The sequence below is a fragment of the Uliginosibacterium sp. sgz301328 genome (assembly GCF_041807905.1).
Lineage (GTDB): Bacteria > Pseudomonadota > Gammaproteobacteria > Burkholderiales > Rhodocyclaceae > JBGVSA01.
Genome location: NZ_JBGVSA010000009.1, coordinates 1 through 164,142, shown reverse-complemented (window position 1 = coordinate 164,142; position 164,142 = coordinate 1). Strand labels below are relative to the sequence as shown.

At 63.9% G+C, this 164,142-nt stretch carries 150 protein-coding genes, 1 tRNA gene and 1 pseudogene; 59 read left to right on the top strand and 93 right to left on the bottom strand.

Going from position 1 to position 164,142, the window contains the following annotated elements:
• The 5 genes from ACDA63_RS09215 to ACDA63_RS09195 all read right to left on the bottom strand — a co-directional run.
• Window positions 1-1,186: DEAD/DEAH box helicase (locus ACDA63_RS09215; RefSeq protein ID WP_373662931.1), on the bottom strand; the 1,186-nt coding region annotated here is incomplete at its 3' end.
• Between the two features lie 187 nt (window positions 1,187-1,373).
• On the bottom strand, window positions 1,374-2,453 hold the full coding sequence (gene rlmM, locus ACDA63_RS09210) for a 23S rRNA (cytidine(2498)-2'-O)-methyltransferase RlmM (protein ID WP_373662930.1): 1,080 nt from the start codon (window positions 2,451-2,453) through the stop codon (window positions 1,374-1,376).
• A gap of 85 nt (window positions 2,454-2,538) precedes the next feature.
• Window positions 2,539-3,021 carry a copper chaperone PCu(A)C gene (locus ACDA63_RS09205; RefSeq protein ID WP_373662929.1) on the bottom strand — a complete coding sequence of 161 codons (483 nt, stop codon included), beginning with the start codon at window positions 3,019-3,021 and terminating at the stop codon, window positions 2,539-2,541.
• A gap of 98 nt (window positions 3,022-3,119) precedes the next feature.
• Window positions 3,120-3,473, bottom strand: coding sequence for a DUF2946 family protein (locus ACDA63_RS09200; RefSeq protein WP_373662928.1), 354 nt, complete (start codon window positions 3,471-3,473; stop codon window positions 3,120-3,122).
• 78 nt (window positions 3,474-3,551) lie between these two features.
• Window positions 3,552-3,911 carry a hypothetical protein gene (locus ACDA63_RS09195; protein WP_373662927.1) on the bottom strand — a complete coding sequence of 120 codons (360 nt, stop codon included), beginning with the start codon at window positions 3,909-3,911 and terminating at the stop codon, window positions 3,552-3,554.
• A gap of 186 nt (window positions 3,912-4,097) precedes the next feature.
• Here ACDA63_RS09195 and ACDA63_RS09190 point away from each other — a divergent pair, with 186 nt between their 5' ends.
• From ACDA63_RS09190 to ACDA63_RS09180, 3 genes are all read left to right on the top strand, one after another.
• Complete coding sequence (locus ACDA63_RS09190) at window positions 4,098-5,306, top strand: cation:proton antiporter (protein WP_373662926.1); 1,209 nt, start codon at window positions 4,098-4,100, stop codon at window positions 5,304-5,306.
• Window positions 5,307-5,377: 71 nt separating this feature from the next.
• Window positions 5,378-5,779: a DUF1924 domain-containing protein gene (locus ACDA63_RS09185; RefSeq protein ID WP_373662925.1), complete on the top strand. Its 402-nt coding sequence runs from the start codon at window positions 5,378-5,380 to the stop codon at window positions 5,777-5,779.
• A gap of 54 nt (window positions 5,780-5,833) precedes the next feature.
• Window positions 5,834-6,445: a cytochrome b/b6 domain-containing protein gene (locus ACDA63_RS09180; RefSeq protein WP_373662924.1), complete on the top strand. Its 612-nt coding sequence runs from the start codon at window positions 5,834-5,836 to the stop codon at window positions 6,443-6,445.
• Between the two features lie 9 nt (window positions 6,446-6,454).
• Here ACDA63_RS09180 and ACDA63_RS09175 read toward each other — a convergent pair whose 3' ends face one another.
• The 9 genes from ACDA63_RS09175 to ACDA63_RS09135 form a co-directional block, all read right to left on the bottom strand.
• Complete coding sequence (locus ACDA63_RS09175; protein ID WP_373662923.1) at window positions 6,455-7,171, bottom strand: pectinesterase family protein; 717 nt, start codon at window positions 7,169-7,171, stop codon at window positions 6,455-6,457.
• On the bottom strand, window positions 7,095-7,490 hold the full coding sequence (locus ACDA63_RS09170) for a pectinesterase family protein (RefSeq protein ID WP_373662922.1): 396 nt from the start codon (window positions 7,488-7,490) through the stop codon (window positions 7,095-7,097). Before ACDA63_RS09170 ends, ACDA63_RS09175 begins: the two co-directional genes overlap by 77 nt.
• A complete protein-coding gene (locus tag ACDA63_RS09165) occupies window positions 7,487-8,179 on the bottom strand; it encodes a hypothetical protein (protein WP_373662921.1) in 693 nt (230 codons plus the stop codon). The genes ACDA63_RS09170 and ACDA63_RS09165 overlap by 4 nt, the downstream gene beginning before the upstream one ends.
• 141 nt (window positions 8,180-8,320) lie before the next feature.
• Window positions 8,321-9,607 (bottom strand): sulfate adenylyltransferase subunit CysN, encoded by a 1,287-nt coding sequence (cysN, locus tag ACDA63_RS09160; RefSeq protein ID WP_373662920.1) that lies wholly within the window; start codon window positions 9,605-9,607, stop codon window positions 8,321-8,323.
• A gap of 2 nt (window positions 9,608-9,609) precedes the next feature.
• Window positions 9,610-10,545 carry a sulfate adenylyltransferase subunit CysD gene (gene cysD / locus ACDA63_RS09155; RefSeq protein ID WP_373662919.1) on the bottom strand — a complete coding sequence of 312 codons (936 nt, stop codon included), beginning with the start codon at window positions 10,543-10,545 and terminating at the stop codon, window positions 9,610-9,612.
• A gap of 65 nt (window positions 10,546-10,610) precedes the next feature.
• Window positions 10,611-11,369, bottom strand: coding sequence for a phosphoadenylyl-sulfate reductase (locus ACDA63_RS09150; protein ID WP_373662918.1), 759 nt, complete (start codon window positions 11,367-11,369; stop codon window positions 10,611-10,613).
• Window positions 11,370-11,390: 21 nt separating this feature from the next.
• A complete protein-coding gene (locus ACDA63_RS09145; RefSeq protein ID WP_373662917.1) occupies window positions 11,391-11,990 on the bottom strand; it encodes a DUF934 domain-containing protein in 600 nt (199 codons plus the stop codon).
• Entirely contained in the window at window positions 11,983-13,668 is a 1,686-nt protein-coding gene (locus ACDA63_RS09140; RefSeq protein WP_373662916.1) for a nitrite/sulfite reductase, read from the bottom strand. Before ACDA63_RS09140 ends, ACDA63_RS09145 begins: the two co-directional genes overlap by 8 nt.
• A 36-nt stretch (window positions 13,669-13,704) precedes the next feature.
• Complete coding sequence (locus ACDA63_RS09135) at window positions 13,705-14,481, bottom strand: sulfite exporter TauE/SafE family protein (protein ID WP_373662915.1); 777 nt, start codon at window positions 14,479-14,481, stop codon at window positions 13,705-13,707.
• A 167-nt stretch (window positions 14,482-14,648) separates the two neighbouring features.
• Between ACDA63_RS09135 and ACDA63_RS09130 the strand changes: the two genes are divergently transcribed.
• From ACDA63_RS09130 to ACDA63_RS09100, 7 genes are all read left to right on the top strand, one after another.
• On the top strand, window positions 14,649-14,948 hold the full coding sequence (locus ACDA63_RS09130; RefSeq protein ID WP_373662914.1) for a Dabb family protein: 300 nt from the start codon (window positions 14,649-14,651) through the stop codon (window positions 14,946-14,948).
• Window positions 14,949-14,983: 35 nt separating this feature from the next.
• Window positions 14,984-15,925: an HTH-type transcriptional regulator CysB gene (gene cysB, locus ACDA63_RS09125; protein WP_373662913.1), complete on the top strand. Its 942-nt coding sequence runs from the start codon at window positions 14,984-14,986 to the stop codon at window positions 15,923-15,925.
• 119 nt (window positions 15,926-16,044) lie between these two features.
• Window positions 16,045-17,082, top strand: coding sequence for a phosphate ABC transporter substrate-binding protein PstS (gene pstS, locus ACDA63_RS09120; protein WP_373662912.1), 1,038 nt, complete (start codon window positions 16,045-16,047; stop codon window positions 17,080-17,082).
• A 6-nt stretch (window positions 17,083-17,088) separates the two neighbouring features.
• Window positions 17,089-18,150, top strand: a complete 1,062-nt coding sequence (pstC, locus tag ACDA63_RS09115) for a phosphate ABC transporter permease PstC (protein ID WP_373662911.1) — start codon at window positions 17,089-17,091, stop codon at window positions 18,148-18,150.
• A gap of 11 nt (window positions 18,151-18,161) precedes the next feature.
• On the top strand, window positions 18,162-19,001 hold the full coding sequence (gene pstA, locus ACDA63_RS09110) for a phosphate ABC transporter permease PstA (RefSeq protein WP_373662910.1): 840 nt from the start codon (window positions 18,162-18,164) through the stop codon (window positions 18,999-19,001).
• 22 nt (window positions 19,002-19,023) lie between these two features.
• A complete protein-coding gene (gene pstB / locus ACDA63_RS09105) occupies window positions 19,024-19,788 on the top strand; it encodes a phosphate ABC transporter ATP-binding protein PstB (RefSeq protein ID WP_373662909.1) in 765 nt (254 codons plus the stop codon).
• Window positions 19,789-19,928: 140 nt separating this feature from the next.
• Window positions 19,929-20,972 carry a phospholipase A gene (locus ACDA63_RS09100; protein ID WP_373662908.1) on the top strand — a complete coding sequence of 348 codons (1,044 nt, stop codon included), beginning with the start codon at window positions 19,929-19,931 and terminating at the stop codon, window positions 20,970-20,972.
• Window positions 20,973-21,102: 130 nt separating this feature from the next.
• Here the strand turns inward: ACDA63_RS09100 and adhP are convergent, their stop codons facing one another.
• The 11 genes from adhP to ACDA63_RS09045 all read right to left on the bottom strand — a co-directional run bounded on the left by adhP (window position 21,103) and on the right by ACDA63_RS09045 (window position 30,171).
• Entirely contained in the window at window positions 21,103-22,116 is a 1,014-nt protein-coding gene (adhP, locus tag ACDA63_RS09095) for an alcohol dehydrogenase AdhP (RefSeq protein WP_373662907.1), read from the bottom strand.
• Window positions 22,117-22,369: 253 nt separating this feature from the next.
• Window positions 22,370-22,987, bottom strand: a complete 618-nt coding sequence (gene ureG / locus ACDA63_RS09090; protein ID WP_373662906.1) for an urease accessory protein UreG — start codon at window positions 22,985-22,987, stop codon at window positions 22,370-22,372.
• A gap of 2 nt (window positions 22,988-22,989) precedes the next feature.
• On the bottom strand, window positions 22,990-23,676 hold the full coding sequence (locus ACDA63_RS09085) for an urease accessory protein UreF (protein WP_373662905.1): 687 nt from the start codon (window positions 23,674-23,676) through the stop codon (window positions 22,990-22,992).
• 1 nt (window position 23,677) lies between these two features.
• Complete coding sequence (ureE, locus tag ACDA63_RS09080) at window positions 23,678-24,163, bottom strand: urease accessory protein UreE (protein ID WP_373662904.1); 486 nt, start codon at window positions 24,161-24,163, stop codon at window positions 23,678-23,680.
• Between the two features lie 18 nt (window positions 24,164-24,181).
• Complete coding sequence (gene ureC, locus ACDA63_RS09075; protein ID WP_373662903.1) at window positions 24,182-25,882, bottom strand: urease subunit alpha; 1,701 nt, start codon at window positions 25,880-25,882, stop codon at window positions 24,182-24,184.
• Window positions 25,883-25,896: 14 nt separating this feature from the next.
• Complete coding sequence (locus tag ACDA63_RS09070; protein WP_373662902.1) at window positions 25,897-26,202, bottom strand: urease subunit beta; 306 nt, start codon at window positions 26,200-26,202, stop codon at window positions 25,897-25,899.
• 10 nt (window positions 26,203-26,212) lie between these two features.
• Window positions 26,213-26,812: a HupE/UreJ family protein gene (locus tag ACDA63_RS09065; RefSeq protein WP_373662901.1), complete on the bottom strand. Its 600-nt coding sequence runs from the start codon at window positions 26,810-26,812 to the stop codon at window positions 26,213-26,215.
• A gap of 47 nt (window positions 26,813-26,859) precedes the next feature.
• Window positions 26,860-27,162, bottom strand: coding sequence for an urease subunit gamma (gene ureA, locus ACDA63_RS09060; protein ID WP_373662900.1), 303 nt, complete (start codon window positions 27,160-27,162; stop codon window positions 26,860-26,862).
• A 38-nt stretch (window positions 27,163-27,200) separates the two neighbouring features.
• Window positions 27,201-28,064 carry an urease accessory protein UreD gene (locus ACDA63_RS09055; RefSeq protein WP_373662899.1) on the bottom strand — a complete coding sequence of 288 codons (864 nt, stop codon included), beginning with the start codon at window positions 28,062-28,064 and terminating at the stop codon, window positions 27,201-27,203.
• Window positions 28,065-28,225: 161 nt separating this feature from the next.
• On the bottom strand, window positions 28,226-29,059 hold the full coding sequence (locus ACDA63_RS09050) for a hypothetical protein (protein ID WP_373662898.1): 834 nt from the start codon (window positions 29,057-29,059) through the stop codon (window positions 28,226-28,228).
• Window positions 29,060-29,460: 401 nt separating this feature from the next.
• Window positions 29,461-30,171 carry an FKBP-type peptidyl-prolyl cis-trans isomerase gene (locus ACDA63_RS09045; protein WP_373662897.1) on the bottom strand — a complete coding sequence of 237 codons (711 nt, stop codon included), beginning with the start codon at window positions 30,169-30,171 and terminating at the stop codon, window positions 29,461-29,463.
• Window positions 30,172-30,385: 214 nt separating this feature from the next.
• Here ACDA63_RS09045 and ACDA63_RS09040 point away from each other — a divergent pair, with 214 nt between their 5' ends.
• Complete coding sequence (locus ACDA63_RS09040; protein WP_373662896.1) at window positions 30,386-31,783, top strand: MATE family efflux transporter; 1,398 nt, start codon at window positions 30,386-30,388, stop codon at window positions 31,781-31,783.
• 57 nt (window positions 31,784-31,840) lie between these two features.
• On the opposite strand, the gene ACDA63_RS09035 is transcribed toward ACDA63_RS09040, so the two are convergent.
• Window positions 31,841-32,605, bottom strand: a complete 765-nt coding sequence (locus ACDA63_RS09035) for a YdcF family protein (protein ID WP_373662895.1) — start codon at window positions 32,603-32,605, stop codon at window positions 31,841-31,843.
• A gap of 134 nt (window positions 32,606-32,739) precedes the next feature.
• Between ACDA63_RS09035 and ACDA63_RS09030 the strand changes: the two genes are divergently transcribed.
• On the top strand, window positions 32,740-33,399 hold the full coding sequence (locus ACDA63_RS09030) for a DUF2802 domain-containing protein (protein ID WP_373662894.1): 660 nt from the start codon (window positions 32,740-32,742) through the stop codon (window positions 33,397-33,399).
• A 3-nt stretch (window positions 33,400-33,402) separates the two neighbouring features.
• Window positions 33,403-34,092, top strand: coding sequence for an SPOR domain-containing protein (locus tag ACDA63_RS09025; protein ID WP_373662893.1), 690 nt, complete (start codon window positions 33,403-33,405; stop codon window positions 34,090-34,092).
• A gap of 54 nt (window positions 34,093-34,146) precedes the next feature.
• Here ACDA63_RS09025 and ACDA63_RS09020 read toward each other — a convergent pair whose 3' ends face one another.
• Genes ACDA63_RS09020 through folD form a run of 5 tightly spaced genes read right to left on the bottom strand, consistent with a single transcriptional unit; the run spans window position 34,147 to window position 38,592 of the window.
• Window positions 34,147-35,124 (bottom strand): L-threonylcarbamoyladenylate synthase, encoded by a 978-nt coding sequence (locus ACDA63_RS09020; RefSeq protein WP_373662892.1) that lies wholly within the window; start codon window positions 35,122-35,124, stop codon window positions 34,147-34,149.
• Complete coding sequence (locus ACDA63_RS09015) at window positions 35,121-36,008, bottom strand: dienelactone hydrolase family protein (RefSeq protein ID WP_373662891.1); 888 nt, start codon at window positions 36,006-36,008, stop codon at window positions 35,121-35,123. Before ACDA63_RS09015 ends, ACDA63_RS09020 begins: the two co-directional genes overlap by 4 nt.
• Window positions 36,009-36,012: 4 nt before the next feature.
• Window positions 36,013-37,185, bottom strand: a complete 1,173-nt coding sequence (locus ACDA63_RS09010; RefSeq protein ID WP_373662890.1) for a 5-(carboxyamino)imidazole ribonucleotide synthase — start codon at window positions 37,183-37,185, stop codon at window positions 36,013-36,015.
• 37 nt (window positions 37,186-37,222) lie between these two features.
• Window positions 37,223-37,720 (bottom strand): 5-(carboxyamino)imidazole ribonucleotide mutase, encoded by a 498-nt coding sequence (purE, locus tag ACDA63_RS09005; protein ID WP_373662889.1) that lies wholly within the window; start codon window positions 37,718-37,720, stop codon window positions 37,223-37,225.
• A gap of 11 nt (window positions 37,721-37,731) precedes the next feature.
• The gene (gene folD / locus ACDA63_RS09000; RefSeq protein ID WP_373662888.1) at window positions 37,732-38,592 is read right to left on the bottom strand and encodes a bifunctional methylenetetrahydrofolate dehydrogenase/methenyltetrahydrofolate cyclohydrolase FolD; all 861 of its coding nucleotides are present in this window, start codon (window positions 38,590-38,592) and stop codon (window positions 37,732-37,734) included.
• Window positions 38,593-38,852: 260 nt separating this feature from the next.
• Here folD and ACDA63_RS08995 point away from each other — a divergent pair, with 260 nt between their 5' ends.
• The 8 genes from ACDA63_RS08995 to ACDA63_RS08960 all read left to right on the top strand — a co-directional run bounded on the left by ACDA63_RS08995 (window position 38,853) and on the right by ACDA63_RS08960 (window position 46,677).
• Window positions 38,853-39,308, top strand: a complete 456-nt coding sequence (locus ACDA63_RS08995) for a MarR family winged helix-turn-helix transcriptional regulator (RefSeq protein ID WP_373662887.1) — start codon at window positions 38,853-38,855, stop codon at window positions 39,306-39,308.
• 20 nt (window positions 39,309-39,328) lie between these two features.
• Entirely contained in the window at window positions 39,329-40,774 is a 1,446-nt protein-coding gene (locus ACDA63_RS08990) for an efflux transporter outer membrane subunit (RefSeq protein WP_373662886.1), read from the top strand.
• A 30-nt stretch (window positions 40,775-40,804) separates the two neighbouring features.
• Window positions 40,805-41,971: an efflux RND transporter periplasmic adaptor subunit gene (locus ACDA63_RS08985; RefSeq protein ID WP_373662885.1), complete on the top strand. Its 1,167-nt coding sequence runs from the start codon at window positions 40,805-40,807 to the stop codon at window positions 41,969-41,971.
• Window positions 41,972-42,078: 107 nt separating this feature from the next.
• Complete coding sequence (locus tag ACDA63_RS08980; protein WP_373662884.1) at window positions 42,079-43,638, top strand: DHA2 family efflux MFS transporter permease subunit; 1,560 nt, start codon at window positions 42,079-42,081, stop codon at window positions 43,636-43,638.
• Between the two features lie 67 nt (window positions 43,639-43,705).
• The gene (locus ACDA63_RS08975; RefSeq protein ID WP_373662883.1) at window positions 43,706-44,305 is read left to right on the top strand and encodes a LemA family protein; all 600 of its coding nucleotides are present in this window, start codon (window positions 43,706-43,708) and stop codon (window positions 44,303-44,305) included.
• A gap of 7 nt (window positions 44,306-44,312) precedes the next feature.
• On the top strand, window positions 44,313-45,137 hold the full coding sequence (locus ACDA63_RS08970) for a YgcG family protein (protein ID WP_373662882.1): 825 nt from the start codon (window positions 44,313-44,315) through the stop codon (window positions 45,135-45,137).
• Complete coding sequence (locus ACDA63_RS08965) at window positions 45,137-45,637, top strand: TPM domain-containing protein (RefSeq protein WP_373662881.1); 501 nt, start codon at window positions 45,137-45,139, stop codon at window positions 45,635-45,637. The genes ACDA63_RS08970 and ACDA63_RS08965 overlap by 1 nt, the downstream gene beginning before the upstream one ends.
• A 206-nt stretch (window positions 45,638-45,843) precedes the next feature.
• Complete coding sequence (locus ACDA63_RS08960; RefSeq protein ID WP_373662880.1) at window positions 45,844-46,677, top strand: class I SAM-dependent methyltransferase; 834 nt, start codon at window positions 45,844-45,846, stop codon at window positions 46,675-46,677.
• An 89-nt stretch (window positions 46,678-46,766) separates the two neighbouring features.
• Here the strand turns inward: ACDA63_RS08960 and ACDA63_RS08955 are convergent, their stop codons facing one another.
• The gene (locus ACDA63_RS08955) at window positions 46,767-49,562 is read right to left on the bottom strand and encodes a valine--tRNA ligase (protein WP_373662879.1); all 2,796 of its coding nucleotides are present in this window, start codon (window positions 49,560-49,562) and stop codon (window positions 46,767-46,769) included.
• Window positions 49,563-49,851: 289 nt separating this feature from the next.
• Here ACDA63_RS08955 and ACDA63_RS08950 point away from each other — a divergent pair, with 289 nt between their 5' ends.
• Window positions 49,852-50,319 carry a Dps family protein gene (locus tag ACDA63_RS08950; protein ID WP_373662878.1) on the top strand — a complete coding sequence of 156 codons (468 nt, stop codon included), beginning with the start codon at window positions 49,852-49,854 and terminating at the stop codon, window positions 50,317-50,319.
• Between the two features lie 452 nt (window positions 50,320-50,771).
• A complete protein-coding gene (locus ACDA63_RS08945; protein WP_373662877.1) occupies window positions 50,772-51,824 on the top strand; it encodes a porin in 1,053 nt (350 codons plus the stop codon).
• A gap of 136 nt (window positions 51,825-51,960) precedes the next feature.
• Here the strand turns inward: ACDA63_RS08945 and proB are convergent, their stop codons facing one another.
• The 4 genes from proB to rplU all read right to left on the bottom strand — a co-directional run bounded on the left by proB (window position 51,961) and on the right by rplU (window position 55,002).
• Complete coding sequence (gene proB, locus ACDA63_RS08940; RefSeq protein ID WP_373662876.1) at window positions 51,961-53,091, bottom strand: glutamate 5-kinase; 1,131 nt, start codon at window positions 53,089-53,091, stop codon at window positions 51,961-51,963.
• Entirely contained in the window at window positions 53,081-54,232 is a 1,152-nt protein-coding gene (gene cgtA / locus ACDA63_RS08935; protein ID WP_373662875.1) for an Obg family GTPase CgtA, read from the bottom strand. Before cgtA ends, proB begins: the two co-directional genes overlap by 11 nt.
• A 168-nt stretch (window positions 54,233-54,400) precedes the next feature.
• Window positions 54,401-54,673 carry a 50S ribosomal protein L27 gene (rpmA, locus tag ACDA63_RS08930; RefSeq protein ID WP_373662874.1) on the bottom strand — a complete coding sequence of 91 codons (273 nt, stop codon included), beginning with the start codon at window positions 54,671-54,673 and terminating at the stop codon, window positions 54,401-54,403.
• Window positions 54,674-54,690: 17 nt separating this feature from the next.
• On the bottom strand, window positions 54,691-55,002 hold the full coding sequence (rplU, locus tag ACDA63_RS08925) for a 50S ribosomal protein L21 (protein ID WP_373662935.1): 312 nt from the start codon (window positions 55,000-55,002) through the stop codon (window positions 54,691-54,693).
• A gap of 219 nt (window positions 55,003-55,221) precedes the next feature.
• Between rplU and ACDA63_RS08920 the strand changes: the two genes are divergently transcribed.
• From ACDA63_RS08920 to ACDA63_RS08910, 3 genes are all read left to right on the top strand, one after another.
• The gene (locus tag ACDA63_RS08920; protein ID WP_373662934.1) at window positions 55,222-56,190 is read left to right on the top strand and encodes a polyprenyl synthetase family protein; all 969 of its coding nucleotides are present in this window, start codon (window positions 55,222-55,224) and stop codon (window positions 56,188-56,190) included.
• A gap of 18 nt (window positions 56,191-56,208) precedes the next feature.
• Window positions 56,209-56,285: transfer RNA gene (locus tag ACDA63_RS08915), tRNA-Pro, on the top strand.
• 141 nt (window positions 56,286-56,426) lie between these two features.
• On the top strand, window positions 56,427-56,903 hold the full coding sequence (locus tag ACDA63_RS08910) for a peptidylprolyl isomerase (RefSeq protein ID WP_373662873.1): 477 nt from the start codon (window positions 56,427-56,429) through the stop codon (window positions 56,901-56,903).
• A gap of 61 nt (window positions 56,904-56,964) precedes the next feature.
• Here the strand turns inward: ACDA63_RS08910 and ACDA63_RS08905 are convergent, their stop codons facing one another.
• On the bottom strand, window positions 56,965-57,507 hold the full coding sequence (locus ACDA63_RS08905; RefSeq protein WP_373662872.1) for a cob(I)yrinic acid a,c-diamide adenosyltransferase: 543 nt from the start codon (window positions 57,505-57,507) through the stop codon (window positions 56,965-56,967).
• Window positions 57,508-57,589: 82 nt separating this feature from the next.
• Window positions 57,590-57,886: a hypothetical protein gene (locus tag ACDA63_RS08900; RefSeq protein WP_373662871.1), complete on the bottom strand. Its 297-nt coding sequence runs from the start codon at window positions 57,884-57,886 to the stop codon at window positions 57,590-57,592.
• A 290-nt stretch (window positions 57,887-58,176) separates the two neighbouring features.
• Here ACDA63_RS08900 and ACDA63_RS08895 point away from each other — a divergent pair, with 290 nt between their 5' ends.
• Together ACDA63_RS08895 and ACDA63_RS08890 are read left to right on the top strand one after the other, a co-directional pair.
• Window positions 58,177-60,405, top strand: a complete 2,229-nt coding sequence (locus ACDA63_RS08895; RefSeq protein ID WP_373662870.1) for a TonB-dependent receptor — start codon at window positions 58,177-58,179, stop codon at window positions 60,403-60,405.
• Window positions 60,406-60,553: 148 nt separating this feature from the next.
• Entirely contained in the window at window positions 60,554-61,231 is a 678-nt protein-coding gene (locus ACDA63_RS08890; RefSeq protein WP_373662869.1) for a Fe2+-dependent dioxygenase, read from the top strand.
• A 4-nt stretch (window positions 61,232-61,235) separates the two neighbouring features.
• On the opposite strand, the gene ACDA63_RS08885 is transcribed toward ACDA63_RS08890, so the two are convergent.
• The 4 genes from ACDA63_RS08885 to ACDA63_RS08870 form a co-directional block, all read right to left on the bottom strand.
• On the bottom strand, window positions 61,236-61,964 hold the full coding sequence (locus tag ACDA63_RS08885; protein WP_373662868.1) for a pseudouridine synthase: 729 nt from the start codon (window positions 61,962-61,964) through the stop codon (window positions 61,236-61,238).
• 86 nt (window positions 61,965-62,050) lie between these two features.
• Window positions 62,051-63,718 (bottom strand): TRAP transporter large permease, encoded by a 1,668-nt coding sequence (locus ACDA63_RS08880; RefSeq protein ID WP_373662867.1) that lies wholly within the window; start codon window positions 63,716-63,718, stop codon window positions 62,051-62,053.
• On the bottom strand, window positions 63,715-64,317 hold the full coding sequence (locus ACDA63_RS08875; protein WP_373662866.1) for a TRAP transporter small permease: 603 nt from the start codon (window positions 64,315-64,317) through the stop codon (window positions 63,715-63,717). The genes ACDA63_RS08880 and ACDA63_RS08875 overlap by 4 nt, the downstream gene beginning before the upstream one ends.
• A 95-nt stretch (window positions 64,318-64,412) precedes the next feature.
• Window positions 64,413-65,411, bottom strand: a complete 999-nt coding sequence (locus tag ACDA63_RS08870) for a TRAP transporter substrate-binding protein (protein WP_373662933.1) — start codon at window positions 65,409-65,411, stop codon at window positions 64,413-64,415.
• A gap of 186 nt (window positions 65,412-65,597) precedes the next feature.
• Here ACDA63_RS08870 and ACDA63_RS08865 point away from each other — a divergent pair, with 186 nt between their 5' ends.
• Together ACDA63_RS08865 and ACDA63_RS08860 are read left to right on the top strand one after the other, a co-directional pair.
• The gene (locus ACDA63_RS08865; RefSeq protein ID WP_373662865.1) at window positions 65,598-67,529 is read left to right on the top strand and encodes a PAS domain S-box protein; all 1,932 of its coding nucleotides are present in this window, start codon (window positions 65,598-65,600) and stop codon (window positions 67,527-67,529) included.
• Window positions 67,526-68,143, top strand: a complete 618-nt coding sequence (locus tag ACDA63_RS08860; protein WP_373662864.1) for a response regulator transcription factor — start codon at window positions 67,526-67,528, stop codon at window positions 68,141-68,143. The genes ACDA63_RS08865 and ACDA63_RS08860 overlap by 4 nt, the downstream gene beginning before the upstream one ends.
• A gap of 82 nt (window positions 68,144-68,225) precedes the next feature.
• Here ACDA63_RS08860 and ACDA63_RS08855 read toward each other — a convergent pair whose 3' ends face one another.
• From ACDA63_RS08855 to ACDA63_RS08835, 5 genes are all read right to left on the bottom strand, one after another.
• Window positions 68,226-69,845: a rhamnogalacturonan acetylesterase gene (locus ACDA63_RS08855; protein WP_373662863.1), complete on the bottom strand. Its 1,620-nt coding sequence runs from the start codon at window positions 69,843-69,845 to the stop codon at window positions 68,226-68,228.
• Window positions 69,846-70,051: 206 nt separating this feature from the next.
• A complete protein-coding gene (locus ACDA63_RS08850; RefSeq protein WP_373662862.1) occupies window positions 70,052-70,933 on the bottom strand; it encodes a helix-turn-helix domain-containing protein in 882 nt (293 codons plus the stop codon).
• A 117-nt stretch (window positions 70,934-71,050) separates the two neighbouring features.
• Window positions 71,051-71,509, bottom strand: a complete 459-nt coding sequence (locus ACDA63_RS08845) for an SCP2 domain-containing protein (protein ID WP_373662861.1) — start codon at window positions 71,507-71,509, stop codon at window positions 71,051-71,053.
• Window positions 71,499-72,389, bottom strand: a complete 891-nt coding sequence (locus ACDA63_RS08840; RefSeq protein ID WP_373662860.1) for a U32 family peptidase — start codon at window positions 72,387-72,389, stop codon at window positions 71,499-71,501. Before ACDA63_RS08840 ends, ACDA63_RS08845 begins: the two co-directional genes overlap by 11 nt.
• Before the next feature lie 5 nt (window positions 72,390-72,394).
• Window positions 72,395-73,402, bottom strand: a complete 1,008-nt coding sequence (locus ACDA63_RS08835) for a peptidase U32 family protein (RefSeq protein ID WP_373662859.1) — start codon at window positions 73,400-73,402, stop codon at window positions 72,395-72,397.
• A 413-nt stretch (window positions 73,403-73,815) separates the two neighbouring features.
• Here ACDA63_RS08835 and ACDA63_RS08830 point away from each other — a divergent pair, with 413 nt between their 5' ends.
• Window positions 73,816-74,976 (top strand): oligogalacturonate lyase family protein, encoded by a 1,161-nt coding sequence (locus ACDA63_RS08830; RefSeq protein ID WP_373662858.1) that lies wholly within the window; start codon window positions 73,816-73,818, stop codon window positions 74,974-74,976.
• Window positions 74,977-75,053: 77 nt separating this feature from the next.
• Here the strand turns inward: ACDA63_RS08830 and ACDA63_RS08825 are convergent, their stop codons facing one another.
• The 5 genes from ACDA63_RS08825 to ACDA63_RS08805 all read right to left on the bottom strand — a co-directional run bounded on the left by ACDA63_RS08825 (window position 75,054) and on the right by ACDA63_RS08805 (window position 81,711).
• Window positions 75,054-76,376, bottom strand: a complete 1,323-nt coding sequence (locus ACDA63_RS08825) for a TRAP transporter large permease (RefSeq protein ID WP_373662857.1) — start codon at window positions 76,374-76,376, stop codon at window positions 75,054-75,056.
• Window positions 76,377-76,413: 37 nt separating this feature from the next.
• Window positions 76,414-76,905, bottom strand: a complete 492-nt coding sequence (locus ACDA63_RS08820; protein ID WP_373662856.1) for a TRAP transporter small permease — start codon at window positions 76,903-76,905, stop codon at window positions 76,414-76,416.
• 30 nt (window positions 76,906-76,935) lie between these two features.
• A complete protein-coding gene (locus ACDA63_RS08815) occupies window positions 76,936-77,916 on the bottom strand; it encodes a TRAP transporter substrate-binding protein (RefSeq protein WP_373662855.1) in 981 nt (326 codons plus the stop codon).
• Between the two features lie 62 nt (window positions 77,917-77,978).
• Window positions 77,979-80,462, bottom strand: coding sequence for a hypothetical protein (locus ACDA63_RS08810; RefSeq protein WP_373662854.1), 2,484 nt, complete (start codon window positions 80,460-80,462; stop codon window positions 77,979-77,981).
• A gap of 88 nt (window positions 80,463-80,550) precedes the next feature.
• Window positions 80,551-81,711 (bottom strand): glycoside hydrolase family 105 protein, encoded by a 1,161-nt coding sequence (locus ACDA63_RS08805; RefSeq protein ID WP_373662853.1) that lies wholly within the window; start codon window positions 81,709-81,711, stop codon window positions 80,551-80,553.
• Window positions 81,712-81,737: 26 nt separating this feature from the next.
• Between ACDA63_RS08805 and ACDA63_RS08800 the strand changes: the two genes are divergently transcribed.
• A complete protein-coding gene (locus ACDA63_RS08800; RefSeq protein ID WP_373662852.1) occupies window positions 81,738-82,826 on the top strand; it encodes a LacI family DNA-binding transcriptional regulator in 1,089 nt (362 codons plus the stop codon).
• 86 nt (window positions 82,827-82,912) lie between these two features.
• On the opposite strand, the gene ACDA63_RS08795 is transcribed toward ACDA63_RS08800, so the two are convergent.
• Window positions 82,913-83,527 (bottom strand): NUDIX hydrolase, encoded by a 615-nt coding sequence (locus tag ACDA63_RS08795; protein ID WP_373662851.1) that lies wholly within the window; start codon window positions 83,525-83,527, stop codon window positions 82,913-82,915.
• 177 nt (window positions 83,528-83,704) lie between these two features.
• On the opposite strand from ACDA63_RS08795, the gene ACDA63_RS08790 reads away from it, so the two are divergent.
• Window positions 83,705-85,738, top strand: coding sequence for an OPT family oligopeptide transporter (locus ACDA63_RS08790; protein WP_373662850.1), 2,034 nt, complete (start codon window positions 83,705-83,707; stop codon window positions 85,736-85,738).
• 49 nt (window positions 85,739-85,787) lie between these two features.
• Here the strand turns inward: ACDA63_RS08790 and ACDA63_RS08785 are convergent, their stop codons facing one another.
• The 5 genes from ACDA63_RS08785 to ACDA63_RS08765 form a co-directional block, all read right to left on the bottom strand.
• Entirely contained in the window at window positions 85,788-87,581 is a 1,794-nt protein-coding gene (locus tag ACDA63_RS08785) for an asparagine synthetase B (protein ID WP_373662849.1), read from the bottom strand.
• 50 nt (window positions 87,582-87,631) lie between these two features.
• Window positions 87,632-88,888 (bottom strand): pyridoxal-dependent decarboxylase, exosortase A system-associated, encoded by a 1,257-nt coding sequence (locus ACDA63_RS08780; protein ID WP_373662848.1) that lies wholly within the window; start codon window positions 88,886-88,888, stop codon window positions 87,632-87,634.
• Entirely contained in the window at window positions 88,885-90,471 is a 1,587-nt protein-coding gene (locus ACDA63_RS08775; protein WP_373662847.1) for an acyl-CoA ligase (AMP-forming), exosortase A system-associated, read from the bottom strand. Before ACDA63_RS08775 ends, ACDA63_RS08780 begins: the two co-directional genes overlap by 4 nt.
• Window positions 90,472-90,583: 112 nt before the next feature.
• On the bottom strand, window positions 90,584-92,002 hold the full coding sequence (sbcB, locus tag ACDA63_RS08770; protein WP_373662846.1) for an exodeoxyribonuclease I: 1,419 nt from the start codon (window positions 92,000-92,002) through the stop codon (window positions 90,584-90,586).
• Between the two features lie 66 nt (window positions 92,003-92,068).
• Entirely contained in the window at window positions 92,069-93,304 is a 1,236-nt protein-coding gene (locus ACDA63_RS08765) for a glycosyltransferase (RefSeq protein WP_373662845.1), read from the bottom strand.
• A 265-nt stretch (window positions 93,305-93,569) separates the two neighbouring features.
• On the opposite strand from ACDA63_RS08765, the gene ACDA63_RS08760 reads away from it, so the two are divergent.
• The 4 genes from ACDA63_RS08760 to ACDA63_RS08745 are packed head-to-tail and all read left to right on the top strand — an operon-like array spanning window position 93,570 to window position 96,254.
• Window positions 93,570-93,821, top strand: a complete 252-nt coding sequence (locus tag ACDA63_RS08760) for an acyl carrier protein (RefSeq protein ID WP_373662844.1) — start codon at window positions 93,570-93,572, stop codon at window positions 93,819-93,821.
• 13 nt (window positions 93,822-93,834) lie between these two features.
• Window positions 93,835-94,659 (top strand): hydrolase 2, exosortase A system-associated, encoded by an 825-nt coding sequence (locus tag ACDA63_RS08755; protein WP_373662843.1) that lies wholly within the window; start codon window positions 93,835-93,837, stop codon window positions 94,657-94,659.
• Window positions 94,644-95,498 (top strand): hydrolase 1, exosortase A system-associated, encoded by an 855-nt coding sequence (locus tag ACDA63_RS08750; RefSeq protein ID WP_373662842.1) that lies wholly within the window; start codon window positions 94,644-94,646, stop codon window positions 95,496-95,498. The genes ACDA63_RS08755 and ACDA63_RS08750 overlap by 16 nt, the downstream gene beginning before the upstream one ends.
• Before the next feature lie 60 nt (window positions 95,499-95,558).
• Entirely contained in the window at window positions 95,559-96,254 is a 696-nt protein-coding gene (locus ACDA63_RS08745) for a hypothetical protein (protein WP_373662841.1), read from the top strand.
• 58 nt (window positions 96,255-96,312) lie between these two features.
• Here the strand turns inward: ACDA63_RS08745 and argB are convergent, their stop codons facing one another.
• Both argB and ACDA63_RS08735 read right to left on the bottom strand, forming a co-directional pair.
• Window positions 96,313-97,209 carry an acetylglutamate kinase gene (gene argB / locus ACDA63_RS08740; protein WP_373662840.1) on the bottom strand — a complete coding sequence of 299 codons (897 nt, stop codon included), beginning with the start codon at window positions 97,207-97,209 and terminating at the stop codon, window positions 96,313-96,315.
• Between the two features lie 172 nt (window positions 97,210-97,381).
• Window positions 97,382-97,801 carry an Hsp20/alpha crystallin family protein gene (locus ACDA63_RS08735; RefSeq protein WP_373662839.1) on the bottom strand — a complete coding sequence of 140 codons (420 nt, stop codon included), beginning with the start codon at window positions 97,799-97,801 and terminating at the stop codon, window positions 97,382-97,384.
• Between the two features lie 191 nt (window positions 97,802-97,992).
• Between ACDA63_RS08735 and ACDA63_RS08730 the strand changes: the two genes are divergently transcribed.
• Both ACDA63_RS08730 and ACDA63_RS08725 read left to right on the top strand, forming a co-directional pair.
• Entirely contained in the window at window positions 97,993-98,244 is a 252-nt protein-coding gene (locus tag ACDA63_RS08730; protein ID WP_373662838.1) for a hypothetical protein, read from the top strand.
• Entirely contained in the window at window positions 98,222-98,506 is a 285-nt protein-coding gene (locus ACDA63_RS08725; protein ID WP_373662837.1) for a hypothetical protein, read from the top strand. The genes ACDA63_RS08730 and ACDA63_RS08725 overlap by 23 nt, the downstream gene beginning before the upstream one ends.
• A gap of 256 nt (window positions 98,507-98,762) precedes the next feature.
• On the opposite strand, the gene ACDA63_RS08720 is transcribed toward ACDA63_RS08725, so the two are convergent.
• From ACDA63_RS08720 to dnaE, 21 genes are all read right to left on the bottom strand, one after another.
• Complete coding sequence (locus ACDA63_RS08720; protein ID WP_373662836.1) at window positions 98,763-100,001, bottom strand: EAL domain-containing protein; 1,239 nt, start codon at window positions 99,999-100,001, stop codon at window positions 98,763-98,765.
• Window positions 99,991-101,055, bottom strand: a complete 1,065-nt coding sequence (locus ACDA63_RS08715; protein ID WP_373662835.1) for a chemotaxis response regulator protein-glutamate methylesterase — start codon at window positions 101,053-101,055, stop codon at window positions 99,991-99,993. Before ACDA63_RS08715 ends, ACDA63_RS08720 begins: the two co-directional genes overlap by 11 nt.
• Before the next feature lie 33 nt (window positions 101,056-101,088).
• Window positions 101,089-101,889, bottom strand: a complete 801-nt coding sequence (locus ACDA63_RS08710) for a protein-glutamate O-methyltransferase CheR (RefSeq protein ID WP_373662834.1) — start codon at window positions 101,887-101,889, stop codon at window positions 101,089-101,091.
• Window positions 101,890-101,902: 13 nt separating this feature from the next.
• Window positions 101,903-102,436, bottom strand: coding sequence for a chemotaxis protein CheW (locus ACDA63_RS08705; RefSeq protein ID WP_373662833.1), 534 nt, complete (start codon window positions 102,434-102,436; stop codon window positions 101,903-101,905).
• Window positions 102,437-102,446: 10 nt separating this feature from the next.
• A complete protein-coding gene (locus tag ACDA63_RS08700) occupies window positions 102,447-104,072 on the bottom strand; it encodes a methyl-accepting chemotaxis protein (protein ID WP_373662832.1) in 1,626 nt (541 codons plus the stop codon).
• An 18-nt stretch (window positions 104,073-104,090) separates the two neighbouring features.
• The gene (locus ACDA63_RS08695) at window positions 104,091-106,274 is read right to left on the bottom strand and encodes a chemotaxis protein CheW (RefSeq protein WP_373662831.1); all 2,184 of its coding nucleotides are present in this window, start codon (window positions 106,272-106,274) and stop codon (window positions 104,091-104,093) included.
• Between the two features lie 15 nt (window positions 106,275-106,289).
• Window positions 106,290-106,607 carry a lipid asymmetry maintenance protein MlaB gene (locus ACDA63_RS08690; protein ID WP_373662830.1) on the bottom strand — a complete coding sequence of 106 codons (318 nt, stop codon included), beginning with the start codon at window positions 106,605-106,607 and terminating at the stop codon, window positions 106,290-106,292.
• 32 nt (window positions 106,608-106,639) lie between these two features.
• Window positions 106,640-107,008, bottom strand: coding sequence for a response regulator (locus ACDA63_RS08685; RefSeq protein WP_373662829.1), 369 nt, complete (start codon window positions 107,006-107,008; stop codon window positions 106,640-106,642).
• A gap of 16 nt (window positions 107,009-107,024) precedes the next feature.
• Window positions 107,025-108,149, bottom strand: a complete 1,125-nt coding sequence (locus ACDA63_RS08680) for a methyl-accepting chemotaxis protein (protein WP_373662828.1) — start codon at window positions 108,147-108,149, stop codon at window positions 107,025-107,027.
• A gap of 242 nt (window positions 108,150-108,391) precedes the next feature.
• Window positions 108,392-108,943 carry a hypothetical protein gene (locus ACDA63_RS08675; protein ID WP_373662827.1) on the bottom strand — a complete coding sequence of 184 codons (552 nt, stop codon included), beginning with the start codon at window positions 108,941-108,943 and terminating at the stop codon, window positions 108,392-108,394.
• The gene (locus tag ACDA63_RS08670) at window positions 108,936-110,000 is read right to left on the bottom strand and encodes a beta-ketoacyl synthase N-terminal-like domain-containing protein (protein ID WP_373662826.1); all 1,065 of its coding nucleotides are present in this window, start codon (window positions 109,998-110,000) and stop codon (window positions 108,936-108,938) included. The genes ACDA63_RS08675 and ACDA63_RS08670 overlap by 8 nt, the downstream gene beginning before the upstream one ends.
• The gene (locus tag ACDA63_RS08665) at window positions 109,997-110,263 is read right to left on the bottom strand and encodes an acyl carrier protein (RefSeq protein WP_373662825.1); all 267 of its coding nucleotides are present in this window, start codon (window positions 110,261-110,263) and stop codon (window positions 109,997-109,999) included. The genes ACDA63_RS08670 and ACDA63_RS08665 overlap by 4 nt, the downstream gene beginning before the upstream one ends.
• Before the next feature lie 4 nt (window positions 110,264-110,267).
• Window positions 110,268-111,422, bottom strand: a complete 1,155-nt coding sequence (locus ACDA63_RS08660; protein ID WP_373662824.1) for an ABC transporter permease — start codon at window positions 111,420-111,422, stop codon at window positions 110,268-110,270.
• Between the two features lie 22 nt (window positions 111,423-111,444).
• Complete coding sequence (locus tag ACDA63_RS08655) at window positions 111,445-112,365, bottom strand: ABC transporter ATP-binding protein (RefSeq protein WP_373662823.1); 921 nt, start codon at window positions 112,363-112,365, stop codon at window positions 111,445-111,447.
• Window positions 112,359-113,342 (bottom strand): BtrH N-terminal domain-containing protein, encoded by a 984-nt coding sequence (locus tag ACDA63_RS08650; RefSeq protein WP_373662822.1) that lies wholly within the window; start codon window positions 113,340-113,342, stop codon window positions 112,359-112,361. Before ACDA63_RS08650 ends, ACDA63_RS08655 begins: the two co-directional genes overlap by 7 nt.
• Window positions 113,339-113,734, bottom strand: coding sequence for a helix-turn-helix domain-containing protein (locus ACDA63_RS08645; protein WP_373662821.1), 396 nt, complete (start codon window positions 113,732-113,734; stop codon window positions 113,339-113,341). The genes ACDA63_RS08650 and ACDA63_RS08645 overlap by 4 nt, the downstream gene beginning before the upstream one ends.
• Window positions 113,734-114,867, bottom strand: a complete 1,134-nt coding sequence (locus tag ACDA63_RS08640; protein WP_373662820.1) for a beta-ketoacyl-ACP synthase III — start codon at window positions 114,865-114,867, stop codon at window positions 113,734-113,736. The genes ACDA63_RS08645 and ACDA63_RS08640 overlap by 1 nt, the downstream gene beginning before the upstream one ends.
• The gene (locus ACDA63_RS08635; protein ID WP_373662819.1) at window positions 114,857-115,834 is read right to left on the bottom strand and encodes a dialkylrecorsinol condensing enzyme; all 978 of its coding nucleotides are present in this window, start codon (window positions 115,832-115,834) and stop codon (window positions 114,857-114,859) included. The genes ACDA63_RS08640 and ACDA63_RS08635 overlap by 11 nt, the downstream gene beginning before the upstream one ends.
• A gap of 123 nt (window positions 115,835-115,957) precedes the next feature.
• The gene (locus ACDA63_RS08630) at window positions 115,958-116,437 is read right to left on the bottom strand and encodes a WbuC family cupin fold metalloprotein (protein ID WP_373662818.1); all 480 of its coding nucleotides are present in this window, start codon (window positions 116,435-116,437) and stop codon (window positions 115,958-115,960) included.
• 69 nt (window positions 116,438-116,506) lie between these two features.
• Complete coding sequence (locus ACDA63_RS08625) at window positions 116,507-117,127, bottom strand: hypothetical protein (RefSeq protein WP_373662817.1); 621 nt, start codon at window positions 117,125-117,127, stop codon at window positions 116,507-116,509.
• A 182-nt stretch (window positions 117,128-117,309) separates the two neighbouring features.
• Complete coding sequence (gene dnaE, locus ACDA63_RS08620) at window positions 117,310-120,834, bottom strand: DNA polymerase III subunit alpha (RefSeq protein ID WP_373662816.1); 3,525 nt, start codon at window positions 120,832-120,834, stop codon at window positions 117,310-117,312.
• A gap of 168 nt (window positions 120,835-121,002) precedes the next feature.
• Here dnaE and ACDA63_RS08615 point away from each other — a divergent pair, with 168 nt between their 5' ends.
• Together ACDA63_RS08615 and ACDA63_RS08610 are read left to right on the top strand one after the other, a co-directional pair.
• Window positions 121,003-122,256 (top strand): putative Na+/H+ antiporter, encoded by a 1,254-nt coding sequence (locus ACDA63_RS08615; RefSeq protein WP_373662815.1) that lies wholly within the window; start codon window positions 121,003-121,005, stop codon window positions 122,254-122,256.
• A gap of 129 nt (window positions 122,257-122,385) precedes the next feature.
• A complete protein-coding gene (locus tag ACDA63_RS08610) occupies window positions 122,386-123,642 on the top strand; it encodes a putative Na+/H+ antiporter (RefSeq protein ID WP_373662814.1) in 1,257 nt (418 codons plus the stop codon).
• Window positions 123,643-123,858: 216 nt separating this feature from the next.
• Here the strand turns inward: ACDA63_RS08610 and ACDA63_RS08605 are convergent, their stop codons facing one another.
• From ACDA63_RS08605 to ACDA63_RS08585, 5 genes are all read right to left on the bottom strand, one after another.
• Entirely contained in the window at window positions 123,859-124,911 is a 1,053-nt protein-coding gene (locus ACDA63_RS08605) for a LacI family DNA-binding transcriptional regulator (protein WP_373662813.1), read from the bottom strand.
• 160 nt (window positions 124,912-125,071) lie between these two features.
• The gene (locus ACDA63_RS08600) at window positions 125,072-125,848 is read right to left on the bottom strand and encodes an SDR family NAD(P)-dependent oxidoreductase (protein ID WP_373662812.1); all 777 of its coding nucleotides are present in this window, start codon (window positions 125,846-125,848) and stop codon (window positions 125,072-125,074) included.
• Between the two features lie 167 nt (window positions 125,849-126,015).
• Window positions 126,016-127,191, bottom strand: coding sequence for a c-type cytochrome biogenesis protein CcsB (gene ccsB / locus ACDA63_RS08595; RefSeq protein ID WP_373662811.1), 1,176 nt, complete (start codon window positions 127,189-127,191; stop codon window positions 126,016-126,018).
• Window positions 127,175-129,304: a cytochrome c biogenesis protein ResB gene (locus tag ACDA63_RS08590; protein ID WP_373662810.1), complete on the bottom strand. Its 2,130-nt coding sequence runs from the start codon at window positions 129,302-129,304 to the stop codon at window positions 127,175-127,177. The genes ccsB and ACDA63_RS08590 overlap by 17 nt, the downstream gene beginning before the upstream one ends.
• Window positions 129,305-129,446: 142 nt before the next feature.
• The gene (locus ACDA63_RS08585; RefSeq protein ID WP_373662932.1) at window positions 129,447-130,118 is read right to left on the bottom strand and encodes a cytochrome c; all 672 of its coding nucleotides are present in this window, start codon (window positions 130,116-130,118) and stop codon (window positions 129,447-129,449) included.
• Window positions 130,119-130,219: 101 nt separating this feature from the next.
• On the opposite strand from ACDA63_RS08585, the gene yihA reads away from it, so the two are divergent.
• The 13 genes from yihA to ACDA63_RS08520 all read left to right on the top strand — a co-directional run bounded on the left by yihA (window position 130,220) and on the right by ACDA63_RS08520 (window position 146,911).
• Window positions 130,220-130,849 (top strand): ribosome biogenesis GTP-binding protein YihA/YsxC, encoded by a 630-nt coding sequence (gene yihA, locus ACDA63_RS08580; RefSeq protein ID WP_373662809.1) that lies wholly within the window; start codon window positions 130,220-130,222, stop codon window positions 130,847-130,849.
• A gap of 516 nt (window positions 130,850-131,365) precedes the next feature.
• Window positions 131,366-132,370 (top strand): porphobilinogen synthase, encoded by a 1,005-nt coding sequence (gene hemB, locus ACDA63_RS08575; protein WP_373662808.1) that lies wholly within the window; start codon window positions 131,366-131,368, stop codon window positions 132,368-132,370.
• Window positions 132,367-132,861, top strand: a complete 495-nt coding sequence (locus ACDA63_RS08570; RefSeq protein WP_373662807.1) for a GNAT family N-acetyltransferase — start codon at window positions 132,367-132,369, stop codon at window positions 132,859-132,861. Before hemB ends, ACDA63_RS08570 begins: the two co-directional genes overlap by 4 nt.
• A gap of 138 nt (window positions 132,862-132,999) precedes the next feature.
• Window positions 133,000-133,710 carry a TetR/AcrR family transcriptional regulator gene (locus ACDA63_RS08565; protein ID WP_373662806.1) on the top strand — a complete coding sequence of 237 codons (711 nt, stop codon included), beginning with the start codon at window positions 133,000-133,002 and terminating at the stop codon, window positions 133,708-133,710.
• Window positions 133,711-133,749: 39 nt separating this feature from the next.
• On the top strand, window positions 133,750-136,236 hold the full coding sequence (locus ACDA63_RS08560; protein WP_373662805.1) for an acyl-CoA dehydrogenase: 2,487 nt from the start codon (window positions 133,750-133,752) through the stop codon (window positions 136,234-136,236).
• Window positions 136,237-136,246: 10 nt separating this feature from the next.
• Window positions 136,247-137,545 carry an acetyl-CoA C-acetyltransferase gene (locus ACDA63_RS08555; RefSeq protein WP_373662804.1) on the top strand — a complete coding sequence of 433 codons (1,299 nt, stop codon included), beginning with the start codon at window positions 136,247-136,249 and terminating at the stop codon, window positions 137,543-137,545.
• A complete protein-coding gene (locus ACDA63_RS08550) occupies window positions 137,542-138,489 on the top strand; it encodes a DegV family protein (RefSeq protein ID WP_373662803.1) in 948 nt (315 codons plus the stop codon). The genes ACDA63_RS08555 and ACDA63_RS08550 overlap by 4 nt, the downstream gene beginning before the upstream one ends.
• Before the next feature lie 17 nt (window positions 138,490-138,506).
• Complete coding sequence (locus tag ACDA63_RS08545) at window positions 138,507-140,453, top strand: 3-hydroxyacyl-CoA dehydrogenase NAD-binding domain-containing protein (RefSeq protein WP_373662802.1); 1,947 nt, start codon at window positions 138,507-138,509, stop codon at window positions 140,451-140,453.
• Entirely contained in the window at window positions 140,450-140,842 is a 393-nt protein-coding gene (locus ACDA63_RS08540; RefSeq protein ID WP_373662801.1) for an acyl-CoA thioesterase, read from the top strand. The genes ACDA63_RS08545 and ACDA63_RS08540 overlap by 4 nt, the downstream gene beginning before the upstream one ends.
• Before the next feature lie 80 nt (window positions 140,843-140,922).
• Entirely contained in the window at window positions 140,923-142,224 is a 1,302-nt protein-coding gene (locus tag ACDA63_RS08535; protein WP_373662800.1) for an OmpP1/FadL family transporter, read from the top strand.
• A gap of 172 nt (window positions 142,225-142,396) precedes the next feature.
• Window positions 142,397-144,781, top strand: a complete 2,385-nt coding sequence (locus ACDA63_RS08530) for a 3-hydroxyacyl-CoA dehydrogenase/enoyl-CoA hydratase family protein (protein ID WP_373662799.1) — start codon at window positions 142,397-142,399, stop codon at window positions 144,779-144,781.
• Window positions 144,782-144,795: 14 nt separating this feature from the next.
• Window positions 144,796-145,995: an acetyl-CoA C-acyltransferase gene (locus tag ACDA63_RS08525; protein ID WP_373662798.1), complete on the top strand. Its 1,200-nt coding sequence runs from the start codon at window positions 144,796-144,798 to the stop codon at window positions 145,993-145,995.
• A 208-nt stretch (window positions 145,996-146,203) separates the two neighbouring features.
• Entirely contained in the window at window positions 146,204-146,911 is a 708-nt protein-coding gene (locus tag ACDA63_RS08520) for a hypothetical protein (protein WP_373662797.1), read from the top strand.
• Between the two features lie 6 nt (window positions 146,912-146,917).
• Here ACDA63_RS08520 and ACDA63_RS08515 read toward each other — a convergent pair whose 3' ends face one another.
• A complete protein-coding gene (locus ACDA63_RS08515) occupies window positions 146,918-147,586 on the bottom strand; it encodes an outer membrane lipoprotein-sorting protein (protein WP_373662796.1) in 669 nt (222 codons plus the stop codon).
• Window positions 147,587-147,754: 168 nt separating this feature from the next.
• Between ACDA63_RS08515 and ACDA63_RS08510 the strand changes: the two genes are divergently transcribed.
• The gene (locus tag ACDA63_RS08510; protein ID WP_373662795.1) at window positions 147,755-148,477 is read left to right on the top strand and encodes an ABC transporter ATP-binding protein; all 723 of its coding nucleotides are present in this window, start codon (window positions 147,755-147,757) and stop codon (window positions 148,475-148,477) included.
• Window positions 148,478-148,500: 23 nt separating this feature from the next.
• Entirely contained in the window at window positions 148,501-149,856 is a 1,356-nt protein-coding gene (locus tag ACDA63_RS08505) for a DUF1302 family protein (protein WP_373662794.1), read from the top strand.
• Between the two features lie 41 nt (window positions 149,857-149,897).
• Here the strand turns inward: ACDA63_RS08505 and glnE are convergent, their stop codons facing one another.
• Entirely contained in the window at window positions 149,898-152,573 is a 2,676-nt protein-coding gene (gene glnE / locus ACDA63_RS08500; protein ID WP_373662793.1) for a bifunctional [glutamate--ammonia ligase]-adenylyl-L-tyrosine phosphorylase/[glutamate--ammonia-ligase] adenylyltransferase, read from the bottom strand.
• Between the two features lie 259 nt (window positions 152,574-152,832).
• Between glnE and ACDA63_RS08495 the strand changes: the two genes are divergently transcribed.
• The 3 genes and pseudogenes from ACDA63_RS08495 to ACDA63_RS08485 all read left to right on the top strand — a co-directional run.
• Window positions 152,833-156,696, top strand: coding sequence for a YhdP family protein (locus ACDA63_RS08495; RefSeq protein WP_373662792.1), 3,864 nt, complete (start codon window positions 152,833-152,835; stop codon window positions 156,694-156,696).
• Between the two features lie 58 nt (window positions 156,697-156,754).
• A complete protein-coding gene (locus tag ACDA63_RS08490; protein ID WP_373662791.1) occupies window positions 156,755-157,567 on the top strand; it encodes a carbon-nitrogen hydrolase family protein in 813 nt (270 codons plus the stop codon).
• 1,646 nt (window positions 157,568-159,213) lie between these two features.
• Window positions 159,214-159,323, top strand: a pseudogene (locus tag ACDA63_RS08485) (IS3 family transposase); the annotation flags it as partial.
• 289 nt (window positions 159,324-159,612) lie between these two features.
• Here ACDA63_RS08485 and ACDA63_RS08480 read toward each other — a convergent pair.
• The 5 genes from ACDA63_RS08480 to ACDA63_RS08460 form a co-directional block, all read right to left on the bottom strand.
• Window positions 159,613-160,527 carry a hypothetical protein gene (locus tag ACDA63_RS08480; protein ID WP_373662790.1) on the bottom strand — a complete coding sequence of 305 codons (915 nt, stop codon included), beginning with the start codon at window positions 160,525-160,527 and terminating at the stop codon, window positions 159,613-159,615.
• 253 nt (window positions 160,528-160,780) lie between these two features.
• A complete protein-coding gene (locus ACDA63_RS08475; protein ID WP_373662789.1) occupies window positions 160,781-161,173 on the bottom strand; it encodes a hypothetical protein in 393 nt (130 codons plus the stop codon).
• A 108-nt stretch (window positions 161,174-161,281) separates the two neighbouring features.
• Window positions 161,282-162,532, bottom strand: coding sequence for a hypothetical protein (locus ACDA63_RS08470; RefSeq protein ID WP_373662788.1), 1,251 nt, complete (start codon window positions 162,530-162,532; stop codon window positions 161,282-161,284).
• Between the two features lie 120 nt (window positions 162,533-162,652).
• On the bottom strand, window positions 162,653-163,090 hold the full coding sequence (locus ACDA63_RS08465) for a hypothetical protein (RefSeq protein ID WP_373662787.1): 438 nt from the start codon (window positions 163,088-163,090) through the stop codon (window positions 162,653-162,655).
• A gap of 2 nt (window positions 163,091-163,092) precedes the next feature.
• On the bottom strand, window positions 163,093-164,142 hold a 1,050-nt coding region (locus ACDA63_RS08460), incomplete at its 5' end, for a hypothetical protein (RefSeq protein ID WP_373662786.1).

Genomic DNA, 164,142 nt, shown 5'->3' with positions numbered 1-164,142 from the left:
TGCGCGGCGGACGACGGTTGCGGCGCAGCGTCTCGGGCGTTGCGTCGGTACCGAAGCCGGGCACCACCTCCTGCGTGATCTTCAGCTTGATCATGCGCTCGATCGCGCCGAGGCGTTGTGACTCTTCCGGAGCCACCAACGAGATGGCGTACCCCTGCTTGCCGGCACGGCCAGTGCGGCCGATGCGGTGCACGTAGTCTTCCGGATTGGGCGGCAGCTCGAAGTTCACCACGCAGGGCAGATCGTCGATGTCCAGGCCGCGGGCCGCGACGTCGGTCGCCACCAGCACGCGGATGTCGCCGTTCTTGAACTTCTCGAGCGCCTCGGTGCGCTGCTGCTGATTCTTGTCGCCGTGGATGGCGTCGGCCGTCAGACCTTCGCGTTCCAGATGGCGGGCCAGCCGCGAGCAACCGAACTTGGTGCTGACGAACACCAGCACCTGGTTGAGGTTTTCGTTGGTGAGCAGATGCGCCAGCAGCTCGCGCTTCACGGCCGTGGGCACCGGGTGGACCATGTGCTTGATCGTTTCGGACACCGTGTTGCGGCGCGCCACCTCGATTAGCTGCGGGCTGCGCAGCATGGTGTCGGCGAGCTTCTTGATTTCTTCCGAGAACGTGGCCGAGAACAGCAGGCTCTGACGTTGTGCCGGCAGCAGCGCGAGGATGCGGCGGATGTCCGGGATGAAGCCCATGTCGAGCATGCGGTCGGCTTCATCCAGCACGAGTATTTCGACCTGGCCCAGATTGATCGTGCGTTGCTGCACGTGATCGAGCAAACGGCCCGGCGTCGCGACGACGACTTCCACGCCAGTGCGCAACTCGGCAATCTGGGGGTTCATGTCGACGCCGCCATAGATGCAGCTCGCGCGCAGCGGCAGGTGCTTGCCGTAACTCTGCACCGATTCGTACACCTGCATGGCGAGCTCACGCGTTGGCGTGAGGATCAGCGCGCGCACGGGGTGGCGCGCGGGTGACGCGCTGGTATTGGCCCAGCGCGACAGCTTTTGCAGCAGCGGCAGCGTGAAGCTCGCCGTCTTGCCGGTGCCGGTCTGCGCGCCGCCCATGACATCCTGCCCGGCCAGCACGACGGGGATGGCTTGTTGCTGGATGGGGGTCGGTTCGGTGTAGCCCGAATCGTCTACCGCGCGAAGAAGCTCGGGGATCAGGCCCAGATCGGCAAAACTCATGGTCGTCAGGCGCGCCAATGCGCGCAATTCTCGGTCACTAGCAAAGTCCGCAAGTATACCCGCCTGACTAGCGACGGGGCGCGCCAGAGCGCCATTTGCATGACAAACCGTCACACAAAGACCCAAAACCGCCCCGTTTTGTGGCGTTTCGCGCGAAAGGCGCGATGTCCGACGCCGCAGAGCCGCCTCAGACGCGCGCCAGGTAGGCAGTGATCTCTTCGCGGTCGTGGTAGAGATGCTTCATGCGCAGCACGTACTTATCGTCGTGCAGGCGCATGCGCTGGTCGATCAGCTTGCGGCAGCGTTCGATCTCCTCCCAGCGCTTTTTCATCGGCAGCTTGAGATTGAAGATGCTGCGCTGGCAACGGCCTGTCGCCACCCAGTCGGCCACCAGTTGCGCCACGCGTGAAGGCTGCTCGACCATGTCGCACACCATCCATTCGACACGGCGTTGCGGGCGCCACGCGAAACCGTCGGCGCGGACATGTTCCACCATGCCCGTGTCGAGCACCGAATCGGCAATGGGGCCGTTGTCGACGGCCGTCACGTGCAAGCCGCGTTCGGCGAACTGAAGCGTCCAGCCCCCGGGTGCTGCGCCCAGGTCGACCGCCTTGAGTCCCGCGCGCAATGTGGATTGCTGCTCTTCGCGCGACATCAGTGCCATGAACGCCTCGGCCAGCTTCAGCGTCGAGCGGCTGGGTGCGGCGCGGGGCATGCGCAGGCGCGCGATGCCCATCGGCCAGGGCGAAGCGTCGTGCGGGAGTGTCAGGCCGATGTCCACGCTCGACGCACTACGGAAGAACAGATGCAGCGTCGGCCAGTCGTCGTGCCTGGGCTTGAGCGAGCCCTGCCTGGTGAGCGCCTTTTCCAGATGCGGCGAGAAGCGGCGAATGAAGCCTGACAGTTCCTTCGCGTCGTTGGTGTCGGCCGTCTCGCCCCATACGCGACCGACGCGCAGACCGAGTTCCGCCACCGCGTCGGCAATGGGCGTGACGCGATCGCGTTCCGGCAGATCATCGATGCGGCCGACGCCGATCACCCGCTGACGCGGGAATACCCAGTCGTTGAAGGGCAGGGCTTCCGCGAGATCGAGCCAGTTCACCGCATCGTGCAACACGTAGTGCACGTAGCCCGATTGCGGCGTGGTCTTGGCAAAGCCCGAAATGCCACGCCGGCCAGCCAGCGCGCTCGCCTCGGCGGCGCATTCGTTTTCGAAGCCGGGGCGGCAGTAAAGGATCAGGCTGTAAGCCAGTGCGGCGGAAGACATGGTGAGCGGGGATTCGATACGACGAGGGCGGATGTTAGCAGAGGCGCGCCGCCGGACTCGTCGTCGGCGCGCCAGCTCGGGCGTGTCAGTGCTTCATGCCTGCATGGTCGGCATGTTCGACCTGCGCGGCGTCATTGGCCTGCACATTCACCGTGACGGTGACTTCGCCGGCTTTCTCGAAGCGCAAGGTCAGCGGAATGCGGTCGCCATTCTTGAGCGGCGCTTTCAACCCGAACAGCATCACATGGAAGCCGCCCGGTGCCAGCACCACGGTCTTGCCCGGCGGCAGATCGAGCGCGTTCAGCTTGCGCATGCGCATGGTCGTGCCTTCCATGCTCATCGAGTGCACCTCAGCCGAGGCCGCAGCGGGCGTGCTTACAGCCAGCAGCCGGTCGGCTCCGCCCCTGTTCTCAAGGGTCAGATACGCGCCCGCCGTGGGCTGGCCCGGTACGGTCTCACGCGCCCATGGGTGGCCGATGTGGATCACGCCGAGATCAAAACTGTGGGCCGATGCGGCCGTGATGAAAATGGTTGCGGCCGAAGCCAGCAGGGTGCGGAAAAAATCCATGATGTTCTTCTCTCTGATTTACGGGTGTGCCCGTCGAGCAGGCTTGTTCGCCTGCGACGGTATCGACCGACGCAGTGCGTGGGCGGAATCGGGACGGATCAGAGAGACGGCGGCGCGCGCGCGGCGAACAGTGACCAGGCTTCGGCGGGCGCGGTCGCCTGCGTCCCGGCGGGCTTGGGTTCGGGCGGCTCTTGCGCCGACAGCACGGATGCCGTCTGTGTCGGCAAGGCCGGGGCGTGACTGACGCCTGTGCACAATGGACATTTGGGCGCGTGCGCGTCATCGTGCGTCGGCATGTCGCCGCGTGTGCCCGCGCGGTCGACGCTGCAGATGTCGCCCTGCAACATCTCCATGCGGATCGGCATGCTCGCATGCGCAACCGGCAATAGCACCTGGACCAGCATGGCGAGGCATGCCGCCCAGAAGAAGCGGAGTCGGTTGCGGTGGTGCATGGAAACGTGCCGGACAGAGTCCGCGCGATTATGCCTGCAACGCCCGGAGCGGTCACGGCGCGGCGCGCGCCGCCGCAGTCAGCTCCGAGCCGGGAGGACTTCCAGTGCGGACATCGTCGGCGCTACGGCCGCACGATCAAGCCGGTAGCGGACGTTCTGTCCGTGGTGGGCCAGCGCGAGCAGGTTGCGGTCGTTCACGCGCAGCGTGGTCAGGAACTGGCTGCCGGACGCTTGCACGACGAGGCGCTGCGCCTCGCGATCCACTTGGCGGATTTCGCCTTCGAGCCAGTCACTGTCGGCTACGTCATCGTCGCGTCGGTCGCGGCCGTCGCGATCATTGTCGCGCAGTGTGGGGATGTTGTCGGATGCCACCGACCAGTCGGCCGCGGTGGTGGCGAGTACGGACGCAAAGGCGATGAGTACGGCGTTTCTTTTCATGGCGTCGCTCCTGTCTGTGCGTCGGGGCTGGCCCCGGACTGCAATGTCGCCCACCGTATCGCGCCGGGCGCGGCCAAGGTGTTATGGCCTTGTGTCGACATGTAACGCAGCGCCCATGGCGCACACAGAGAAAACGCGTGCACAATGCGATCCGCGTATTCCATTTCCACTCCAGCGCCCCGTCTCATGTCCATTGCCGTCCAGTCGCTTCCTCTTGAGCTGATCGTTGCCGGCGTACTGGCGGCGACGCTGGCGTTCCGGACGATCTCTCGCTGGATGGGCCAACCGCTGGTGGTGGGCGAAATCCTCTCCGGCCTGCTCATTGGGCTGGTGCTGGCCGCGATTCCCGGCGCGTCGGTGCGCACTGTCGCCTCATCGCTCGCCCTGGTGGGCAATTTCGGATTGGTCTTCCTGGTATTCGGCGCCTTGCTTCACGAAAAGGACGAACGCGCAATCGATTGGCGCGGCGATCTGACGGTGAGCGCCTTCAACGTATTGCCCGCGTTCATTGGTGGTGGCATGTGGGCCGTGTGGTATGCCTCCGCGCATGCCATGCAGGTGTCGACGGCTTTCATCCTGCTCGTGGCGACCGCCACGGCGATCAGTGCGGTGCCGGTGCTGGCCCGCATCCTGGCCGAACTGCACATCGGCGGCACGCCCGTGGGGCGGCTGTCGTTCCGCGTTGCCTGCATCACCGACGTGGTGGGCTGGTTGCTGGTGGGCGCTGCATTGGCGATCCATTCGGATGGCGAACCGTCCGTCTTCGCCGCCGGGCGTGGTTTACTGGTGCTGATGCTGTTCGGCGGGCTGCATGCGCTGCGCCGTCTGATGGGCGCGCGCTGGGCCCAGGCCGGCGCGACCAAAGCGATCCTCGTGATTCTGCTGGCGGTGTCCGGTGTCACGCACATGGCCGGTCTGCATGTTGTCTTCGGCGCGTTCATCGTCGGCACCGTTTTCGGTACGCAGCGCGAAGTCGTGCGCGACTGGAAGCGCGACATGGGCTGGGTGACCGATCGTTTCTTCTGTCCCCTGTACTTCGTCGTTGCGGGCATGAACATTCTGTCCGGCTCTTTCGAGGGGGCCGAATTCACCTGGGGGCTATCGTTTCTCGTCGTGTCGATGGCGTCCAAGCTGCTGCCGCTGTACTGGGTCGCCCGCCGACGAGGAATGTCGGCGGATGAAGGCCGCTTGCTGGCGCTGCTGCTCAATGCGCGCGGGCTGATGGAACTTGTCATATTGGGGATCGGTCTTCAGGCAGGCATCCTCAATGCATCGCAATACGCACTTTTTGTCGTCGTGGCCGTGGTCACGACCGTTGTATGCACGCCCCTGTGCCGTGTGGTACTCACGCGCATGCGACGGACGGCACCCGTCGCCAGCGGCAAAGTGGAATAGTTTTGCGCAGCAAGTGTTCAGTCATCGGGCCCAGAACCCGAACCCAGCCATCCAGAGAGAAAGAGAGAGCCATGAAGAAGCTGTTGATCGCATTGTCGCTGGCGGGCCTGTGTGGCCTGGCCGTGGCCGAAACGCCGCAGCAGATCCTGTCCGGCCTGCAGGCCGAGGCCAAGCAGGCGGACCCGTCGTTTGCCGGTTTCTCCGCCGACCGCGGCAAGGAGTTCTACAACACCAAGCATGGCAAGGAATGGGCATGCGCGAGCTGCCACACGACCGACCCGACCAAGGAAGGCAAGCACGCCGCAACCGGCCGCGCCATCAAACCGATTGCGCCGTCGGCCAACGCTGAACGCTTTACCGATCCGGAGAAGGTGGCGCGTCTCTACAAGCGCATGTGCGGTGAAGTGCTGGGCCGCGAATGCACGGTTCAGGAGAAGGGCGACTTTCTCACCTACCTGCTGAGCGTGAAGTAATCGCACACGCACGGGGCCGCAACGGCCCCTTTTTTGTCGACGATGGTGCAGAAAATGAAAGACAAGATCCTGGTATGGGACTGGCCCACCCGCGTATTCCACTGGTTGCTGGTGGCCTGTTTCGCCGGCTCGTGGATCACCTCTGGCAGCGACCGCTATCTGCTCATTCACGTCAGTTGCGGCTACACCATATTCGCACTGATGGTGTTCCGTTTGCTGTGGGGCCTGGCGGGCTCGCGCCACGCGCGCTTCGCCTCCTTCCTGCGCGGCCCTGGCGCAGCGGTCGGTTATGTACGCTCCCTGCTGCGCGGGCCGGCCGCACATTTCACCGGACATAATCCTGCGGGTGGCTGGGCCATCGCATTGATGATCGTACTCGGGCTGATCACACCGATCTTCGGATGGATCACCTACAACGAATGGACCGGCGACTGGGCTGCCGAAACGCACGAAACGCTCGCCTGGGCCTTCCTGATCCTGGTCGGCCTGCATTTGCTGGGTGTCATCGTCGGCAGCGTGGCGCATCGCGAGAACCTCGCCGCGGCGATGCTTTCCGGATTCAAGCGTGGTGACGCCACCGAGGCCATCCCGCGCGCATACGGTTGGCTCGCGCTCGTGATGCTGATCGGCGTGGGGCTGTTGTGGTGGTGGTCGATGTCGGTCTGACGGCGACCGTCAGGGACGCCAGCCGCTCAGCACGGCCGGCGTTTCGAAATGCGCAGCCGTGGCGGGGTCGAGCTGGCGGCGCCGCGCGTGGGTTCGCGCCCCGGGGCCACTGCTCCGGTATTCGAAGAATCGCGCGTCTTCTGGCTGAAAGTCGACGCGACTACCATCGCGCGCAGTTCCGTGCATGGCGTGCCAACCCTCGTGGACGATATGGGCGTCCATCCAGCAATCGATGAACACCGCGCTAGCGATGGCGTCCGGGTCGGCGTAGCGCCCATCCGGGAAGTCGGTCGTGGGGTGCCATGGCCGCCCCAATGCGCATGAGCTGTCCGGCACCTGCGGCTCGCGCAGCAGACGACATTCCTTGAACACCATTCCGTATTGCTGCCCGCGTGGCGTACTTGGCGCCGCCACCCATCCGGTTGGCGTCTGGCCGTCGCGCGCGCGGCAGACGATGTCGCACGACTCGAATACGGCAACGCCCGCGCCGAAGACAAAGTCGATATGTCCGCTGACGGAAACGTGGCGGAAGTTGCTGCGGCCGGCGTTGAGGAACAAGGTGTCCTGGTAGCCGATGAGGCGTACGTCCTCCAGTTGGGTGCGATCCGCACCTGCGTCGGTCATGAATGCCACGGCTTGCGGGTGGGGATCACAGGCGTCGCCAGCCAGTTCCCTCGCAAGGTTGGCCGGATAGTCGTAGCTGTTCTCGATGGTCAGGCGAGGCATGGAAATCCGGCGCACGCACGATCAGCGTCGCACAGCCCCAAGTTGTCCAGCGTTCGCCATCGGGGGCCAGCGTGCCGGAGCTCGCATCGAACCGCAGCACGGTCGTGTCGCGGCCCTCTCCGATGAGCGATATGCGCGGGCGCGTGACGACGATTTTCTCGAAGTAGAGGCCTGCGCAGATGAGAATGCGCCACTCATGTTGGGCGATCAGCGGCGCGGCATCGATCGCAGCCTGAATGGAGCGGTAGCGCGGTACGCCCTCGACGGCAGGCGCATCAGGCGCCGTGCCAACGACCGCGTCGAAGCCGCTCGCAGTCATTGGTCTGCGATGGGGGCTTCGATCTGGACGGGCGGCGCTTCGGGAAGGTGCTTGATGAACCAGTCGCGCGCGGCGGCGGAGGCCGCCTCGAGCACGCCGGGTTCAATGAATCCGGCGCTGGCCTCGTTGAACTCGCGCCATGCCTTGGGTGCGCCGATGAACGCGTAGGCATGTTCAGCAGGCGCGCGCAGGTCGCCTTGGGCGCCGGGGATCATCATCATCGTAGGCACGTTCAGGCGTCGCAACGGTTCGGCGCCCGCCAGGTCTATGCGCGGCGCGCGGCAAGCGAGTGCCGAAGCGCGCTCCGGCGCGCGCGACAGCACCCGCACGCAGGCGGCCGCGGTCGTGCCGACGGCCAGAATGCCGCGCGGCATGGCGCTCCACGACGGTTGTTGGTCGAGCCAGTCGAGTACCGCTTCGAGGCGCCGTTGCAGGAGCGCCACATCATATTTCACGTCTGGATCGCGCGCGTCTTCGTAGGGGCTGAGCATCGATACGATGAGCGTGCCGTAGCCCGCTGCGCGCATGGCAGCGGCGACGTAGTTCTCGCGCGACTCGCGCAGACGCGTCAGGTACGGCGCGATCAGCACGATCAGGCCGCGCACGTCGGGGGCGTGCGACTGCAATGCATCGAGCCAGACTTTGTCGGCCTGGATGCGGAGGTCGGTGTGGCGGAGGGCCAGTGGCATGTCTCAATAACGGCAGCAGCAGCGAGCGGTTGAGTATACGCGCCGCCTGCCGGGCCATGCAGTGGTGTCGCCGCCGATGTGACGGGTGCAACGAAAAAGGCTCCCGAGGGAGCCTTCGCAGTCTGGGGCCCGAGAGACGCCCTACAGCACCATGCCGGCGCCGACGGTGTTGTTGGTGCTCTCATCGATGACGATGAAGGCCCCCGTTGCACGGTTTTCCGAGTACGGATCGGCGAAAACCGGCTGCGCGAGCTTCCACGTCACCTGCGCGATGTCGTTCATGGCGAGGCTGGTGGCGTCGACATGCTCTTGCGAATTCACATCCACCTTGAAGGCGATGCCAGCAAGCTTGGCCTTGGTGGTCCGCGTGGTGTGACGGATCAGGTACGTACGCGCCGGCGAGAGCGGCGTTTCGGACAGCCAGCACACCGTGGCCGTCAGCTCCTTGCGGGCTTCGGGCAACTCGGCGGTCTTCACGATCATGTCGCCACGCGAGATGTCGACTTCGTCTTCCAGCAGTAGCGTGATCGATTGTTCAGTGACGCCCTCGGCGATCGGCGCGCCGCCCAGATGTACGGCCTTCACGCGGCTGGTGCGGCCCGACGGGAGTGCAGTCACTTCGTCGCCCGCGCGGATCGAGCCCGATTCCACACGGCCCATGAATCCACGATAGTCGTGCAGGTCCGGGTTGGCCGAATCCTGCGGACGGCACACGAACTGCACGGGGAAGCGGAAGGCTTCAATGTGTTCGCTATGCGCACCCGGCGCGGACTCCAGCACGTCGAGCAGCGTCGGCCCCGAATACCAGTTCATGGTTTCCGAACGATCGACGATGTTGTCGCCATTGAGCGCCGACATCGGGATGAAGCGCAGGTCGCAGCCGCGATCGCCCAGGCCGATCCTGGCGGCGAACGCCTTGTAGTCGGCGACGATGCGGTCGTAGGTGGCGCGATCGTAGTCGACCAGGTCCATCTTGTTGACGGCTACCACCAGATGGGGAATGCCCAGCAGATGCGCGATGTAGCTGTGGCGACGGGTCTGCGTGAGCACGCCTTTGCGCGCATCAATGAGGATGATCGCGAGGTTCGCCGTCGACGCGGCGGTGACCATGTTGCGGGTGTACTGCTCGTGGCCGGGGGCATCGGCGATGATGTACTTGCGCGTGCCGGTCGAAAAATAACGGTACGCCACGTCGATCGTGATGCCCTGTTCGCGCTCGGCTTGCAGGCCATCGGTCAGCAGCGACAGGTCGACAGCTTCCATGCCGCGCTTCTGCGAGGTGCGCTCGATGGCGGTCAGCGTGTCGGCGAGGATCGCCTTGGTGTCGTACAACAGACGGCCGATCAGCGTGCTCTTGCCGTCGTCGACCGAGCCGCAGGTCATGAACCGGAGCAGGCCGTTGTCCTGGATGTGTTCGTGTGCGGACATGATCAGAAATAGCCTTCCTTCTTGCGTTGCTCCATGGACGCATCCGAAGTCTGGTCATCCAGACGCGTTGCGCCCCGTTCAGTGATGGTGGTCGTGGCAGTTTCCAGCACGATCTTGGCCACCGAGTCGGCATCCGACAGGACCGGCGCCGTGCAGGTGATGTCGCCGACGGTGCGGAAGCGCACGCGCAGGTCGATGACTTCTTCACCGGCGCGCGGTGCGTTGATCACCTCGCCATTGGCCAGCGGCACGTTGACCGGGAAGATCGCCCCGCCGCGCATCACGGCCTGGCGGTCATGCGCAAAGTAGATCGACGGCAGTTCGAGTTGCTCGCGCTCGATGTACTGCCACACGTCCATTTCGGTCCAGTTGCTGATCGGGAAGGCGCGGATGTTCTCGCCCTTGTGCGCGCGGGCGTTGTACAGGTTCCACAGTTCCGGGCGCTGGTTCTTCGGGTCCCACTGGCCGAATTCGTCGCGGAAGCTCATCACGCGCTCCTTGGCGCGGGCTTTTTCTTCGTCGCGGCGGGCGCCGCCAATGCAGCAGTCGAAGCCAAATTCCTCAATCGCTTCGAGCAGCGTCACCGATTGATGCTTGTTGCGCGATTCATCGGTCGACTTGAGCACCACGGTGCCGCGCTTCATGGAGTCTTCCACCGAGCGCACGATCAGGCGCTCGCCCAGTTCGGCCGCGCGCTTGTCGCGGAACTCGACCACTTCCTTGTAGTTGTGGCCGGTGTCGATGTGCATGAGCGGGAACGGGAACTTGCCCGGACGGAACGCTTTTTCGGCCAGGCGCAGCATGCAGATCGAATCCTTGCCGCCGGAAAAGAGCAGCACGGGGCGCTCGGTCTGGCCGGCCACCTCGCGCATGATGTGGATCGCCTCCGCTTCGAGCCAGTCGAGGTGCGACAGTGTTTGCTTCGTCAGGGTCGTCATTGCTTAACCTGCTTGTTTCTCTCGCCGCGTGACGGGCGGCGCTCCGTTGTGTCGTTTCTGCGCAATTACTTTTTGGCGTGCAGCCCGCATTCCTTCGATGTCGGGTCTTCCCACCACCAGCGCCCAGCGCGGACGTCTTCGCCCAGCGCGATGGCCCGCGTGCACGGCGCGCAACCGATGCTCGGGTAGAACTGATCATGCAGCGCGTTGTAGGGCACGGTGTGCAGGCGGATGTAGGCCCACACTTCCTTCTCGCTCCAGTCGGCCAGCGGGCTGAATTTCTCCAGCTTGTTGCCGGCGTCGAATTCGCGCACCGGCAGTTCGCTGCGCGTCGCACTCTGCGCGGCGCGCATACCCGTCACCCAGGCGCGCTTGCCGGCCAGCGCACGCTGGAGCGGTTCGACCTTGCGCATGTGGCAGCATGCCTTGCGCAAGTCGATGGATTCGTAGAACGCGTTGATGCCATGCGTGCGCACGTACGCTTCTACCGTTTCCGCGCGCGGGAAGAACACCTTGAAGCGCATGTCATAGCGCTTTTCGGTCTCGGCCATCAGCGTGTACGTCTCGGCGGGCAGACGGCCCGTGTCGAGCGAGAAGATCTCGATCGGCAGATGCTCGGTGGCGATGATGTCCGTCAGCACCATGTCCTCGGCGCCGAAGCTATTGGCAAAAGTGACTTCGCTAAACTCATCGACAGCGCCATGCAACAGTTCGAGCGCCTGCGCGCGCTTGACCGCCACCGACGCCACGAGTGCATCGGTCAGCTCTGGCTGTGTCGCGGGGTTGGTCGTGCGTGGCTTGAGAAATGAAACGGTCTGATCCATGTGTATGCCTTGACCAGCGCCTCAAACGCGAGCGTGGCGACGCCACAGCGGCTGGTCGATGTGCACCGCGCCCTGATAGGGTTCGCTGAAATCGGACAGGCCACGGAGCGCATCTTCCGCCGAGCGATCGGCGCGCACGACGTACGCATCGAAGCCGCAGCGTTGGTAGAAGAACATCTGGTCGCGCAGCACATCGCCGAACACGCGCAGTTCGTTCTTGTAGCCGTAGCGCGTACGCAGCAGCGTGGCGATCGAGAAATTGCGGCCGTCGGCGAAACGCTCGACGTGCACACCGATCACCGGCAGCGCGTTCAGATCAGGTTGTGATTCGACGAGCGTTTCGACCAGTTCGTGCGTGTCGATCCACACGCCGATTTCACCGGCCGCCACGCGCGAGGCGAGTTCTTCCTTGCGGGCCAGCCACACGGGCAGCGGCACGATGATCTTGCCGGCCGGCAGTTCGGTGCCGGCGATCTGTTCAGCGGTGGCGCTCGGCGCACCCGTGAGCTTGAAGAGCACCACCTTGCCGGCCTGCTTGCGCACGGCTTCTTCCACCGCCGGCAGTTGCACGGTCTGCCAGGTGTCGATGGCGACGGTGTTGCCCTTGATGTAATTAGACATTTGCAACCTCACGCTTTGCCGGCTGACGGTCGGCGTAAACACGTTCCTTGAAAGGCGCCACGCCAAGGCGGCGCGCCACGTCGATGAAGCGCTCGCCTTCGATGCGGTTGTCGATGTACACATCGATCAGGCGCTGCACCACGCCGGCGACTTCGTCGGCGGCGAAGGACGGACCGATCACCGAGCCGAGGCTGGTGTCGTTGCCTTGCTTGCCGCCGATGGAGACCTGGTACCACTCGGAGCCGTCCTTATCGACACCGAGAATGCCGATGTGGCCGACGTGGTGGTGGCCGCAGGAATTCATGCAGCCCGAAATGTTCAGTTCCATCTCACCGATGTCATGCAGGTAGTCCAGGTCATCGAACTGGCGCTGGATGGATTCGGCAATCGGAATGCTCTTGGCATTGGCAAGCGAGCAGAAGTCACCGCCCGGGCAGCAGATGATGTCGGTCAGCAGCCCGATGTTGGGCGTTGCCAGCCCCGCCGCGCGGGCCTTTTGCCAGACCTCGTACAGTTCGCCCAGCTTCACGTCCGACAGGATCAGGTTCTGCTCGTGCGACACGCGCAGCTCACCAAAGCTGTAGCGGTCGGCCAGATCGGCCACCAGGTCCATCTGTTCAGCGGTGGCATCCCCCGGCGCGACGCCGGTGGGCTTGAGCGACAGCGTGATGGCGCGATAGCCCGGCACGCGGTGCGGATGCACGCAGCGCTTGACCCACGCTGCGAACGAACGATCGCTCGCGAGCCTGTCTTCGAAGCCTGCGTCGGTCGCCGGCAAAGTCTCGTAGGCCGGCGGGGCGAAGTGCGCTGCGACGCGGTCGAACTCGGCCTGCGTAATGGTGTTGGGGCCGTCCTTCAGGTGCGCCCATTCGGCTTCGACCTGACGGCGGAATTCTTCGATGCCCAGCGCCTTGACGAGAATCTTGATGCGGGCCTTGTACGAATTGTCGCGACGGCCGTGCAGGTTGTAGACGCGCACGATCGCTTCGCAGTAGGTCAGCACGTGTTGCCAGTCGAGCCAGTCGCGCACCAGTTCGCCGATGATCGGCGTGCGGCCCATGCCGCCGCCCGCATATACGCGCACGCCGATCTGACCGGCGTCGTTGCGCAGGAATTCCAGACCGATGTCATGCAGCTTGATGACCGCACGGTCGTCCTTGCAGCCATTCACCGCAATCTTGAACTTGCGCGGCAGCAGCGCGAATTCCGGATGGAAGGTGCTCCATTGGCGGATGATTTCGGCGATCGGGCGCGGGTCGACGACTTCGTCCGGCGCAACGCCGGCGAACTGGTCGGTGGTGATGTTGCGGATGCAGTTGCCGGAGGTCTGGATGGCGTGCATCTGCACCGTGGCCAGCTCGGCCAGGATGTCGGGCACCTGTTCCACGGCTGGCCAGTTGAACTGTGTGTTCTGGCGCGTCGAAAAGTGCGCGTAGCCGCGGTCATACGTGCGCGCGATGTGCGCCAGCTTGCGCAATTGACGCGAGGCGAGCAGGCCGTAGGGCGTGGCGATGCGCAGCATCGGCGCGTGGCGCTGGATATACAGGCCATTCTGCAGGCGCAGCGGGCGGAACTCATCTTCCGACAGTTCGCCGGCGAGATAGCGCCGGGTCTGGTCGCGGAACTGAGCAACTCGTTCATCCACAATGCGCTGATCGTATTCGTCGTATTGATACATCGCGTTTCTCTCTAACCGTTGGGGCGGGGATACGCCTCAAAGTGAAATCATCTTTGCGCCGACCAGCACCAGCATGCAGGCCAGTAGCGGGCGTAGCGCGCGTTCGGGCAGGCGAGTCGAAATCTGGCTGCCCACCCAGATGCCGGGGAGCGAGCCGATCAACAGACTGCCCAGCAGCATCCAGTCCACGCTGCCGAGCCACCAGTGGCCGAGGCCGGCGACCAGCGTCAGCGGCACCGCATGGGCGATGTCCGAACCGACGATGCGCCGCGCGGGGAGCGCAGGGTACAGGAAAAACAAAGCCGTCACGCCCAGCGCGCCAGCGCCGACCGATGAGATCGACACCAGAGCGCCAAGGATCGCGCCCGTCACCACGGTGAGCGTTGCCGTACGGGCTTCACTGCTTTCCCCCGCATGGCGCTGCGCGAACAGCTGGATGCGGCTGCGGAAGACCAGCGACAGCGCGGTCAGCACCAAGGCCACGCCCAGCGCCGCCGAAATCAACTTGGCCGCGCCGCCGATGCCGCCCGGCGCAAAACGATGCATCGCCAGCAGCGTCAAGGCGGCCGCGGGCAACGAACCTGCAGCCAGGCGGCGCGTGATCTGCCAGTCGACGGTGCCTTTGAGGCTGTGCGCCAGCGTGCCGCCGGCCTTGGTGACGGATGCATAGAGCAGGTCCGTCCCCACGGCCACGGACGGGTGGATGCCGAATAGCAGCACCAGCAGCGGCGTCATCAGTGAACCGCCTCCCACACCGGTAATTCCGACAATCAGGCCAACGGCAAAACCGGCAAACGGATAGGCAAAGTCCATGAAGCAGCAAGGGTTTGATCCAGAGTGGCGATCATATCCGCCGTCCATGGAGCCGCATTGCTGGTTTGATTCACACTGTTAGAAGAAAAAGTAATATAAGGTCCATGCATGGCTGGCGCAGGATTCAGACACGCGGCCGAGGCCGTTCATATATGGAGACAGACCCGATGATCCGACACATCGTCATGTGGCGACTCAAGGCGGAGGACGCCGAACAGCGCGCCGCCGACATCCTGGCCATCCGCGAGGCACTGGAGGCACTCAATGGCCGCATCGACGGCATGAGGCTGCTGGAGGTTCGCGCCGATTTCTCGCGCGAGGCCACCTCGGCCGACCTCATGTTGTATTCCGAGTTCGACAGCCGCGCCGCACTGGATGCCTACCAGGACCACCCGGAACATGTTGCCGCCAAGGCGGTGGTCGCACCCCGGGTGAGCGAACGCCGCCTGGCCGACGTGGAAAGCTGAAAACCGCGCCGGCCGCCCGGCACGAAAGAATCGCGATGAACCTGCAACAACTGCGTTATGTCTATGAGGTCGCCCGCCGTAACCTGTCGGTGTCGGAGGCGGCCGATGCTTTGTTTACTTCCCAGCCCGGCGTATCCAAGCAGATCAAGCTGCTGGAAGAAGAGCTGGGCGTGGAGATCTTCGTACGCCACGGCAAGCGGCTGGTCGCCGTGACCGAGCCCGGCCAGAAGGTGATCGAAGTCGCGGGGCGCATGCTGCGCGAGGCCGACAATCTGCGCGCGGTCGGCGAGGAGTATCACAACGAAGACACCGGACGCCTGTCGATCGCCACCACCCACACGCAGGCTCGCTATGCCTTGCCGCGCGTGGTGGGTGATTTTCTGCGGCGCTATCCCAAGGTGCAGCTTTCACTCCACCAGGGCAGCCCGCAGCAGATCTGCGAAATGGTGCTGTCCGGCGAGGCTGACCTCGCCATCGCGACCGAGGCCATCGCCGATTACCATGATCTGGTGATGATGCCCTGCTACCAATGGAACCGCAGCGTCATTGCCAAACCGGGGCATCCGATCCTGCGCGAACAGCCGCTTACCCTCGAATCCATCGCCAAGTACCCGATCATCACCTACGACTTCGCTTTTGCCGGCCGCAGTCTCATCAACAAGGCCTTTGTGGGGCGTGGCCTCAAGCCCAGGGTGGTGCTGACGGCCATCGACTCGGACGTGATCAAGACCTACGTGGCCATGGACCTGGGCATCGGCTTGATCGCCAGCATGGCTTATGACCCGATGATCGACCGCCAGCTTGCTGCGGCCGATGCGTCGCACCTGTTTGAATCGTCGACCACCCGCATCGGACTGCCGCGCAACGCCTGGCTGCGCGGCTATGTCTATGCCTTCATCGAATCCTTCGCGCCGCACCTGACGCGGCGCGTGGTGGATGCCTCGCTGGCGGGCGAGGGGAGCGACCCGGGCTTGTGACGCCGGGCGGCGTCACCTGATTGGTGCATCGTGATTCGCGCCGGCGGACTTGCAATACAGCCGTAACATAACCGCAATAGTCTGTGCAGCGTCGTAACCCTCCCAATCAAGGAAACGCCATGCGCAACACCGCTCTGAATACGATTTTCGCTGCCGTGCTGGCGGCGATGTCTTCCGCGACCTTCGCTGCCGAAATCACCGGCGCAGGCGCTTCGTTCCCGGCTCCGATCTACTCCAAGTGGGCCGACGCGTACAACAAGGCCACCGGCAACAAGATCAACTATCAATCGATCGGTTCCGGCGGTGGCATCAAGCAAATCCAGGCCAAGACGGTCGATTTCGGCGCGTCCGACATGCCGCTCAAGCCTGAAGACCTGGCCAAGGACGGCCTGACGCAATTCCCGACCGTGATCGGCGGCGTGGTGCCCGTCCTGAATGTTGCCGGCATCAAGCCGGGCGAACTGAAGCTGACCGGCCCGGTTCTGGCCGACATCTTCCTGGGCAAGATCACCACCTGGAACGACAAGGCCATTGCCGAGCTGAACCCGGGCGTGAAGCTGCCGGACCAGGCTATCGGCGTGGTGCGTCGCGCTGACGGCTCGGGCACCTCGTTCGTCTTCACGAACTACCTGTCGAAGGTTTCGCCGGAATGGAAGAAGACCGTCGGCGAAGGTACCGCCCCGCAATGGCCGGTGGGCCTGGGCGGCAAGGGCAACGAAGGCGTGTCGGCCTTCGTGCAGCGCCTGCCGGGTTCCATCGGTTACGTCGAATACGCCTACGCCAAGCAGAACAAGCTGACGTACGCGCTGGTGCAGAATAAGGACAAGCAATGGCCGCAACCGTCGGACGACACGTTCGCCGCTGCTTCGGCCGGCGCCAATTGGGGTCCGGCCTTCTACGAAATCCTGACCGAGCAGCCGGGTAAGGATGCATGGCCCATCACCAGCGCCACCTTCATCCTGATGCACAAGCAGCAGGACAAGCCGGCGCAAGCTCAGGAAGTCCTGAAGTTCTTCGAGTGGGCTTACAAGAATGGTGGCAAGATGGCGGCCGATCTGGACTTCGTGCCGCTGCCCGACGCGACCGTGAAGCAGATCTACACGTCCTGGGGACAGATCAAGGACGCTTCCGGCAAGACCGTTTCGGCTGCGAAGTAAGCCTCCATGACCGTCTCCGTTGATTCTAACGGGAGCGTGACCGCTGTTTCGGTGGATGCCACCGGGGCGGCGGTCGCCTCGCATGCGGGGGGCGCGTTGTTGAATACGCACTCGAACCTGGGCCTCGATCGCCCGAAGCGCGATCTTGGCGATCGCCTTTTTGCCGGGCTGACGCGCTCGGTCGCTTTCTTCGCATTGTTGTGCCTGCTGGGCATCATCGTTGCGCTGATTTATTCGTCCTGGCCTGCAATCACCGGGCTGGGCATCAAGTTCCTCATCTCGACGGAGTGGAACCCGCCGATGGAGCGTTTCGGGGCCGTGGTGCCGATGTACGGCACCGTCCTGACGTCGCTCATCGCGCTCATCATTGCGGTGCCCGTGAGCTTCGGCATCGCGCTGTTCCTGACCGAACTGTCGCCCAAGTGGCTGCGTCGTCCGCTCGGGACCGCCATCGAACTGCTCGCCGCCATCCCCAGCATCGTGTACGGGATGTGGGGCCTGCTCGTGTTTGCGCCGTTCTTCGCCCAGCACGTACAACCGGTGCTGGCGTCCACGCTGGGCAAGCTGCCCGTCATCGGCGTGCTGTTCTCCGGCCCCCCCATGGGCATCGGCCTGCTGACGGCCGGCATCATTCTCGCCATCATGATCATCCCGTTCATTGCCGCGGTGATGCGCGACGTGTTCGAAGTCACCCCGACGCTGCTCAAGGAATCGGCATACGGCCTGGGCTGCACGACGTGGGAAGTGGTCTGGAATGTCGTGCTGCCGTATTCGAAGGCGGGTGTCATCGGCGGCATCATGCTGGGCCTGGGCCGCGCGCTGGGCGAAACGATGGCCGTGACCTTCGTCATCGGCAATACCAATTTCCTGAATTCGGCCTCGCTGTTCATGCCGGGCAACAGCATCACCTCGGCGCTCGCCAACGAGTTTGCCGAAGCCGCCCCCGGCCTGCATACCGCTGCGCTGATGGAGCTGGGCCTCATCCTGTTCGTCATCACGCTGATCGTGCTGGTGATCTCCAAAGCATTCCTGGCCCGCCTGGCGCGCCACGAAGGCGCCAAGAGCTGATCGGGTCATCCATGCAACTGCTCACTCGTCGCAAACTGATCAACCGCGCCGCGCTCACCCTGTCGATGGGCGCCATGGTTTTTGGCCTCTTCTGGCTGGCGTGGATTCTGTGGACCGTGCTGCAACTGGGCGTTACGGGCCTGTCGCTCAATCTGTTCACCCAGATGACGCCGCCTCCCAACAGCGAAGGCGGCGGCCTCGCCAACGCCATCGTCGGCAGCCTGATGATGGTGGCTGGCGCCACGTTCGTCGGAACGCCAATCGGCGTGCTGGCCGGCATCTATCTGGCGGAGTACGGTCGCAGCACCCTGCTGGGCAACGTCACGCGCTATGTGAATGACCTGCTGCTGTCCGCTCCGTCGATCGTCATCGGCCTGTTCGTGTATGCCATGGTCGTGGCGCATACGGGGCGCTTCTCGGGCTGGGCAGGTATCGTGGCGCTGGCGCTGATCGTGGTGCCGGTGGTCGTGCGCACCACCGAGAACATGCTGCAACTCGTGCCCAACTCCCTGCGCGAGGCCGCGTACGCGCTGGGCGCGCCCAAGCGCACCGTGATCATGATCGTCACGCTGCGCGCGGCCAAGGCCGGCGTGGTCACGGGGGTGTTGCTCGCGGTGGCGCGCATCGCCGGCGAGACCGCGCCGCTGCTCTTCACCGCGCTGTCCAACCAGTTCTGGAGCACCGACCTGTCGGGCCCGACGGCCAACCTGCCGGTGACCATCTTCCGTTTCGCCATGAGCCCCTTCACCGAGTGGCAGACGCTGGCCTGGGCCGGCGTGCTGATCATCACTGCTGGTGTGCTCGCGCTCAACATCATCGCGCGCGTGTTCTTCCGCCAGAACAACGCATGACGACTCAAGCCAAAGAGAAACTATGACCTCGCTCGTACCGCAGATCGAATTCCGCGACTTCAACTTCTTCTACGGCAAGTTCCACGCGCTGAAGAACATCAACCTGTCGATCGCCCACCACAAGGTGACGGCGTTCATCGGCCCGTCCGGCTGCGGCAAGTCGACGCTGCTGCGCACGATCAACCGCATGTACGACCTGTACCCGGAACAGCGCGCCGAAGGCCAGTTGCTGCTGGAAGGGCGCAACATTCTCGGCTCGGATATCGACGTGTCCACGCTGCGCGCCAAGGTCGGCATGGTGTTCCAGAAGCCGACACCGTTCCCCATGTCGATCTTCGACAACATCGCCTTCGGCGTGCGCCTGCACGAACGCCTGACTGGCGCCGAGATGGAAGAGCGCGTCGAGTGGGCTCTGCGCAAGGCCGCGCTGTGGGACGAGGTCAAGGACAAGTTGCACCAGAGCGGCACCAGCCTGTCGGGCGGCCAGCAACAACGCCTGTGCATCGCTCGCGGCGTGGCGGTCAAGCCCGAAGTGCTGCTGCTCGATGAGCCGACTTCGGCGCTCGATCCGATCTCGACGATGCGCATCGAAGAGTTGATCGACGAACTCAAGCAGGAATTCACCATCGTCATCGTCACGCACAACATGCAGCAGGCCGCGCGCATCTCGGACTACACGACCTACATGTACCTGGGCGAGCTGATCGAATTCGGCGAGACGGACAAGATGTTCGTGAAGCCCACGCGCAAGGAAACCGAGGATTACATCACCGGTCGCTTCGGCTGACAGCGACACGCGCGCGTTTCGCGCTACCATTCGCCCGCACCCGGAGGGCGTCCGGACGCATCGTCCGGGCGCCCTTTGCCGTTTACATCCCCGAAAAAGATTCGTACGTCGCGCGCTCTGACGCGACAGGAGAACGTTGCATGCCCAAGGCTCCGCTGCTGGTCCTTGCTTTCCTTGCCGCGCTTGCGGCATCGCCCGCGATGGCCGACGAGGCTCGCGACAAATGTCTGCTCGAAAAACTCAATCGCGCCGATCCGGACATGACGGTGGCGCAGATCAAGGCCGCCTGCGACGAGGTCGCGCCGATCGGCGCTGCACCAGGCGCCACCATCATGCCGCCCAAACCCGTCGAACAGGCACAGGAGCCTGCGCAGGATTCGTTCATCACCGAGCGTCGCAGGGAAGAGGCGCAAGCCAACGTCAATCGCTACGCCATCACCGCGCACCGCCCCAACTATCTGCTGGTAGCCTCGTACAGCGATCATCGCCCCAATTCGGAAGTCTTCGGTGCGGCCATCGACGCCCAGGAGGGGGACGCCAAGAAGGTTGAAGCCAAATTCCAGATCAGCCTCAAGGCGCCGCTGGCGCTGGGGCTATTCGACAACAAGGTGGACTGGTATGCCGCCTACACCGAGCGCGCGTTCTGGCAGGTCTACAACAGGAAGCTGTCGTCGCCATTCCGCGAAACCAATCACGAACCGGAGACGTGGCTCACGACGGGCGTGGACTTCAACGTCTTCGGTCTGCAGGCGCGCAGCGTGGCGCTCGGGTACAACCACCAGTCGAATGGACGGGGCGGGAAGCTGTCGCGGAGCTGGAACCGCATCTTCGGCCTGATCGCGCTCGACTCTGGCGAGAACTTTGCCATCGGCATCCGTCCGTGGTGGCGCGTTCCCGAGAAAGCCAGCGAAGACGACAACCCAGATATCGAGTCCTACATGGGCAACTTCGACATCACGGGCATCTACCGTTTCGGCAACGGACATACCGTCGACATGATGGTCCGCAACAACCTGCGCGGCCCCAGCCAGAACAAGGGCGCCCTCCAGCTTGGGTGGAGTTTCCCCCTGTTCGGTCACTTCAGGGGCTACGCGCAGTGGTTCTATGGCTATGGAGAGAGCCTGATCGACTACAACGTGTTGCAGAACTCGATTGGCATCGGGCTGCAGTTGACCGACTGGTAAGGGCTTGGGGGTTCGTGTCGCTCTTCGAGCATGGCAGACCCCGGACTCGATCGCTGGCACGCCGTCACCCGCCAAAAAGAAAAGCCGCGCCTCCTTGCAGAGCACGCGGCTTTTTTCCGACACCCATCGTTCAGGAGATCTGCAACACCATCCGCCCCTCGATCTTCCCGGCCTGCATGCGCCCGAAAATGTCGTTAACCGCTTCGAGCGGCTCGACGGCGTAGTTGCATTTGACGAGACCTCGCGCGGCCAGATCGAGCGTTTCTTCCAAATCCTTGCGCGTGCCGACGATCGAACCGATCACGCTCTTGCCTTGCAGTACGAGTTCGAAAACCGGAATCGGCAATTCCTCTGGCGGCAGGCCCACGATGACCAGCTTGCCGCCAGGCTTGAGAGCGTCGAACGATGCGCGGAACGCCTTTGCTGATACGGCGGTGGCGATGACGATGTCGACGCCGCCGAGCTTCTGCGCCGTCTTGCCGACATCCTGCGACGCGGCGTTGATGACTTCATCCGCGCCGAGCTTCTTCGCCAGATCGAGCGAATGCTCCTGCACGTCGACGCCGATCGTGGTTGCGCCTGCGACTTTGGCGTATTGCAGTGCCATATGGCCGAGGCCACCGAGCCCCGAGATCAGGACGACCTTGTCGGGGGCCGCGCCGCCCACTTTCACCGCCTTGTAGGTCGTCACGCCCGCGCAGAAGTGCGGACTCACGGCGGCGAAATCGAGCGCGTCCGGAATCTTGCCGACGAAACGGCCGTCGGCAACGACTTTCTCGGCGTAGCTGCCGTCGACGCTGTAGCCGGTCATGTGCTGGTGCGCACAAAGGGTTTCCCAGCCTGACAGGCACGGATCGCACAGGCCGCATGCCGAGTGCAGCCACGGCACGCCCACGCGATCGCCCACCTGCAGGTGCGTGACCAGTTCGCCGACCTTCTCCACCACGCCCACGCCCTCGTGTCCCGGGATCAGGGGCAGTTTTGGCTTGACGGGCCAGTCGCCGTGCGCCGCATGCAGGTCGGTGTGGCAGACGCCGCAGGCGTGGATCTTCACGATCACGTCGTACGGCCCCCGTAGTTGTGGTTCCGGCATGTCGCGCAGGACGAGCGGCGCGCCGAATTTCTCTACGACCATGGCCTTCATGGATGTCTCCTCGCTCCGGGGAAGGCGATCCCGGCGCACATGCGGCGCGCCGGGATCGGGAGAGTGTTATGGGAGCGGCCGGTGTATGGCGTGAAGGCCGAGAGAGGAGGCGGTGTGGGATGCGCAGAGCGCGGGACCATTGGGTTGTCAGCCGTCGTTCTGGCCGAGCGCGCCGCCACCGGTCGCGCTTTGAACATAGATCACGGGCTGCGGACCGTCTGCCTGCAGGGCGGCGACCATTGATCCCGGGCAGTCAGCCCTGCATCAGTCCTTGCTTTTCGATGAAATCGATAATTTCGGCAAGCCCCTGGCCGGTCTTCAGATTGCTGAAGACGAACGGGCGCTCGCCGCGCATCTTGCGGGCGTCGCGGTCCATGACCTCCAGCGAGGCGCCCACCATCGGTGCAAGGTCGATCTTGTTGATGACCAGCAGGTCGCTCTTGGTGATGCCGGGGCCGCCCTTGCGCGGAATCTTGTCGCCGGCGGAAACGTCGATCACGTACAGCGTGAGGTCGGACAATTCCGGCGAGAACGTTGCGGCCAGATTGTCGCCGCCCGACTCGACGAAGATGATCTCCAGACCTGGAAACGCCCGGTTCAGGCGATCGACCGCTTCGAGGTTGATCGAAGCGTCTTCGCGGATTGCCGTGTGAGGGCAGCCGCCGGTTTCCACGCCGAGAATGCGGTCGGGTTCGAGTGCCTCGTTGCGCACCAGGAACTGCGCGTCTTCCGCCGTGTAGATGTCGTTGGTGACCACGGCGATGTTGTACCTGTTACGCAACGCACGGCACAGCTCGAGCGTGAGTGCGGTCTTGCCCGAACCGACCGGGCCACCGATGCCGACGCGCAGGGGTTGTGATGATTTTTGCATGTTCATGATCTGAAGAGTCGGGTGTATTGGGTTTCGTGCAGACCGCACGCAATGGTCTGTGCTGGCGCGAAGTTCTCCCATTCGCCTTCGGCGCGGGCCTGCACCTCGGCTGCCAGGGTCGGCAGTTCTTCGGACAATGTCAAAAGCATTTTCTGCCCGGCTGTCTGTCCGAGCGGAACAAGCTTGATGGCGGCCATGGTCTGGTTCTCCAGCCACGCCCACAGATAGGCGTTGATGGCGTCCGCCTCGTCGAGATGCCAGCATGCCGCCGCTGCCGCCCATGCCGTGGGGAAAGCCATTTCGCGCGGGCCCGCGAGCGCGTCGCGGACGGCATCGGGCATGTCGCCGATGTCGCGCAGCAGTCGCGCCAGCGAATAGCCCATCTGCACGGTCTCCGCGCGCAGCTCTGCCGTCTCCCGCGTGGCGATGAATCGAGCGTTGAGCGCGAGGACACTCGCGTGATCGCCAGCGCGCCAGGCGCGCATGAGCTGCACCAGGGCCGGTCCTTCGCAGCGCACGATCACCAGCCGGAGAACATCGCCGATCCAGTGTGCGGCCTGTTCGGCGTTGCTCACCTGCCCGCATTCCACGGCCCACTCCAGCCCCTGCGAATACGAGAACGCACCAACGGGTAGCGCGGGGCTCGCCAGATGAAGCAGGCGCGACAGGGCGAGCGATGGCGTCGGCATGTCAGCCCTTGCCGCCCATGACGTGGATCTTCGCCTCGGTGGCGCCACGTTCGCTGTGATGATGGCCCGGCGCGTAGGCGCCGGCTTCCGGCTCGAATGGCACGGTCAGACTTGCGACGTCCGCCTTGAGCCCACGCAGCATGGTTTCGAGAACGTGATCGGCCTGGATGCGCAGCCAGCCGTCACCCACTTCCACCGCGACGTGGCGGTTGCCCAAGTGGTACGCGGCGCGGGCAAGTTCGCGCGCATCGGCGCAGCGGGCTTCGAGCAACTGTTCCGGCGCGGACTGCACGGCCACGATGCGACCGTCCGAACCTTCGAGCTTGTCGCCGCCGCGCAGGATCGTGCCGCGCGGCAGGAACAGGCCGACTTCCTCGCCGGAGGCAAGCCTCGTGCGCAGGCGGCTCTTGGTGCGCGCGTCAAAGTCGAGCACCAAAGCGTCGGTCGCCGGTGCGTCGCCGTGGTAGAGCTTTTCGATGAGAAGCATGTCGTCGGTGGTATCCGTTCAGAACAGGAAATAGCGCTGTGCCATGGGCAGTTCGACGGCCGGCTCGCAGGTCAGCAGATCGCCGTCGGCGCGCACCTCGTAGGTTTCGGGATCGACTGTGAGCCTTGGCGCGTAGTCGTTGTGGATCATGTGCGCTTTCTTCACGCTGCGGATGTTGCGCACGGCTTCGAGCGGTCGCGTGAGTCCAAGGTCGGCGACCTGCGGATTTTTCAGCGCGGCTTGCGACACGAATGTCACGGACGTCTTCAGCGCCTTGCCGAAAGAACCGAACATGGGGCGGTAGTGCACCGGCTGTGGCGTGGGAATCGAGGCGTTCGCGTCGCCCATCGCGGCAGCCGCGATCATGCCGCCCTTGATGATGAGCGACGGCTTCACGCCAAAGAATGCGGGGCGCCACACGACCAGGTCGGCGAGCTTGCCGACTTCGACGGACCCGACGATATGCGCGATGCCGTGCGCGATGGCCGGATTGATTGTGTATTTGGCGATGTAGCGCTTGATGCGCGCGTTGTCCGCGCGCGCCGTGTCGCCCGGCAGGGCGCCGCGCTGCGCCTTCATTTTGTGCGCGGTCTGCCAGCAACGCAGGATGACTTCACCCACGCGGCCCATGGCCTGCGAATCGCTCGAATACATGCTGATCGCGCCGAGGTCATGGAGGATGTCCTCGGCCGCGATGGTTTCGCGACGGATCCGCGATTCGGCGAACGCGATGTCTTCCGCGATGGCCGGATCGAGGTGGTGGCATACCATCAGCATGTCGAGGTGCTCGTCGAGCGTGTTGACGGTGTAGGGGCGCGTCGGGTTGGTGGACGACGGCAGCACGTTGGCTTCGCCCACCACGCGCAGGATGTCGGGGGCGTGCCCGCCGCCCGCGCCTTCGGTGTGGAAGCTGTGGATGGTGCGTCCCTTGAAGGCGTCGATGGTGGCTTCGACGAAGCCCGATTCATTGAGCGTGTCGGTGTGGATGGCCACCTGTACGTCGTGCTCTTCGGCCACCGACAGGCAATTGTCGATCGCTGCCGGCGTTGATCCCCAGTCTTCGTGCAGCTTGAGACCAATGGCGCCCGCCTCGCATTGCTCGCGCAGCGGATCGGGCAGACTCACGTTGCCCTTGCCGAGAAAGCCGAGATTCATCGGGAACGCTTCGGCTGCTTCCAGCATGCGGTGGATGTGCCATGGTCCGGGCGTACAGGTGGTGGCGAAGGTGCCCGTGGCCGGGCCGGTGCCGCCGCCGATCATGGTCGTCACGCCGCTCATGAGCGCTTCTTCGATCTGCTGCGGGCAGATGAAGTGGATGTGCGTATCGATGCCGCCGGCGGTGATGATCATGCCCTCGCCGGCGATGATCTCGGTGCCCGCGCCGATGGGAATCGTCACGGCCGGCTGTACGTCCGGGTTGCCGGCCTTGCCGATGCCGCTGATGCGCCCGGCCTTGATGCCGATGTCAGCCTTCACGATGCCCCAATGATCGATGATCAGCGCATTGGTGATGACGGTATCGGCAACTTCGGCCGAAACACGTTGGCTCTGGCCCATGCCGTCGCGGATCACCTTGCCGCCACCGAACTTGACCTCTTCGCCGTAGACCGTGAAGTCGCGCTCGACTTCCACGAACAGCCCGGTGTCGGCCAGTCGCACGCGATCGCCCGTGGTGGGGCCGAACATCTCGGCGTAGGCGCGTCGGGAAATGTTTGCCATGTTCGATGCCTTCCTCAGAGACGGCCCTGGACGAGACCACGGAAGCCGTACACCACGCGGTCGCCCGCGTAGTCGACCAGTTCCACGGTGCGGCTCTGGCCGGGCTCGAAGCGCACGGCGGTGCCGGATGCAATGTTCAGCCGCATGCCGCGCGCAGCGTCGCGATCGAAGCGCAGCGCCTCGTTGGTTTCGGCAAAGTGATAGTGCGAGCCGACCTGGATCGGGCGGTCGCCAGCGTTCTCGACAGTGAGCGTCAATGCGCGGTAGCCGACGTTGATGTCGATGTCGCCGTCATCGGTGATGATCTCTCCGGGCGTCATGATGATGTCCTCACGCCATGCCTGTGAAGAATCCCGCGCCGAGCAGCGCTACGCCGCCTCCCAGCAGGCGCGGCCACCATGCGTTGGCGCGCAGCATTGCGTGACCGATGGCGAGTCCCGCGACATGCAGCAGGGCCGTGCCTAGGACCATGCCGGCCAGCGCACCGGCGACGCTGTGGGCGGCCGTCAACTCCGTGCCGTGTGCCAGACCATGGAACAGCGCGAAGCCGCCCGCCAGCACTGCGCCTGCACCCGCAGGCAGACTGGCGCGCGTGGCGACGAGCAAGCCCAGCACCAGGAGCGAAGCCGCAATCATGGGTTCGACTGCGGGCAACGCGACGTTCGCGATGCCCATCAGTGCACCGGCCAGCACCAGGCTGGCGAAGGACAACGGGGCAATCCACGCGCGGCGCGCGGTCATCGCGCTCCAGATGCCGACCGCGACCATGGCGGCCAGGTGGTCCATGCCGGTGAAGGGATGGGCCAATCCTTCACCGAAGCCGGCCAGGTGATGTGCGCCGCCGTCTGCGCCAGTGTGGGCCAGTGCGAGGCCGGGCAGCGCCAATGCGGCGGCGCCGAGAAGGGTCTTGCCGATACGGGGGAAAGCCATGTTGATTCTCCTGATGTTGGCGCCAGATGCCTGGAAGGCGTACGAGTTCAGACGATGGGGTGATGGACGGTGACCAGCTTCGTGCCGTCAGGGAAGGTGGCCTCGACCTGGATCTCCGGGATCATCTCCGCCACGCCGTCCATGACATCGTCACGCGTGAGCAGGGTCGTGCCATAGCTCATCAGATCCGCCACGCGACGACCGTCGCGTGCCCCTTCCATGATGGCCGCGGAGATGTACGCCACCGCCTCTGGATAGTTGAGTTTGAGGCCGCGAGCGCGGCGCCGTTCGGCGAGCAGGGCGGCGGTGAAGATCAGCAGCTTGTCTTTTTCGCGGGGTGTCAGTTCCATGCAGTCTCTCCAGCGGTCAATCCGATTGTCATGTTGGTTTACGTCGCCCAGATCCGGGGGCGGCGGGCGGGGCGCTGCAGCCAATAGGGGCGGGCGCATTCCCATAGCGTGGCAAAGTAGGCGCGCAGCGCTTCGCTCGAATGCGACATGGCGCGGACCAGCGTCACCCGCGGCAATGCGGTCGTAGCCGCCGTACCGTGGACAAAGACCGGCTCGCGCAGGCGTTCGAGCAAGATGCGATCCGGCGCACAGCCGGCCAGCCACATCGTGCCGAATACGGTGTTGCCGGCCAGCCCGGCGGGCGATTGCATGAGTGCGTCATCGCCGCTCAAACGCATGCGCTCACACCACGCCAGTTCGCCGTCGACGCACAGATCGATCGATTGGCCGAGCTCTCCGCGCGCGAAGCGTTCGCCCGACGCCTGCCGGCCCAGGCAGGCGATCTCCCAGCCCATCAGACGCGCGTTGCCGGTCAGCGATAGATGCGTGCGCATCGTCGCGCGCGCGGCGTCGAAGACGATGTTCTCTTGCGGCAACCATTCGACGATGGCGTTGGCATCGACATTGATGTTGACGGTCTGCGACGAGATGGGGCCGAGGCTGCGATACCACTTGGTCGCGCCAGGGGTTGTGATGAGCGCGTGAGCGCCCGCGTGCGCAGTCACGTCGATGCGCAACTGGTCGCCGCTGACGATGCCGCCCGGCGGGTGCACGAGTACGGCGTGGCAGATGTCGTCGCCTTCGGGGTAGAGCGGCTTTTGCACGACCAGCGGCCCATCGTGCAGACGGCGCGCGAGCACGCTGCGCGACTGGCGTCGTTCGAAGTCGAGCGTCAGGCGCGCGCGCCAGCCTTCGGCGTGCGTCTGGGGCGCGAGCAACGGATGTGGAAGTGGCGCGGACATGTTCATTGAGTTCTTCTTGAGGCATATCGCGGCGCATGGGCGCACGCGTACCGCCTCTGGCTGCCTTCACTAAGCAATGACTGCGCCAGTCCAGTGCGTGCGGCCGCCAAGACAAGGGGCGCCTGGGCGCCCCTGTCGTTGGTCATCTGCAGGTGACAGGATCAGAAGTGCCACTCGCCCTTGATCATCGCCGTGCTGGTCTTGGTCCCCGACGTCGGCGGCGAGGAGCCGAACTTGTTCTTCACGTATTCGTAGCCCGGCCCCACGAGCAGCGTGTGCTTGCCCAGTCCCGCCATCTGGCCTACGTCGACCATCAGGAAGATGTTCGTCCAGGTCTCCGGCTTGGTGTCGGTACCGAAACCATCCTTGCCCTTTTCCCCGGTGTAGTTGAAGAAGCCGTTCAGTTCCAGCGGCACCGGGCCGGCCGCGAAGTTGAAGCCCCACGCCGCGGCGATGCGGTAGGTCGCATCGAAGTTGACGTTGGTGCCGACGATGCCATTGTGGTTTTTCTCCTTGTAGTACATCAGGCCGAGGTCGGCCCAGCCGAACGGGAAACCGAACTTGATCACCGGGCCGGTGATGAACTTACGCACCTTCGGCGCGAACTCCGTGTTCTTCGAATTGAGATCGAAGCCCGTGCTCCAGGCGAAGTCCTTGATGACGCCTAGATCGAGCGTCTTGCCGGTGACCTTGGTGAAGTGCAACTGGTTGGCATACACCACGTAGATTTCCTGCGCACCGCTGGTGCCGTTGGCCTGCGGATCGTTCTGGTCGGAGATCAGGATGTCGACGTTGAAGAAGTTGCTGCCGTACTTGAAGCCGTCGACGTGCGTCAGGCCGATGATGTCCTTCGAGATGTCCTTGTCGATGCCCGGCTCCGAGAACTTGTTGCCGTAGCGATAGCTGATCGACGTGTCGCTCCAGTCGGCAGCCGATGCTGCCATCGAAACCGAAGCCAGTTCCGCTGCGATGCACAGCGCTTTCCTGAAAGTCATGACAAAACCCTTCTGTGAGATCGGTGGAAAATCCGCTGCGCGAATCCCGCGTGAAATCGTCAGCAGCGAGCCGATTCTAGGAAGGGGGCGCCATGCCTTTGGCAATAGGCCAGATACGTCAAACGGAATGCGTCGACGCGGTGCCCGCCGCGCGATATGCCATGCGCCTGCATGCGGCACGTATTGGCACCCGTCACGGTCGGTACGCGAAAATGGTGCAGAAAGGAGGACTTTGTTGCGGCTGAGCGATGACGCTTATGCGCCGATGCCCATCAGGAGTGTTGCGTTTTTGGCAGTGCGCACCGTTCCGGGGCATGCTGCACCTGGGTGGTGCATGGAGATGGCGCGCGCGCCGGGCTGTGAGGTCCCGCGGCGCGCGCAGCCGATGAAGCAGGTCGATCTTACTTCTTTGCCGGCGCGGCGGGGGCGGCCGGTGCCTTGGCGGGGGCCGGAGCCGGCGTCACGCTGAGCAGCTCGATGTCGAAGGTCAGCGTCGAGTTCGGGGGAATGTCCGGGCTCGGGCTTTGTTCGCCGTATGCCAGCGCGGCCGGGCAGGTCAGCTTGGCCTTGCCGCCGACCTTCATCTTCGCCACGCCTTCGGTCCAGCACTTGATCACGCCGTTGAGCGGGAACTCGGCCGGTTCGTTGCGCTTGTAGGAGCTGTCGAACTCCTTGCCGTCAGGCGTCGTGCCGCGGTAGTTCACCTTGACCGTGTCGTTGGCCTTGGGCTGTGCGCCCGAGCCTTCCTTGACCGACAGGTACACCAGGCCCGAAGCGGTCTTGACCGCGCCCTTTTCCTTGGCGGCCTTTTCCAGTTGAGCCTTGCCGTCGGCGGCGGCCTTGTCGGCCATGGCCTGGTGGCGCTGCATGGCCAGTTGCTGGATCTTGGGACCGTATTCTTCGAGGTTTACAGCCGGCTTGCCGCCCGCCACGGAGTCCGACAGGCCCTTCTTCACGAATTCCATTTCGGCGGGCGTGAAGTTGAACATGGCGGCCTGGCGGCCCATGAAGAGGCCCACGGCGTAGAGCGTCTTCTGGTCTTCGGTCATGTCCGCAGCCAGGGCGGCGGGGATGGTGAGCGCAAGCGTGACTGCGGCAATCAGGGTTTTCATGAGGTTCCTTGTACGGGGTACGGTACGAAAAGCTCGCCAAGGATACGGGATTTTGCCGTTGAGCGCGTCGCGCGCCGGTCGTCAGGATGTATCCGGCTGTATCCCGCTCGCCGCACTCCCAGAAGGCTGCGCTCGATCATGGCGCCCCCATTCTTTGCCGCGCCAGGGCAAGCGTTTTCCTACAATAGCGAATTCCGCTGACGCACCTCAGAAAATGCCCCGCGCGCTGCCGCCCCGGCCCCGGCTCTTCCAGATCACCTGGCCGATTCTGTCCGAACACCTGCTGCATGCATCCGTCGGTTTGCTGTTCATCTGGCTCACCGCGCGCGTGTCCGACGCTACGGCGGCGGCCTTCGGTATTTCCAACCAGATCATGATGTTCTTCATGATCGTCTTCCGTCTCGTCGGTGTCGGTGCCAGCGTGGTCATCACGCAATACCTCGGCGCGCGCGATGGCGTGGGTGCCGAACGCATTTCGCGCGCCAGTCTTGCCGCGGCCTGGTGGATGGGCGTGATTGCCGCGGTGATCGTGGCTCTCGGTGCGCGGCCGCTGCTGCGGCTGATGGATACGCCCGAAGAGCTGATGAGCTCGGCCCAGCCGTACCTCGTCATTCTCGGCGTGATGCTCGCGTTCGAAGCGCTCAATACGACCATGGCGTCGGTCCTGCGCGCTTACACCTTCACGCGCGACACGATGCGCCTGATGTTGTGCATGCACATCGTGGCCGTCTCGATCGGGCTGCCGCTGATCTTCGGATGGTGGGGCCTGCCGCGTGCGGGACTGGTCGGCATCGGCGTGGCGTTCATCGCCTCGCGTCTGGCCGCGCTGGGCATGTATGTGTGGCTGTGGCGGCGACGCCTGTCGATCGTGCCGCGTTTGACCGACTGGTGGCGCGTGCGTCGGCAGTCGCTGGGCGAAATCCTGCACATCGGCCTGCCGGGCGCAGGCGAGCAGATCGCTTATCGGACCAGCTTCACCATCATTCTTTCGTTCGTCGCCGGCATGGGCGCCTTGCCGCTGGCGACGCACACCTACATGCTGCAGATCACCTATTTCATCCTGCTGTCGAGCCTGGCGATCGGATTCGGCACCGAGATCGTGGTGGGCCACCACATCGGTGCGGGCCAGTTGGGCGATGCCGACCGCCTGGTGCGCAAGGCGCTGCGCATCGGCCTGATGGTGGCGGTGAGCTTTGCGTTGCTGGTGGCGCTGTGCGGTCGCGCGGTGATGGGCTTTTTCTCGGACGACCCGCATATCATCGACATGGGCGCCCGCCTGCTATGGGTGGTGGTGGTGCTCGAACCCGGCCGCACCTTCAACCTGGTGGTCATCAACGGATTGCGCGCCACGGGCGACGCGCGTTTCCCCGTCGCCTGCGGCGTGTTCTCCATGTACATCGTCGGCGTCGGGCTGGCGTGGCTGCTCGGCGTGCACCTGGGTTGGGGCCTGTTCGGCGTATGGCTCGCCTTCGCGGCGGACGAATGGACCCGCGGCGCGATGATGTACTCGCGCTGGCGCTGGCTCGGATGGGTCAAGCATGCCCGCCGCGCGCATCGCAAAGTGCGCGCACAGCGGGCCGTGACACTGGTGCAGCCGGACGTCGTGGCCTGAGCGACGAATGCGAGGGCGGGCGGACTTTGCACCGCGCGCATGTCATCGGAATGAGCGTCAGAACCTCTCGCGCAGCCACTGCGCCCACAGTCCCACCCATTCATGCGCGGCGTACCAGCCGGCGTAGGTGCTGGTGATGTTGGGGATGTAGCGGAAAAATTCTTCTCCGAACGAGCCGCCGGTGAGGAAGGCCGTCGGCGCGGGCAGTACTTCAATCCCCTGCGCGGTGAACTCATTGACCGAGCGCCACATGTGAGCGGCATGCGTGACGAGCGTGACGCGCGTGATGCCGGCGCGCTTGAGGATCTCGGCTGAATTGACCGCATTGTCGTGCGTGTCGAGCGAGTCGGTCTCCATCCACTTCACGGGGATATGGAAGTCCTCGCGCAGCGATTCGGCCATCAGCACGGATTCCGGTTTCTGTCCGGTCGGTGCGCCGCCGCTGACCAATACAGGTAGCCCGCTGCGCCGCGCCACCAGCGCGCCGTAGCGGAGGCGTTCGAGCGTCAGGCGGCTCGGCGCCGAGCCGGTGAACTCCGGTGCGTAACCGCGCTTGCCACCGGCCAGGATCACGATGGCCTGCGTCTGGCTGATCTGCTCGGGCGTGGCGACTTCAAAGCGTTCCAGCGGCCGCGTCATCAGATCGACGGTGGCCGGGGTCGAGAACGCCACCAACACGGCAAGCGCAATCCACGACAGCCACCGGCCGGTGCGCGGACGCCATTCGCGCACTGCCAGCGCCAGCGCCATCAAGAGCAGCGGCATGATCGGCGGCAGCAGGACCGCCGACAGAATCTTCTTCATCAGGAACATGCTGTACATGAGCGTGAAATGCTGGCGTTGAGCGCCCGTAATCCGGTGTTGGGGTGGGCAGACTGTGCAGTATGATCGCGCCGGTGACAATGCGGGCGTTGCATGCGTCATGGTGACGGCGCGCCCGATATCTGGAGACAAATGTGGGCGTGCGCGAAATCGTCATTGGTCTGATCGCCTTGCTGGCGATCTACCTGCTGGTGCTGGGCTGGCGCTGGCAGCGCGTGAGCGCGCGCGCGCGCCGCGGCCGTCGCGGGCCGATCGAAGCGACGCGGCCCGAGGTGTCGGCACTGTCGCGCCCACGGGAACCCGTCATCGATATCGTGGACGCCATCGAAGATGACGAAGAGGACAACGACGCCGTGGTGCGCCTGAGCGCGCCGCGCTCTTCTCTCGATGCGTTCTACCGCGAACCCGCCCAGCCTCCTGCGCAACCGGCCCCCGCGCCGGCGGTCCGCCCCGCCATTGCCCCAGTGAATGCGCCCGCTGCCGCGCCGGTCGCAGGCGGATTCGAAGCTGCGCTCGAATTGCGCCAGTTGCGTCAGATGCTCGACGCCCAGCGTGTGGAAAATGATGCCTTGCGCGATGACCTGGAAACGCTGCGGGCCGAAGTCGGCCAACTGCGCCAGCGGCTGGAGAACATGCCGCGCACGCCAGTCCACGTCGCCCCGCAGTACGGCGAGGCCGTCGGCCTGGCGCGAAGCGGCCTCGATTCGCTGACCATCGCTGAGCGCTGCGGCATTTCTGTATCCGAAGCTCAACTGGTGCGCGCGCTGGCTGCGTCCCCGCAGGAAGGAGATTGATCGATGGCTGAACAGGCCGGCGAGAACACTGAAGATCCGGGCCGTCTCAAGCGCCAGCTCGTGGCGCGCGGCGTGGTCGCTGCGGCCCTCATCGTCGCGTTGCTGGCGGTGCTGCTTTTGGTCGAACGCAATCAACGCCCTGAACCGCCAGCGACTGCGCGCACGGTGACCCAGATCGGGCCGAGTTTTTCCGACGGGCAGTCGGGCGCCATTGCCGCATTGGCGGCGGAGACGTCGCAGGCCATCGGTTCTGCGCCCATCGTGGTGCAGGGACCAGTGGCCGAACCCGAACCGGAGGAGACCGCGCCACCCACTCCGGTGGCGCGTACGGACAGTGCGTCGAGCAAGCCGGACGTGACCATCGCGCCGCCCTCATCGGCTGCGCCGCGGGCCGCGAGTGCGGCCGCGTCCGCCGCGGTCATCGAGCAACGCCCAGCGACAAACGTCACGCGCGACGAGCGCATGCCTGCGGCAGCGCCGGCGGGCACGTACATCGTTCAACTCGGGGTTTTTTCGAGCGCGGCGAATGCCGACCAATTGGTCCGGCGACTCAAACAGAAGGGGATTTCGGCGCGAGTGGAAACGCGTGTTGAGCTGGGCCCGTTCAAGAACCGTGAGGAAGCCGTTGCGGCCCAGACCCAGTTGCGGCGCGCCGGTTTCGATGCCGGCATGCTGGTGCTGCCGAAGAAATAACCCACCGCACGCGTATTGCATAGCGCCCGCCCGATCCCCGGGTGGGCGCCTCGATCAGGTCTCGTCCTGCTCGTCCCCCGAGCCGACGACGGCGCGGCCCACGCGATCGCGCACAGCGTCCCAGTCGCTGCCGTCCGGCAACGTTTCCAGAAGAATACGAGTGGCGCCGCTGGCGTCCAGCGCGCGCAGATTGGCGTACAGACCGTGCGCATATCCGTGTGCATCGGCCGGTGCGGTGATCCACATGGCCGCGCCCGGTTGCGGCGCGACGCTGTGTGCGAGCACAGCGCAGTCGACGCCTGCGGAATGCAGATCGACGGCGCTGGCGATGTTCATCGGCGTGCGCGGCGCATAGTGCGCAGCGAGAGAGCCCGAGACGCGCGGTGCGTTTTCAGTGTGGCCACGAAGGCGCGGGCGGCGTCCGATGACGGCCGCGATGGCGTCGATGCCGATCATGCCGGGACGCAGAATCACCGGTTCGCCACGCGACAGATCGAGGATGGTCGATTCGATGCCGACCGTGCACGGGCCGCCGTCGAGAATCATCGCCAGGTGCGGGCCGACTTCTTCTTCGACATGTTGCGCGGTGGTCGGGCTGATGCGGCCGAAGCGGTTGGCCGACGGCGCGGCGATGCCGCCACCGAAGGCGCGCAGCAAGGCGAGCGCGACCGGGTGATCGGGTACGCGCAGACCGACGGTGTCCTGTCCGCCGGTCACTGCGTCGGGCACGTCTGCCTCGCGCGGCAGGATCATCGTCAGCGGGCCGGGCCAGAAGGCACGTGCGAGCGCAATCGCTTCTTTCGGGATGGCGCGCGCCCATTCCGTCATTTGCGCGGCATCGGCCAGATGAACGATCAGCGGGTGGTCGGCAGGGCGATTCTTGGCGGCGAAGACGCGGCCCGCGGCTTCCGGGTTAGACGCGTCGGCGCCGAGGCCATAGACCGTTTCGGTCGGCAGCGCCACGAGTTTGCCGGCTCGCAGCATGGCGGCGGCTTCGCGGATGTTCTCGGGTGTCGGCGGGCGGATGATCATTGCGGCGCCTTGGCCTTCAGGTGCGCGGCGAAGTAAGTCGCCACGCGTTGTCTGGCGTCTTCGCGCGCGGCCGGATTCGGCGCGGTCGTGACGCCCTGGCCCGGATGCACGCCATTGGGCACGTCACTGCGCACGCGCTTGCGCTTGATGCCCGGGTTGTCGAAGTCGTGATAGGTGTCGGGGTAGGTCACGACCTGCATCGGTTCGCCGCGCGCGGCGAGCGTTTCTGCCAGCGATACGCATGGCGCGGCGGGCGTCCAGTCGTCGGCCTCGCCGATCAGCACCAGCAGTGGTGCATTCGGATGGAATCGATCGGCACGGCGCGCGCGCGCACTGCATCCAGGATAGAACGCCACCGCAGCGGCGAACGGCATCACGCCTTTGTCCTTTGCGCCCTTGGGCAGACGGGCGACCGTATCGAGCACTACGCCGCCGCCGTGCGACCAGCCGAGTACGGCGATGTGCGCGGTGTCGACGTCCGCGCGCCCGCGCAGCCAGGCTTGCGCAGCGTAAGCGTCGCCCGTGCGGTCGGCTTCTTTCAGCGGACGTTGCGCCAACGGAATGGTGCATAACTCTTTCACGCCGCGCGACGTGAAGCTGTCGACCATCAATGCGACGTAGCCGAGCGAGGCAAGGTACTCGCCCCACATGGCGTGGCGCGCATTGAGTGCGCCATCGCCGGCGTAGGCGCCGCCGCAGCCATGCATCATGACCACCGCCGGATGCGGGCCTTTTGTGTCGGGCGTGAAGAGAAACGCCTTCAATGGCGCTGACGACGAAGACAGCTCGCCCGGCGGAATCTCGACTGGCGCCATTGTCGCGGCACTCGCGCCTGACACGCAGACCGCGAGTGCGAAGGCCGTCATCAGTCGAGCGACGCGCATCGGCTTACTCGGTGTCGATGATGCCGATGGCGCGACGTGCGGCCATGGCGATGTCATGCGCGCGTTGCGGGTCGGCGTCCACGACCGTGAAGTGCCCCATCTTGCGGCCGGGGCGCGCGTGATGCTTGCCGTACAGGTGCAGCTTGAGATTGGGCTCGCGCGTGAGCAGCGACCAGTCGGGTTCGCGATAGAGCCCGTGCGCGTCGGCGCCGGTGCGACTGGCGTCGTACCAGACGTCGCCAAGCAGGTTCACCATGACCGAGGCGCTGTGCGCACGAGCGTCACCCAGCGGGAGGCCGGTGAGGGCGCGCACTTGCTGTTCGAACTGATCGGTGATGCAGGCGTCCAGCGTGAAGTGCCCGCTGTTGTGCGGACGCGGTGCCATCTCGTTGACGTACAGCGTGCCGCCCGCAACGAAGAATTCCACGCCCAGCGTGCCCACGTAGCCGAGCTGTTCGGCAATGCGTGTGGCCAGCGCGACGGCTTCGCTCATGGTGGCTTCGTCGCCCGAACGCAGGGGCGAAGTGGAAACGTCGAGAATGCCGTTTGTATGCAGGTTCTCGGACGGGGCGAAGCTCTGGACGTCGCCTTGTTCGGTGCGCGCCAGCACGACCGATACTTCGTAGTCGAGCGAGAGCATTTTTTCCAGCACACAGCCTTCGTTCTGGAAGGACTGGAATGCTGAGATGGCTTCTTCGCGCGATTTCACGCGTGCCTGCCCCTTGCCGTCATAGCCGAAGCGCGCCACCTTGAGGATGGCGGGGAAGAGTTCGTCGGAGACCTCGCGCAGGTCTGCCTCGGTGTTGATGGCGGCGAACGGCGCGTGCGGGATGCCGTTGCTGCGCAGGAAGGATTTCTCCGCCACGCGGTTCTGGCAGATCGCCACGGCGTCGGCGGACGGATGCACCGGTACGAACTTGGCGAGGTATTCCAGCGTGCCAGCCGGCACGTTCTCGAATTCGGTCGTGATGGCGGCGCAGTGGCGCGCCATCTCATCGAGGGCTTCGAAGTCGTCGTAGGCCGCGTGCAGGTGACGGTCGGCCGCGACGCCGGCCGGGCTGTTGGCATCCGGGTCGAGCACCCAGACCTTGTAGCCCATTTCGTGGGCGGCGAGTACGAAGAAGCGGCCCAACTGGCCGCCGCCGAGCATGCCGAGCGTGGCGGGTGCCTGGATCATGGGGTTGCGTTGCCTTGCACGTCTGAGTGAATCGGGATCATTGCGGCAGGTCGAGCGTCATCGCTAGCACGCTGTCGGTCTGCTTCTGGCGGAACGCCGCCAGTTTGTCGGCGAGTTCATCCGATTGGTTGGCCAGCATCGCCACGGCGAACAGGCCGGCGTTGGCTGCACCCGCTTCGCCGATGGCGAAGGTCGCCACCGGGATGCCCTTGGGCATCTGCACGATCGAATAGAGCGAGTCGAGCCCCGACAGCGCTTTGGATTGCACCGGTACGCCGAGCACCGGCACGGTGGTCTTGGCCGCGATCATGCCCGGCAGGTGGGCCGCACCGCCGGCGCCGGCGATGATGGCCTGGATGCCGCGCGAACGCGCCGATTCGGCGTATTCGAACATCAGGTCGGGCGTGCGGTGCGCGGAGACGACGCGCGCTTCGAAAGCCACGCCGAACTCTTGCAGGATGCGTGCGGCGGCCTGCAGGGTGGGCCAGTCGGAGTTGGAGCCCATGACGATGCCGACGACGGGTGAGTTGCTCATGACGCCGTTCCTCAAGCCTTGGCAGCGGCGACGCGCCGCGCGGATTCGAGCGTGTTGGCCAGCAGCATGGTGATGGTCATCGGACCGACACCGCCCGGTACCGGCGTGATCGCGCCAGCCACTTCCCTGGCGGATTCGAAATCGACGTCGCCGCACAGCTTGCCGTCCGGCAGGCGGTTGATGCCGACGTCGATGACCACCGCGCCCGGCTTGATCATGTCGCCGGTCAGGAACCTGGGCTTGCCGATGGCGGCAACGACGAGGTCGGCGCGGCGCGTGTGAAAGTGCAGGTCGCGGGTCTTGGAGTGGCACACCGTGACGGTCGCACCCTGCGACAGCAGCATCACGGCCATGGGCTTGCCGACGATGTTGCTGCGGCCGATGACGACGGCTTCCATGCCGGAGAGCTGTACGTTCTCGGCTTCGAGCATTTTCATCACGCCCCATGGCGTGCACGGATAGAACGACTTGCGGCCTTGCAGGAGCAGGCCGAAATTCTCGGCGTGGAAGCCGTCGACGTCTTTTTCCGGCGAGATGGCTTCGAGCACCTTGTTCTCATCGAACTGACGCGGCAACGGCAACTGGACCAGGATGCCGTGCACGCTCGGGTCGGCATTCAGCTCGGCGATCTTGTCGAACACCTCGTCCGGGGCGACCTCGACCGGGAAGGTGAACTTCAGCGAACGAAAGCCCGCCTTTTCGCAGGCGTTGACCTTGTTGCGGACATAGACCGCCGAGGCGGGGTTGTCGCCCACGAGGATCACGGCGAGGCAGGGCTGGACACCCTGCTTGATCAGTTCCGCCGCGCCTTGTGCGATGTCCTCGCGAACCTTCTGCGACAACGCGTTGCCGTCGATGATGCGTGCACTCATGGCAAATCCGGGGTTTTCAGGAAAACCCGACAGTATACGCGGCCCCGGGCGGGCCGGAAACCAAGGGACGGAAAGCGGCAGCGTGATCAGACGGCGTCTGTCAGATGTCTGCGCGCCGAGGCAGGGCTCACGTAGGGATAGTTTCTTTCCATTCGAAACAATTGACGTCTATCAATTGAATGTTGCACACTCTGCAATAGCTGCCTAGGCAGTAAATGCCGAGGCAACGATCTCTTTTGTTGCAATGCAAATGTGTGCCCATGTTGTTCAACGCCGAAACCTATCACCCGCCCGAGAGCATCGGCTTCCTGCTCAGCCGCGCCAAAAACGCGATGGGTGCTTTTGTCGACGCCGAGTTGCAGCGGCGCCAACTCGATCTGACCAGCGCGCAGTGGGTCATGTTGATGCGCATCGCCCATGGCTGCGGGCGCACGGCGGCGGATCTTTGCCGCGACAACGGTTACGACACCGGCTCGATGACCCGCATGCTGGACCGGCTGGAAGAGAAAGGCTTCATCCATCGGGAACGCTCCACGGAAGATCGCCGCGTGGTGCAACTGGCGCTGACTGACGCCGGTGAGGCGTTGGTCCCGGTCCTGCGCGAGATCGGGGCGGCGGCGCTCAATTGCCACTTGCGCGATTTTTCGCAGGAAGAAGTGGATGTGCTCAAGGGCTTGCTGCAGCGGATCGTTGCCAACGGCAGCCGACAAGAATGACAACGATGGAGTCAGTTCCGATGAAATCCTCCCCTTTCCGCCTCGCCATGCTGATCAGCATGGTGGCCGTGCTGGCGGCGTGCGCGTCGGACGGCGGCATCAGTTCGCACGCCACGCTGGCGCAGCCGGACACGCTGGGCGCTGCCCCCGTGGCGGCACGCGGCACTGCTGCGCCGGCCGAAGGCTTCTGGCGGTCGCTGGGCGATCCGCAGCTCAATGCGCTCATCGATGAGGCGCTGGCCGATTCGCCCTCGCTGCGCATTGCCGATGCGCGCATCCGCCGCGCGCAGTCCATCACCGGCGTGGCGCAGAGCGCCACCATGCCGACGCTGAGCCTGGACGCCGATACGCTGCAGCAGCGCTTGTCCGAGAACTGGATCTATCCGCCGCCGCTAGCGGGCGCGCACCGCACCGACAACCGCGTGGCGTGGGATGCAGGTCTCGAGCTGGATCTGTGGGGCAAGTACCGTGCGGCGCTGAAGGGGGCTGAAGCGCAGCAGGCCGCTGCCGAGGTCGAGGCCAAGGCCGCGCGCATTGCGCTAGCGACGAGCATCGCGCGGGCGTGGATCGAGTTCGATCGCCTGTTCCGCCAGCATGATCAGATCGATCGCATGATCGCCACGCGCGAAGACATCGAGCGTTTGCAGGCGATCCGCATCAAGGCCGGACTCGACGCCGAACTCGACCGCAACTTGCAACAACAGGGCACGGCCACGCTCAAGACCGAACGGGCGGTGCTCGACGAACGCATCGGCCTGCAACGCGACCTGCTCGCCGCCCTGGTCGGCAAGGGGCCGCAGCGCGGCGCGCAATTGACCCGCCCGCAATTGCCGGATCGACTCGACGCCGGCTTGCCGTCGGTGCTGCCGTCCGACCTGCTGGCCAATCGCCCGGACGTGACGCTCAGTCGCTTGCACGTGGAGGCCGCGGCGCGTGCGGTGGATGTCTCGCACGCATCGTTCTATCCGACCGTGAACCTGAAGGCGTTTCTCGGCTTCCAGTCGATCGGCATCGAAAATCTGCTCGAGCCGGCGGCGCGCATCTACGGCATCGGCCCGTCGATCCGCATTCCGATCTTTGAAGGCGGGCGCCTGCGTGCCGATCTGGGCGTCAAGCAGGCCGACTACGACGCGGCCGTCGAGCAATACAACGCCACGCTCGTCGACGCCCTGCGCGAAGTCACCGATCAGGCGCGCAGCCTGGAAGGCGCCGAGCGCCAGGGCCAGAGCGCCGAAGAGGCGGTTGCCACGGCACGCCAGGGCGTCGCGCTCGTCGAGACGCGCGTGCGCCAGCGCTTGTCCAGCCGTATCCAGTTGATGAGCGCACAAATGCTTGTCATGACGCACGAGCGCGTCGACATCGACCTGCGCGCGCGACGCCTCGATGCCGCCGTCAGCCTCTCGCGGGCGCTGGGCGGCGGCTTTATTCCCGACAACAATCCCTTTACGCAGACCGCGGCGCGGTGAGCTTTCGGCGCCTTCCGGAGAACAACACTCATGAGTCAAGCGAACCCAACGAAGGATGAAGCATTGGCCCCGACCAAGCGCAAGCGCGGCATGCTCATCCTCGTCATTCTTTTCCTGCTGGCCGGCATCGTGTATGGCATCTATTGGTTCATTCACAGCCGCTACCTGGAGACAACCGACGACGCCTACGTGGCTGGACACGTCATTCAGATCACGCCGCAGGTCGGCGGTACGGTGCAGGCCGTGCACGTCGAGGACACCGATATCGTGAAGGCCGGCGCACCGCTGGTCGACCTCGATCGCGCAGACGCCAAGGTGGCCGTGGACCAGGCCGAGGCTGCGCTGGCCGAAGCCGTGCGCCAGGTGCGCACACTGTTTGCCAACAACAGCACGTATGACGCACAGATCCGCGTGCGCCAGGCGGAAGTCGATCGCTACAGGCAGGACATCGCGCGTCGCGAGGCCATCGCCAGCACCGGGGCTGTCGCGCTCGAAGAGATCGATCACGCCAGGGATGCGCTGCGTGGGGCCGAAGCGGCTCTGGCCACCGCCAAGGAACAACTGGCGGCCAACCGCGTGCTGACCGACGGCACCCAGGTCGAGCAGTACCCGACGGTGCAGCGCGCCGCTGCAAAGCTTGAAGAGACATGGCTGGCATGGTCGCGCGCCAACGTCGTGGCGCCCGTGTCGGGCCAGATCGCTCGCCGCAATGTGCAAGTGGGCCAGCGTGTCGCGCCCGGTACGCCGCTGATGGCGGTGGTGCCGCTGGATAGCCTGTGGGTGGATGCCAACTTCAAGGAAGGCCAGCTCTCCAACATGCGCGTCGGCCAGGAGGCACGCATGACGGCCGACATCTACGGCAGCAAGGTCGTGTTCACAGGCCATGTCGTCGGGCTGGGCGCTGGCACGGGGGCGGCTTTCGCGTTGTTGCCGGCGCAGAACGCCACGGGCAACTGGATCAAGGTGGTGCAGCGCGTGCCGGTGCGCATCGCGCTCGACCCGAAGCAGTTGCAGGATCATCCGCTGCGCATCGGCCTGTCGATGAATGTCGAGATCGATACACGTCACGCCGGCGGCGAGCCGCTCACGCGCGTCAAGGAAATGGACACGCAGAATGCCGCCAGCGGCGACGGCGCCATCGAGCAGGCGCGCGCCCGCGCGAAGGAAATCATTCGCGCCAACATCGGCAAGCAATAAGTACGTAAGAGCAGGGTCGCGCGCTACCGGCGGCGTCATCGCGGTCGGTGGCGCCGCCGCCGACGGGCGTGCCCGCCATGACATCCGCATCCACAGAGAGCCCCTCGATGGCACAAGCTGCTCCTCCCCTGCCGTTCCCCCCGCTCGAAGGCAGTACGCGCATGCTGGCGACCGTTGCGCTGGCGCTGGCGACCTTCATGAACGTGCTGGACACGACCATCGCCAATGTGTCGATTCCGGCAATTTCGGGCGACGTCGGCGTGTCGCCCAGCCAGGGCACGTGGGTCATTACTTCGTTCGCCGTGGCCAACGCGATTTCGGTGCCGCTGACGGGTTTCATGTCGCAGCGTTTCGGACAGGTTCGTGTTTTCACGATGTCGGTGCTGCTGTTCGTGGTGGCGTCGTGGCTATGCGGTCTGTCGACGAGCCTGCCGATGCTGATCGGCTTTCGCGTGCTGCAGGGCCTGGTGGCGGGGCCGATGATTCCGCTGTCGCAAGCCTTGCTGCTGCAGTGCTATCCGCCCGCCAAGGCAGGCATTGCCTTCGCTGCGTGGGCCATGACGACGTTGATCGCGCCCGTGATGGGGCCGATTCTCGGCGGCTGGATATCGGACAACATGTCGTGGCCGTGGATCTTCTACATCAACGTGCCGACGGGATTGCTGGCGGCGTGGCTGACGTGGACGCTGCTGCGGCATCGCGAACTGCCCACGCGCAAGGTGCCCATTGATTATGTCGGGTTGGTCTTGCTGGTAGTGTGGGTGGGGTCTTTCCAGATCATGCTCGACAAAGGCAAGGAACTAGACTGGTTCAACTCTTCCGAAATCGTCGGGCTGGGCGTGGTTGCGCTGATCGGCTTCTGCTTCTTTGTGGTGTGGGAGCTGACCGACAAACATCCAGTCGTCGATCTGCGCCTGTTCAAGCTGCGCAACTTCACGGTCGGCACGGCCGCGGTGTCGCTGGGCTACTGCGTGTTCTTCGGAAACGTGGTGATCATGCCGCTGTGGCTGCAGCAATACATGGGCTACACCGCGACCATCGCCGGTCTGGTGACGGCGCCGGTCGGCATCCTGGCGCTCATCCTGTCGCCCATCGTCGGCAAGAACATGGCCCGTTGGGACCCTCGCCGCGTGGCGACGGTGGCATTCGTCGTGTTTGCGCTCACCGCCTTCATGCGGGCGCAGTTCTCGACCGAGATCAGCGTGATGAGCGTGGTGATCCCGCAGTTCATCCAGGGCATCGCCATGGCGACCTTCTTCGTGCCGCTGGCGAGCATCACGCTGACCGGGCTGAGCCCGCAGCACGTGCCGGCGGCGACGGGCCTGTCGAACTTCGTGCGGATCACGGCCGGTGCGTTCGGCGCGTCGCTTTTCACGACGCTGTGGGAAGACCGCACGACCCTGCACCACGCGCAACTGAGCGAACACATCAACCCCTATTCCCCCTCGGCGCAATTGCCGCTCGACGGGTTGGTGGCGCAGGGCTTTGGGCAGGATCAGGCGCTGGGCATGGTCAACCGGCTCATCGACGTGCAGGCCGCCACATTGTCGGCGACGGAGTTCTTCTGGCTGTCAGGATTCATTTTCGTGGTGTTGATCGTCGTCGTATGGTTTGCCCGCCCGGGTAAGCCTGCGGGAGGTTCTGACGCGGCCGCAGGCGCACACTGACTTCCGGGCGTTCTGCGCGCATGACAGAATAACCGGCTCTGGCCGATTCCCCTCCGAAAGGACTGTCATGCGCGTGAAGATGTTCGCTTTCCTGATGTTGCTGGTGACCATGCTCTCCGGCTGCGGCTATAACCAGATCCAGGCCAACGACGAGGCCGTCAAATCGTCATGGGCCGAAGTGCTCAACCAGTACAAGCGCCGGGCTGATCTGGTGCCGAACCTGGTCAACGTGGTCAAGGGCTATGCCGAGCACGAAAAAGAGGTGTTGACCCAGGTGACCGAGGCGCGCGCCAAGGTCGGCAGCATGCAGGTCACCCCGGAAGTGCTCAATGATCCAGCGGCGTTCGCGCGCTTCCAGCAGGCGCAGGGTGAGCTGTCGAGCGCCCTGTCGCGCCTGATGGTGGTCACCGAGAACTATCCCAACCTCAAGGCCGACGCCAGCTTCCGCGATCTGCAGGCGCAGCTCGAAGGCACCGAGAATCGCATCACTGTGGCGCGCAACCGCTATATCAAGGCGGTAGAGGCCTACAACGTGCATGTGCGCAGCTTTCCCACCAACCTGACCGCCAAGATGTTCGGCTACGACGTGAAGCCGAGCTTTACCGTCGACAACGAGAAGGCCATTTCCGATGCGCCGGCGGTGAACTTCGGTGGCAGTGGCAAGTAGGCCGGTGATGTCGATCGTTGCAGGGCGCGGCCTTGCGATGCCGACGGCGTTGCGCTGGTTGCTGGCGCTTTGCCTGTGCGCGGCGAGCGCCTTGTCCGTGGCGCAGGATCTCGCCGCCGTCCCGCCGCTCTCCGCGCACATTACCGACACGACCGGCACGCTGAGCGAGCCCGAACGCGCGGAACTCGAAGCCCGCCTGACTGCCATCGAGCAGCAGACCGGTAGCCAGGTGGCCGTGCTGATGGTGCCGACCACGCAGCCTGAAGACATCGCGGCATACGGCATCCGCGTGGCGGATGCATGGAAGGTCGGGCGCAAGAATGTCGATGACGGCGTCATCCTGATTCTCGCCAAGAATGACCGGCGCTTGCGCATCGAGGTCGGTCGCGGGCTGGAAGGTGCGATTCCCGATGCCATTGCGCGCCGGATCATCGCGGAGGCCATTGCCCCGAAGCTGCAGCGAGGCGATTTCCACGCCGGCATCGCGGCGGGCATCGAGCGCATCGCCGCGCAGATCGGTGGCGAAGGACTGCCGCCCCCGTCCGCGCAACGCGGGCAAGGCGATGGCCTGTCGCCGTTGTTCTGGCCGCTGCTGATTTTCGTCTTCTTCGTTGTCATATCCATCCTGCGCGGTGGCCGCCGCAGCAGCTACTACTCGTCCCGTAGCAACACCATGGGCGGCATCGCCACGGGCGCCATTCTCGATTCGATCGCCCGCAACGCCGGCCGCGGTCGCGGTGGATGGGGCGGCGGTGGCGGTTTTGGCGGTGGTGGAGGCTGGGGCGGCGGCGGTGGTGGTTTTGGTGGCGGCGGATCTTCGGGGAGTTGGTGATGAACTGGCTGATGCGCGTCTATCGACACGTGTGGGGCGGAGAGCGCGAAGCACGTCGTCTGTTTCCGCCCGACGTACTCGAGCACATCGAACAAGCGGTGGGGCGTTCGGAAACGCGGCATCGCGGCGAGTTGCGGATCCTCATCGAAGGCGGCGCCGGGATGGCCGGCGCAGCGCGTCGCATCGATGCACGGCAGCGGGCGCTCGCGTTCTTCTCGGATCTACGCGTATGGGATACCGCTGACAACAGCGGTGTGCTCATCTACCTGTTGCTGGCCGAGCACCGTATCGAAATCATCGCAGACCGCGGTATCGATGCGCGGGTGCCGGACGCCGTATGGGATGACATCGCCCGCACGGCAAGCGCCCATTTTCGCCAGGGACGGGCGGAGGCGGGCATGCTGGCGGTCATTGACGCGTGCACCGCACTGCTGGCCGAGCACTTTCCGGCACACGGGAACGATGTCAATGAACTGCCGGACGCGCCGATTGTGCTCTGAGTTCTCATGCTCGACGGCGGACCAAGAATGACGGGGCGCACGCGCCCCGTTTTTGTTGGGAGGGGCCGACCCCAGAGCGTCGTTACTTCGGGTCTATGCGAATCGCGTATCGCGCATCGATTTGATGACAATATCGGTCAGTACATCGTCATGAATGGTTGTGGCTGGGCAACCATGGTTTTGCGTTGAGGCCGGATACTCGCTGTTTGTTGCTGCTGCCGCAGGCGGCGCCAGACATTGGGGAAACATCGATGCAAATCTCCGTCAATCCTTACGAGTTGCCAGCCGCGCCGCGCGATTGCGAGTGCAAAATCTGTCGCGGTCATTCAGGCATCGTGGCGTTGATCGACGCCTCGCAGAGCAGTATCGACTTCAGGGCTGGAAAGAAGGTGGACCCCTATGTTGGAAAGCCGGTCTATTACTACCGTTGCCAGGCGTGTGGCTTCACGTTTACGCCGTACTTCGATACGTGGTCGGTCGATGATTTTGCTACCCACATCTACAACGCTGAATATGGCCCGCTCTATGATCCAGCTTATCTGGGTGCCCGGCCGCGCTACAATGCAAACATCATTTTCAACAGTTTTGGCAAGTGTCGCGAGAACCTGCGCGTTCTCGACTATGGCTCCGGCCTGGGCATGCTGGCAGATCTGTTGCGCGAAGGCGGTTGCGCCCGTACGGCCAGCTTCGATCCATTCACGCATGTAGAGCGCCCCGAGGGGGTATTCAACATGGTGACGAGCTTTGAGGTTTTCGAGCATTCGACGGACCCCGACACGCTCATGGCCGATGTCACGTCATTCGTCGCCGAGGATGGCGCGGTTCTTTTCAGCACGGTGTTGTGTACGCAGGCCCATATTGATCGTGGTCTGCAGAACTGGTGGTATTGCACGCCGCGCAATGGGCATGTGTCCTTCTACACCCCAGAGTCGTTGCGCATTCTGGCGCGTCGGTACGGGCTGGCTTTCCACAGTTTCGACGATGCCTACCATGCGTTCTATCGCCCCAGCCGATTGCCGATCTGGCTGAACGCGGTCTGATCCGACCAGGGGATGCCGCGAGGTCCTCGCGGGTAAAGAAAAACGGGGCGCAAGGCGCCCCGTTTTGTGACTGGCAAAGCGCTGCCGCGTCAGCCCAGCCGGGTGAGCTGTTCCTTGAGTTTGCCGAGGGTGGCTTCGAAATCCGCCAGCCGCTTCTTTTCTTGCTCTACGACGGCTGCCGGGGCTCGCGCGACGAAGCCTTCATTGCCGAGCTTGGCGCCGCATTTGGCGATTTCGCCCTCGATGCGTGCAACCTCCTTGCCCAGACGCTCGCGTTCAGCGGCGACGTCGACTTCGATTTTCAGCATCAGGCGGAAATCGCCGACCACCTGAACCGGTGCGGGCGAGGAGGGCAATTCCGCGCCGGTGGCAGTGACTTCAGACAGTTTGCCGAGGGCCGCCACGTAAGGGCCGACGAGCGTGACGGTGGCTTCGTCGCCTGCCACGAGCAGCGGCACCTTTTGCGCCGGGGAGAGGTTCATTTCGGCCCGCAGGCTGCGACAGGCGTTGATCATGTCCTTGAGCTGGGCCACGCGCGCCTCGGCATCTGCGTCGATGCGATCTTCTTGCGCGGTCGGATACGGCGCCACGCTGATCGAAGTAGTGTCCTTGCGGCCGGCCACGGTGGCGACGGTCTGCCACAGTTCTTCGGTGATGAACGGGATCAGCGGATGCGCCAGACGCAGGATCGCTTCGAGCACGCGTACCAGTGTGCGACGGGTGCCACGCTGCTGCGCTTCGTTGCCGCCGTTGATCTGCACCTTGGCCAGTTCGAGGTACCAGTCGCAGTACTCGTCCCATACCAGTTCATAGATCGTGCGCGCCGCCAGATCGAGACGGTATTCGGCGAAGTGGCGTGCGACTTCGGCTTCGGCCCGTTGCAGGCGGCTGACGATCCAGCGGTCGGCGAAGGAGAACTCACGATCGGATTCCGGCGCCAGGCCGCAGTCCTTGCCTTCGCAGTTCATCAGCACAAAGCGCGTGGCGTTCCACAGCTTGTTGCAGAAGTTGCGATAGCCCTCGCAACGATGCATGTCGAACTTGATGTCGCGGCCCGGACTGGCGAGCGAGGCGAAGGTGAAGCGCAGGGCGTCGGTGCCAAAGCCAGGGATGCCCTCGGGGTACTCCTTGCGCGTTTTCTTGGCGATGCTCTCGGCCTGCTTGGGATTCATCAGGCCCGTGGTGCGCTTGGCGACGAGGTCGTCCAGCGAGATGCCGTCGATCAGGTCGATCGGATCGAGCACGTTGCCCTTGGACTTGCTCATCTTCTGGCCTTCCGCGTCGCGGATCAGGCCGTGCACATATACATGCTTGAACGGAATCTTGCCGGTGATGTGGCAGGTCATCATGACCATGCGCGCCACCCAGAAGAAGATGATGTCGAAGCCGGTGACGAGCACTGTCGACGGCAGGTACAGATCAAGCGCCGGGTTGCTCTTGGCCGGCCATTCGGGCGTCCAGTCGAGCGTGGAGAAGGGCCACAGCGCCGACGAGTACCACGTATCGAGGACGTCATTGTCGCGCGTGAGGGCGCCGGTGTAGCCGTCGGCCGCGGCCAGTGCCTTGGCCTCGGCTTCGTCGTGGGCGACCCAGCATTGGCCGTTGTCCGCATACCAGGCTGGAATCTGGTGGCCCCACCACAACTGGCGCGAGATGCACCAGTCCTGCAGATTGCGCATCCAGGAGTAATAGGTGTTGACCCAGTTTTCGGGCACGAACTTGATCTGGCCGGTCTCGACGACTTCGAGCGCCTTCTGCGCGATGCTGGTGCCGTCCGGGCCGGCCTTGTTGACCGCCACGAACCATTGATCGGTGAGCATCGGCTCGATGACCACGCCGGTGCGGTCGCCACGCGGCACCTGCAAGGTGTGCGGCTTGACGCTGTCGAGCAGGCCCAGCGCTTCGAAATCGGCCACGATCTGCTTGCGCGCGTCAAAGCGATCCAGTCCGCGGTACTTCTCTGGCGCGTTGTCATTGATCCTGGCGTCGAGCGTGAGCACGCTGATCATCGGCAGGCCATGGCGCTGGCCGACGGCGTAGTCGTTGAAGTCGTGCGCCGGGGTGACCTTCACGCAGCCGGTGCCGAACTCGCGGTCGACGTATTCGTCGGCAATGATGGGAATCTCGCGGCCAGTCAGCGGCAGCGCGATCATCTTGCCGATGAGGTGCTGGTAGCGCTCGTCTTCCGGATGCACCATCACGGCAGTGTCGCCGAGCATGGTTTCCGGTCGCGTGGTGGCGACGGTCAGGTGGCCCGAGCCGTCGGCGAGCGGATAGTTGAGGTGCCAGAGGTGGCCGTTTTCTTCTTCCGAGACCACTTCAAGATCAGACACTGCGGTGCCGAGCACAGGGTCCCAATTGACCAGGCGCTTGCCGCGATAGATGAGCCCTTCGCGATGCAGGCGCACGAACGTTTCTGTCACGGTCTTCGACAGACCGGCGTCCATCGTGAAGCGTTCGCGCGACCAGTCGGGCGAGGTGCCGAGACGGCGCATCTGGCGCGTGATGGTGCTGCCGGAGTATTCCTTCCACTCCCACACCTTTTCAATGAACTTCTCACGGCCGAGGTCGTGGCGCGAGATGCCCTGCGCGTCGAGCTGACGCTCCACCACGATCTGGGTAGCGATGCCGGCATGGTCGGTGCCCGGCTGCCATAGCGTGTTTTCGCCGCGCATCCGGTGGTAGCGCGTGAGCGCGTCCATGATCGTCTGGTTGAACCCGTGCCCCATGTGCAGGGTGCCGGTGACGTTGGGCGGAGGCAGGAGAATGCAGAAGGCGTCGGGGTTGGCCGTGTTCAGGCCTGCCTTGAAATAACCGCCGGATTCCCATTGACCGTACCAGCGGGATTCAATTTCAGCAGGCTCGAAGCTCTTGGCTAGTTCCATGTGCGACTCAGGCGTTGGGGTTTTGCGTAGAACCCATCATTATACGGCAGGGCTTGGACTGGCGAAGGCGGCCACGCCGGCGTTTGTACGAAGCGCCCCGTGTTCGGCGCGCGGGGCCTGCGTCTCCGGTCCATTTGCCATATATCAATTTCGCGGAGCCACTGTCATCATGCCGGGAACTCTGGCTGTGGCAGCATATCTCCCCTTGAGTCCCTGATATTTCCGACGATCCCCCGGCGGATTTCGGGATATCGTCCTCGCATAGTCCAGTTACAACAGGAGAATGAATATGGATATCGATATCGGCATCGAAAAGAACGACCGCGCAGAGATCGCGGAAGGGCTCTCCAAGCTGTTGGCAGATACCTACACGCTGTATCTGAAGACCCACAACTTCCACTGGAACGTCACGGGCCCCATGTTCAACACGCTGCACCTCATGTTCGAGACGCAGTACACCGAACTGGCGCTGGCCGTCGATGCGATCGCCGAACGCATCCGCTCACTGGGGCACTATGCTCCGGGCACTTACGCGGCCTATGCGAAGCTGTCGTCCATTGCCGAGCCCGATGGCGTTCCGGCAGCGCAAGACATGATCAAGCAACTGGTGGAAGGCCAGGAAGCCGTCGTGCGCACCGCGCGCTCGTTGTTCGACGTCGTTGACGACGCGGGCGACGAAGCCACCGCGGACCTGCTCACGCAGCGTATTCAGCTGCACGAGAAGACCGCGTGGATGCTCCGCAGCCTGCTCGAATAATCCTGCGCAGGATCAATTTCTTCCCAAAAGCCCGCTTTCAGCGGGCTTTTTTTCGTGCTGTCAGAGAATCTGCTGAGGGTTGCGAGGGGATTGGCGCTACAAATTTCCGCTGATTTTCCTTCAATTGCGATTTGGGGCGGGTGAAACAAAAGCGCAAGCAAAGGAGACATATATCAATTTGCTCTGCTAGGCTGAAATCCAGTATCCATGCGGGTTTCGAGCGACGGAGGATGTTCTGGAGGCGATATTTTCGTGATGCAAATCGCCAACCGATGTTGCATCAATGCAACATCGTGGCGGCGAATTTTGACCTTCCTCAGCGGTTTGCTTGCTCCCAAAAATCCTACTTTGCAAAATCACCTCCGACTTCTCGATTGCGAGAGGTGGGACGAGTCAGTGTTCAGACGACCTACCAGCTGCGCTGCTCGATCTTCAACTGTGAGGAGAAACCTATGCAGAAAAAACTCATCGCCATGGCCATCGCCGGCCTGGCCGCCGTTCCGGCCTTTGCGCAATCCAACGTGACGATCTATGGCCGCGTTGACATGGGCTACCGTACTTTTACCAACGACGGCAAGGCGACGCTTCAAGACGAAGAGTCCTCCAACCGCTGGGGCATCCAGGGTGAAGAAGATCTGGGCGGTGGCCTGAAGGCTTTCTTCCAGTTGGAAAACCGCTTCTATCTGGACAACGGTAACCAAAACACCACCCGTCAGTGGAAGGACAAGGCCTGGGTTGGCCTGAAGCACAACAACCTGGGTGCTGTGTCGTTCGGTCGCGTGGCTTCCGCAGCCTACTCGCTGTATGGCGGCGCGTACGAAGCTTTCGGTGGTGACACCATCGGCTCCATGCCGAACCGTCGTGGTAAGCGCACCGACAACTGGGACAACGCAGCCAAGTACGAATCGCCGAACTTCGGTGGCGTGTTCAAGGCTGTTGCGACCCTGGGTCTGGGCGAAAACAACCCCGCCAACAACGAAACCCGCTACGGCATCGGTGGTCAGCTGACCCTGGGCGACTTCAAGGCTGAAGCCCTGTACCAGAAGGACACGCTGAACGACACGCCGGCCGCTGCTGGCGCTGCTGGTTCGGGCGCTGGCGCTTCCCCGTGGAAGACCTGGTTCGTGACCGCCAACTACAACTTCAAGGTTGTTGAAATCTTCGGCGGCTACACCGAATCCAAGGGCTACAACGTTCCGGCTCTGCAAAACGACGGCGCCAAGTACAAGGTCTACCAAGCTGGTTTCCGCGTGCCGGTTGGCGCCGGTACCGTCATGGGTAACGCCGGTCGCATCACCGAGCGTGCTGCTGACTCCGCTGGCGGCGCCAAGAAGGAGCCGCTGACCCACTACGCTCTGGGCTACTGGTACAACCTGTCCAAGCGCACGATCCTGATGGCGAACCTGTCGTACGAACGCCAAAAGAACGGCTTCACCGACGCGAACAGCGCCACCAAGGCTGACAACAGCTTCGGTACCGAAGTGGCGATCCGCCACACGTTCTAATCGCGCAAGCGCTTAGGAATGGCTTACGGCGGGCACCTTCGGGTGCCCGTTTTTTGTCTACCGCCGTATGAATTGCGTGGCGTGAACAAAACAAAGGCGCCCAAGGGCGCCTTTGTTCTTGCCGCGGTCGAGACGACTACCGTGCAAAGAGGTTGTCGCGGTGGATGAGTTCGGCTTCATCCACGTAGCCGAGAATATCTTCGATATCCCGCGAAGAGTGACGCACGATGCGACGCGCCTCGGAGCTAGGATAATTCACCAGCCCGCGAGCGATCTCGCGTCCTTCGAGGTCTACGCACGCGACGACCGCCCCGCGCTCGAACTCGCCTTCGACCGCTACGACGCCGATGGGCAGGACGCTCGCGCCATTACGTAGTGCGCGCTCCGCGCCGTCGTCCAGTACGAGACTGCCGGCAAGCTGGAGATGATCGGCCAGCCACTGTTTACGTGCGGCCAGCGGAGTGCTGGTCGCATGCAGTAGCGTGCCGAGCGATTCGCCGTGCGCCACGCGGAGCAGGGCGTCGGTCTCGCGACCGCTGGCGATGAGCGTATGCGCCCCGCTGCGGGCTGCGCGTTGTGCCGCGCGGACCTTGGTGATCATGCCGCCCCGCGAAATGCCTGAGCCTGCTCCGCCAGCCATGGCTTCGTAGGCGTTGTCTTCGGCCTTGCCGTTGGATATGAGGCGAGCCTCCGGGTCCTTGCGTGGGTCCGCGGTGTACAAGCCTTGCTGGTCGGTGAGGATGATCAAGGCTTCGGCTTCGACGAGATTGGCGACGAGTGCGCCGAGCGTGTCGTTGTCGCCGAACTTGATCTCATCAGTGACCACGGTGTCGTTCTCGTTGATGATCGGCACGACGCCAAGTTCGAGCAACGTGGCCAGCGTGCTGCGCGCATTGAGGTAGCGCAGCCGGTCGGCCAAATCGGCGTGGGTCAGAAGGATTTGCGCCGTCGTCAGACCAAACTCGGCGAAGATGCCTTCGTAGGCCTGTGCCAGACCCATCTGGCCTACTGCGGCGGCAGCCTGCAGGGCGTGTGTTTCTTTCGGGCGGCTCGTCCAGCCCAGGCGCTTGATGCCTGCCGCGATGGCGCCGCTCGAGACGAAGACGATCTCTTTGCCCTCGGCGCGCAGTTGGGCGATCTGACGCCCCCAGTCGCGGATGGCTGCGAGGTCAAGCCCTTCGCCATTATTGGTGACCAGCGCACTGCCGACCTTGATGACCAGTCGACGCGCCGAGGCTACGTCTTTCCGGCCGGCCTCAAGGGGCATAGATGATCTCTCCTTCGAAGTCGTCATCATCGTCGTCTTCATCTTCGTCGGCATCGTCGTCCTCGCCGGACGCGGCAATTGCCAGAGGGCCACCCGCGATTGCGGCGAGCTTTTCCTCGTCGGTCATGCGAGGCTGCGCATCGAGATGGTCCTGCACCGCGAAGCACAGTTCGCGAACGCCTTCGGATTGCATGCCCGAGATAGCGAACCAGCGCTCCGTCTCGCCGTACGCATCCAGGAAAGCGCGGATGCGCTCTTCGCGCTCGTCGGCCGGGATCAGGTCGATCTTGTTGAGAACCAGCCAGCGCGGCTTTTTCCAGAGGTTTTCGTCGTACTTGCGCAGTTCATCGACAATCGCCTGCGCTTCATGCACCGGATCGGCCGCAGGATCGAACGGCGCCAGATCGACCAGGTGCAACAGCAAGTGCGTGCGCTGCAGGTGGCGCAGGAAGCGGTGCCCCAGGCCGGCGCCTTCGGCCGCGCCTTCGATCAAGCCGGGGACGTCGGCGATGACAAAACTGCGGCCTTCGTCGGTGCGCACGACGCCCAGGTTCGGTTGCAGCGTCGTGAAGGGGTAGTCGGCCACTTTCGGCTTGGCCGCCGAGACTGCGCGGATGAAGGTGGACTTGCCTGCGTTGGGCATGCCGAGCAGACCGACGTCGGCCAGCACCTTGAGCTCCAGCGACAAGGTGAAGCGCTCGCCCGGCTCACCCGGTGTCTTCTGGCGCGGGGCGCGGTTCGTGCTGGACTTGAAGTGAATGTTGCCCAGGCCCCCCCTGCCTCCGCGCGCGAGCAGGATCTGCTTGCCGTCGTAATCGAGGTCGCCGACGAGTTCGCCGGTTTCCTTGTTGCGTACGACGGTGCCGACCGGCATGCGCAGGATCTTGTCGTCGCCGCCCTTGCCGTAGCAGTCCTTATTGCCGCCTTTTTCGCCGTTCTGTGCGTGGAAGGTGCGCGTGTAGCGGAAGTCCACCAGCGTGTTGAGGTTGCGATCAGCGACGGCGAATACGCTGCCGCCGCGGCCGCCGTCTCCCCCGTCGGGGCCGCCCTTGGGAATGAATTTTTCACGCCTGAACGAGGCGTTGCCGTTGCCGCCATCGCCTGCGATGACCTCGATACGGGCCTCGTCGAAGAATTTCATGGTGCAGAACCTGGATGAATATGTAGATCGGATGCTGCCCTGTGGAGGGCCTGTGGGGGCATCTCCGGAATGCACTGTCCGGCTGGTGCCGGGCAGCGCCCTCGGGGGATGCTCCAAACAAAAAAGCCCTACCGCAAGGATAGGGCTTTTTGTTGCGGCAGGTGCAGATCAGGCAGCTTGCTGCTCGACCGGCACGATGCGCACGGTACGGCGACGTTGCGCGCCCTTGACCAGAAATTCCACGCGGCCGTCGATCAGCGCGAACAGGGTGTGATCCTTGCCGATGCCGACGTTCTCGCCCGGGTGGTATTCGGTGCCGCGCTGACGCACCAGGATGTTGCCCGCGAGGACTTCCTGACCGCCGTAGCGCTTGACGCCAAGTCGTTTCGATTCCGATTCGCGGCCGTTACGCGAACTGCCGCCAGCTTTTTTGTGTGCCATGGCCTATGTGCTCCTGCTTAAGCCGAAATCGCTTCGATGCGGATTTCGGTGTAGTTCTGACGGTGGCCCTGATGCTTCTGGTAGTGCTTGCGACGGCGCATCTTGAAGATCTTGACCTTGTCGTGACGGCCTTGCGAAAGCACGGTGGCTTTCACCGTCGCGCCGGAAACCAGGGGCGCGCCGATCTTCACCGATTCGCCTTCACCAACCAGCAGAACCTGGTCGATGGTGATTTCTGCGCCAACGTCTGCCGGTATCTGTTCTATTTTCAGTTTTTCGCCAGCGGCAACGCGATACTGCTTGCCACCGGTTTTTATGACCGCGTACATGTTGGACTCCATAATTGACTGACGCGCAAGAACAATTCCCTGCGCTCGCCGCATTGGAAAAGCCATGGGCCTTCCACTGCGAAGCTCGCGAGTATCGCAGGCGAGATACCTCGTGTCAACTCAAGCACTTGCGCTCCGGTTCAGGCAGCGACCTTGACGCTGTCTCGCGCCCACCCATAACATTCCGCTTCTTTGACCAACCTCACCGGCCTTCAAGCTTTGTCGCTCGACCAGCTCTACGCACCCATTGAGGCCGACATGCGCGCCGTCGACGGCGTCATTCGCGCCCGCCTGCATTCAGACGTCGTGCTCATTCGCCAGGTGGCGGAATACATCATTGGCGCCGGCGGCAAACGCCTGCGCCCGGCGCTCCTGCTGTTCGTCGCGAACGCGATGGGTTATCGCGGCACGCACCATCACGAACTGGCCGCAGTCATCGAGCTGATTCATACCTCGACGTTGTTGCATGACGATGTCGTCGACGAATCCGAACTGCGTCGTGGCCGCAGTACCGCCAACGCCATGTTCGGCAACTCGGCCGCGGTGCTGGTGGGCGATTTTCTGTATTCGCGCTCTTTCCAGATGATGGTGAGCGTCGACGACATGCGCGTGCAGCGCGTGTTGGCCCACGCGACCAACGTGATTGCCGAAGGCGAAGTGCTGCAACTGCTGAACGTCCATAACGCGGACGTTTCGGTTGAAGACTACATGCGCGTGATCCACTATAAGACAGCCATGCTGTTCGAAGCGGCCACGCGACTGGGCGCCATTCTTGGCGGAGCGGACGAAGACGGGCAGGAACGCATGGCCGTGTTCGGCCGCCACATCGGTACCGCATTCCAGCTCATCGACGATGTGCTGGATTACTCGGGCGATGAGGCCGCGACCGGCAAGCATCTGGGGGACGATCTCGCCGAAGGCAAGCCGACCCTGCCGCTGATCCATGCGATGCAGGCGGGTACGCCGGAGCAGGCGGCCGCGGTTCGCCGCGCAATTGAAGGTGGTGGACGCGACGAGTTCGCTGCCATCATGGATTCGATCCGCGCGACCGATGCGCTGGCAGTCACTGCCGGCTACGCGCGCGCCGAAGCCGACAAGGCAAAGGCCGCACTTTCTTCACTTCCTGCTTCCGTTTTCAAAGAGTCGCTGCTACAATTATGCGACTTTGCAGTTGCGAGAGATTACTGACGCTTGCAACGCAACAAACGGGGTGTAGCTTAGCCTGGTAGAGCGCTACGTTCGGGACGTAGAGGCCGGAGGTTCGAATCCTCTCACCCCGACCAGGTTTCCCTTGCAGTACAAGCAAAAAGGCCGCTCAGACTGAGCGGCCTTTTTCTTTTTCCGCGTCTGTCGCAGCAAGGGCGCCCCCGCACCACTGTCTGCGCGACAATCGCGCCTGTGTTCAATTCGACCGAGATCCGCGTATGAAAATCGCCAAGGACACCGCTGTCACCATTACTTTCAAGGTTGCCGACGTCAATGGCTCGGCCATCGAGCAGACCCGCGAGCCTGTTGCCTATCTGCACGGCGGATACGGCAATCTGCTGCCCAAGATAGAAGAGGCGCTCGAAGGGCAGGAGGCTGGCTTCCAGACCACGCTGACACTGACGCCTGAAGACGGCTTTGGCGTGCGCGATCCCGCGTTGGAAACGACGATGCCCAAGGCCGAATTTCCTCCCGGCGTAAAGGTCGGCGGGCAGATCGAGCGCCCGGGGCCGGACGGTGCTCCGCGTGTCTACACCGTGGCGAAGATCAAGGGCCCCGTCGTGCTGCTGGATGGCAATCATCCACTGGCCGGCTACACGCTGCGCTTTGCCGTCAAGGTGGTATCGGTGCGCGCGGCCAGTGCCGAAGAAGTCGCGCACGGCCACGTTCACGGTGATCACGGTCACCACCACTGATCAGTGCCAGAAGGCACATGGCGGCCGTAGTGCCGCCATTTTCCAACCGACGGCAGCCGGCTCAGCGACGCTCCCACAGCACATCGGCAACGCCGGCTTCGCGATTGATCCAACGCCCCAGGACGAACAACAGGTCCGAGGCGCGATTCAGATACTGGCGCACCGGTGCGCCGATTTCTTCATTCTCCGATAGCTGGACCACTGAGCGTTCCGCCCGCCGTGCGACGGTGCGCGCCAAGTGAGCCAGCGCCGCAGCGCGCGATCCGCCGGGGAGGATGAATTCCTTGAGCGGAGGCAGTACGGCATTGAACGTCGCGAGATCGGCTTCGAGCCGCGCCACGTGCGCCTCGCTGACCATGGTGTAGCCGGGCACGGCGATTTCTCCGCCAAGATCGAACAGTTCGTTCTGCATCCGCACCAGTGTCACCCGTGCGCTGTCCGGGAGGCTCTCGCACAGCAGTACACCAATGCACGAATTCAGCTCATCGACATCACCAAGAGCGTGGATGCGCGCACTGTTTTTCCGCGTGCGCGTGCCATCGCCCAAGCCGGTGCTGCCATCGTCACCAGTGCGTGTCGTGATGCGGGAAAGTCGGTTTGCCATGCCTGTTCTCTCTTGGGTCGAAGGGCAGGGCATTGTCGCCCGGCGGCTGCAGGCGCGCCATGGTGCCGGAATGCCCCACCGGTTAGCCGTGGGCAGGCTGGCGCTTGTCCCAGCCGAGCTGGACGAGCGCCGCGACGAGCTGGCGCGTCGCTTCCGGTTTGGCAAGTTCACCGCACAAGTTGAAGCGATTGGCGGGGAGCAGTGCCGAGCGTGCGGGGCCGGCGTCGCCACGATACTCGTACAGGTAGAGGCCACGGCCCTGCTCGTCGGTGCCGACGACGCCGTATCGCGTACTGCCGGCGATGCCGCGAATCCACCAGGTCCAGCGTGGGGCCAGGCCGCTCGGGCAAAAACTGGTCGATTCGATCTCGAACATCATGACAATGGGGTGGCGGGAGCGCCGCGGATTATCCGGGTATACGCCTAAAGTTGTCATGCTAAGCGCTTACTTGTCACCCAAATTTGCACATCTCCCTCGATTGCGGCTGATCGTCTGAGCGGTCGATCTCCATCTGCGATACCCCATCGTGTTGCGTTGCTGCAACAAATAGCACCGATCTATTTGTTTGCGTTTGACGCATAACATTACAAATAGCAATAATTCGCATTATCAAAATTAACAACGACCGTCGCCAAACACGACCGGCGGCAGCAGCTCACGGAGAGAAGATGAAATACCCGCACGAGGTACTGCAGTTCGCGCCCTCGCGACTGCTCACGGCCATGGCGGCGGGGGCCGCGATGGCGAGCCCCATGGCTTACGCCCAACAGGCGCCGGCCAATGCACCGGTGGCCCAGCAGGATGCGCAAGCCGAATCCGCCGACAAGGTGCTGCCCACCATCAACGTGAAAGGGCAGGCAGAAGTCGAGGCCAAGACGTATCAGCCCGGGGTGACCACCATCGGCAAGGTGCCAACGCTGCCGCGCGACGTGCCCCAGACACTGAACATCATGAATGAATCGCTGCTGCTCGATCGCGGCGTCGATTCGATGAAGCAGGCGCTGGCCGGGGTTGCGGGCATTACCTTCAACGCGGCCGAGGGCGGTACGCCCGGCGGCGACAACATCAACATCCGCGGTTTCACCGCGCGCGGCGACTTCTACATGGATGGCATGCGAGACGCCAGCACGTACAGCCGCGACATCTTCAACGACGAGCGGATCGAAGTGCTCAAGGGCCCGGCCTCGATGCTGTTCGGTCGCGGTTCGACCGGCGCGGTCATCAACCAGGTGTCCAAGTCGCCGATGCTCATCGACACGGGGCGCGTCGCGGTGACTGCGGGTCAGTATTCGTATGGCCGCGCCACGGTCGATGTGAACAAGGTGACCGGCGAAGATGCCGCGTTCCGCCTCAATGCCATGGTGCAGGACTCCGATTCCGCCCGCGAAGGCGTGACGAGCAAGCGCTACGGTTTCGCGCCGAGCTTCCGCTGGGGGATCGGCACGCGCGACGAATTCCAGGTTTCGTACTATCACCTGAACTACGACAACACCCCCGACCTTGGTTTTGGCTGGTTCCAGGGCAGACCGGTGGATGCGGCCGCCGACAAGTTCTACGGCTTCGCCAACTATGACTACCAGAAGGACTCGGCCGATGTGGCCACGGCCAACTGGACGCACCGCTTCGACAAGGACACCACGCTGACCACTGCGCTGCGCGTCGGCCAGTACACGCGCGATCTGTTCGCCACCCAGGCGACGCTCCCCAGCGGCACGACCTCGATCAACGACAACACCACCGTCAACCGCGCTACACAACCGGCCAACAACCCGGCGGGCGAGAACACCAACGTGTATCTGCAGAGCACCTACGTGACGCGCGCCGATTTCTGGGGCATGGGGCATCAACTGGTCGGCGGCATCGACTTCGGCAACGAGGACGTTCAGAACTACACGTACACCATGCGGGCCACCCGACCGTCCACTACGTTCGGCAACCCCGACACGATGGCGCAGATCGGTCCGCGCGGCGACAAGGTCAAGTCCAACAAGTACAAGGACACGTCGATCGGCGTCTTCGGGCAGGACACGCTGGAGCTGACCAAGCAGTGGAAGCTGTTGCTCGGCCTGCGTTACGACTACTTCAACGCCGACTACATTTCGCCGCCGCCCAATACGCCGAATGCCATCGGCACACAGTACGGGCGCACCGATCGTCTGTGGAGCTACCGCAGCGGCCTGATCTATCAACCAAGCGACACGCAGTCGTACTACGTCTCGATTGGCAACTCGTACAACACCTCGGGCGATCTCTATCAGTTCGACGCACGCGGCGCCAACACGCCGCCGGAAGAGAGCCGCAACTACGAAATCGGCGGCAAGTGGGAACTGTTCGGCGGCGACCTGTCCTTGTCGGCCGCGATTTTCCGCACCGAGAAGTTCAACGAGCGCAATACCGACCCGGACACGACTTCGACCAACTACCTGCTGTCGGGCAAGCGTCACACCAACGGCCTTGAACTCTCTGCCTCCGGCAACATCACGCCGGACTGGCAGGTGTACCTGTCATACACGCTGCAGAGCGCGCGCATCGATGCTTCCAACGCGCCGGCATCCGTCGGGCAGCGTCCGGGCAACACGCCGATCTACGCGGGCAATCTCTGGACGACGTACCGACTCACGCCGAAGTGGAGAATCGGCGGCGGCGTCGAACGCATGAGCCAGCGTACGCCGCCCGACGTCGTCGGTGCCGGTGTGAGCACCTGGGGCGGCAACACCAACGTCGCGCCGGCCTACACGCGCTATGACGCGCTCATTGAGTACGACGAGCAGGATTACGCCCTCAAGCTCAACATCCTGAACCTGACCAACAAGGTCTACTGGGATGCGCTCTACCGCGGCCACGCCGTGCCGGGCCAGGCCCGCACCGTGCTGCTGACGGGCGAATACAAGTGGTAAATGCTGCACGCTGAAAAGGCGTGCCACCTATGCGGCCCCGCGTCGAACTGGCGCGGGGCCGTTCTGTTTGGCGTAACGCCGGATGCGTGCCGTCATTGCGCGCGCTAAGCTCCGGCCTGGATCGAGACGAACGAAGCGGAGAACAACGATGCTGCTGCATGTGCCCAATGTCCTGAGCGCCGAAGAGCTCGCCGAGTTGCGTGGACTGCTGTCGCGCACGCAATGGGCCGACGGCCGTATTACCGCGGGCAGCCAGTCGGGGCAGGTCAAGTACAACATGCAGGTGCCCGAGGGGGCTGCGGAACTACCCGTCGCGCGCGAGATCGTCTTGCGCGCCATGGAGCGCAACGGATTGCTGTTCTCGGGCGCGTTGCCGTTCCGTACCTTTCCGCCGCTGTTCAATCGCTACGGCAACGGCATGCACTTTGGCGCCCACGTGGACAAGTCGGTACGTGTGCTGCCGGGCATTCCGCCGGTACGCACGGACGTCTCGGCGACGTTGTTCCTGGCCGACCCCGAAAGCTACGACGGCGGTGAGCTGGTGATCCAGGACACCTACGGCGAGCACTCCATCAAGCTGCCGGCCGGCGACATGATTGTCTATCCGGGCACGAGCCTGCACCGTGTCGAGCCGGTCACACGGGGCGAACGCCTGGCGTGCTTCACGTGGATGCAGAGCATGGTGCGAGACGACAACAAACGCGCGCTGCTGTTCGAAATGGACATGGCCATCGCCACCCTGCGCGGGCAGATCGGCGACGTCGAAGCACTCATCAGCCTGACCTCGAACTACCACAACCTTCTGCGCATGTGGGCCGAGGTCTGATCGACTATCCGCTCAATGCATCGGTCCAGTCGAATCGTCGGAGCACATCGGCAAAGTCGTCTGCCGGCCGTGCGGCGATGCGCAGCCATGCGCCAGTGACCGGATGCTCGAGCGCAAGCCCGGTGCAGGCGAGCAGCATGCGGCGGCAATCGAATTGCTCCTGGAACATCCGGTTGTGCCGCCCCTTGCCATAGGTGGCGTCGCCCACGATCGGATGCGAAATGTGCTTCATGTGCCGCCGTAGCTGATGACGCCTCCCCGTATGCGGATGCAGGCGCACCAGCGCGTAGCGGCTGGTGGGGTAGGCATCCACCCTGATCGGCAATTCGATGGTCGCCAGGCGGCGGTAATCGGTGATGGCTTTCTGCGCCTCGATCGAGGCCTCCGCGTGCACAAATTCGCGCTCATCACGCAGGCGGCCGAGCGCATGATCGATGGTGCCGCCCTCGTCCGGCCAGCCCCGCACGACGGCCAGATACGTCTTGTCGACCTTGTTGAGTTCGAACGCGCGACTCGCACCGATCAAGGCCTCGCGCTGTAGCGCGAACAGCAGTACGCCGGACGTGCCCCGGTCCAGTCGATGTACGGGCGTGACCGGCTGACCGATCTGATCGCGCACGATCTGCACGGCGAAGCGTGTCTCGTGTCGATCGAGGTCGCTGCGGTGGACGAGCAGTCCGGCGGGTTTGTGAACGGCGACGAGGTATTCGTCGCGATACAGAATTTCGAGCATCGACGGATGCTACCCGCAGCGAGGTCCGCACACAAAAAAGGCCGGGCGTCACTGCCCGGCCTTTTTCGTCGATGCGCACTGGCGCGCTACATGGCAATGCTCGGCAACCACGTACTGATGATCGGGATATACGTGATCAACAACAGGAAGGCGAGCATCGACAGCAGCCATGGCATGACCGCCACCGTGAGATCGGTAATCCCCATCTTGGTGATGCCCGAGGCCACGTACAAGTTGAGTCCCACAGGTGGGTGGCACATGCCGACCTCCATGTTCACCACCATCATGATGCCGAACGCGATCGGGTCGATGCCCAGGCGCGTGGCCACCGGGAACAGGATCGGCGCCATGATCAGCACGATCGACGACGGCTCCATGAAGTTGCCCGCCGCCAGCAGGATGATGTTGCAGGCGAGCAGGAACATCCATGGTGACAACTGCTGTGCGAACATCCATTCGGCCATGCGCTGCGGAATGTTCTCGTGCGTCATGAGAAACGAGAACAGCACGGCGTTGGTGATGATGTATAGCAGCATCGCGCTCATGTTGGCCGACGCGAGCAGCACCTTCGGCACGTCGCGCAGGCCCATGTCGCGGTACACGAACACGGCCACGAAGAAGGCGTATACCGCGCTCATCGCCGCCGCTTCGGTCGGCGTGAAAACGCCCGTGTAGATACCGCCCATCACCACCAGGATCAGCAACAGCCCCCAGATGCTGTTCCAGTACGAGCGCCACACTGCCAGTGATTCCCACATCAACTCGAACCGGAAGGTGGGCGCGATCCGCGTGTAGCGTCCGCAAGCCTGGATGATGACCAGCCAGATGACCGACGCAATGATGAAGAAGCCGAGCAGCGTGGCCGTGCTGGTCAGGGCGCCGCTCATCGCCAGCGTCAACGCGAGTGGCGAGCCGATCACCACCAGCGCCACATAGACGACACGTGTGACCATCTTGCTGCGCGTGGTCCACGGCGCGAGCGCCAGCCAGACGATACCCGCCAGCACGTAACCGGCGCCCTCCGAGCCGATCGCATCGCCCAGCAGCTTGCCGATCACCCACACCGGCACAACGGTGAACACGAACGCATAGAAAAGCCCGAAGAACCCGCCGATGGTCGCCTGCCCGCCGGTTCGATCGGGGAAGATCTTCACCCGCGGATAACCTTTGCGCCAGGCGATGAACCACGTCACCAGGCCGAGGACGGCGGCCAGCATGATGCCGGGAATGACACCCGCCATGAACAGCTTGCCGACCGACACGTTGGTCGCGACCGAATACATCACCATCACGATCGAGGGCGGAATCAGAATGCCCAGCGCGCCCGACGTCGTGATGATGCCGGCGCCAAAGTTGCGCGGGAAACCGGCCTTCACCATCGCGGGCAGAATGATCGAACCGATTGCCACCACCGTGGCCGGGCTGGACCCCGACACTGCGGCGAACAGTGCACAGGCCAGCACGCCTGCGAGCCCGAGCCCGCCGTGCCAGTGCCCGACGAGCGACGTGGCAAAAGCGATCATGCGGCGCGCCACGCCGCCGTGGGTGAGAAAGTTACCCGCCAGGATGAAGAACGGGATCGCCATGATCTCGAAGTTCTCGATCCCAGTGAACAACTTCAACGCCACGGCCTCGATAGGCACCTGCGTCATCGTGAAGAGGAAAGTCAGCACCGTCAGGCCGAGCGAAATCGAGATCGGCATGCCGGTGAGCATGAGGGCCAGCAGCAGCCCGAAGATGATTGCGGTATTCATCGACGCAGCTCTCCATGGTGAGGCGCATTGGCACTGCGCGCGATGTCGGCGATGAGGTCGGTTTCTTCCAGCCCCTCGACCTGCGCATGGTCGTGCGCGGGCAACTCACCCGTGTGGACGAAGTTCCACGCCACCTGCAGGAAGCGGAAGCACATCAGGTACGAGCCGCACGGAATGGCGAGGTAGACGATCCACTTGGGCAGTTCGAGGTCGGCCGATACTTGATCGGTGTGCGACAGATCCCACACGAAGCCCGCCCCGAGCGTGCCGATGATGCCGGTGAACAACGCGCCGGCCAGCAGACCGAAGATGACGAATTTGCCGCGCGTCTTTTCCGGCAAGCGATTGATGAGGACGTCGACGCCCACGTGGATGCCGGTGCGCACGCCATAGGCCGCGCCGAACTTGGCCATCCAAACGAACATGAAGATGCACGCCTCTTGCGCCCACGACAGGTTGATGCCGATCGTGTAGTCCTGGATGCCGGGCACCGTGGAGATGTAGCGGTGGACCACCGCCACGAAGATGATCAGCGTGGCGCCCGCCATCAGCACACTGATGAGCGTTTCCTCCAGCCGATCGAGGATTTTCATGAACATGGCAATGTTCTTTCTGGATTGAGCCACGTACGGATGCGGCTCACGCCGGCAACGCTGCATGCAACGTCGCCGGCGTGAGCCGCGGCTCTGCAGACTTACTTACCGTCGAGGGCGGCAGCTTCCTTGTTGATGGCCTTGATCAGGTCGGCGCCCACACGGCTTTCGACCTGCTTCTGCACCGGCTGGAAGGCCGTCTGCCAGACCTTGCGCTGCGCCGGCGTCAGGTGCAGCACCTTGGTCTTGCCGGACTTCTCGATGGCAGCGAGCGCTTCATCGTTGTCTTGCTGGGCGATGGCGTTGGCATACTTGGTGGCGTCCGCCATGGCGGTGTTCAGCTCATTGCGGATGTCGGCAGGCAGGCCGTCCCAGAACTTCTTGTTCACGATGACGGCGTAGCCCAGGTAGCCGTGATACGTATCGACGGCGTACTTCTGCACCTCATGCATCTTTTGCGTATACATGTTCGACGGCGGGTTTTCGGTGCCGTCGACCACGCCGGTCTGCAGTGCCTGGTAGGCCTCGGAGAACGCCATCACCTGCGGGATCGCGCCGACCTGGCGCATCTGCGCGTCGAGCACCTTCGACGACTGGATGCGCACCTTCAGGCCCTTCATGTCGGTGGGCACGTTCAGCGGCTTGTTGGCGCTCATGACCTTGAAGCCGTTGTCCCAGTACGCCAGCCCGATGATGCCTTTCGGCTCGAGCAGCTTGAGCAGGCCCTGTCCGATCGGGCCATTCTCGACGCGCTGCAGCACGGCCTTGCTCGGGAAGATGTACGGGATATCGAAGACTTCGAACTCACGCACACCGAGCGGCCCGAACTTCGCCAGCGAGGGTGCCAGCATCTGGACCGAGCCCAGTTGCAGGGCCTCGAGTTCTTCCTGGTCCTTGTAGAGCTGTGAGTTCGGGTAGACCTCCACCCGCACGCGACCCTTGGTCAGTTCCTCGGCTTTCTTCTTGAAGTAGTCCGCGGCCCGTCCCTTGGGCGTATTGGGCGCGACGACGTGGCTGAACTTGATGACGATCGGTTGCTGCTGGGCGAATGCGGCGCTTGCGCTGACGGCCAGCGCGATCGCCATGGCAATGCTGCGCATGGGTTTCATGGGTACGTCTCCTCTGTGGTGTGTGCTGCCGGTCTGGGCCGGATAAATGAAATTATTGGCGCCGCCCGGGTGCGCTGCCATCTCGGATTTCCACATGTGGGTTATCGGCGAGGCGGGCGCCCGCCTCACTGCGGCATGATGCGGGCGAGCCCTGTGTTACCTTCGCCAGTCCATCCAATGAGCACGCCTGACGCCACTGCCATGCATCGCCCTTATCGGTTCGCCTTCACGTGGAGCATGCTGCTCGTCGTGTCGGTATTGCTGCTCGGCGTGCTCGCGTCGCTGCTGTGGCTGGGCTACCGCAACGAGATGTCGGATCGCAATGCCCAAGTCATCACCGATACCTTGTGGGCCAAGCAAAGCATCGAATTCCAGTTGCGACGCCACGCCGAAACCCTGCGCGGGCTGGCTCAGGGCATCGAGCGCGGGCAGGTTGCGCCGGCCGATCTCAGCGCCAAGCTGCGCGCGCTCATCGGCAGCAATCACGAGATCGAGCGCGTGGTATGGATGGACGATGCCGGCCGCGCGCTGGCGGCCGAAGGCAACTATCCGTCCGGCGCGGTCGCGCCCGCCGAGCGTGCACTGGCTGCCGACGTCCTCCAGCGACGGCGCGAACTGTACGGTGACGTTGCAGTCAGCAACCATCCGCAGGTGCTGCGCTTTGCCGTGCCGATCCTTGGCGATCGCCCGGGTGCGCTGGTGCTGACGTATTCCCTCGAAGGATTGCTCAACGAACTGGTGCCGTGGTGGCTGGCGCGCGAAAACCAGGTCACGCTCGCCAATGCGTTTGGCGAGCCGTTGGTGGTGCACGCGGCCGCTTCGCCGGCGCGCGGCAACTTTACGCATCAGACGCCCATCGACATGCCCGGCGCGGGCATGATGCTGATGACCGATTCCGTCCAGGACACGCCGCGCATACTTCCTCATGTCATGAGCGGCATGGTGGCGGCCCTCACGCTCACTCTGATCGGCAGCCTCGTGCTGCTGTGGCGCGACATGCGGCGGCGCGCACAGGCCGAGGCGCGCCTGTCCGAGGAACTGGCTTTCCGCCAGGCGATGGAGGACTCGCTGGTGACGGGGCTGCGCGCGCGGGACCTCACCGGCAAGGTCACCTACGTCAATCCGGGCTTCTGCAAGATGGTCGGCTTCGAGCCCGAGGAGATGATCGGCCATAGCTATCCGATGCCGTTCTACGACCCGGTGAAGATCCCGGCCATCCGCGAGCGCTTCGCGCAGATGCTGGCCGGCACCATCACCTCCCAGGGACACGAAACCGAGTTTGTCCACAGGGACGGTCACCGCGTGCACGTGCTGATTCACGAGACGCCACTGCTCGACGCCAAAGGACGGCAAACCGGCTGGATGAGTTCGATCCTCGACATCACTGAGCGCCGCAAGGTCGAAGAGCTGAATCGTCAGCAGCAGGAAAAACTGCAGGCATCGTCTCGCCTCGTGACGATGGGCGAGGTTGCGACCACGCTGTCGCACGAGCTCAATCAGCCGCTGTCAGCCATCATGAGTTACGCGGCCGGCAGTCTGAATCTCGTGCGCGACGAAGAAAGCAGCCTGCGGGACGCCCTCTGCAAGATTCAGCAGCAGGCGCAGCGTGCGGGGCAGATCATTCGGGCCGTGCATGATTTCGTGCGCCGACGCGATCCGCGCAAGAGCCTGTGCCGCATCGCCGATGTGTTCGACGCCACGCTGCCGCTGATCCAGTTGCAGGCCCGCAAATGGCATATTCGTGTCGAATGCGCCGTGGGTGACGATCTTCCCTCCGTGGAGGCGGACGCGATGATGCTCGAACAGGTACTGCTCAACCTCACGCGGAACGGCATCGAATCGATGTCGTCCCTGCCGTCTGAGCGTAAGCTGTTGCAGCTCTCGGCACGGCGCGCGGGCGAGGGCATCGAAGTGGCCGTCATCGACCACGGGCTGGGTATCGCCGAGGAACTGGCCCAGCAGCTATTCACGCCGTTCTTTACCACCAAGCCCGAAGGCATGGGCATGGGGCTCAACATCTGCCGCACGGCGATCGAATTCCACCGGGGCCACCTGTGGTACGAGCCCACGCCCGGCGGCGGGGCAACATTCAGGTTCACGCTGCAATGAACACGGTCTACATCATCGAAGACGAAGAGTCGGTGCGCGATGCGCTGGCGTGGCTGCTACGCAGCCGAAACATCGACAGCCATGGTTTCGACGGCGCCGAATCATTTCTCGCCTGGATCGAGAGCGGCGCCCGCCCGCCGGGTTGCCTTCTGCTCGATGTGCGGATGCCCGGCATGTCGGGCATCGAACTGTTCGACCAGCTTCAGGCCATGGATGCCGGCGCCACCATGCCGGTCATCTTCTTGACCGGCCACGGCGACGTGCCGATGGCGGTGGAGGCGGTGAAGAAGGGGGCTTTCGATTTTTTCGAAAAACCGTTCAATGACAACCGGCTCGTGGATCGCGTGGTCGAGGCCTGCGGGCTGGCCCGCGAGCGCGCGCGGCACATGGAGCAGGCGGCGGAAAAGCATGCGCGCCTGGCCACACTCAGCCCCCGCGAGCAGGAAGTCATGGGCCGCATCCTCGCCGGCAAGCTCAACAAGGTCGTGGCCGACGAACTTGGCATCAGCATGCGGACGGTGGAAGTCCACCGCGCCAGCATCTTCAACAAGCTGGGTGTGAAAAGCGCCGTCGAAATGGCGCAATGGTTGATGTCCGTACGCCTCGAGGACTGATCGGCGCAGGCAAAAAAAGCCCCGCACGAGGCGGGGCGACCTGATCCCCGCCTCTCGCGACGGGGCCTGTGGGCAGGACAAACTACTTGAGCAAGGCAATCAGGCCCGACAGCGTGCTGCTGTTCTCCTTGATGCCTTCAACAATCATCGACGACACCTTCACGGCGCCGTTTTCCTGGAAGTGCGTGCGGTCGGCGTTCAGGTAATGCCCCGTCGTGCTGACGCTGGCGTAGTACGGGTAGGTCACGAAATCCTTCACCGCCAGGTGGTAGTCGCGCCAGCCGCCCGTGGCTTCCGCGCCGCCCGTGCCAACGCCAATGCTGTTCATGAATGCGATGCTCTTGGCATCGAGGTCCACATATGCAACGTTGTTGGCCTTGGCAGTGTCGATCACCGTCTGCGAGTAGTTGCCCGGGTAGGCACCGCTGCTCGTGATGTGCGTGCTCTTGGTGATCGGGAAGGCGCCTTCGACATAAGCCGTGACGGTCTTGTCCTGGTTGATGCGCGTGACCGGCGTGATCAGCACCACCGTCGCTCCCTTGTCCTTGGCGAGCTTGACGTACTTCTCGAGCGTCTTCTGGAACGACAGGTCGCTCGAGCTGCCCGGCAATGCGCCTGCGCTCGTGTTGGGATAGGTGCAGCGGAACGTCAGGTCGATGTCGCCGCTGTTGCACTTCTCGTCGTTGTGGCCGAACTGCACCAACAGGTAGTCGCCAGACTTGATCTCCGCAGAGATCAGGTCGAACCAGCCTTCGGTAATGAAGCTGCGAGAGCTGCGACCCGACTGCGCGACGTTGACCACCTTTACGTCAGTGGTGGACTTGAGCTGGCGATCCAGCACCTGGCCCCAACCCATGCGGGGCAGGACTTCCTTGTTGTAGTTGCTGGCGGTGGAGTCGCCCGCGACGAAAATGCGAGTGCCATACGACGACCACGCCTTGAGCGTAGGGTCGAGCAGGTTGGTGCTGCGGATCTCCATCATGTTGCGGTCGTACAGGTAAGTGGCGCCGTACTGATCGCTGGTGCTGTTGCTGAAGCCTTCGCGGTTGTGGCGGACTTCGGCGAGGATCTTGTTGGTGCCGCTATTCTCGATCTTCATCGGCGTGGTGACCGGATCGTAGGTGCTGGCGTCCAGGCCTGCGTCGGTGATGGCGGCGCTGATGAGCTTGCGCAGATTACCGGTCTTGGTTGCGATGTCGCTGGCCGTCGCCTTGGCCGTATTGCAGCCGGCGATCAGTTGCACCGTGCCTGCGAGGCCCATGGAACCTGCCACACCCGAGGCGACGCTGTCGGTCAGCGGCGAAACGTTCGCGGTGTTGCTGCCCGATGCCACCGTGCCGAGCAGGCCGGCGTATTGCACGGAGCCGCTGGTCGCAGCGACGAGCAGGGGAGCGGTCAGGCCGGTGACGTCGATGGTATAGCTGCCGTCGCTGCCCGCGGTGGCGGCGCGCGAAGTCCCCGCAGCGTCGCAGACCTTGATGCTTGCGCCGGCCAGGGCATGGCCGTCGGCAGCGGCGACACCCTTCAGGGTGGTAGCGGCCGAACTGGTGCTGGAGGAACTGCTGGACGACGAGCTGGCGCTGCTCGAAATACTGGAACTGCTCGACGAAGTGCTGCTGCCGTTGTCGTCGTCACTGCCGCATGCCGACAGCATGGGGATCAGTGCGGCCGTCACGGCGGCGCACAGGATGCGTTGATTCATATTGTCTCCTGGATGTGTTCTTCTTATGGTCCTTGTAGGACCCCGCCAATGTAGGGGGGAGGGCGAGCGCTGTCTTGATCGGAATTGCTCTTTAGCGCTGTCCTGTCATTCGCACCGGGTTGAGACCGGGCTGCGCGGGAACGGCGCGCGCGAGTGGCCGCAGGCGCACGGCAAAGCGGCAAAGGGGGTGGTCGCCTCGCGGGCGTTCAGGCGACCGGCAGATAGACGTCGAAGCAGCGCTCCGACTCGGCTGGCAGGTATGTGGAATTGTGGAAGCAGCGCAGGATGGGGGCGCTGCGCAGACTGCGATCGGTCTGGCGACCGACCACTTCGGCCAGATGTTCGATGGGCGGCGTGTCCATGCTTGCGGCAATACGGATCACGGCGTACTCGCCATCGGGCAGATGTCCGACTTCGAGCCCGGGAATATGCCCGCCCAGTGGCGCGGACATGAGGCCGGCTTGCAGCCGCGCATGACCCCGCCACGCGTCGCGGCCGCCTTCGAGCAATACCGACCAGCCCTTGCGGCGTTCGCGCGGGATTTCGCGCAGCATGGCGTAGGCCCGCAGCTCTTCGAAAGGATGGAGTGCGTCGTCGAGCACGCCTTCAAAGGGCACGTACTGGATCTCTTGGCCTTGGAGTTTCACGATGCGGACCGCGGGCATCTGACGCGTCTGCTGTTGTAGTTGCGACGGGGAAATACCATGCACGGCACGGAAAGCGCGGGAAAACGCTTCTGCAGAGGCGTAACCGGAATCGAGCGCCAGTTGCAGCAGGGATTCGCCCGTGCCTTCTTCGATGCGACGACGGGCGGCCAGCAAACGCAGGCGACGTACGCGGCCCAGCGGGGATTCGCCCGCGTAGGCCTTGAAGACGCGCTCGAAGTGGAAGCGCGACATGTGGGCGATGTCCGCCAGCTCGTCGAGGCGGAGCTGGGAACTCAAGTGCTTGTCGATGTGCCGCGCCACCAGTCGCAGACGTGCAAGGCGGCGGGTAAAAACCTCAACGTTCATCGTGGCGGCAAAACGTGGCAACGCCAGCAAAGGCGCTTCAGCAATCGGACGAGCATTCGCTCGCAACCTAATCATGCTAACGCACCTCTGAGACCGATGCCAGATTTCGCAACCGCCAGTCGTCTGATTCCTCCCAAAGCCCCATCAGACGAGAGGGTGGGTTGGGCTGGCCTTCTGCGCCCCAACGCGCCCTTAGCGTTGAGCGGGACGAATGGCGGCCAGTGCTCGCATCAGCCATGCCGGCGGCTCTATGCTGTCGAGCAGATTCTTGAGTGCCAGGCCCAGTTCGGTGTCGCCTTCAATGCGCAGGCGGCGTTGGAAAAACAGGGTGTCCGGGTCTTCCTCGCGCAGTGCCACACGGGCGTAGTCGAGCGACGACGCCTGGAAACTGACATCGGCTTCGCTCGATGCTGCAGCGCGGAACCGTTCTCCATTCACCTGTACCCGGGCTTCGATCCCCAGGTCGCTGACCTTGATGCAGACGGTCTTGCCTTCGAGAAAGTCCAGGTCGCCCGGCAGGTTGCCCGTGCGGCGCATCACCGTCAGTGCCAGCGCCAGCGCATCGCCGAACGGGCGGCGCGGCAGGTGCCGACCGATGCGGGCCAGGCTTGCCGGCAGGCTGAAGGCGGGACGAAGGGATTCAGTGTGCATGCGTGCTCTCCTCGGGGTGGTACTCGATGCCAGGCTGACCGCTCCAGTAACCGTCGCACAACCCACGCGGCGCGCAGGCCGAGAGGTCTTCGGCAGCATTGCCGGCCAGCAAAGACTGGTAGGCCGCGACGACGCGCGCCATGTCATGGGGTTGTGGGCTCAGGCGCAGCATGGATACGCCGTCGTCACGCAATTCTCCAACATGCGTGGCCAGCGACTGTGTTGCCGCCGACATGGTCTGCGTGCCGTTGATGGCGAGAAAGGGTTGCCCTTCGCGCGTTTCGAGCTCGAGCGCCTGCGGGAACTCCATACAGCGAAACTGACAATCGCTCTTCTTGAGATTGAAGTGGCGCGCGGTAAAGCAGCGTGCGGAAAACGCCAGCGGCAAGCGCCCCCAGGCGAAGACCTCGGTTTCGATGTTGCCCGGCGCTTCACTCATCAATTGGCGCAGGCGATTGCGCGACATCTCGACCGGCGGCACCCAGCGCGTCGCCCCTGCCGCCGCGAACAGCGAGAGCGTGGCGGCGTTGTAGATATTCAGGTGCGGGCCGGCGATCCAGCGCGTCCCGCGCAACAGGTTGACCGCACCGAGGTCGTTGGCCTCGACGAGGAACTCGCCGTTCTCTGCGATGCGACGGAGGGTTTTCAGTTCGCTTTCGGATTCGAGCAGGGCTGCGCCCGACAGGACGACTTCCTTGCCGCTGGCGGCCAGGTCGCGTCCGATGGCCAGCCAGTCATCCAGCCGCAATTGCTGGCGACGGCTGCAGACCACTTCGCCCAGGTAGACCGTATCGACGGGCCACTTCATCACGCTGGCGTAGAAAGCGCGCACATCGTCGCGCGCCCAGAAATAGAGCAGAGGCCCCAGGGATAGCTTCATGATGTTTACTTCCAGGGTCGGTTGTAGGCGCCGAGCGTGACTTGCTGACCTTCCGCCACGCGGCCCAGGGCTTGCTGCCACTGCGGCTTGACGTGGAAGCGACCATCGCCAGCCGCTACGGCGCTGTCGATGGCCTCGCGCAGCACGCTGGTGACCGCGGTCACGTACGCCGGGCTGCGCTGACGGCCTTCCACCTTGATGGCCGAGACGCCAATGCGCAGCAATTCGGGCAGCAGTTCGATGACATTCAGACTGGTCGGCTCTTCGAGCGCGTAGTAGGTCTCGGACGCCACCGCAAAACGCCCCTTGCACAGGGTCGGATAGCCTGCCGGCTCGTCCGGCGAGTACTCGTCGATGAGGATGCCCGACAGCCTCGCCTGCGTGCCGGATGGGGATTCCTGCCAGCGCACGGCGCGTGCCGGCGAACAGACGCCGGCCGTATTGGGCGAATCGCCCGTCGCATAGCTCGACAGCAGGCAGCGGCCTTCGACCATCACGCACAGGCTGCCGAAGCCGAAGACTTCGACTTCCACGTCCGTGTTGGCGATGACGTGCGCGACCTGGTCGATGGTCAGCACGCGCGGCAGCACCACGCGCTCGATGCCGAACCAGTCCCGGCACAGGTTGATGGCCTCGTAGTTGGTGGCCGAGCCTTGCACCGACAGGTGGCGCCGCATGCGCGGATGGGTCTTGGCGGCGTAATCGAGCAGCGCCATGTCGGCCATGATGACGGCGTCCACGCCAAGGTCGGCCGCGGCGTCCACGGCGGTGCGCCATTTTTTCTCGTCGCCCGCCTGCGGGTAGGTGTTGATGGCCATGAGCACCCGGCGACCGCGCGAGTGCGCATAACGCACACCTTCGCGCGCGGCGGCGGCATCGAAATTCAGTCCGGCAAAATTGCGGGCATTGGTGGCGTCTTTGAGGCCGATATAGACGGCATCTGCGCCATGATCGACGGCAACCTTGAGGGCGGGGAGGCTGCCGGCGGGACAGACGAGTTCAGGCGATCGCATGGAAGCTGTCCGGTTCGAGGAAACTTCCGAGCTTAGTGGCGGGACTCCGGGGCGAGTGTTGTGATAAATCAAACATAGCCGGACGCTATGGGCTAGTCCGAAAGAACTAGAGAAGCCGCTTGATCGAACGCCATGGCTGCAATTGCTGCTCTGCAAGCGGCTCGCAGCGTTGGCCGGGCGAAGCGGGCACGCGGGGGGCTCCGTTGCCGTCGCCATGAGACCGGGCGCCGCGTGTCAGCGTTGCGGTACAATCAAACGTTTACGACACAGCCAGCCGGGGCGCAGTGAGCGGCGTTCCCATGAGCTAGGCTGCAATCATGGCTCCCTGTTTCCCCCGGACATGGTGCTGTGCGCAATGGAATTCCGCTGGTGCGATGGCACCGGTATCAGACAGGCATCGAGAAGGAAACCGTATGGCAAAAGGCACCAAGATTCAGTTGCAGTATCACGAGTTCAATGACCCGGCGACCGGGGCGCGCATCACGCGCCTGACGCCGCCGGACGTGACTTGCCATCGCAACTACTTCTATCAAAAGTGTTTCACGAGCGATGGCAGCAAGCTGCTGTTCGGTGCCCTGTTCGACAACGAAAACTGGAATTGCTACCTGCTCGACATCGCCAGCGGTGTTGCCACGCAACTGACCGACGGCAAGGGTAAGGAAGACAACACCTTCGGCTGTTTCCTGACGCCCGACGACAAGTACCTCATCTACCGCAAGGGCCCGAAGCAGATGCGCCGTCTCAACCTTGAGACGCTGGCCGAAGAAGTCTTCTATACCGTACCCGAAGGCTTCAAGGGCTACGGCACCTGGGTGGCCAATTCCGATTGCACCAAGATGGTCGGCATCGAAGTGGCCGAAGGCGATCTGCTGCCGCTGACGACGTGGGAGCAATTCCGCGAACAGTTTTTCCTGAACCCGCGCTGCCGCCTGATCGTCATCGACATGGCGACCGGCACGAGCCGTCCGATCATCGATGAAAAGCGCTGGCTGGGTCACCCCATCTATCGTCCGTTCGACGACAACACCATTGCCTTCTGCCACGAAGGCCCGCACGACCTCGTGCAGCGCATGTGGCTGATCAATGAAGACGGCACCAACCAGCGCCAGCTCAAGGTGCAGGAGCCGGGCGAAGCCTGCACGCACGAATTCTTCGTGCCGGACGGCTCGCGCATGATGTACGTGTCGTACAAGAAGGGCGATGCAGACCGCTGGCTGTGCGTGGCCGACCCGATCACGCTCGAGAATGAGCGCATCATGTCGATCCCGCAGTGCGAGCACCTGTACAGCAACTACGACGGCTCGCTGGCCGTGGGCGATGGCAACGGTGCCGCCATTGCGGTGTCGGACACCGAAGGTCACGAACATGAGAACGACCCGTTCATGTACCTGTTCGACCTGAAGACTCGCGAAACCAAGAAGATCTGCCAGCACAACTCGTCGTGGAAGGTCTATCGCAACGACCGCCAGGTCACGCACCCGCACCCGGGCTTCACGCCGGACAACAAGCGCGTGCTGTTCTCGTCTGACTTCGAAGGCGAACCGGCGATCTACCTGGTCGACGTGCCGGCCTGATCAGCAACACGATCGCGCAATGAAAAAGCGGGCTGCGGCCCGCTTTTTTTCGTTGTGTCCGCTGCTGGAATGCTGGACTACATCAGGCCGAACAAGCGTGGCAGCGACAGGGTGAGTCCCGGCCAGTATGCGACAATCATCAGGTCAACAAACAGCGCGGCCAGGAAAGGAAGCAACTGTTTAGTCACCTGCTCAATCGTGACCCCCGCCACGGAGCAGCCGACGAACAGCACACTGCCCACAGGCGGAGTGATACTGCCCATGCCCATGTTGAATATCATCATCAGTCCGAAATGGACGGGGTCGAGGCCGATCTCGGCGGAAATTGGCAAGAAAATCGGCGTGAAGATCAGCACGGCGGGCGTGAGGTCCATGAAGGTGCCCACGATCAGGAAGGCGAGATTCATGACGAGCAGGATGACCAGCGGATCATCGAAATAGCGCAGGCCATCCGCGACGACATCCGGCAGCCCCGTAATGGTCATCACGTAAGACATGATGCCCGAAGCTGCGATGAGAAACAGGATGGTTGCACTCGTCACCATCGTCGACTTCAGAGCATCCCAATACTCTGCGGGCGTTGCCAGACGGTAAGCCAGCGAAAGTACAAGCGAATACAAGGCGGCGACAGCAGCGCCCTCCGTTGCGGTGAAAGCGCCAATGATGATGCCGCCAATCACGACCACGATCATCAGCAGACTGGGCACAGCATCGAAGAAGATACGTAGCGCACCGCGCTCTTCCTGCATCGCTGCCGAGACGTAACCCCGTTTCCTGGCTATGAAATAGGTCACCAGCATGACCGACAGGCCCATCAGTATGCCGGGAAGATATCCGCCGACGAACAACGCCGCGATCGACGTGCCGCCACTGACCAGCGAGTAAAGGATCAACGGCCCACTGGGAGGAATCAAGATTCCGGCCGGGGCAGAGCAGATATTGACGGTGGCGGAGAAGGATGGGTCGTAGCCCTCCTTACGTTGCAGTGGCGCCATTACGCCCCCCACGGCCGCTGCGGCTGCAATGGCTGAGCCGGAAAGCGAGCCAAAAAGCATATTGGCGATCACGTTTGTATGTGCCAGCGATCCGGGTAGCCTGCCACCCATCAACTTGGCCAAGTTGATCAAGCGGATGGCAATACCGCCCTTGTTCATCAGGTTTCCAGACAAGATAAAAAAGGGAATGGCCAAAAGAGTGAAGCTGTCTATCCCGGCGTACATCTTCTGGGTGGCCATGAAGAAGGCCGTCTCCAGTGGCAGAAAGAACAGCCCGGTCAGGATGGATGAAACTGCTATGCCTACGGCAATCGGTACGCCCTGCACCAAGAACCATACGAACAGAACAGAAAGCAGGACCGCCGCGAATAGAGGCGGGTCGATATAGTCGAAAACGAAATCCATTTATCCGGCCTTTTGCGATGATCCCTCGGCAACCGAATCAGTTCGGCTTGCCTGTCGCATTCTTCTCTTGCCACAGCAAACAGAGATTGAGTCCCTGTAGTACCGAGATCAGAACGGCGCAAATGGGCAAGACCATATAGATGTATCCCATTTGTATATTGAGAATCGGCGAGATTTGATCCATACCCGAAGCCACCATTCTCAGGCCGCCCAAGAGCAGAATGACCATCGAGAAGAAAATGACGATCAAACCGTTGATCGTTTGCAGGATGCGCCTGCCGGCAGGCGGCAGTTTTTCCAGCAGGAAAACCAGGCGCAGATGCTGGTCCGTCCCAAAAGCGTAAGCGGACCCCATCAGCCCAGCCCATATCATGGTGAAACGCAGAGTTTCTTCCGTGTAGATCGCGGGCGACTGCAGAATGTAGCGGCTAGCCACCTGCCAGATCGCAAGGCCGAGCATGCAGAGCAGCATGACCGAGGTTGCCACGATCAAACATGACTCAATGGCCGTCTTCGATGACTTAAGCATTTCCAACCTCATTGCAGGCGCCCGCGCGAATCACTTCTGCGTGGCGCGGATTTTTTTCACCAGCTCGCCAATGACAGCGTCCCCCGTATATTCGTCGTAGATGGGTTTGACTTTGTCGATGAACGCCTTTTTTTCCGGCCGCACGATGGTGACCCCCATTTTTTCAACGGCGGTTTTCATGGCATCTTCCTCGGCTGTCTTCCACAGACCTTTGTGGTAGGCGGTGGACTCCCTGGCTGCCTTCCGCAAGATGCCCTGTTGTTCCGGCGTCAGCTTTTCCCATGCTTTTGTCGAAATGACCAAAAAGTCAGGGATCATGCTGTGTTCATCGAGCGAGTAGAATTTCGTCACCTCACCATGCCGGCCAAGCGTCAGAGCCGTAACGTTGTTTTCCGCGCCGTCGATCACGCCTTGCTGCAAGGCGGCATAGATTTCCCCGTAAGGCATGGGTGTGGGAATGCCGCCCATCAGATGAACCATGCGGATGGCCGTCTGGCTGTCCATCACGCGCAGCTTTTGTCCCTTGAGATCATCAGGCGTGTTGATCGGCTTGTTCTTCGTATAGAAGCTCCGCGCGCCACTGTCATAGAAGGTCAGGCTGATGTAGCCGTTGCGCTTTGTTGACGAATAGATCCCCTCCGCGATCGGGCCTTCCATGACTTGGTAGAAGTTGTCTTTGCCCGTGAAGAGGAAGGGCAGCGCGAACGCTTTGAATACAGGATCGAAATTCTCCAGAGTGGAGGCGTTCACCTTGGTGATCTCTACCGCACCATTGCGCAGTTGCTGAACGACATCTGGCTCGCTGCCCAGGGAGCCATTGAAAAACAACTGGATCTTGACGCTACCCTTGCTGTCTTTCTCGACTTTCTCTTTGAAGAGTTTCAGTGCCTGACTCGTCGGATGATTCTCGGCCAGAGCATGGGCGAGCCGCATTCGGACAGCGGCCGAGGCACCCATCGAATTCACGCCGAGAACCAGCGTTGTCAAAGCGATTGCACAGATTTTCTTCATGGTTGTATCTCCTTTACCCTGCTACGGCCTTTCACGCGTGGGAGAAAGGTCCTTCTTGACGACTACATCGCTGCAAATTCGCGAACCTCGCCGGCTACGGTGAACGTCTCCGCCAGGATCACCCGGCCTTCGGCCCGGACCGAACCATCGACGCCGAAAATCACGGAGCCGTACTCGGGGTCGACCACCGTGAGCGAGCCATCGTCCTGCTCGCTCGCAGACAGACTGGCGAACTTGGCGGCAACGTCCTGGAGACTTGCTGATTCGCATACACGGGCGATCCATCGAGTCTTCCGGCCGTGCTGGCGAAGCTCACAACCTGCCGAAGGTCCATCCGTCACACAGCAGAGCGGAGCGCTTCCTCTGAGCAGGAGGCACCCGCGGTCGCTGCGGGCAAGCGCCAGGGTCTCCGTCACCTTGCTTTCGTCAAACTCAGCAGCCGGGAACCAAGCATGCGTGTAGCCGACGTGTTCCTCGCTGACGGAAAAGTCGAGGATGGCCAGCCCGCGGTATTGATGAACGCGCGGCAATGTGCCGCAGCCGCCCCAGAAAGACGGACGTCCGTACCCGAATTGAATCGGTTCGCCCGGATGATTGATCCACAGCGCGGCCTCGGGGTGTTTGCCAAGACGCAGATGAAATACCGTCTCTTGATAGCCCCACTCGCCCCAGCGATAGTGAGCCGCTGACCCCATGGAGAAGTGCCGGCTCTTGTAGTGATAGATCCTGGCGATCCTGTTCGGGCCTTGAGCGAACCGCCATTCCAGGTGGGAATCTCCACCCAGGCACGCGATCTCGCTCAGCGTGTCGGGAATAGCCAGGCCATGATCTCGGAGGCACACAGCCAACTGAGGCAGCGCCTGCATATGTGCGCCGAACCATCCTCGTCCCCATAACATTCGGGCGATGCCGGACAGCTCCAGCGAGCGGCCGGCGCACAACGTGTATTCGTAGGAACGCCCCTGGGCCGCCGTCAAAATGCCGTGATGAGCGGAGCGGGCAATGATTTCGCACAGGCGGACAATTCCTTTTCTGGCCCGCTCTGCAATGTCAGCGTCGGGAGACAACGCGGCAAGCGCCGTCAAGCCTTTCAGATCGATGGGGAAATATGGTGCGGAGTTGAATTCGGCCATTTCACATTCCTCGAAATGGTCGAGCCAGGCGCGTACGCGGGCCGCACCCACGGCACTTTGCTCTGCGCCGGAGCGTCCCGATCGAACGAAGACCGATTTGCGGAATAGGTGGCCGGCAAGGTAGGCGGCGGTATGGAACAGGAGCGCATGGTTTTCAGAGAAATACCATTGCACGTCATTGCCCGGTTCATCCATCCAGAAGCGGAAACCAAGGATGGCGCGATCCAGCCGGGCTCTTGTGCCTGCGGAAATGTCGTCGCCCCAGGCCGTCCTCGCCCAAATCAGTGGAACGATGGAGAAGTCGGCGCAGTCGTGGCAGTCCTCGATGGAGGGAAGGATGCCGTTGATGATGGCGTCGGCTTCTGTTCCTGCCTTACCGCTCGCCAGCCGCGCAAAAGCGCAGACCGCGTCGCGTTCGGCAAACTCTGCGACTTCATTGAGCGCTTCTTCAATCCTTGCGGGCAACGATGCCGAGGTATGCGCTTGACGAGCCGCATGGCATATCTCCGCCCCAAGAATGCGCGTTGTGCGGAATCCGTCGGCATTCAGAGTGATGCGGAAATTGCGGAAGCCGGCCGGCATTTCTTCCGATGGGCCGATCGTCACCCGATCGGTTCCCGCCTTGAGCGCGAACGCGTACTCCCTTCTGGATGCAGAGATGAAGTCGCCCATGACCGTGACGGTTGCCTCAACGTCGTGGGCGAGTGCCTGTCCAAAAACGCAGGTGACGTCGCCGGAAAGGTAAGTTGCCTTGTCCAGGCGAGAGCCCTCCAGCGCACACGCTATGTTGTTGGCCACCGCTGCTTCGACGGGAATCGGCAGCGCCACCTTGGCGGAGGGGCCCGACAGATAGTCGAGCTGGAAGAAATAGCGGATGTCTCGTTCCGCCAGATCGTCAAAGAAAACGACAATCTCATTTATTCCTGCCCGTAATGGCAGGGACAACTCTGCCCGTGCTTCGAGGTTGCGGCTGTATGGCGCCAGCCATCCGGCTTCGTCACCGTTCACCCAGAGGACCGCTCCTCCGCAGGTGCCGAGCCTTACGCGGGCAGTTCCCTCGGTTTCCGCATCGATGCAGGTCCGCGCCCAGGTCGCCAGCCGCGTCGGCCGGAAATAGAAGGTCGACAGATCAGGCCGGTCCGAACCAAAAGGAAGCCAATGTTGGGCATGCCGAAAGCTGCCGGCAACCTTGGGGCGTTGCCCGCGGTGCTGTTCGGCAAACAGACGGCGGCACGGATATTCATGTGGGATGAAGTTCTTGTGCCGGGTGAGGAAGAAGAACGGGTCCATCTCTCCTTCCATCGGCACATCGGGCACGTCGAAGCGCTCGGTAGCCGTGGCACTGATCTGCCAATAACGGATGGCGTCCCCCGCCGGGAGCGGCTTTTTCAGGTAGAAATCGCAATCAGCCATTTGAGCGCCTTCTGCGGAGGGCGCATGGAACGCTGCTGAGTCACTGCGCGCCGAAGTCATTCTGGGTCGATCAGCCATTTCGGTTCTTTCAGGATTCGACGTGGTACATCGCCTCGGCCAGGCACAGAATGGCCAGCGCTTGCCCGTATCCGGTCGGCTGAATGGGGATGTCCTTGTAGAACTGAAGGTCGTGGCCCATGCGCGTGCCATAAGAGACATTCAGTACCGTGCCGTTCTGGTCGATGTTGGCCATGACAGCACAGAGCGCCCTCATGCCTGCCTCGCGCCAAGCCTCGGTCCCCAGGCCCAGGCGACAGGCTTTCAGCAGGCCGTAGCCGATGCCGGCCGTCGCGGAGATTTCTTCGTAAGAATCGGAGTGGTCGAGCAAGGTATGCCAAGCACCCGAGGACGACTGGAGTTCGATCAGGGCTTCGACCTGGGTCTTCAACACGCCCAACAGGAAATCGCGAACGGGTGCCGTGAGTTTCGCAAGGTCGAGAAGATCCAGAACGCCCGCCGTGATCCACGCGTTGCCGCGCGCCCAGCGCGCTCTTGCGAAATTGTGTCGCCCGTCGAAGGTCCATCCGTGAAACCACAGACCGGTGGCGGGGTCGGCCAGGTAGCGCGCATGTACGAGAAACTGGCGGGCCGCCTCATCTACGAGCTCTTGCCGTCCGCTGGCCTGGCCGTACGAGGCAAGGAACAGCGCCGCCATGAAGAGCGTGTCGTCCCACAGTTCGTTCTTGTTGATCCGGTCTGACACGTGGTGCTCGAAACCGCCCTCGGGGGTTCGTCCAAGGTCTGCGACCAGGCGGTTGGCCCAGTCGTCGAGCACGGGTTGCCATTGAGGGTTGTCTGTCTCTCGCCAAAGGACCGAAAGGGCGAGCATCGGGGCAGTCGTGTTGATGTTCAGCGGTGGCAATCCCTTGCGTATCTGTTTCGCATACCAGGCTTCCACGATCTCGCGCACATCGCTGCGTCCCGAAAACAGCCACAGGCGGACCAGCCCATAAAGGGCGACGCCCTGTGGCCATTCCCAACTGTCGAAGCTGATGTAATCCCCTGCTGTGCCGTTCAGGTTCGGCTCGTGAAAGCGTCCGTCATGCTGAAGGCTGGTAGTGCCTGCGACGAGGCGGTTGAGCGCCGCGTTGATTTCATGGCCTGTAGGAGACACGTTCTCTTCCCAATGATTTCGACAAAAAAGCATTGGTGCAATACTATGAAAAAAAGCAAATTGCGCAATTTGCAAATTTTTTTCACACAAAGGGATGCTCGATGGAAGCCAAACCTCCACCGGGAAAACGAGGCAAAAGGAACCGCCGGGTGCGGTTGGAGGATCTCGCCCGCGAGTGCGGCGTGTCGCTGAGCACTGTGTCGCGCGCACTGGCGGGCGAGAAGGGCGTCAGGGCCGACATCCGGCAACGCATTCTGGAAGCGGCAAAGACGGCGAACTATGTGATTCCCACGGCTGTGTCAGGGCAGAAGGTCATTCTTGCTGCCTCCAGCGCGGCCATGATCGACTACGTACGGAATCAATTCACGCTACACGTTCTTGACGGCATTCGAGAACGAGCAAAAGCGCTGAACCTTGAGATCGTGACACGCTCGATCGCGGATGTGGCGGAAGAAAAAGCGCTGTTGGCCGAAGCGCGTAATGACCCGAGCGTCATCGGTCTGCTCTTCCTGACCATCGATGACGAAAGCATTCTGGCGGAGACGCGGGGTTTCGATAAACCCATCGTCATGATCAATGGGGACGACCCTTTCATGCGGCTGTCCAGCGTCACGCCATGCAACCGTTCCGCCGCGCGAACGGCGACCGACCATTTGATCGGGCTGGGTCACCAACGAATACTGTTTCTCATGCGGCCCGGCCGCCGAACGATTGAACGCCGTCTCGAAGGGTGGCGTGAAGCGTTGAGACACAACCGCCTGCACGCGGGCGATGATCTCGTCGTATCGGTCGATGATTGGTTGCCCGAGCTTGCGATGCAGGCGATCGGGGCCCGCATCGAACAGAAAGGGCTCGACTTCAGCGCTGTGCTGGCCGCGGGCGACTGCCTCGCGGTCGGCGCCATGATGGGCATACGGCAGCGCGGGTTTTCGATTCCAGGCGACGTCTCAGTGATGGGAATGGATGACTTGCCTCAGGCGTCCTTCCTCAACCCGCCGCTCACCGCGATGCACATTCCGATGCGGGAGATCGGCATCGTCGCGCTCGACCTCCTGCGCGACGATCTTTCAGTCATGCCCTTGCCGCCTCGTCGCGTGGAGCTTGCCTGCCGCCTGGTCAACCGTTCCTCCACCGCGCGGGTGCGACTCACAGTGCAAGAATCTGCTCACGGTCTTTCTGTGCAGCAGTGATCGGCCCTGCTGGCGCGCTGCCTGCAAAGATCCTGTACTGCTATTCACCTCGCCGACGGTCTCTCGCGACAGACTTTGGGCCGCTTCTAAGTCGCCCTTCTCTGGAAACCGCCGCAAACGGTGTCTCTCTTCGCATCTATCAGCGCCTGGAATTTATGCAGGAGCCGCTGCATTCGTCGGCTTGGCAATGTGCTTGCCTCCTCCAGCGTGACCCACCGTGCGGCGGCGACTTCGTCCTCTTGCGGGCGTAGCGCGATGCTGTCGTCCGCCACTGCCAGGAAAGCCAGATCATGGTGACGGTGCGCACCCTCGTTCTTGGCTGGCCGCGCGGGAATCGGATGCGTGTCGATATCCAGCGGTGTCTCATGCGGCCATAGTGGATGCGGGGCCAGCGCGGATTGGGGCAGCCCGGTTTCCTCCACCACTTCGCGCCAGGCTGATTCGCGTGGCGTGCCCGGCGCTTCATAGTGTCCGCCGGGGGGCAGCCAGCGATCGAACACCCGGTGATGAATGAGCAGCACATGCGTGCCGGCCGCATTCAGGATCAGCGTACTGCTGGTGAGATGGCCGTGCATGTTCGATCGCAGGAGGATACTGTCGCCGTCCTCGGTGAGTTGTGCCCGCAAAGGCGCGACACGCTCCGTTTCATCGGGAAAGAGCTTCAGGTACTGGGCGACATGAGCCCGAAGATCATCTTGCATGCGCGGGAGTTCGAGGACGGAGCGGGCCATTCTGCCATGGAGTACCGCCGGTCGATTGCCGGACGCAGTATGCGGGTGGGCTGCGCCGGAACAAAGCCCATGCGCGCTTGCTAATATCCAATGCGGCGTCAGGCATTTTCCGCCAAAAACTCCAACAAGAAGGGACCGGCCATTACCATGCAGACCCGTAGCGAAACCGCCATCGACGTTGGCGCGTCGTTGCCCGAACTGACATTGCGAGGCGTCATCCTCGGCGCGCTCATCACAGTCGTCTTCACTGCCTCCAATGTGTACCTTGGCCTCAAGGTGGGACTGACTTTCTCGTCGTCGATCCCGGCGGCCGTCATCTCCATGGCGGTACTGTCGCTGTTCTCGCGCACCAACATCCTCGAGAACAACATGGTGCAGACGCAGGCCTCGGCGGCCGGCACGCTGTCATCGATCATCTTTGTGCTGCCCGCTCTCGTCATGGTCGGGCACTGGCAGGGATTTCCGTTCTGGCAGACGCTGGCGATCTGCATGGCGGGCGGCATGCTCGGCGTGCTGTTTACGATTCCGCTGCGGCACGCGATGGTCGTGCAAAGCTCGCTCCCGTATCCGGAAGGCGTGGCCGCTGCCGAAATCCTGCGAGTGGGCAGCGGCGAGACCGAAGACGGCGACGGCGCAGCAGACGCCAAGAGCGGCATGCGCGAAATCGCTGTCGGCGGTGCGACGGCGGCGCTGTTCAGTTTCGCGGCCAGCGGTCTTCGCGTGCTGGCCGACAGCGCCGGTTACTGGTTCTCCATCGGTCGCGCCGTCTTCCAATTGCCGATCGGTTTTTCGTTCGCGCTCATCGGCGCGGGTTACCTGATCGGCATCGTGGCCGGGGTGGCGATCATCATCGGCCTGCTCATTGCCTGGGGCGTCGGTGTGCCGCTGCTGAGCGCGCAGGCGACCCTGCAGGCCGGGCAATCACTGGCCGACTTTGGCGGCACCATCTGGCGTACTCAGGTGCGGTTCGTCGGCGCCGGCGTCATCGCGATCGCGGCAGTGTGGACGCTGGTGACGCTGATCGGTCCGGTCATCGAAGGCGTCAAGCGCTCATTCGCCGCGCTCACGGGCGGGCCCGCCGGCGAAGGCGTGCCACGTACCGAGCAGGATCTGTCCTCGCGCTGGATCATCATCATTGCCGTCGTCATGCTTGCCGTGCTCGGTGTGACCTTCGCCGCCTTCCTGGCGACGGCGCCCACCGATGCCGGCACGCGGTGGATGCTGGTGGGGTGCGCGCTGCTGTTCACGTTCGTGTTCGGTTTTCTGATCGCGGCGGCCTGTGGCTACATGGCCGGCCTGGTGGGCTCGTCGTCGAGCCCGATTTCCGGCATCGGCATCATCGGCGTCACCCTGGTGTCGCTGCTCATCCTCGGGGTGAGCGGCGCAGAAGGGCTGACTGCCTCGCCCGAGGGGCGCAACTTTGCCATCGCGCTGGCCTTGTTCATCACGGCTGCGGTCGTCGCCGTCGCGACCATCTCCAACGACAACCTGCAGGACCTGAAGACCGGCTGGTTGGTGGGAGCGACGCCGTGGCGTCAGCAGGTGGCGCTGCTCATCGGCTGCGCGGTCGGTGCGGCAGTGATTTCGCCAGTGCTTGAACTGCTGTATCACTCCTACGGTTTTGCCGGCGCGCTGCCTCGTGAGGGCATGGACCCTTCACAGGTCCTGTCGGCTCCGCAGGCCACACTGATGACGGCCATCGCCTCCGGCATCTTCAATCACAAGCTCGACTGGGACATGCTGCTGATCGGCGTTGCGTTGGGTGCGGTCCTGATCGTCATCGACGCGATGCTGCGCAGACGTGGTGGCGTGGCACGCCTGCCAGTGCTTGCCGTGGGGCTGGGTATCTACTTGCCGCCGACGGTGACCGTGCCGCTCGCATTCGGCGCCGTGATCGCGTGGTTCATCGAACTGCAGTTGCGTCGACGTGCCGTCGCGCAGGGCAAGTCGTACAAGGAAGTCGCATCCGCTCCCGAGCGTCGCGGTGTGTTGATTGCTTCGGGCCTGATCGTCGGAGAAAGCCTCGTTGGCGTGCTGATTGCCGCCATCATCGGCGCGAGCGGGAGCGACGCACCGCTGGCCGTGGTGGGGGCGGGATTCGCACCGGTTGCGCAGCTACTCAGCCTGGTGGTGTTCCTGACGATCTGCTGCGGATTCGTGCGTCGCGTGCTCGGACGCTGATCCGCACTCACTCAGACAGCCGGGCGCCATCGCGGCGCCCGTTTTGCTTTCAGCCGGCGAAGCGATAGTCCGGCGCATGAGCGCGCAGCCATTGCTCCAGCATCATCGCGATCCACACCATCTCGCCGTAATAGCCGGGGTGGGCCGCCACGCGATCGCGCATCAGCGAATCGAGAAACTCCGCCCGCAGAATGCCGCGCGTGCCGAGGCTACCGAGTGAGTCGGTCGCCACGGCGCGCAACTGATCATTGCTCAGCGCCCACTGCCCGAAAGGCAGGCCGAAGCCGTGCTTCTTCTTGTGGATGATCTGGCGCGGCAGCAGGTCCGCGAGTGCGCGCTTGAAGAACCAGCGCAACTGCTTGCCGCGCAGCTTGAAGCGCGGAGGCAAGGTCATCGAGAAATCGACCAGATCATCATCCAGCAACGGGAAAGCAACCTCCACGCCCGCGAGTTCCGTTGTCCCGATCACCTTCGGCAGATCATTGTCGGCCAGCGTGAAACGCCAATCGAAGGCCAGCATGCGGTTGATCAGCGCGTTGGCGCCGATCTGCTGCCATTCGGCGTCGCGCAGTCGCGCCGGTGCCGCCGTGTCGATGGCGTGCAGGAAGGCCGGCGTCAGAACATTGGCGTGCCCGAGCCGTGCGACGAGGTTGTACGAATCGAAGCGTTCCGGCACGGTGCTTTCTGCCAGACGTGCGTAACGTGCCAACTTGCCCAGGCCCGGCACACTGCCTGCGCCATGCAACAGGGGGCCGAAGCTGGCGCTCCACAACGGCGCAGGCATGCGGTCGTGCAGTGCGAAGACACGCTGCGCGGCATAGCGCGTGTTGCCGCCGAAGAGTTCGTCTCCACCATCGCCCGCCAGCATGCGTGTAATGCCATCGGCATGGGCGGCGCGTGAGCAGTAATACGCGGGTACCGCCGACGAGTTGCCGAAGGGCTGGTCGTAATGCGCCGCCACTGCCGGTACGCCCGTCGCGATCTCTTCAGGCGTGATGTAGTGAATGTGGTGGTCCAGCCCGAAGCGGGCTGCCGCGACGCGCGCGTATTCGATTTCGTCGTAGCCGGCGGCATCGAAGCCAATGGAATACGCCTTGATCGGCGCGCCACGTTGCGCCGCCAGCAGTCCGGCGACCGTCGAGCTATCGGTGCCGCCCGACAGAAACGCACCGACATTGCCGTCCTCGGCGGCGCGACGCACCGCTTCATCCAGAATGCTGCGGAAGGCTTCCTTTTCGGTGGCGACGTTGCCCTTCCTGGGTTCTTCGAAGTGCGGCAGCCACCAGCGGCGCGTGCGTGTTTCGTCCCCGTTCGCCGTCAGCAAGTTGGCGGGAGGCAGCCGGTGTATACCTTCGAACACCGTGCGCGGCGCCGGGATCACGTGAAAGTGCAGGTAATCGAACAGCCCTTGCGCGGACAAGCCGCGACTCAGCGCAGGAACCTGATCGGCGCGGTCGGCAAACGAGAGGCGGGCGCCTTCCTTTGAATAGCAGAACGGGTGCGTGGCGAAGCGATCCGTCGCAAACCCCAGCGCCCCTGCCGAGATGTCGAGCCACAGCAGTGCAAAGCGACCGCCGAGCTGCGGCACGATGTTGTGGGGTGACGACGTGATCCACGGCAGCATCGCCGGCCAGCCTTCATGACGGAGCGTGCTGAGCAGCCGTGCCTCGCGGGCCTGGGGATGGCCGGCGATGAGCAGCAGTTGCGTGTCGTTGTGGTGAACGGCGACGCCCGAGAAGCCCAGGTCCAGTCCCGCGCATTGCAGGCGGCCTTGGCGCAGCGCGGCGGCATCCAGGCGGGTCTGCCGGTTCAGCGCGGCGAAATCGATGTAACCACGGATCATGGAGTGATGCATTCCTTGGGCAAGGGCCGGCGCCATTGCCGGCCGCATTGTCATACCAGCACTTCGACGGGCTGCGGATGGCTGAGGAAATCGCGAGGACTGGCGGTGTAGCCATAGGCGCCCGACTGGAACACCACCACGAAGTCACCGACCTCGGCAGCGGGCAGATCCATGCGTTCGGCCAGCAGATCGAGCGGCGTACACAGGGGGCCGACCACCGTGACCTGCTCAACGGACGGAGATGCCATGCGATTGCCAATGGCAACGGGATAATTCTTGCGGATCACCTGGCCGAAGTTGCCGGACGCGGCCAGATGATGATGCAGCCCGCCGTCGGTGACCAGATAGGTGTGGCCGCGCGACATCTTCTTGTCCACCACGCGCGCCACATATACGCCAGCCTCGCCGACCAGATAGCGGCCCAGCTCGACGACCAGTTCAGCATCATCCAGTTCGCGCTCCGCACGCTGCGCAAGCTGTGCGAGGTTGTCGCCGATCGGCGTGATGTCGAGCCGTGTCTCGCCGGGGAAATACGGAATACCGAAGCCGCCGCCAAGGTTGAGCGAACGCACCGGCGCGGGAGCGTGCTCCGCGAGCCGCAATGCCAGTTCAAAACTCTTTTGCTGCGCCTCGACGATGGCCTCGGCGCGCAGGTTCTGCGAGCCGGCAAACAGATGGAATCCTTCGAATGACAGACCGAGGCGTCCGATTTCACGCAACAGGTCGGGCACGATTTCGGCATCGACACCGAACTGCTTCGGGCCGCCGCCCATCCTCATGCCGGAGGACTTGAGCTCGAAATCCGGATTCACGCGCACGGCCACGCGCGGCTTCCACCCCGTGCGCGAAGCGATATCCGCCAGGACGCGCACTTCGCGCAGGGACTCTACATTCAACAATACGTTGGCAGCGACCGCCTGCGTCAGTTCGGACTCGCTCTTGCCCGGACCGGCAAAACTCATGCGACGCGGGTCGGCGCCGGCGTCGAGCGCTACACGCATTTCGGCGCCCGAGGCAACGTCCAGGCCATCGACGCGCGCCGCCATGAAGGCCACCAGCGCCGGCATCGGATTGGCCTTCATCGCGAAGTGCAGTTGTACGGCCTCCGGTAGCGTGGCGCGCAATTCCGCGATGCGCGTACCGATAAGGCGCCGATCGTACGCATAGAACGGCGTCTGGCCCACGCGCGCGGCCAGGCGCGATATCGGCATGCCGCCGATGAGCAGCTCGTTGCCCGAGCTTGGGAACTGGTCCATCGCCGCATGGCGCGGCAGGGGGCGCGGAGCGCCGGTGGTTTGATCTGTCATGGCTGGGCGGAGGTGCGTGCGGCGAATTCGCCAGCGAGCAGTTTACGGTCGATCTTGCCGTTGGGGTTGCGCGGCAGCGGGCCCGCCTGGATCTTGATATGCGCGGGCACCTGATAGGCCGGGCATTCACGCTTGAAGTGCGCCAGCAGATCCTCTTCCGACAATGGCGATGCTCCGCGCGGCGTCACGACCAGCACGATGGCCTGCCCGAGCGATGCGTGGTCGATGCCGAAGGCGGCGCACTCCCCGACGAGTTGGGTCGCGTAGGCGACTTCTTCGATTTCCGTCGGGCTTACGCGGTAACCCGAGGTCTTGATCATTTCATCGCGGCGGCCGATGAAGTACAGGAAGCCTTCTTCATCGGCGCGCACGGTGTCGCCCGAGAACACCGCGATTTCCGGCAACACCAAGCCGCCCTCGCGCACAGCACCGGGCACGGGGCGAAAGCGCTCGGCCGTCTTGTCCGGATCGTTCCAATAGCCCATCGCCACCAGTGCGCCGCGCTGCACCAGTTCGCCCGGCTCATTCGGCGCGCACGGCGTGCCGTCTTCGCGTAGCACCATCACTTCGGAATTGGGGATCGATCTGCCGATGGAGTCCGGGCGACGATCGACTTCGGACGGATCGAGATACGTCGCGCGAAACGCTTCGGTCAAACCGTACATGAGGAACGGTCGGGTCCTGGGCAGACGTTCGCGCAGCGTCTTGAGCGTTTCAAGCGGCATACGTCCACCCGTATTCGCGATGTAGCGCAAGTGCTGCGCAACGCTCTCCGGCCATTGAACCTGCGTGAGCTGAATCCACAGCGGCGGCACGGCGGTCAGCCCGGTGACGCGTTCGCGCTCGAGCGCGCGGACCACGTCGCGCGGCAGCAGATAGTTGAGCAGCACCACGCGTGCGCCGGCATGGAACGCCGTCGTCAATTGCGAGAAGCCGGCGTCGAACGACAACGGCAAGGCCGCGAGCAAGGTGTCGTCGGGATTGTTGCCAAGATAATGGGCCACGCTCTTGGCGCCGGCCACCATGTTGCGATGGGATAGCACCACGCCCTTGGGGCGCCCGGTGCTGCCAGACGTATACAGGATCGCCAGCATGTCGCTGTCGATGACGCGGTGGCCGTGCGCCGTCGCCTGCGTGTTGACGACATCCCACCCGTGGATCGAATAGCCCGAAGGCATGCCGTCGCCATCGCTGGTGAGCACCACGTGGCGCAGATCATGGCATTGCTGCAGCGTGGCTTCGAGCAAGGTGTGCCGTTCGGGCGAGGTGACGAGCAAGCGCACGTTGCAGTCGCGCAGGATGTAGCCGACCTGTTCGGGCTTGAGCAGCGGATTGATCGGCACGAACACTGCACCGGCGGCAGCCGCGCCAAAGCTCGCGACCACCGTTTCGAAACGCTTGTCCAGATACACGCCGATGCGTTCGCCACGCGCTACGCCGAGTGCCACGATGCCGGCGGCGAATCGCTCGACGCGCGTGGCCAATGCTGCGTAATCGAGCGTTTCACCGCCCTGGGTCAGCGCAGGAGTGCCGGGCGCGCGGTCGGCGGAATGCAGGATCAGTTCGTGTAGCAGGGTGCTCATCGTCGTCTCGCAGTAGCGCCGTGGGTCAATGCGCCGCGCCGGGCCTGCCGATTTTATCAGCGCGCGGCCGGCTGCCTGCGCATTCGGTCACGATGCGGCGCGCCGCGCCAGCTCACACCGGTGCAATGGATTCAGCGTAGTCGTACAGCGCTTCAAGGATGCCCAGCGCCCGGTCGTTGGCGTCTTCGGACAGCACATCGATCTGATCGGCCAACTGTGCCAGGCTGCGATAGCCGTCGCGTCCGTCGATGAGACGTTCATGGCGCAGTTGCTGCCAGCGGCCGGCATCGTCGTCGGAAAGGGTTTCGGGGAAGTTGCGGGCGCGGTAGCGAAAGACCAGCTCTTCCAGGCGTTCATCTTCGAAATTCAGGCGGGCGTTCGCCAGCGCGGTGCCATCCATCTCGCGCAGGCGGTTGAGCGTGCGGCGGTCCCCGTTGCCGATGAAGCCGCCGTAGAGATCTTCATCCACGTCGGGCGTGTCCATCGCCGGGCGCGCATAAATCGCTGCCCAATCCAGTTGCGGTGCCTGCGCAAAAGCGCCGGCGTGGCGTTGACACAGATCCAGATCAATCTGCCAGCGCTCGGCGCGTGCCGGGTCGAGCGTGCGCAGGTTGCTGATGACGATCGGCGACTTGTTGATGTGGATGCTCTTGATGGGCAGGCGCGTCACCCCTTCGGGCAGATCGGCCGCCCGAGTGAACATGCGCTGGCGGATGGTGTCGGTATCGAGTGCGAACAGCTCTTCTGGCGAATGCGCCAGATCCCACACGATCAGTTCATTGCGGTTGGTCGGGTGCCAGGCCATGGGCCACACCACCGCAAGGTGACCACGTTCCGCACCGTACATGCCCGAGACATGCAGCAGCGGACGCGGCGACGAGCCGATTTCCGCCTGCACGCGATCCTTTTTGCGCAGGCTGGCACAGAAGTCGAACAGGCGCGGCTGGCGTGCGCGAATGAGCCGCGCAAGTGCGATGGTGGCGCGCACGTCGGACACGGCGTCGTGCGCCGACTCGTGGGCGAGTCCATTGGCGGCGGTCAGATGTTCGAGGCGGAAGCTATGGCGCCCCTCATCGTTCACCGGCCATTCGATGCCTTCCGGGCGCAGGGCGAAGGCAGTGCGTACCGTGTCGAGCAAATCCCAGCGGCCGCATTCGTTTTGCCATTCACGCGCGTACGGGTCGATCAGATTGCGCCAGAACAGAAAGCGCGTGACCTCATCGTCGAAACGGATCGAGTTGTAGCCCACGCCGATGGTGCCCGGCTCGGCCAGTACGCGTTCGACTTCCGCCGCGAAGCGATGCTCCGGCATCCCTTGTGCCAGGCATTGCTGCGGCGTGATGCCGGTGATCAGGCACGATTGCGGATCGGGCAACCAGTCAGGCGTGGGCTGGCAGAAGAGTTCGACCGGCGCACCGATCTCGTTGAGTTCGGCGTCGGTACGGATGCCCGCAAACTGCGCCGGGCGATCGCGGCGCGGCTCGGCGCCGAAGGTTTCGTAGTCGTGCCAGAAGAAGGTTTGAACGGGCATGGAGGCAGCCGGGCGAAGCGCAAAGATCGCATCGTATCAGGCCCGGCCCCGCCGGGTTTGCGCGGGTCAGCGCATGGAGGCGAGCAGATCGGCCAGAGCGGACGTGCGGGCGCGGCGCGAGTGGGCCGCGACATGGGCGGCATCCGGTACGCCCGCATCGCCCTTGCGCGCGGCGGCGACGAATGCCGGCAGCATCCGGGCGATGGCCTGCGCGTCATCCAGCGGCGCGATCCAGCGCACGCCGCTGCGCGCGAGCAGATCGCCCGTGTCGCCAGCGGGGTCGGTCAGCCCGAGGATGGGGCGCTGCGCGCGCAGGTATTCATACACCTTCGCCGGGATCTGTTGATTGCAGTTGGCCGCCTGCAGTACGAGCAAGGCGTCGGCGCCGAGCATTTCGGTGAGCGCCTCGCGGTAGGGCAGGGGCGACGCCATTTCGATATACGCCGCCACGCCCGCGCGTTCGGCTATGCCTTCGATCAGGCCGTCATGTACCGCCGCGCGAAAGCGCACGCGCAGCGTGGCCGGCGTGATCTGCCCGCTGCGGTCCAGCGCGCCGAGTGCGTCGAAGAACTGCGACGGATCGCGTTCCGACGGGTATACCGCGCCGCTGTGCAGGAGCGTGAAAGGGTGCGGCGCATTGTCGGGCTGCGGGCCGAGTCCCGCGAAGCTCTCTTCGTCGAAGCCGTTTTCGATCAGCGCCACCTTGCCCGCATGAGCCGGATAACGTTCGCGATAGATCGACGCAGCACCTCTTGTGGTGAATACCGCTGCGCGGGCGCGCGACAACGCGGCGCGCTCGATGCGCTCGAAGCTGCGGCGCACGGCTGGATCGGTCGGGTAATCGTCCTGCGCCATCGGGTCGCGGAAGTCGGCGATCCACGGCACGCCCGACAGGCGCGAGAGCGTGTGGCCGATCATGTGCGCCGTTGCGATGGGGTAGGTACTCCAGATCGCGGCCGGACGATAACGGCGGATCATCGCCAGCCCCTTGAGCACGGCGTGGGGCCACCAGCTTACCCAGCGGTCGGGCACCGCCAGCGCGCCGGGATAGCGGCCGCCAACCGACAGATGCCGCGCACTGTCCAGCGCCAGGGCCCGTTCCACGACCAGGCTTTCATCCAGTTCGCCCGCCAGATCCTGCGAAACCTGCTCGAAGGCGCGCGGGCTCGCGCCCAGTACGATGGGCTCCCAGCCGCAGTCGGGCAACTGCTGGACGAACCGCAGCGTGCGCTGGATGCCGCTGCTGCCGGCCAGCGGCGGGAAGTGGTAGGCGACCATCAGGACGCGTGGCGCTATCGTCATGATCAATAGCGTTAGCCTGCCGGGCGAGGGACGATGGCGTATGATGCGCAGCCGATCGGCGCACCGGTCGGAGACGGCCTGTCCGGGCTGGCGGAATCGGTCGATTTCGCACTGGCTGACGGGGCTGGCCGTCTGGGTAGGCTGATCATGTTCGGCGTACTAAGTCACGTAGTCGGGCGGCGAGAGCGACCTATAATACGGCGCTCTCCGCGGGGCGTCCGTGACAGGATTGTTCTGCGCCGCGTTGATTAATGGGAGAAGTTGATTGGATATCAAGAGCGAACTGACGGCCGTCCTGGACGAAGTGCTCGGCCTGCAGGGGCGCGCCGCCGGCTTTACGGACGATACCCCGCTGCTGGGCGCCGTGCCGGAACTGGATTCCATGGCCGTGGTGGCCGTCATTACCAGCATTGAAGAACGCTTCGGCGTGTTCCTTGAAGACGACGAGCTGGACGGGGCGACCTTCGCCACCTTCGGCAGCCTGCGTCGTTTCGTCGAAGACAAGCTGGCCGGTTGAACCCTTTTCCACCGTGCATACCATCGAGGAGCGCGGTTTTTATCTTCCTGCGGCACGCGGCGAACTGTTCTGCGTGCTGCGCCTGCCTCGCGGCAATGTCCGCGGAGCTGTCCTTGCCTACCCGCCCTTTGCCGAAGAACTGAACAAATGTCGCCGCATGATGGCGCTGGCCGCGCACGCCATGGCGGAGCAGGGCTGGGCGGTGCTGCAGGTCGACCTGTTCGGCACGGGTGACGCCGAAGGCGACTTCGGCGAGGCCGATTGGGCCGGCTGGCTCGATGACCTGAGTTGCGCCCGGCAATGGCTGAAGGCCCATCATCCTGGTCCGCAATGGGCCTGGGCCGTGCGCGCCGGCGCCTTGCTGGCCGCCGATGCCCTGCATGCCGACGCCGCCCATGACGGCCTGCTGCTCTGGCAGCCGCAGCTCTCCGGCAAAACACTGCTCGGGCAATTCCTCCGTCTCAAGATTGCCGCCAGCCTCGGGCTGGGCGAGGCCGATCGCATCGATGCGCGCGCCGTGCGGCAGGCACTCATGGAGGGCCAGGCGCAGGAAATCGCCGGCTACCTTCTCAATTCCGCCATGGCCGCCGGACTCGAAGCCGCCGCCTTCGACCTGCCGTCGGGCTGGTCCGCTCCGGTGCGCTGGCTGGAAGTCGGTCGCGCGATTGCGCCGGCGTCCGCGACGGCCATCGAACGATTGCGCGCGCGGGGCGTCGCCGTCGACGCGGCCGTCGTTGAAGGGCCGTCCTTCTGGCAGACCGTCGAAGTTGAAGTGGCGCCCGCGCTGATCGCGGCGGGCTGCCATCTTGAAGGGGCCGGGACATGCGCCGCAGCGTGACGTATTTCGCGTGCGCCGGAGCCTCCTTGCCTGCCATCATCGAAGGGCTCGACGCGGCCTGCGAAACCGGCGTGCTGATCGTCGTCGGCGGGCCGCAATACCGGGTCGGCAGCCACCGACAATTCGTGTTGCTGGCGCGCGCACTGGCATCGGCCGGCATCCCCTGCATGCGTTTCGACTATCGCGGCATGGGCGACGCAGATGGCGCCGCGCAGGACTTTGAAGAATCCGGCGCCGATATTGACGCGGCCATCGGCGCATTCCAGTCCGTCATGCCGACGGTGCGCAAAGTGGTGCTGTGGGGACTGTGCGACGGCGCGACGGCGGCGATTTTCGCGGCTGCCGACGATCCGCGCGTGACTGCCGTGGTGATGGCCAATCCGTGGATTCGTACCGAACAGGGTCAGTCCGATGCGTTGGTGCATGGCTACTACGGCCGCCGATTGCTGTCGGTCGCCATGTGGAAGAAGTTGTTGCGCGGCGAACTGGCCGTCGGAAAGAGCGTGCGCGAACTGATCGGACACTGGCGCACCGCGCGCACGGCTACCGCGTCGAATGCGCCCGAACAGGGTTCGCTGTGGCAGCGTGCGCGGCCATTGCCGGAGCGCATGGCGCAAGCGTTGCGGACATATCGGGGTCAGGTGCTGATCGTGCTCTCGGGCAACGATCTGGTGGCAGATGAATTCCGCCTCGCGGCGGCGCGTGCGCCGCTGGCCGGGGTGTTGCAGTCGGCGTCGATCCGCTGGCACGAGGTGCCGCAGGCGACGCATACGTTTTCGAGTGCGGCCTGGCGCGACAACGTCGCCGCCGCAACCATCGCTTTCGTCGGCGCGCTGTAACCGGGTTCGATGCCCGTGTCGTTCGCGCCAGTGGCGGGTCGTTCCCGCAAGGACTGCACTATGAACCGACGCACACACGGATGGTGGCACGCCTCGCGGGTCTTGATCACAACGCTCGCGGCGCTGGCCGCGATCCCGGCGGCCGCCCAGGACGTCTGCGGCAGCCTGCAGAACAGCTACGGGCCCATGGACTATCGCTCGGCACCGCAGAACGTGCGCGATCTGGTCGAATCCCACCACTTCACGAAGAAGGTGGAACTGCTCCAGGGCGGGCAGGAGACCTACATCGGCGGCGACATCGACTACACGCTGCGCGCCTTTCCGAACCACCCCCGTGCCTTGCTGGCGATGATGAACCTGTCGTTCCGCGAAAAGCGCGATCCGCCGCCCAATTCACGCTATTCCGTGACCTGCTGGTTCGAGCGTGCAGAGCGCTTCCAGCCGGACGATCCGATGGTCAAAGTGCTTTACGGCTCGTTTCTCGTGAGGCTGGGCAAAAAGGACGAAGCGGCGAAGAAGCTCGATACCGCAGCCGCTTCGCACGATCTCGGCCCCAATGAGGCGTACAACCTCGGACTGGCGTATTCCGATTTGGGGCGTTACGACGACGCGCTCAAGTTTGCGCACATGGCTTACGAAATGGGATTCCCGCTGCCCGGGCTGCGCGATCGACTGGTGAAGGCGGGCAAGTGGAAAGACCTGCCGCCGCTCGAGAAGGCCGACGCGTCGGCACCGGCAGCCGACGCCAAGCCATAAAGGCAAACGGGGCGGACACGTCGTCGTGCCCGCCCCGTTCTGTGTGTGACGACCTCGCTCAGTGCGACTTGATCATCGTGCCCACGCCGTGGTGGGTGAGGATTTCCAGCAGCAGGCAGTGTTCGACGCGGCCATCGATGATGTGTACCGAACGCACGCCGTTGCGTGCGGCATCGAGCGCTGACGAAATCTTGGGCAGCATGCCGCCGGACAGCGTACCGTCGGCCACCAGATCGTCGATCTGGCGCGGCGTCAGCCCCGTCAGCAGCTTGCCTTCCTTGTCCAGCACGCCCGGCGTGTTGGTCAGCAGCACCAGCTTTTCAGCCTTGAGCACCTCGGCCAGCTTGCCGGCGACCACGTCGGCGTTGATGTTGTAGGTCTCGCCTTCCTCGCCCACGCCGATCGGCGCAATCACCGGGATGAAGTCGCCCGAATCCAGGAAGCTGATGATCGCCGGATCGATCTTGGTGATCTCGCCCACCAGGCCGATGTCGATCATCTCTTCGGGCTTGTCCTTGTTCGGCATGAGCAACTTCTTGGCGCGGATGAAGCCGCCGTCCTGACCCGTCAGCCCGACAGCCTTGCCACCGTGCTTGTTGATCAGGTTCACGATTTCCTTGTTCACGTGACCGCCCAGGACCATCTCGACGATGTCCATGGTCTCTTCGTCGGTCACGCGCATGCCCTGGATGAACTGACCCTGCTTGCCGACACGGCGCAGCAGGTCGTCGATCTGCGGGCCGCCGCCGTGCACCACCACCGGGTTCAGGCCGACCAGCTTGAGCAGCACCACGTCGCGCGCGAAGCTGTCCTTGAGCTTCTCGTCGATCATGGCGTTGCCGCCGTACTTGATGACGATGGTCTTGTCGTTGAAGCGCTTGATGTACGGCAGCGCCTCGGCGAGGATCTCGGCCTTGATGGCCGGGTCGATGGTCGAGAGGGGTTTGTCAGCCATTTTTCTTACATCCAGGGGATTCGCGGATGCGTGGAGTGTACTGACGCCGCTCCCCGATGACAAAGGCTGCGGAGCCCCGATTTGGCCCTCGGTGCCTGTGTTGTCGCAAACGGACACAAAAAAGGCACCGCGACCGGGCGGACGCGGTGCCAACGGAGGAGATTTCCGTTACTTACTGGATGGTCAGGCGCTTGGCCTGCGGCGCGGCCTTCTTCGGCAGCGTCAACTCCAGCACGCCATCGGTGAAGCGGGCGCTGGCTTGGCCTTCATCGACCTCCTGACCCAACTGGAAGCTGCGTGCGACCTTGCCGTAGTGGCGTTCGGTACGCAGAACGCGTTCGCCTTCCTTGACCTGCTTTTCCTGCTTGCGCTCGGCGCTGATGGTCAGCAGACCACCGTCGATCTGCACCTGGATGTCGTCCTTGGCAATCCCGGGCAGTTCTGCCTGCACGAGGTAGCTGTCGGCGTTTTCCTTCACATCGACGCGAATGCTCGCGATGCGCTGATGGTCGCCTTCGAATTCGACCGGGCGCACGAAGAAACCACGGAAAAAGTCATCGAACGGATCGGTGTTAATCAGGTTCATGCTCATCTCCTTCTCTGCCAGTGCGGAGGTTTCTTCCTCCATGCAACGGATGTAGGTACCGGCCCCGCAGCTTTCAAGAGGGGAGGCACAGTTGGATACGAACGGATTTGCCCCGCCTCAAAAGGTCAGTTATTGCGAATCATTCGCAACAAGCGTACGATCCCGCAAAATCGCCACGCGTTCCGGAGGCCCCGCGCATGACCTCGATCGTCCCCGAACCCGACAGCGCCGCCCTGCTGGCTGGCGCCACGCTATTTGCCATGACGCGCTTCGCGGAAGCTCCCTGCGCCGAGCAGGCCGGCATGGTCGTGCGCCACCTGGAATGCGTCGCATGCGATCCGGCTAGCGACGAACGCCTGCGCAAAGTCTGCACCGCGCTCGCCCGACGCTGGCGCCACGCAATGGTCACCCCGGGAGCGAGCCAGCATGTCGGTGCAGCGCGGAAGTGAAGCCGCCGGTCTGTGCGAAGCCGCGCGCTTTTCCGCGCTCGCCGCCGCCTTGTTCGCCATGACGCGCTATGCAGAGTCGCCACAACTGGCGGTGGCGCAGATGGTGGTATGCCATCTGGATTGTGTGGCGGAGGATGAGCGATGCGACGTGCTCACGCGCGAGGTTTGCGCGGCGCTGGCGCGTCGGTGGATGGGGCACGCGGTGGCGGATTGTCCTGCATTTCCCGACGCGTCGGGTGCGGGACGGGGGATGGCGCCCTGATGTTTTGTGTATGCAATATGAATTGATCGGCCTTGCGCTTTGGAAGCCGTCTGTGTTGCTCTTGATCCATCGGCGGTGGTGAGAGGCCCTATCCTGGCTGATCGCAGTAGTGGGAATCACACGGGCCTCTGCGGAAAGCCGCCAGATCAAAGCACCATCACCGCATCCGCTTCTACAAGGCCACCACGCGGGAGCGCGGCCACCTGTACTGCTGCGCGTGCCGGGAACGGCGCTCCCCGAGCACCCCCGGGGTTCCCTACTGTGCCTTCAATCCCATCCGCACATGCAACTCTTCGATCGCGGCCGGCAGCAGGTCCGCCGGCGTCGGCCGCGCGATGAAGTAGCCCTGCGCAAAATCGCACCCGAGCGCATTGGCCAGCGCCCAGTCTTCGGCCGTCTCGATACCTTCGGCCACCGTCCGCATCCCCAGTCGGCGCCCCATGTCCAGCGCCGATTCGAGGATCGTGCGCAGGCGCGGGCGGGCGCTGGCGCCGGTGACGAAACTGCGGTCGATCTTGATCTCGGAGAATGGCAGGCGGGAGAGTTGCTGCATCGACGAGAAGCCCGTGCCGTAATCGTCGATCGACAGGCCGAAGCCGCGCAGTCGCAGGCGCAACAGCGTGCCCATGGCGGCGGCGTCTTCCATCATCGCCGTCTCGGTGACTTCAAAGATCAAGCGTTCCGACGCGATGTTGGCACGCTGGGCGCGCAGGATGATGGCATCGGCCAGGTGCATGTCGCCGATGGCGCTGGCCGACAGGTTGATGGCCACCGACAGACCGTGGCCGGCGAGCGACCATTTGTGCATGGCCGCGATCGATTGATCGAGCATGGTCAGCGTCAGTTGCGGCATGAGGCCGCTGCGTTCGGCCAGCGGGACGAAGTAGCTTGGCGGAATGACACTGCCATCCGGGTGCAGCCATCGCGCCAGCGCTTCGACGCCTTCGACGCGTCCCCGCGCCAGATCGACTTTCGGCTGGAACCATGCGCGCAGATGTCCGGTGCCCAGTGCATTGCGCAGCCCTTCGGCATCCACGCCAAAATCCTGCGTGGACGCATCGCGCTTGGTGGTGCGCGCGGCTTCATCAAAGCTCGCCAGCATGCGCGAGAGCGCGCCGCGCGTAACAGGTTTGGGCAGGGCGCCGAGAAGCGGCAGGCCCAGGTTGCGCACCATGGTTTCCACGGCGCTGATGATGGCCGGTTCGCGCGCGCTCGAAACGATCAGCACGGGGTGCGAGGGGAGCCGGGCGATGCTGTGGATGAGTTCGACGCCGTCCATGCCCGGCATTTCGAGGTCGATGATCGCGACCGCCGGCGGTGGCGACATCGTTTGCAGACGCTGCAATGCGACGAAACCGTCGTTGGCATGTGCCACGCGCGTGACCCCGAGCGTCTCCAGCGCATACGCGGTGTGCGTGCGTTGGAGGTCGCTGTCGTCGACGATCAATACGCCATGATCGACGATGCGGGCCGCGAGCGAGGTTTCAATGACCATAGCGCACGATGAGTTCGGGAATTCGATCCAGGCTGAGCACTTCCTTGACGCCGCCATGCCGGACGGCTTCGCGCGGCATGCCGTACACCACACAACTGGCTTCGTCCTGGGCAGCGGTCCGGGCGCCGGCGTCGAACATCTCCTTCAATCCTCTCGCGCCGTCATCGCCCATGCCGGTCATGATTATCCCGAGCGCATTGACACCCGCACTCTTTGCCGCCGAACGGAATAGGACATCTACAGACGGTCGGTGACGCGACACCAGCGGCCCGTCGACGACCTCGACGCAATACTGCGCGCCATTGCGCTTGACCAGCATGTGACGTCCGCCCGGCGCGATCAACGCGCGCCCCGGCAGGATGCGGTCGCCGGTGGCGGCTTCCTTGACCTCGATCTCGCACAGGTTGTTGAGCCGCTCGGCAAAGCTACGGGTGAAGCGCTCGGGCATGTGCTGCACGATCGCCAGTCCGGGCGCCGTGCGCGGCAGGGCGGGGAGGACGAATTCGAGCGCCTGCGTGCCGCCGGTCGACACCCCCAGCGCGACGAAGCGTTCAGTGGTGCGGCCAAGCGAGCGCGTACCCGTCGGCGCGGACAATACGGCATCGGCCGACAGTTTCGGCGCCACCAGCTTGTTGACGAGGCGGCGCGGATTGGCCGCGGCGGCGGCGCGGATCGCCGAGGCCAGTTCGTCTTCGTGCCCGCGCAGGAAATCCGATACGCCGAGCGCGGGCTTGGTGATGATGGCAGCGGCGCCAGCCGACAGCGCATCGAGCGTGATCTGCGCGCCCTGTTCGGTGAGCGACGAGCAGATGACCGTGGGCGTGGGGCGCTGCTCCATGATCTGGCGGAGAAAGGTCACGCCGTCCATGCGCGGCATTTCTACGTCGAGCAGGATCACATCGGGCCATTCGCGCTGCATGTGCTGGAGCGCAAAGATCGGGTCCGATGCCGTGCCGATGACGCGGATGTCCGGGTGACGGCGCAGCACTTCCTGCACGACCTGGCGGACGACCGCCGAGTCGTCGACGACCATCACGCGGATCATGGTCCGCACCGTGCATGCTGTTGGGGGATGGCGGGCATTTTTTCATATTCTCCGATACACCGCCTTGTCGACACGCTGCAGCGGCAGGCGGTGACCGTGCAGTGACTCCGAGTGGCCGACAAAAAGCAGCCCGCCCGGCAGGAGCTGGTCGATGACGCGGCCGAGGATGGCCTGCTTCTTCGCCGCATCGAAATAGATCAGCGCATTGCGCAGAAAAATGACATCGAAGCGGCCCAGGGGGGCGGCGCTGTCGAGCAGGTTGTGCGCGATCACACGCACCTTTTGGCGCAAGGCCCGCTGCACGAGCAGGCTGCCCGCGTATTTGCCCGTGCCGCGCAGGCAGAAGCGCTGCAGGTATCCGGGCGGCATCAGTTCGAGCCGCTGCATGCGGAACATGCCGCTGCGCGCGGCTTCGAGCGCGCGCGAGGACAGATCGCTGGCGACCACCTCCCAATTGCCGTCCGGGCGATGGTCGGCGAGCGACATGGCGATGGAATATGGTTCTTCGCCAGTCGAGCATGCCGCCGACCAGATGCGGATCGCGCCCGTAGACAGCGGCCCGCGCAACAGCCGCGACAGCATCTCGAAATGCGCGGGTTCGCGGAAAAAATACGTCTCGTTGGTCGTCAGCAGATCGATGGCCCGCTGGCGTTCATCCTCGTTGCCCGGCATGGACAGGTGATCGCAGTACGCGTCGAAGCTGGCCAGGCCCAGCAACTCGACGCGCTTGCGCAGCCGCGAGGCGACAAGCGTCTGCTTGCCGGACGCCAGCTGGATTCCGCTGGCATCGGCAAAGAAGCGCTGGAGCTGCAGGAACGCGCGTTCGCTCAGCGCAGACGTCATGAGGCAAACGTCCCTAGACTTCGGCGCCCGCCGCGGACGATGCCGTGGCCGTCGATGCGACCAGTTGTTCCAGCTCGTCGGTCGACAGCACGCGCTCCATGTCCAGCACGACCACGAAGCGCTCATCCAGGTTGAGCATGCACGACACGAAGTCGCTGCGCAGGCCGGTACCGAATCCGGGGCGCTTTTCGAGCCGGGCGGGGTCGACTTCGAGCACTTCGTTGACAGCATCGACGATCACGCCGATCGCATGCACGCCATCTTCGAGCGCGACTTCAACGATCACGATGCAGGTGCGCCTCGCGATGGCCGTCTCGTTGCGCCCGAAGCGCACGGCCAGATCGATCACCGGCACCACCGCACCGCGCAGATTGATCACACCGCGCAGGAACGCGGGCGTGAGCGGGATCTGCGTCAGTCCCGGGAACTCGATGATCTCGCGGATCGGCGCGATCGGCACGGCGAACAACTCACCGGCCGAGGTAAAGGTCAGGTACTGCTGCATGCCGGCCGACGTGGCCGGCCCGCTCAGTTTCGGCGCTTCCATGGGCTTGCCCTCAGAAGCGTTCGAAAGCCGATTCATCGATCTCCGACCCGCTGCCGGCCGGACGCATCGCCGAGCGCATCGCAGGTGCGGCCGGACGTGCCGAACGCGGCGCGCGCAGGGTGTCGGCCTCGGTGCGGAAGAACTGCATCAGCTCTTGCAGTTGCAGCGCCTGCGAGCTCATTTCCTCGGCCGTCGAAGACAGCTCTTCGGATGCCGAAGCATTGGCCTGCGTGGTCTGCGAAACCTGGTTGATCGCCACGTTGATCTGCTCCAGCCCGCTGCTCTGCTCGCGCGACGCAGCGGCGATCTCCTGCACCAGATCGGCGGTGCGCGTGATCGACGGCTCCAGATCATTGAACAGAGAGCCGGCGCGTTCAGCCTGCTCCACGCTGCTGCCCGCCACCGAACCAATCTCTTGCGCTGCGACCTGTGCGCGCTCCGCGAGCTTGCGCACTTCGGCGGCAACCACGGCAAAGCCGCGCCCGGCTTCGCCCGCGCGCGCGGCTTCAATGGCCGCGTTCAGGGCCAGCAGGTTGGTCTGATAGGCGATGTCGTCGATGATGCCGATCTTCTCGGCGATCTGCTTCATCGCGCTCACCGTCTGGCGCACGGCCTGGCCACCTTCGGCCGCATCCTTCGCCGAACGCGAGGCGATGCCGTCGGTGACGCGCGCGTTTTCCGTGTTCTGCGCAACGGTCGCGGAGATCTCTTCCATCGAGGCGCTGGTCTCTTCAACGCTGGCAGCCTGTTCGGATGCGTTCTGGCTCAGCACCTGAGCCGACGAGGACAACTGCTCGCTGGCCGAGGCCAGCGCGTCGGCAGCGCCGCGTACGTCGCCGACCACGCGGGTCAGGCGCGTCACCATCTGGCCCATCCCGGCCAGCAGGCTGGTCTCGTCGCCCTGACGCAGATTGACCTTCACCGTCATGTCGCCACCGGCAACGCGGCGCACCACCTCGGCCGCGTAGTCAGGTTCGCCGCCGAGCTGGCGGGTGATGATGCGCGTGACCGCCAGACCGAGCGCGATGGCCAGCGCCACGGAGACCGCGATCAGCGTGATCATGACGGTGCGGGCGTTGGCGACGGCCGCCATGCCGGATTCGTTCGCGATCTTGGCCTGGTCGCCGTTCTCATCCATCAGCGCGCCGAGTGTTTCTTCGATGGCGTTGGTGGCCTTGCGCGCGGTGCCGTTGGAGAGCTGTGCGGCTTCTTCTTTCTTGCCTGCGGCAACCAGCTCGGCCGTCTTGTCGTTCTGCGCAAGGTAGTCGGGGATCTGCGCATCGAGCTGCTTGACCAATGCGCCTTCCTTGTCGGAAAGGGGCGTTGCGCGGTAGGCGGCCATGGCCTTGTTGAACTTGTCCCAGTGGCCGCGCGCGCGCTCCACGGTGTCGCGGGCGGCATCCGCATCCAGCGAGGCCAGCCGGCTGTAGGCACGCGAGTGCGCGGCCTGTCGGCCGGCAGCGTCGGCGAGCATCTGGATCGAATAGATGTTGTTGCGGTAGGTGTCGTCCAGCAGCCCGCCGATCTGCGTGATGCGGGTCAGGCCATAGACGCCCACCGCGGCCGTGATGACCGAGCAGGCGAGGAAGGTGACGAGAAGCTTTTGCGCAAGCTTCAGGCGAAGAAACCAGTTCATTCGTTCAACTCCGGTGAGTTACTTCTGTGGGATGACGCCGGCATTCAACGTGCCGGTCGCGTCCGCCTCTTCGGGGGAAACGCCCGATGCAACGAGCATGGGTACGTCGAGAATCAGTGCAACCGAGCCATTGCCCAGGATCGTCGATCCGGACAGGCCCTTGAGACCACGGAACAGTTGTCCCAGCGGTTTGATCACCGCCTGGAACTCGCCGAGCAGACGGTCGACGACCAGGCCCGCGCGATGTTGTCCGTACTCCACCACCACCAGGCTTTCGCGCGATCCGGCGTCGGCCGGTGGCAGGTCGAATAGTTCGCGCAGGCGCACATAAGGCAGCGCCTCGCCGCGCAGATTGAGGATGTGCTGGCCGCCGGAGCCACTTTGCATGTCGGCGCATTCGACGACCATGTCGAGCGGGATGACGAATACCGCGTCCCCCACGGCAACCTGGAACCCGTCGATGATCGCCAGCGTCAGCGGCAGGCGGATGCGCATCGTGGTGCCGACACCCGGCGCGGTGTCGATCTCGATGGCTCCGCGCAACTGTTCGATGTTGCGTTTGACCACGTCCATGCCGACGCCGCGCCCCGAGAGGTTCGTGACTTTCGCGGCGGTGGAAAAGCCGGGCGCGAAGATCAACTGGTGGACTTCGGCATCGGTCAGTTGCGCGTCGGCCGAAATCAATTCCTTTTCGATTGCCTTCTCGCGGATGCGGCCAGCGTCCAGCCCGCGACCGTCGTCGCTCACTTCGATCACGATGCAGCCAGACTCGTGGTAGGCATGCAGGCGCAGTTGCCCGACGCCGGGCTTGCCAGCGGCTTCGCGCGCATCAACCGGTTCGATACCGTGGTCCATCGCGTTGCGCACGATGTGCATCAGCGGGTCGGAGAGCTTCTCGACCATCGATTTGTCGAGTTCGGTCTCGGCGCCGGTGATGGTAAGTTCGATACGCTTGCCGAGTTCCTGCGAGACGTCGCGCACTACGCGCGGAAAGCGCTGGAACACTTCGCCGATGGGGATCATGCGCAGGTTCAGCGCGCGGTCGCGGATCTGTTCGACCAGTTGCGCCACTTCGCCCAGCGCTTCGGACAGCACCGACTGGCGGGCGCGATCGGCAACCAGCCGCGCGCCGGCACTGGCGATCACCAGTTCTCCGACGAGGTTGATGAGCTGGTCGAGCTTGGCAGCTTCGACCTTGATGACCTTTTGCTCGTGCGAGCGACGCTCTTCGGTCTGCTTCTGGCGCGCGAGCGCCGCGGCCACCACGGGCGGCTGCACCACGTCTTCCTGCACCAGCAGTTGGCCCAGCAGCGTGCCCGGCGCCTCGCCAGCCTGCATCGCCAGCATTTCCGCGAGTTCGGTCTGCGTCAGCGTGCCGCCGGCTGCCAGCAATTCGCCGAGGCGGCGCGGCTGGCTGTCGTCCTGGGCTTCGATCAGCGCCACGTATTCGCTGATACGCGCGCGTGGTGGCAGGATGCGGATGCGGCTGTCCTCGCGGACGAATTCGAAGACGGCTTCGAGCGTTTCCTTGCTGGCATCGCTTTGCAGGTCGATCTCGAAACCGAGGTAACAGGTCTCCGGATCCATCGCGTCGGCAGCGGGAATCGCCTCGGTCAGCGTGTGAACGCCAACGAGCTTGCCCAGGCCGCCGAGATAACGGATGAACGATAGCGGGTCCATGCCGTGACGCAGCGTGTCGGGGCCAAAGCGCAGCGACAGGTGCCAGTTTTCGTTGCCGACGGAGCCGGCTTCGGCCTCCCATTGAGCCGTCTGTTCCAGCGCTGCGGTCGGGGCCGGAGCGTTGGCCGACGGGCGGCCCAGCCGCGCTTCGAGCGATGCCAATAGCAGCGTGCGGCGTTCGGGGTCCGGGTCTTCGCTTTCGGTGCCGGTTTCGACGGCTTCGATCAGGCGGCCAAGATAGTCGCCACAAGCCAGCAGGGTGGACACAAGCTCGCCGTCCAGCGACAGCACGCCATTGCGTACGCGGTCGAGCACGCTTTCCATCACGTGCGTGAAGCTGACGATCAGGTCGAGCGCGAACAGCCCGGCCGAACCCTTGATGGTGTGGGCTGCGCGGAAGATGGCGTTGATGCGGTCGTCATCGGCGCCATAGGTTTCGATGTCGAGCAACGCGGCTTCCTGTGCGGCGAGCAGTTCGCGTGCCTCCTGCACCAGTGCGTCGCGAGCGGCGGAAAGATCCATGTTTGAAGTCCTGCGTCAGTTCGTGAGCAAGGTGGCGGGTGCGTCGAACAGCGCGCCGAGATTGAATGTCTCCAGCGCGTTGAGCACTGCCTGGCTGTGGCCGCTCCAGCGGATGGTGCGGGCGCGCGCGAGTGCTTCGCTGCGGGCTAGCAGCATGAGCTGCACCCCGCAGGTATCCAGATCGCTCACGCCGGACAGGTCAATGTGTAGGGTTTCGTTGTCGCTGACGAAGGCGATCAATGCCTGCTTGATCGCATCGGCGTTGTAGATGCCGACTTCGCCGGCGAGGGCGAGCGTATCCGGCCCGCTTTCGGTCGCAGTGAAATCATTCATGGCGTGTTGTTGTCTCGAGGGGATGCGTGCGCTCAGGGGGCGATCAGCTTGGCGACGGCGTCGAGCAGCGCGGGCGGCTGAAAGGGCTTGAGCACCCAGGCCCGCACGCCGGCTTCCTTGCCCGCGAGGACCTTGGCCTGATCGCTTTCGGTGGTGAGCATGATCACCGGCGTGAAGCGATAGGCCGGCAACGCCTTGGCGGCCTTCACGAAGCTGATGCCGTCCATGTTCGGCATGTTCACGTCGGAGATGATCAGGTTGAAGCGCGTGCCATCGAGCTTGGCCAGTGCGTCGCGGCCGTCGGTGGCCTCGACGACGTCATACCCCACGCCACGCAGCGCGATCACCAGGGTCTGACGCAGGCTGAACGAATCGTCGACGATGAGAATGGTTTTGCTCATGGTGGCTATGTCGTTGTTAGAAGAATGTGATGGACGACTGCGCGGCGCCGCCGCCGGACTGGATGCCGTGCACCTGCCGCTGTTCCAGCATGGTGTAGCTGGCGGCCAGCGTGTCGCGCCAGTGGATCGGATCGGGCACGGCGGCGTGCACGTCGTCGCGCAGAGTGCCGGCGGCCTGCGTCATGCGGTCCATGTCGTGCGTGACGTGATCGATCACCTGATGCACGCGATCCTGAAATTGCAGATGCACCAGCACGCCGGCGATGTCCGATTCGAGCGCCTGACGTTCTTCGCGCAGCCGTTCGACGGACGCGCGCATGCCGGTGGCGGTGGTGTTGAAGTCTGCGACGATGCGTTGCGCGGCGTCGTGCGCCTGCGCTACGGCGGTACTTTCCTGCGCGGCAAACTGTTCGGATTGTTCGAGCGCGGTGGAGATCGCGTCCCCCACCGTGTTGACCGTCTCCTGGATGCGCTTGCCGGTCTCGCCCGATTGCGTCGATAGCTTGCGCACCTCGTCGGCCACGACTGCGAAACCGCGTCCTGACTCACCTGCGCGCGCCGCTTCGATGGCGGCGTTGAGCGCCAGCAGGTTGGTTTGCTTGGCGATGTTGGCGACTTCGTCCGCCATGCGGCGCAGGTCGTCGGCGTAGGCGGCCACGCCGCTGATCTGCTCCATCAGGCGCACGCGGAAATCCTGCGTCTGGTTGAGCGTGGCGATGATCTCCTGCAAGCCCTGTTCGGCGGCGTGGATGGTCGTCAGCGCATCGCCTTCGGCCTGGTCGCGTTCGTGGCCGGCAGCCAGGCGCTCGGAGAGCGAAGCGAACTGGTGGCTGAGCGCATCGATGGCGTCCTTGATCTGTTGCTGCACCAATCCGACATGTCCGCTCCACAGTGGCACCACGTCGGCGACCAGCGAAGCCAGCGCGGGCGATGTGCTCGATGCGTCATCCGGTTCCACGGCGGTTACCGCCACCGGCGCCGTGACGCTCGTCCGGTGACGCGGGCCGAGCACGGCGAGTGCGACAAGGGCGATCGCACCCCACAGGGCGCCGTGCCACCACGTCGATGCGAACAGTGATACGACGACAAGATTGGTCAGACCGAACAACAGGGCGGGCGCACGGGCGCGCAACGAACTCATCACGGACATTCTTCCTTGGCATGCAGCCTGGCGGCCTGGTGACCACTGCTGCGGATGCCTCGGTTAACGGCCATGGTGTTCGCATCTTGATGCCGCATGCCGCCAAACGGTCGGCGCTGCCATTCGGCGGAACGCCTTAAGTCATCAGGGTTTTGGTCGCAAACGGATTTCCGTCCGAATTGCGAATTTGTGTGTCGGGCTGTTGCGGACCGTTCAAGAAAGCAAGGCCGCGGACGGGGCGCTTACGCTGAGAGCAATGTCTGCCAGCGCGCTGCGGTTGCGGCTGCGTCGCCCACGACATCGGCGTGGGCGGGTTCGCAAGGGATGAGTCTCACCCAGTGGGACAGCAGTGGGTCTTCTTCGAGCACGCCGAACAGCACGCCCGTCGGCCCCGCGGCCTGGCACGCCAGCGCAAAAGCGTCTTCGGCATGGGGCGACGCAAGAAAGACGGCATCGCCACGCCAGGCAAGGCGTCCGGCGAGTGCGGCGAGCGTCTGGCTGGTCTGGCTCTGCAGGAAAGTGAATGGCATGGGCAGGCCGTCTTGCGCCTGCATCAACGCTTGATGCGTGGGCGATGCCGTGGCGCGCCGGCTGCACAGCCGCAGGACCGCGTCGGCAGGCATGGCGCTTTCGGCCGCGTCATCGACGCAGCGCAGTGCGCCGTACAGCGCCAGTTCGGTCCACGTGCCCAAACGACGGGGACGCTCCCCCAGGCGCGCCGCGAGGCGATCGCGCCAATCCGGCGGCGTCGCGTCGAGATGTCGGCCGATGATGCGCAGCGAGCATTCACGCATCGGGCGCCTCGCAATCCTGGAGCAGCACGGCAGCATGGCCGCCACCGAAGCCGAGGATGTCGACCAAGACGTAGCGAGATCGTGGGAGATGTTCGGCCAGCGCGCAGCCGAGCGCATCGTCGAACGCGTAGTCAGCGCGCGGCAGCACGCCGCCTTCGATGCTCGCCGTGAGCAGCGCCAGTTCCGCGGCACCGGAGGCGCCGAGCGTGTGTCCCATCACGTGCTTGAACGAAGTCACTGCGACGTCCGGGCCGAACACGCTGCGCAGTGCATGCGCTTCGGTGGCATCGTTGCCGGGGCTTCCCGCGGCCTGTGCCTTGATGAGACTCACCGATGCCGCATCGACGCCTGCGTCGGCGAGCGTGCGCTGCGCCATCGCGCAGACAGCTTCGTGGCTGGCACCGGCGGGGTCGGTGCCGTCGACCACGTTGGCCCCGCCCGCGAGGCGCCAGCGTGAATGCGTGCGAGACAAGCGAAGTGCCGCGACGGCTTCGCCCAGCACCAGTCCATTGCGTGTCGCACCGAATGGTTGCGCGCGGGAGGGTGCGAGCAACTGCATGGCGGCGAAGCCGCGCAGGGTGAACGTATTGCCGAGCTCGACGCCGAGCACGAGCGCATCGTCGGCGGACCCTGCATCGATCATGTCCCGCGCCGCGAGGATGGCGTTGATCGATGAGGTGCACGCCGTCGCCACGGCAAACACCGGCCCGCGCCAATCCAGCCATTCCGCGATGCGCTGCGCGAATGCTGTGCAGTCGGGAATGAAGTCGGCCGGGTTGGCTTCGGCGGCACCCACGTCCAACGACGATGAAGCCACCAACAGCGGCGCATGACGTACGGCGTTGCCGCCCGCTTCTGCGACCACGCGCTCGATGAGCGTGCGCGCGCGCGCATACCAGGCCGCCATGTCGAACGGAATCGGTCGATACGGGAAGCGCCCGAAGTCGTCCAGGTCAACCATGCGGACGGGGGCGTCACCATCGAGCGCTGCGACCGAAGCGGCAACATCCAGCCCGAGCGCGCAGGCCAGCCCGCGTCCGGCGAAATACACGCTCATGCGCCCCGCTCGGCGAGATAGGCCGCAAGCGTGGCTGCACTGGACAGCGCGCGGCGTGTCTCCTTGCTGTCGGTGATGCGGATGCCATAGCGCTGCTGGATGGCCATCGAAATCTGCAGCGCATCGAGCGAATCGAGCGCGAGGCGCGCTTCGGGGCCGAAGAGGGCTTCGTCGTCACCGATGCCGCCGGCCGGATCGGGCTTATCGGCGGCGTCCAGGATGAGCGTCTTGATCTGCGCGGTGAGGGTGACGATGTCGGTCATGGATTCAGTGACGGATGCGGCGACGGAACAACAGGCTGGCGGCGACGAACATCACCAGTGCAAAAGCCAGCAGGCGCAGCACCGGCTGTTCGATCGAGGCTACGTCGCCGCCGCGCACAAGCACGCCGAGCATGGCGTCGAGCGCCCAGTTCATTGGCGAAGCGCCGGCCAGCTTCTGCATGAACAGCGGCATGACGAAGGTCGGCACCATGATCCCGCCGATGGCCGCCATGATGACGTTGATGATCGGGCCGACCGCTCCCGCCTGCGCATGCGTGCGTACGAGGCTTGCCACGAAGAGTGCGAGCGCGACGGCGGCGCACCCGGTCGCCAGCACGGCCACCAGCAGCGCGCCCGGGTGCACGCCCGCGAATGACAGACCATCGCCCCCGAGCAACGGCATCAGCCACGCGCCGACGGCCAGCATTGCGCCTGCCTGGATGAGATTCACGATCAGGTACGGCAGGGCCTTGGCGGCAACCTGTATGCGCGGCGGCACGCTCAGGGTGTTGAGCCGCGCGAGGATGCCGCTGTCGCGCTCCTGCACGAACAGGTTCGACATGGCCGCAACGACGAAGAACATGCCGAAAATCAGCCAGGCCGGTACGTTGTACTGAACGGCGGTGGGATGTACGCCCGTCGTGAGCCGTTCGGCTGCGACAAAGCGCGATATCGATGCCGCGCCTTCGGGTGCCATGCCGAGGAAGCGATCGAGCAACGCGTTGGCGCGCAGTTCGCCGACGAGCGCCGCGAGCTCAGCAGCGGTGCTGCGGAATAGCCCAGGGTCAAGACCGGGTTCGGCAATCAGTCGGAGCTTGACGCCGTCGGGGGCGGCGGGCAGCGACAGCGCGTGCGAGAAATCGCGTTCGATCACCAGCACGTAACGCAGCCGTGCATCGGCCAGTCCCGCCTGCCAATTGTCGGCGGTTTGCGCGATGCCGCGCCGTGCCGCCCAGCGGTCGACCAGTTCGCGCGCAGCGGGGCCGTTGTCGTTCATGACGACGGCGTAGGCGTACTGCTGGACCGGCGGGTTGTACACGTCCTTGAGCGCCAGCGACATGATCACGATGAACACCAGCGGCATGACGAACAGCGCGCCCAGGCCGTGGATGTCGCGCAGCAGGGCGCGCAACTCCTTTGCCATCAATGCGCGCAGCATGGGAGCCTCGGTGTTGGCATGCTCAATCCCTCAACGAGCGCTCGGTCAGGCGCATGAAGAGTTGTTCCAGATTGTCGTGGCCGTAGTGCGCGCGCGTGAGCGTGCCGCCGTGGGCTTCGATCGCTGCAAGTGCCTGCACGGGGTTCGCGTTGGCGTTCAGTGCCAGCGTGACCGTGATGCCGTCGACGGCGGTCGTGCCCCACGGCGCGAGCAGCGTGGCGAGCGCGTGCGGCGCGACGCCGTCGGCGGACACACGCAAGGTCCGCGCGCCTTCGGCAAGCAATTGCGAAAGCGTGGCATCGCGCAGCAGGCGGCCGTGATCAATGATGGCGATGCGATCGGCGATGGCCTCGATCTCATCCATGTAATGCGAGGTGTAGATTACCGCCGCGCCTGCGCGCGCCAGCGAGCGTACCGCGTCGAGGATGAACGCCCGCGATTGCGGATCGACGCCGACGGTGGGCTCGTCGAGCAGGATCAGATCGGGTTCGGGCAATAGCGCGATGGCGAGGTTCAGCCGTCGCTTGAGACCGCCCGAAAGCTGCTCGCCACGGGTGTGCGCGAAACGTTCGAGTTGCGCGAAAGCCATGCACGCTTCGCACCTTTCGCGCAGTCGCATGCCGGACAGCCGTGAGGCGGCGGCGAAGACCTTGAGGTTCTCGCGGACCGACAGCATGGGGTAGAAAGCGTGGTCTTGCGGCGCCAGCGCGATGCGCGTGGGGGCCGTGCGGCGCAGCGCTTCCAGTGCCATGCCGTCGATGTCGATGGTGCCGCGCTGGATCGTCAGGCGTCCGGCCAGGTGCGAGATGAGCGTGGTCTTGCCGGCTCCGTTGGGGCCGAGCAGGCCGAGGATCTCTCCGCGCGCGACGCTGAGCGAAATGTCGTCCAGTGCCGGACGTACGGCGCCCGCGTACTGGAAGGAAAGATTCTGGATGTTCAGCATGCGCGTGCGAGGTCGCGGAAGAACTGCTCTTCGGCGTCGGCCTGCGCGTGCAGCAGCCGCGCGAGCTCGGCGGGCACCATCGGCTCGCGTGCGCGGAGCATGCGTGCTGCGCGCAGTGCGAAGGCGCGCCAGTCGTCGCCAATGCGCATCAAGCGATCGGCGAACACATCCAGCCCCGCGCGGCCCGTCAGTTGCGCGGCTTCCTGCAGGAACGCGGCGTAGATGAAGCGGAAGCCTGCGCCACCCGTGCCGATTTCTTCCTGCATGCGTACGACATGGCCGACGAAGGGCGCGGTAGCGGCATGCGCGGGGTCGAGGGAAGCGAGCTTGCGGGCCAGCATGCGCATGGCGCGCACACCGGCGATCGGGACGGGCGCACGCATGCCGCGGCAGGTCTTGCGAATCGCACGCAGGATGTCGTCGGCATCGGGCTGCGGACGGCCGACGCCTTCCGCGTAGTAGAGCATGCCGCGCGGCGCGAGCAATCCCTTGGCGAAACGCGCGCGGCTCAGGTCCGCGGCGGCGCAGGTTTGCGGCGTTTCGAAGACCGGATCGCTGATGTCGTATTGCTCGCCATGGCGTCCGAATACCAGCAGGTTGTGCGCATTGAAGTGAAAGCGCATGTCCTGCGGGAAATACGGCAGCCAGAATACCGAGGTCTGCAGGCCGACCACGCGTCCTTCATCGAGCAGGGCGTCGAGACGCTGCGCGGCAGTCTGCGGCGAGCGGAAGGTCTCGAAGCGAAAGCGCGCGCCGAATGGCCGCGACAGTCCCTTGATGATGGCGCGCGGCGGCATGCGGTAAGCCACCAGCGGCAGCCCCTGCAGGCGGATGAAGGGCAGGTAGGCGAACGACAGCGCCGACGACAGGCCGAAGGCCATCGCTTCGCTGACGTCAGCCCCGTGGTGACGCAGCAGCGCAGAGATGGCCCCGCTTTCGCAGTGCGCCGCGTGGCGATGTTCAAAGCGTGCGTTCACGGCACGCTCCGCAAGGTGGCGATGTCGAGCCCCAACGCATCCGCATAGCGTTGCAGAAGGTGCGCCGGCAGTTTGGCGAACGTGGCCGGACGCAGATGGCGCCGTACCCGCCAGCGCCAGATGCCGGTCGCTTGCGCGAGGAGCGCCAGGTCCATGCGACGGTCGTGCATCCAGTATTCCAGTGGAGAAGCGAGTCCCTGGCGCGCGCGCTGGCGTGCTTCTTCGGCCAGGGCGCGAAGCGCGTCGACCGCCTGCGTGGTCACGATCTCTTCGACCTCCCAGCCGCGCGACGCGACGCTCACGATGCGGCCCTGCGCATCGCGCGCGTAGACCGCCTTGCGCTGTCCGTCGTGCGTGCGATTGCCTTCCTGCGGGACGGCGCCGACTTCCATCAGACGGCCTCCAGGCAGACGAAGCCGCTGGAGAAGCGACCGCTTTCCGGTACGTACATGAGCAAGCGCTGGCCGCACGAGATGCGCCCGGAGCGGAACAGCTCATCGAGCATGATGTAAGGCGAGGCCGAGCCGGTGTTGCCGCGCGTGGTGAGATTGGTGAACCAGCGCTCGCGCGGGATCGGCAGGCCGATCTCTTCCAGCGTGGCGGCGAGCCGGTCGGCGAAATAGCACGACGACATGTGTGGCAGGAACCAGTCGACGTCCTGCGCGCGCAAACCGTGCTTGGCGATCAGCGCCGTGAGCGGTTCGGCGAACGTGGCGCGGGCGATGTTCTCGTCGAGCAGCCGCACGTCCTGCTTGACGGCGAAGATCGACTTGCTGGCCCAGTCGCTGACGGGGTGATGCAACCACCCTGCGAGCGATCCGTCCGCGCGCTTGTCCGCGCCCGCATACATGCACGCGGGCAGTTCATGGGCGGCCGATGACAGCTCGATCCACTCGATGCGCAGCGACAGTGGGCCGCGCGGTTCGCGTTCCAGCAGCATGGCGCCGGCGCCATCGGAGAGCATCCAGCGCAGGAAGTCCTTTTCGAAGGCGATTTCGGGGCGCGCTTCGAGCATGTTCACCTGGTGTTCGGATTCCGCTTCGAAGTGGCGTGCCAGCAGGATCGGCGAAGCCAGTTCGGAGCCGGTCGCCACGGCACGCCGGGCATCGCCTGCGCGTACCGACAACCAGGCGTGCTTGAGTGCGGCGGTGCCCGACAGGCAGATGCCCGCGAACGAGGTGACCTCAAGGCGCGGCCAGCCCAGCTCGCCGTGCACCATCACGCCATGACCCGGCATGAGCTGGTCAGGCAGCGAGGTGCCGCACGCCAGGGCGTCGACGCGGCCGACTTCGCCCAGTTCGCGTATCGCCCGGGCGGTGAGCTGGGCGTTGCTCATCGCCGGCTCGCCCGTGGCGCGGTCGATGGCGTAATGGCGCTGGCGGATGCCGTTAGAGCGCAGCACGATGCGCCGTGCACGCGAGGGCTTGCCGCCGATCATGCCGAGGACGGATTCGATTTCGTCGTTGCCAACCGGTTCGAAGGGGAGGAAAGACGCGGTGCGGGTGATGAAGACTTCAGTGCTCATACAGGGACAGACGTTCGGTTCCCGAGCCGGAGGGCGCTTCGAAGCGCGCTTTCAGTGCCGCCAGGCGCCGCGCCATGAAAGGGCGAAGCAGCGCCTGCAGGGCGAGACTCACGGGAACGATGCAAATGATGGCGCATACGAGGAAGGCCACGTACAGCAACAGGAATGGGCGGCGGCGTGCCGCGCCCGCGGGGCCGATGGCACGCAGCAGCCGTCCCCAGACGTGAAAGCTGCGCGTGCCGGCGCGCTCGCTGACATACAGGCGCGGATCGGCATGTACGGCGCCGAGGCCGGCGAGCAGCGGGCCGTCGCCTTTTTCGGCGTTCGTCGCCAGCGCATCCCGCAGGGCGAGACCAAAGCGGCGCGCTCGCAGGATGTCGCGCTCGGCCACGCCTGCCGGCGGCATGCCGAGGAAGGCATCCTTGCGGCCGGTCAGCAACCAGCGCGGGGTGGTGATGAAGGTTGCCAGCGTCGGGCCGGCATCGACCAGCACGACATTGTCGACGAGTCGCGCGCCAACGCCGGTCAGCAGGTTTTTCATGCGTTCCTGCGCCGTCATCCACATGTTGCGGCAGGCGATGACCGTCACCACGGGCTTGCCGCGCAGCAGCCGGGCCGCGACAGGGCTCTTGAGAAAGGCCACGATCGGCGGCGACGGCGCGAGGAACCACACCTGGTAAGGCAGGATGATGAGGTCGAAGTCCTCCTCGCCCGTCAGCGACAGTGGCGCCAGCGACGGCGGCACGAGATGCGCCGACTCCGGGAAGGCATCAAGGAAGCTGAAGAACCCCCACGGGAATGGGTAAGCAGGTTGCGGCCGGATGCGCTCGACGTGAACCACCACGCCGGCCTGCGCGCGCAGGGGCTCGACGATACGCGCAGCGACGGACCAGAGTTGTCCGCTCTGCGAGTAGTCGATCACCAGCACGCGCTTGGTGGAGGCCGGAAGGTGGCTGTCGGGATTCACGGGTACGGCGTTGGGGGGAATCGGAAAATCCGCGCGAGTGTATCACCGGCCCATGCCGGCCCCGCGAGCCGCCGCAACGCTCGTTGGAATCTGATCGCCGGACTGGGGTTTACCGGGGTCCGATCAGGGCTGCGTGAAGTGCCTGCGCATCATCGCAAGGCAAGTCGCCGCACCGTCGGTTCCTTCGGCCGGCGCCCATGGTGCGAACTCGCTGTCTTCAAGAGGGCGATAGGGGCCGCGCTTGGCTTCGAAGAACACGGCGGGCTCCAGCGCGATCACGCTGTGCCACAAGCCGGTCGGGATGAACAGACCGAAATCGTCGCCGCCCGGGCTGAGCACCCGGGTTTCCGTCACATCGCCCCGATCGTCGAAGAACAGAACGCCAAGGCGCCCACGTACGACGATGAGCGTTTCTTCTTTGCCGGGAATGATGTGGCGATGCGGGACGACGTAGGAATCCGGTTGCAGCGCATTGAAGAACCGCTGCGCGGGATCTTCGGTGTTGGCGTGCAGATTGTGGTTGCGGCGACGGCGCGGTGATGCGGCAGCCTGGGCGCAGAGATCGTCGAGCAGTGCGCGGCCGAGGAAGCGAGGTGCTGGCATGGTGGAAAGCGGGAACTGCAGGGGCGGGCGCGCGATTATTCCGCGTTTGCCCGCGCGCAGCCAGTGGCGTCAGTACGAGTATGAAGCGCCGAAGCTGAGGTACGGGTTCCAGTGAATGCCATCGTTGCCCGAGCCGGGCTTGAGCCCCATGCCCGAGGACACCGCGCAGGACAGCGCAGCCGTGCGGCATTCACCGCCGCCGCTGGCGTAAGCGCCGATTTCGGCCGACAGGCTCCAGCGCGAGGTGCGTGATTTGGTGCTGACCCAGCCAAAGCCGACGAAGGGCGTCGATACGCGGTCTCGGACGTCGAAGTTGGCGGCCGACATCGCATCGACCGTGGGCGTGCGTTCGCTGAGTGTGTCGCGCCACATCATGCCGGCGGACGTCCGCAGGCCGTTGTCGAAAGGCCGCCAGTCAGCCCATACGGTCGGCGAACGAGAAAGCGAGCTGTCGTCGCTGTTGCCGGACAGGCGCAAAGGTTGCGTGGTGGCCAACGCAGGACCGGCCGCGGTGGCGCTGCTGCCGGTCGGGTCGGAGAACCGGAGGACGAGGCTGCTGTTGGCGCCCGCGGGCGCATCGCCCAACACCGCGCCCGACGGCAACGTCACGCGCAGCCCCGCTTGCGCCCAGCACTGGGCGGCGGAAAGCAGGCACACGGTGACGAGGAGGGAGCGTGTCAGACTTTTCATGAGATTACTTTCGGCAATCTCTGACTCAAAAACAAGTGTCGTTTTTCACGATTTGCTGTGCGCGCGCATTCGCACGACAGACGGAAGTCGTCCTCCAGGCCGGGAAGGCCTGCGTTTCCTCGCCAAGCCGCGTGCGTTGTCGTTCTTGCCCCGATGTTGCGTAAAAAATACACCGGCCAGCGTCAGCCGTAGTTGATGTCAACACTCTCGGGCGATAGCCATTCGCGCAGTGCTTCCAGCAGGGGTTCGTCCAGCTTGACGCGCCAGTTCTCGCCCAGGGGCAGGTCGCCCTCCGCCTGCCCGTTGCGATAGCGCAGCCGCACGTTGCAGGCACCTTCGTCCCGCGTACCGCGATAGCCGGCGAGCAGCCCCTGCAGTCTGTCGGCCGCCGCACGGGCGCCGCCTGCCGCGGCGACCTCTCCGTTGATGCGCACATTGAGCGCGCGGGCGTAGCGGCCGCGTGCCTCGGCCAACGTCATCATGCGTTCGGCGATGATGCGGTAGCCGCCGGTAAAGTCGTCGTTGCTGACCTTGCCTTCGACGATCAGTACCTCGTCGGCGACGATCTTGTCCTTGTTGGCGTCGAGCACTTCGGCGTAGGCGGTGACTTCGAGCTGCGCGGTGCCGTCGTCCAACTGGATGAAGGCCATCTTGCCGCGATTGCCGATCTTGGTGCGGAAGGCGCTGACCACGCCGGCCATCATCTGCGGCTCTTTTTGCGGCTCCACACGCGACAGCGTGCGGCGCACGAAGCGACTGACTTCAGCGCGCGAGCTGTTGTACGGATGGCCGGACAGGAAGAAGCCAATGGCGATTTTTTCCTCGGTCAGGCGCTGGCGCTCCGTCCATACGCGGGCTTCGATGAAGTCCGGCGCAATCGACGAAGCTTCGCCCGGCATGTCGAACAGGCCGCCCTGGCCGGCGCTGGCGGCGGCTTGTTCGGCTGCTTCCATGGCGATGCCGACGGTGGCCATGAACCTGGAGCGGGCGTTCTGCCCGGCGGCGTCGGTGGTGTCGAAGGCGCCTGCGCGGATCAGTGCTTCGATGGTGCGGCGATTGACCTGGCGGCGGTCGACGCGGTTGCAGAAGTCGAACAGGTCGCGGAACGGGCCGTCCTTTTCGCGTGCGGCGAGGATCGCGTTGACCGCCGGCTCGCCCACGCCTTTGACCGCGCCGAGGCCGTAGCGGATGGTCTTGGCGTCGGTCGGTTCAAAACGGTAGTTGGACGCGTTGATGTCCGGCGGCAGGATCTTGATGCCGTTGGCCAGCGTGTCTTCGAAGAAGATCTTGACCGTGTCGGTGTTGTCCATGTCGGACGACATGGTCGCCGCCATGAAGGCCGCGCAGTGGTGCGCCTTGAGCCACGCAGTGTGATAGGTGACGACAGCATAGGCGGCGGTGTGCGACTTGTTGAAGCCGTACTCCGCGAATTTCGTCATCAGATCGAACAGATGCTCGGCAAGCTGCGGGTCGTAGCCTTTTTTCTTGGCGCCTTCCGCGATGGTTTCGCGGTGCTTGGCCATTTCCTCGGGCTTTTTCTTGCCCATCGCCCGGCGCAGCATGTCCGCACCACCCAGCGTGTAGCCGCCGATGATCTGCGAAATCTGCATCACCTGCTCTTGGTACACGATCACGCCGTAGGTCGGCTCGAGGCAGGGCTTGAGGTCGGGGTGGAAGAAGTCGATTTCCTGCTGGCCCTTCTTGCGCAGGATGAAGTCGTCCACCATCCCGGAGCCGAGCGGGCCCGGACGGTACAGCGCCAGCACGGCGATGATGTCTTCGAAGCGGTCGGGGCCGAGCTTCTTGAGAAGCTTCTTCATCCCGTCCGATTCCACCTGGAAGATCGCCGTGGTGTTGGCGTCTTTCAGGATCTGGTAGGCGGCCGGGTCTTCGAAGCCCAGCGCCATGAGGTCGATGTTCTGCCCGGTCAGGCGTTCGATGTATTCGAGCGCGAGCTTGATAATCGTGAGGTTTCGCAGACCCAGAAAGTCGAACTTCACCAGCCCGACGGCTTCGACGTCGTCCTTGTCGAACTGCGAGACGGTCGAGGCGTCCGCGCCATCTGCGATGTACAGCGGGCAGAAGTCGGTGATCTTGCCCGGTGCGATCAGCACGCCCCCGGCGTGCATGCCGATGTTGCGGGTCAGCCCTTCGAGCGGCAGCGCGAGCTCCCACAGTTCCTGGATGGATTCGCCGTCGGCCTCGTCGGCCATCATCTCGTTGATGGCGGGTTCTTCCTTGCGCGCGTCTTCCAGCCCCAGCGGTTTGTTCTGCACCACCGGAATGAGCTTGGACAGGCGGTCGCACAGGCCGTACGACAGATCGAGCACGCGGCCGACGTCGCGGACCACGGCCTTCGATGCCATCGTGCCGAAGGTGGCGATCTGGCTCACGGCGTCGCGGCCATAGCGGTCGCGCACGTATTCGATGACGCGGTAGCGGTTGTCCTGGCAGAAGTCGATGTCGAAGTCGGGCATCGACACGCGTTCGGGGTTCAGGAAGCGCTCGAACAGCAGAGCGTAGGCGGTCGGGTCGAGGTCGGTGATCTTCAGCGAATAGGCGACCAGCGAACCGGCGCCCGAGCCTCGGCCCGGGCCGACCGGCACGCCGTTGTTCTTGGCCCACTGGATGAAGTCCGCCACGATCAGGAAGTAGCCCGGGAAACCCATCTGGATGATGGTGTCGGTCTCGAACTTGAGCCGGTCGTAGTAGCGCGGGCGTTCGCGTTCGCGTTCTTCGATGTTCGGGTAGAGGTGTTCCAGGCGCTCTTCGAGCCCCTTCTTGGCTTCCTGCACGAGGAAGTCGTCCAGCGACATGCCGTCGGTGGGGAATTGCGGCAGGAAGTTCTTGCCCAGCGTGATCGACAGCGAGCAGCGCTTGGCGATCTCGACCGCGTTGGCGAGCGCTTCGGGCAGGTCGGCGAAGAGTTCGGCCATTTCGGCCTGCGTCTTGAAGTACTGCTCCGGCGTGAATTGCTGCTGGCGGCGCTTGTCGGCCAGCACGTAGCCCTGGGCGATACAGACGCGAGCCTCGTGTGCCCTGAAGTCATCGCGCTTGAGGAACTGGATCGGGTGCGTGGCGACCACCGGCAGCGACAGGCGCGCGGCCAGTTGCACGGCCTGCTGCACGTAGGCTTCCGCCCCCGGATGCCCGGCGCGCTGCAATTCTATGTAGAAGCTGCCCGGGAAGCGGGCGGCCCAGTCCTGCGCGGCATGCTCGGCGGCGGCAATGTTGCCGGCGGCGATCGCCAGCCCGACATCGCCCAGCATGGCGCCCGACGCACAGATCAGCCCCGAGGCGGACTCGGCGGTCAGCCAGTCGCGGCGGATTTCGGCCCGGCCGCGGTATTTGTTTTCCAGGAACGCCCGGGAGATCAGTTCGCACAACTGGCCGTAGCCCGCGCGGTGCTTGCAGACCAGTAGGACGCGATAGGGTTTGTCGCGGTCATCGTCGTTGGTGATCCAGGCGTCGATGGCGACGATCGGCTTGATGCCTTTGCCGCGGCAGCCCTTGTAGTGCTTGACCATGCCGAACAGGTTGGCCAGGTCCGAGATGCCCAGCGCGGGCATGTTGTCGGCCTTGGCGGCTGCGATGGCATCGTCCGTCCGCACGATGCCGTCTTCCACCGAAAACTCGGTGTGCATGCGCAGGTGGACGAAGATCGGATCGGTCGGCAGGGCGGGGGTGTCGGGTGCGGCGGAAGTCATGGGGCAGGATTTTACTTGTCCGCGCCCGGGCCTGCATCGCCAATCTGATTGCGGGTCCGTCGCCTGAGCCAGATCGACCGGGACGCCCGGACCAGCGTGCTAGTATGGCACGGCGTTCAAGAGGGGGGCTCCTTGGACGCCGATGACAAAACAACACGAGACAATCCGATGAGTCACGCATTGGAAATCACCGCCACGTTCATTTTTGCGCTGGCCGTTCTGCATACCTTCATTGCTCCGTGGTTCGAACGGCGCGCCCACCGCGACACCGCCAACGCCGGCATGTGGCATCTGTTCGGCGAGGTCGAAGCAGTCTTCGGCATCTGGGCTGCGGTACTGCTGCTGATCATCGCCATCGCCGAGGGGGCCCAACCGGCCATCGATTACCTCGAAAGCCGCAACTTCACCGAGCCGATGTTCGTGTTCGCCATCATGGTGATCGCCGCATCGAAACCGATCCTGCAGCTCTGCGTGGCCGCGGTGCGCAGCGTCGTGCGCGTATTGCCGCTGCCCGAGACGGTGGCGTTCTATTCCGTCGTGCTTGCGGTGGTGCCGCTGCTGGGTTCGTTCATTACCGAGCCTGCCGCCATGACCCTGGCCGCGCTGATGCTGCGCGATCGCTTCTACACCAACAAGATTCCCACTTCGATGCGCTACGCCACCATCGGCGTGCTGTTCGTGAACGTGTCGATCGGCGGGACGCTGACCAGCTATGCAGCCCCCCCGGTGCTGATGGTGGCCGGCAAGTGGGGGTGGGATACCGCGTTCATGTTTACGCACTTCGGCTGGAAGGCGATGACGGCCGTCCTCGTCAACACCATTGGCGTGACGGCGCTCTTCTGGCGGCATCTGCGTGCGCTGGATGCCGTGGCCGTGCCGTGGAATCGTGAGTCGCCCCTGCCGGTGATCGGCTTTCACCTGCTGTGCCTGATCGGTGTCGTGATGTTCTCCCATCACGCGGCGGTGTTCATGATGATCTTCCTCATCTTCCTCGGGTTCGCCGAAGCCTATCGGGCCTTCCAGGATCGCCTGATCCTGCGCGAGGGTCTGATGGTGGCCTTGTTTCTTGCCGGGCTCGTCATCCTGGGCGGCATGCAGAAATGGTGGCTGCAAGAGTTGCTCGCCGGCATGGACAACCTGACGCTGTATTTCGGTGCGACGGCGCTGACCGCCATCACCGACAACGCCGCGCTGACGTATCTCGGTTCGCTCGTGCAAGGCACCGATGATGCCTTCAAGTACGCGCTGGTGGCGGGCGCTGTGACGGGGGGCGGCCTGACGGTGATCGCCAACGCTCCGAACCCCGCCGGCTATTCGATCCTCAAGCGCTATTTCCCCAACGAGACGATCAGTCCTGTGCTGTTGTTCTTGTCAGCCGCACTCCCGACGGTCGTTGCCATCTGCGCGTTCCTGCTGCTGTAGGAAGAACGTTGAGAGGTATCAAACTGGCATTTCGGTGCCATGCAAGGCCGGAACTCCTGTTCGGGGGCCGAGTCCACCGGGCTCGCCATGGCGCGCACGGCGCGATGAGCTGCCCCGAAGAAAGCAAATATGACGCACACCATTGAAATCGTCGCCACGTCGCTGTTCGCGTTGGCTATCCTTCACACCTTTCTTGCTTCGCGCTTTGAACGCCTGGCGCACACCCAGTCGTCGCATGCCGGCCTATGGCATTTCTTCGGTGAAGTTGAAGCTGTCTTCGGCATATGGGCATTCGTGCTGGTCGTGACGATGGCTGTCGCGATTGGCACCAGCGGTGCGGTCGCGTATCTCGAAGGGCTGAATTTCACTGAGCCGATGTTCGTGTTCGCCATCATGGTGGTCGCGGCGTCGAAGCCGGTCATCCATTTCTGCCGGTGGCTGGTGCATGGCGTGGCACGTGTGCTGCCACTGCCCGCAAACCTCTCGCTCTTCTTTGTCATGCTGTCGCTGGTGCCGCTGATGGGATCGTTCGTCACGGAGCCGGCCGCCATGACGCTCGCGGCATTGATGCTGCGCGAACGCTTTTATTCCAAAGGCATTTCGGCGCGCCTCAAGTACGCCACGCTCGGCGTGTTGTTCGTGAATGTCTCCATCGGCGGCACGCTCACGCACTTCGCCGCGCCACCGGTGCTCATGGTTGCCGGCACCTGGGGGTGGGATGCCGCTTTCATGTTCTCGAACTTCGGCTGGAAGGCCCTGGTCGCCGTGCTTTTCAACGCAGCCGTATTGACGGCTGTCTTCTCCGGCGAATTGCGTGGTTTGGAAAGCTCGCGAGAGAAAGCGCAGAACGACCGGATGCCGGGCATCGTCATCGGCATTCACCTCGCATTCCTGGCGGGCGTCGTCATCTTCGCTCACCACCCGGTGGTGTTCATGATGCTGTTCCTGCTCTTCCTCGGTTTTGCGACGGCCTACGGGCGCTTCCAGGATCGGTTGATCCTGCGCGAGGGTCTGATGGTGGCGTTGTTTCTCGCCGGTCTCGTCATTCTTGGCAGTCTGCAGAAGTGGTGGCTGCAACCGCTGCTCTCCGGCATGAACGACACCGTGTTGTTCTTTGGGGCAACGGCGCTGACCGCGATCACCGACAACGCGGCGCTTACCTACCTCGGCTCGTTGGTCGAAGGTGTGGGGGACGGCTTCAAGTACGCGCTGGTGGCGGGCTCGGTGGCGGGCGGTGGCCTCACAGTGATTGCCAACGCACCCAATCCGGCGGGATTCGCGATGCTGAAGAACTACTTCCCCGACCAGGCCATCAATCCGCTCGGCCTGCTCGCTGCCGCACTGGGACCGACGGCGGTCGCCATCGCGGCCTTCAAGTTGCTGTAGAGGCGGCGCGATTGTCGGGCGGACACCGGGCCGCCGAGGCCGTCGCCCTGTAGCGCCGCCTCCCGCGGGCGGGTGCCGATCCGGTATTGAGGTCGGTGCCACGTCGCTACGTCAATGAATCCGCCGGCGCGACGCGAAGCAGGCTCGGCGAGCAGCGGCGGGATGGTTTCGAGGCGATCGCGCAGGCGCGCCAACCGCCTCGATGCGGAACGCGGCCTAGCTGTGCGGCGCGGCCGTCGAACCGCGCTGGACTAGGCGAGGCGCCAGTACGGTTTCGCGCGGCTGTTGTTGCGGGTCGCGGATGCGTCCGACGATCTGCTCGACGGCGGCTTCGGCGATCAGGTCGAACGGCTGCGCCACGCTCGTGAGGCCTGGACTGAGCACGTCACACAGACTGATGTTGTCGACACCCACGAGCGAGACGTCCCCGGGGATCGACAGCCCCGCCGCGCGCAATCCCGACGCCATGCCCATGGCGAACATATCGTTCAAGCACACGATGCCGGTCGGCCGTTGGGCCAGTGCCAGGTATTCCGCGGCCGCCGCGCGCCCGATGTCGGCCAGTGCCGTATCGCCGTAGGGCGATTGGCCCGGCGTGGGCTCGCGGCTGATTTCGATGGCCTGCAATCCATGTCGCGCCATTGCCTGCCGGTAGCCGGCCAGGCGCGCCTGACGACTCGGCGACAGGGGGAGCGCCGTGGCATAGGCGATGGACCGGTGTCCCTGGGCGACGAGATGATCGACCGCCATGCCGATCGCTTGCTGATTGTCGATGGTGACGATGTCGACATCGTCCATGTGAATGTCGGTGTGCCGCATGTCGAAGGCGGCGAAGGCGATGGCGCGCTGGCGCAGCCATTCGATCGTTGCCGCGTCCGCTGGAGCGGAGGCGCCCAGCAGGCCGCGCACGCCACCGGCGACCAGTTCTTCCATGAAGCTGCGTTCGCGCTGCGGGTCGCGCAGCGTATTGCACAGTACGACACGGAACCCGCGCCGGTTGGCGGCTTGTTCCACCGCCAGCGCCAGTTCGCCGAAGAACGGGTTGGCCACCGACGGCACGAGCAGCCCCAGCAACGGCGCATGACCCGTCTTGAGCTGGCGCGCCGCAGTGTTGGGGGTGAAGCCGAGCGTCTGGACGGCCTGCGCGATGCGCTCGCGCGTGTCCGGGCTCATCTGGTCGTGGCGTTCGTTGAGGAAGTTCGAGACGCTCGAGGCGGAAACGCCTGCGGCCTTGGCTACGTCTTGAATGGTCGATCCGCGATGTCGCACTGTCCGTGTCCGTTGCGATGTTGGAAATGGGGGCCGGTACATCCGGCGCCCGCGCATTGTCGCACCGGCGTGGGCCCGGGCACAAAAGACACTTGGGCGAATGTCGCATCCATGACAACGGCGTGTGTCGGGCCGTCGTCAGGATGCGTGCCGGACCGGCTCAGGGGCAGATCTGCCCACCATTGACGTCGAGAATCTGGCCGGTGATGTAGCCGCTGGCGGCGTGCGATGCAAAGAACACATATGCTGGGGCGAGTTCCCGCACGGTGCCGAACCGGCCCATCGGGATGCTGTTGGCAATGCGCGTCTTGAGTTCGTCGCTCTTGTCGGCGTGGAAGGCGGTGTCCACCGTACCGGGGGCCACGATATTGAAGCGGATGCTGTCCTTGGTGAATTCCTTCACCCAGTTGCGGTGGATGTCGTGCAGCCACGCCTTGGAGGCCGCATACACGCCGGCGCCGATGCCGCCGCCTTCGCGAGCCGCGATGGAACCCGTGCTGATGACGGCGCTGGTGGTGCCGCTGGCCTTGGCGGACGCGCGCAGGTGCGGAATGGAGAACTTGGTCATCATCAGCACCGAACGGCCGTTGAGATCCATCACGCGGTCGTAGAAAGCGTCGTCGATATTCTCGAGGTTGCTGCGCCCGGCCAGCCCGCCGGCATTGTTGATCAGCACGTCGAGGCCGCCGAAGTGGTCGACGAAGGCCTCTACCAGGCGCTGACACTCAGCCGTCTTGGTGATGTCGGCGCGGAAGAAGGCGCCATCGCCGCCGGCTTCGCGCAGCTTGCCCAGCAGCAGGGCCGGGTCGGCGGGGGCGACGTGCGAATTGAGTCCGACCAGTGCCCCATAGCGAGCCAGTTCGACGGCAGTGGCGAGCCCGATGCCTTCGGTCGAGCCGGTGATGAGGATTCTCTTGCCTTTCAGATCGCTGAACATGATGTGACGCCTTCGATGTAAAAGTGAATCGTTATACTAAAACGATTTAGAAAAAGAAAGCGAAATCCTCAAATCAGTCCCAAAATGCAGCGCGGTTACACGCCCGGCAGGCCGGCGTGACGCAAAAAAAGGGCGCCGCGGCGCCCTTGGTGCGAGTGTTCAGTCGATCAGAGCGAGCCGTACGAATGCAGGCCCGACAGGTACATATTCACGCCGAGGAAAGCAAAGGTCGTCACCAGCAGGCCGATGAGCGCCCACCACGCCAGTACCGCGCCGCGCAGCCCTTTGGTGAGCCGCATGTGCAGCCAGGTCGCGTAGTTGAGCCACACGATCAGCGCCCAGGTTTCCTTCGGGTCCCATTGCCAGTACGTGCCCCATGCCTCGGCCGCCCACAGCGCACCGAGGATGGTAGCGATGGTGAAAAAGGCAAAGCCGATCGAAATGGCGCGGTACATCACATCGTCCAGCACCTGCAGTGAGGGCAGGCGGCTGGTGAGGATGCCCTTGGACGCCAGCAGGTAGGCGGCGCCGACCATCGCCGACATGGCGAAGGCGCCGTAGCCGATGAAGTTGGCCGGCACGTGGATCTTCATCCAGTAAGACTGCAGGGCCGGAATCAGCGGCTGGATTTCGTGCGCGTCGCGCGAAAAGCTGTACCACAGCAGAAAGCCCACCGCCGCCGAGATCACCAGCATCACGAACGCGCCCATGCGCCGGGTGGCGTAGCGCGATTCGTAGAAGAGGTACATCAACGTGGTCAGCACGGTGAACAGCACAAACACTTCGTACAGGTTACTGACCGGGATATGGCCGACGTCGGTGCCGATCAGGTAGCTCTCGTACCAGCGCACCAGCATGCCTGTGAAGCCGGCGCCCGCTGCGATCCATGCCAGTACGGTGCCGCTGCGCTCGAAAAAGGTGGAGCGCGCGAGCATGCCGAGCCAGTAGGCGGCAGTCGACAGGAAGACCGTCGCGCTCATCCACATGATGGCCGTCTGGCTCGACACAAAGTACTTGAGGAGGAAGACCTCGTCGGCTCGCACCAGTTGCCCCTGGTACAGCCCGACGGCGATGAGGGCCACCGCCGCGCATGCGAGCAGGAACACCCGCATCGGCTTCCAGTACCAGCCGAATGCGGCCGCCGCAGGCACGGTGCAGACGAGGATGGCCCGTTCGTAGATGTCCATGTACTCGCCGAAGGCGTGCAGCGCGTAAGCGGCGCCCGCCGCGAGGATCAGTGCGAAGAGGACGTCGAACGGCCCGAAAGCGGGCAGGCGTGAAGTCTTGGCGAGCAGCGTTTTCTGTGCGATTTCCATGGTTCCGCCATCACTGAGGTTCGTCACGCTGGGCCGCCGTGGCGTCCAGGTGGTTCATGAGCGCATCACGGTGGCGGGCAAACTGCTCGCCCGCGTCCAGTCCCTGCCGGTTGGTCGACAGCGCCATCAGGATTCTGCCATCAGCCTTCAGCAGAACGAACAGGCGTCGCTCGCGCACGTACAGCATGGCGAACACGCCCATCACCAGCAACAGGCTGCCAAGATAGACCAGCGGCTTGCCCGGTGAGCGCGTCGCTTGCAAGACCGTCGCCTGTACCTGCTCGAAGCTCACCAGTTGCAGATAGACCGGCGAACCATAGTGCATGCTGTCGCTCACGCTGGCCAGGCTGTCGCGTACGAACTGTATGCGTTGTGCGGTCGGTTCGACGGGCTTTTCGCCAGCGCGTTCGCGCGCCAGCATCCAGGCTTCCCACGTCGTGCCTTCCATGACTTTCAGCAGCGCCGAGGCGACATTCTCGCGATCCGCCTGCGGCACAGTCTTCTCGATGAAACCGCCGAGCGAATCGAAACCTTGCTCGCTGAATAGCTGCAGCGTGCGCTGGGCGGTTTCTTCGAGTCGCTGCGCCGAATCCGGCCTGAGCGATTCGCGCTGTTGCGCGCCGCGTGCGTAACGCCTGGCGACTTCGGCGCGAAGCTTTGGGTCGAGCAACGCGTTGCGCAGGGCGAACCAGGCGTCGACCGTGCCCGCTTCATCAGTCGGAATGCGCAGGAAGCGGAAGGGCTGGTCGGGCGATTCGCGCATGCCGGCCAGCGCGTACCAGCGCCCGTCCTGCTCGGTCGGCACCATGTAGTTGATGTACTCGCGGGCCTGACCGGACGCATCGCGCAGGCGGTACGTGAAGCTGGGCCCCACGTTCTTCATCGTCCGTTCGCTGCGTGACTTGGCGCCGCTGCCCAGGTGCTGTTGGAGGCGGGCCAGACCGGTGGCGGTGGAAGCTTGCTGCCCCACCGTTTCGACATTGAACGGGCGGAAGTCGGTGAACTCGGCCGTGTATTGCTGTCCGTCATAGGCCAGCGGCAAGGCTTCGTTGACCACGGCTTCGACCAGACGCGACTCGGGCACGCTGGCGTGGTCGCCATGATCCGCGTGGCGGCCGCCTTCTTCTTGGGCTTCGCCCGGCACGAGGCTGTGAACCGCCAGCCGCAGGCGGCTGCCCCCATCTTCGAAGCTCGCCTGATACAAGGTCACGCCACGATAGGTCAGCGGCTTGTTCACTTCGATCGTGTGGCGGAAAGACTTGCCGCTGTCGCGGTCCGTGATGATCACGTCGCTGGCGAAGCGCTTGGGCTGGCCGGTGGGGTAGAAATCGACGTGGAATTTATCGAGTGACACGATGAACGGCAGATCCTGCAGCAGCATGCCGTCGTCGACATTGAGCACGGCGACACTGGCCGACTTGCCTTCGGGAATGAACACGTTGCCGCGGAAGGTGGCGTTGCCTTCACCGAGGCGACTTGTCGGCGGCACCTGCGAGACGTCGCTGACCTCGCCATGCAGCACCTGCTTGTTGCCCAGCGCCATGCGCAGCTTGAGCGGCAGATTGCCGTCGAGCAGCCCGCCCACGCAGATCAGGATGATGGCGCCATGCGCCAGGAAGTACCCGGCGCGGCTCCAGCTGCCTTGCTTGGCAGCCAGCAGCAAGTCGCCATCGCGCGGGTTCTCTCGGGTGCGGAAGCCATTGGCTGCGAGGTATGCTCGCGTGCGTGCGGCGGCGGTTTCAGCATCGAGCGACGTGCGGCCTTCGGCGCACAGGTGGAAGGCGCGCAGCGAAGTCTCTCGCGCCGTTTCGCGGAAGGCGCGCATGTCGTGCAGCATCGGGCGCGCGTGGCGGACGATGCACAACCCGGTCGACAGGAGCAGGAAGGCGAGGATCGCCAGGAACCAGCCGGTGCTGTAGACGTTGTACAGCCCGAGCATCTGGAACATCGGGAACCAGAACGGACCGAACTGGTTGAGGTAGTTGTTGAACGGCTGGTTCTGCTGCAGCAGCGTGCCGATGACCGACGCGATGGCCAGCACGGTCAGCAACGCGATGGCAAAACGCATCGACGACAGCAATTCGTAGAGGCTGCTGGCGGCCTGGCTCCGGGGGCGTCTTGCTGGGGCTGGGTTCTTCATGGGACTGGGCGGTTGGTCGTTACTACGACCGGTGCGGCCGCCTTTGGTTGCAGCATTGTGCCGCGCGGCATGCATTCACTGCGCAATCGGCGGCAGAAAACAAAAAGGGGTGGCCGGGCCACCCCTTCAGCGTCGCCATTGATCAACGCAGGCCGGCAATATAGTCGGCCACCGCCTTGATCTCGGGATCGGTCATGCGCAGGGCAATGCTGCGCATCATCGAGTTCGGATCGTTGGCGCGCACGCGCGGCGAATCGGGCTTGGACGCGTCGGTCACGTCGCGGAATGCCTTGAGCTGGGCTTCGGTGTATTCCGGATGCTGGCCGGCAAGGCGCGGGAATTGCGCCGGCAGGCCTGCACCGGCCGGACCGTGGCAACCCGCGCAGGCGGGCAGGCCGCGTGCCTGATCGCCACCGCGCCACAGGCGGCGGCCCAGATCGAGCGTGTCCTTGTTGTGTGCGAAGGCGGGCTTGGCCTTCTGCTGCGAGAAATACGCTGCCAGCGCCTTCATGTCGTCGTCCGACAGCGGCGTGGCCATTGCCGTCATCACGGCATTGGGGCGTTCGGGCTGCTTGCCGTCCCAGCCCTTGAAGTTGTGCAACTGCTTGTAGATGTATGACGCGTGCTGGCCCGCCAGCGACGGATTGGCAGTGATCACACTGTTGCCATCGACCCCGTGGCAGGCGGCGCACACCTGCTCGACAGTCTGTTTCGCCTTGGCCATGTCAAGCTTGGCCGCAGTCTGGGGGCCTGTCTGGGCGACCGCTACGGTGGCGGACAGCGTCAGGGACAGGCAAAGCATGCGCTTGATCATCATCACCTCAAAGGCGGGAAGCGTTGTCAAATCCTGATATTCTATATCAGCTCTCCCGTCGGCCAATACGCAGGCTGCATTCGCTGCCAGCGCCCCTTCAAATGCCCTTGTTCCGCAACGCACGCTTCGAGATTTCCATTGCCCGCCCGCAGGATCTGCCGCCCCCTTCCGGCGCCGAGATCGCCTTTGCCGGGCGCTCCAACGCGGGCAAGTCCAGCGCCATCAACACGCTGGTCGGGCATGTGCGCCTGGCTTTCGTCTCCAAGACGCCGGGCCGCACGCAGTTGATCAACATCTTCCGCATGACCAACGGCGCCGCGCTGGTCGACCTGCCCGGGTACGGCTACGCCAAGGTGCCGGAGGCCATCCGCAAGCAGTGGGTCAAGCTGCTGGAAAACTACCTGTCGCGGCGCGAGAGCCTGATCGGGCTCATCCTGATCATGGATTCGCGCCATCCGCTCACGCCGCTGGACCGTCAGATGCTTGATTGGTACGCGCCCACGGGCCGGCCGATCCACGTGCTGCTGACCAAGGCCGACAAGCTCACGCGCTCCGAACAGGCGCGCACGCTGGCCGTGGTGCGGCGCGACCTCAAGGCGGGCTGGGGCGATCAGGTGACAGTGCAGCTCTTCTCGAGCCTGAAGAAGACCGGGGTGGAAGAGGCAGAAGCCATCGTGGGGAGCTGGCTGGTGCCGCCTTCGACCGACGAAACCGAAGCCGTCGCCAACTGAAAACGCATGCGCGCGGTTCGCGCGAGAGGCCGGAATGTACTTCGGTACATACTCCGGTCCAAGCGGATTCCGGGCCGCACATGAGTTTCGATCACGGCTTCGCAGCCCGATGAATTTGGCGGGGCTTGTTCAGGTTCGGTGCGAGAAGTCGTCAGCGAGACGAAGAGCAGCGCAGGAGCCGGAATGTACTCGGCGCATGAGGATTCCGGGCAGCGCATGAGTTTCGATCACGGCTTCGCAGCCCGATCATGGACAAGCCCAGAAAAAATAAGCCCCCGGCGAGAGGGGTTCGCGCCGGGGGGAAAACAACCTGAACGACCCGGGGGAGTGCGCTCAGGCGCCCGCTCAGGGAGGTGAAGCGGGAGATGGCGTCGCGCCATCTGCAGGCTATGACGGGCCCTTGATATAGAAGTTCCCGACAATCATGCGATTTTTCGCAGGACGGCCGGTTTTGTTCGATGATCCTCTCCTGATTACGCGAAACCGGCCATCGAATCACTCCGCGAGGATGTACCAGTGACCAAGTTCGCAGCATTTCCCCATGCTCGCCCGCGCCGCATGCGTCGGGACGACTTCTCCCGCCGTCTCATGCGCGAATCGCGCCTGTCTGCCGACGATCTGATCTACCCGGTCTTCGTGCTCGATGGCGAGCGTCGCACCGAGGCGGTCGCTTCGATGCCCGGCGTCGAACGCGTGTCGATCGACAATCTCCTGCGGGTGGCGGAAGAGGCCGTGAAGCTCGGCGTGCCGGCGCTGGCCTTGTTCCCGGTGGTGGACCAGGCCCATAAGAGTCTCGATGCCGCCGAGGCCTGGAACCCCGAAGGTCTGGTTCCCCGCACGGTGCAGGCGCTGAAGAAGCACTTTCCCGAACTGGGCGTGATCACGGACGTCGCCCTCGATCCGTACACCACGCACGGGCAGGACGGGTTGATCGACGAGTCCGGCTATGTGCTCAACGATGAAACCGTGGCGGCGCTCGAAAAGCAGGCGCTGTGTCACGCGCAGGCAGGTGCCGACGTGGTCGCACCTTCCGACATGATGGACGGCCGCATCGGCCGCATCCGCCAGCAACTGGAGTCCCACGGCCTGATCTACACGCGCATCCTGGCCTACTCAGCCAAGTACGCATCGGCGTTTTACGGGCCGTTCCGCGATGCCGTCGGATCGGCCGCGAATCTCGGCAAGGGCAACAAGTACACCTACCAGATGGACCCGGCCAATTCGGACGAGGCTGTGCACGAGGCCGCCGCCGACCTCGCCGAAGGCGCGGACATGGTCATGGTCAAGCCTGGTATGCCATATCTGGACATCGTGCGCCGGGTGAAGACCGAGCTCCAGGTGCCGACCTTTGTCTATCAAGTCAGCGGCGAATACGCGATGCTGCAGGCGGCGATTGCCAACGGCTGGCTGTCGGAGGCGGTGATTCTTGAATCGCTGACCGCCTTCAAGCGCGCCGGCGCCGATGGCGTGCTCACGTACTATGCGCTGCACGCAGCGCGCGCGCTCAAGGGCGGCGCATGACATCAGTAGTGGTGCGGCCGATGCGGGTGTCCGACTTGCCGGCCGTATTCGACCTGCAATGCCGGGCCTATCCGCCTGGCTATCACGAACCGACCGATGCGCTGGCCAGCCGGCTCGCCCTTGGCCCGGCCTTCTGCTTTGTTGCTTTGGCAGGCGATGCGGTGGTGGGCTACGTTTTTGCGCATCCGTGGGCCGGGCCGCCGCCCGCACTGCACACGCCGCTGCCTGCCTGCGAAGCGGCCGATCATGTGTTCTTCCATGACCTCGCCGTCTGCCCGCTGCGTCGCGGCGTTGGAGCCGCGCAGCGCTTGCTCGACGCCCTTTTTGCGGCGGCCCATGCACGTGCCATTCGTAGCGCGCGTCTTGTGGCGGTGGGCGAGGCGCAGCCTTTCTGGCGTCGCCATGGTTTTTCGACCCAGTCGATCGCCCTGCACCCGAGTTACGGCGAGGCGCAGCACATGGCTCGCTCGCTGATCGCCAACGCGCACTGACGCAACGCCCGTGGGTACGCGTCCTGCGTACCCTTTGTTTCCGTCCAATTATTCCTTGTGGATTCCCCTTAGTTGACCTGGGTCAAATTGAACGTATGATTCAAACGAACGTTTGATCTGGATTCAGGAGTGACCTCAGTGAATACGACAGTGCTGGACAAGCGCGCCCCCGAAGCGCGTGGATCATCCGACACCGCCGCGCGCATTCTCGATGCGGCCGAAAAACTCTTCGCTGAACATGGCTTCGACGGCACGTCGATGCGCCTCATCACGTCCGTCGCGGGCGTGAATCTGGCGTCGGTCAACTATCACTTCGGCAGCAAGGAAGGTCTCTTCCAGGAGGTCTTCCGTCGTCGCCTGACCGAACTGAACCTGCACCGGCTGGCCATGCTCGATCGCGCCGAAGCCGCCGCCGCTGGTGCGCCGCTCAAGCCCAGCGCGGTGCTGGAAGGCTTCTTCGGCCCCGCGCTCGACATGGCGGCCGATACCGAACGCGGCGGACACACCTTCATGCGCCTGCTTGGACGCACTTATACCGAGCCGGCGGAATTCGTCCGCAAATTCATGGCGGACGAATACGCGCAGGTGGTGGCGCGCTACACCGACGCGCTGTACCGCTCGCTGCCCGACGTACCGCGCGCGGAAATCATGTGGCGCTTCCATTTCATGATGGGGGCGATGTCCTACGCCATTTCCGGCGCCGATTCGCTGGAACTGGTGACGGGACGCTTCGACGATGACCCGGCGCTGCTCAAGCCGCGCCTGGCCGCCTTCCTGCTCGGCGGGCTGCGGGCGCCGTTACCGGATGGACACGGCATGCGCGGCGAACCCGCGCGACAGGCCGACTGAACAAACCGAATAAAAAACGAAAAATCCCAGGAGACAGAGATGGTGATTGGATTAGTGGTGTTGCTGGTGATCGGCATGCTCGCACTGGCTGCGATGCGTGCGCCGCTGGCAGTGTGGGTAGTGGCGCTGGCCGCGTGGTGGTTCGGTCTGTCGGCGGCAGCCGGCTGGTCGACGACGACCGGCATCGTGCTGGCGGCCATTACGGTGGTGATCGGCGCCGTGTTCGTATTGAAGCCGCTGCGTCGCGCGCTGGTGACACGCGGTATTTTCGGCGCCTACAAGAAGATGCTGCCGGCGATGTCGGACACCGAACGCACCGCGCTCGAAGCCGGTACGGTGTGGTGGGACGGCGAACTGTTCTCGGGTCGCCCCGACTGGAAGAAGCTGCTGTCGCTGCCGCAGCCCACGCTCACGCCGGAGGAACAATCCTTCCTCGATGTCGAGACCAACGAACTATGCCGTCTCGTGAACGACTGGGAAACCACCCACGTCCACAACGATCTCTCGCCCGAAGCCTGGCAGTACATCAAGGACAAGGGCTTCCTCGGCATGATCATCCCCAAGTCGTATGGCGGTAAAGGCTTCTCGGCCTTCGCGCATTCGCAGATCGTGATGAAGCTGTCCACGCGCAGCTCGGCATCCGCCGTCAGCGTCATGGTGCCCAATTCGCTCGGGCCGGCCGAACTGCTCCTGCACTACGGCACCGACGAGCAGAAGTCGTACTACCTGCCGCGTCTGGCGTGCGGACAGGAGATTCCCGCCTTCGCACTGACCAGTCCGCAAGCGGGCTCGGATGCCGCGTCGATTCCCGATCGCGGCGTCGTCTGCAAGGGCATCTACCAAGGGCGCGAAGTGCTCGGCATGCGCGTCACCTGGGACAAGCGCTACATCACACTCGGGCCCATCTGCACGGTGCTGGGGCTGGCTTTCCGCCTGTACGACCCCGACCACCTGATCGGTAACGTCGATGATCTGGGCATCACCTGCGCGCTGGTGCCGCACGACCATCCGGGCGTGAATATCGGCCGTCGCCACTTGCCGCTCAACGCGATGTTCCAGAACGGACCCAATTGGGGGACGGACGTCTTCATGCCGCTGGACTTCATCATCGGCGGCCCGAAGATGGCGGGGCAGGGGTGGCGCATGCTGATGGAATGTCTCGCCGCCGGGCGTTCGATCTCGCTGCCGGCTTCCAACACCGGCATGATGAAGCTCACGGCGCGGGCCGTCGGCGCATATTCCCGCGTACGTGCGCAGTTCAAGACCGCCATTGGCAAGTTCGAAGGCGTGGAAGAACCGCTGGCGCGTATCGGCGGCAATCTGTACATGGCCGATGCGGCGCGCGTGATGACCGCCGGCGCGATCGACCTGGGCGAGAAGCCCTCGGTCGTGTCCGCCATCGTCAAGTACCACGTCACCGAGCGTGCCCGTGTGGTGGTCAACGACGGCATGGACATTCTCGGCGGCAAGGGCATCTGCCTCGGGCCGCAGAACTTCCTCGGCCGCGCGTATCAGCAGATTCCCGTCGGCATCACGGTGGAAGGCGCCAACATCCTCACGCGTTGCCTGATCATCTTCGGGCAGGGTGCGATCCGCTGCCATCCGTACGTGCTCAAGGAAATGCTCGCCACGCAGGATCGCGACAACACGCGCGCGCTGGTGGCTTTCGACGATGCGCTGTTCTCGCACATCGGCTTTACCGCCTCGAACAAGGCGCGCGCCTTCCTGATGGGCCTGACGGGTGCGCGCTTCGTGCGCGCGCCGGACAATGTTGCGCCCGAAACGCGCCGCTACTACCAGCGCCTGACGCGCTTCGCGGCAGCCTTCGCGTTCCTCGCCGACGTGTCGATGCTGACCATGGGCGGCGATCTCAAGCGCAAGGAAAAACTCTCCGCGCGACTGGGCGACATCCTCTCGCAGCTCTACCTGTGTTCGGCCACGCTCAAACGTTTTGAAGTCGAAGGTCGCCAGGCCGCCGACGCGCCGCTCATGCATTGGTCGATCCGAGATGCGATCTTCAAGATGCAGATTGCATTCGACGGCGTCATCGCCAACTTCCCCAATCGCTTCCTTGCCTGGGGCCTGCGTCGCGTGGTGTTCCCCTTCGGCCAGCGCTACGTCACGCCGTCCGATCGCCTGGGGCACGAAGTCGCACAGTTGCTGATCGCGCCGTCCGCCACGCGCGACCGTCTGGTGGCCGACAGCTATGTGCCGACGACCGAGGACGACCCCGTCGGCACGCTCGAACTGGCGCTGCAGGCAGCCGTCGCCGCGGACGCCATCGAAGCCCGCGTGCGCGCTGCCCACAAGGCGGGGCAGATCGATGCGCGCGGCATGCCGGCCCAGATCGCACAGGCCATCGAGCGCAAGATCATCACGGTCGAGGAACAACAATTGCTAGAACGCCGCGAGGCGCTGCGCCAGAAGTGCATCCGTGTGGATGACTTCCCGCAGGACCTGGGCATCGGTGACGCACGCGCACACATTCGCCCGGCCATGACCGAGGCGCATCGCGCGGCTGCCTGAGGATGACTCAATGAGCTTCAAACCGGTCTACATCATCGATGGCGCGCGCACGCCGTTCCTCAAAGCACGCAACGCACCGGGGCCGTTCGCGGCGTCCGACCTTGCCACCATCGCCGCACGAGCGCTGCTGGCGCGCCAATCGTTCGTAGCGGACGAGCTCGACGAAGTCATCCTCGGCTGCGCTTCGCCATCGCCGGACGAGGTCAACATCGGGCGCGTGGCGGCGCTGCGCATGGGCTGCGGTCAATCGGTGCCAGGCTGGACCGTGATGCGCAATTGCGCCTCGGGCATGCAGGCGCTCGACTCGGCGGTGACCAACATTCAGGCGGGGCGCTCGAACCTCGTGCTTGCCGGCGGCGCGGATGCGCTCTCTCGCGCGCCGCTGCTGTTCTCGGACGCGATGGTGCGTTGGCTGTCGGGCTGGTACGCGGCCAAGACACTCGGCCAGCGCGCGGCGGCGATCCGTCGCTTCAAGCTGGGTTATCTCGCGCCGGTGATCGGCATCGTCAAGGGGCTGACCGATCCGGTCGTCGGCCTGATGATGGGGCAGACCGCCGAGAACCTTGCGTGGCGCTTCGGCATTTCGCGCGAAGAGATGGATGCCTTCGCCGTGCGCAGTCATCAACGCGTAGCGGCTGCGCAGGACGCGGGCCACTTCGCCGACGAACTCGTTCCGCTGGTCGATGAAAAGGGCAAGGTCTACGCCGAAGACGACGGCCTGCGCCGCGATTCGAGCGTCGAGGCGCTCGCCAAACTGCGTCCCTTCTTCGACAAGAAGTACGGCAAGGTCACGGCGGCCAACAGCTCGCAGGTGACCGATGGTGCGACCTGGCTCGTGCTGGCCTCCGAAGAAGAGGTGCAGCGGCGCGGGCTCGAACCCATTGGCCGTATCGTCGACAGTCAGTGGGCAGGGCTGGCGCCGGAGCAGATGGGGCTCGGCCCCGTACATGCCTGCACGCCGATCCTGCAGCGTCATGGGCTGGGCCTGAACGACCTCGATGCATGGGAAATCAACGAGGCTTTCGCCGCCCAGGTGATGGGCTGCATTGCCGCGTGGAACGATGCGGCGTATTGCCGCGAACAACTCGGATTGCCGGACGCGCTCGGCCGGCTCGACGAGTCGAAGCTCAATATCGATGGCGGCGCCGTCGCGCTGGGCCACCCTGTGGGTGCCAGCGGCGCGCGCATCGTGCTGCACTTGCTGCATGTCCTGCAACGCACCGGCGGCAAGCGCGGCATCGCGTCGATCTGCATCGGCGGCGGGCAAGGTGGCGCGATGCTGGTGGAAACCATGGGGGCCGGCGCATGAGCAGCATCGGCCTGGTGGTGGACGCCACCTGCGACCTGCCGTCCGATTTTGTTCGCGAACACGGCGTGTCCGTCATGCCGATCTCCGTGCGCGCCGGACAGCACACGCTCGTCGACACGCGCGACGATGCGCGCACGCTGGCGCACTATGCGCGGCTGGCGCCGACCGATGCTGACGACATTCACTCCGAGCCGCTCGATCCGGCCGGTGTCGAGCGCTTCGTGAGGGAAGAGATCGTGCCGCTGCACGATCATGTCTTCTGCCTGACGATCACCTCGGCCCGCTCGAAGATCTACGACAACTCCACGCGCGCCTCCTTCAGCATCAATGCACAGGGGCGCGCCCTGTGCGCAGAACATGGCCGCAACGGGCGCTTTGCGATGGCCGTCATCAGTAGCCAGAGCATGTTTGGCGGGCAGGCCGTAATGGCTTCCGAGATCGCGCGCCTCATCGGCCAGGATGCCAGTGCGCGCGACATCGACGAACGCATCCGCGCGCTGGCGGCACACACGCATTGCTACATGGTGCCGCCCAGCCTGCACTACATGTATCGGCAGGCTTCGCAGCGCGGAGACAAGAGCGTGTCGTGGGGCAGCTTCACCTTCGGCACGATGCTGGACGTCAAGCCGGTGCTGCACTGCCATCGTGATCAGACCGGCCCGGTCGACAAGGTGCGTGGGTTCGAACATGGCGTCGAGCGCATGTTCGGACGCGTTGCGCGCCAGATCCGCGAAGGGCTCCTGGTGCCGACCGTGTGCGTAAGCATCGGCGGCGACCCGGCCACGCTGGACACGATTCCTTCCTTTGTCGACATGCTTCACGCGGCCCGCGATTGCGGCGTCGAAGTGCTGCGCGCAGTCATGAGCGCGGCCAGCGGCACCAAGGTCGGTCCCGGCTGCATCTCGGTCGGATTCGTCGCCGACAATCATCGTTACGCGACGTGAGTACGGATATGCAGAGAATGAAATCAGAACAAATGTTCCGTCACTGGCGCCTGGATCGCGATGCCGAAGGCGTCGCCTGGGCCACCATCGACTATGCCGATGGCTCCGCCAACACGCTCGGCAGCGAAGTGCTGCGCGAATTTTCGAGCCTTCTCGACGTGCTCGACGGCTTGCCGCCCGCAGGGCTGGTGATCCGCTCCGGCAAGAGCGCCGGCTTCATCGCCGGGGCCGATCTCGACGAGTACATGAAGATCGACACGGTCGAGGGCATCAAGGAAATCGTCGCGCGCAACTGGGACCTCTACAACCGGCTGGAGCGCGTGCCGTACCCGACGCTGGCGCTGATCCGCGGGCACTGCATGGGCGGTGGCCTCGAGATGTCGCTGGCGTGCCGCTATCGCATCGCGGTGGACGAGCCCGCCACGCGCCTGGCGCTGCCGGAGGTGATGCTCGGCATCGTGCCCGGCTGGGGGGGCATGCTGCGCCTGCCGCGTGTCATCGGCCCGGCGGCAGCCATGGACATGATGTTGACCGGCAAGCAGATCGACGCACGTCGCGCCAGGCGGATGGGGCTGGTGGATGAAGCCGTGCCGCCGCGCGTGATGGACAACGCTGCGCGCATGCTGGTGTTGTCCAAGCGCCCCGCCCATCGTCCGGGCCTCGTGCAGCGCTTGCTCAACGGCCCGCTCAAGAGCGTCGTGGCCAACGGCGCGCGCAAGCAGGTCGCCAGGCGCGCCCGCCCGGAGCAGTACCCCGCGCCGTACGCCATCATCGACACCTGGCAGCATTTCGACGGCAACTCGCTTGCCGTGCCGCCGGGACACACGGCATCGCTGGAATACATCTTCGCGCAGGGCACGGCGCGCAATCTGGTCCGCGTGTTCTTCCTGCAGCAACGGCTCAAATCCTTTGGCAAGACCGAAGACGTCGGCGCGTTCGACCCGCGTCACGTGCACGTGGTGGGTGCCGGCGTGATGGGCGGCGATATTGCCGCGTGGTGCGTGCAGCGGGGCATGACGGTCACGCTGCAGGACCAGAACATCGAGCGCATCGCGCCCGCCATCCGGCGCGCGGCCGAAGGCTTCGGCAAGAAGTACCGCGGCGATCGCAAGCAAGTGCGCTTTGCCCTCGACCGCCTGATTGCCGACCCGCGCGGCGACGGCATCGCGCACGCCGACGTCATCATCGAAGCGATCTTCGAAAACCTCGACGCCAAGCACGCCCTGTTCCGCGACATCGAATCGCGCGCCCGACCCGACGCGGTGCTGGCCACCAATACCTCGAGCCTGCGCCTGGAAGATATCGCCATTGCGCTCAACCAACCTGAGCGCTTGGTGGGCATTCATTTCTTCAACCCGGTGGCAAAGATGCCGTTGGTCGAGGTGGTGCGCGGGCAGGGGAGCGATGCGCAACAGGTTGCCCGCGCGCTGTCGTTCGTGCACAAGCTCGACAAGCTGCCGCTGCCGGTGGCCAGCGCGCCCGGCTTCCTCGTCAATGCCGTGCTCGGGCCGTACCTCCTCGAGGCAATGCGCTGCGTGGACGAGGGCATCGCGCCCGCGACCATCGACGCGGCGATGGAAGCCTTCGGCATGCCGATGGGCCCGATCGAGCTGGCCGACACCGTCGGGCTCGACATCGCGATGGCGACGGGGCGCGCGCTGACTGGCGCAACGGACGTTCCGCGCACGCTCGAGTCGCTCGTGGCGGCAGGCAAGCTTGGGCGCAAGAGTGGCGAGGGTTTCTACACGTGGCGCGACGGCAAGGCCACCAAGCCCGATGCGGGCTCGGTGCCGGACGGGCTTGCCAGACGGCTTGTCGAACCCCTGTTGTCGGCCACGCAACGTTGCGTCGACCACAACGTTGTGGCCGATGCGGACCTCGCAGACGCCGGAGTGATATTCGGCACGGGTTTTGCCCCGTACACTGGTGGTCCGATGAATTACCTGTCTCAGAGAACGCAATGACAAAGCTTCCCGATCGCGAACCGACATTGCGCGTTCTTCCACTGCCCAAGGACCTCAACCAATCCGGCGACGTGTTCGGCGGCTGGCTCATGGCGCACGTGGACATCGCCGGTTCGATCCCTGCCATTCGCCGCGCACGCGGCCGTGTGGTGACCATCGCGGTCAACTCCTTCGTTTTCCGCGAGCCGGTCTTCGTGACCGACCTCGTCAGCTTCTACGCGACGATCGTCAGGGAGGGCACGACCTCGATCACCGTCGATGTGGAGGTCTACTCCGAACGCGATCCCATGAACCCGCACGTGGTGAAGGTCACCGAAGCGACCCTGACCTACGTGGCCCTCGACGAGCGGGGCGGCAAGCGGCCGCTGCCTTCGATGGAGGGCCGTTGAGCATGTTTTCGATGTCAGTCTTGCAGCGTTGTATCGAGCGCGCCCACCGCGCTAGTCGTCCACACAGAGGAGAGTTGTACATGAAGAAAAAAACGATCGCCCACGCGGTAGCCGTGGTGGTTGGCGGCTTCGCGGCTGCCGGTGCCAGCGCTTCCGGTTTCCAGTTGCTGGAACAGAACGCGAGCGGCCTGGGCAACGCGTATGCAGGTTCGGCCGCCGTGGCCGAAGACGCGAGCACGATCTATTTCAACCCGGCCGGCATGACCAAGCTGCAGAACTACGAGCTGTCGGTCGGCTTCAACGGCATCAGCCCCAGCTACAAGTTCCAGAACGGCAACTCCAATACGGGCCTGCTGACGTCCACCGGCAACGGCGGCGATGCCGGCAGCCTGGCGTGGTTGCCCAACGGCTACGCTTCGGCCCGCCTGGTCGACAACCTGTACTTCGGCCTGGGCCTGGGCGCACCGTTCGGCCTCAAGACCGAATACGACGAGCCCTGGATCGGCGGCGCGCAGTCGCAGATGTTCGAGATCAAGACGTACAACGTGAACCCGTCGCTGGCCTACAAGATCAACGACAAGGTTTCGGTGGGCGTGGGCCTGAACTGGCAGAAGATCGATGTCGACTATCAGCGCATCGCCGGCGTCGGCCCGACGCCGATCGCTCCGGGCGTGACCGTTCCGCTGCAGTCGTTCACCGCCAAGCTCAAGGCTGACGACACCGCCTGGGGCTGGAACGTCGGCGCGCTGTTCGACGTATCGCCCACCACGCGTGTCGGCGTGTCGTACCGTTCGCAGATCAAGTACACGATCGAAGGCAACCTGAGCGTCAGCGGTCCGTCCGCCGCCGTGGCGTCTTCTCTCTCGAGCGGTGCCCGCGCCGACGTCAAGCTGCCCGATACCTTCATCGTCAGCGTGACGCAGCGCCTGGATGACCGCTGGACGATGATGGGCGACCTGTCCTACACGGGCTGGAGCAGCATTCCGAAGGTCGACATCGTCCGCACGTCCGGCGCGCAATCGGGCACCGTCGCGCAGACGCTGGACACCAACTTCCGCGACACGTGGCGCGTGGCGCTGGGCGCGACGTACAAGTACGACGACGCGTGGAGCTTCAAGTACGGCGTGGCGTATGACCAGTCGCCGGTGAAGAACGCCGAGTCGCGTCTGACGTCGCTGCCGGACAACGATCGCGTGTGGCTGTCGGTGGGCGCGCAGTACCGCTTCGCCAAGGCCTCGCGTGTTGACCTCGGCCTGTCGTACCTGTTCATCCGTGACGCCAACATCCACAACGACCAGTCCGCACAGGGCCGTGGCGTGGTGGATGGTTCGTACTCGGGCAACGTGCTGGTATTCGGCGCCCAGTACTCGCAGGCGTTCTGATCGTTTAATCATCCGGGAGGAGAGCGACACAGGCACGCGGTCACACGACGGCACCTCCGGCATCCGCCGGCGCTCCCTCCCTTCATTGCAACGGGGGTAAGGGGGCGTATTGCCCCGACCCCGTTTCTGCCGCTCTTCCCCGACCGTCTCGCATCACTGAAGGGGAAGCGTCGTGAGCAACTTCATCATCCGCAAAGTCGCCGTACTCGGCGCTGGCGTCATGGGTGCGCAGATCGCCGCACACTGTGCCAATGCCGAAGTCCCGGTGGTCCTGTTCGACCTGCCGGCCAAAGAGGGTGACCCGAACGGCATCGTGCGCCGGGCGCTCGATGGCCTGAAAAAGCTCGAACCCTCGCCGCTGGCGACGGCAGACCGCGTGCAGTACATCGAAGCCGCCAACTACGAGCAGCACATCGCCAGGCTCGCGGAGTGCGATCTCATCATCGAAGCCATCGCCGAGAAGATGGAGTGGAAGCTTGACCTCTACAAGAAGGTCGCCCCTCACATCCGCCCCGATGCGATCTTCGCCACCAACACCTCGGGTCTGTCGATCAATGCGCTGGCCGATGGATGCCCCGCCGCGCTGCGGCCGCGCTTCTGCGGTGTACATTTCTTCAATCCGCCGCGCTACATGTCGCTGGTGGAGCTGATTCCCTGCGCCGGCACAGACGCTGCGCTGCTCGATCAACTGGAGACCTTCCTCACCACCACGCTGGGCAAGAGCGTGGTCCGCGCATTCGATACGCCCAATTTCGTCGCGAACCGCGTCGGCGTGTTTTCGATCCTCGCCGTCATGCATCACACGCAGCGGCTTGGGCTGGGCTTCGATGAAGTGGACGCGCTGACCGGTCCGCTCATCGGTCGCCCCAAGAGCGCGACCTATCGCACCGCCGACGTGGTTGGCCTCGACACGCTCGCGCATGTCATCAAGACGATGACCGACAACCTGCGCGACGGCCCGTGGGCGAAGTACTACGCTGCACCGGCGTGGCTGGCCGCGTTGATCGAGCGCGGCGCGCTGGGCCAGAAGACCAAGGCCGGCATCTATCGCAAGGACGGCAAGGTCATCAAGGTGCTGGACCTTGCGCAGCAGGATTACCGAGAGAGTGCCGGCCAGGTGGCCGACGAGGTTGCCGACATCCTCGCGGACAAGAATCCGGCCACACGCTTTGCACGCCTGCGTGCCAGCACACATCCGCAGGCGCAGTTCCTGTGGTCGATCTTCCGCGACGTGTTCCATTACGTCGCCGTGCATCTGAAAGACATCGCGCACAACGCCCGTGATGTTGATCTCGCCATGCGCTGGGGTTTCGGCTGGGCGCAAGGCCCGTTTGAAGCCTGGCAGGCCGCAGGCTGGCGCGACATCGCCAAAGCGATAGCCGAGGACATCGCGGCGGGGCAATCCATGGCCGATGCCGCATTGCCGGCATGGGTGAGCGAGGTCGACGGCGTGCATGGCGCGGCAGGTTCGTATTCCGCTGCGAAGGGCGAGCGACAAACGCGCTCGACGCTGCCGGTGTACCGGCGCCAGCTTTTCCCCGAGCGCGTCTTTGGCGAGGCCGAGGAACGTGGCCGCACGTTGTGGGAAACCGACGAAGTCCGCATGTGGACGCTCGATGACGAAGACGGCGCCCACGTCCCCGTGCTGTCGTTCAAGAGCAAGATGTGCGCAGTCGGCCCCGGCGTGCTCGATGGCATCATCGAAGCGGTGCGCCGTGCCGAGCGCGATCACGACGGCCTCGTCATCTGGCAACCGAAAGCGCCGTTCTCGGTGGGCGCCAACCTCAAGCAGATCCGCCCGGTGCTGGAGGCCGGCGACTTCAAGACGCTGGACGGCATCGTCGCACGCTTCCAGGAGATGTCGCAGGCCATCAAGTACGCGCAGGTGCCCGTCATCGCCGCCGTGAACGGCATGGCCTTGGGCGGCGGGTGCGAGATCGTCATGCATTCGGCACGCGCGGTGTGTGCGCTGGAAAGCTACATCGGCCTGGTGGAAGTGGGCGTCGGCCTGATCCCGGCCGGCGGCGGCTGCAAGGAATTCGCCGAGCGTACGGCCGAACTGGCCGCGCGTACCGCGACCAATGATCCGATGAACTGGCTGCAGGGCGTGTTCCAGACCATCGCCATGGCGAACGTGTCGAAGAGCGCCCGCCACGCAAAGGAAATGTCGCTGCTGCGCGAGCATGACATCGTCGTCATGAATCCCAACGAAATCCTCCATGTCGCGCGCAAGACGGCGCGCGCGATGACCGCAGCCGGCTACCGGCCCAGGTTGCCGCCGGCGGGTGTGCCCGTCGCCGGGCGCGGCGGCATTGCCACGCTGGAAATGATGCTGGTGAACATGCACGAAGGCGGCTTCATTTCCGATCACGACTATCGCGTGTCGAAGGCCGTCGCCACGGCGCTGTGCGGTGGCCAGGTGGACGGTGGATCGGTGGTGTCGGAACAGTGGCTGCTCGAAGTCGAGCGTGCCCAGTTCGTCGACCTGCTGCGCACGCCTGCCACGCAGGCCCGCCTCATCCACATGCTCGAAACCGGCAAGCCGCTGCGCAACTGATTCGGAGACACACCATGACTAGAATGATCCAGGACGCCTACATCGTCGCCGCCACGCGTACGCCGGTGGCCAAGCGCCGCGGCGCATTCCGCAACGTGCGCCCGGACGACATGCTGGCCCACGTATTGCGCGAAGTCGTCGGCAAGGTGGAAGGGCTCGATGCGCATGAGATCGGCGACGTGATCGTCGGTTGCGCCATGCCCGAAGCGGAGCAGGGCATGAACGTGGCACGCATCGGCGCTTTGCTCGCCGGCCTGCCAGACAGCGTGCCGGGCGTGACCATCAACCGCTTCTGCTCGTCTGGCCTCAACGCCGTGGCCGATGCGGCAACGCGCATCCAGTTGGGCGAGGCCGACGTCATGATCGGCGCTGGCACCGAGTCGATGACGATCATGCCGCAGATGATGGGCAACAAGGTCGCCATCAACCCGGCGGTGTTCGCCAGCGACGAGCATCGTGCCATCGCCTACGGCATGGGCCTGACGGCCGAACGCGTGGCGACCCGCTACAACGTCTCGCGCGACGACCAGGACGCATTCGCCCAGGCTTCGCATGAGAAGGCGTCGGCGGCCATCGCAGCCGGCCACTTCCGCAACGAGATCTCGCCCTACACCGTGCGGGAACACCGCCCCGGCGCAGGCGCCGAAGTGCGGATCGCTGAGCGCGTGATCGACACCGACGAAGGCCCGCGCGCAGACAGCTCGCGCGAAGGGCTTGCCAAGCTCAAGCCGGTGTTCGCGGCGAAAGGTTCGGTGACGGCGGGCAACAGCTCGCAGATGTCCGACGGCGCTGCCGCCGTGTTGCTGATGAGCGAAGCGGCGGTCAAGCGGTATGGCGTGACGCCGATCGCGCGTTATCGCAGTTTTTCGGTCGCGGGCGTGCCGCCCGAAGTGATGGGCATCGGCCCGGTCGAAGCGATTCCGCGCGCGCTGGCGCGGGCCGGCGTCGCGCTGCAGGACATCGGCTGGATCGAGCTGAACGAAGCCTTCGCGGCGCAGGCCCTGGCGGTGATCCGTACGCTGGGGCTCGACCCGGCACGCGTCAATCCGCTGGGCGGCGCCATCGCGTTGGGTCATCCGTTGGGCGCAACGGGGGCAATCCGCGTGGCAACCCTGATGAGCGCCATGCAGCGGGACGCCGCCCTCAAGTACGGCATGGTGACCATGTGCATTGGCACCGGCATGGGCGCGGCGGGCATCTTCGAGCGCGTGTAGCCCCGGCTTGCGCGATGGCGACGACACGGGCGTCGTTGCCATCGCGCGCAAGCGGGGTCCCCCGTTTGCATCTTCGTCACCGGAGTTGTGTCGGTGATGCGTGGGAATATTCTGTTGCTTCGCCTGTCGTGATATGCATCAAGCCTGCATATGTCATCGACGCAATGATCCGCATCCGTGATTTCCCCGCGACGGATGGTCGTCGATCATGCGAGTTCCCGCCCTGCTGCTGTTGTGCTGTTTCCTGTCCGCGTGTGCGGGTCCCAAGGACGTCGCGATTCCCGCCAATCCTGCGCTGTGGCAGTCCGAGCTGTCCGGTGTGTTCCAGCGGCTGTCGGAAGACGAACGCGTATTGCTGGCCGGCTTTCTGACGCGGGCGCGGATCGGCGAGGGATTCGGCCGCCTCGGCGTGCCGCGCGACATCACCGTCGGACGTGCCATCCAGAACGAGCGCGATTATCTTGAGCGCACCGCCCAGGCGACCGCCGAGCGAGAGGCGGCCCTGCAGCAGCGTGCCGCATTGCGGCAGACGATCATCGAACGCATCAATAGCGTGGTGGCGGTCCAGGTCGACGACGTGCGGGTGCAGCAGGGCAACGCGCGCCGCAAGCGGACGGCGGATCTCCAGCAGGTCTGGCTGACGCTGCACAACCAGGGGCAGGTGCCCATCCGCTCGGTGGTTGGCGAGGCCATCCTGCTCGATACGAAAGGTACGGAAGTGGCGCGCATCGGCTTCCGGTCCAGCACGCAGATCGCGCCGGGACAGAGCGTGAGCTGGCATGGCGAACGGGTCTTCGATTCTTCGCTGCCCGGCCATCAGGCGCTCACCAAGCTCAGGCGCGGTCAATATGCCACGCGCTTCGATCCATCGTCGGTGGCATTTGCCGATGGGTCTCAACTGTCGGTGGCCGAGTAATCGGGGTCATTGCAGCTTCTTGAGATATTCCTTGGTAAAGACGTGATCCGGCAGGTCGCGCGGTTTCATCGCGTCATATTCCAGCACCGACACCTCGCCTTGCTTCAGGGCATCTTCCATCACCAGTCGCGTCGGTCGCACCTTGCCGCCGAGTGATTTGAAGTTCTCGTAACGGCAGCTCTTGAGCAGCCGTCCGGACAGCGAATAGAACTCCGCCTTGTACGGATAACTGTTCGACTGCCTGACCCAGTAGATGACTTTGGCATAGGTCACGCCGCGATCCACCGCATTGAGTTCGAGCACGTCGTAGGCTTCGCCGTCGATGGTGTCGGTCCGCAGCACTTTCGGGTTGTAGTCGCCCGCGAAGTTGGCGCGCGCCAGGTCGCCGTAGGCGACTTCGCCAGTCAGTCGCTGGGCGACGGACAGGCGGACCGGCTGCGACACATTGGGCATGAACAGCCATAGATCGCGCGCTTTCATCAGCAGCACCTGGCCGCGCTCGGCGGCAGGTTCGGTCGTCATGACGATGGTGTTGTCGTTGCCCTTGGAAAGCACGCGGTACTTGCGGACCTCCGGCGCCTGGTCGGGCACTTTGGAAGTAATCGCGATATCGACTTGGAAGCCGTCCGCGGGGAAGCGCACCCGGTCGGCCTTCTCTACGATCGAGCGTGCCATATCTGACTCTTGGGCGGCGGCAGGCAGTGCTACACTCGCCGCCGCAATGGCGAGCAGCAGCGTCATTCGACGCAGGATTGACAGGGTAGGCATCCTTGTAGGCTCCCGCTGGGCTGGGGAGTGGAAGGATGGCCCCGCAACCAGGGCTTGGCAAGGGAGAACGCCACGATGGGCGTCGTTGTCGAGGTGGACAGGGTCAGCAAGGTTTACGAACTTGGCGGGCAGATGTTCCAGGCCCTCAAGAGCGTCAGCCTGGCGATCGAAGAGGGTGTCTTCATGGCCATTGCCGGCCCCTCGGGGAGCGGCAAGACGTCGTTGCTCAACCTGATCGGTTGCATCGATACACCCAGCGGCGGGCGCATCCTGATCGACGGCGTGGATGTGGCGGGTAAATCGGCCGATGAACTGGCCGACCTGCGCAATCGCACCATCGGTTTCATTTTCCAGACCTTCAATCTGCTGCCCGTACTCAGCGCGGCCGAAAACGTCGAATATCCGCTGCTGCGGCGCAACGACCTGACGGCCGCCGAACGGCGCGCGCGGGTCAAGCATTTCCTGAATCTCGTGGGGTTGTCCAATTTTGGCGGGCGGCGGCCGAACCAGCTCTCCGGCGGGCAGCGGCAGCGGGTGGCGATCGCCAGGGCGCTGGCGGTGGAGCCGCGCATCGTGCTGGCCGACGAACCGACTGCCAACCTCGACCGCAAGACGGGCGACGAGATTCTCAAGCTGATGCGCTCGCTCAACAAGCAACTTGGCACCACCTTCATCTTTTCTACCCACGACAAGCGGGTGATGGCGATGGCCGACCGCCTGGTGCGCATTTCGGATGGAGAGCTGACCCTGCTCGGGGTGCGTACCGCCGACCGCTGGGCCTACGTCAAGGCGCGCTGACAGCGCCCGGAGAACGAATCGACATGAAGCACAAGCACACCGCCCTTGCCATGCTCGTCGCCTGTTCCCTCTCGGGGTTTGGCGCCGGCGCGGCGGCGCAATCGCGCGACTCGCTGTTCGACGACGACGCCGCGGCGCCCGCGGCCGAGCCCGCTTCGGGCGGCGGGGCGCGGTTCTTCGGCAGCACCGAGGCGGGCGTCGCCCGCAGCATCGACGACCCGGCGCACTGGTCGCATCTGCGCTGGCGCAATATCGTCGGCGCGCAGGGGAGCGGAGCGGGGCTCAAGTGGAAACTCGGCGCGCGCATCGACCTCGATGCGGCCTACGCTGGTCGCAACCAGGACATCTATCCGCCGGCCGTGCGCAACGATCAGAAGATCGATGTCGAACTGAAAGAGAACTACGTCGACGCGTCGGCTGGCGGGCTCGAATGGCGGTTGGGCAAGCAGAACATCGTGTGGGGCGAACTGGTCGGCATCTTCGTGGCCGATGTCGTTTCGCCGCGCGACATGCGCGATTTCCTGCGCACCGATACCGAGGAAGTACGTCGCACGCAATGGGCCGTGCGCGTGGAGAAATTCTCCGGCGACTGGCACGGCGAGCTCGTATGGATTCCGGTGCAGACCTACGACAACATCGGCAAGCCGGGCGCCGACTTCTTCCCGTACCCCGTGCCGCCCACGCCGGGCTATGCCTACGACATCGCGCAGGAACGACGGCCTGAGCGCGATTTTGCCAACGGCAGCTTCGGCGGGCGCATCGGCGTACTCAAATCGGGCTGGGACGTGGCCGCCTTCGCCTACCAGAGCCGCGACGTTAATCCGACCTTCGAGCGCAGCATCGTGACATCGCCCGTGCCGACGACCATCTACACGCCGGTGCATGATCGCATCACCCAGCTTGGCGGCACGCTCAGCAAGGATTTCAGCGGCATCGTGTTCAAGGGGGAGGGCGTGTGGACCTCGGGCCGGCGCTTTACCCTCACGCGGCTGGACGACGATGACGGCCTGAGAAAGTCGCAATCCTTCGACTGGGCGCTGGGCATGGATACCACGCCACTCGACGCGCTGCGGGTGAACCTGCAGTTGTTCGGCCGCTCGCTGGCGAGCCATGATGCCTCGATGCTGGTCGACAAGAACGAAACCGGCGGCAGCATCATGGGTACCTACGCGCTGACCGGCAATCTCGATGCGCAACTACTGTGGGTGACCAGTTTCAACCGCTCGGAAGGCTGGCTGGCGCCAGTGTTGATCTGGCGCATCACGCCCAATACGCGCCTGCGTTTCGGCGCGGATTTCTTCTATGGCCCGCAGACCGGAGCGATCGGGCGGTTCGACAGCAAAGACCGCGTGTACGGCGAACTGCGTTACTCGTACTGACAACGGCGCAAGGTTTTGTACCAGCCCTGCGCCTGACATCGTCAGATCTGCTCGAACACGCACCGCCACAGGGCATTGACCGCCTTGCGTTGCTGCGCCATCGAATCGTCGAAGATGCGACTCTTCTTTTCGTTCAGGCGCAGGGCATGCTGCGCTCGACGCAGGTCGCGATAGGCGTCCGCCGCTTCGTGTGCCGTGTCGGCTGGAATGAGCCCGACGTTGGCCGCCAGCCGTAGCAGCGCGATGTTGCCGATGTTGCCGAGCAGCTCCGGCCATTGCGAAGCGTAGGCGAGCACGAGGAACTGCACGACGAACTCCACGTCGATCAACCCGCCCGCATCGTGCTTCAGCTCGAATCCCTCGCCCTTGTCGGCGAAGGCGTCGCGCATCTTCTTGCGCATGGAAAGGACTTCTTCGCGCAGCTTCGGCACGTCGCGCGGCTGGCTGAGCAGTTCGCCGCGCATGCGCTCGAACGCAGCACCCAGTTCAGGCTTGCCTGCGCAGAAGCGTGCGCGCGTGAGGGCCTGGTGTTCCCATACCCAGGCGGACTCGCGCTGGTATTTCTCGAAGGCTTCCATGGAACTGACCAGCAAGCCGGAGTCCCCGTTCGGACGCAGCCGCAGGTCGGTCTCGAACAGCAGGCCGGCGGGCGTCTGGCTCGACAGCCAGGTGTTGATGCGTTGCGCGAGTCGCGCGTAGATCGCCTGGGCATCCGGGTGCGGGTCGTCGTGGAGGAAGACGATGTCCAGGTCCGACGCGTAACCAAGTTCCTTGCCCCCCAGCTTGCCGTAGCCGACGACGATGAAACTGGGGTTGTCGCAGTGCCGCTTGGCGAGGTGCTGCCAGCACACGTAGAGGGTTTCTTCGAGGATGACGTCTGCCAGCGCGGAGAGGTGGTCGGAGAGTTTTTCGACCGTGAGCTGGCCGGCGATGTCCTGGTTGAGCAGCCGGAATACCTGCGCGTGGTGAGCCTCGCGCATCAGGTCCATCTGCTGTTCGATGTCGTTGTCATGTTCGTCGAGGCGCGCACGCAGATCCTGTGCAAAGGCGTGCCAGTCGGGCACCGTGCCCAGTTCGCGGGCGTCGAGCAGTTCGTCGAGCAGCAGTGGGTGGCGGGTGAGGAAACGTGCCGCCCAGCTCGACGCGGAAGTCAGTTCGATCACCCGTTGCAGCGTCATCGGATACTGCTGCAGCAGGGCGAGATACGCGGCGCGGCGGCAGATCGCTTCGAGCAGATCGAGCATGCGCGTGAGCGTGTCGTGCGCATTGGGCTGGCGTGCGCACAGTTCGATTACGCGTGGCATCAGCGCGGCCAGTCGCTGGCGACTGTCGTCCGACATGGCGCGGAATCGTGGGCTTTGGCGAAAGCCTTGCAGTCGCTGTGCCAGTTCGCTGGCGTCAGCGTAGTTGAGGCGTTCGAGCACCGCGCAAGTCGGCTCGGTGTCGCCCGCGCCCGACCAGGCTTCGTCCAGTTCATGCTCGCCGGCGGCGGGGTCGGAGAATACCGCCGCGAAGTGCGCGGCAACGCGGCCACGATGCGCTTCGAGGACTTCGCTCAGCGCGGCATAGTCGGCAAAGCCCATGCTCTGGGCGAGCCGTTCCCGGTCCTCGTCGGACGCGGGCAGCATGTGCGTCTGTGCGTCGTCCATGTACTGGATGCGGTGCTCCAGCCGGCGCAGGAACTCATAGGCTTCGGTCAGTTCCACCACGGTGGCCTCGGGCATCAGCCCGCGCTCGGGCAAGAGCGACAGCACCTTGAGCGTGGGGCGTTGCTGCAGTTCGCGGTCGCGCCCGCCACGAATCAGCTGGAAGACCTGGGCGATGAATTCGATCTCACGGATGCCGCCGGGCCCGAGCTTGATGTTGTCGGCCATCTCGCGCCGCGCGACTTCCTGGCGGATCTGCGCATGCAGCGCGCGCATGGCATTGATGGCGCCGTAGTCGAGGTACTTGCGAAAGACGAACGGACGCGCGATCGACAGCAGCTCTTCGTCGGCGTCGCCCGTCATCGGCCGCGCCTTGATCCACGCATAGCGCTCCCACTCGCGGCCCTGCGTGACGAAGTAGTTCTCCAGCATGTCGAAGCTCGCCACCAGCGGGCCCGAATCGCCGTTGGGGCGCAGCCGCATGTCGACGCGGAAGACGAAGCCCTCTGCGGTGCGCTCGGCCAGCGCGTTGATCAGTCCGCGCCCGAGCTTGGTGTAGAACTCGAAGGCGCCGATCGAACGGGGGCCGTCGGTGTCCACATCCTCGGGGTAGGCAAAGATGAGGTCGATGTCCGACGACACGTTGAGCTCGCCGCCGCCCAGCTTGCCCATGCCGATGACGACCATCTCCTGCTCGCGGCCGTCGGCCCGTCGCGGGACGCCGAAACGCTCCGCGAGCCGCGCGGCGACGACGCGCTGCGCGGTGCTGACGGCGACGTCGGCCAGCAGGCTCATGCCCTGGGTGACTTCGGACAGCGACGCCAGCCCGGCCAGGTCGCGTACCATCAGGTGCCCATAGACCCAACTGCGCAGGTGGCGCAGGCGCCGGCCGAGCGTTTCCTCTGTCAGTTCGCCTTCTTCGTCGAGGAAGGCCAGCATGTCGCGCCTGCCCAATGGCCGGTCGATGCCGCGTCCGATGCGCTCGCCCAACCACGGGTGCGCGATGAGCTGGCTGGCAAAAAAGCGACTGTAGGCAGCGGTCTGATGTAAGAGTTCGTCAAAGGCGGGCATAGTGAATGTCGGCAGGCATTAAAATTCCGGTTCCTGCAAGTGTCTTCAGCGTTTCTCCGCCTGCCGTCCCTGGACGACCTGCGGAGTGGGCATTGCCGGGCCAAGCCATTTCATGGGCCGATAATCGCCGCCATCGATGACAGACAACCGAGCAGACTCCGGAGCGCCGTATTCTCCACCGTCGCCGGCGCCTTCGCCAAGGCGCCATTGGGCGCGATGGCGGCGCGCGCTCGCCGTGAGCGCGATGGTGCTGATGGCCGTGCCCCGTACACTGTGGCGCGGTCTGCTGGTGCTGTATTTCGTCGCGGCGATCTCTTTTCTGCTGGTGCGCTATGTGGCGATGCCGCAAGTGGGCATGCATCGCGACGATATCGCCGACGCGCTCTCACGTGCGCTGGGCTTGCGCGTACAGATTTCCGAACTCCAGGCCGAATGGACCGGGCTGCGTCCCGAGATCCACATCCGTGGCCTGCGCATTTTCGATCGCGCCGACCGGCCGGCACTCGAACTTCCCAGCGTCGACGCCACGCTCGCCTGGTCGTCGCTGTGGCGGCAGCAGATCGTCACACAACGGCTGACGCTGAGCGGCACGCACCTGGCGATCCGTCGCGAGGCCGATGGCGGCATCTTCGTTGCCGGTCTCCAGGTCAATGCCAACGACAGCAAGGGCGGCGATGGTTTCTCCCGCTTCGTGCTGGGGCAGGAGCGTATCGACATCCGCGATGCGAGCCTGTCGTGGCGCGACATGCAGCGCGCCGCGCCCCAACTGGAGCTGGATGACGTCAACCTGCGGCTGATCAACAGCGGCGCGCGTCATCGCGTGGCTCTGCGGGCCGCGCCGCCAGCCGCCATGGCGGCACCTCTCGATATTCGCGCAGACCTGCGCGGGCGCAGCTTTGCCGATCTGAGCGGCTGGCGCGGCGCGGTGTACGTCGGACTGGACCGAGCTGACCTGGCCGTCTGGAGCCAGTGGATCGACTATCCCGTGGATCTGCCCGCCGGCAAGGGCGGCGTGCACGCGTGGGTCAACTTCGAAGGCAACAAGGTAGCCGGGCTGACTGCCGACGTGGCCCTGCGCGACGTGACCTTGCGCGCGCAGCCCGATCTGCCCGAACTGCATCTGTCGGAACTTTCCGGCCGTCTGCGCGGCGCGGTCCGCGCGGGGGACATGTCTTTTTCCGCCGACCGACTCCAGTTGGCGACGGCCGACGGCATCCGCATGGCTCCGGCGCGACTGGCCCTGCGCACGGTCGGCGCCACCGATGCTCATCCGCAGCGCGTTGAAGCCAGCGCCGCCAACATCGATCTGGACACGCTGCATCATCTGTCGACGTACATCCCGATTCCCGACGCCGAGCGCATCTCGCTCGAAGAGGCTTCGCCCACCGGCCACGTGACCGAGCTGTCATTCAACTGGCAGGGGCCCGGCGCCGATGCGGCGGCACAGCCGATGCGCTTTACCGCCAAGGCGAAGTTCGACAACGTCTCCGTGCGCCCGCGCGGCGCGATCCCTGGCGTGGAAGGACTCTCCGGCGCCATTGATGGGAATGAGCGCTCGGGCACCTACGACGTGACCATTCGCGGCGGACTGCACCTGCCGGCCGAAATGCAGACTCCTTTCCTGCCGCTCGAGCGTGCCACGCTGCGCGGAGGTTGGTCGCATCGCGACGTGAAAGGTGCTGACACGCTGGCCGTGCAAGTGCGCGAAGGGCACATCGTCAATCCGGATGCGGCCGGCACTGTGTCGGGCGAGTGGCTCGCCACGGGGCACTCCGGCAGCATCGACCTGACGGGCCGCTTTACGCACGCGAAAGCGGCGGCCGTGTGGCGTTACATGCCGATCTCGGTACCGACGACCGTGACCGATTGGCTGCGCGGGCATCTGATCAGCGGCGAAGTGCGCGACATCTCGCTGCGCCTGGCCGGGGAGCTGGACCGCTTTCCGTACCGCAACGATCCGAAGCAGGGCGTATTTACCGTTCAGGGGCACATTGCCGACGCGCGCATCGAGTTCGCACCCGGCTGGCCCGGCCTGCAAGGCGTGCGCGGCAGTCTGCTGTTCGATCGCACGCGCATGCTCATCCAGGCGGATACCGGCCGCTACGGTGCCGCGCGCGTGTCGGGCGTGAAGGTCGAGATCCCCGACCTCGAAGATGTGGGCAAGCAGGTGCTCACCGTCGATGGACGCGCGGCCGGGCCGACCAAGGATTTCCTCGACTACGTCGCCAACAGCCACCTCGCCGATCTGTCGGGGCATTTCAGCCGCCAGACCACGGCCGTCGGCAATGGCGAACTCGACCTGCACCTGGCGATGCCGCTGCATGACGGCGCCCACACGCAGGTCAAGGGTACCTATCGATTCATCAATAACCAGATCAAGCTGTTCCCCTCGCTCCCCGAATTCCGCAACACCAACGCGCGGCTGGCGTTTACCGAGCATGGGCTTTCCATGCCGGAACTGAGCGCCGAGTTCATCGGCTCGCCGCTGCGCGCGCGCGGCGAGACCGACAGCGACGGCACGCTGCGTTTCGACGGCACGAGCACGGTGCCGGTCGAAGCACTGCGGCAGCTTGCCGACACCGACATGCTGCAATACCTGTCCGGATCGTTCGATGCGCGGGTCGGCGTGACTATCCGCAAGGGGCTGGCCGAAGTGGCGGTGACAAGTTCGTTGATCGGCGTGAAGTCGAATCTGCCCGCGCCGCTGGGCAAAGGCGCGTCGGAGCCCCTGCCGAGTACGCTGACGTGGCGCAACGCCGGCATCGGCGACACGGCGCCCGCCGGCGGCGATGGGCAATCCTGGCGCTTCAAGATCGGCAACCGCGGCGAGGTGATGTGGGAAGAGGCGTGCACGCCAGCAGGCGGGTGCCGCATGTCGCGTGGCGCGGTGGCCGTCGGTGATTCGGCGAGCCTGCCGGAGCGCGGCATCCGATTGTCCGGGCGCTTCCAACGGCTGGATGTCGACGCGTGGAAGCCCATCGTGCTGGCTGCCTCGACCGAAGGCCCGTCGGCGGGCGCCGAACTCGCCGCCGGTGCGGTCGTTCAGGCCGACGAACTCGTTGCTGCCGGTCATGTATTCCGCAAAGTGACCGGCCGCGTGCTGCGCCAGGGGGGCGACTATGTGGTGCGGCTCGAAGGGCCCGACATTGCTGGCGACATCACCTGGCAGGGCGCGGGACAGGGGCGCATGCTGGCGCACTTCTCGCGGCTGGCGCTGCAACCCGTCAAAGGCGATGCCCCGGCCGCGTCCGGCATGGTCGAACAGAAATCGTTGCCGGCCTTCGATATCGTTGCGGACGATTTCAGCGTGCAGGGCATGGCATTGGGGCGGCTGCAACTGCGCGCCAACAACGCGGGCGATGAGTGGCGCCTGGAGCATCTGTCCGTCGACAGCGCCGACAACCATTTGAACGGCTCCGGCGTATGGCGTCCATTTGGCGCGCGACGCGTGATGATGATGGCATTCACGCTCGAATCCGAGGACGCCGGCAAGTTGCTCGCGCGGCTGGGCTATCCCGATTCGATGCGCGGCGGCAGGACTGAAGTGAAGGGCTCCGTCAGTTGGCGAGGCTCGCCCGGCGGCATCGATTTCCCCACGCTCAACGGTACGCTCGATCTGGAGGTCGACAAGGGGCAGTTCAACAAGCTCAATCCGGGAGCGGGGCGATTGCTGGGTATTCTGAGCCTGCAATCGTTACCGCGCCGCCTTACGCTGGACTTCCGCGACGTGTTCTCCGAAGGCTTTGCCTTCGACACCCTGGGCGGCACGCTGGCGATCAAGAACGGCGTGATGAGTACCGACGATCTCGAAATGCGCGGCCCGGCCGCGCGCGTGAGGCTGGTCGGCAACACCGACCTGTCTCGCGAGCGTCACGACTTGCGCGTGATGGTGCAACCCACGCTGTCCGAGACCGTGGCCGTCGGCGCGGCGGCGGTCACCGGCATCATCAACCCGGTGGTCGGGCTGGCGACGTACCTCGCACAGAAAGCGTTGCGCGACCCGGTCGAGAAGATCTTCAGCTTCGAGTACACCGTGACGGGAAGCTGGTCCGATCCAAAGGTCGAGCGCGTGCTTGCCATCGAGCCGCGCGACGAGACTTCGAGCCCGCTCGCCAAACCCTGACGAGACGTTCATCATTGCCGGTGTCGCGCACCCCACGCGCAACCTGCCGAGAATGCTCATGAACGAACCCGTCATCGTCGCCGCCATCCAGACCGTTTCCGGCCCCGACCTGCAGGCCAATCTCGACGAAGCTGCCGCGCGTATTGCACAAGCCGCGGAGCGTGGGGCACGCCTGGTGGCATTGCCCGAATACTTTGCCTGCATGTCCGCCGACGAGACCGCCAAGGTGCGCATGCGCGAGGCGGACGGCGAAGGCCCCATCCAGCACGCGCTGGCAGACGCCGCGCGCCGGCACGGGGTATGGGTCGTCGGCGGCACCTTGCCGCTGGTGGCGTCGGACGCGCAACACGTGCGCAACACCAGTCTTGTCTTCGATGATCAGGGCCGCCGTGTCGCGCGTTACGACAAGGTGCACCTGTTCAATTTCCAGCGCGGGACGGAAAGCTACGACGAAGCGCGCACCATCGAGGCCGGAGCACAAGTCGTGACCTTCGAATCGCCTGTCGGTCCGACCGGCGTGGCGGTGTGTTACGACCTGCGCTTCCCCGAGCAATTCCGCCGCATGGGCGAAGTCAATCTCATCGTGCTGCCGGCCGCATTCACGCACACCACCGGTCAGGCGCATTGGGAGGTGTTGCTCCGCGCGCGCGCCATCGAGAACCAGTGCTACGTGCTGGCGAGCGCGCAGGGGGGCGTGCATCCACATGGGCGGCGGACCTTCGGTCACAGCATGCTGATCGATCCATGGGGCGAGATCGTGGCGATGCTGGAGGAAGGGCCGGGCATTGTTGTTGGCGCCGTCGATCCGGGGCGGATTGCTTCGGTGAGGGAGAGCCTGCCGGCATTGCGGCATCGAAGGTTTACGGATTAGGGATTCCCGCGCTGGTTTGGCAGGAATGCTGGGGTGATTTCAAAAAACCTCTCTTGCGTGGGCCTGGGTCTATCGAGTGTGGTCTTGATTGCAGATGCCCGACGGCCGGGAGTTCGTCCCGGCGGCCGAGCAACTTCTTTGTTATCGACAAAGAAGTCACCAAGAAAGCGACCCCTGCATCGCCGCCGGCCTGCGGCCGGTCCCCAGCGCTACTCGTCAAGTCAGGCGGCTGCGGAACTCGTCGCTGCGCTCCTCAGACAGTCCTCGCCGCTTGTCAACATCCTCTCAAGAATGGCTCTGCATCTAGGTCGGCACGCGCCCAAGGCTAGAACTACCCACTAATTTACCCATCCAGCGAATGCTCTTCCAACCTCCCCGCACTTTGCTTTTGGCTAGCGGCGTGCATCAACCTCAACTCTTCACGCATTCCATAGATTCTCAATTCGCCGCGCCCTTCTATTAACACAACTAGCGCCCGGTCCGGTCTTGTTGTCAAGATCCGTATTCGCTGATATTCAAAGCAGTGCGCTTTCATGAGACATTCCAAGAAATAGCGATCATAGGCCGCAATTCGGTAACCGAAACCACCGTGTCGCCCATGGGTGTCATACCAAATTGCCACCGCACGCATCTCTGCCAACAATTTTCCGCCTTGCCGATCCGTACTTCTTTGAAAGGATGGTAAAACGACAACAACAAAGACAAGAAGGAACAGACATAGAGCGAAGATGAGTCCACCCCAAAATGGGTCGAGACCATGGCGCCCGAAAAGCAGACTCCAAAACGTCATCTCATTCCCTACATTCTTACTCAGCCAATACCGAACATGCGAGATGACAGCCCAATCCAACGCCAATCGTTATCCTGTTGACGTACTGTCTGAAGTCGAACGATGACACGAATTTAAGTTAGATAGGGTTATGTCGAATTCTCGGTTGATCGTATGTCATCTATTGCACCATTCTTTTCTATCCCTGTCTGTATCGCCGCAGCTAAGTGCCCCAAGACAATAGGGGACCCAAATAGCTTGATCCTTTCATCATGCTGCGTGACAAGGTCGATTACTCTGCTGCCATTTCTATACGGAACGTTGAAAGATATTTCCCTGTAGTTGTATGGTGAGGCTTTCAAAAAGCATACAACGAGACCGTCCTCATAGGCGGATGCTCGAAACCAGCCACCACTATATCCTCCTCTGTGGGTACTAACAGACCCTAGTGCGCGCGCATTGACAATGAGGCCACCCAGCGCGTAATCCACTTTGCGCCGCACCCCAGGCAAAATGACACATACCAGGAGCCATGCAAAAATAGCGCCAACAAATAGCGGTACCCCATATGCCATACAAATATTGTGCGGTTTTGCCATAGTCATTTTTGTTGATGAGGACGTGGATCGATCGTCCTGTATCAGCTTTGGAGAGCATTTGCTGCCGCTTTCCTGCGCCAATTCGTGCGCAAGAGCCCGCTGTCGCAGATGCTGCATTCCCTCGCCGCTTGTCGACATTCTTTGAAGAACCGCTCTACATCTAGGTCGACGCGCGACCAAGACTAGAGCTGCCCACAAATTTGCCAATTCCGAGCGTCAGAGTGAGGATGGGTGATTAGGTTCCGTCGCCTAACCCCAACCGCGCATCTGAAGCCTTATTCGTTTCGAGGGTGCTCGATGAATGGTGTACAAGAATGGCGTGGCGATTGAATTCGGGCGCCTCGGCAAGCCGACCAACAACGCAGAAAATGAATCCTTCAACGGACGCGACGGAATTCGCTCACCAATGGGCTAGATTGGGATCGCCCCCGAAGAGTCCGAATTTTTGAGCCAAGACCAGGGTGGGAGTCGGGCTGGCCTCCGCGAGATTAATGGGCGCGAACTCCTCTAATTGCGGCCGACTTTCTTTCCGACTACGTACCCCAGACCGGTAAATATCGTAATTATCACTTTTCCATAAATCCAGTCTGACGGCGACAGAATAAAAACGGAAATAATGACTCCACAAATAAAACCCACAAAGGCGTACACAACAGGCAACATTGCTGTTCCTCATCTCACGGTTTGCAGATCATCTTACAAGCAGCCCCTCCTGCAACTTGCTTCAGTGCCCACCCTCCGATCTCCTTGACTGTTATTCCTCCAGGAATCAGATTACCGGGACTAAGGACAGAGCAAACTAGTTCGCATTGCCCCTGATTAACCTCCTGGTCGGTACGTAAATCCAGCTTTCCGGGCAAAACCCCGGCTGAGTATTCTCCTGTATTCCAGCCCGCGCCAAAAGGATCGACGGGCCGATTATTCGTAGATGAAGGAGCGTAGTCAGATAGACTGCCTGCTGCCCAACTATATGTAACACCCGTATTCTCTTGAATGTACGCTGCGAGACCTACATCTACATTTGCCGGGATGTTCTGTATTAACCACGGTCCCGCAGTTGTCTGCGCAACGCCATAGCTCGCTCCTTGATCGAATACCGTTTCCGGATTCGGATACTGAATGACCGCATTCGAAAAGGTAGTCTCTCCTAGTGCATTGTTATTTGCTGCACGAAGTGCGTCCTGTATCTGCTTTGGAGAGTATTTGCCGCCGCTTTTGCGAGCCAACTCGCGAGCCAGATCCATTTCGTCAGGATGCAACTGACGATTGTAAGTGTCCGCCACGCCCGCTGCCGCAGATGCAGCATTCCCCTGGCTCCCGCCCCCACTAATCGCATATGCAACCGTTTGGCCGGCCAATTGAAGGATGGCGTCGCGCTCGTCTTTCGAGAGAGTTGTTGGGATCCTGTCCAACTGATCACTTAGCAGGGCGATTGCCGCCGTCGCGCCACCTACTGCCGCAGCCCCTGTCCCGAAGTCGCGGTCTGCTGCACGTCCAGCATCGTTGATACCGCTGATTGCTGCTCGAACATCGGCGACTTCAAGAGCGGAACAGAGATTTCTGGATATAAATGCTTCTAATACATATCTCAATGAGCCCTCGGGACCGGTTACCTATCATTTTTCTTGAGTCTGTATATTTCATATATCCACATAATCGTTCCACAGCCGACTCCGCAGCCAGAGATTATTTTCAAGTGCCTTTTTGCAACTACCCAATCTACAATCCAGCGCCCCATTAAGGCGGGAATCAATACGTCCAAAAAAACGAATGCAATACTCATTGACGCCACCCATACCAAAACGCAATACAACCAAAGAACAAATCTGTCTCTCATTTTGCTATTCACGGTGCTTTTCTCTGAACCTTATCGACGGTACTCTCCTGGATTGCTCCGCCCAGCCCTCCGCCAACCCATGCGGGGACGGCACTAGGTGGAGCATATTTGCTAATTCCGAATCCTATATCCTGCCATTCAGGGCGATACCAAGGATTCAGCATCGGATTTAGCACTCGCGTCGCAACCGCGCCTGCCGGATAGCCGATAATCGTTCCTGCCGCTGCAGCGTTCATTGCACCCGTCGGGTCTTGACCCGATATGCCACTACTGACTAATGCGCCGCCCATGTTGATATACGCCGTAGATAATAAGCCGCCCGAAGAGCTCAGCCACCCTGTAAAACCAGAAACTACCCAGGCATTCCAATCGAATGGCTTGTCACCGGTTGCCTGAACCACTCCATTCGCCGTCAAGCCAATGCCAGCACCGGCCGTACCAATACTTGCCGCCGGCAGCGTAGGGGCTGCGAGAGCCATCACCCCAACGCCTGCAAGAGCGATGCCGAACTAATTTCCATCAATATTGGCCGCAATTTGCTCCGCTTTGGTTTTTCCCGTTCCGAGCTGTGCCTTGCCAGCGTGATAGGCATCGATATTGTTCGCGATGTACTCACGGTTGAAATTATGATCGGCATAATTCGGGTCGTCCTTCTTGCCGTCGCAATTCAGATTTTGGCATCCAATTAGACTCCGAATTTCCCAGTCAATATTACCGCCAGTTGCTTCTGCAGTCTGTTGATCAGAATTGCGCATCATCTCCGCAATAATCCGCTCTTCCGCCTCTTGTTCGCTGATTCCGAGTTTTTCTGCAACCTGTTTGGCGTAGCGCTTTGCTTTATCGTATTCGTTTTGGTGAAGCATGCGGTTATACGTATCGGCCATCCCCGCAGTCCCTGCGGCAGCAGCCCATTGGCTTCCTCCGCCCGCAACCACATAGGCTACTGTGTCGCCCGCTAGTTGCAGAATCGCATTGCGTTCATTGGCGCTGAGATCTGGCAGTAAATCCAGTTGGTCTTTCAGTAGCGCGATTGCCGCCGTCGCGCCACCTACTGCCGCAGCCCCTGTCCCGAAGTCGCCGCCCAATGCCTTGCTCACGAGACCGCCAACCAAGGCATGCACGGCCACCTTGACCGACTCGTCCTGGCCTTCGAGCATGTCACCAACGTTCTTGTACAAGAGAGGCGCGGCCTGCTGCATGGTCTGCGCACGCAGATCCGCAAGCTCCTGTTGTTCCTTGACCTGCTGCGCGTCGAAGATCTTGTCGATCTTGCCGTTAGCGGTCTCGGCATCGTGGTTGATGCTGGCGATGGTCTCGTCGGCCGTCTTGCCGGTGCGGGCAATTTGCTCGTCGTTGTCCGTGATAACGATGGTGCCTTGTGAGATGACGCTCTTGGTGGTGCCGGTGGCCTGACCTTCGATCGGCGCCTGACCGTTGGCGGCGGGTGTATTCAAGACGCTGACAGCAGCATTCTTGGCGAGCGTGCCATCGGCCCAGCCAACACCGCCCGCGCCGCTTGTGCCGCCGCTATAGCTCAGTGCGATGCTGTCCTTGTCGCTGCTGAAACTGGCGTAGTTTTCGACGTCACTGGTGGTAAGCGTGCGTGTCTCGAAGTAGTTCTTGTCCGGTGTGGCGGTGCTGACGATGGCCCCGCCTTGTAGGTCGGTGTTGCCATGCACGACAACGTTGTAGCCGCCGGCTCCTGCAAAGACGCCGCTTTGTTCATTGACTGAGGCGAAGGTGCTAGTGATCTTTCGCACCGACCATAGGGCGCTCTAGAGATAAAATCCTAAATAAACCGAGCACATTGAGCCAACAACGCACCAGCTAATTCGCGACAATCTCGAGCAAATGGCGCGGCTCATCTGAAATATCTAATATCATTTGTAAACAAATATCGCAATCAGTGAAAACATAATAATTCCGTTAACATACCCCCATGCCATCATGGAAATCGACATATATTTTGATAACACACCTTTTGGGCTCAAAAATCTGTCCTGGTATGCAGAAAACATTGGCGGAAATTTTCCATACTCCTTCAATTTAGTCCTGTTTATATTTTTGGCATGCGTTATAAAAGCCGTTGAAAAACTAAAAATGGACAAAATTAAACCAAGCCCTGTAGCATAAATCGACCCTTCAAACAAAGAGAGTTTCAAAGGAAAATCGCAATATGCAGGAGCAATAACTTGGCACGCGCCGGGCTTTGAAAAATTAATGTAAAACATGGTCGTGCATGTCACAAAAACGCCAAGCTGTATCGTGATTGTTTTTTTCAATTTTGAAACGATATGGCGAAGAATTATTTTTTTCATTGTCAGCACTTAAAGTCACGAGTTACTATGGAAAACGTGCACGTCCTGGTCGTTGTAACAGAAACCGTACCTGGCCCCTTGCTTCCAATGGATATGCTTCCCCCCGTCGCCTCGCCCGCCGAATTTTTTACCAACGACGCTCCTCCTCCGAGGCCAAATATACCAAAACCTAAATTCAGGCTCTCGGAAGTCCCACGAAAATCATCAACCCCTCCTTTATTAATGCCGGATGTAACAGAAAAAGACAGATCCCAACCCGCTCCTTTGCCATACGTAACATAGACTCCCACGTCTCCATTATTTCCTCCATCGGGCGATGAGGCATAATACCCAAGCCCGGATACGAGCCCCACTCCCACTATGCCGGAAAGAGAGAGACCTCCGCTTATGGTTTGAGGTCCAAAGGAAACAGGGGCCGGCATGCAATCCGAGCTTTGACAGAACGTAGTCGGCTGTGCGCTGGGCGCTAGAACCGTGTCCCATTCATAGGTTTGCCCTGTGTTCGCCATGACATATGCCATCAGGTCTGGCGTCAATCCCAACGTGGCACCCAGCGGAGGTTGTTTGCCGTCCTCGAATGCCTTTTCTCCCAAAGTCACGTTGTCGGCGAGGGCCAGCGCGCTCTCAATTTCTTTGGCTGAGTACTTACCACCGCTTTTCTGTGCCAATTCGCGCGCAAGATCTTTCTCTTCCGGATGAATTTGCCGGTTGTAGAGATCAGCCATACCTGCTGCCGCAGATGCTGCATTCCCTTGGCTCCCGCCTCCACTAATCGCATATGCAACAGTTTGGCCGGCCAATTGAAGGATGGCGTCGCGCTCGTCTTTCGAGAGAGTTGTTGGGATGCTGTCCAACTGATCACTTAGCAGGGCGATTGCCGCCGTCGCACCGCCTACTGCCGCAGCCCCTGTCCCGAAGTCACCGCCCAATGCCTTGCTCACGAGACCGCCAACCAAGGCATGCACTGCCACCTTAACCGACTCGTCCTGGCCTTCGAGCATGTCACCAACGTTCTTGTACAAGAGAGGCGCGGCCTGCTGCATGGTCTGCGC

What these genes read in the sequence shown, in the direction of transcription:
- ACDA63_RS08490 (WP_373662791.1), top strand. Translation starts at nt 156,755, where the DNA reads ATGAACGAACCCGTCATCGTCGCCGCCATCCAGACCGTTTCCGGCCCC.
- ureC (WP_373662903.1), bottom strand. Translation starts at nt 25,882, where the DNA reads ATGGCAAACATTTCCCGACGCGCCTACGCCGAGATGTTCGGCCCCACC.
- ACDA63_RS08735 (WP_373662839.1), bottom strand. Translation starts at nt 97,801, where the DNA reads ATGAGCATGAACCTGATTAACACCGATCCGTTCGATGACTTTTTCCGT.
- ACDA63_RS08510 (WP_373662795.1), top strand. Translation starts at nt 147,755, where the DNA reads ATGGGCGTCGTTGTCGAGGTGGACAGGGTCAGCAAGGTTTACGAACTT.
- adhP (WP_373662907.1), bottom strand. Translation starts at nt 22,116, where the DNA reads ATGAAGGCCATGGTCGTAGAGAAATTCGGCGCGCCGCTCGTCCTGCGC.
- ACDA63_RS09010 (WP_373662890.1), bottom strand. Translation starts at nt 37,185, where the DNA reads ATGATCCAGGCACCCGCCACGCTCGGCATGCTCGGCGGCGGCCAGTTG.
- ACDA63_RS08745 (WP_373662841.1), top strand. Translation starts at nt 95,559, where the DNA reads ATGAACCGACGCACACACGGATGGTGGCACGCCTCGCGGGTCTTGATC.
- ACDA63_RS09170 (WP_373662922.1), bottom strand. Translation starts at nt 7,490, where the DNA reads ATGACTGCGAGCGGCTTCGACGCGGTCGTTGGCACGGCGCCTGATGCG.
- folD (WP_373662888.1), bottom strand. Translation starts at nt 38,592, where the DNA reads ATGAGTGCACGCATCATCGACGGCAACGCGTTGTCGCAGAAGGTTCGC.
- cysB (WP_373662913.1), top strand. Translation starts at nt 14,984, where the DNA reads ATGAACCTGCAACAACTGCGTTATGTCTATGAGGTCGCCCGCCGTAAC.
- ACDA63_RS08640 (WP_373662820.1), bottom strand. Translation starts at nt 114,867, where the DNA reads ATGAGCACTGAAGTCTTCATCACCCGCACCGCGTCTTTCCTCCCCTTC.
- ACDA63_RS09200 (WP_373662928.1), bottom strand. Translation starts at nt 3,473, where the DNA reads ATGCACCACCGCAACCGACTCCGCTTCTTCTGGGCGGCATGCCTCGCC.
- ACDA63_RS08560 (WP_373662805.1), top strand. Translation starts at nt 133,750, where the DNA reads ATGGTGATTGGATTAGTGGTGTTGCTGGTGATCGGCATGCTCGCACTG.
- ACDA63_RS08890 (WP_373662869.1), top strand. Translation starts at nt 60,554, where the DNA reads ATGCTGCTGCATGTGCCCAATGTCCTGAGCGCCGAAGAGCTCGCCGAG.
- ACDA63_RS08965 (WP_373662881.1), top strand. Translation starts at nt 45,137, where the DNA reads ATGAACTGGCTGATGCGCGTCTATCGACACGTGTGGGGCGGAGAGCGC.
- ACDA63_RS08800 (WP_373662852.1), top strand. Translation starts at nt 81,738, where the DNA reads ATGGAAGCCAAACCTCCACCGGGAAAACGAGGCAAAAGGAACCGCCGG.
- ACDA63_RS08555 (WP_373662804.1), top strand. Translation starts at nt 136,247, where the DNA reads ATGAGCTTCAAACCGGTCTACATCATCGATGGCGCGCGCACGCCGTTC.
- ACDA63_RS09040 (WP_373662896.1), top strand. Translation starts at nt 30,386, where the DNA reads ATGCCCCGCGCGCTGCCGCCCCGGCCCCGGCTCTTCCAGATCACCTGG.
- ACDA63_RS09165 (WP_373662921.1), bottom strand. Translation starts at nt 8,179, where the DNA reads ATGCCACTGGCCCTCCGCCACACCGACCTCCGCATCCAGGCCGACAAA.
- ACDA63_RS08815 (WP_373662855.1), bottom strand. Translation starts at nt 77,916, where the DNA reads ATGAAGAAAATCTGTGCAATCGCTTTGACAACGCTGGTTCTCGGCGTG.
- ACDA63_RS08850 (WP_373662862.1), bottom strand. Translation starts at nt 70,933, where the DNA reads ATGATTAGGTTGCGAGCGAATGCTCGTCCGATTGCTGAAGCGCCTTTG.
- ACDA63_RS09145 (WP_373662917.1), bottom strand. Translation starts at nt 11,990, where the DNA reads ATGTCTAATTACATCAAGGGCAACACCGTCGCCATCGACACCTGGCAG.
- ACDA63_RS08615 (WP_373662815.1), top strand. Translation starts at nt 121,003, where the DNA reads ATGAGTCACGCATTGGAAATCACCGCCACGTTCATTTTTGCGCTGGCC.
- ACDA63_RS08765 (WP_373662845.1), bottom strand. Translation starts at nt 93,304, where the DNA reads ATGACGATAGCGCCACGCGTCCTGATGGTCGCCTACCACTTCCCGCCG.
- ACDA63_RS08585 (WP_373662932.1), bottom strand. Translation starts at nt 130,118, where the DNA reads ATGATCAAGCGCATGCTTTGCCTGTCCCTGACGCTGTCCGCCACCGTA.
- ACDA63_RS08880 (WP_373662867.1), bottom strand. Translation starts at nt 63,718, where the DNA reads ATGAATACCGCAATCATCTTCGGGCTGCTGCTGGCCCTCATGCTCACC.
- glnE (WP_373662793.1), bottom strand. Translation starts at nt 152,573, where the DNA reads ATGCCCGCCTTTGACGAACTCTTACATCAGACCGCTGCCTACAGTCGC.
- ACDA63_RS09065 (WP_373662901.1), bottom strand. Translation starts at nt 26,812, where the DNA reads ATGGCTTTCCCCCGTATCGGCAAGACCCTTCTCGGCGCCGCCGCATTG.
- ACDA63_RS08990 (WP_373662886.1), top strand. Translation starts at nt 39,329, where the DNA reads ATGAAATCCTCCCCTTTCCGCCTCGCCATGCTGATCAGCATGGTGGCC.
- dnaE (WP_373662816.1), bottom strand. Translation starts at nt 120,834, where the DNA reads ATGACTTCCGCCGCACCCGACACCCCCGCCCTGCCGACCGATCCGATC.
- ACDA63_RS09175 (WP_373662923.1), bottom strand. Translation starts at nt 7,171, where the DNA reads ATGCCTCGCCTGACCATCGAGAACAGCTACGACTATCCGGCCAACCTT.
- ACDA63_RS08875 (WP_373662866.1), bottom strand. Translation starts at nt 64,317, where the DNA reads ATGTTCATGAAAATCCTCGATCGGCTGGAGGAAACGCTCATCAGTGTG.
- proB (WP_373662876.1), bottom strand. Translation starts at nt 53,091, where the DNA reads ATGCCCCTTGAGGCCGGCCGGAAAGACGTAGCCTCGGCGCGTCGACTG.
- ACDA63_RS08630 (WP_373662818.1), bottom strand. Translation starts at nt 116,437, where the DNA reads ATGCCAGCACCTCGCTTCCTCGGCCGCGCACTGCTCGACGATCTCTGC.
- ACDA63_RS08680 (WP_373662828.1), bottom strand. Translation starts at nt 108,149, where the DNA reads ATGAGTTCGTTGCGCGCCCGTGCGCCCGCCCTGTTGTTCGGTCTGACC.
- ACDA63_RS08705 (WP_373662833.1), bottom strand. Translation starts at nt 102,436, where the DNA reads ATGGAAGCGCCGAAACTGAGCGGGCCGGCCACGTCGGCCGGCATGCAG.
- ACDA63_RS09135 (WP_373662915.1), bottom strand. Translation starts at nt 14,481, where the DNA reads ATGGACTTTGCCTATCCGTTTGCCGGTTTTGCCGTTGGCCTGATTGTC.
- ACDA63_RS08540 (WP_373662801.1), top strand. Translation starts at nt 140,450, where the DNA reads ATGACAAAGCTTCCCGATCGCGAACCGACATTGCGCGTTCTTCCACTG.
- rpmA (WP_373662874.1), bottom strand. Translation starts at nt 54,673, where the DNA reads ATGGCACACAAAAAAGCTGGCGGCAGTTCGCGTAACGGCCGCGAATCG.
- pstS (WP_373662912.1), top strand. Translation starts at nt 16,045, where the DNA reads ATGCGCAACACCGCTCTGAATACGATTTTCGCTGCCGTGCTGGCGGCG.
- ACDA63_RS09205 (WP_373662929.1), bottom strand. Translation starts at nt 3,021, where the DNA reads ATGGATTTTTTCCGCACCCTGCTGGCTTCGGCCGCAACCATTTTCATC.
- ureE (WP_373662904.1), bottom strand. Translation starts at nt 24,163, where the DNA reads ATGCTTCTCATCGAAAAGCTCTACCACGGCGACGCACCGGCGACCGAC.
- ACDA63_RS08950 (WP_373662878.1), top strand. Translation starts at nt 49,852, where the DNA reads ATGGATATCGATATCGGCATCGAAAAGAACGACCGCGCAGAGATCGCG.
- ACDA63_RS09015 (WP_373662891.1), bottom strand. Translation starts at nt 36,008, where the DNA reads ATGCGCGTCGCTCGACTGATGACGGCCTTCGCACTCGCGGTCTGCGTG.
- pstC (WP_373662911.1), top strand. Translation starts at nt 17,089, where the DNA reads ATGACCGTCTCCGTTGATTCTAACGGGAGCGTGACCGCTGTTTCGGTG.
- ACDA63_RS08955 (WP_373662879.1), bottom strand. Translation starts at nt 49,562, where the DNA reads ATGGAACTAGCCAAGAGCTTCGAGCCTGCTGAAATTGAATCCCGCTGG.
- ACDA63_RS08725 (WP_373662837.1), top strand. Translation starts at nt 98,222, where the DNA reads ATGTCGGTGCAGCGCGGAAGTGAAGCCGCCGGTCTGTGCGAAGCCGCG.
- ACDA63_RS09150 (WP_373662918.1), bottom strand. Translation starts at nt 11,369, where the DNA reads ATGGATCAGACCGTTTCATTTCTCAAGCCACGCACGACCAACCCCGCG.
- ACDA63_RS08870 (WP_373662933.1), bottom strand. Translation starts at nt 65,411, where the DNA reads ATGCGCAGCATTGCCATGGCGATCGCGCTGGCCGTCAGCGCAAGCGCC.
- ACDA63_RS09035 (WP_373662895.1), bottom strand. Translation starts at nt 32,605, where the DNA reads ATGTACAGCATGTTCCTGATGAAGAAGATTCTGTCGGCGGTCCTGCTG.
- ACDA63_RS08860 (WP_373662864.1), top strand. Translation starts at nt 67,526, where the DNA reads ATGAACACGGTCTACATCATCGAAGACGAAGAGTCGGTGCGCGATGCG.
- ACDA63_RS08810 (WP_373662854.1), bottom strand. Translation starts at nt 80,462, where the DNA reads ATGGCTGATTGCGATTTCTACCTGAAAAAGCCGCTCCCGGCGGGGGAC.
- ACDA63_RS09100 (WP_373662908.1), top strand. Translation starts at nt 19,929, where the DNA reads ATGCCCAAGGCTCCGCTGCTGGTCCTTGCTTTCCTTGCCGCGCTTGCG.
- ureG (WP_373662906.1), bottom strand. Translation starts at nt 22,987, where the DNA reads ATGCAAAAATCATCACAACCCCTGCGCGTCGGCATCGGTGGCCCGGTC.
- ACDA63_RS08730 (WP_373662838.1), top strand. Translation starts at nt 97,993, where the DNA reads ATGACCTCGATCGTCCCCGAACCCGACAGCGCCGCCCTGCTGGCTGGC.
- ACDA63_RS08830 (WP_373662858.1), top strand. Translation starts at nt 73,816, where the DNA reads ATGGCAAAAGGCACCAAGATTCAGTTGCAGTATCACGAGTTCAATGAC.
- ACDA63_RS08720 (WP_373662836.1), bottom strand. Translation starts at nt 100,001, where the DNA reads ATGGTCATTGAAACCTCGCTCGCGGCCCGCATCGTCGATCATGGCGTA.
- ACDA63_RS08775 (WP_373662847.1), bottom strand. Translation starts at nt 90,471, where the DNA reads ATGAGCACCCTGCTACACGAACTGATCCTGCATTCCGCCGACCGCGCG.
- ACDA63_RS08840 (WP_373662860.1), bottom strand. Translation starts at nt 72,389, where the DNA reads ATGAAGCTATCCCTGGGGCCTCTGCTCTATTTCTGGGCGCGCGACGAT.
- ACDA63_RS09070 (WP_373662902.1), bottom strand. Translation starts at nt 26,202, where the DNA reads ATGACGCCCGGAGAGATCATCACCGATGACGGCGACATCGACATCAAC.
- ACDA63_RS09050 (WP_373662898.1), bottom strand. Translation starts at nt 29,059, where the DNA reads ATGACTTTCAGGAAAGCGCTGTGCATCGCAGCGGAACTGGCTTCGGTT.
- rplU (WP_373662935.1), bottom strand. Translation starts at nt 55,002, where the DNA reads ATGTACGCGGTCATAAAAACCGGTGGCAAGCAGTATCGCGTTGCCGCT.
- pstB (WP_373662909.1), top strand. Translation starts at nt 19,024, where the DNA reads ATGACCTCGCTCGTACCGCAGATCGAATTCCGCGACTTCAACTTCTTC.
- ACDA63_RS09055 (WP_373662899.1), bottom strand. Translation starts at nt 28,064, where the DNA reads ATGTCCGCGCCACTTCCACATCCGTTGCTCGCGCCCCAGACGCACGCC.
- argB (WP_373662840.1), bottom strand. Translation starts at nt 97,209, where the DNA reads ATGGCTGACAAACCCCTCTCGACCATCGACCCGGCCATCAAGGCCGAG.
- ACDA63_RS09020 (WP_373662892.1), bottom strand. Translation starts at nt 35,124, where the DNA reads ATGATCATCCGCCCGCCGACACCCGAGAACATCCGCGAAGCCGCCGCC.
- ACDA63_RS08665 (WP_373662825.1), bottom strand. Translation starts at nt 110,263, where the DNA reads ATGACCGACATCGTCACCCTCACCGCGCAGATCAAGACGCTCATCCTG.
- cgtA (WP_373662875.1), bottom strand. Translation starts at nt 54,232, where the DNA reads ATGAAATTCTTCGACGAGGCCCGTATCGAGGTCATCGCAGGCGATGGC.
- ACDA63_RS08695 (WP_373662831.1), bottom strand. Translation starts at nt 106,274, where the DNA reads ATGGATCTTTCCGCCGCTCGCGACGCACTGGTGCAGGAGGCACGCGAA.
- ACDA63_RS08750 (WP_373662842.1), top strand. Translation starts at nt 94,644, where the DNA reads ATGCGCCGCAGCGTGACGTATTTCGCGTGCGCCGGAGCCTCCTTGCCT.
- ACDA63_RS08625 (WP_373662817.1), bottom strand. Translation starts at nt 117,127, where the DNA reads ATGAAAAGTCTGACACGCTCCCTCCTCGTCACCGTGTGCCTGCTTTCC.
- purE (WP_373662889.1), bottom strand. Translation starts at nt 37,720, where the DNA reads ATGAGCAACTCACCCGTCGTCGGCATCGTCATGGGCTCCAACTCCGAC.
- ACDA63_RS08785 (WP_373662849.1), bottom strand. Translation starts at nt 87,581, where the DNA reads ATGATCCGTGGTTACATCGATTTCGCCGCGCTGAACCGGCAGACCCGC.
- ACDA63_RS09085 (WP_373662905.1), bottom strand. Translation starts at nt 23,676, where the DNA reads ATGCCGACGCCATCGCTCGCCCTGTCGCGCCTGCTTCATCTGGCGAGC.
- ACDA63_RS08825 (WP_373662857.1), bottom strand. Translation starts at nt 76,376, where the DNA reads ATGGATTTCGTTTTCGACTATATCGACCCGCCTCTATTCGCGGCGGTC.
- ACDA63_RS09025 (WP_373662893.1), top strand. Translation starts at nt 33,403, where the DNA reads ATGGCTGAACAGGCCGGCGAGAACACTGAAGATCCGGGCCGTCTCAAG.
- ACDA63_RS08895 (WP_373662870.1), top strand. Translation starts at nt 58,177, where the DNA reads ATGAAATACCCGCACGAGGTACTGCAGTTCGCGCCCTCGCGACTGCTC.
- ACDA63_RS08645 (WP_373662821.1), bottom strand. Translation starts at nt 113,734, where the DNA reads ATGGAAGTCGGCGCCGTCCCGCAGGAAGGCAATCGCACGCACGACGGA.
- ACDA63_RS08820 (WP_373662856.1), bottom strand. Translation starts at nt 76,905, where the DNA reads ATGCTTAAGTCATCGAAGACGGCCATTGAGTCATGTTTGATCGTGGCA.
- ACDA63_RS08790 (WP_373662850.1), top strand. Translation starts at nt 83,705, where the DNA reads ATGCAGACCCGTAGCGAAACCGCCATCGACGTTGGCGCGTCGTTGCCC.
- ACDA63_RS09185 (WP_373662925.1), top strand. Translation starts at nt 5,378, where the DNA reads ATGAAGAAGCTGTTGATCGCATTGTCGCTGGCGGGCCTGTGTGGCCTG.
- ACDA63_RS08845 (WP_373662861.1), bottom strand. Translation starts at nt 71,509, where the DNA reads ATGCACACTGAATCCCTTCGTCCCGCCTTCAGCCTGCCGGCAAGCCTG.
- ACDA63_RS08505 (WP_373662794.1), top strand. Translation starts at nt 148,501, where the DNA reads ATGAAGCACAAGCACACCGCCCTTGCCATGCTCGTCGCCTGTTCCCTC.
- ACDA63_RS08865 (WP_373662865.1), top strand. Translation starts at nt 65,598, where the DNA reads ATGAGCACGCCTGACGCCACTGCCATGCATCGCCCTTATCGGTTCGCC.
- ACDA63_RS09045 (WP_373662897.1), bottom strand. Translation starts at nt 30,171, where the DNA reads ATGAAAACCCTGATTGCCGCAGTCACGCTTGCGCTCACCATCCCCGCC.
- ureA (WP_373662900.1), bottom strand. Translation starts at nt 27,162, where the DNA reads ATGGAACTGACACCCCGCGAAAAAGACAAGCTGCTGATCTTCACCGCC.
- ACDA63_RS08600 (WP_373662812.1), bottom strand. Translation starts at nt 125,848, where the DNA reads ATGTTCAGCGATCTGAAAGGCAAGAGAATCCTCATCACCGGCTCGACC.
- yihA (WP_373662809.1), top strand. Translation starts at nt 130,220, where the DNA reads ATGCCCTTGTTCCGCAACGCACGCTTCGAGATTTCCATTGCCCGCCCG.
- ACDA63_RS08590 (WP_373662810.1), bottom strand. Translation starts at nt 129,304, where the DNA reads ATGAAGAACCCAGCCCCAGCAAGACGCCCCCGGAGCCAGGCCGCCAGC.
- ACDA63_RS08570 (WP_373662807.1), top strand. Translation starts at nt 132,367, where the DNA reads ATGACATCAGTAGTGGTGCGGCCGATGCGGGTGTCCGACTTGCCGGCC.
- ACDA63_RS08545 (WP_373662802.1), top strand. Translation starts at nt 138,507, where the DNA reads ATGAAATCAGAACAAATGTTCCGTCACTGGCGCCTGGATCGCGATGCC.
- ACDA63_RS08995 (WP_373662887.1), top strand. Translation starts at nt 38,853, where the DNA reads ATGTTGTTCAACGCCGAAACCTATCACCCGCCCGAGAGCATCGGCTTC.
- ACDA63_RS08945 (WP_373662877.1), top strand. Translation starts at nt 50,772, where the DNA reads ATGCAGAAAAAACTCATCGCCATGGCCATCGCCGGCCTGGCCGCCGTT.
- ACDA63_RS08710 (WP_373662834.1), bottom strand. Translation starts at nt 101,889, where the DNA reads ATGACGTCTGCGCTGAGCGAACGCGCGTTCCTGCAGCTCCAGCGCTTC.
- ACDA63_RS09140 (WP_373662916.1), bottom strand. Translation starts at nt 13,668, where the DNA reads ATGTATCAATACGACGAATACGATCAGCGCATTGTGGATGAACGAGTT.
- ACDA63_RS08975 (WP_373662883.1), top strand. Translation starts at nt 43,706, where the DNA reads ATGCGCGTGAAGATGTTCGCTTTCCTGATGTTGCTGGTGACCATGCTC.
- ACDA63_RS08670 (WP_373662826.1), bottom strand. Translation starts at nt 110,000, where the DNA reads ATGAGCGTGTATTTCGCCGGACGCGGGCTGGCCTGCGCGCTCGGGCTG.
- ACDA63_RS08535 (WP_373662800.1), top strand. Translation starts at nt 140,923, where the DNA reads ATGAAGAAAAAAACGATCGCCCACGCGGTAGCCGTGGTGGTTGGCGGC.
- ACDA63_RS08970 (WP_373662882.1), top strand. Translation starts at nt 44,313, where the DNA reads ATGTCGATCGTTGCAGGGCGCGGCCTTGCGATGCCGACGGCGTTGCGC.
- ACDA63_RS08610 (WP_373662814.1), top strand. Translation starts at nt 122,386, where the DNA reads ATGACGCACACCATTGAAATCGTCGCCACGTCGCTGTTCGCGTTGGCT.
- ACDA63_RS09180 (WP_373662924.1), top strand. Translation starts at nt 5,834, where the DNA reads ATGAAAGACAAGATCCTGGTATGGGACTGGCCCACCCGCGTATTCCAC.
- cysN (WP_373662920.1), bottom strand. Translation starts at nt 9,607, where the DNA reads ATGTCCGCACACGAACACATCCAGGACAACGGCCTGCTCCGGTTCATG.
- rlmM (WP_373662930.1), bottom strand. Translation starts at nt 2,453, where the DNA reads ATGTCTTCCGCCGCACTGGCTTACAGCCTGATCCTTTACTGCCGCCCC.
- ACDA63_RS08465 (WP_373662787.1), bottom strand. Translation starts at nt 163,090, where the DNA reads ATGAAAAAAATAATTCTTCGCCATATCGTTTCAAAATTGAAAAAAACA.
- ACDA63_RS08855 (WP_373662863.1), bottom strand. Translation starts at nt 69,845, where the DNA reads ATGAATCAACGCATCCTGTGCGCCGCCGTGACGGCCGCACTGATCCCC.
- ACDA63_RS08905 (WP_373662872.1), bottom strand. Translation starts at nt 57,507, where the DNA reads ATGGCAAACCGACTTTCCCGCATCACGACACGCACTGGTGACGATGGC.
- ACDA63_RS08690 (WP_373662830.1), bottom strand. Translation starts at nt 106,607, where the DNA reads ATGAATGATTTCACTGCGACCGAAAGCGGGCCGGATACGCTCGCCCTC.
- ACDA63_RS08900 (WP_373662871.1), bottom strand. Translation starts at nt 57,886, where the DNA reads ATGATGTTCGAGATCGAATCGACCAGTTTTTGCCCGAGCGGCCTGGCC.
- ACDA63_RS09190 (WP_373662926.1), top strand. Translation starts at nt 4,098, where the DNA reads ATGTCCATTGCCGTCCAGTCGCTTCCTCTTGAGCTGATCGTTGCCGGC.
- ACDA63_RS08985 (WP_373662885.1), top strand. Translation starts at nt 40,805, where the DNA reads ATGAGTCAAGCGAACCCAACGAAGGATGAAGCATTGGCCCCGACCAAG.
- ACDA63_RS08795 (WP_373662851.1), bottom strand. Translation starts at nt 83,527, where the DNA reads ATGCAAGATGATCTTCGGGCTCATGTCGCCCAGTACCTGAAGCTCTTT.
- ACDA63_RS08525 (WP_373662798.1), top strand. Translation starts at nt 144,796, where the DNA reads ATGACTAGAATGATCCAGGACGCCTACATCGTCGCCGCCACGCGTACG.
- sbcB (WP_373662846.1), bottom strand. Translation starts at nt 92,002, where the DNA reads ATGCCCGTTCAAACCTTCTTCTGGCACGACTACGAAACCTTCGGCGCC.
- cysD (WP_373662919.1), bottom strand. Translation starts at nt 10,545, where the DNA reads ATGACGACCCTGACGAAGCAAACACTGTCGCACCTCGACTGGCTCGAA.
- pstA (WP_373662910.1), top strand. Translation starts at nt 18,162, where the DNA reads ATGCAACTGCTCACTCGTCGCAAACTGATCAACCGCGCCGCGCTCACC.
- ACDA63_RS08515 (WP_373662796.1), bottom strand. Translation starts at nt 147,586, where the DNA reads ATGGCACGCTCGATCGTAGAGAAGGCCGACCGGGTGCGCTTCCCCGCG.
- ACDA63_RS08885 (WP_373662868.1), bottom strand. Translation starts at nt 61,964, where the DNA reads ATGCTCGAAATTCTGTATCGCGACGAATACCTCGTCGCCGTTCACAAA.
- ACDA63_RS08520 (WP_373662797.1), top strand. Translation starts at nt 146,204, where the DNA reads ATGCGAGTTCCCGCCCTGCTGCTGTTGTGCTGTTTCCTGTCCGCGTGT.
- ACDA63_RS08980 (WP_373662884.1), top strand. Translation starts at nt 42,079, where the DNA reads ATGGCACAAGCTGCTCCTCCCCTGCCGTTCCCCCCGCTCGAAGGCAGT.
- ACDA63_RS08685 (WP_373662829.1), bottom strand. Translation starts at nt 107,008, where the DNA reads ATGAGCAAAACCATTCTCATCGTCGACGATTCGTTCAGCCTGCGTCAG.
- ACDA63_RS08700 (WP_373662832.1), bottom strand. Translation starts at nt 104,072, where the DNA reads ATGAACTGGTTTCTTCGCCTGAAGCTTGCGCAAAAGCTTCTCGTCACC.
- ACDA63_RS08780 (WP_373662848.1), bottom strand. Translation starts at nt 88,888, where the DNA reads ATGACAGATCAAACCACCGGCGCTCCGCGCCCCCTGCCGCGCCATGCG.
- ACDA63_RS08675 (WP_373662827.1), bottom strand. Translation starts at nt 108,943, where the DNA reads ATGCGTGAATGCTCGCTGCGCATCATCGGCCGACATCTCGACGCGACG.
- ACDA63_RS09195 (WP_373662927.1), bottom strand. Translation starts at nt 3,911, where the DNA reads ATGAAAAGAAACGCCGTACTCATCGCCTTTGCGTCCGTACTCGCCACC.
- ACDA63_RS08835 (WP_373662859.1), bottom strand. Translation starts at nt 73,402, where the DNA reads ATGCGATCGCCTGAACTCGTCTGTCCCGCCGGCAGCCTCCCCGCCCTC.
- ACDA63_RS08550 (WP_373662803.1), top strand. Translation starts at nt 137,542, where the DNA reads ATGAGCAGCATCGGCCTGGTGGTGGACGCCACCTGCGACCTGCCGTCC.
- ACDA63_RS08910 (WP_373662873.1), top strand. Translation starts at nt 56,427, where the DNA reads ATGAAAATCGCCAAGGACACCGCTGTCACCATTACTTTCAAGGTTGCC.
- ACDA63_RS09130 (WP_373662914.1), top strand. Translation starts at nt 14,649, where the DNA reads ATGATCCGACACATCGTCATGTGGCGACTCAAGGCGGAGGACGCCGAA.
- ACDA63_RS08655 (WP_373662823.1), bottom strand. Translation starts at nt 112,365, where the DNA reads ATGCTGAACATCCAGAATCTTTCCTTCCAGTACGCGGGCGCCGTACGT.
- ACDA63_RS08660 (WP_373662824.1), bottom strand. Translation starts at nt 111,422, where the DNA reads ATGCTGCGCGCATTGATGGCAAAGGAGTTGCGCGCCCTGCTGCGCGAC.